This is a genomic window from Camelimonas fluminis, from assembly GCF_014656355.1.
Classification (GTDB): domain Bacteria; phylum Pseudomonadota; class Alphaproteobacteria; order Rhizobiales; family Beijerinckiaceae; genus Camelimonas; species Camelimonas fluminis.
Genome location: NZ_BNCG01000004.1, coordinates 1 through 230,686 on the forward strand (window position 1 = coordinate 1; position 230,686 = coordinate 230,686).

General features: G+C 66.3%; 188 protein-coding genes, 2 tRNA genes, 1 rRNA gene and 1 pseudogene (1 of these 192 cut by a window edge). 114 read left to right on the top strand and 78 right to left on the bottom strand.

The features are described 5' to 3' along the window. Positions 1–117 precede the first annotated feature (117 nt). A 5S ribosomal RNA gene (rrf, locus tag IE243_RS07120) occupies positions 118–232 on the top strand. An 83-nt stretch (positions 233–315) separates the two neighbouring features. Further along, positions 316–392, top strand: a tRNA-Met gene (locus IE243_RS07125). Positions 393–478: 86 nt separating this feature from the next. On the opposite strand, the gene IE243_RS07130 is transcribed toward IE243_RS07125, so the two are convergent. After that, positions 479–1,345: an alpha/beta hydrolase gene (locus IE243_RS07130; protein WP_191318677.1), complete on the bottom strand. Its 867-nt coding sequence runs from the start codon at positions 1,343–1,345 to the stop codon at positions 479–481. Positions 1,346–1,507: 162 nt separating this feature from the next. Here IE243_RS07130 and IE243_RS07135 point away from each other — a divergent pair, with 162 nt between their 5' ends. Then, a complete protein-coding gene (locus IE243_RS07135; protein WP_191318678.1) occupies positions 1,508–1,903 on the top strand; it encodes a (R)-mandelonitrile lyase in 396 nt (131 codons plus the stop codon). A gap of 192 nt (positions 1,904–2,095) precedes the next feature. Then, the gene (locus IE243_RS07140) at positions 2,096–3,034 is read left to right on the top strand and encodes a glycosyltransferase family protein (RefSeq protein ID WP_191318679.1); all 939 of its coding nucleotides are present in this window, start codon (positions 2,096–2,098) and stop codon (positions 3,032–3,034) included. Positions 3,035–3,036: 2 nt separating this feature from the next. On the opposite strand, the gene IE243_RS07145 is transcribed toward IE243_RS07140, so the two are convergent. The 6 genes from IE243_RS07145 to IE243_RS07170 form a co-directional block, all read right to left on the bottom strand. Continuing rightward, a complete protein-coding gene (locus IE243_RS07145; protein ID WP_191318680.1) occupies positions 3,037–4,050 on the bottom strand; it encodes a glycosyltransferase family 2 protein in 1,014 nt (337 codons plus the stop codon). A 443-nt stretch (positions 4,051–4,493) separates the two neighbouring features. Then, positions 4,494–5,645 carry a CaiB/BaiF CoA transferase family protein gene (locus IE243_RS07150; RefSeq protein ID WP_191318681.1) on the bottom strand — a complete coding sequence of 384 codons (1,152 nt, stop codon included), beginning with the start codon at positions 5,643–5,645 and terminating at the stop codon, positions 4,494–4,496. Between the two features lie 113 nt (positions 5,646–5,758). Next, positions 5,759–7,042 (bottom strand): acetyl-CoA hydrolase/transferase family protein, encoded by a 1,284-nt coding sequence (locus tag IE243_RS07155; RefSeq protein WP_191318682.1) that lies wholly within the window; start codon positions 7,040–7,042, stop codon positions 5,759–5,761. A gap of 45 nt (positions 7,043–7,087) precedes the next feature. Further along, positions 7,088–7,720 (bottom strand): glutathione S-transferase family protein, encoded by a 633-nt coding sequence (locus IE243_RS07160; RefSeq protein WP_244642927.1) that lies wholly within the window; start codon positions 7,718–7,720, stop codon positions 7,088–7,090. Positions 7,721–7,926: 206 nt separating this feature from the next. Continuing rightward, the gene (locus IE243_RS07165; protein WP_191318683.1) at positions 7,927–9,093 is read right to left on the bottom strand and encodes an acyl-CoA dehydrogenase family protein; all 1,167 of its coding nucleotides are present in this window, start codon (positions 9,091–9,093) and stop codon (positions 7,927–7,929) included. A gap of 49 nt (positions 9,094–9,142) precedes the next feature. Beyond that, positions 9,143–9,931, bottom strand: coding sequence for an enoyl-CoA hydratase/isomerase family protein (locus IE243_RS07170; protein ID WP_191318684.1), 789 nt, complete (start codon positions 9,929–9,931; stop codon positions 9,143–9,145). Positions 9,932–10,246: 315 nt separating this feature from the next. Between IE243_RS07170 and IE243_RS07175 the strand changes: the two genes are divergently transcribed. The 3 genes from IE243_RS07175 to IE243_RS07185 all read left to right on the top strand — a co-directional run bounded on the left by IE243_RS07175 (position 10,247) and on the right by IE243_RS07185 (position 12,933). Continuing rightward, positions 10,247–11,785, top strand: a complete 1,539-nt coding sequence (locus IE243_RS07175; protein ID WP_191318685.1) for an acyl-CoA synthetase — start codon at positions 10,247–10,249, stop codon at positions 11,783–11,785. Between the two features lie 77 nt (positions 11,786–11,862). Next, positions 11,863–12,210, top strand: a complete 348-nt coding sequence (locus tag IE243_RS07180) for a DUF4260 family protein (RefSeq protein ID WP_244642930.1) — start codon at positions 11,863–11,865, stop codon at positions 12,208–12,210. Between the two features lie 15 nt (positions 12,211–12,225). After that, on the top strand, positions 12,226–12,933 hold the full coding sequence (locus IE243_RS07185; protein ID WP_244642932.1) for a nucleotidyltransferase domain-containing protein: 708 nt from the start codon (positions 12,226–12,228) through the stop codon (positions 12,931–12,933). A gap of 26 nt (positions 12,934–12,959) precedes the next feature. Here IE243_RS07185 and IE243_RS07190 read toward each other — a convergent pair whose 3' ends face one another. Continuing rightward, entirely contained in the window at positions 12,960–14,153 is a 1,194-nt protein-coding gene (locus tag IE243_RS07190; protein WP_191318687.1) for a lytic murein transglycosylase, read from the bottom strand. A gap of 323 nt (positions 14,154–14,476) precedes the next feature. On the opposite strand from IE243_RS07190, the gene IE243_RS07195 reads away from it, so the two are divergent. After that, positions 14,477–15,064: a hypothetical protein gene (locus IE243_RS07195; RefSeq protein ID WP_191318688.1), complete on the top strand. Its 588-nt coding sequence runs from the start codon at positions 14,477–14,479 to the stop codon at positions 15,062–15,064. A 120-nt stretch (positions 15,065–15,184) separates the two neighbouring features. On the opposite strand, the gene IE243_RS07200 is transcribed toward IE243_RS07195, so the two are convergent. Then, positions 15,185–16,441 carry a BaiN/RdsA family NAD(P)/FAD-dependent oxidoreductase gene (locus tag IE243_RS07200; RefSeq protein ID WP_191318883.1) on the bottom strand — a complete coding sequence of 419 codons (1,257 nt, stop codon included), beginning with the start codon at positions 16,439–16,441 and terminating at the stop codon, positions 15,185–15,187. 556 nt (positions 16,442–16,997) lie between these two features. Between IE243_RS07200 and IE243_RS07205 the strand changes: the two genes are divergently transcribed. The 4 genes from IE243_RS07205 to IE243_RS07220 all read left to right on the top strand — a co-directional run bounded on the left by IE243_RS07205 (position 16,998) and on the right by IE243_RS07220 (position 21,333). Then, positions 16,998–17,912: an SDR family NAD(P)-dependent oxidoreductase gene (locus tag IE243_RS07205; RefSeq protein ID WP_191318689.1), complete on the top strand. Its 915-nt coding sequence runs from the start codon at positions 16,998–17,000 to the stop codon at positions 17,910–17,912. A 186-nt stretch (positions 17,913–18,098) separates the two neighbouring features. Continuing rightward, the gene (locus tag IE243_RS07210) at positions 18,099–19,547 is read left to right on the top strand and encodes a hydroxymethylglutaryl-CoA synthase family protein (RefSeq protein WP_191318690.1); all 1,449 of its coding nucleotides are present in this window, start codon (positions 18,099–18,101) and stop codon (positions 19,545–19,547) included. Between the two features lie 2 nt (positions 19,548–19,549). Beyond that, positions 19,550–20,755: an acetyl-CoA acetyltransferase gene (locus IE243_RS07215; protein ID WP_191318691.1), complete on the top strand. Its 1,206-nt coding sequence runs from the start codon at positions 19,550–19,552 to the stop codon at positions 20,753–20,755. A gap of 149 nt (positions 20,756–20,904) precedes the next feature. After that, positions 20,905–21,333, top strand: a complete 429-nt coding sequence (locus tag IE243_RS07220) for a cupin domain-containing protein (protein WP_191318692.1) — start codon at positions 20,905–20,907, stop codon at positions 21,331–21,333. A gap of 114 nt (positions 21,334–21,447) precedes the next feature. Here IE243_RS07220 and IE243_RS07225 read toward each other — a convergent pair whose 3' ends face one another. Then, the gene (locus IE243_RS07225) at positions 21,448–22,284 is read right to left on the bottom strand and encodes a MetQ/NlpA family ABC transporter substrate-binding protein (protein WP_373301618.1); all 837 of its coding nucleotides are present in this window, start codon (positions 22,282–22,284) and stop codon (positions 21,448–21,450) included. Positions 22,285–22,630: 346 nt separating this feature from the next. On the opposite strand from IE243_RS07225, the gene IE243_RS07230 reads away from it, so the two are divergent. Both IE243_RS07230 and IE243_RS07235 read left to right on the top strand, forming a co-directional pair. Beyond that, positions 22,631–23,851 carry an ABC transporter substrate-binding protein gene (locus tag IE243_RS07230; RefSeq protein WP_191318693.1) on the top strand — a complete coding sequence of 407 codons (1,221 nt, stop codon included), beginning with the start codon at positions 22,631–22,633 and terminating at the stop codon, positions 23,849–23,851. Positions 23,852–24,036: 185 nt separating this feature from the next. After that, positions 24,037–24,309 carry a hypothetical protein gene (locus IE243_RS07235; protein WP_191318694.1) on the top strand — a complete coding sequence of 91 codons (273 nt, stop codon included), beginning with the start codon at positions 24,037–24,039 and terminating at the stop codon, positions 24,307–24,309. Between the two features lie 194 nt (positions 24,310–24,503). Here IE243_RS07235 and IE243_RS07240 read toward each other — a convergent pair whose 3' ends face one another. The 4 genes from IE243_RS07240 to IE243_RS07255 all read right to left on the bottom strand — a co-directional run bounded on the left by IE243_RS07240 (position 24,504) and on the right by IE243_RS07255 (position 28,807). Further along, a complete protein-coding gene (locus IE243_RS07240) occupies positions 24,504–26,129 on the bottom strand; it encodes an ABC-F family ATP-binding cassette domain-containing protein (RefSeq protein ID WP_191318695.1) in 1,626 nt (541 codons plus the stop codon). Positions 26,130–26,443: 314 nt separating this feature from the next. Further along, positions 26,444–27,610 carry a serine hydrolase domain-containing protein gene (locus tag IE243_RS07245; protein ID WP_191318696.1) on the bottom strand — a complete coding sequence of 389 codons (1,167 nt, stop codon included), beginning with the start codon at positions 27,608–27,610 and terminating at the stop codon, positions 26,444–26,446. A 402-nt stretch (positions 27,611–28,012) separates the two neighbouring features. After that, complete coding sequence (locus IE243_RS07250) at positions 28,013–28,489, bottom strand: hypothetical protein (RefSeq protein WP_191318697.1); 477 nt, start codon at positions 28,487–28,489, stop codon at positions 28,013–28,015. A gap of 117 nt (positions 28,490–28,606) precedes the next feature. Next, positions 28,607–28,807 (bottom strand): hypothetical protein, encoded by a 201-nt coding sequence (locus IE243_RS07255; RefSeq protein WP_191318698.1) that lies wholly within the window; start codon positions 28,805–28,807, stop codon positions 28,607–28,609. Between the two features lie 1,076 nt (positions 28,808–29,883). On the opposite strand from IE243_RS07255, the gene IE243_RS07260 reads away from it, so the two are divergent. After that, positions 29,884–30,462 (top strand): C39 family peptidase, encoded by a 579-nt coding sequence (locus tag IE243_RS07260; RefSeq protein ID WP_191318699.1) that lies wholly within the window; start codon positions 29,884–29,886, stop codon positions 30,460–30,462. A gap of 172 nt (positions 30,463–30,634) precedes the next feature. Here IE243_RS07260 and IE243_RS07265 read toward each other — a convergent pair whose 3' ends face one another. Together IE243_RS07265 and IE243_RS07270 are read right to left on the bottom strand one after the other, a co-directional pair. Further along, complete coding sequence (locus IE243_RS07265; protein ID WP_191318700.1) at positions 30,635–32,245, bottom strand: AMP-binding protein; 1,611 nt, start codon at positions 32,243–32,245, stop codon at positions 30,635–30,637. Positions 32,246–32,439: 194 nt separating this feature from the next. Beyond that, the gene (locus IE243_RS07270; RefSeq protein ID WP_191318701.1) at positions 32,440–33,372 is read right to left on the bottom strand and encodes an IclR family transcriptional regulator; all 933 of its coding nucleotides are present in this window, start codon (positions 33,370–33,372) and stop codon (positions 32,440–32,442) included. A 225-nt stretch (positions 33,373–33,597) separates the two neighbouring features. On the opposite strand from IE243_RS07270, the gene IE243_RS07275 reads away from it, so the two are divergent. Next, positions 33,598–34,458 carry a MaoC/PaaZ C-terminal domain-containing protein gene (locus IE243_RS07275; RefSeq protein ID WP_191318702.1) on the top strand — a complete coding sequence of 287 codons (861 nt, stop codon included), beginning with the start codon at positions 33,598–33,600 and terminating at the stop codon, positions 34,456–34,458. A 350-nt stretch (positions 34,459–34,808) separates the two neighbouring features. On the opposite strand, the gene IE243_RS07280 is transcribed toward IE243_RS07275, so the two are convergent. The 4 genes from IE243_RS07280 to IE243_RS07295 form a co-directional block, all read right to left on the bottom strand. Then, the gene (locus IE243_RS07280; RefSeq protein WP_191318885.1) at positions 34,809–35,555 is read right to left on the bottom strand and encodes a proteasome-type protease; all 747 of its coding nucleotides are present in this window, start codon (positions 35,553–35,555) and stop codon (positions 34,809–34,811) included. 60 nt (positions 35,556–35,615) lie between these two features. Continuing rightward, positions 35,616–36,440 carry a transglutaminase family protein gene (locus IE243_RS07285; protein ID WP_191318703.1) on the bottom strand — a complete coding sequence of 275 codons (825 nt, stop codon included), beginning with the start codon at positions 36,438–36,440 and terminating at the stop codon, positions 35,616–35,618. A gap of 21 nt (positions 36,441–36,461) precedes the next feature. After that, complete coding sequence (locus IE243_RS07290) at positions 36,462–37,403, bottom strand: alpha-E domain-containing protein (RefSeq protein ID WP_191318704.1); 942 nt, start codon at positions 37,401–37,403, stop codon at positions 36,462–36,464. Positions 37,404–37,568: 165 nt separating this feature from the next. Beyond that, positions 37,569–39,026, bottom strand: coding sequence for a circularly permuted type 2 ATP-grasp protein (locus IE243_RS07295; protein WP_191318705.1), 1,458 nt, complete (start codon positions 39,024–39,026; stop codon positions 37,569–37,571). 266 nt (positions 39,027–39,292) lie between these two features. Here IE243_RS07295 and IE243_RS07300 point away from each other — a divergent pair, with 266 nt between their 5' ends. From IE243_RS07300 to IE243_RS07315, 4 genes are all read left to right on the top strand, one after another. After that, complete coding sequence (locus tag IE243_RS07300; protein ID WP_191318706.1) at positions 39,293–40,324, top strand: asparaginase; 1,032 nt, start codon at positions 39,293–39,295, stop codon at positions 40,322–40,324. Positions 40,325–40,436: 112 nt separating this feature from the next. Continuing rightward, positions 40,437–41,297, top strand: coding sequence for a fumarylacetoacetate hydrolase family protein (locus IE243_RS07305; RefSeq protein WP_191318707.1), 861 nt, complete (start codon positions 40,437–40,439; stop codon positions 41,295–41,297). Positions 41,298–41,493: 196 nt separating this feature from the next. Next, on the top strand, positions 41,494–45,042 hold the full coding sequence (locus IE243_RS07310; RefSeq protein WP_191318708.1) for an indolepyruvate ferredoxin oxidoreductase family protein: 3,549 nt from the start codon (positions 41,494–41,496) through the stop codon (positions 45,040–45,042). A 347-nt stretch (positions 45,043–45,389) separates the two neighbouring features. Then, complete coding sequence (locus IE243_RS07315) at positions 45,390–45,566, top strand: DUF1328 domain-containing protein (protein ID WP_132005261.1); 177 nt, start codon at positions 45,390–45,392, stop codon at positions 45,564–45,566. 159 nt (positions 45,567–45,725) lie between these two features. Here the strand turns inward: IE243_RS07315 and IE243_RS07320 are convergent, their stop codons facing one another. From IE243_RS07320 to IE243_RS23425, 3 genes are all read right to left on the bottom strand, one after another. Next, positions 45,726–47,450: a sensor histidine kinase gene (locus IE243_RS07320; protein ID WP_191318709.1), complete on the bottom strand. Its 1,725-nt coding sequence runs from the start codon at positions 47,448–47,450 to the stop codon at positions 45,726–45,728. A 637-nt stretch (positions 47,451–48,087) separates the two neighbouring features. Further along, the gene (locus tag IE243_RS07325; protein WP_191318886.1) at positions 48,088–48,651 is read right to left on the bottom strand and encodes a sigma-70 family RNA polymerase sigma factor; all 564 of its coding nucleotides are present in this window, start codon (positions 48,649–48,651) and stop codon (positions 48,088–48,090) included. Beyond that, positions 48,645–48,788 (bottom strand): NepR family anti-sigma factor, encoded by a 144-nt coding sequence (locus tag IE243_RS23425; protein ID WP_244642934.1) that lies wholly within the window; start codon positions 48,786–48,788, stop codon positions 48,645–48,647. The genes IE243_RS07325 and IE243_RS23425 overlap by 7 nt, the downstream gene beginning before the upstream one ends. Here IE243_RS23425 and IE243_RS07335 point away from each other — a divergent pair. After that, positions 48,783–49,082 carry a hypothetical protein gene (locus tag IE243_RS07335; protein ID WP_191318914.1) on the top strand — a complete coding sequence of 100 codons (300 nt, stop codon included), beginning with the start codon at positions 48,783–48,785 and terminating at the stop codon, positions 49,080–49,082. The two genes, IE243_RS23425 and IE243_RS07335, sit on opposite strands and share 6 nt — an antisense overlap. A 318-nt stretch (positions 49,083–49,400) precedes the next feature. Further along, positions 49,401–50,198, top strand: a complete 798-nt coding sequence (locus IE243_RS07340; protein WP_191318711.1) for a response regulator — start codon at positions 49,401–49,403, stop codon at positions 50,196–50,198. A gap of 175 nt (positions 50,199–50,373) precedes the next feature. Here the strand turns inward: IE243_RS07340 and IE243_RS07345 are convergent, their stop codons facing one another. Beyond that, entirely contained in the window at positions 50,374–50,733 is a 360-nt protein-coding gene (locus IE243_RS07345) for an ElaB/YgaM/YqjD family protein (RefSeq protein WP_191318712.1), read from the bottom strand. A 118-nt stretch (positions 50,734–50,851) separates the two neighbouring features. Next, complete coding sequence (locus IE243_RS07350; RefSeq protein ID WP_191318713.1) at positions 50,852–51,883, bottom strand: cysteine synthase A; 1,032 nt, start codon at positions 51,881–51,883, stop codon at positions 50,852–50,854. Between the two features lie 319 nt (positions 51,884–52,202). Between IE243_RS07350 and IE243_RS07355 the strand changes: the two genes are divergently transcribed. The 16 genes from IE243_RS07355 to IE243_RS07430 all read left to right on the top strand — a co-directional run bounded on the left by IE243_RS07355 (position 52,203) and on the right by IE243_RS07430 (position 70,612). Further along, positions 52,203–53,282 carry a sulfate ABC transporter substrate-binding protein gene (locus IE243_RS07355; RefSeq protein WP_191318887.1) on the top strand — a complete coding sequence of 360 codons (1,080 nt, stop codon included), beginning with the start codon at positions 52,203–52,205 and terminating at the stop codon, positions 53,280–53,282. Positions 53,283–53,444: 162 nt separating this feature from the next. Beyond that, positions 53,445–54,311 carry a sulfate ABC transporter permease subunit CysT gene (gene cysT / locus IE243_RS07360; RefSeq protein WP_191318714.1) on the top strand — a complete coding sequence of 289 codons (867 nt, stop codon included), beginning with the start codon at positions 53,445–53,447 and terminating at the stop codon, positions 54,309–54,311. Then, positions 54,304–55,179, top strand: a complete 876-nt coding sequence (gene cysW / locus IE243_RS07365; protein ID WP_191318715.1) for a sulfate ABC transporter permease subunit CysW — start codon at positions 54,304–54,306, stop codon at positions 55,177–55,179. Before cysT ends, cysW begins: the two co-directional genes overlap by 8 nt. Positions 55,180–55,216: 37 nt before the next feature. Then, on the top strand, positions 55,217–56,287 hold the full coding sequence (locus IE243_RS07370) for a sulfate/molybdate ABC transporter ATP-binding protein (protein WP_191318716.1): 1,071 nt from the start codon (positions 55,217–55,219) through the stop codon (positions 56,285–56,287). A 144-nt stretch (positions 56,288–56,431) separates the two neighbouring features. Next, positions 56,432–56,782: a DUF2849 domain-containing protein gene (locus tag IE243_RS07375; protein ID WP_191318717.1), complete on the top strand. Its 351-nt coding sequence runs from the start codon at positions 56,432–56,434 to the stop codon at positions 56,780–56,782. A 164-nt stretch (positions 56,783–56,946) separates the two neighbouring features. Further along, positions 56,947–58,608: a nitrite/sulfite reductase gene (locus IE243_RS07380; RefSeq protein ID WP_191318718.1), complete on the top strand. Its 1,662-nt coding sequence runs from the start codon at positions 56,947–56,949 to the stop codon at positions 58,606–58,608. Beyond that, complete coding sequence (locus tag IE243_RS07385; RefSeq protein ID WP_191318719.1) at positions 58,592–59,407, top strand: phosphoadenylyl-sulfate reductase; 816 nt, start codon at positions 58,592–58,594, stop codon at positions 59,405–59,407. The genes IE243_RS07380 and IE243_RS07385 overlap by 17 nt, the downstream gene beginning before the upstream one ends. Continuing rightward, on the top strand, positions 59,404–59,925 hold the full coding sequence (locus IE243_RS07390) for a DUF934 domain-containing protein (protein WP_191318720.1): 522 nt from the start codon (positions 59,404–59,406) through the stop codon (positions 59,923–59,925). The genes IE243_RS07385 and IE243_RS07390 overlap by 4 nt, the downstream gene beginning before the upstream one ends. Positions 59,926–60,057: 132 nt before the next feature. Beyond that, on the top strand, positions 60,058–61,053 hold the full coding sequence (gene cysD / locus IE243_RS07395; protein WP_191318721.1) for a sulfate adenylyltransferase subunit CysD: 996 nt from the start codon (positions 60,058–60,060) through the stop codon (positions 61,051–61,053). Continuing rightward, complete coding sequence (cysN, locus tag IE243_RS07400) at positions 61,053–62,999, top strand: sulfate adenylyltransferase subunit CysN (protein WP_191318722.1); 1,947 nt, start codon at positions 61,053–61,055, stop codon at positions 62,997–62,999. The genes cysD and cysN overlap by 1 nt, the downstream gene beginning before the upstream one ends. 346 nt (positions 63,000–63,345) lie before the next feature. Next, complete coding sequence (gene lysM / locus IE243_RS07405; RefSeq protein ID WP_191318723.1) at positions 63,346–63,804, top strand: peptidoglycan-binding protein LysM; 459 nt, start codon at positions 63,346–63,348, stop codon at positions 63,802–63,804. A 425-nt stretch (positions 63,805–64,229) separates the two neighbouring features. Then, complete coding sequence (locus IE243_RS07410; protein WP_191318724.1) at positions 64,230–64,562, top strand: rhodanese-like domain-containing protein; 333 nt, start codon at positions 64,230–64,232, stop codon at positions 64,560–64,562. 140 nt (positions 64,563–64,702) lie between these two features. After that, a complete protein-coding gene (locus tag IE243_RS07415) occupies positions 64,703–65,995 on the top strand; it encodes an efflux RND transporter periplasmic adaptor subunit (RefSeq protein ID WP_191318725.1) in 1,293 nt (430 codons plus the stop codon). Between the two features lie 7 nt (positions 65,996–66,002). Beyond that, positions 66,003–69,188 carry an efflux RND transporter permease subunit gene (locus IE243_RS07420; protein ID WP_191318726.1) on the top strand — a complete coding sequence of 1,062 codons (3,186 nt, stop codon included), beginning with the start codon at positions 66,003–66,005 and terminating at the stop codon, positions 69,186–69,188. Positions 69,189–69,369: 181 nt separating this feature from the next. Then, complete coding sequence (locus IE243_RS07425; RefSeq protein WP_244642939.1) at positions 69,370–69,834, top strand: c-type cytochrome; 465 nt, start codon at positions 69,370–69,372, stop codon at positions 69,832–69,834. Between the two features lie 7 nt (positions 69,835–69,841). Next, on the top strand, positions 69,842–70,612 hold the full coding sequence (locus tag IE243_RS07430) for a cytochrome b/b6 domain-containing protein (protein ID WP_191318727.1): 771 nt from the start codon (positions 69,842–69,844) through the stop codon (positions 70,610–70,612). A 261-nt stretch (positions 70,613–70,873) separates the two neighbouring features. On the opposite strand, the gene thiD is transcribed toward IE243_RS07430, so the two are convergent. The 3 genes from thiD to IE243_RS07445 form a co-directional block, all read right to left on the bottom strand. Continuing rightward, on the bottom strand, positions 70,874–71,686 hold the full coding sequence (thiD, locus tag IE243_RS07435; RefSeq protein ID WP_280514581.1) for a bifunctional hydroxymethylpyrimidine kinase/phosphomethylpyrimidine kinase: 813 nt from the start codon (positions 71,684–71,686) through the stop codon (positions 70,874–70,876). A 93-nt stretch (positions 71,687–71,779) separates the two neighbouring features. Beyond that, complete coding sequence (locus IE243_RS07440) at positions 71,780–72,253, bottom strand: VOC family protein (RefSeq protein ID WP_191318729.1); 474 nt, start codon at positions 72,251–72,253, stop codon at positions 71,780–71,782. A 288-nt stretch (positions 72,254–72,541) separates the two neighbouring features. After that, positions 72,542–73,318, bottom strand: coding sequence for an SDR family oxidoreductase (locus IE243_RS07445; RefSeq protein WP_191318730.1), 777 nt, complete (start codon positions 73,316–73,318; stop codon positions 72,542–72,544). Between the two features lie 215 nt (positions 73,319–73,533). Between IE243_RS07445 and IE243_RS07450 the strand changes: the two genes are divergently transcribed. Together IE243_RS07450 and IE243_RS07455 are read left to right on the top strand one after the other, a co-directional pair. Further along, complete coding sequence (locus tag IE243_RS07450) at positions 73,534–74,376, top strand: UDP-2,3-diacylglucosamine diphosphatase (RefSeq protein WP_244642941.1); 843 nt, start codon at positions 73,534–73,536, stop codon at positions 74,374–74,376. A gap of 177 nt (positions 74,377–74,553) precedes the next feature. Further along, positions 74,554–75,639, top strand: coding sequence for a glycosyltransferase family 4 protein (locus IE243_RS07455; protein WP_191318731.1), 1,086 nt, complete (start codon positions 74,554–74,556; stop codon positions 75,637–75,639). A 583-nt stretch (positions 75,640–76,222) separates the two neighbouring features. Here the strand turns inward: IE243_RS07455 and IE243_RS07460 are convergent. Further along, the gene (locus IE243_RS07460) at positions 76,223–77,137 is read right to left on the bottom strand and encodes a hypothetical protein (protein WP_191318732.1); all 915 of its coding nucleotides are present in this window, start codon (positions 77,135–77,137) and stop codon (positions 76,223–76,225) included. A gap of 170 nt (positions 77,138–77,307) precedes the next feature. After that, a complete protein-coding gene (dgcA, locus tag IE243_RS07465) occupies positions 77,308–78,330 on the bottom strand; it encodes an N-acetyl-D-Glu racemase DgcA (RefSeq protein WP_191318733.1) in 1,023 nt (340 codons plus the stop codon). A gap of 369 nt (positions 78,331–78,699) precedes the next feature. On the opposite strand from dgcA, the gene IE243_RS07470 reads away from it, so the two are divergent. From IE243_RS07470 to IE243_RS07485, 4 genes are read left to right on the top strand one after another with little or no spacing between them, the layout of a single operon-like run. Then, positions 78,700–79,839, top strand: coding sequence for an MlaE family ABC transporter permease (locus IE243_RS07470; protein ID WP_244642944.1), 1,140 nt, complete (start codon positions 78,700–78,702; stop codon positions 79,837–79,839). Between the two features lie 58 nt (positions 79,840–79,897). Then, positions 79,898–80,689, top strand: a complete 792-nt coding sequence (locus IE243_RS07475) for an ABC transporter ATP-binding protein (RefSeq protein WP_191318891.1) — start codon at positions 79,898–79,900, stop codon at positions 80,687–80,689. Between the two features lie 3 nt (positions 80,690–80,692). Then, positions 80,693–81,805: an MlaD family protein gene (locus tag IE243_RS07480; RefSeq protein ID WP_191318734.1), complete on the top strand. Its 1,113-nt coding sequence runs from the start codon at positions 80,693–80,695 to the stop codon at positions 81,803–81,805. Continuing rightward, positions 81,805–82,407 (top strand): ABC-type transport auxiliary lipoprotein family protein, encoded by a 603-nt coding sequence (locus IE243_RS07485; protein WP_191318735.1) that lies wholly within the window; start codon positions 81,805–81,807, stop codon positions 82,405–82,407. The genes IE243_RS07480 and IE243_RS07485 overlap by 1 nt, the downstream gene beginning before the upstream one ends. Positions 82,408–82,826: 419 nt before the next feature. Here the strand turns inward: IE243_RS07485 and IE243_RS07490 are convergent, their stop codons facing one another. Continuing rightward, positions 82,827–84,059, bottom strand: coding sequence for an alpha/beta hydrolase family protein (locus IE243_RS07490; protein WP_191318736.1), 1,233 nt, complete (start codon positions 84,057–84,059; stop codon positions 82,827–82,829). 249 nt (positions 84,060–84,308) lie between these two features. Continuing rightward, the gene (locus IE243_RS07495) at positions 84,309–92,219 is read right to left on the bottom strand and encodes an apolipoprotein A-IV repeat region-like domain-containing protein (RefSeq protein WP_191318737.1); all 7,911 of its coding nucleotides are present in this window, start codon (positions 92,217–92,219) and stop codon (positions 84,309–84,311) included. 418 nt (positions 92,220–92,637) lie between these two features. Between IE243_RS07495 and IE243_RS07500 the strand changes: the two genes are divergently transcribed. Then, the gene (locus tag IE243_RS07500) at positions 92,638–92,958 is read left to right on the top strand and encodes a 2Fe-2S iron-sulfur cluster-binding protein (protein WP_191318738.1); all 321 of its coding nucleotides are present in this window, start codon (positions 92,638–92,640) and stop codon (positions 92,956–92,958) included. A 202-nt stretch (positions 92,959–93,160) separates the two neighbouring features. On the opposite strand, the gene IE243_RS07505 is transcribed toward IE243_RS07500, so the two are convergent. After that, positions 93,161–93,580 (bottom strand): MarR family winged helix-turn-helix transcriptional regulator, encoded by a 420-nt coding sequence (locus IE243_RS07505; protein WP_244642975.1) that lies wholly within the window; start codon positions 93,578–93,580, stop codon positions 93,161–93,163. A gap of 155 nt (positions 93,581–93,735) precedes the next feature. Continuing rightward, positions 93,736–93,897 carry a hypothetical protein gene (locus tag IE243_RS07510; RefSeq protein ID WP_191318740.1) on the bottom strand — a complete coding sequence of 54 codons (162 nt, stop codon included), beginning with the start codon at positions 93,895–93,897 and terminating at the stop codon, positions 93,736–93,738. Between IE243_RS07510 and IE243_RS07515 the strand changes: the two genes are divergently transcribed. Next, positions 93,884–94,327 (top strand): VOC family protein, encoded by a 444-nt coding sequence (locus tag IE243_RS07515; protein WP_244642946.1) that lies wholly within the window; start codon positions 93,884–93,886, stop codon positions 94,325–94,327. The two genes, IE243_RS07510 and IE243_RS07515, sit on opposite strands and share 14 nt — an antisense overlap. Before the next feature lie 322 nt (positions 94,328–94,649). On the opposite strand, the gene IE243_RS07520 is transcribed toward IE243_RS07515, so the two are convergent. Both IE243_RS07520 and IE243_RS07525 read right to left on the bottom strand, forming a co-directional pair. Continuing rightward, positions 94,650–95,825 carry a vWA domain-containing protein gene (locus tag IE243_RS07520; RefSeq protein WP_191318741.1) on the bottom strand — a complete coding sequence of 392 codons (1,176 nt, stop codon included), beginning with the start codon at positions 95,823–95,825 and terminating at the stop codon, positions 94,650–94,652. Positions 95,826–96,460: 635 nt separating this feature from the next. Next, complete coding sequence (locus IE243_RS07525) at positions 96,461–96,964, bottom strand: Spy/CpxP family protein refolding chaperone (protein WP_191318742.1); 504 nt, start codon at positions 96,962–96,964, stop codon at positions 96,461–96,463. 320 nt (positions 96,965–97,284) lie between these two features. Here IE243_RS07525 and IE243_RS07530 point away from each other — a divergent pair, with 320 nt between their 5' ends. Next, positions 97,285–97,863 carry a tyrosine phosphatase family protein gene (locus IE243_RS07530; protein WP_191318743.1) on the top strand — a complete coding sequence of 193 codons (579 nt, stop codon included), beginning with the start codon at positions 97,285–97,287 and terminating at the stop codon, positions 97,861–97,863. Positions 97,864–98,060: 197 nt separating this feature from the next. Further along, a complete protein-coding gene (locus IE243_RS07535; RefSeq protein ID WP_191318744.1) occupies positions 98,061–98,906 on the top strand; it encodes an AAA family ATPase in 846 nt (281 codons plus the stop codon). 82 nt (positions 98,907–98,988) lie between these two features. On the opposite strand, the gene IE243_RS07540 is transcribed toward IE243_RS07535, so the two are convergent. The 4 genes from IE243_RS07540 to IE243_RS07555 all read right to left on the bottom strand — a co-directional run bounded on the left by IE243_RS07540 (position 98,989) and on the right by IE243_RS07555 (position 111,854). Continuing rightward, positions 98,989–103,347 carry an autotransporter outer membrane beta-barrel domain-containing protein gene (locus IE243_RS07540; protein WP_191318745.1) on the bottom strand — a complete coding sequence of 1,453 codons (4,359 nt, stop codon included), beginning with the start codon at positions 103,345–103,347 and terminating at the stop codon, positions 98,989–98,991. A gap of 279 nt (positions 103,348–103,626) precedes the next feature. Then, the gene (locus tag IE243_RS07545) at positions 103,627–107,928 is read right to left on the bottom strand and encodes an autotransporter domain-containing protein (RefSeq protein WP_191318746.1); all 4,302 of its coding nucleotides are present in this window, start codon (positions 107,926–107,928) and stop codon (positions 103,627–103,629) included. Positions 107,929–109,386: 1,458 nt separating this feature from the next. Beyond that, a complete protein-coding gene (locus IE243_RS07550) occupies positions 109,387–110,400 on the bottom strand; it encodes a TIGR01620 family protein (RefSeq protein ID WP_191318747.1) in 1,014 nt (337 codons plus the stop codon). Positions 110,401–110,447: 47 nt separating this feature from the next. Then, complete coding sequence (locus IE243_RS07555; protein WP_244642977.1) at positions 110,448–111,854, bottom strand: YcjX family GTP-binding protein; 1,407 nt, start codon at positions 111,852–111,854, stop codon at positions 110,448–110,450. A gap of 254 nt (positions 111,855–112,108) precedes the next feature. Between IE243_RS07555 and IE243_RS07560 the strand changes: the two genes are divergently transcribed. Next, positions 112,109–112,810, top strand: a complete 702-nt coding sequence (locus IE243_RS07560) for a hypothetical protein (RefSeq protein ID WP_191318749.1) — start codon at positions 112,109–112,111, stop codon at positions 112,808–112,810. 51 nt (positions 112,811–112,861) lie between these two features. Here the strand turns inward: IE243_RS07560 and IE243_RS07565 are convergent, their stop codons facing one another. Continuing rightward, entirely contained in the window at positions 112,862–113,428 is a 567-nt protein-coding gene (locus IE243_RS07565; RefSeq protein WP_191318750.1) for a SixA phosphatase family protein, read from the bottom strand. A gap of 323 nt (positions 113,429–113,751) precedes the next feature. Between IE243_RS07565 and IE243_RS07570 the strand changes: the two genes are divergently transcribed. The 6 genes from IE243_RS07570 (at position 113,752) to dksA (ending at position 120,304) form a co-directional block, all read left to right on the top strand. After that, complete coding sequence (locus tag IE243_RS07570; RefSeq protein ID WP_191318751.1) at positions 113,752–114,798, top strand: alcohol dehydrogenase; 1,047 nt, start codon at positions 113,752–113,754, stop codon at positions 114,796–114,798. A 350-nt stretch (positions 114,799–115,148) separates the two neighbouring features. After that, complete coding sequence (locus IE243_RS07575; protein WP_210319809.1) at positions 115,149–115,490, top strand: hypothetical protein; 342 nt, start codon at positions 115,149–115,151, stop codon at positions 115,488–115,490. A gap of 615 nt (positions 115,491–116,105) precedes the next feature. After that, positions 116,106–117,485 (top strand): MBOAT family O-acyltransferase, encoded by a 1,380-nt coding sequence (locus tag IE243_RS07580; protein ID WP_191318753.1) that lies wholly within the window; start codon positions 116,106–116,108, stop codon positions 117,483–117,485. Between the two features lie 55 nt (positions 117,486–117,540). Then, positions 117,541–118,497, top strand: a complete 957-nt coding sequence (locus IE243_RS07585; RefSeq protein WP_191318754.1) for a hypothetical protein — start codon at positions 117,541–117,543, stop codon at positions 118,495–118,497. Between the two features lie 73 nt (positions 118,498–118,570). Beyond that, positions 118,571–119,602, top strand: coding sequence for a hypothetical protein (locus IE243_RS07590; RefSeq protein WP_191318755.1), 1,032 nt, complete (start codon positions 118,571–118,573; stop codon positions 119,600–119,602). Positions 119,603–119,884: 282 nt separating this feature from the next. Continuing rightward, a complete protein-coding gene (gene dksA / locus IE243_RS07595) occupies positions 119,885–120,304 on the top strand; it encodes an RNA polymerase-binding protein DksA (RefSeq protein ID WP_191318756.1) in 420 nt (139 codons plus the stop codon). Between the two features lie 163 nt (positions 120,305–120,467). On the opposite strand, the gene IE243_RS23430 is transcribed toward dksA, so the two are convergent. Continuing rightward, a complete protein-coding gene (locus IE243_RS23430) occupies positions 120,468–120,929 on the bottom strand; it encodes a hypothetical protein (protein ID WP_244642948.1) in 462 nt (153 codons plus the stop codon). 632 nt (positions 120,930–121,561) lie between these two features. On the opposite strand from IE243_RS23430, the gene IE243_RS23435 reads away from it, so the two are divergent. From IE243_RS23435 to alaS, 5 genes are all read left to right on the top strand, one after another. Further along, complete coding sequence (locus tag IE243_RS23435) at positions 121,562–121,720, top strand: hypothetical protein (RefSeq protein ID WP_244642949.1); 159 nt, start codon at positions 121,562–121,564, stop codon at positions 121,718–121,720. 52 nt (positions 121,721–121,772) lie between these two features. Next, complete coding sequence (locus IE243_RS23440; protein WP_244642950.1) at positions 121,773–122,177, top strand: hypothetical protein; 405 nt, start codon at positions 121,773–121,775, stop codon at positions 122,175–122,177. 420 nt (positions 122,178–122,597) lie between these two features. Further along, on the top strand, positions 122,598–125,207 hold the full coding sequence (cckA, locus tag IE243_RS07605; RefSeq protein ID WP_244642952.1) for a cell cycle histidine kinase CckA: 2,610 nt from the start codon (positions 122,598–122,600) through the stop codon (positions 125,205–125,207). A gap of 264 nt (positions 125,208–125,471) precedes the next feature. Next, positions 125,472–126,557, top strand: a complete 1,086-nt coding sequence (gene recA / locus IE243_RS07610; protein ID WP_191318758.1) for a recombinase RecA — start codon at positions 125,472–125,474, stop codon at positions 126,555–126,557. A gap of 240 nt (positions 126,558–126,797) precedes the next feature. Then, positions 126,798–129,449: an alanine--tRNA ligase gene (gene alaS / locus IE243_RS07615; RefSeq protein ID WP_191318759.1), complete on the top strand. Its 2,652-nt coding sequence runs from the start codon at positions 126,798–126,800 to the stop codon at positions 129,447–129,449. 202 nt (positions 129,450–129,651) lie between these two features. On the opposite strand, the gene IE243_RS07620 is transcribed toward alaS, so the two are convergent. Next, positions 129,652–129,903: a GlsB/YeaQ/YmgE family stress response membrane protein gene (locus IE243_RS07620; protein ID WP_191318760.1), complete on the bottom strand. Its 252-nt coding sequence runs from the start codon at positions 129,901–129,903 to the stop codon at positions 129,652–129,654. Positions 129,904–130,267: 364 nt separating this feature from the next. On the opposite strand from IE243_RS07620, the gene IE243_RS07625 reads away from it, so the two are divergent. The 4 genes from IE243_RS07625 to der all read left to right on the top strand — a co-directional run bounded on the left by IE243_RS07625 (position 130,268) and on the right by der (position 134,267). Further along, on the top strand, positions 130,268–130,837 hold the full coding sequence (locus IE243_RS07625; RefSeq protein WP_191318761.1) for an NnrU family protein: 570 nt from the start codon (positions 130,268–130,270) through the stop codon (positions 130,835–130,837). Between the two features lie 98 nt (positions 130,838–130,935). Continuing rightward, complete coding sequence (gene panB, locus IE243_RS07630; RefSeq protein ID WP_191318762.1) at positions 130,936–131,763, top strand: 3-methyl-2-oxobutanoate hydroxymethyltransferase; 828 nt, start codon at positions 130,936–130,938, stop codon at positions 131,761–131,763. A gap of 221 nt (positions 131,764–131,984) precedes the next feature. Then, entirely contained in the window at positions 131,985–132,746 is a 762-nt protein-coding gene (locus tag IE243_RS07635) for a tetratricopeptide repeat protein (RefSeq protein WP_191318763.1), read from the top strand. A gap of 147 nt (positions 132,747–132,893) precedes the next feature. Next, positions 132,894–134,267: a ribosome biogenesis GTPase Der gene (gene der, locus IE243_RS07640; protein WP_191318764.1), complete on the top strand. Its 1,374-nt coding sequence runs from the start codon at positions 132,894–132,896 to the stop codon at positions 134,265–134,267. A gap of 137 nt (positions 134,268–134,404) precedes the next feature. Here the strand turns inward: der and IE243_RS07645 are convergent, their stop codons facing one another. The 10 genes from IE243_RS07645 to rpsF all read right to left on the bottom strand — a co-directional run bounded on the left by IE243_RS07645 (position 134,405) and on the right by rpsF (position 145,301). Continuing rightward, complete coding sequence (locus IE243_RS07645) at positions 134,405–135,190, bottom strand: SDR family NAD(P)-dependent oxidoreductase (protein ID WP_191318765.1); 786 nt, start codon at positions 135,188–135,190, stop codon at positions 134,405–134,407. A 1-nt stretch (position 135,191) separates the two neighbouring features. Beyond that, positions 135,192–136,682 carry an amidophosphoribosyltransferase gene (gene purF, locus IE243_RS07650; protein ID WP_191318894.1) on the bottom strand — a complete coding sequence of 497 codons (1,491 nt, stop codon included), beginning with the start codon at positions 136,680–136,682 and terminating at the stop codon, positions 135,192–135,194. A gap of 277 nt (positions 136,683–136,959) precedes the next feature. Beyond that, positions 136,960–137,580 carry a CvpA family protein gene (locus IE243_RS07655; protein WP_191318766.1) on the bottom strand — a complete coding sequence of 207 codons (621 nt, stop codon included), beginning with the start codon at positions 137,578–137,580 and terminating at the stop codon, positions 136,960–136,962. A gap of 417 nt (positions 137,581–137,997) precedes the next feature. After that, on the bottom strand, positions 137,998–139,530 hold the full coding sequence (gene radA, locus IE243_RS07660; protein ID WP_191318767.1) for a DNA repair protein RadA: 1,533 nt from the start codon (positions 139,528–139,530) through the stop codon (positions 137,998–138,000). Between the two features lie 176 nt (positions 139,531–139,706). Beyond that, positions 139,707–140,879: an alanine racemase gene (gene alr / locus IE243_RS07665; RefSeq protein WP_191318768.1), complete on the bottom strand. Its 1,173-nt coding sequence runs from the start codon at positions 140,877–140,879 to the stop codon at positions 139,707–139,709. A gap of 109 nt (positions 140,880–140,988) precedes the next feature. Continuing rightward, positions 140,989–142,479 carry a replicative DNA helicase gene (locus tag IE243_RS07670; RefSeq protein WP_191318769.1) on the bottom strand — a complete coding sequence of 497 codons (1,491 nt, stop codon included), beginning with the start codon at positions 142,477–142,479 and terminating at the stop codon, positions 140,989–140,991. 309 nt (positions 142,480–142,788) lie between these two features. Beyond that, positions 142,789–143,355: a 50S ribosomal protein L9 gene (gene rplI, locus IE243_RS07675; protein WP_191318770.1), complete on the bottom strand. Its 567-nt coding sequence runs from the start codon at positions 143,353–143,355 to the stop codon at positions 142,789–142,791. Positions 143,356–143,388: 33 nt separating this feature from the next. Next, positions 143,389–144,360 carry a DUF2232 domain-containing protein gene (locus IE243_RS07680; RefSeq protein WP_191318771.1) on the bottom strand — a complete coding sequence of 324 codons (972 nt, stop codon included), beginning with the start codon at positions 144,358–144,360 and terminating at the stop codon, positions 143,389–143,391. A gap of 237 nt (positions 144,361–144,597) precedes the next feature. Further along, positions 144,598–144,834 (bottom strand): 30S ribosomal protein S18, encoded by a 237-nt coding sequence (rpsR, locus tag IE243_RS07685; protein WP_191318772.1) that lies wholly within the window; start codon positions 144,832–144,834, stop codon positions 144,598–144,600. A gap of 2 nt (positions 144,835–144,836) precedes the next feature. Next, on the bottom strand, positions 144,837–145,301 hold the full coding sequence (gene rpsF / locus IE243_RS07690) for a 30S ribosomal protein S6 (RefSeq protein WP_191318773.1): 465 nt from the start codon (positions 145,299–145,301) through the stop codon (positions 144,837–144,839). A gap of 464 nt (positions 145,302–145,765) precedes the next feature. Between rpsF and IE243_RS07695 the strand changes: the two genes are divergently transcribed. Further along, positions 145,766–147,010: a GGDEF domain-containing protein gene (locus IE243_RS07695; RefSeq protein ID WP_191318774.1), complete on the top strand. Its 1,245-nt coding sequence runs from the start codon at positions 145,766–145,768 to the stop codon at positions 147,008–147,010. 360 nt (positions 147,011–147,370) lie between these two features. Here IE243_RS07695 and IE243_RS07700 read toward each other — a convergent pair whose 3' ends face one another. After that, positions 147,371–148,066, bottom strand: a complete 696-nt coding sequence (locus tag IE243_RS07700; protein ID WP_244642955.1) for a dienelactone hydrolase family protein — start codon at positions 148,064–148,066, stop codon at positions 147,371–147,373. A gap of 644 nt (positions 148,067–148,710) precedes the next feature. Here IE243_RS07700 and IE243_RS07705 point away from each other — a divergent pair. The 13 genes from IE243_RS07705 (at position 148,711) to IE243_RS07765 (ending at position 164,164) form a co-directional block, all read left to right on the top strand. Beyond that, on the top strand, positions 148,711–149,481 hold the full coding sequence (locus IE243_RS07705) for a pyridoxine 5'-phosphate synthase (protein WP_191318775.1): 771 nt from the start codon (positions 148,711–148,713) through the stop codon (positions 149,479–149,481). Positions 149,482–150,321: 840 nt separating this feature from the next. Then, positions 150,322–151,014, top strand: coding sequence for an MIP family channel protein (locus tag IE243_RS07710; RefSeq protein ID WP_191318896.1), 693 nt, complete (start codon positions 150,322–150,324; stop codon positions 151,012–151,014). A gap of 339 nt (positions 151,015–151,353) precedes the next feature. Then, positions 151,354–151,776: a holo-ACP synthase gene (gene acpS / locus IE243_RS07715; RefSeq protein WP_191318776.1), complete on the top strand. Its 423-nt coding sequence runs from the start codon at positions 151,354–151,356 to the stop codon at positions 151,774–151,776. Positions 151,777–152,277: 501 nt separating this feature from the next. Continuing rightward, positions 152,278–153,048: a signal peptidase I gene (lepB, locus tag IE243_RS07720; protein ID WP_191318777.1), complete on the top strand. Its 771-nt coding sequence runs from the start codon at positions 152,278–152,280 to the stop codon at positions 153,046–153,048. A gap of 1 nt (position 153,049) precedes the next feature. After that, positions 153,050–153,742, top strand: a complete 693-nt coding sequence (gene rnc, locus IE243_RS07725; RefSeq protein ID WP_191318778.1) for a ribonuclease III — start codon at positions 153,050–153,052, stop codon at positions 153,740–153,742. A 12-nt stretch (positions 153,743–153,754) separates the two neighbouring features. Continuing rightward, positions 153,755–154,708, top strand: coding sequence for a GTPase Era (era, locus tag IE243_RS07730; RefSeq protein WP_191318779.1), 954 nt, complete (start codon positions 153,755–153,757; stop codon positions 154,706–154,708). A 234-nt stretch (positions 154,709–154,942) separates the two neighbouring features. Continuing rightward, on the top strand, positions 154,943–155,683 hold the full coding sequence (gene recO, locus IE243_RS07735) for a DNA repair protein RecO (protein ID WP_191318780.1): 741 nt from the start codon (positions 154,943–154,945) through the stop codon (positions 155,681–155,683). Positions 155,684–156,168: 485 nt separating this feature from the next. Next, a complete protein-coding gene (locus IE243_RS07740; RefSeq protein WP_191318781.1) occupies positions 156,169–157,467 on the top strand; it encodes an MFS transporter in 1,299 nt (432 codons plus the stop codon). A gap of 206 nt (positions 157,468–157,673) precedes the next feature. Then, complete coding sequence (parC, locus tag IE243_RS07745; protein WP_191318782.1) at positions 157,674–159,917, top strand: DNA topoisomerase IV subunit A; 2,244 nt, start codon at positions 157,674–157,676, stop codon at positions 159,915–159,917. Between the two features lie 366 nt (positions 159,918–160,283). After that, positions 160,284–160,634 carry a VOC family protein gene (locus IE243_RS07750; protein WP_191318783.1) on the top strand — a complete coding sequence of 117 codons (351 nt, stop codon included), beginning with the start codon at positions 160,284–160,286 and terminating at the stop codon, positions 160,632–160,634. A 271-nt stretch (positions 160,635–160,905) separates the two neighbouring features. Further along, positions 160,906–161,754, top strand: coding sequence for an enoyl-CoA hydratase (locus tag IE243_RS07755; protein ID WP_191318784.1), 849 nt, complete (start codon positions 160,906–160,908; stop codon positions 161,752–161,754). A gap of 2 nt (positions 161,755–161,756) precedes the next feature. Continuing rightward, the gene (locus tag IE243_RS07760; RefSeq protein ID WP_191318785.1) at positions 161,757–162,905 is read left to right on the top strand and encodes an acyl-CoA dehydrogenase family protein; all 1,149 of its coding nucleotides are present in this window, start codon (positions 161,757–161,759) and stop codon (positions 162,903–162,905) included. Between the two features lie 65 nt (positions 162,906–162,970). Then, positions 162,971–164,164, top strand: coding sequence for an acyl-CoA dehydrogenase family protein (locus IE243_RS07765; RefSeq protein ID WP_191318786.1), 1,194 nt, complete (start codon positions 162,971–162,973; stop codon positions 164,162–164,164). 58 nt (positions 164,165–164,222) lie between these two features. On the opposite strand, the gene IE243_RS07770 is transcribed toward IE243_RS07765, so the two are convergent. The 6 genes from IE243_RS07770 to hemB form a co-directional block, all read right to left on the bottom strand. After that, positions 164,223–164,630: an ASCH domain-containing protein gene (locus tag IE243_RS07770; RefSeq protein WP_244642956.1), complete on the bottom strand. Its 408-nt coding sequence runs from the start codon at positions 164,628–164,630 to the stop codon at positions 164,223–164,225. Continuing rightward, entirely contained in the window at positions 164,627–165,661 is a 1,035-nt protein-coding gene (locus IE243_RS07775; RefSeq protein WP_191318787.1) for an acetyltransferase domain-containing protein, read from the bottom strand. Before IE243_RS07775 ends, IE243_RS07770 begins: the two co-directional genes overlap by 4 nt. Beyond that, positions 165,658–166,404, bottom strand: coding sequence for an arginyltransferase (locus IE243_RS07780; RefSeq protein ID WP_191318788.1), 747 nt, complete (start codon positions 166,402–166,404; stop codon positions 165,658–165,660). The genes IE243_RS07775 and IE243_RS07780 overlap by 4 nt, the downstream gene beginning before the upstream one ends. 343 nt (positions 166,405–166,747) lie before the next feature. After that, positions 166,748–167,227: an RDD family protein gene (locus tag IE243_RS07785; RefSeq protein ID WP_191318789.1), complete on the bottom strand. Its 480-nt coding sequence runs from the start codon at positions 167,225–167,227 to the stop codon at positions 166,748–166,750. A 179-nt stretch (positions 167,228–167,406) separates the two neighbouring features. Continuing rightward, on the bottom strand, positions 167,407–167,919 hold the full coding sequence (locus IE243_RS07790) for a hypothetical protein (protein WP_191318790.1): 513 nt from the start codon (positions 167,917–167,919) through the stop codon (positions 167,407–167,409). A gap of 29 nt (positions 167,920–167,948) precedes the next feature. Then, a complete protein-coding gene (hemB, locus tag IE243_RS07795) occupies positions 167,949–168,980 on the bottom strand; it encodes a porphobilinogen synthase (RefSeq protein ID WP_191318791.1) in 1,032 nt (343 codons plus the stop codon). 234 nt (positions 168,981–169,214) lie between these two features. Between hemB and IE243_RS07800 the strand changes: the two genes are divergently transcribed. From IE243_RS07800 to IE243_RS07855, 12 genes are all read left to right on the top strand, one after another. Next, complete coding sequence (locus IE243_RS07800; RefSeq protein ID WP_191318898.1) at positions 169,215–170,279, top strand: enoyl-CoA hydratase/isomerase family protein; 1,065 nt, start codon at positions 169,215–169,217, stop codon at positions 170,277–170,279. A 230-nt stretch (positions 170,280–170,509) separates the two neighbouring features. Further along, the gene (locus IE243_RS07805; protein ID WP_191318792.1) at positions 170,510–170,965 is read left to right on the top strand and encodes a DUF6163 family protein; all 456 of its coding nucleotides are present in this window, start codon (positions 170,510–170,512) and stop codon (positions 170,963–170,965) included. 4 nt (positions 170,966–170,969) lie between these two features. Then, positions 170,970–171,353 (top strand): arsenate reductase (glutaredoxin), encoded by a 384-nt coding sequence (gene arsC / locus IE243_RS07810; protein ID WP_191318793.1) that lies wholly within the window; start codon positions 170,970–170,972, stop codon positions 171,351–171,353. Between the two features lie 404 nt (positions 171,354–171,757). Continuing rightward, a complete protein-coding gene (locus IE243_RS07815; protein WP_373301608.1) occupies positions 171,758–173,035 on the top strand; it encodes a L,D-transpeptidase family protein in 1,278 nt (425 codons plus the stop codon). A gap of 365 nt (positions 173,036–173,400) precedes the next feature. Next, the gene (gene glyA, locus IE243_RS07820; RefSeq protein ID WP_191318794.1) at positions 173,401–174,696 is read left to right on the top strand and encodes a serine hydroxymethyltransferase; all 1,296 of its coding nucleotides are present in this window, start codon (positions 173,401–173,403) and stop codon (positions 174,694–174,696) included. A gap of 406 nt (positions 174,697–175,102) precedes the next feature. After that, a complete protein-coding gene (gene nrdR, locus IE243_RS07825; RefSeq protein ID WP_191318795.1) occupies positions 175,103–175,618 on the top strand; it encodes a transcriptional regulator NrdR in 516 nt (171 codons plus the stop codon). Positions 175,619–175,735: 117 nt separating this feature from the next. Beyond that, complete coding sequence (ribD, locus tag IE243_RS07830) at positions 175,736–176,854, top strand: bifunctional diaminohydroxyphosphoribosylaminopyrimidine deaminase/5-amino-6-(5-phosphoribosylamino)uracil reductase RibD (RefSeq protein WP_191318796.1); 1,119 nt, start codon at positions 175,736–175,738, stop codon at positions 176,852–176,854. After that, complete coding sequence (locus IE243_RS07835) at positions 176,854–177,507, top strand: riboflavin synthase (RefSeq protein WP_191318797.1); 654 nt, start codon at positions 176,854–176,856, stop codon at positions 177,505–177,507. Before ribD ends, IE243_RS07835 begins: the two co-directional genes overlap by 1 nt. A 100-nt stretch (positions 177,508–177,607) precedes the next feature. Then, the gene (gene ribH / locus IE243_RS07840) at positions 177,608–178,096 is read left to right on the top strand and encodes a 6,7-dimethyl-8-ribityllumazine synthase (RefSeq protein ID WP_191318798.1); all 489 of its coding nucleotides are present in this window, start codon (positions 177,608–177,610) and stop codon (positions 178,094–178,096) included. 5 nt (positions 178,097–178,101) lie between these two features. Continuing rightward, positions 178,102–178,563 (top strand): transcription antitermination factor NusB, encoded by a 462-nt coding sequence (gene nusB, locus IE243_RS07845; RefSeq protein WP_191318799.1) that lies wholly within the window; start codon positions 178,102–178,104, stop codon positions 178,561–178,563. A gap of 314 nt (positions 178,564–178,877) precedes the next feature. After that, entirely contained in the window at positions 178,878–179,876 is a 999-nt protein-coding gene (gene thiL / locus IE243_RS07850) for a thiamine-phosphate kinase (RefSeq protein WP_191318800.1), read from the top strand. 787 nt (positions 179,877–180,663) lie between these two features. After that, entirely contained in the window at positions 180,664–182,802 is a 2,139-nt protein-coding gene (locus IE243_RS07855; protein WP_191318801.1) for a sodium-translocating pyrophosphatase, read from the top strand. Positions 182,803–183,051: 249 nt separating this feature from the next. On the opposite strand, the gene IE243_RS07860 is transcribed toward IE243_RS07855, so the two are convergent. Next, complete coding sequence (locus tag IE243_RS07860) at positions 183,052–183,513, bottom strand: outer membrane protein assembly factor BamE (protein WP_191318802.1); 462 nt, start codon at positions 183,511–183,513, stop codon at positions 183,052–183,054. Between the two features lie 280 nt (positions 183,514–183,793). Between IE243_RS07860 and IE243_RS07865 the strand changes: the two genes are divergently transcribed. The 11 genes and pseudogenes from IE243_RS07865 (at position 183,794) to IE243_RS07915 (ending at position 194,523) form a co-directional block, all read left to right on the top strand. Then, positions 183,794–184,393 (top strand): ubiquinol-cytochrome C chaperone family protein, encoded by a 600-nt coding sequence (locus IE243_RS07865; protein WP_244642958.1) that lies wholly within the window; start codon positions 183,794–183,796, stop codon positions 184,391–184,393. Positions 184,394–184,572: 179 nt separating this feature from the next. Then, positions 184,573–185,115 carry a YceD family protein gene (locus IE243_RS07870; protein ID WP_191318804.1) on the top strand — a complete coding sequence of 181 codons (543 nt, stop codon included), beginning with the start codon at positions 184,573–184,575 and terminating at the stop codon, positions 185,113–185,115. A gap of 177 nt (positions 185,116–185,292) precedes the next feature. After that, positions 185,293–186,339 carry a phosphate acyltransferase PlsX gene (gene plsX / locus IE243_RS07875; protein WP_191318805.1) on the top strand — a complete coding sequence of 349 codons (1,047 nt, stop codon included), beginning with the start codon at positions 185,293–185,295 and terminating at the stop codon, positions 186,337–186,339. 13 nt (positions 186,340–186,352) lie between these two features. Further along, the gene (locus IE243_RS07880; protein WP_191318806.1) at positions 186,353–187,330 is read left to right on the top strand and encodes a beta-ketoacyl-ACP synthase III; all 978 of its coding nucleotides are present in this window, start codon (positions 186,353–186,355) and stop codon (positions 187,328–187,330) included. Between the two features lie 95 nt (positions 187,331–187,425). Then, positions 187,426–187,737, top strand: coding sequence for an integration host factor subunit alpha (locus IE243_RS07885; RefSeq protein ID WP_191318807.1), 312 nt, complete (start codon positions 187,426–187,428; stop codon positions 187,735–187,737). 529 nt (positions 187,738–188,266) lie between these two features. Then, a pseudogene (locus IE243_RS07890) lies at positions 188,267–188,522 on the top strand (MerR family transcriptional regulator); the annotation flags it as partial. Positions 188,523–189,336: 814 nt separating this feature from the next. Beyond that, a tRNA-Pro gene (locus IE243_RS07895) sits at positions 189,337–189,414 on the top strand. A gap of 292 nt (positions 189,415–189,706) precedes the next feature. Beyond that, positions 189,707–190,684, top strand: a complete 978-nt coding sequence (locus IE243_RS07900; protein ID WP_191318808.1) for an alpha/beta hydrolase — start codon at positions 189,707–189,709, stop codon at positions 190,682–190,684. Positions 190,685–191,072: 388 nt separating this feature from the next. Next, positions 191,073–191,729 carry a protein-L-isoaspartate(D-aspartate) O-methyltransferase gene (locus tag IE243_RS07905; RefSeq protein ID WP_191318809.1) on the top strand — a complete coding sequence of 219 codons (657 nt, stop codon included), beginning with the start codon at positions 191,073–191,075 and terminating at the stop codon, positions 191,727–191,729. Positions 191,730–191,855: 126 nt separating this feature from the next. After that, on the top strand, positions 191,856–193,235 hold the full coding sequence (locus IE243_RS07910; protein WP_191318810.1) for a cryptochrome/photolyase family protein: 1,380 nt from the start codon (positions 191,856–191,858) through the stop codon (positions 193,233–193,235). Positions 193,236–194,076: 841 nt separating this feature from the next. Continuing rightward, complete coding sequence (locus IE243_RS07915; RefSeq protein WP_191318811.1) at positions 194,077–194,523, top strand: Ros/MucR family transcriptional regulator; 447 nt, start codon at positions 194,077–194,079, stop codon at positions 194,521–194,523. A 158-nt stretch (positions 194,524–194,681) separates the two neighbouring features. Here IE243_RS07915 and IE243_RS07920 read toward each other — a convergent pair whose 3' ends face one another. Next, on the bottom strand, positions 194,682–195,500 hold the full coding sequence (locus tag IE243_RS07920) for an FkbM family methyltransferase (RefSeq protein WP_191318812.1): 819 nt from the start codon (positions 195,498–195,500) through the stop codon (positions 194,682–194,684). 88 nt (positions 195,501–195,588) lie between these two features. Here IE243_RS07920 and IE243_RS07925 point away from each other — a divergent pair, with 88 nt between their 5' ends. Continuing rightward, a complete protein-coding gene (locus IE243_RS07925) occupies positions 195,589–196,356 on the top strand; it encodes an SDR family NAD(P)-dependent oxidoreductase (RefSeq protein WP_191318813.1) in 768 nt (255 codons plus the stop codon). A gap of 76 nt (positions 196,357–196,432) precedes the next feature. Here the strand turns inward: IE243_RS07925 and meaB are convergent, their stop codons facing one another. After that, positions 196,433–197,440 (bottom strand): methylmalonyl Co-A mutase-associated GTPase MeaB, encoded by a 1,008-nt coding sequence (gene meaB / locus IE243_RS07930; RefSeq protein WP_191318814.1) that lies wholly within the window; start codon positions 197,438–197,440, stop codon positions 196,433–196,435. Between the two features lie 339 nt (positions 197,441–197,779). Between meaB and IE243_RS07935 the strand changes: the two genes are divergently transcribed. After that, positions 197,780–198,769: an alpha/beta hydrolase gene (locus IE243_RS07935; RefSeq protein WP_191318815.1), complete on the top strand. Its 990-nt coding sequence runs from the start codon at positions 197,780–197,782 to the stop codon at positions 198,767–198,769. A 49-nt stretch (positions 198,770–198,818) separates the two neighbouring features. On the opposite strand, the gene IE243_RS07940 is transcribed toward IE243_RS07935, so the two are convergent. After that, on the bottom strand, positions 198,819–200,351 hold the full coding sequence (locus IE243_RS07940) for an alkaline phosphatase family protein (RefSeq protein ID WP_191318816.1): 1,533 nt from the start codon (positions 200,349–200,351) through the stop codon (positions 198,819–198,821). A 167-nt stretch (positions 200,352–200,518) separates the two neighbouring features. Here IE243_RS07940 and IE243_RS07945 point away from each other — a divergent pair, with 167 nt between their 5' ends. Then, positions 200,519–201,406, top strand: coding sequence for a hypothetical protein (locus IE243_RS07945; protein ID WP_210319810.1), 888 nt, complete (start codon positions 200,519–200,521; stop codon positions 201,404–201,406). A 73-nt stretch (positions 201,407–201,479) separates the two neighbouring features. Here IE243_RS07945 and IE243_RS07950 read toward each other — a convergent pair whose 3' ends face one another. The 3 genes from IE243_RS07950 to IE243_RS07960 all read right to left on the bottom strand — a co-directional run bounded on the left by IE243_RS07950 (position 201,480) and on the right by IE243_RS07960 (position 207,671). Beyond that, on the bottom strand, positions 201,480–202,937 hold the full coding sequence (locus IE243_RS07950) for a cytochrome P450 (RefSeq protein WP_244642959.1): 1,458 nt from the start codon (positions 202,935–202,937) through the stop codon (positions 201,480–201,482). Positions 202,938–203,384: 447 nt separating this feature from the next. Continuing rightward, entirely contained in the window at positions 203,385–205,541 is a 2,157-nt protein-coding gene (gene scpA, locus IE243_RS07955; RefSeq protein WP_191318817.1) for a methylmalonyl-CoA mutase, read from the bottom strand. A 183-nt stretch (positions 205,542–205,724) separates the two neighbouring features. Further along, on the bottom strand, positions 205,725–207,671 hold the full coding sequence (locus IE243_RS07960) for a methylmalonyl-CoA mutase subunit beta (RefSeq protein WP_191318818.1): 1,947 nt from the start codon (positions 207,669–207,671) through the stop codon (positions 205,725–205,727). A gap of 736 nt (positions 207,672–208,407) precedes the next feature. Here IE243_RS07960 and IE243_RS07965 point away from each other — a divergent pair. The 3 genes from IE243_RS07965 to IE243_RS07975 all read left to right on the top strand — a co-directional run bounded on the left by IE243_RS07965 (position 208,408) and on the right by IE243_RS07975 (position 212,488). Further along, positions 208,408–209,919 (top strand): helicase HerA-like domain-containing protein, encoded by a 1,512-nt coding sequence (locus IE243_RS07965; protein ID WP_191318819.1) that lies wholly within the window; start codon positions 208,408–208,410, stop codon positions 209,917–209,919. Between the two features lie 357 nt (positions 209,920–210,276). Then, complete coding sequence (locus tag IE243_RS07970) at positions 210,277–211,671, top strand: M20/M25/M40 family metallo-hydrolase (RefSeq protein WP_191318820.1); 1,395 nt, start codon at positions 210,277–210,279, stop codon at positions 211,669–211,671. A 202-nt stretch (positions 211,672–211,873) separates the two neighbouring features. Beyond that, entirely contained in the window at positions 211,874–212,488 is a 615-nt protein-coding gene (locus tag IE243_RS07975; protein ID WP_191318821.1) for a nuclear transport factor 2 family protein, read from the top strand. An 80-nt stretch (positions 212,489–212,568) separates the two neighbouring features. On the opposite strand, the gene IE243_RS07980 is transcribed toward IE243_RS07975, so the two are convergent. The 4 genes from IE243_RS07980 to IE243_RS07995 all read right to left on the bottom strand — a co-directional run bounded on the left by IE243_RS07980 (position 212,569) and on the right by IE243_RS07995 (position 216,963). Continuing rightward, positions 212,569–213,579, bottom strand: coding sequence for a mechanosensitive ion channel family protein (locus IE243_RS07980; RefSeq protein WP_191318822.1), 1,011 nt, complete (start codon positions 213,577–213,579; stop codon positions 212,569–212,571). Positions 213,580–213,726: 147 nt separating this feature from the next. After that, positions 213,727–215,256, bottom strand: a complete 1,530-nt coding sequence (gene murJ, locus IE243_RS07985) for a murein biosynthesis integral membrane protein MurJ (protein WP_191318902.1) — start codon at positions 215,254–215,256, stop codon at positions 213,727–213,729. Between the two features lie 190 nt (positions 215,257–215,446). After that, positions 215,447–215,836: a hypothetical protein gene (locus tag IE243_RS07990; RefSeq protein WP_191318823.1), complete on the bottom strand. Its 390-nt coding sequence runs from the start codon at positions 215,834–215,836 to the stop codon at positions 215,447–215,449. Positions 215,837–216,363: 527 nt separating this feature from the next. Continuing rightward, the gene (locus IE243_RS07995; RefSeq protein ID WP_191318824.1) at positions 216,364–216,963 is read right to left on the bottom strand and encodes a superoxide dismutase; all 600 of its coding nucleotides are present in this window, start codon (positions 216,961–216,963) and stop codon (positions 216,364–216,366) included. Between the two features lie 622 nt (positions 216,964–217,585). Here IE243_RS07995 and IE243_RS08000 point away from each other — a divergent pair. Continuing rightward, positions 217,586–219,298, top strand: a complete 1,713-nt coding sequence (locus tag IE243_RS08000; RefSeq protein ID WP_191318825.1) for a hypothetical protein — start codon at positions 217,586–217,588, stop codon at positions 219,296–219,298. A 140-nt stretch (positions 219,299–219,438) separates the two neighbouring features. On the opposite strand, the gene IE243_RS08005 is transcribed toward IE243_RS08000, so the two are convergent. After that, positions 219,439–221,565, bottom strand: coding sequence for a S9 family peptidase (locus tag IE243_RS08005; protein WP_191318826.1), 2,127 nt, complete (start codon positions 221,563–221,565; stop codon positions 219,439–219,441). An 80-nt stretch (positions 221,566–221,645) separates the two neighbouring features. Between IE243_RS08005 and IE243_RS08010 the strand changes: the two genes are divergently transcribed. Beyond that, entirely contained in the window at positions 221,646–221,900 is a 255-nt protein-coding gene (locus IE243_RS08010) for a hypothetical protein (RefSeq protein WP_191318827.1), read from the top strand. A 15-nt stretch (positions 221,901–221,915) separates the two neighbouring features. Next, positions 221,916–222,848, top strand: a complete 933-nt coding sequence (locus IE243_RS08015; protein ID WP_244642960.1) for a DUF6456 domain-containing protein — start codon at positions 221,916–221,918, stop codon at positions 222,846–222,848. Between the two features lie 18 nt (positions 222,849–222,866). Here IE243_RS08015 and IE243_RS08020 read toward each other — a convergent pair whose 3' ends face one another. Further along, entirely contained in the window at positions 222,867–223,292 is a 426-nt protein-coding gene (locus IE243_RS08020; RefSeq protein WP_191318828.1) for a SufE family protein, read from the bottom strand. A 219-nt stretch (positions 223,293–223,511) separates the two neighbouring features. Then, positions 223,512–223,790 (bottom strand): hypothetical protein, encoded by a 279-nt coding sequence (locus tag IE243_RS08025; RefSeq protein ID WP_191318829.1) that lies wholly within the window; start codon positions 223,788–223,790, stop codon positions 223,512–223,514. A gap of 344 nt (positions 223,791–224,134) precedes the next feature. Here IE243_RS08025 and IE243_RS08030 point away from each other — a divergent pair, with 344 nt between their 5' ends. The 3 genes from IE243_RS08030 to IE243_RS08040 all read left to right on the top strand — a co-directional run bounded on the left by IE243_RS08030 (position 224,135) and on the right by IE243_RS08040 (position 226,430). Further along, entirely contained in the window at positions 224,135–224,929 is a 795-nt protein-coding gene (locus IE243_RS08030; protein ID WP_191318830.1) for a sensor histidine kinase, read from the top strand. 106 nt (positions 224,930–225,035) lie between these two features. Next, positions 225,036–225,680 (top strand): peptidoglycan-binding domain-containing protein, encoded by a 645-nt coding sequence (locus IE243_RS08035; protein WP_191318831.1) that lies wholly within the window; start codon positions 225,036–225,038, stop codon positions 225,678–225,680. A gap of 405 nt (positions 225,681–226,085) precedes the next feature. Then, complete coding sequence (locus IE243_RS08040) at positions 226,086–226,430, top strand: DUF1491 family protein (protein ID WP_191318832.1); 345 nt, start codon at positions 226,086–226,088, stop codon at positions 226,428–226,430. Positions 226,431–226,514: 84 nt separating this feature from the next. On the opposite strand, the gene IE243_RS08045 is transcribed toward IE243_RS08040, so the two are convergent. From IE243_RS08045 to IE243_RS08055, 3 genes are read right to left on the bottom strand one after another with little or no spacing between them, the layout of a single operon-like run. Beyond that, the gene (locus tag IE243_RS08045; protein WP_191318833.1) at positions 226,515–227,072 is read right to left on the bottom strand and encodes a DUF1254 domain-containing protein; all 558 of its coding nucleotides are present in this window, start codon (positions 227,070–227,072) and stop codon (positions 226,515–226,517) included. After that, a complete protein-coding gene (locus tag IE243_RS08050; protein ID WP_191318834.1) occupies positions 227,069–227,629 on the bottom strand; it encodes a DUF1214 domain-containing protein in 561 nt (186 codons plus the stop codon). The genes IE243_RS08045 and IE243_RS08050 overlap by 4 nt, the downstream gene beginning before the upstream one ends. Positions 227,630–227,634: 5 nt before the next feature. Beyond that, positions 227,635–229,914 (bottom strand): transglycosylase domain-containing protein, encoded by a 2,280-nt coding sequence (locus tag IE243_RS08055; RefSeq protein ID WP_191318835.1) that lies wholly within the window; start codon positions 229,912–229,914, stop codon positions 227,635–227,637. 140 nt (positions 229,915–230,054) lie between these two features. Here IE243_RS08055 and IE243_RS08060 point away from each other — a divergent pair, with 140 nt between their 5' ends. Then, positions 230,055–230,600: a YcgN family cysteine cluster protein gene (locus tag IE243_RS08060; protein WP_191318904.1), complete on the top strand. Its 546-nt coding sequence runs from the start codon at positions 230,055–230,057 to the stop codon at positions 230,598–230,600. 5 nt (positions 230,601–230,605) lie between these two features. Here the strand turns inward: IE243_RS08060 and IE243_RS08065 are convergent, their stop codons facing one another. After that, positions 230,606–230,686, bottom strand: partial view of a L,D-transpeptidase gene (locus IE243_RS08065; RefSeq protein ID WP_191318836.1) — the final stretch only. It continues 744 nt past the right edge of the window; only the last 81 of its 825 coding nucleotides appear in the window; the start codon falls outside the window, past its right edge; the stop codon is at positions 230,606–230,608.

Sequence of the window (230,686 nt, forward strand, 5' to 3'; positions counted from 1 at the left end):
TCCGGCCAGCCGGCCTTGCGGACCTCACAAAGGTCCGGGGAGCAAACTGGATAAACCAATCTGCAAAAAGCGTCCCAATCAGAAATCACCATCTCATGCTACGCTGTCATTCGCCGGCCCGGTGGCCCAAGCGGGGAGACAATACCCGATCCCATCCCGAACTCGGCCGTCAAACTCCCCAGCGCCAATGGTACTGTGTCTCAAGACCCGGGAGAGTAGGTCGTCGCCGGGCCCGCAAATGACAGTCAGAACACTCCTCACGATCTCTCACCTTCCCACAAAAAGGGAAGATGGCTTCCAGAACCATACCATTGACGCGGGGTGGAGCAGCCCGGTAGCTCGTCAGGCTCATAACCTGAAGGTCGCTGGTTCAAATCCAGCCCCCGCAACCAATCCATAAAACCCGTCGCTCAAAGCGACGGGTTTTTGCGTTTGGGGACGTTTCGGAAGGCAAATCTCAAATTACCCCGTGACCGTCTCAGGTCAGCAAGCCGAGCAGCCCTTCCGCTGTTTGGTCAGGGTGTTCTTCGTAAAATGACAGTTTGCCCTGCGCGACGGACAATGACGTCACATGGGGCAGGGCGTTCAACGCTGCGATCTCGGCCATGGTCTTGCGCGGGGTTCGCGCGCCATACAGCACGTTGATCCGCGTGGACGCCTGCGAAGCCGCTGCCAGAAAATCTTCGCGGCTTGTGAACGGATCAAGCTCTCCGGTCACGAAACGGAATGAGGCGTGCCGGGCGCCAGGCGATTCTGTGACCTTGCGCTTCTCCGCCATCCGCTCCGGCGTGAACCAGGCGGGATCGCCATAAACATGCCCGCGCGCCATCATGCGGATGACTGGCCCATTCACATTGAGCCGGTAGAAAGCCGCCCCGGCCACCGGCGGATCAACCGCACGGGCCATGGCGCCGAATATGGGCAGGCGCTTGCCGGCCATGGTGGGCAGCGGGCCGCGCCAGGTTGGCGACAACAGGAGCAGGGGGCCGGTTCCTCCGGGATGTCTTGCCGCGTGATCGATGACGTAGCCAGCGGCATGCCCGGCCGCGACAATGGCGTCAGGTTTGACGATATCGCGCAGCAGCAGGCTGATCCAGGACCGCAGGTGGTCAGGCCGCCAGTCGATCTTCGGTTTCGGCCCTTCGCCGAAACCTGGCAGATCGGCGGCGATACATGTGTACCTGTCCGCCAGCCGCCCCTGCAAAGGCCGCAGTTCGGCGCGCGTTGAAATTGAACTCGGGGCTGGCAACATGAGCAGGCGTGGGCCTGTTCCAGCGCGCGTCAGGCCAATGCGGAGTTTGCGCCCGTCGGCTTCCCATTCGATTGTTTCGTCGGAAAATGTCATGTGGCCCTCGCCGTCGGGTGGCTTTGGTCAGATATACTACATCGCATGGCTGGCGGCGCCTGTGCATGGCGGGCGGCATCCGGTGCGCCGCGTCAGGTATCCGGGCGACCGGTCTGCCGGATATGTTGTCGGCCTCCCTCATCGATCAGAAAGGATACGGCCATGAAAATCACCCGCGCCGGCGCCAACGCTTCCACCAAAGGCCCGCAGGACTGGTTTTCCGGGGTTGTGCGCATTGATCCCCTGTTCGCCGCCGAGGCGCCGGGGCGTGTCGCCGGGGCCAGCGTCACGTTCGAGCCGGGCGCGCGCACCGCGTGGCACACCCACCCTGCCGGACAGACGCTGATCGTTACCGCAGGTGTTGGCCGCGTGCAGCGCGAGGGCGGCCCGGTGGAAGAAATTCGCCCCGGCGACGTTGTCTGGTTTCCGGCTGGTGAGAAACACTGGCACGGCGCTGCGCCGGACGTGGCGATGACCCACACGGCCATCCAGGAAGTTGTCGACGGCAGCGCCGTCACCTGGCTGGAACATGTGAGCGACGCCCAGTATGAGGGGTGATGCCCGAATCCAGTGAGCCTGCCTCAATGGGGCGGTGAAGCCCGAGAGGCTTGGGTTTCGCAGATCGCGGATGTGTCAGCGCCTTTGCGGTCCGGTATGAGACGACGCGCGCCGTTCGGGCCCGACCGGGCGCTAACGATCTTCTGGCAAACGACTTTCTGGCAAGCCCATTGCGCAAGGACCTGACCCGGCATGAGCGGATCCACCCCGACCGGAGAGCCGGCACAGCCGGCGGCGCATGGGATCGCCGCAGGCGTTGTGCTGTTCGGCCCCCAGCGCGCGCGTTTGCTGGCGCTGGTCAACGCTATCTTGCCGGAGTTCGGCCGCGTCTACCTGTTCGTGAATGGTCGGCTGGATGCGGGGCTGCGCGACGAACTGCGGGGCCTGGCGCCAGGGGTGGAACTGATCGACGCTCCGGTAAACTTCGGCATCGCCACGGCGCTGAACATGTTGACGCTCGCCGCCGCCCTGGCCGGTTTCGACGCGATCTGCCTGTTCGATCAGGATTCGCGGCCGGCGCCAGGCATGGTGTCGGGGCTTGCCGCCACGCGCAAACAACTGGTGCTGGCGGGGGCGTTTCCGGCGATCGTCGGGCCATTGATGGTGACCCCGACGGGCGAGAGCTACAAGGCGCCGCGCGTGTTCCGCCGCGCCGGCGAAAACGAAACCGCAGGCGCCATGCCGGTGGATTTCCTGGCCACCTCCGGCTCGCTGCTCGACATCGCCGTGTTTCGCCAGGTGGGCCCGTTTCGCGACGACTATTTCATTGATGCGGTTGATCTGGAGTGGTGCTTTCGCGCCTGGGCGGCGGGTTTCTCGGTCTGGCTGGATCCGCGCCAGACCATGCCGCACACGGTCGGCGAGGGGCAGATCCGCGCTGGCTCCGTGACCATGCCGCGCCAGAAGCTGTTCCGCATGGCCACTTATGTCCGCAACAATGTCTATGGCCTGCGCTTGCGTCATCTGCCACGGGGCTTCCGGGCGCGCCAGATGGTTTACCTGCCGGCCCAGTGTCTGCTGTACTGGCGCGACCAGCGCTATGCGCCAGCAGTCGCGCGGCGGCTGTTTCAGGCCGCCGTTGAAGGGCTGCGCGGCCGGCTTGGCCCGCCCCCCGATGCGCCGGAAAACTGAATTCAGCGCCGCGCCGCGTCCCTGAGCTTTCCCGCAAGCGCCGGCAGGTCGCGCAACAGCATGCTGGCGCCGCGCAGAACCTGGCGCCATTCGTCTTGACGCGCGCCTTGCCGCCGCCGCGCCAGCGTCTGGGCCACGCGCAGCGGCGTTTGCACCAGCAACTGCGCCGCCAGCACGGCCCAGGCCGTCGCCAGGCCGTAGTGCTTCGCCGCAAACAGGGCCTCACTGCGCCAGAAATAAAACTGACGTCGATCCTTCACCTGCGCCGTTGTGCCCTGGCTCTGATGCCAGACCCTGGCGTCGGCGTAGTGCACGACGGAGCGGCCGGCTCCACCCGCGCGCACGCACAGGTCCATGTCTTCGTAATAGACGAAGAAACGCTCGTCGAAGCCGCCGAGTTGCACGAACAATGGCCGGCCGATGAGCAGGAAGGCGCCCATTACCTGGGCCACCGGGCGGGTGTCGCCATGGTCCCAGCTGGTCATGAACAGCGGCGTCACCAGCCCGGGCGCAACCTTGTCGATGGCCAGCGCCCGTCCCAGCAGACGAGCGGCCGAGGGGGCGTTGGCGCAGGTGCGTTGAACCTCGCCCGTATCATCGACAAGCTGCACGCCCGCGACGCCCGGGGTCTGTCCGCCCTGGAAGGGCCGGGCGATGAAGGCCAGGGCTTTTTCGAGCGTATCGGGAAATACCCGGGTGTCCGGGTTGAGAAACAGAATGTGGGGCGCGGTTCCGGCGAACGCCGCCTGGTTGCAGGCCGCGCCAAAGCCCCGATTGTCCGGGTTGCGCATCAGGGTGACCCGTATGGGATATGCGGCTTCGGCTGCCTGCCATGAGCCGTCGTGCGAGGCGTTGTCGACAACGAACACATGCAGGTCGCCGGCGATTGTGCTGCCAGCCAGGGCATCCAGGCAGTCAGCCAGCAGCGCGCCCGAATTCCAGTTGACGATGACTATGTCGAGCCGGGCGGAAGCCTGGCGGCTGGCGGCGGCGGGGTCTGGGGAGGCTTTTGTCATGGGCGCCTTTGCCGCGTTCCGGGGCTGGAGCATTTTCGGCGAGGGCCGCCCAAAATGCTCCATCGCTTTGGTTTGACGCATTTTCTTCCGGAAAAGTGAGCTTCACTTTTCTCGAAAATGCTCCGGGCGCCCGCAATAGGCGCGGGCGTCATGGCGCGGAGATTTCCGGGAATGCTTCCATAGCGCTCATGGACAATACCTGCAAAGCGGCGGGTTGATGCGGGGCGCGGCGTCGGTGTTGCTGGCGCCAGTCCTGCCGGGGGCAGAGGAAAATGCGCAAGGCCCGCGGTCCGCCGTCAGGGCCGGGCAGGTTCCAGTTGTCCATGACCGCGCAACGCCTCTGTTCGCAACCTGCCGGACGGCCACCGCGTCATGCCCGCAACAGGCGCGGGCATGACGCGGCGCGGTTCTGCCCGCAGGACCAGCCGTCGCGGCGTCGCGGGTCAGCGGTTGCCGACGACGCCGCGCGCCTTCATGTCGGCGATGCGTTCGGCGGAAAAGCCCCATTCGGCCAGGGCGGCTTCGGTGCCGGCGCCAGGCAATTCGGGGCCGGTCGGCTTGGCTGGAACGGTCTTGCTGAAGCGCGGGGCCGGGCCGGGCTGGGTGACGCCGTCGATGTCGATGAAGGTGCCGCGGGCGACCAGATGCGGGTGCGTCGGCGCCTCCGCCATGTTCAGCACCGGCGACACGCAGGCGTCGGAGCCTTCAAAGGCCTTCTCCCACTCGGCGCGGGTCTTCTCGCGGATTTTCGCGGTCAGAACCTCGCGCACGGCCGGCCAGTTGGCCTTGTCATCGTCGTTGCCCAGGCTGGCGCGATCGATGCCAACGATCTGGTAGAACTCGTCGCGGAACTTCTGCTCGATCGGCGCGATGGCCAGAAGGCCGCCGTCGGCGCATTCATAGACGTCATACCAGGGCGCGCCGGAATCGAGGATATTGTCGCCGCGCCTGTCGCTGTACAGGCCAGCTTCGTGCAGGCCGTAGGCGGAGAGCATGAGCGAGGCGGCGCCGTCGACCATGGCGGTGTCGACCACCTGGCCTTCGCCGGTCTGACGCGCCGACAGCACCGCCGACACCAGGCCGAAGGCCAGGTACAGCGCGCCGCCGCCATAGTCCGCCACCAGATTCAGCGGCGGCGACGGCAACTGGTCCTTGCGGCCAATAGCGGCCAGGGCGCCGGTGAGGCCCAGATAATTCATGTCATGGCCGGCGACCTTGGCCAGCGGACCTTCCTGGCCCCAGCCGGTCATGCGGCCGTAAACCAGCTTCGGGTTGCGGGCGAGGCAGACATCCGGGCCAAGGCCGAGCCGCTCCATCGTGCCCGGGCGAAAGCCCTCGATCAGCGCGTCGGCCTGCTCGATCAGCTCCAGCGTCGCCTCGATGCCTTCCTTGCTCTTCAGATCGAAGGAGGCGGAATGACGGTTGCGGTTCAGCAGATTGTACTTCGGCGGCCGCGGCACGCCGAGACCGCTCGGCGCCTGGCGCTCGATGCGAATGACGGTGGCGCCGAGGTCGGCCAGCAGCATGGCCGCCATGGGGGCCGGGCCGATGCCGGCCATTTCAACGACGCGCAGGCCGGCGAGGGGTCCGCTCATGATGTCAGTCCTGTTATTCAAGGTCAGATGAAACGCGCAGGCGCGCCTGCGGGTGATGAAACCGGATCAGCAGACTGGCGCGCAAATCCGGAAAAGCGGGTCGTCGTCCGCCCTTACGCCCCGGCGGCGCGGAAAAATGCGTGCGCCGCCTGCTCCAGCTCTTCCCGGAAATCCGGGTGGGCGATGGCGATCATCCGCCGGGCCCGCTCCGCCAGCGACTGGCCGCGCAACTCGGCCACGCCGAATTCGGTGACGAAGGTGTCAGCGTCGCCCCGGGCCGTCGTCACCGGGCCGGAGAGGGCGGGCACGATGCGGCTCAACGCGCCGCCTTTCGCCGTCGCCGGCAGGGCGATGATCGAGCGGCCGCCTGGCGCGGCCATGGCGCCGCGCACGAAATCAACCTGGCCGCCGATGGCCCCCACATAGGCGCCGCCCACCACCTCGGCGTTCACCTGGCCGGTGAGATCAACCTCCACCGCCGAATTCAGGGCGGTGAACTTCGGCAGTCGCGCCAGCGCCGCGAAGCCATGGGTATAATCCGGCGTCCGCATCTGCAACGCCGGATTGTCGTGGGCGAAATCGAACAGCCGCCGTCCGCCGAACAGGCAGCCGGCGATCGAGGCGCCCGCATCATACGGCTTCAGCGCATTGGTGATGACGCCAGCCTCGATCAGGTCCACGGTGCGGTCGCTGATCATGCCTGAGTGGAAGCCCAGGTCGCGGTGGCCTTTCAACGCCGACAGAATGGCGTCTGGCATGGCGCCGATGCCGATCTCGATCACTGCGCCGTCCGGAACCAGGCCGGCGACGTGCGCCGCGATGGCTTCCTCGGTTGGGCCAACCTTCGCTGGCGCCAGGATCACCGGCTCGCGGTCATCCTCGACGCATACGTCGACGCGCAAACCAGCGGGCAGTTCAGCCCCGAACGTCCAGGGCGCGCGGGCGTTGAGCTGGGCGATCACCACCCGCGCCTTGCGGGCGGCGGCGGCCAGATAGTCGGAAATCATGCCCAGCGACGGCGCCCGGCCATCCGGGCCGGGGCTCAACTGCATCATCACCACGTCAGCCCGCTGGAAGTCGTTGTCGAACAGGCCGGGCAACTGGCTGTAGTGGGTGGTCACCGGGTCGAGCCGGCCGGCGCGGGCCAGCGCCCCGGCCTGCTGGATGCCGCCGTAGCCGGTGAACGACAGGTTGGGGGCGGCGTCCGGCGCGAAGGTGCGCGAGAACAGGGCGCCGAGAAACACCCTGGCCGGCCCGATGTCGCCCGCCTGCGCCACCAGCGCTTCCGTCAGCGCCGTCGGCTCGCCGGTGCCCTGACCCACAACGATCGTATCGCCGGGCCGGATCAGCCCCTTGAGGTCGAGGGCGCTGACGGAGATCGGGGTGGGCAGGGGCATTGAAGGTTCCGTGAAAGCAGGCGGTTGGTTGATGCGGCTGACGCTTCAGGAGGCGTGCTGCGCGAGAATTTTTTCGTTGACGGCGGCCGCCCGTTTGGCTCCGGGGCGATCACCCAGGCGCTCCAGATAAGCGGCGATGTCCGGCGTCTTTTCCACCAGACCGAATGAGGTCATCCAGCCCAGCGCCGAGGCCCACAGCACGTCGGCGGTGGTCATGCGGTCGCCAAGGAAATAGCGGCCCTTGCCGATCTGCCCCCGCACCGTCTCCATCACCAGGTCGAAACTGCCGTAAGGCGACGACATTTTCTGCGGCGCCTCGCGCTTCAGCGCCTTGTCCATCATCGCAGGCTCAAATGCCGCGGCGTAATACACCAGCCAGCGCAGCCACGGGCCGCGTAGCGGATCGTCGATCGCAGGCGTCAGTCCTGCTTCCGGGAACAGGTCCGACAGATAGATGAAGATGGCGACCTGCTCGGTGACGACCGCATCGCCCACCTTCACCGTCGGCAATTTGCCCATGGGGTTGATGGCCAGGAACGCCGGCTCGTTCTGGACGCCTTTGGTGATGTCGATCACTTCGAGACGGTAGGGCGCGCCCAGTTCCTCTATCAGCTCCAGCGCCGTGGCAGAGCGGGAGTGGGGCCAGTGATAAAGGGTGACTTCAGGTTTCTGGCTCACGCTGTTCTCCTGTCCTTCATGTGCTGGCCTTGATTTTCTGGGCCTGCATTTCCTGGGCGAGCATGCCCTGGGGGGCCTGTCCGGCGACATACTGTTCACGGGAAATGCGCCAGCCCTTTGGTTAGAGGCATGTTCCCGTCAAAACCCGGGCCGCGTCTGTCGCGGGAGCTGCGATCGTCGCGCGCCAGGGCCCCGTCGCCGCTCCATCAGTAGGATTTCGGCAGTCCCAGCACTTTCTCGGCGATGAAGCACAGGATCAGTTGCGGGCTGATCGGCGCGATGCGCGGGATCATCACCTCGCGCAGATAACGCTCCACGTGGAAGTCGCGGGCATAGCCGAAGCCGCCGTGGGTCATTACCGCCGTCTGGCAGGCCTTGAAGCCGGCCTCGGCGCCCAGATATTTGGCGCTGTTGGCCTCCGCCCCGCAGGAGAGGCCGTTGTCATAGCGCCAGGCGGCGTTCATGGTCATCAACCGCGCCGCCTCAAGCTGCATCCAGCTTTCCGCCAGCGGATGCTGGATGGCCTGGTTCTGGCCGATCGGCCGGTCGAACACCACGCGCTCCTTCGCATAGCCCGTGGCCCGCTCCAGGGCGACGAAGCCGAGGCCGATCGCCTCCGAGGCGATCAGGATGCGCTCGGGGTTCAGTCCGTGCAGAATATAGTCGAAACCCTTGCCTTCCTCGCCGATCAGGTCACTGGCCGGCACGGGCAAGCCGTCGAGGAACACCTGGTTGGAGTCGATGGCCTTGCGGCCCATCTTGTCGATCTCGCGGATCTCGACGTAGTCGCGATTGACGTCGGTGTAGAACAGGCTGAGCCCGTCGGTGGGCCGGCGCACGTCCTCGATTGGCGTGGTGCGGGCGAGGATCAGCGCCTTCTCGGCCACCTGGGCGGTCGAGATCCAGATTTTCTTGCCGCTGAGGATGTAGTGGTCGCCGCGTCGTTCGGCGCGGGTTTTCAGCCGCGTGGTGTTGAGGCCGGCGTCTGGCTCGGTCACCATGAAGCAGGCTTTTTCTTCGCCGCGCACCAGCGGCGGCAGCATGCGGCGCTTCTGCTCGTCCGTGCCGAACACCACCACCGGGTTGAGACCGAAGATGTTCATGTGCACCGCCGAAGCGCCGGACATGCCGGCGCCCGACTGGCTGATGGCCTGCATCATGACCGCCGCCTCGGTGATGCCGAGGCCGGAGCCGCCATATTCCTCCGGGATGCAGACGCCCAGAAAACCTTCATCGGCGAAGGCCTTGTGCAGCTCGAACGGGAAGCCGCCGACCTTGTCTTTCTCCAGCCAGTAGGCGTCGTCAAACCGGCCGGCGATATCCGTGACCGCGTCGCGGATCGCTTCCTGTTCCGGCGTCAGGGCAAAGTCCATGCCGTCCTCCCGATGCTGCTGCGGATGCTGCGTTCCTGGGCTGTGCGTCTCAGACTTCGGAGAACCGCGCCTTGCGTTTTTCCAGGAAGGCGCTGACGCCCTCGGCGAATTCCTTGCTGTCGAAGGCGATGGCCTGGGCCATCGCCTCGAAGGCCAGGAAGTCGTCCATCTGCTGGTAGGCGTTGTTGAGCATGGTCTTGGTCAGGCCCAGCGACACGGCCGGGCCTTCCGCCAGCTCTTCCGCCAGCTTGATGGCCTCTTCCAGCACCTTGCCATCGGGAATGACGCGCGAAACGATGCCCATGGCCATCGCCTCGTCGGGCTCGACCCGGCGGTTGGTCAGCAGCAGGTCGCGCGCCCGGGCCTGGCCGACGGCGCGCGGCAGCGTCATGGCCAGCGCCAGATCAGGCACGGCGCCGAGACCGGGGAAGCCGGCCTTGAAGAACGCCTTGTCGGACGACAGCACGATGTCGCACAGCAGCGCCAGCGACAGGCCGGCGCCCGCCGCCGCGCCATTGACGGCGGCGATCACTGGCTTTTCGCCGGCCAGAATGCGTTCGGCCCAGGAGTGGGAGCGCTGCAGGCGGGCGCGGATGGCCGGGCCGCCGCGCTCCTGCATGTCGCGGATATCGCCGCCGGCGCAGAACGCCTTGCCCGTGCCGGTCAGCACCAGCGCGCGCACGGTGGGATCAGCCATCAGAACGGGGATGTGGGTTTGCAGGCCGGCCTTGATCGCTGGCTGCAGGGCGTTGCGGCTCTCCTCGCGGTTGAGCCGCACGATGGCGATATGCCCCCGGCGCTCGACCAGCACCGCATCCTGCTGAACCGCATCTCCCATGACGTCCTCCATCCGGCTGCGCCGGCCCGTGTGTCGCATTGCCTGCGTCGTTGCGCGCCGTATCCGGCCCGCCATGTCCTGAGCGAATGGCAGGGTCGGAAAACCCCTCTCCACATTCAGGCTGGTTTGGCTAAAGTGCGCGACCGACTTTGCGAAACTTTATTTCGCATTGCGAATGAAAGCGCAAGCGATCGCCCCTGGAGCGGTCCAGGCGGGGTGGAAACCGCTCCGCATCAGCCAAATGCGTCCGGTCGGACAGACAGGATGCAGACGAGACGACCAGGGCGCGCGCTGTACGACGGGACACGAAGACACATGACAGGCCTGACGAACGGCATTGCAAGCGGACACGTCATTTATGATGCGGCGACCTTCGACGAGCGTCTGCGACGCGCGGCCAGCGCCTTCGCGGCGCTCGGCGTCAGCAACGGCGACTGCGTCGCGGTGCTGATGCGCAATGATACGCCCTTTCTTGAGGCCAGCCTTGGCGCCCAGCGCCTCGGCGCCTACGCCGTGCCGGTGAACTGGCACTTCAAGTCCGAGGAAGTGCGCTACATTCTTGAGGATTGCGGCGCCCGCGTGCTGGTCGCCCACGCCGATCTGATGCGCGGCCTTGACGACGCCGTGCCGGACGGCGTCGCGGTGATCCAGGTTCCGACCTCGCCCGAGATCGCCGCCGCGTGCCGCGTGCCGGCGGATCAACTGGCTCCGACGCCCGGCGCCCTGGTGTGGGACGCATTGCTGGCGCAGCACGCGCCGCAGGAAGGCCCGCCGGTCCCCGCCGCCGACAGCATGATCTACACCTCCGGCACCACCGGCCACCCCAAGGGCGTGCGTCGCCGCCCGGCTGACGCCGATGGCCGCGCCAGGGTCGAGAAGATGCGCGACCTGGTCTATGGACTGCAGCAGGGCATGCGCACCGCCGTCGCCGCGCCGATGTATCACAGCGCCCCCAACGCCTTTTCGTTGCGCGCCGTGCGTCTCGCCGAGCTGTTCGTCTGTCTGCCCAAGTTCGATCCCGAGCAGTTGCTGGCGCTGATCGACAGCGAAAAGCTCACCCATCTGTGGCTGGTGCCGACCATGTTCGTGCGCATGCTGAAGCTGCCGGCTGAGGTGCGGGCGAAATATGACGTCTCGTCGCTGAAGTTCGTCATCCACGCCGGCGCGCCGTGCCCGCCGGACGTCAAGGAGGCGGTGATCGGCTGGTTCGGCCCCATCGTCCATGAATATTACGGCGGCACGGAATCCGGCCCGGTGGTGTTCTGCGACAGCAAGGAATGGCTGGCCCACAAGGGCACGGTCGGCAAGCCGATCGAGGGCTCCATCGTCGAGGTGCAGGACGAGAACGGCAATGTGCTGCCGGCTGGCGAGCGCGGCGAGATCTTCATGCGCATCGGCTTCTATCCGGACTTCACCTACCACAACCTGCCGGAGAAGCGGGCCGAGATCGACCGCAAGGGCCTGATCACCTGCGGCGACGTCGGTTATTTCGACAACGATGGCTATCTCTATATCTGCGACCGCATTCGCGACATGGTGATCTCCGGCGGCGTCAATATCTATCCGGCCGAAATCGAATCCGTGCTGGCGTCGCTGGATGGCGTGCGCGACTGCGCCGTGTTTGGCGTGCCGGATGCGGAAATGGGCGAGGCGCTGCTGGCGCTGGTGCAACCGCTGGAGGGGCGCACGCTCGATCCGGAGGCGTTGCGGGCCGAACTGCGCAAGCATATCGCCGACTACAAGGCGCCGAAGCGCATCGAGATCCGTGAGGATCTGCCACGCGAGGACAGCGGCAAGATATTCAAGCGCAAGCTGCGCGAGCCGTACTGGCAGAACGCCGGCCGCGCCGTCTGAGCGCATTGTCGCGGGTTTTGCTGTAAGGCTGCTGCGTGATCGCGGGCGCTGGAGGCGGAACGATGCGGGAAACCATCATGTGGCAGCGCGCCGAGGGCGCGCTGCTGTTCGTAGCGGGGCTGGCGCTGTTCCATCTGGCCGGTTCAACCATCCCGTGGTGGGCGGCGCTGCTGGTGTTCTTCGCGCCCGATCTCACCTTCGCCGCTTACCTGGCGGGACCGAAGATCGGCGCCTTCTCTTACAATCTGGCGCATCTCTACGCGGTGGGAGCCGTGGTTTACGTAGCAGGGCTGGCGCTTGCTTCGCCAGCCGCCGCCGCCGTGGGCGCGCTGCTGCTGGCCCACGCCGGTTTCGACCGCATGCTGGGTTATGGACTGAAGACCAACGCCGGCTTCAAATTCACCCATTTGGGGCGGATTGGCTGACAGGAGCCATGTCGCATGGAGACGCCGCCCGTTCCGCAAAGCGCCTGGCGCGCCTGGACGCCGGATGAGCTGGCGTTGCGCCTCGCTGGCGCGCCGGCCGGCTGGTATGTCGCCGGAGGGTGGGCGCTCGACCTGTGGCGTGGCTTCCAGACGCGGGCGCATGACGATCTGGAGTTCGTGGCGCCGGCGGACGGACTCGCGGCCTTTCGCGCCGCCCTCGCTCCCATGTCGTTCTGGACGGCGCATGCAGGGGAGCTGCGACGCCTGCCTTTCGGGGAGCCGCCGCCATCGCATGTCTGGCAGATCTGGTGTCTGGATGAGGCCGCCGCCTGCTGGCGCGTCGACCTGATGATCGACCGGGGAACGCCGTCGCGCTGGCTTTACAAACGCAATCCGGCCATCAGCGCGCCGCGCGGCGACATGGTGCGGACGACAACGGCGGGCATTCCTTATCTGGCGCCAGCGGCGGCGCTGCTGTTCAAGGCAAAATACCGCCGGGACAAGGACGAGACGGACTTCGCCATGGCCGCGCCTCATCTGGCGCCGGACGAGCGGGCGCAGTTGCGGGCGTGGCTGGACATGGAGCATCCAGGGCATCCCTGGCGGGACGCCCTCCAGCTTGAGCATTTTCGGAAAAGCGGAGCCCGCTTTCGCGTAGAAAATGCATCAAATCAAGGAGCTGGAGCATGTCGCCGAAAACGCTCCAGAGCATGTTCATTGTGAGGGGCGAGTTCAGCCCGGAAAACGCCTCAGCGGCCGCCGAGAGCCCGGTAGACCTTCGTGCCGGCGCGGCCGGTTTCCGGCATGCCGAGCTGACGCTCCACCTGGGCGATGGCGGCGCGGGAGGCCGGGCCGATCTTGCCGTCCGCCGGGCCGCCAATGTCAAACCCCTTTGCCACGAGCAACTGCTGCAGGTGCAGGCGCTGGGCGCGCGACAGGCCCGGGTCGTCGGTCGGCCACTCGCCCGCGAGACGCTGCCCGCCGGCCAGACGCTGGGCCAGATAGGAAATGGCCAGCGCGTAGGACTCGGCGCGGTTGTAGGCGTAGATGGCGTCGAAGTTCTTGTAGACGAGGAAGGCGGGGCCGTTGCGGCCAGCCGGCAGCAGCAGGCCGGCGGGCAGGTTGCCGGAAATCGCCCGGCCGTCGACGCGCTTCACGCCCAAAGCGGCGTAGCGCGAGCCAGGAACGCGGTTGGTGCGCCCGGTGGGGCCGCTGTAACCGGAAGGCAGGATCACTTCGGCCATCACCGGCTCGCCGGTGCGCCAGCCGGAGGCGCGCAGATAGTTGGCGGTGGAGCCGAGCGCGTCGGCGGCGGACTTCACCAGATCGCGGCGGCCGTCGCCATCCATGTCCACGGCGAGCCGCTGGTAGGTGGAGGGGATGAACTGGGTCTGGCCAAACGCCCCGGCCCAGGAGCCATACAGCTCGTCCAGCTTCAGATCGCCGCGCTGCACCAGCTTGAGGGCGGCGGTGAGCTCGGTGCGCCAGAAATTGGTGCGCTTGCCGCCTTCGCAAACCAGGGTGGCCAAAGCATGCGGCAGGTAGCTGGAGCCGGTTTCACGGCCAAAATCCGTTTCAACGCCCCAGACGCCGGCGATGTAATAGCGGTCGACGCCGAAACGCTTTTCAGCGGCGGCGAGGGCGCTGGCGTATTTACGCATCATCGCCCGGCCTTCCTCGACGCGCTGCTCATCGACCAGAAAGCCCAGATAGTCCCAGATCGGCGTCTTGAACTCGGGCTGCACCTTGGAAAGGCGCAGCACCTTCTCCTCGGGCGCAGACTGGTTGAGGGCGGCGTTGACGAGGCTGGAGTCAATGCCCGCCGACACGAGATGGCTTTTGAGACCCGCCACGCACGACTGGTAGTTGGCCGAGGCGGCGCCAACGCCAGCGAGGGTGGAGGCGGCGAGGGTCGTGGCCAGCAGGGCGGCGGCGCGCTTCATAAAGGTCTCCGTCGTCATTGAGTGCGAATCAGGCGCTCCCGAAACTGTGACATGGGTATGGTTTCCATATGGTTGCGAAGGCCAGCGGTGGCCGGCCCACCCGTCCGTATGGCAGGGGCCAACGTCAGGTAGAGCCCAAAATGACTGGGGATAAAACCCGCGCATCCGCTAGCGTAAAGTGTGGCAAAATCGGGGCAAGTATTGAGTTTACGATCGCTGTCGAGAAACGTTCGGGCGGATATGCGTCCTTCGTCCTGGTTTACCGACATCTTCCTGCATGCTGCTGATGAAAGCGTCTGTTGGCATGAAGAGGGGGGATTGCCGTGTACAGGATGTTTTTTGTGGCGGCGCTTGCATTGCTTGTCGCCGGTTGCGTCACCGTCAACAATTCACTGACGCCACAGCAGGTCGCGGACTTCCGGTTGACGGAGGTTGACGTGACGTTCGCGCCGGACGCCAACATCTGGTGGGGCGATGGTGAGCGCGAATATGCCGCGACAAAGGGCGTCGCTGCGCACAATGCGGAGCAGATCGCCAAAACGCCGGAAGGCATGCAGTACGTGCGCGGTCGCCTGACCCAGAAGCTTACGGACGCATTGCGCCGGGATCTGGCGCCATATCTGGTTGGCCGCCATGCGGTGCGGTTGCAGGTCGTCGTGCGCGCGGCGCACATCTCATCGCCCATCCAGCGAATTCTCGTAGGCGGCGGGCATTTCCTGAAGGCGGACGTGACCGTAGTCGATGCGCGAACTGGCCAGCCGCTGCTGACCTATCCGAATTTCATCGGCTCGGCGATGGCCGGACAGGGCATTGTCGGAACCATGGTTGAACACGCCATGGCCGGCGCGCCAATGGATCGGGTGGTCGCCGGCTTCGCTACGGGATACCGCAAGTGGCTGTTGCGCCAGTAGGCGCGAGGCTGGCCGGCGGCGCGCCGGCGCCCGCAATTACCCTGACGCCCGGCCCATGTGGCCGGGTGTTTTTTTTGCCAGAACGGCCAACGTCCTGCATCGGAGCAGGTGTGGTCAGTCTCACGCGGCCTGGCCGGCGCACCAGCCCGAGGCCCAGGCCCACTGGAAGTTGTAACCGCCGAGCCAGCCGGTGACGTCCACTGCCTCGCCGATGACATACAGGCCAGGCAGGGATTTCACCGCCATGGTCTTCTGGTCCAGTTCGTCGGTGTCGACGCCGCCGAGCATCACTTCCGCCGTGCGGTAGCCTTCCGTGCCATTGGGCCGGATCACCCAGGCGTTCACCGCCGCGTCGAGCGCGCGCAAATGTTTGTCGTTGCAGTCGGCCAGCCGTTCGGGGCCGGGCGTCATCTCGACGATGGCCTGGGCGAGGCGCTTCGGCAGGATGGCGGCCAGCGCGGTCTGCGGCGCCTGGCGGCCATTGGCGACGCGGGCCGTTTTCAATGCCGCGAACACATCGACGCCCGGCGCCAGCGACAGGGTGATGGCGTCGCCCTCGCGCCAGTATGACGAGATTTGCAGAATCGCCGGCCCGCTCAGGCCCCTGTGGGTGAACAGCAGCGCCTCGGCGAAACTGGTTTTGCGTCCGCCCGGCGCCGTGTGGCTCACGACGGCGTCCACCGCCACGCCGGCCAGGGGCGCCAGCGCCGCCAGTTGCTCCGGCGCCAGGGTGAAAGGCACGAGACCCGGGCGCGGCGCGACGATGTCGAGGCCGAACTGGGTCGCAACCTCAAAAGCGAAGCCCGTCGCGCCCATCTTCGGGATCGATTTGCCGCCGGTGGCGATCACCAGCGAGGCGCAACTGACCTGCATCGGGGCGGCCGGGCCTGACGGGGGGACGCTTTGCGCGGACCCGCGTCGCGCGGCTTTGCCGGCGACCGGCGACAGCAGCACGGTGAAGCCGTTTCCGGCGCGACGGATGTCGCTGGCGGCTGTGGCCAGCATCAGGCGCGCGCCGGTCTGGCGCAGGTGGCCGGTCAGCATGTCGACAACCTGCGTGGCCGGGCCGTCACAAAACAGTTGCCCCAAAGTCTTTTCATGCCAGGCGATGCCGGCGGCGTCGACCATGGCGACGAAGTTGCGCCAGCCGTAACGGCGCAGGGCCGAAATGCAGAAGGACGGATTCTGCGACAGGTAGTTTTTCGGCGTCGCGTTGACGTTGGTGAAATTGCAGCGTCCGCCGCCGGAAATGCGGATTTTCTCGCCAGGTGCGGCGGCGTGGTCGACGATCAGCACGCGCCGTCCGCGTTTCGCCGCCTCGATGGCGCACATCATGCCGGCGGCGCCGGCGCCAATCACCAGGACGTCGACCTCCATGGCCGCGGGCGGGCAAGCGGGGGAGGGCGGGGCGGAAGCGGTCAAGATGGGATCCTCTGCGCCGGCATGGACCGGCGCCGCTCCGTATAGGGTATGATGGGGCCTGACTGAAACAGCCAGTGAGACGCGGCCTGCGGCCTGGCGGCGAAATGCCCGGTCGCGGCAAGATCGCGATGAATCATGAGCCGCCTGCCGTTCCAGAAAGGCGTGATCCCTGAAAAGGCGGTCCTGAAGGCTCGCACAACACCGCTTCCCGGCGCCGTCGCCTCCGTGAACCGGGAGATCGGGGCGCGGCGAAGCACAAGGCCTGGAGGCGGGAGGGCGGGGAGGTTTCGCTGACGGAGCCGCCGCGGCGGAGCCATGCGCTGCGTAATTGCGAAACTCGATTTCGCATACGTTGACTTGCTTCTTTCTCCCATGCCAATGAATGTCCAGCGTGGCGCAGAAGCGCCCCTGTTCACGCCTGCATGCGTTCCGGCGCCCATGTGTTTGGGGCGCCAACGTTTTGGGACGCATGTCCGGCGAAGGTCATCAGCATTCACGAGGAGAAGCGCTCATGGGTTGTCTTGACGGTAAGGTCGTCCTGGTTACGGGCGCCGGTCGCGGCATTGGCCGTGAGATCGCCATTCTGGCGGCGAAAGAGGGCGCGAAGGTTGTGGTGAACGACCTCGGCGGCGATCCCGAAGGCGAAGGCGCCGACGCGGGCCCGGCCAATGAAGTCGTCGACATCATTCGCTCCGCCGGCGGCGAGGCCATCGTCAACGGCGGTTCGGTCGCCGAGCCTGGCGAAGCCGAGAAGATGGTGCAGGACGCTGTCGACAAGTGGGGCCGCATCGACTCGGTGATCAACAACGCCGGCATCCTGCGCGACCGCATCTTCCACAAGATGAGCGTCCACGACTTTGAGTCGGTCATCAAGGTGCACCTGCTCGGCTCGTTCTACACCTCGCGCGCCGCCGCCCAGTATTTCCGCCAGCAGAACAGCGGCAATTTCGTTCACTTCACCTCGACCTCGGGCCTGATCGGCAACTTCGGCCAGTCCAACTACGCCGCCGCCAAGCTCGGCATCGTTGGCCTGTCCAAGTCGATCGCCCTCGACATGGCGCGCTACAACGTGCGCTCCAATTGCGTGTCGCCGTTCGCCTGGAGCCGTCTGATCGGCACCATTCCGGCGGAGACTGAGGCCGAGCGCCAGCGCGTCGAGCGCATGAAGCAGATGGGCCCGGAGAAGATCGCGCCGCTCGCCGTGTTCCTGGCCAGCGACCAGCTCGCCAAGGACGTCACCGGCCAGATCTTCGCCGTGCGCATGAACGAAGTGTTCCTGATGGGCCAGTCGCGCCCGCTGCGCGGCATGCAGCGTTCGGAAGGCTGGACCCCCCAGTCGCTGGCCGAGCACGCCCTGCCGGCGCTGAAGTCGTCGTTCTACCCGCTCGACCGCTCCGCCGACATCTTCGGCTGGGATCCGGTCTGATCCCATGGCGTTTTCAAGAAAAGTGGGAGCCACTTTTCGGTAAGAAAACGCGTCGCCAACGTGGCGCGCCCCCTGCCTGGGGCCGCCAGAAACATGACGCGCGCCGGACCCCGCCGCCCGGCGCGCCAATACAAATTCAGGTCATGGGCGTCGCCCGTCGGCGTGCATGACGCGACAGGAGACGCCATGTCATTCGGAATTCTGTCTTACGGAGCTTACGTTCCGCGCCTGCGCCTGCAGCGCAAGGTCATTGCGGACGCCAACTCCTGGTTCAACGCCGCCCTGAAGGGGCTCGGCAAGGGCGAGCGCGCCATGGCCAACTGGGACGAGGACCCGGTGACCATGGCCGTCGAAGCCGCCCGCGACGCGCTGGTTGGCCATGATCGCGACGGCGTCACCGCCGTCACGCTGGCCTCCACCACCTTTCCCTTCCTCGACCGCCTTAACGCCGGCGTGGTGACGGGCGCTCTCAGTCTCGACGAGAGCACCGCCTCCAACGACATTTCGGGCACCCAGCGGGCCGGCACCACGGCGCTGTTGCAGGCGCTGAACAGCCGTGGCCAGACCCTGGTCGCCGCCGCCGAGAAGCGCGATTCCAACGCCGCCAGCCCGCTGGAGATGCAGACTGGCGACGGCGCCGCCGCGCTGCTGATTGGCGAAGGCGAACCCGTGGCGAAGCTGCTGGCCTCCTCCACCCGCTCGGCCGATTTCGTCGACCACTTCCGCACCATCGATTCCGGCACGGACTATGGTTGGGAAGAGCGCTGGATCCGCGACGCCGGCTACATGACCATCGTGCCGCCAGCCATCAAGGCGGCGCTCGACAAGGCTGGCCTCACCCCCGCCGACGTCAACCATTTCGTCATGCCCGCCGTGCTGCCCAAGCTGGCTAACGCCATGGCGAAAAAAGCCGGCGTTCCTGACGCCGCCGTGCGCGACAATCTCTCGGCCGTTTGCGGCGACACTGGCGCGGCCCACGCGCTGGTGATGCTGGTGCACGCCCTGGAGCAGGCGAAGCCCGGCGAGCGCATCCTGGTGGTCGGTTTCGGCCAGGGCGTCGACGTCATGGTGTTCGAGGTGACGCCGGCCAATGAAAAGAAGACCGGTCGCCTCGGCGTCTCCGGCCATCTGGCCCGTCGCCGCGAGGAGACCAATTACAACAAGTTCCTCGCTTTCAACGACGTGGTGGAGATTGAGCGCGGCATGCGCTCCGAGGCGGACAAGCTCACGGCCCTGTCGGCCATGTGGCGCAACCGCGGCGCGGTCACCAGCTTCACGGGCGGCAAATGCGAGAAGTGCGGCACGCTGCAATATCCGATCAGCCGCATCTGCGTGAACCCGAACTGCGGCGCCGTCGACACCCAGAAGCCGGAGCCCTTCGCCGACAAGACCGGCCGGGTCAACTCCTACACCGCCGACCGCCTGACCTATTCGCCTGATCCGCCGGCCTGCTACGGTATGATCCAGTTCGAAGAAGGCGGCCGCTGGATGATGGACTTCACCGACGTCGACGAGAAAGACCTCGAGGTCGGGCGCAACATGCGCATGATGTTCCGTGTGAAAGACATTGATAACCAGCGCGGCTTCCGCCGATACTTCTGGAAAGCGGCGCCCGTCGCCGCAGGAGGAAACTGATCATGGCCAAGGGCATTCGCGACAAGGTCGCCATTCTGGGCATGGGTTGCTCGAAGTTCGGCGAGCGCTGGGACATGAACGCCGAGGACCTGATGGTCGAGGCCTATGTCGAGGCGCTGTCCGACGCGGGCATCGAAACGAAGCAGATCGACGCCGCCTGGCTTGGCACCGGCATTGAGGAGCAGCACGTCGGCAAGTCGGCTGTGCCGCTCGCCGTCGCCCTGCGCCTGCCGTTCATCCCGGTGACCCGCGTTGAGAACTTCTGCGCCTCGGGCACCGAGGCGTTCCGCGGCGCGGTCTACGCCGTGGCCTCCGGCGCGGCGGACATCGCGCTGGCGCTCGGCGTCGAGAAGCTGAAGGACACGGGCTACGGCGGCCTGCCGCAGCGCGGGCGCGGCACGGTCAACAACATGACCTGGCCGAACCTGTCGGCGCCCGGCTCCTTCGCCCAGCTCGCCGCGGCCTACCGGGCCAAGCACGGCGCCTCGCCGGAAGATCTGAAACGCGCCATGGCGCACGTCTCGGTCAAGAGCCATGACAATGGCGCGAAGAACCCGAAGGCGCACCTGCGCAACAAGATCGACATCGACACCGTGCTCAAGGCGCCGATGATCGCCGAGCCGCTGGGTCTGTTCGACTGCTGCGGCGTGTCCGACGGTTCGGCCTGCGCCATCGTCACCACGCCGGAGATCGCCCGCAGCCTCGGCAAGACCGACCTGATCACCGTCAAGGCTTTGCAGCTGGCCGTGTCCAACGGCTCGGAAGCGCAGCACAACTCCTGGGACGGCAGCTACTTCGCCACCACCCGCATCGCCGCCAAGCGCGCCTATGCGGAAGCCGGCATCGAGAAGCCGCGCGACGAGGTCAGCCTGGTCGAGGTGCACGACTGCTTCTCGATCACCGAACTGGTGACCATGGAAGACCTGTACCTGTCGCCGGAAGGCGGGGCCATCCGCGACATTCTCGACGGCTTCTACGACGCCGACGGCCAGTTGCCGTGCCAGATCGATGGCGGCCTGAAGTGCTTCGGCCACCCCATCGGCGCCTCGGGCCTGCGGATGATCTACGAGATGTATCTGCAGATGCTCGGCCGCGCCGGCGAGCGCCAGCGCCAGGAAACCCCGCGCATCGGCATGACCCACAACCTCGGCGGCTTCCCGCACCAGAACGTCTGCTCGATCTCGATCGTCGGCCGTTACGAGGGCTGAGGCTTTCGTCTGGACTGAATGCGAAAGGCGGCCCCAGGGCCGCCTTTTCTTTTGCAAAATCCGGCGCCGGATTTCTGCATTTATGGACAGCTTGTCAGTGAAACAACGCGGTGAGATCGTCCAGCGTTCTGGTTTGCCGGGGGGCATGAATGATCGGGTTCAAAACGTGTCTGGCGAGCGCCGCGGCGGCCTGCCTGCTGGCGTCGTCATCGGTTCTGGCGCTGGAAGCCGTCACCGTCAAACCGCTGGCTGAGAAGACCGAAACCGCATCCGGCCAGCCGATCGGGTTGCCGCGGAAGGACGTGCGGGTTCTCGTCTCCACCTATGACATCGCGCCAGGAGCCAGGCTGCCGGTCCACAAGCACCCGTTCGCGCGCTATGCGGTGGTGCAGGGCGGGACGCTGGAAGTGACCAATACCGCAACAGGAGCCAGCACGACCTACAGAACGGGCGATGTCGTCATCGAAATGATCGACCAGTGGCATCATGCCCGCAATATTGGCGAGGACGCTGTCAAACTGCTGGTCATCGACCAGATTGAGGGCGCTGGCGGCAATACGGTGCTGCATCGCGATTGAGCCTGTGTCCCCGTTCCGGCGGCGTGAGGCGCGCCAGCTGGCTGTTGGCGCCGCGTCATTGAACTGGCGCGCATTTCGGCGGCGCCTGACGTTTTCCGACGCCGGTCGTCGGCGTCAGTCGAAATAGTCCGGCAGGCGAAAGCCATCGTAAAAGCGGTCGTCGCGGATGGTTTTCTGGAATTCCCGTGACTTGTAGGCCGCCGCGATATCCCGGGCCCAGGGCGCATCGGCATTTTTCTTCTTCACGGCAACCACATTGACGTACGGCAGCGTCATCTTTTCGAGCGCCAGGGCGTCGGTCAGCTTCAGGCCGCTGTAGATGGCGAAGTTGCCCTGGACAGCGGCCAGCTCCACGTCCTCCAGGGCGCGCGGCGCCTGGGCCGATTCCAGCGGCGTGATCTTCACGCGCTTGCTGTTGCTGGTGACGTCAAGCTCCGTGACGTCAATCGGATTGGCGGCCGGTTTCAGTTCGATCCAGCCAAGATCACGCAGGATTTTCAGCGCCCGCTCCAGGTTCACGGGGTCATTCGGAACCGCCACCCGCGCGCCGGATTTGACATCGGCGGCGGCTTTGTAGGTGCGCGAATACAAGCCCATGGGCGGGGTGGGCACGTGAACGATGCCGGCGAGGTCGGTTTTCTGGCGCTGATTATACGCCTCCAGAAACACCGAATGCTGCATGATGTTGGCGTCGATGTCGCCAGTGAAAACCGCGTTGTTGGCCTCCAGTCCCGAGCTGAAGCTGACATATTTCACGCGGTAACCCTGCCGCTCCAGGATCGGCGCGACGCCCTTGCGGAATGTATCCTCATAGGGGCCAGGCACAAATCCAAGCTTCAGGTCTTTGTATGGCGGGTCAGCCTGTTGCGTCGTCGCAGCCAGTCCAGACGCCAGAGCAGCGGACATGGCCAGTGTAAGGGCCAGGACAAACGTCCGTCGTATCGGGTTGATGCGCACGTTCAATTCCAGTTTTGCTTCATGAGCACAGAAATATACGGCAGCTTGGCTGGATAATTTTCCAAAGCGCACGGCCCTCCGCGCATGGCGTTCCGATTCTGGCTGGCGATTGGCAAAAGCTTTCCAGCCCTGACCCCGGTTGCTGACGCCAACTGAACGGGCGCGCAGAGCCCGCGCCGGATCGCTCCAGGGGGGCATGCATCCTGGCCGCCGCCTGCGGCGCAAGGCTGCGCAGCGCAATGATCCCCCTGAGCGTTCTTGCTGAATTGACAGCCGGTTATCTGGTATATTACCGTTCGGTCATAAATAGTCTTTCCGGTAGATAACAAGGAGGGGGAACATGGCCAGGAGGAAAAGGCGGCTGCTCGCCGCGACCTGTCTCGCGATCGCGGGAATTATGGGATCGGGCGCCGGTCGCGCTGCGTCGATATCCAACGACGTCGTGAAGATCGGCGTCATGAACGACCAGTACGGCCCTGGCGCTGAAGTCACCGGGCCGGGTTCTGTCTACGCCGCCCGTCTCGCCATCGAGGACTTTGGCCCGACAGTTCACGGCGCGAAGATCGAGCTGGTGGTCGGCGATCACCAGACCAAGGCCGATCTTGGTTCGGCGGTGGCGCGCAAGTGGTATGACAGCGACGGCGTCGACATGATCGCCGACATCGGCAGTTCAGCTGTGTCGCTGGCGGTGCAGTCGCTGGCCCGCGAACGCGGCAAGGTCGTCATGCACGTTGGTTCGGCGACGGACCGGATTTTCGGGCAGGACTGTTCGCCGACGGGCTTCATGTGGCTGTACGACACCTATGCCATCGCCCAGGCGCTGGCGAAGGGTAACGTCGCAGTCGGCGGCAAGACCTGGTTTATTCTTGCCGTGGACTATGCTTTCGGGCATTCCATGGAAGCCCAGCTCAAGAAAATTGTCGCGGATACGGGCGGACAGGTGGTTGGCTCAGTCCGGCACCCGCTCAATGCGTCCGATTTTTCGTCGTTCGTATTGCAGGCGCAGGCGTCGAAAGCCAATATTATCGCGCTGGCCAACGCCGGCCCGGATACGGTCAACGCCATCAAGCAGGCGGCGGAATTCGACGTGCATGGTCGCGGCCAGAACCTTGCCGCCACGACCTTCTATCTTCCCAACGTTCATAGTCTGGGTCTGCAGACCGCGCAGGGGCTGCGCATCGTCACCGGCTTCTACTGGGACCGGAACGACGATACCCGCGCCTTTGACAAGCGCTTCCGGAAGCTGTCGGGCGGCGTTCCAGCGGACCATGTCCATGCCGGCGTTTACAGCGCGGTTCTGGCCTATCTGCGCGCCGTTCAGGCGGCGGGAACCGATGATGGCGCCAAAGTCGCCGAAACCATCAAGTCGCTCCCCGTCAATGACATGTTCGCGGAAGGGGCGAAGGTCCGAAAGGATGGCCGCCTGATGAACGACCTGTTCCTCGCGGAGGTGAAGAAGCCGGCGGACAGCAAGGGGCCGTGGGACTACTACGACATCAAGACCCGTCTCAAGGCCTCTGACATCATCCGCCCGCTGGACCAGGGCGGCTGCAAGCTCTGAGCCAGACTCTCCGGTCCCGGCGCCTGAGCCGAAAGAGGCTCAGGCGCTTCCCCAGCTATCCGTCTGGCGACCGGACGCGACCGGTTTGATGGCTATCTCTATTCCGAAATTGTCTGCGAATACCGGTATTCATGTGGAATGATCATCCGCCGCCCCAGAGAGGGCGCCTTGGGGAAGGTTGCGCGATGAAACTGTCCTGTCTGGCTATTGTGAGCGCCATCGCCTGTTGCGGCCTCGCCGCATGTGTTTCGCCGGAGCAGCAGCGGGCCCAGGACAGCGCGCGGTGCAGCGGCTATGGGTTTGCCAGCGGCAGCGAGGGCTACGCCAATTGCATGATGCAGACCAGCATGGCGCGTGATCAGGGCGAGCGGGACAAGATGGCCCAGTTCTGGGCCCAAGACAATGCAACCCGCCGCGAACGCGAGCGTCTGGCAGGGTTGCCGCCGCGTGGTTATTGAGCGCGGGCGCCAGGCGATGAAGCGGAGAGGCGGCTTGCGCCGGTCAGGCCGCTGCCGTTCGGGCAAAAGCCGGTTCACGGACAATGCCCTGACCGGTTGATCCGGCGCAATTGCGGGGCCCGGGAGCGCCCTGCATCCGCATGGTTTGAGCAAATTCCGGTCGATCAGCCGTTTCCGGCTGATCGGAACCCGCCCTATCCGGCGTGCAGGCCGGGCGCTTCCTGACCGGTGGCGGCGACATATTCCGTGTAGCCGCCGCCATACTGATGCACGCCCTCCGGCGTCACCTCCAGCACCCGGTTGGAGAGGGCGGCGAGGAAGCGTCGGTCGTGCGAGACGATCAGCATGGCGCCTTCATAGTCCGCCAGCGCTTCGATCAGCATTTCCTTGGTGGCGAGGTCGAGGTGGTTGGTCGGCTCGTCCAGCACCAGGAAATTCGGCGGATCGTAGAGCATCCGCGCCATGGCCAGCCGCGCCTTCTCGCCGCCGGACAGCACGCGGCATTTCTTCTCCACGTCGCCGCCGGAAAAGCCAAAACAGCCGGCCAGCGTGCGCAACGAGCCCTGGCCTGCGTGCGGGAAAGCGTCCTCCAGCGTCTCGAACACGGTGCGCTCGCCGTCCAGCACGTCCATGGCGTGCTGGGCGAAATAACCCATCTTCACGGCGCTGCCGATCGCGGCCTGGCCGGCGTCAGGCTCCGAGGCGCCGGCGACGAGCTTCAGCAGGGTGGACTTGCCGGCGCCGTTGACGCCGAGCACGCACCAGCGCTCCTTGCGGCGGACGACGAAGTCGAGCTTGTCATAGATGCGACGCGCTCCGTAAGCCTTGTCGACGCCCTTCAGCGACGCCACTTCTTCGCCCGAGCGCGGCGCCGGAGGGAATTCGAAGCGCACCGTCTGGCGACGCAATGGTGGTTCGACGCGCTCGATCTTGTCGAGCTTCTTCACCCGGCTCTGCACCTGGGCGGCGTGCGAGGCGCGCGCCTTGAAGCGCTCAATGAACTTGATCTCCTTGGCCAGCATGGCCTGCTGGCGTTCAAACTGCGCCTGCTGCTGCTTTTCCTTCAGCCCCCGCTGCTGTTCGTAGAATTCGTAGTCGCCGGAATAGGAGGTGAGCGCGCCGCCGTCGATCTCGATGATCTTGTTGACGATGCGGTTCATGAACTCGCGGTCATGCGAGGTCATCAGCAGCGCCCCCTCGAAGTTCCGCAGGAAGCCCTCCAGCCAGATCAGGCTTTCCAGGTCCAGGTGGTTGCTCGGTTCGTCGAGCAGCATCACGTCCGGGTTCATCAGCAGAATGCGGGCCAGGGCGACGCGCATCTTCCAGCCGCCCGAGAGATTGCCGACATCGCCGTCCATCATCTCCTGGGTGAAGCTCAGGCCGGCGAGCACCTCGCGGGCGCGGGCGTCGAGGGCGTAGCCGTCCAGTTCCTCGAAGCGGCCCTGAACCTCGCCGTAGCGCTCGATAATGGCGTCCATGTCGTCAGCCCGGTCCAGATCGGCCATGGCGGCCTCCAGTTCGCGCATCTCGGCGGCGACCTCGCTGACCGGTCCGGCTCCGTCCATCACCTCGGCCACAGCGCTGCGGCCAGCCATCTCGCCCACGTCCTGGTTGAAATAGCCGATGGAGACGCCGCGATCGACCGCCACCGCGCCCTCGTCCGGCGGCTCCTCGCCGGTGACCATGCGAAACAGCGTGGTCTTGCCGGCGCCGTTGGGACCCACCAGTCCAATGCGCTCGCCCCGGTTCAGCGCGGCGGAGGCCTCCACATAGAGCAACCGCTCGCCGTTCTGCTTGCTGATATTGTCGAGACGAATCATGGAAACCCTGCGCGCGCAAAAGCATGTCCAGGCCCGGCGGAAGATCGCGCCACCCGGACATGCATCAGATCTGGAGACTGGGCGGGTTCCGGTTCGACCCGATTTCGCCCAACCCGTCGCGCGGGTGTTAGAGCATGTTGCGCCTGTACGGAACCACCATTGCCCTGGCGGGACGCCAAAACCCAACTGCGTGCGAGCGGCCCTTTGGGAATTGGGCCGCACGTTTCGTGAGGAAAGCTGGCGGACAGCATGCAGGATACGCCGGGCCAAAGCGGTGGGGGGCGCCGGGTGACGCAGGCTTCATTCAGGGCGTTTTACCGGGGGAGCGGCCGTGTCGGAGTGGAGCGCGGATAGCTCACCTTGTCCGCCGGGGGCGTCAGGCCCTGCATGTAATAGAGCACGTCATTGGCGATGGCGGCGGTGATTTCGGTGTTATTGCCCGCGCCACCGTAAAGTCCGTCCGAATTGGTGAGTACGAAGCATCCGGCGGCGGAGGCCTGCTGCCCCGGCGCGTCGCTTGGCAACAGCGCGATGTAGCTGTTGAAGCCCTGCAATCCGCCGTCCTTCCAGACCGTGGGGAAGTCGGCGTTGCCAGCGGGCGTCAGGAACCAGCCGAGGCCGAGGTTGTCGCCCCAGGGGGTTTTGGCCGGGGTGGCGGGGCTTTGCAGGGCAGGCAACAGTGGCGTCAGCGTATCGTTGGTGATGAGGCCCATATTGAATTTCAGCCATTGCATCATGTCATTGGGCGTCGCCACGACGCCGCCGGCGCCGTTGTAGGCGGGGAACAGCTCCCAGCCTGGCTGGGCGGGGCTGGGAGTGGAGCCGGAATATTCATAACCGACGGGCAGCCTGTTCAACCTGATATTGTCAAAAAAGATGGCGTAGATATCGAGCGGGCTGAAAACGTTTTCGGTCATCAGTTGCTGGAAGTTCTGGCCATTCCCGGCCAGCAGGGGCGCCAGTGCGCCGCCCATGATGCCGAAGCCGAGATTTGAATAGGTATAGCGCTCATTCGGCGGTTTGGGCGTCATTGACGTGGAGGCAAGATAGCCCAGCATGCCCGGCACGCCGTAGGGCATGGGCAGATAGGGTGGGCTGTCATACGCGGCGGTCTGGTTGTCCTGCGGCAGGCCGGAACTGTAGGTGACCAGGCTGGTGATCGGGATGTCGGAGAACTGTGCGCCGATGCCGAGCGGGAAGTCGCCGAGCGTCAGGTTCTGGTTCGACTGCCCCTGCATCTGCAAGGCATAGAGCGTTGCGGTGAATGTCTTGCTGACCGAGGCCAGTTCAAACGGCGTCCCGCCATTGAGCGCCAGCGACTGCCCCGCCTGATTGGCGAGATTTCCGGCGAAAAAGATATTGCTGAAGCCTTCGGCCGCATAGCCGATGACGAAGCCAAGGCCGGTCGGCTGATTGGCGAGATACGACTGGACCAGACCATTGAGCTGGTCCTGGGTTGGCGCGACGATGTCCGTGACCATGCCATCCTCCCACTGCCGTAGCGTCCGGCGCGTGTGTTGTTGCGCATTATTTGCTTTGCGCGACATGGTTGTAGGTATCACCAGTAAAATGCGCCATTCACCGTTATGTGTGATAACGCGAGCGTGTGGACTTCGACCGCAATTCAGCCGAACAGCTTCGGCCGGCTCATGCCCGGAATGCTGTTGGCCAGCGCCACCGCGATGCCCGCGGCGACAATGGCCAGGCCGGCCGGGAGGCGGCGCCATCATGTTTTTCCTGGAGCAGCGTAGCCAAAGAGCATCATGCCGCAAACGGCGGCCGGCAAGCGCTCATTCGTGTGTTCCTGGCCGCGTTGACTGCCGGGGAACGCCATGGTCTTGCCGGCTCAATCGTTTTTGGGCTCGTTGGGTGGAGGAGGGGCTTTAAAGCCTGTGTGACATGGCAAAACGCAACCCCGATGTATTGTGGCCGCCGATGCCGGCGTTGACCGTTACATTCAGGGCCGTGTTATCGCTGATGGCGTAGTTCATTCCGAAATTAAGGGTGCTCCGGACGCTTGATGCATGGGATGGCGGCTGGCAGCGGGCCGGCGTCATGTCGGCCTCGGCGCTCGCGCCCCAGAACAACGTCATATCCGGATTGACGGAGAAGGCGATCGTTGGGCTGACAGCTATGGTTTGTCTGAAATATGCGCCCCGGTCGCTTGCTGCTGTATCATGCAGGCCGCTCCAGGTTACCGACAGACCGAGCGCGACCGGATCGCTCGTCCACCATGCCCCAACGCCGGCGGCGGCGAAGTTGCCGGTCTTTGGCTGGCTGCGGCCATCAGGCTGCGCGCCCACAGACAGGAAGGCTGTTCCGAGCAGCCGGTTGCCGACAAATGGCTTTTTGAAATCCATGCTGATAATCGCGCCGCCTATGCCAACGCTGGTGGCTGCGGGCGTCTCCCACCGGGGAGGTGGAGGTTTCGCGTGTTGCGTTGCCGGAATTCTCAGCCGAGAGGCCGATCGCCGGTGTCAGTCGGGTTCGCAGGGCGACATTGCCGGACAGGTCATCCAGCCGGTCGCCAGACGCGCGACATGGATGAAGCCCGAGGTCGGATCATAGACAACGCCGGCCATGCCGGTGCTTCGGTGCACTGCAAGATAATCAGCGCCCAGACGCAGGCTATAGCCGCCGACCTTGGGCTCCATGCCGCCAATTTCGAATAGCGGCATGTCGAGGATATTCGTGACGGGTTCAGCAATGCACGAAGATGATGATATTGCCAGCAATAGTATTGAGTACGGCATATGGGTTACATGCTATAATATTCACAAATTTAAGTGCGATATATATATTTACATAATATCTTACGGCGTTTAGAAGTATTTTATAGATATGAAAATGGATTTGAGTATGAAGCTTGTTTATTCTGGTGTTCTGGCTTTTGTGGTTATGGCTTTCCCTACGGCTGGGAGCCTGGCGGGCGCGGGCGCGGGCGCGGGCGCGGGCGTAGGCGGTGGCGTTCTGGCAACATTTGGAGGTGGGGCCGGGGCGGCGTCCTGGGGCGCGTGCGCGGGTGGTTTTTGGGGGGCGAATCTGGGAGCCGGCTTCGGGGGCATTGGGACGAGCTATGGTTTGCGCCATCCCGGCCCGGCTTGGTAGCGGCCATGATGCGCACCTGTAAAGCGTGCATTGGGTTTGGAATCAGCATTGGATGCGGCTGGTTCTTTAGTTTTTGTCTATCGGCTGTGTTGTTTTCTGATCTGCCTTGGCAAAAATTTGTTCCAGTTTACGCTATTGGCGGGTGTGTAGTGTCGTTTGGTATGTTCTTTTTATGTATGTATTTACGTCGCCGCGATAGATGACAAATGGGTTGCGGAGGGTAAGGTTGCGCGCCGCAAATACCTGCCCTCCGTGCTGATCATGCTTTCTGTTCGCAGGTAGAGTTGCGCAAGAGAGAGGCTTTGATGTGTATGGGAAAATCTATCCGTTACGGACGCCCAGCCTGATGGTGGCGTGATGCAGATCCGTAAAATTTACTCATGATTTGCGGTTTATATGAACAAAATCGTATTTATGCCTTTGTATCTTCAATGGTGGATCGGCAGTGTGTCGAACTCGATGGAGTAATGATTCCTCTGTTGTTCTGGTCGTCATGTTTTTATTTTGAATTTTCCGAGTGATTTGTTTATATTTTATATATTTGTGCGGCAAATTGGAATTTAATATTTAAAAAATTTATGGATTCATGCGTATGATTGCCCAATGTTTCGTGGAGCGAGGATGCGTATGGTCATTTGCTGCGATCATGCTCCTCCATGGCGCGGCCAATGCAGCGCACGCTGGCGCCGAGACGTCGTGGCGCCGTTCCCACTCCTGGAACAGCATCCGCAATGAGGGCGTCGCGCGCCAGTCGCTCGATATGTCATGTGGCGCGGCGGCTCTGGCGACGTTGCTGACGCATTACCATGGGGCAAATGTCACGGAACGGGATGTTCTCCGGGTCTTTGGTCTGAACGCGGACTATTCGTTGACAGACCTGGCGAACGCCGCCGCGGCCTTTGGTTTTCGCAGCGCGGCGCTTTCGGTTGATATTGGCGCCCTGGAGCGGCTGCGCGCGCCGGTAATACTGTTCATGGACGAAAGGCGCGGCGGGCATTTTGTCGTTCAGCGCGGAGTCCATCCATCTGGCGAGGTCTATGCGCTGGCTGATCCGGCCTGGGGCAATGTGCGTCTTGTGCGGGCGCAATTTCTGCAACGCTGGCGTTCGGAAGGGAGCGCTGAAAACACGGGCCGGGTATTGCTTGTGTTAAAACCCGGCCAGCCAGTGAATGATCAGTTCTTTGGCGAGAGCCGCGCCAGACGCCAGCGTTTTTTGCTGCCGTAAATCACTCCCTGGCGCGCCCTCACAACAGATTGCGAACATGCTCACACATCCGCGACCTGCCAAACCCGGATTGGCGCAATGCATATCCTTGCGGGATTGTCTTCGCGCCGCCGCAGCCTCGCCAGAGGCCCGTCAACGAAACGCGATGTGTCAAGCTGACAGGGTTTCGGTCTCAACCTTTCTCCCGGTCCCACGTTCCCGCTGACACGCCTGTCTGGCGCAGTTCGGTCTTGCGCACCTTTTCGGTCGGCGTCTTTGGCAGCGCGTCGACGATGTCGATGAAGCGGGGGCGGGCGAAACGGGGCACTTCGCCGTCGGTGTGGGCGGCGATCTGCTGCGGCGTCAGCCGGGCGCCGGGGGCGGGAACCACGGCCAGCATCACCTCGTCCTCGCCGCCGGCCATGTCCGCCGCCACGGCATAGGCGGCTACCTCGGCGACGCCGTCCAGCCGCAGCACCGCCTGCTCCACCTCCCACGACGAGATGTTTTCGCCGCGCCGGCGGATGCAGTCCTTGATGCGGTCGACGAAGAACAGGTTGCCTTCATGATCGATGTAGCCGGCGTCGCCTGTGTGGAACCACAGATTGCGCCACGCCTCCATGGTCTTGTCCGGCAGGCCGAGATAGCCGGCCATCATGGTCCAGGGCAGCTTCGGCCGGCTGGTGATCTCGCCGGTCTGGCCCGGGCCCAGCTCCGCGTCGGTTTCGGGATCGCGGATGCTCACCTCAAAGAAGCGCGCATAGGGTTTGCCCGCCGAGCCGGGCTTTGAATCGGTCGCGCCGCCCCAGGAGATAATGTTGTTCTCGGTCATGCCGAAGCCGGAGCTGACCGCCGGCACGCCGAAACGCTCGTGCCAGACCGGAACATGCTCGGCCGGGTTCGGCGCGCACAGGATCAGCCGCAATTGGTGGTCCCGGTCGTCCGGGTGTGGCGGCGTATCGACGACGAAGGCGCTGACCACCCCCAGAGAATTGGTGATGGTGGCGCCATGGCGGCGCACGTCGTCCAGCCAGGCCGTGGCGCTGAACCGGCGGCGCACCACGGCGGTCGCGCCGGTGATCAGGCAGCAGTAGAGCTGCATCAGCAGGCCGTTGGCGTGAAACAGCGGCAGCACGATGTAATAGACGTCGTCCGCCGTCACCGCGAGATTGTCGGCGGCGCCGTAGCCGTAGAGGAAGCAGTGGGCGTGCGGCATCAGCACGCCCTTGGCCGGCCCGGTGGTGCCGGAGGTGTACATGACCGCGGCGATGTCGTGAGCGCGCGGCGTTGGCCCCTGCCAGCGTTCGGCGTCGCGCCAGCCGGCGAAATCGATGACGCGCCAGCGGGCGTCGGCCAGATCGGCCGGCCCTCCGGCGCTGTCCGGATCGGCGATGATCACGGTCTCAAGTTTTGGCAGGCGCGGCGCGATCTCCAGCAGCACCGGCAACAGATCGGCGCCAACGATGGCGACGCCAGCTTCGCAATTGACCAGCTGATGTTCGAGGAAGGCGCCTTTCAGCTCGGTGTTCAGCACCACGAAAGCGGCGCCCAGCCGGCCGAGGCCCAGCCAGGCGCGGATCAGGTCAAGGCTGTTGCGGGCCAGCACGGCGACCCTGTCGCCGGGATCGACGCCGAGATGGTGCAGGAATCCGGCGACCAGTTCCCCGGCCGCGTGGGCGTCGGCGAAGCTCATGGCGTCGCCGTCGACCATGCGCACGAAGGTCTTCTCCGGCCGCTGCCGCGCCTGAAACGCCGTGACCTCGGGCAGAATCCAGCGGGCCGGGTCGTCCGGATAGATGGTCATGGTCGCTTCCCTGTCGTTGGCGCGTTTCGCGCAATATCGCGGGGAAGCTGCAACGGCGGAGCGGCTCTGGCAAGGGGGGACGCAAGGGGAGGCGCAAGAGGGCGGAGTAGCAGGCGCTCAAGAGAGCGGGCGCGTGAGGCGGCAAAGGGCGCAAGCTGGCGGATGCCCGCCCTGCATTTCCGTTTGCCCTGTTTTCACTCTGGCGGGTGAATGACGCCGCCCAGCTGATCAGCGATGGCCCGGGCGGTGCGCGCCAGCATCGGGCCGTAACGGTCGTTGATGTCCTGTTCGCCCAACAGGTAGGCCGGGCCGCCAAGACCCAGCGCATAGACGCCCCGGCCGTTCGGCAGGATGATCGGCGTGCCGGCGCCGTTAATGTCGCGCTGCCATTCGCCGATCGACGTGCAGAAGCCCTTCTCGCGCACCTCGGCGACGGCGGCCTGCACCGCCTCGCGCAGCCTTGGGTAGTCCGCCGGCTTCTGGCGCTTCAGCTCATCCAGCACGGAAACGCGCTCTTCCGGCGTCGCTCCGGCCAGCCAGGCCTTGCCGCTGGAGGTAGTGGCGATCGGCATGCGCGCGCCCACCGGCAGCCGCAGGCCAATCAGCGCCGGGCCTTCGCAGGTTTCGATGCAGATCACCGACAGACGCTCGCGTAGCGTCAGCGAGATGTTCATGTCGCCATTGTTGGCCAGTTCCTGCATAAGCGGCCGGGCGATGCGACGGATGTCGAGCCGCTCCAGCGCGGTGAAGGCGAGCTTCAGCGTGCGCCCGCCCAGCTCGTAGTTGGCCAGGCGCGGATTGTAGCTGAGATAGCCCAGCTCCATCAACGTGTGGGTGATGCGTGAAACCGTGGGCTTGGGCAGACCTGTGCGCTCCGCCAGCTCCTGATTGCCCAGCGGCCCGTCCGGGGCGCGGAACGCCGACAGCACGTCAAGGCCGCGGGCGAGGGCGGTGACGAACAGCCGGCCGCTGTCGGCGCCGTCGCCGCCGCGCGGCCGCCGGCTGGCGGCGCGGGCCGGCGGTTTGCGGCCGGCCGCCGCAGAGCGCCCCCCCGTGGTTTCCGTCCCGTCATCCGCCTCCCCGGCGTCGTCGACGGAAGGCGTGGGGGACTGGTTGGCGTCGGACATGACAGCGCTCCGGCGTCAGGGCGCGGGCCAGGCGAAGATGGAGCGCGGCGCCGCAAAACAGGAAATATCGGGCGGGCCTGCCGCCTGCTCGCAGCACGCTCTAACCGCGCCTGCGCAAATCTGCAAAAACCATTTTCGCAGATTGCGGGACGCGGAGCCCTATGACAAGTTGCCTGCGACAGCCTTCAGGCTTGCCCCAACCAGAAACGAGACAAGGAAACGCAGATGGCCATTGACGCGGACCACCTCATGAACTGGCCGTTCAAGGATCTGGAGCATACCTATGCCGAGCGCGACACAATCCTGTACGCCCTCGGCCTCGGCGTCGGCTCCGACCCGCTGGACGAGAGCCAGCTCCGCTTCGTTTACGAGGATGGTCTGCGGGCGCTGCCCACCATGGCGGTGGTGCTGGGTTACCCGGGGTTCTGGCTGAAAGATCCGGGCACGGGCGTTGACTGGACGAAGGTGCTGCACGGCGAGCAGGGGCTGCAGGTGTTCAAGCCGCTGCCGGCCTCGGGCACGGTGATTGGCCGCACCCGCGTCACCAACATCATCGACAAGGGGCCGGGCAAGGGCGCGATCCTGTATTCCGATCGCGACATTATCGACAAGGCCACCGGCGAGCTGCTGTGCCGGGTGACCGGCTCCAGCTTCCTGCGCGGCGATGGCGGCTTTGGCGGCAAGTCCGGCCCGACGCCGACGCCGCACCAGATCCCGGATCGTGCTCCGGACGTCACCCTGGCTCTGCCGACGCTGCCGCAGGCGGCGCTGATCTATCGCCTCTCCGGCGACTACAACCCGCTGCACGCCGATCCGAAGGTGGCGACGGGCGCTGGCTTCAAGGCCCCGATCCTACACGGCCTGTGCACCTATGGCGTCGTCGGTCGGGCGCTGCTCCAGGCGGTGGGCAATTCCAATCCGGATTCCCTGCGCCGCATGGACGTGCGCTTCACCTCGCCGGTCTATCCGGGTGAAACCATCGTCACGGAGATCTGGCGCGGTGAAAACGGTTCGGCGTCGTTCCGCGCTCGCGTGCAGGAACGCGACGTGGTGGTGATCAACAACGGCTACGCCGAACTGGTTTGAGGCTTTCGCGAGGCGCGCGTCGCGGCCAGCGGCGCGTTGCCCCCGGAGCCGGCGAGCGCGCGCTGACCGCGCCCTCCGCCGGCCATCTCCGCCGCCATTGTGATGCCCAGGCCTGTCGGGGGCATCCACGCCTTGCGCCGCAGGTCCAGCCCTCGCGCTCGCCGTAGCGCCGCTTTCGTGGATGGCCGGGGCAAGCCCGGCCATGACGGGGTGGGCGCGGGGGGCGCCCAAAGGCTGGACAGGGCGCGTCGCCCTGGAAAAATGCCCCGCTGGCGGCGCCAGCAGCCCATGGCGGCGTCCGCTCACGGCCCCGTCGCCCTGTCGCCTGATCTTTTGTTCGGCCAGGGCCTTCAGTCGCCCACGCCCCACGGCGGCGACGGGATATCCATGTGCGCAGCGCGTAGCGCCGCCGACCAGCGGTCACTGAGGTCGCGAAAATATGGATCGCCATTCTCGATGCGGCGGCTCACGGTGATCTCCAGCGCGTCGCGCGGGATCACGGCGATGTCGAGCGGCAGGCCGACGCCGAGGTTGGAGCGCAGCGTCGAGTCCATGGACAGCAGGCCCAGCTTGATGGCGTCGTTGAGCGTCGTGTCCCACTGCACCGAGCGGTCGAGGATCGGCTTGCCGTATTTGTGCTCGCCGATCTGGAAAAATGGGCTGTCACGGCCGCATTCGATGAAATTGCCGGCGGCGTAGACCATGTACATGCGCATTTCACGGCCGGCGATCTGCCCGGCGAGCAGGAAAGCGACGTCGAACGGCAAGCCGGCTTCCTCCAGCGCCTCGCCCAGCTCCTTGCGCATGCGCCGCACGGCGAAGCCGACAAGCTGCGCCGCCCGGAACATGCTCGGCATGTCCTCGATGCGTTCGGTCTCGCCGGTTTCCGGATTGACCACGCCCTCGGAGACCATGGCGATCACCGATTGGGAGATCGATAGGTTGCCGGCGCAGGCGATGGCGATGGCCCGTTCGCCCCCGGCCCCGAACAGATGCAGCTTGCGGAAGGTCGACACATTGTCGATGCCGGCGTTGGTGCGCGTGTCGGCGATCATCACGACGCCGCTCTGGACAAGCAGTCCGACGCAATAGGTCATCGGGGAACTCTCCGGCTCGCCCATTCCCGCGCCGGGAGGGAGACTCCCCGCAAATGTGACTCAGGACTGGGTCTGCCGCGAGGCCTGCGCGACGTGAAGCGCCACGTCAAGACTTTCCATCCCGCCGCCTGCGCGACTGCCGCGGATCGGCGCGGCGCCGTGGTAATCCAGCCCCACCGCCACCCTGACGTGAGCGTCGGTCGGGCAGATGCAATTGGCCGGGTCGAAGCCAATCCAGCCGACCTCCGGAACATGGGCCTCGGCCCAGGCGTGCGCCGCCTCCTGCTCCACCACGCCGTCGTTGCGGACGAAATAGCCGGAGACGTAGCGCGCCGGTATCTCCAGCGCCCGGCAGGCGGCGATGAACACATGCGTCAGATCCTGGCAGACGCCCTTGCCGAGAGCGAAGGCCTCGCTGGCGGTGGTGGCGGCGTGGGTGCCGTCAGTGTCGAAGACGATGCGGGCGTGGACGGCCGCCATCAGCTCATGCAACAGGTCGAGCGGCTTGAGGCCAGGGCCGGCGACCGCATGGGCGAAGGCGCGCAATTCGGCGCTGGCGTCGGTCAGCGGCGTGTCGCGCAGGAACAGCCCTGGCGGGAACCGCTCGGCCGCGCCGCGCAGGATGCCGTGGGTGTCGCTGGTCTGCGCCTCGCCGATCACGCTGATGCGGATCGACTGGGTTGGCCCCTCGACGCACAGGCGCAGCAGATGATTGCCCAGCATGTCCTCGTCGTGCCGCAGCCTGGCGTCCGGCTCGACGAGGACCCGCCAGGACATGATGTGCTGGCTGTCGTGCGAGCGCGGCGTCAAGCGCAACGCCTGGTGCACGCGGCGCGCCGGCAGTTCGTAGCCATAAGTGGTGGTGTGTCTGATGCGGATGCGCATGGGGCGCTCCTTCAACTCGGGTCAGGACAGCAGATACTGATTGGCCAGCGTGTTCCCAAGCCGGTTGTTATCTTTGATGAAATCGGTGATGAACTCGTGCAGGCCGCTCTGGAAAATGTCGCCGATGCGCAGGCTTTCCAGGCGGGCGAGGGTGTTGCCCGCCTGTTGCTGGCCAGGGCCGTGCTGGCCATAGGCGTCGGCGATCAGGTCGAGATTCTGCGCCAGATCGGCGTAACAGGCGGCGAGCGAGCGCGGCATCTGCCGGTTGAGGATCAGCAGGTCCGCCACCAGCCAGGGCCGGACGCTTTCCCGATAAACCCAGTGATAGGCGGTGAGCGCCGACACCTGACGCAGGATGGCGGTCCACTGGAAGTAATCGAGACTGCCGCCGATCCGCTCGTTGGCGGGCAACAGCAGATGATATTTCACGTCGAGAATGCGGGCGGTGTTGTCGGCCCGCTCGATCGCCGCGCCGATGCGGGTGAACCAGTAGGCGTCGTTGCGCAGCATGGAGCGGTGCATCGCGCCTTCCACGGCGCGGGGAGCCCGCTTGACCCATTCCAGAAATCGCAGGGTTTCCTCGCGCCCCATGTCGCGGTCGCTGATGGTTTTCAGCTCCAGCCAGGTTTCGTTGATCGCCTCCCACATCTCGCTGGTGATGGCCGTGCGCACCGCCCGGGCGTTGGCGCGGGCGACGGCGAAGCAATTGCGGATCGAGGAGGGATTGTCGCGGTTGAACAGAATGAAGTCGCGGGCGGTTTCCTCGCTGATGACGTCGTAGTGGGCGTGGAAGCAGGCCATGTCGCCGGAGGCGGCGACAGCGCTTTCCCACTCATTGCGGGGGCCATTGATGGAGGGCAGGCTGGCGAGGCGCAGCCCGGTTTCAAGGATGCGGGCCTGGAAGTCGGCGCGCTCCAGGTAACGGGAGGACCAGAAGAGGCTGTCGGCGGTGCGGGAGAGCATGGCGTGCTCCAGGCAGGAGTGAAACGGGCGCGTGGCGGCAGGAAGGGACAGCGTCAGATCCGTTCAGACAGCACCGGATTCTGGCTCCCCCCGTCCGGCTGGACGCGTTTTGCGCGCGGTTGGCGCGCTTGTTGTCACGAAAGCGGATTCCACCTGAAAACGCTCTCAATGCTCCAGCACCCAGGTGTCCTTGGTGCCGCCGCCCTGGCTGGAGTTGACCACCAGCGAGCCTTCCCGCAGGGCGACCCGCGTCAGCCCGCCCGGCACGATGCGGATCTCGTCGGAGCCGCACAGCACGAACGGCCGCAGGTCCACGTGGCGCGGGGCAACGCCCGATTCCACATAGGTGGGGCAGGTGGAGAGGGCGAGCGTCGGCTGGGCGATGAAGCCCTTGGGCGCATGGATCAGCTTGCGCCGGAAGGCCTCGATCTCGCTGGCGCTGGCGTGCGGCCCCACCAGCATGCCGTAGCCGCCGGAGCCATTCACCTCCTTCACCACCAGGCTCTCCAGATTGTCGAGCACATGGGCGAGAGCGTCCGGTTCGCGGCATCGCCATGTCGGAACGTTCTTCAGCAGAGGCTCTTCGCCGGTGAAGAAGCGGATGATCTCCGGCATGTAGCTGTAGATCGCCTTGTCGTCGGCGATGCCGGTGCCCACCGCGTTGGTCAGCGTGACGTTGCCGGAAAGATAGGCGTCCATCAGTCCCGGCACGCCGAGGATGGAGTCGGGCCGGAACACCAGCGGATCGATGAAATCGTCGTCGAGACGGCGATACAGCACGTCGACGCGCTTCGGCCCCTCGGTGGTGCGCATGTACAGCACGCTGTCGCGGACGATCAGATCCGAGCCCTCCACCAGTTCGATGCCCAGCTTGTCGGCGAGAAAGGAGTGCTCGTAGAAGGCCGAATTGTGCTGACCCGGCGTCAGCAGGGCCACGGTGGGATCATGGCGCGCGCCAGGCGGCGCCACCGAGCGCAGCGTCTCCAGCAACAGGCTGGGATAGGTCTCCACCGGCGCGATGGCGTTGCGGGAGAACAGGTCCGGAAACAGGCGCATCATCGCTTCCCGGTTCTCCAGCATGTAGGAGACGCCGGAGGGCGTGCGCACGTTGTCCTCCAGCACATAGAACGAATCGGCGTCGACGCGCACCACGTCGATGCCGGCGATCTGCACGCGCAGGTCGTGCGGCACGGCGCGCCCGGCCATCTCCGGCGCATAGGCGGGATTTCGCCAGATCAGTTCTTCCGGCACCACCCCGGCGCGCAGGCATTCCCGCCGCCCATAAATGTCGGAGAGGAAGGCGTTGATCGCCCGCACCCGCTGGCGCAGGCCGCGTTCGAGCTGCTCCCATTCGTGCTTTTGCAGGACGCGGGGAATGATGTCGAAGGGGATCAGCCGCTCGCTGGCCTGGGCGTCGCCGTACACGGCGAAGGTAATGCCCAGGCGGCGGAAGAAGATTTCGGCCTGGCTGCGCCGGGTTTCCAGCAGTTGTGGCGGCGCAGAACCCAGCCAGGCGTCGAGGGCGACATAAGCGTCGCGCACGCTCGCCGGGTTTCCTGCGCCACGGCGGAGGAAACCGTACATTTCGTCGAAGATGGCCGGGGCTTCAATGACGTCCGTCATGGCGTCTCCCTCCCTTGTCAGGCGGGCTGGCCAGGCCCGCGAGAGCGGGAACGTCGGACGGCTCCATGCGAAACCGCTGACGCGCCGCTGGATAGATCGTGTCATCATCATGGCGGGCGGTTTTGCGCCTGGGAAGGCTGAAAATGCGCTTCTGGCGGCGCCTCTGTCTGTTTTCTGGGCCGGATGCTGGGCGGAATGATGATATGTGCGCCAATTCCGCCGGGCGTCGTGATTCCACGGCGCGCTTTTGTCATGAGGCGCAACACATGAAACGGGCCACAGTCCTGCTGGTCGCCACCGGCGGCACAATCGCCATGACGCCGCGCGCCGATGGCGCCGGCGTCGCGCCGACCCTGGACGCCGCCGACCTGGCCGCCGCGGTTCCCAGTCTTGGGACGGCGGCGGAGGTCATTCCGGTCGCCATGGCGCGCAAGCCGTCGGCATCCCTGACCCTGGCGGACCTCACCGCCGTGGCGGCGCTGGCGCACGATCGTCTGGGCAGCGACGCCGACGGCGCGGTGATTGTGCAGGGCACCGACACCATTGAGGAAACCGCCTTCGTTCTCAGCCTGCTGCTCCCCGACAGCAAGCCGGTGGTGGTCACCGGCGCGATGCGTTCGCCCGCCATGGCGGGAGCGGATGGCCCGGCCAATCTGCTGGCCGCCGTCACCGTCGCCGCTGCGCCGGCCGCCCATGGCCTTGGCCCGCTGGTGGTGCTCAACGATGAAATCCACGCCGCTTTGCTGGTCCAGAAGGGCCACACGGCGCTAACCTCCGCTTTCGGCTCCCCCGGCTTCGGTCCGGTCGGCTTCGTCGCCGAGGGCCGGGCGCGCATTGTCTTGCGCCCGGTGGCGCGGCCGCCCCTTGCCGGACTGCTGGATCGGACAGCGGCGGACGTTCTCGCCATCCTGGCGGCGCAAGCGACGCCGCCAGCCGTGGCCCTGCTGCGCATCGGCCTTGGCGACGACGGCCGGTTACTGGCGGCGGCGCCGGATCTCGGATTCGCCGGCGTGGTGATCGAAGGCGCCGGGGCGGGCCATGTGCCGGAGCCCCTGGCTGACATGGTTTCACAGGTCGCCGCGCGCATCCCGGTGATTCTGGCCTCGCGGGTCAGCGCCGGGCCGGTGTTTGGCGCCACCTATGGCTATCCGGGGTCGGAGATCGACCTGTTGCAACGCGGCGTCATCGGGGCGGGGATGTTGTCCGGGCTGAAAGCGCGGTTGCTGCTGCAACTGCTGCTGGGCGTCGGGGCTGACGCCGGGCAGATCCGGGCGGCGTTCGCCGCTTATGACGACTGAACCGCCCCGCATCGCTACCGGCGGCTTGCCCGTCGTGGCGCGCCCTGTCAGGCTCCGGCCGCGCGGCGAGGGCAAATCGCCCTTGGGCTTGCTGGATGGAGACGGGAACGCCATGAGACTTGTGCGGTTTGGAGAGCCGGGCGCCGAAAAGCCCGGTCTGCTGGATAGTGAAGGCGCGATTCGCGACCTCTCCGGCGTCATTGCCGATATTGCCGGCCCCACCCTCGACCCGGCCGCCCTCGATCGTCTGCGTGGTCTCGACCCCAGCGCCCTGCCGCTCGCCCCTGAGGGTGCGCGCCTTGGCCCTTGCGTCGGGAGCGTCGGGCATTTCATCGCTGTTGGCCTCAACTACGCCGATCACGCCGCCGAGGCTGGCCTGACGCCGCCGGCGGAGCCAATCCTGTTCAGCAAGGCGCCGTCCTGCATTATCGGCCCCCATGACGATGTGACGATCCCGCCGGGCTCGACCAAAACCGACTGGGAGGTTGAACTGGCGGTGGTGATCGGCTCCCCGTGCTCCCGCGTCAGCGAGGCTGAAGCGCTCGAACATGTGGCCGGCTATTGCCTGTGCAACGACATTTCGGAACGCGCCTGGCAGAACGAGCGCGGCGGCACCTGGATGAAGGGCAAGGGCGCGCCGACCTTCGGTCCGCTCGGCCCCTGGCTGGCGACCCGTGATGAACTTGGCGACGCCAACGGCCGCGCCATGTGGCTCGATCTCAATGGCGAGCGCATGCAGACTGGCAATACCGAAAACATGATTTTTCGGGTTCCGTTCGTCGTCTCCTACATCTCGCAGTTCATGGACCTGCGCCCCGGCGACGTCATCGCCACCGGCACGCCGCCTGGCGTCGGCATGGGCCGCAAGCCGCCGCTGTTCCTGAAGGCTGGCGACCGGATGACCCTGGGCATCGACGGCCTCGGCGTGCAGGACCTGAACGTCCGCGATGCGTCCCGCCAGGCCGCCGCCTGACCCACGCCGGATTGCGCTGACCGCATGGTGGGGCTGGTTGTCCCCCCATGGCGACATTGACAGTAAATTGGAGGGTTTCTAGATTCTGTCCATGAGTGGTGGCCACAGCGGGAGATTTTCCGGGGCCGGATAGATCGCGACAGTCTGGTCAGGAAGGTTCCGTTGCGCAGGGCCGCCCAAAAAAGGGTGGAAGCCTATGGCCACGGACGCATCCGTTGTTACGTCACCTGCCGCCGCCAGCGGCGCCTCGCTGGAAAACGTTACGCTCAACGACAAATATCTGCTGCCCTCGGGACGAATTTATCTGTCCGGCATTCAGGCCCTGGTCCGCCTGCCGATGATGCAACGCCAGCGGGATCTGGCCAACGGCCTGAACACCGCCGGCTTCATCTCGGGTTATCGCGGTTCGCCGCTTGGGGTCTACGACAACGCCCTCTGGCAGGCGAAAAAACTTCTCCAGGCCGAGAACATCACCTTCCAGTCCGGCCTGAATGAGGACCTCGCCGCCACGGCGGTCTGGGGCAGCCAGCAGGTCGGTCTGTTCCCCGGCGCCAAATTCGACGGCGTGTTCGGCATCTGGTACGGCAAGGGCCCCGGCGTCGACCGCTCGATGGACGCGCTGAAGCACGCCAACTCCGCCGGCACGTCGAAATATGGCGGCGTGCTCGCCATCGCCGGCGATGACCATGGCTGCCAGTCGTCGACGCTCGCCCATCAGAGCGAGCAAGTCTACATGGCGGCGATGATGCCGATCCTCAATCCGGCCAATGTGCAGGAATATCTGGATTTCGGCCTGCGCGGCTATGCGCTTTCCCGCTACAGCGGCTGCTGGGTCGGCTTCAAGGCGATTTCCGAGGCGGTGGAAAGCTCCGCGTCGGTCTGGGTTGATCCCGATCGCATCCGCATCATCACCCCCACCGATTTCGAGATGCCGCCCGACGGCCTCAACATCCGCTGGCCTGACCCGCCGCTGGAGGCGGAGGCGCGCCTGCATGGCCCGCGCATGGAGGCCGTGGCCGCCTTCGCCCGCGCCAATCCATTCGATGAGATCGTGCTCGACAGCCGCGACGCCGGCGTGCCAGGGCGACTTGGCCTGATGACCACCGGCAAGGCGCATCTCGACGCTCGCCAGGCCCTGGCCGATCTCGGTATCTCCGATGACCAGGCCCGCGCCCTTGGCATCCGCATCTACAAGGTCGGCCTGACATGGCCGCTGGAGCGGGAAGGGGCGCTGCGCTTCGCTGAAGGTCTGCAGGATGTGCTGGTGATCGAGGAGAAGCGCGGCTTCATCGAAGACCAGCTCATCCGCTATCTCTACAATATGGACGCCGCGCATCGCCCGATGGTGGTCGGCAAGCGCGACGAGAGCGGCGCCATGCTGCTGCCAAGCGAGGGCGAGTTCAATCCGACGCTGGTGGCCCGCGCCATCGTCTCGCGCCTGCGGCGCATGGGGCACAAGGACCCGGCCCTCGACCAGCGCCTCGCCCGTCTGGCCTCCTTCGAGCAGATGGGCGCGACGCCCGCCACCAAAATGGCCCGCACGCCATTCTTCTGTTCGGGTTGCCCGCACAACACCTCGACCAATGTGCCGGAAGGCTCGCGCGCCATGGCCGGCATCGGTTGCCACGGCATGGCCTCCTACATTCCGGCCCGGCGCACCGCCACCATCACTCACATGGGGGCGGAAGGAACCAACTGGATTGGCCAGGCGCCGTTCACCACCGAGCCGCACATCTTCCAGAACCTCGGCGACGGCACCTACACCCACTCCGGCATTCTCGCCATCCGCGCCGCGGTGGCCGCCGGCGTCAACATCACCTACAAGATCCTCTACAATGATGCGGTCGCCATGACCGGCGGCCAGCACGCGGAAGGCGGCTATTCCGTCGGCGAGATCGCTGCCCAGGTGGCGTCCGAGCGGATTGCGCGCCTGGTTGTGGTGTCGGACGAGCCGGACAAATATCCGCCGAACGGCTACTTCCCGGCCGGCACGAAAACCTTCCATCGCGACCAGCTTGATCACGTGCAGCGTGAGTTGCGCGAGACCGGGGGCGTGACGGTGCTGATCTACGACCAGACCTGCGCCGCCGAAAAGCGTCGTCGCCGCAAGCGTGGCCTGATGCCGGATCCGCAAAAGCGCGTCTTCATCAATGATCTGGTGTGCGAGGGCTGTGGCGACTGCTCGGTGAAATCCAACTGCGTTTCGGTGAAGCCGCTGGAAACCGAATTTGGCCGCAAGCGGCAGATCGACCAGTCGAACTGCAACAAGGACTATTCCTGCGTCAACGGCTTCTGCCCGAGCTTCGTCACCGTGCACGGCGGCGGGTTGCGCAAGCTGACGAAAACCGGCGCGAGAACCAGCGTCGCCGATGATCCGTTCGCCGCCCTGCCGCCGCCCCAGCAGAAGCCGCTGGGCGAGCCTTACGGCATTCTCATCACCGGCATCGGCGGCACCGGCGTCATCACCGTTGGCGCGCTGCTCGGCATGGCGGCGCACCTGGAGGGCAAGGGCTGCACGGTGCTGGATTTCACCGGCCTGTCGCAGAAGAACGGCGCGGTGATGAGCCATGTGCGCCTGGCGCCGAAGCCGGAGGACCTGGCGGCGGTGCGCATCGCCCCAGGCGGCGCCGATCTGGTGCTGGGTTGCGACATGGTGGTGGCGGCCAGCCCCGCCGCCCTGTCGCGCATGGAGACGGGTGTGACCCGCGCCGTGGTCAACGACTACCTCCAGCCAACCGCCGGCTTTGTCATCAATCCGGACGTGGATTTTGAGCACGCCCAGATGAAGCGGGCGTTGCGTCAGGCCATCGGTGAAAAGGGCATCGACCTCGTCAAGGCCAGCGATCTGGCCACCGCGCTGATGGGCGACGCCATCGCCACCAATCTGTTCATGCTGGGCTACGCCTTCCAGCGCGGCCTGCTGCCCCTGTCGCTGGAGTCGATTGAAAAGGCCGTGGAGCTGAATGGCGCCGCCATCGACATGAACCTGCGCGCCTTCGCCTGGGGGCGTCTGGCGGCGCATGATCCGCAGGCGGTGGAGCGCATCGCCCGGCCGCTGCTGGCGACGCCGGCCCCGGAGGCGCCGGGCCTCGACGAGGTGATTGAACGACGGGTCCAGTTCCTCACCGCTTACCAGAACGCCGCCTGGGCGGCCCGCTATCGCGCTCTGGTGGAAGAGGCGCGCGTCGCCGAGCAGGCCCGCGTTCCCGGGCGGCAGACACTGACGGAAGCAGTGGCGCGCAACCTGTTCAGGCTGATGTCCTACAAGGATGAGTACGAGGTGGCGCGCCTGTACACGGACGGAACTTTCCAGGAGAAGCTGGGCAAGCAGTTCGATGGCGACTACCGTCTGCGCTTCCACCTGGCCCCGCCGCTGATCGCCCCGCGCGATCAGGAGACCGGCGAACTGAAGAAGCGCGAATTTGGTCCCTGGGTTCTGCCGGTGCTGCGCGTGCTGGCGCGCATGAAGGGGTTGCGGGGCGGGGCGCTCGATATCTTCGGCTATAGCCACGAGCGTCGCACCGAGCGCCAGCTCATCGCCGATTATGAGGCGATGCTGCGCGAGGTGCTGCGCGACCTGTCGCCAGCCAATCACCGCATCGCCGTCGATCTGGCCGCCATTCCGGAGCAGATCCGCGGCTTTGGCCATATCAAGGAGCGCAACCTGAAGGCCGCGAAAACCAACGAGGCGATGCTGCGTTCCGCCTTCGCCAACCCGCCGCCGCTGGCCCAGGCGGCGGAATAGGGGGGCGGGCGACTTCCCGGGGGGGCGGGCGCGCCTCCCGTCAGCAAGGCCCGCCAGACGCGGCGGGGCGCGCACGTCGGCGCGGCCTGGTCGCTCGTGTTCCGCTTCATTCATTTGAGGCATGTTGCACGTCGGTTCAGGCGGTTCCTTTACCAAACGGCGCCCACTTCTTTCGAAGATGTTCTGGCTGCACGCTGTTTCCGCCATCTGGTCATGCCGGCGCGAGGTGATCGCGCCGGTTTTGTTTTGCGCGCAATCACTCTGGAACCTTGAAGCAGATGAGGCGTTGATTTCATGCAGAACGCCAGTCGCGCGGCATTGCGTGACGCCGATATGAGGATACGTTCATGTTTGGCTGGGCCATTACTTTTCTGATCATCGCTCTCATCGCCGCTGTTCTTGGATTCGGTGGGATCGCCGGCACAGCCGTCGGCATCGCCAAGCTGATTTTCCTCGTGGCGCTGGTGCTCTTCGCCATTTCCGCCGTCGCGGGCATTGTGCGCGGCCGTAATCCTGGCATCTGAGGGCGAGCCGTTTCCGGGTAGCCATCAGGGCTGCCCGGCCAGGACGGGCCGGTTTCCAGGTTGGATGGTCGCTTCGCCGCCGCTCCGACCGGGCAAACCGGCCCGTTTCGTTATGTCTTGTTCAGGAGGCCCGTTGGGCAAGCGCAGCGACGTCTGAAACTACGCCAGATCCGGGGGGCCATAATCCTGCACCTGGACAGGCACGCTGATCGCCAGCGCGACGCGGCCGGAGGGCTGCGCGTCGCTCCTGAGGGCGGCGATGGCGGCGCCATCAAGTTCAACAGCATCAATCTGGTTGATGAAGGCCTGCTGCAACCGGCGTGACATCAGCAGACCCTGACGCGACGGGGCGATGATGTTGTCCCGGAGAGCCAGGATTATCAGGCGGACGTTCCCGCCCTGCGGAATGAACAGCAACCGGGACTGGCTGACGCCTGGCGCGCCGCCCGCCAGCAACGGCCATATTGCCTCCACAAGCAGCAGGGCCAGGGGGATCGCCCGGTCAAGCTCCAGATATTGCTCGTCGTGCTCGGCGTCGAGCGTGAAGCTGGTTTCGACCCCGGCAGGCGATCCGGCCGCCTGCTGGACATACATCAACACCTCATGCACCAGCGGGGTCAGGGGAGCCAGTCTGATGTCGCCATGGGCGAGCGCCAGCTTGTAGGCCGACGCCATGGCGTGCACCCGGCACTCGGCCAGGGCGAGCGCTTCATACGTTTCGCCGCTCTTCTGGCGTTTGGTCAGATTCAGGAAGCTGGCGATGACCTGAAAATTGTTTTTGACGCGATGATGCAGTTCCTTGAGCAGCGCGCTGCGCTGGTTGGCCACGGTGGCCAGTTCACGGGTTCTGGCCCCAAGCACCTCGGTCATCTGGTCAAAGGCCGTGGCGTATTGCTGAAGCTCCAGCGGCGCGCTGGAGGGCAGCTCCGCGCGCACGTTAAAGTCACCGTATGACAGCCGCTGCGCTGTCCGGCCCAAGCGACGCATCCACTGCAGGAACAGCCTGTCGATGGCCAGCCACGCCACGGCCATGACAATGGCGAAAATCAGCAGGGGAACGGCGAGGCCCGTCACGAGTTGCTGCTCAGCCTGGCCAAACGCCGGTTTTGCCTTGGCCGAGAAGACTTTCGCCACGCCAGGTTCGATGGGAACGGACGTGTAAGTGTAGTCGTCCCCGCCGCGGCTCCGGCCTGAGACCAGTTCATTTCGTGAAGCGAGAAATATCTTCTCGCGGGCGGGTAGCCAGCTGGTGTCCTCCTGGTCGCCGTTGTGGGCGATGATATGGAACCTGTCGTCGACTACGGCGAAGGGGCTGGAGCGCCCCTGTGGCGTGCGCTCGAGAAGATCGCGCATGAGTTCCTGGGAGGGGACTGAAAGCATTGTTTCAGCGCCGCCAAGCGTCGACACGACGCCCAGGTGGAATGGCGCGGTTCTGCTGGCGATGATCGTTTCCAGCCGGTTGTTCTCGCGCGGCGTCCCCGCCGGCGGCTCTTTCCTGGCGACGCCCGCCATCGCCGTGAGGTTGAAGCCGGCCAGCGCCGCCGTGTCTCCGGCGGCGCACACCAGCCGCCCGTCGCGGAAGAAGGCGTAGACAAGGACGCGTCTGTTGACCTCGTGGTAACGGGGAAGCGAGGCGCAGAAATGCTCGTCCCCCTCCCGGGCGGCGGAAGCGAGCAAGGTCGTGGCGACGACATTGGCGGCGTTGAGCGCGCCGCGAACCTGACTGGCGATATTGATGGCGGACTGCCGCTGATAGGCGTCGACGGTTGCGCTGACGCTACGATAGGCATGCCACGTCAGGCCGGCGGCGAGCACAACGGCCGGAAGCACCGCCAACCCGAACAGGGTCAACAATCTGGAACGTATGCTGGTTGCCCGCAGCATCCTGTCTCCGTCAGAACATTCCCCGGCGAAGTAAACGCTGCTCCGGGGGAAGAGAGATGATTGCTACAGGATGCAACATTCCCGTTATCGAAATCCTGCCGCGAAAATACTCGCCGAAAACGCCCGCCAAACGTGCTCTCGGGACGATTTCGGGAAATGGTCTGTTTTCCGGGGCAGCTGCCTCCCGGCAGGCCACATGACGTCAACGCCCGTGATCGCCGCCTTGTCAGGAAAAGGCGTCAGTTCAAACCGATGGGAAGGGGGGGCGATGTCTGTATGTTGAAATGTTCCTGACATTTGAGGACGCGTGGGCGCATGGCGGGTTACGCCAGTACATTTCGAGAACAGCGAATGCCTTTGATGGGAAGCGCGCGAATGGCGCGCCTACCAGGGGGCTGAAGCGTTTCCGGTGGCGCGCCAGCGACGCGGCCTGGCGTTTGGGTCACGCCGGAGCGCTTGCGGCGAAGCTGACGCCACTTTGTAGAAAGTGGCGCCTCAACGCAATCAGGCAGAACACAGCGCACGCGTTTTACTCTCAAGTATTTCCGGTGAAAACCAGTTCACAGAAAATATGCGGGCGCTTTCATTTGACGCATTCTGTTTACGAAAAATGGGGTCCGCCTTTCCCGGAAATGCTCTAGTCGGTTTTGACGCCGGCGCCCGCTCCGGCCACGGCGGCGAAGGAATCCGCGTCAGGTCCGAAGTCTGCTCCTGACGTCACCGAAAGCATCTCGCCAAGACGCGCCCGCGCGCGATTGATGCGGCTTTTGATGGTTCCGAGGGCGCAACCGCAGATTTCAGCTGCCTCCTCATAGGAAAAGCCTGAGGCGCCAACCAGAATCAGCGCCTCGCGCTGGTCATCCGGCAACTGGGCGAGCGCGCGGCGGAAATCCTCAAGATCCATGTGGCCGTGCTGGGGCGCGTGGACGGCCAGACGACTGGCGTGGGCGCCGTCGTCCTCCACTTCGCGCGACCGCTTCCGGAAGTCCGAATAGAACGTGTTGCGCAAAATGGTGAACAGCCAGGCCCGGATATTGGTGCCTTCCGTATAACCGTTCATGTTGGTCCACGCCTTGACCACGGTGTCCTGAACCAGATCGTCGGCGCGTTCGACATTGCCGGTGATGGAGATTGCGAATGCGCGCAGGCTCTGCAGCTCTGCCAGCAGCGCGTCTTTGAAACGCTCCGGATCTGTCACGATTCCTGTTCCTTGCCTGCGACCGGGGCGGTCTGGCGTCCATCGAGACTGGAGAGCAGGGACAGGAACCGGTCAGGCACCGGCAGGCGCACCACTTCATCGTAGACGGCGCGCAATTGCGAACCGATAGCCTGTTGCACCACATCGTCGCCAGCCGGCGCCTGAGCGCTTTCGTTTCGCCCGGCTTCCTGGCGTGCGGCGAGTGCGTCTACGACAGTCGCTGGCTTGTGTTGATCCATGTTGGCGGCTTTCTTCAAACAAAATGCAGCGTCATGGGAGTGCAGGTGATCCCGGAGCAATTAATGACGCGGGCAGACAAGGGGATGATCAGGGGCAATCGCCAGATTTTCAATATCCGCAGTATGATGATCGACAGGATAAAGTTCTCTCCGATGGCGGGTGACCACAATACCGCCAAATGGCCAATTTTCTGACCCCGGACATGGGGAATATACCCGGATAATGTTTGAGGCGCCGCTCGTCAGGGCGCGCGCCCTTACGTCCACAATGGACGTCGCCCCCTGCTGCTTCATCGCGTCTTTCCTTTCGCCGGCTGGACCTGTCGAAACACCGTCCATCCAGATTGACGGGCGCCAGATTCACGGGCGTCAGAACCTGAACGCGCAAGGGGTGTTCTGGTTCCGGAGAAAGTGTGGAACTATTGTTGGCCATGGTGGGTTACCATTTCACCAACCTACCGCCGTTGACCGCCATTGCGCTGTCCGGCGGCGCCCCACTCCGCGGAGCCCTCGATGTCACTTTCGCAAGAGATTGCGCCCCACCTGCCGTATCTGAGGCGGTTTGCCCGCGCCCTGACTGGCTCCCAGACAGCAGGCGACGCTTATGTCGTCGCGGCCCTCGAAGCGATTGTCGCCGATCCATCGGTGCTCCCGGCCGACGCCCGGCTGCGTCCGGCGCTGTACCATGTGTTCCTGAAAATCTGGTCGTCCATTGGCCCCAATCTGGAAGCCGCCGGCGAACTGGCCAATGCCTCTGTCGCCGAGCAGCGCGTCACAGCGCTGACGCCGCGCCCGCGCCAGGCGTTCCTGTTGCGGACGGTGGAGGGTTTCGCCCTGGACGAAGTCGCCGAAATCCTCGATATCCCGGTCGATGAAGCCGCTGATCTGGTGGCGGAAGCCGGCCGCGAGATCGCCGCCCAGGTGGCCACGGATGTGCTGGTGATCGAGGATGAGCCGATCATCGCCATGGATCTGGAAGGTCTGGTCGAGGATATGGGCCACCGGGTCGTCGGCGTGGCGCGCACCCACAAGGAAGCGGTGGAGCAGGCGCTCAAGCACCGGCCTGGTCTTGTGTTGGCGGATATCCAGCTGGCGGATGGCAGTTCCGGTCTCGATGCGGTCAACGAGATGATCGCCAGCTTCGCAGTGCCGGTTGTGTTCATCACCGCCTACCCGGAGCGCCTGCTGACCGGCGAGCGTCCGGAGCCTGCCTTCCTGATTACAAAACCCTTCCACATTGACACGGTGCGGGCGGCGATTTCACAGGCGCTGTTTTTCGACCGGCGCGCCGGCCAGCGCCCGGCGGCGTAAGCGGCCAGGCCCGGCGGCTGACAAGACCAGCGCCGGCAGACAAGGGCTTGCCGGCTCAGGCCGGGAAAAGCCAGGGACGAATCGAAAACCCGGGGCATTCCCCGGGTTTTGTATTGCCTTCCCAACTCTCGTTACGGGCGCCCGATGGCGTGAAGGCGACCCGCGCCGGCCATGGTCAACCCTCGTCTTCGCTCCTGCTGCTGCCGACCATCAGGCCGACGAGGAAGCCGATGCCCGCCGCAATGGCGATGGAAGTGGTGGGGTTCTGTTGCACCACGGCGCGGGCTTCCCGCACGCCGCCGCCGGCCTGGCCAAGCCAGTAGCGCCCCTGGTCCATGGCTGAATCCGCCGCCCGGGAAACAGAATCGCTGTCCGGCAGGCTGGCGCGCAACTGGGCGACATTGCCCCGCAATTTGTCGCCAGTCATGCCGGCGATGCCGGAAACCCGGTGGGCGATGGAGGCAATCTCCGAGCGGATGGCTTCCAGTTCGTCAGCCACGTCCTTCTTCTTGCTGTTTCCCAGCCAGGAACTCATGACGTTCTCCTCTGTCGGTTGCCGTCGCTGAGCCGCGACAGCCGCCATTCCCGGGCCGAACGCCCGTATGACGTCAGAGGAAAAACGTGCCCCTTGCCCGAATGTTCCGGCCGCCGGCTCAGACCAGCGGCGGCGTCACTGAGGCGGGGCGCTCCAGCCAGGGCGGCGTCGGCAGGCCTTTTTCGCGCAGGAACTCCGGGTTGAACAGCTTGGACTGATAGCGCGTGCCGTAATCCGCCAGGATGGTCACGATGGTGTGGCCGGGGCCCAGCTCCTTCGCCAGGCGGATGGCGCCGGCGACATTGATTCCCGATGAGCCGCCGAGGCACAGACCCTCGTGCTCCAGCAGATCGAAGATGATCGGCAGCGCTTCTTCGTCCGGGATCTGGTAGGCCGTGTCGATCGGCGCGCCTTCCAGATTGGCGGTGATGCGGCCCTGGCCAATGCCCTCGGTGATGGAGGAGCCGGACGCCTTCAGCTCGCCGTGGACGTAATATTCATACAGCGCCGCGCCCATGGGGTCGGCCAGCGCGATGCGCACGTTGGGATTGCGCTCCTTCAGGGCGATGGCGATGCCAGCCAGCGTGCCGCCGCTACCGACGGCGCAGGTGAAGCCGTCGATTTTGCCGTCGGTCTGTTCCCAGATTTCCGGGCCGGTGCCTTCAATATGGGCGACGCGGTTGGCGACATTGTCGAACTGGTTGGCCCAGATGGCGCCGTTGGGCTCGCTGGCGGCCAGCTGTTCGGCAAGGCGACCGGAAAGTTTCACGTAATTGTTAGGGTTTGAGTAAGGCACGGCCGGCACCTGCACCAACTCGGCTCCCAGCAGGGTGAGGGCGTCCTTTTTCTCCTGCGCCTGGGTCTCGGGAATCACAATAACGCTGCGGTATCCAAGGGCATTGCCGACCATGGCGAGGCCGATGCCGGTGTTGCCGGCGGTGCCCTCGACAATGACGCCGCCTGGCTTCAGCAGGCCCCGGGCCTCGGCGTCGCGGATGATATAAAGCGCCGCGCGGTCCTTGACGGACTGCCCCGGATTCATGAACTCTGCCTTGCCGTAGATGTCGCAGCCCGTGAGCTCCGATGCGCGACGCAGCCGGATGAGCGGCGTGTCGCCGATTGCGTGCAAGACGCTGTCAAAGCGCTTCATAACGCGTTTCCTGAAATTGACGCCGCCTGACCTGAGAAGTGCATTTTTTGCCGGAAGCCGGCCCAGGCGGGGAGGATTGCCGATGCAGATGCAGGGACTTTAGGCGCCGCGCGCCTCCGATTCAACGGCGAACTGTCGGAGCGTACGGGGATTGGCGTAATATACATTTTTTAATGTGAATTTTAGTTATTCACATTTTTCATGTTGCAATTCTGAAAAGGTTCGCGATGATACGTGGAAATTTCAGGAGGCTGACATGGCCATTCGCGGCGGTGATTTTTTTGGGTTGAAGCTCAGGGGCCTGGCTCTCCCGGCCCCCATGCTGCGGGGTGAGGCGGCCGGGGCGGCGCATCAGAAGGTCCGCGCGCGGCGCGGTTTCCACCTGGCCGCGCTGGCTGGCGTCGCCGTGCTGGGGCTGTCCGCTGCTGCGGGGCTCGTCAGCGGTTTCCCGAGGCCGGCGCTCGCCGCCCAGGCCATTCTCAATGTTTCCTACGATCCGACGCGCGAGCTTTACCGCGACCTGAGCGCCGCTTTCACGGCGGACTGGGAGAAGAAGGGCGGCGGCGCGATTCAGGTGCGCACCTCGCACGGCGGCTCCGGCGCCCAGGCCCGCACGGTGATTGACGGCGCTCCGGCGGACGTGGTCACGCTTGGCATCCCGTCGGATATCGACGCCATCGCCAAACTCACCGGCAAGATCCCGGCCGACTGGCGGGCGAAACTGCCCAACAACGCCCTGCCATATACCTCCACCGTGGTGTTCGTCGTCCGCAAGGGCAATCCGAAGAACATCCATGACTGGAATGATCTGGTGCGCGAGGACGTTGGCGTCATCACGCCCAATCCCAAGACCTCCGCTGGCGGTCGCTGGAATTTCCTCGGCGCCTGGGGATACGCGGCCGAAAAGTTTGGCAAGGATGACGCCAAAATCCGCGAGTTCGTCGGCGCGCTGTACAAGAACGTCAAATCGCTCGACACCGGCGCCCGTGGTTCGACCATCACCTTCGCCCAGCGCAATTTCGGCGACGTGCTGCCTGCGTGGGAGAATGAGGCCCACCTCATCACCAGCGAGTTCGGCAAGGACAAGTTCGACATCATCACGCCGAAAACCTCGATCCTCGCCGAGCCGCCGGTGGCGCTCGTTGCAGGCAATGTTGATCGCAAGGGCACCCGCAAGGAAGCCGAGGCGTTCCTGACGTTCCTCTACACGCCTGAGGCCCAGCGCATCATCGCGAAGCATCACTATCGCCCGTCCGACGTTTCGGCTCTGAAGCCGGAGGAGCGCCCTGTGGAGATCAGGCTGTTCCGCATCGAGGATCTGCTGGGTGGATGGGACGTGATCCAGAAAACATATTTCGATAACGGCGGCGTGTTCGATCAGCTGACGGCGCGCAAGTAACTTGCACGAGCCAAGTTTATGGCCAGGCCGGGACCGGCGGGAACTTCTCGCCGTCTTGCCATTGTGGTGCATTTTCATGCAGCCAGTGCACTTTTTCATACGCGGCGGCGTAGCCTTTACCTGTAAAATGGCAATTCCGGAAACCGCCGGGGGAACTGGATCATGAGCGTAGCAGCAGCGGCGGCGCCAGCGCGTCGTCCGTTCTTCCGCAAGACCGGCGCATTGCCAGGTTTTGGCCTTGCCCTTGGCTACGCCCTGACCTGGCTGGGCCTGATTGTCCTGTTGCCGCTGGCGGCGCTGTTCCTGCGCGCCTCCAGCGCCGGCCTGGCGGGCTTCGCCGCCACCCTGTCGGATCCGCGCGTCCAGCACGCCCTGCTGATCAGTTTCGGCGTCTCGGCGGTAGCGTCCATCGCCGCGTCGCTGGCCGGCCTCGTCATCGCCTGGGCGCTCACCCGCTATGATTTTCCAGGCCGCCGCGTCATCGACGCGATGGTCGACCTGCCGTTCGCGCTGCCGACAGCGGTGGCCGGCATCGCCCTGGCGGCGCTGTACGCCCCGGATGGTCTGCTGGGCGCGCCGCTGGCCAGGCTCGGCTGGCAGGTGGTCTACAACCCCATCGGCATCTTCATCGCCATGGTTTTCATCGGTCTGCCCTATGCGGTGCGCACCGTGCAGCCGCTGATCGCCGAACTCGACCGCGAACTGGAGGAGGCGGCGGCGACCCTGGGCGCCAGCCGCCTGCAGACCGTGTTCCAGATCCTGGCCCCGCCGCTGATCCCGGCGGCGCTTACCGGCCTTGCCCTGGCTTTCGCGCGCGCCCTTGGCGAGTACGGCTCGGTCATTTTCATCGCCGGCAACCTGCCGGGCGTTTCGGAAATCGCGCCGCTGCTGATCGTCATCAAGTTGTCGGAGTTCGATTACACCGGCGCCACCGTCATCGCCGTCATCATGCTGATCATGGCGTTCCTGGTGCTGCTCATCATCAATCTCATCCAGGCCTGGAGCCGGCGGAGAATGGGCAATGCCTGATCCGGACCTGCAGCGAGACCGTGTTTATGTGTCCGACAGCGTGGTGACCGAGGCGCCATGGGCGCGGGCGGTCATCATTGCCTTCGCCGCGATTTTCCTCGCCCTGTTCCTGTTGCTGCCGCTGGGGCTGATCTTTCGCGAGGCGCTGGCGAAGGGCATTGGCGCCTATTGGGAGGCGCTCACTGATCCCGACGCCGTCACCGCCATCCAGCTCACCCTGCTGGTGGCGGCCATCGCCGTGCCGCTCAATCTGGTGTTCGGCGTCGCCGCCTCCTGGGCGATCGCCAAATTCGATTTTCCGGGCAAGAGCTTCCTGATCACTTTGGTCGATCTGCCGTTTTCCGTGTCGCCCGTGGTGGCGGGCCTGGTTTACGTGCTGTTGTTCGGCGCCCAGGGGCTGCTGGGCCCCTGGCTGCAATCGTGGAACATCCAGATCGTCTTCGCGCTGCCCGGCATCGTGCTGGCGACGGTGTTCGTCACCTTTCCCTTCGTGGCGCGCGAGTTGATCCCGCTGATGCAGGAACAGGGAGCCGCCGATGAGGAGGCGGCCCTGACCCTCGGAGCCAGCGGCCTGCGCGCTTTCCTCACCGTCACATTGCCCAACATCCGCTGGGCGCTTCTGTACGGCGTGCTGCTCTGCAACGCGCGCGCCATGGGCGAATTCGGCGCCGTGTCGGTGGTGTCCGGTCATATCCGCGGCCTCACCAACACCATGCCCCTGCACGTCGAGATCCTTTACAATGAGTACAATTTTGTCGCAGCCTTCGCTGTCGCCTCGCTTCTTGCGATCCTCGCCCTCGTCACCCTCATTGGAAAGACCTTCCTCGAGTGGCGCTACGGCGAGGCCATCGCCCACGGGCGCCGCTAGTCCCGGTTCGCCGGGCGGCCACGAACGGAGCAGGCCAGTGGACATCCGCGTGACCGACCTCGCCAAGGAGTTCGGCGGCGCGCGCGCCCTGCGCGGCGTCAGCCTGCACGTCCGCTCGGGCGAACTGATGGCGCTGCTGGGCCCCTCCGGTTCGGGCAAGACCACGCTGCTGCGCATCATCGCCGGCCTGGAGACGGCCGAGCGCGGCAGCGTCTTCTTCGGCGACACTGACGCCACGCGCCTGTCGGTGCAGCAGCGCCACGTCGGCTTCGTTTTCCAGCACTACGCCTTGTTCCGGCACATGACGGTGGCTGACAACATCGCCTACGGCCTGCGCGTCCGCCGCCGTTCGGAACGGCCGTCGCGCGCCGCCATCAGCGCCCGCGTCGAGGAACTGCTGGCGCTGATGCAACTCGAAGGCTACGGCGGCCGCCATCCGGCCCAGCTCTCGGGAGGCCAGAAGCAACGGGTCGCCCTGGCCCGGGCGCTCGCCGTCGATCCGCGGGTGCTGCTGCTGGATGAGCCGTTCGGCGCCCTCGACGCCAAGGTGCGCAAGGACCTGCGCGCCTGGCTGCGGCAGATTCACGCCCAGACCGGCCACACCACTGTGTTCGTCACCCACGACCAGGACGAGGCGCTGGAGCTGGCCGACCGCGTCGCCATTCTCAACAGCGGCCGCATCGAGCAAGTCGGCGCGCCCGACGAAATCCATGAACAGCCAGCCTCGGCCTTTGTCGCATCCTTCGTCGGCGACGCCGCCCGCGTGCCGGTGCGGGTGCTGGGCGGCAAGGCGATGTTCGGCGAAACCGTGCTGGAAGCGCCGGGGCAGGCGATGGCCGATGGCGCGGGGTGGCTGTGGCTGCGGCCTTATGATTTGCGCCTGACAGGGAAGGGCGCGGCTGTCGTGGCTGGCGAGCCGGCCGGCAAACTCGACGGCGTCATCGTCGGCGTGCGCCGCACCGCCAACGGTCGCCGCGTCGAGGTCAGGCTGCAGGACCTGGACGTGATTGTCGAGGCCGACGCTCCGGCCGGGCTGTCCTGCGGCCATGGCGAGCAGGTGTCGCTGGCCGTTCTTGGCGGCCGGATTTTCCCTGACAATGCCAAATAACACAAAATATTTATGTTAAATAACGTATTGTTACATCATCAGGCGTAAAATATTTTGCTATCCCCCTTGTCATGGGGTATTGGCGGGTCCAGATTGAAACCTGTCCAGTGTAGACAGGCGCCGGAACGTCAGGGGATTGAAGACATGAAGAGGGCGGCCAAAGGGCACGCGTTGCAGGTGGTCACCGCCAATGCGCTCAGAAGCGGCTCGGTGGTGTTCCGGACGATCAGGGGCGACTGGTCCCTGGATATTGCGGATGCGGCTGTCGCAGAAACCGCAGAAGCCGGCGAAACCCTGCTCGCCGCCGCCACGCAGGACGTGGCGGCTGATGTGGTTGTCGAGACTTATCTGGTGGATGTCGAGCGCCTGGAAGGAGGACCACGCCCGCTGCTGTTGCGCGAGCGCATCCGCGCCCTGCGCGGCCCGACCATCACCGAGAACCGCACCCTGCCGCCGGCTTCTGTCGAGGCCGGCCTGCTAAAGGCGGCCTGTTGACGCGTCTGGTCAGCTCACGCGTCTTGCCCGTTTAACGCGCCCTGCCTGGAGCGGATCGCCGCTCAGCATGATGCAGACGCCAGAACCCGGAATTTTGGGACTGGGAGCGCTTCCGCAGCCTGAACTCAGGCCGAAGCGGCGCCAGCCATTCAGGACACGAAGCCATGTACCGTTATGACGAATTCGACCGCCGCTTCGTGACGGGCCGCGTCGACCAGTTCCGTGACCAGGTGCTGCGCCGCCTGTCCGGCGAACTGACCGAAGACCAGTTCAAGCCATTGCGGCTGATGAACGGCGTCTATCTTCAGTTGCACGCCTACATGCTGCGCATCGCCATTCCCTATGGCGGGCTCAACGCCGCGCGCCTGCGCAAGCTGGCCGACATCGCCATGAAGTACGACCGCGGCTTCGGGCACTTCACCACGCGCCAGAATTTGCAGTTTCACTGGATCGAACTGAAGGACGTGCCGCAGATCCTCTCCGACCTCGCCGAGGTCGAGATGCACGCCATCCAGACCTCGGGCAATTGCATTCGCAACGTCTCGGCCGATCATTTCGCCGGCGCCGCCGTCGACGAGATCGCCGATCCGCGCCCCTATGCCGAAATTCTGCGCCAGTGGTCGTCGCTCCACCCCGAGTTCACCTACCTGCCGCGCAAGTTCAAGCTGGCGGTGAGCGGCTCGGCGCATGATCGCGCCGCCATCCAGGTGCACGACATCGGCCTGCAGATCGTTCGCAACGACGCTGGCGAAACCGGCTTCACTGTTTATGTCGGCGGTGGTCTCGGCCGCAGCCCGTTCATCGGCAAGAAGGTGCGCGACTTCCTGCCCGAGGCGGAGTTGCTGAGCTATTGCGAGGCGATCCTGCGCGTCTACAACATGTTTGGCCGCCGCGACAACAAGTACAAGGCGCGCATCAAGATCCTGATCCACGAGGCGGGCGTCGACGAAATCCGTCGCCAGGTGGAGGAGGAGTACGAGCAGATTCGCGGCAGCCGCCTGACCCTGCCGAAGGCTGAGCTTGATCGCATCGCCGCCTATTTCGCCGCGCCGACCTTCGAAGCCTTGCCGGATCATTCGCAGGCCCATGAGCAGGCCCTGGCCGGCGATCGCGCCTACGCCGACTGGGTGGAGCGCAACGTCTCGCCGCACCGTCAGCCCGGCCACGCGATCGCCACCATCGCCCTGAAGGCGGTGGGCGAGGTGCCTGGCGACATCTCCGCTGACCAGATGCGCGTGGTGGCCGACATCGCCGAGCGCTATGGCCATGATGAGGTGCGTGTCAGCCACGAGCAGAACCTGGTGCTGCCGCACCTGCGCAAGGATGACCTGCCGCAGGTGTTCGCCATTCTGCAGCAGGCGGGCCTGGCCTCGCCGCACGCCGGCCTGATCACCGACATCATCTCCTGCCCGGGCCTCGACTATTGCTCGCTGGCCAACGCCCGTTCGATTCCGGTGGCCCAACGCATTACCGAGCGCTTCGCCGACCTGAAGCGCCAGCGCGACATCGGCGACCTCAAGCTGAAGATTTCCGGCTGCATCAACGCCTGCGGCCATCACCACGTCGGCCACATCGGCATTCTGGGCGTCGATCGCAAGGGTGAGGAATTCTACCAGATCACCCTGGGCGGCTCCGGCGACGAGAACTGCTCGATCGGCGGCATCGTCGGCAAGGGCTTCTCCTCCGATGAGATCGTCGACGCCGTCGAAAAGATCGTCGACACCTATATCGCTTTGCGCGTCAGCCCGTCCGAAAGCTTCCTTGAAGCATTCCGGCGGGTGGGCGACGCCCCGTTCCGCGAGGCGCTTTATGCCGAGGCTGCCTGATCCCGCCGTGGCGGCCGCCATGGCCGCCACGTCCATCGACACGGCGTCCATCGACACCGTGTCCGCCCCGTCGTCGCGGGCTGAGGAACTGGTTCGCGAGGCGGCGGCGCTCGACGCCCGCCATGCCGGCGCGACGGCGGAGGAGTTGCTGCGCCTCGCCCTGCGCGAGCGCGTCGCCGGCGCGGTGGCGCTGGTCTCCAGCTTCGGCGCTGAATCGGCGGCGCTGCTGCATCTGGCGGCGCAGGTTGATCCGGCGGTTCCGGTGATTTTCGTTGATACGCGGCGGCTATTTCCCGAGACCCTGGCCTATCGCGATCGCCTCGTCGCCATGCTCGGTCTTGCCGACGTGCGCAGCGTCAGCCCTGACGACGCTGCCGAACAACGGCTCGATCCGATCGGCGCGCTGTTTGCCCGCGACACCGACGCCTGCTGCGGTTTTCGCAAGGTGGAGCCGCTGGACGCCGCGCTGAAGCCGTTCCACGGCTGGATCAGCGGCCGCAAACGCTACCAGGCCAGCAGCCGCCACGACATTCCGGCCTTCGAGGCCACGGCGACCCACATCAAGGTCAACCCGCTGGCGTCCTGGTCGATGGCCGACATCGCCCATTACATGCGCGCCCACGCGTTGCCGGCTCACCCGCTGGTGGCCAAGGGCTATCCCTCAATCGGCTGCGCGCCCTGCACCTCGCCGGTGGCGGAAGGGGAAGACCCCCGCGCCGGACGCTGGCGCGGCCAGGACAAGACCGAGTGCGGCATTCACGTAAGCCCCGCGGGAACAATCACAAGGAACAAGGCATGAGCGGTCTCGTGAAGAATGGCGCGGTGATCGCCGACGTCTGGAGCCGTCCGGCCGCCGGGGATGCGCTGCCGACCGATGCGCCGGTCGTGGTGTCGAAGGCCCGTTTTCTTGCTGAATCCGGCGATCTGCGCGGTCGCAACGCCCCGCTCGGCCTCAGCCTGCACGCCGGCGATACGCTTGATGGGCTGGAGGACGACCTGAACCGCTTCGCGCTGATCGCGCTTGATTTCCCCGCCTACACCGACGGCCGCGCCTATTCGCTGGCCCGGCTGTTGCGCGAACGGCACGGCTATACCGGCGATCTGCGCGCCGAGGGCGACGTGCTGTGGGACCAGATTCCGCTGATGAAGCGCTGTGGCTTCGATGAATTCGCCATCCGCGACGACCGGGTGCTGAACGCCCTGGTCGAGGGCCGCATCCATGACGTGCCGGTGCACTACCAGCCGGCGGGCCGCGATGACGTCGAGATCCAGCCGCCAGGCACCCGGCCGTGGTTGCGACTGGAGCCCGGCGCGTAACGAAGACGGCCGCCTGAGAAACGGCGCGCCCGCGCAGCTTGCTGCGCCTGAAGATCGAGGACGCCGCCCGTCGCGACGTCACATGCTGGAAAAAGGCGGCGGCCGTTGTCGGGCCACCGCGGGAATTGGCTCATGTCCGCTCCATTGCAAGCTGTGTCACCTGGCGTTGCGCAAGGCGTCGCGCCCGCACTCGAAGGCCTCGCGCCGTCCGGCGCCGCCCCGCGCCCGGCGCTGTCGCCGCATCTGGCCCGTCTGGAGGCGGAATCGATCTACATCATCCGTGAGGTCGCGGCCGAATTCGGCAATCCGGTGATGCTGTATTCCATCGGCAAGGATTCGGCGGTGATGCTGCATCTGGCGCGCAAGGCGTTCTTCCCCGGGCCGCTCCCGTTCCCGTTGCTGCACGTGGATACGCGCTGGAAGTTCCGTGAGATGATCACGTTCCGCGACGCCATCGCCGCCCGCTATGGCCTGGAGCTGCTCACCCACGTCAACCCGGAAGGGGCGGCGCGCGGCATTGATCCGTTCACCTCCGGCTCGGCCCTGCACACCCAGGTGATGAAGACCGAGGGGCTGAAGCAGGCGCTGGAGAAGTGGAAGTTCGACGGGGCCTTCGGCGGCGCCCGCCGCGATGAGGAAAAGAGTCGCGCCAAGGAGCGGATTTTCTCCCACCGCACCGCCGCCCACGCCTGGGAGCCGCGCAACCAGCGGCCGGAGTTGTGGAGCCTGTTCAACACCCGCATCGCCAGGGGCGAGTCCATGCGCGTGTTCCCGCTCTCCAACTGGACCGAGCTGGACGTCTGGCAATACATCCTCGCCGAGGACATTCCGGTGGTGCCGCTGTATTTCGCCAGGGAGCGGCCGGTGGTGGAGCGCGACGGCGCCCTTATCATGGTCGACGACGGGCGCATGCCGCTGCTGCCGGGCGAGACGCCGCAGATGCGGCTGGTCCGCTTCCGCACCCTCGGCTGCTATCCGCTGACCGGCGCCGTGGAGTCGTCCGCCACGTCGCTGCAGGACATCATCGCAGAACTGATGGCCTCGCGCGCCTCCGAGCGCCAGGGGCGCGTCATCGACCATGACGATCAGGCTTCCATGGAGCGCAAGAAGCGCGAGGGCTATTTCTGATGAACGCCCCCAACAACGCCGTGAACGTGAGCGACAATCTGGCCAGCCTCGCGCCGTTCCCGCAAAACCGCCCGGCTGATCGCGGCCTGCTGCGCTTTCTCACCTGCGGCTCCGTCGACGACGGCAAGTCCACGCTGATCGGCCGCCTGCTGCATGAGACCAAGTCGATCCTGGAGGATCAGCTCTCGGCGCTGCAGAAGGATTCGCGCCGCCACGGCACCACCGGCGAGGATCTTGATCTGGCGCTGCTGGTCGATGGCCTGGAAGCCGAGCGCGAGCAGGGCATCACCATCGATGTCGCCTATCGCTTCTTCGCCACGCCGCGCCGCTCGTTCATCGTCGCCGATACCCCCGGCCACGAGCAGTACACCCGCAACATGGCCACCGGCGCCTCCAATTCGGACCTGGCGATCCTGCTGGTGGACGCCCGCAAGGGCCTGCTGACCCAGACGCGCCGCCACGCGGTGATCGCCTCGCTGCTTGGCATCCGTCACGTGGTGCTGGCGGTGAACAAGATTGATCTCGTCGGTTTCGACCAGGCGGTTTTCGCGCGGATCGTCGCCGACTTCCAGGCCTTCGCCGCGCCGCTCGGCTTTGTTGACGTCACGGCGATTCCACTGTCCGCCCGCTTCGGCGACAACGTCGCCGCGCCCAGCCCGGCCATGCCCTGGTACGACGGTCCGACTCTGGTGGAGCACCTCGAAACCGTCGAGGTTGACGCCGATCGCAGTGGCGCGCCTTTCCGCATGCCGGTGCAATGGGTCAACCGGCCGAACCTGGATTTTCGCGGTTTTTCCGGCACGATCGCCAGCGGCCGCATTGGCGTTGGCGATGAGGTTGTCGTCGCTTCGTCCGGGCATGGCAGCCGGGTGGCGCGCATCGTCACCTTCGACGGCGACCTGCCGGAAGCAGCCGCCGGCGACGCTGTGACCATCGTGCTGGCCGACGAGATCGATGCGCCGCGCGGCGAGATGCTGGCGCCGCCGAAGGCGCGGCCGGCGCTGTCCACCCGCTTCATGGCCCGCCTGGTGTGGATGGCCGAGGATGCGCTGAAGCCGGGCCGCAGCTTCCTGCTGAAAACCGGCGCCCGCACCGTGCCGGCCACCGTCACCCGCCTCGCCAGCGCCCTCGATGTCGATCGTTATGAGGATGGCGCCGCCGAGGCCTTGCCGCTGAACGGCATCGGCCTGGTGGAAGTGCAGACCTCAGCCCAGGTCGCCATCGACCCCTATGCGGAAAACCGCGTTACCGGCGCCTTCATTCTGATCGACCGTTTCACCAACGGCACGGTCGCCGCCGGCATGGTCACTGAGCCGCTCGGCGGTCCCAACGTCCACCTGCATGGCTTCGACGTGGACCGCGCCGTGCGCTCGGCGCAGAAAAACCAGCGGCCGCTGGTGGTGTGGTTCACCGGCCTGCCAGGCTCGGGCAAATCGACCATCGCCAATCTGGTCGAGCGCCGCCTGGTCGCCGCCGGGCGCCACACCATGCTGCTGGATGGCGACAGCCTGCGCATCGGCCTCAATTCAGACCTCGGCTTCGACGCGGCCAGCCGCGCCGAGAACATCCGCCGGGCAGGTGAGGTGGCGCGTCTGATGATGGAGGCGGGCCTGGTGGTTCTCTGCGCCTTCGTCTCGCCGTTCCGCGCCGACCGCGACAGGTTGCGCGAGGCTGTCGGCGATGGCGCTTTCGTGGAGGTCTTTGTCGACACCCCGGTGGATGTTTGCGCCGAGCGCGACCCCAAGGGCCTGTATGCCCGGGCAAAAGCCGGCGGCATTTCCGACTTCACCGGCATCGGCCAGGATTATGAGGCGCCGCAGGCCGCCGAAATCACCCTGCGTCCCGGCGACGGCGGCGCCGAACGCCTCGCCGACATGGTGCTGGCGGCCATCGAGCCGCGCATCGCCGGCGACGGCCAGACCTCGGAAGACTCCGCCGCGCTGTGAACGCTACATAACGCGCGCGGGCGGAGCCGGCCCCACAAACGAAAGGCGCCTGCGGGCGCCTTTTTTGCGTTTGCACGCGTGTCGGCGATGAACTCTGACGGAAGAACAGGCCGGGCCGGAAGGAAAGGGATCAGGTCCAGATCTGGCGCGAACCGGTTTTGCTCGCCGGAATGTGCGCATGACCCGCTTGCCCGCGGAGCAATATTGTTTTCCACTGCGTGTAGCGAACCCGCCGTCCGACGGAACTCCAGCCGGGCGACGGGCGTTGCCATGTCGACGCGTTTCAGGTGGAGCAGGCGTTTTTCCGCCTGACCGACAGACGTGATCCCAGCGACAGGAGCACCAGATGGGTTTGTTCAGCTTTATCAAGGAAGCCGGCGCGAAGATCTTTGGCTCGGGCGAAGCCCAGGCCGCTGAAAGCGGGCTGACGCCCGAGGTGCTGAAGAAACATGTGACCGACGCCGGCCTCAACGCCGATGGCGTCGAATTCGCCATCGACGGGGACAAGGTGACGATCACCGGCAACGCCCCGACCACGGAAGCCGCCGAAAAGATCGTGTTGACGGTCGGCAACAGCCAGGGCGTGGCCTCGGTCGACAACAAGCTGACGGTGGCGGCGCCTTCTGCCGATTCACAGACCTACACGGTGCAGAAGGGCGACACCCTCTGGAAGATCGCCGAGCAGTTTTACGGCAAGGGGCATGGCGACAAATATCCGGAGATCGTCAAGGCCAACACGCCGCCGGTCAAAAACCCTGACCTCATCCAGCCCGGTTGGGTGCTGCGCATTCCGCCGCTGTCCTGACCGCCGCTGGCCGGGCGGAGCGTTGCTCCGCCCGGCTTTCACCTTGACGGATCTGCGGTCAGGCCTGTGGTTCCCGCATGATCTTGCCGTTGCAGGGGCGCCCGCGCCGGCGACGCCTCATGCAGGGAAATGCGCTGGGAGCATTTGGTTCCGAACAGCCGGCGCCTGCGTCTGACGCATGGGCTGCATACTTTAGTTTCGCACAACGCGTGGTTTTCGTGCTTGAGCGTCGCCCCCGCTCATAGCAGAGTTGGCCCTCGCCTGACGCAGGGGGCTATTTACGCATTTTTGGCGTGGAATTCCGCCCACATTTGCCGCTCCTGCGCACTGGCCCATAAAAAATACAGCGAAGCATTCACCGGCCGTCGGGCCGGGTTTCGCTTTTCCAGATGCGCCGCGTCGTGTCGCGGCAGGGGAGTTCAGTCATGTCGGCGACTACGCCTGAAGTCGTTCATCTCGATCGCGAGACGGTCAAGCGCGGCCTGGCCGACGGCAGCATCCTGCTGGTCGACGTGCGCGAGCCAAATGAATTTGAAGTTGGGCATATCCCGGGCGCGGTGCTGTTCCCGCTGTCCACCTTCGTCGCCGACGATCTGCCTGATCCGCAGGGCAGGCGGCTGGTGTTTTCCTGCCGCTCCGGCAAGCGCTCGCAGACGGCGATCGCTCACGCCGCCGCCGCCGGCCTGCCGTGGCGCGAGCACTATGCGGGCGGCATCCTCGACTGGATCGAGGCTGGCGAACCGGTCGTGAAAGACTGACCATCGCCGGCGGCCATGCCGCCAGGCGCGGCGACAGGCGTCGCGCGTCAGAAAGCATATCAGACAGAGCAGGGCGGGACGCCGGTCTGGCAGGTCGGGTCCTGCCGCGTCGTTGCCCGCATTATTCCGGTCGTTTCATCATGAACAGCAAGCGTCTTCCGCTTCTCAGCCTTCTGACCGTGTTTGGCGCCGCGCTCACCCTGGCGGGATGCAGCGACAATTCCGGCGGCAAGGCGGCCGCGCCGCCGCCGCCCCAGGTCACCGCCGCCAGACCCGTCGTGAGGCAGGTGGTCGAGCACGATGATTTCACCGGCCGGTTTGAGGCGGTGGAAGCCGTCGAGGTGCGGGCGCGCGTTTCCGGCGTACTGGAATCGGTGCTCTTCCGCGAGGGCGGCATGGTCAAGCAGGGCGACTTGTTGTTCGTCATTGACAGGCGTCCCTACCAGGCGGTCGTCGATCAGGCCCTGGCCGCCGTCAAATCGGCGAAAGCCCGCGTTGATTTCGCAGTTGGCGATCTGGACCGCGCCCGGAATCTCAGCAAAACCGGCAATATTTCCGAGCAGATTCTCGAAACCCGCCGTCAGACGGCGCAGGTGGCCCAGGCCGACGTCGCAGCCGCCGAGGCCAATCTGGAGGCCGCCCGGCTCAACCTCAGCTTCACCGAGATCCGTTCGCCGATCAGTGGTCGCATCGGGCGCAGGGAGTTGACCGAGGGCAACCTCGTCGTCGCCAACACCACCCTGCTCACCAACATTGTCTCCGTCGACCCGATCTACTTCTACTTCGACATTGATGAGCGTTCGCTGCTCGCCTACACGCGCCTGCTCCAGGCCGGCGGTGAGAAGCCCGGCACGGAGGTCATGGTCGCGCTGTCCGACGAGGACGAGCCGTCGCTGCGCGGCAAGCTCGACTTTCTGAGCAACCGGCTCGATCCTGGCACCGGCACCCTGCGCGCCCGCGCCGTGCTGCCCAATCCGGGCGGCCTGCTGAAGGCCGGCATGTTTGGGCGGATCCGCGTGCCAGGCTCGGCGCCCTACCAGGGCGTTCTGGTCCCGGACGTCGCGATCATGACCGACCAGAACCGCCGCTTCGTCTGGGTGGTGGATGAGGGAGGCGTCGCGCGCGCCCAGGTGGTCCGGCCCGGCCCGCGCATCGACGGCTACCGGCTGGTTCGCTCAGGCCTGAAGGGCGATGAAACCATCGTGATCAACGGCATGGTTCGCGTGCGGCCGGGAGTAAAACTGGCCGCCAAGGTGGTGGAGTTGCCGCCGAAGGCGCCGCCGGCTGGCGCCGCCGCCGCTCCCGCCGTTGCGCCTCCTGCAAAACCGGATGAGACCAAGGCTGGCGCAAAACCGCCGGAAGCGGGCCAGGGCGGCGATGGCAAGCGGGGCGACAGCAAGGCGCCCGCCAGCAAGACGCCCGAAAAGAAGTGACCAGACCATGAAGTTCGCTCACTTCTTCGTCGACAGGCCCATCTTCGCATCGGTGCTGTCGATCGTCGTGGTCCTGGTCGGCTACATTTCCTATCTGGCGCTGCCGGTGGCCCAGTATCCGGAGATCGCGCCGCCAACCATCGTCGTGCGCGCCTCCTATCCGGGCGCCAACGCGCAGACGGTCGCGGCGACCGTGGCCACGCCGATCGAGCAGGAGATCAACGGCGTCGAGGACATGCTTTACATGACCTCGAACTCGTCGAGCGACGGCTCGATGCAGCTGACGATTACCTTCAAACTTGGCACTGACCTCGACACCGCCAACGTGCTGGTGCAGAACCGCGTCGCCGTGGCGCTGCCGCGCCTGCCCGTGGAGGTGCGCAATCTTGGCGTCACCACGCGCAAGAGCTCGCCCGACCTGATGATGGTCGTGCACATGTTCTCGCCGGACGCCAGCTTCGACGACCTCTACATCTCCAATTATTCGCTGATCCGGGTGCGCGACCAGTTGCTGCGTCTTGAGGGCGTTGGCGACATCACGCTGTTCGGCGTCCGTGAATATTCGTTGCGCGTCTGGCTGAACCCTGACCGGCTCACCTTCTATGGCCTCACCACGACCGACGTGATGTCGGCCCTGCAGGAGCAGAACGTGCAGATCGCCGGCGGCGCCCTTGGCGGTCCGCCGGTGCCGGAGGGCTCCGCCTTCCAGCTGACGGTGCAGGCTCAGGGCCGCTTCCAGGACGTCAAGCAGTTCGAGAACATCATCATCAAGTCAGGCGCCGGCGGCCGTCTGGTGTTCCTGAAAGACGTGTCGCGCATCGAGCTTGCCGGCCGCGATTACACCAGCAACTCCTACCTGAACGGCAAGCCGGCCATCGGCATTGGCGTCTACCAGCGCCCCGGCACCAATGCGCTGCAGGCCTCCGCGGCCGTGCAGGCCAAGATGGATGAACTGAAGAAGTCGTTCCCGGTGGGGCTCGACTATCGCATCGCCTACAATCCGACCATCTTCATCTCCGAGTCGGTGAATGAGGTCTACAAGACGCTGTTCGAGGCGATCATCCTCGTCGTCATCGTCGTGCTGGTGTTCCTGCAATCCTGGCGCACGGCGATCATTCCGGTCGTCGCCATCCCGGTCTCGCTGATTGGCACATTCGCCGCGATGGCCGCCTTTGGTTTCTCGCTCAACAACCTGACGCTGTTTGGTCTGGTCCTCGCCATCGGCATCGTCGTCGACGACGCCATCGTGGTGGTGGAGAATGTGGAGCGCAACATCGCTGACGGCTATTCGCCCAGCGAGGCGGCGCACCGGACCATGGACGAGGTTGGCGGCGCGCTGATCGCCATCGCCCTCGTGCTGTCGGCGGTGTTCGTGCCGACGGCGTTCATCTCCGGCATCACTGGCCAGTTCTACCGGCAGTTCGCCTTGACCATCGCCGTGGCGACGGTCATTTCCGCCTTTAACTCGCTGACGCTTTCGCCGGCGTTGTGCGCGCTGTTCCTGAAGGGGCATGAAGCCGCGCATGCGCCGCCGCGCAATATTCTCGCGCGGGTCGGGCGCGGGTTCGCCAACGGCTTCAACCGGGGGTTCGACAGCACGTCGTCGGGTTACGCCCGCACGGTGCGCGGCATTGTCGCCCGCAAGATCCCGCTGATCGGCGCGCTGGTGGTTTATTGCGGCCTGCTGTTCGGCGCCGGCTATCTGGGCAACAAGGTGCCGACCGGCTTCATTCCGCGTCAGGACCAAGGCTATCTGATCGCCATCGTGCAATTGCCGGACGGCGCGTCGCTGACCCGCACCGACGAGGTGATGCGGCGGGCGTCCGACATCGTCAAGGGCACGCCTGGCGTCGCTGACGCCATTGGCATCGTTGGTATTTCCGGCTCAACGTTCACGCCCTCGTCGAGCCAGGGCATCATGTTCGCGCCGCTCAAGCCGTTCGACGAACGGACCGGTCCAGGCATGAAGGACTTCGAGATCGCCGCCGAGGTGATCAAGCGGCTTGGCGCGATCCAGGAGGCGTTCACCATCGCCGTGCCGCCGCCGCCGGTGCGTGGCCTCGGCACATCGGGCGGCTTCAAGATGATGGTGCAGGACCGCTCGGGCGCGGGCCTGGAATCCCTGCTGACGGCGACGCGCGGCCTGATCGCGGAAGCCAACAAGGATCCGAACCTCACCCGCGTCTACACCACGTTCGGCATCAATACGCCGCAGATCTATCTGGACATCGACCGCACCAGGGCGCGCATGCTCAACGTTCCCCTGTCGAACGTGTTCGCGACCCTGCAGGTGAATCTGGGCGGCGCCTACGTCAACGACTTCAACGCCTTTGAGCGCGTGTATCAGGTGCGCGCCCAGGCCGACGCGCAGTTCCGCGCCGAGCGGGAGCGCATCCTGCGCCTGAACGTGCGCACGGCCGATGGCGCCCAGGTGCCGCTTGGCACCCTGGTGAATATTCGCGACGTGGCGGGTCCCGACCTGGTGCAGCGCTACAACATGTACACCTCGATCCCGGTGCAGGGCGAAACTCCGCCCAACATCGCCTCGGGCACAGGCCTCGACGCCATGCAGAAGGTGGCGGCGCAGGTGCTGCCGTCGGATCTTGGCTATGAGTGGACGGATCTGGCTTACCAGGAAAAGCTTGCGGGCAACACGGCGGCGTACATCTTCGCCCTGTCCGTGCTGTTCGTCTTCCTGGTGCTGGCCGCCCAGTACGAAAGCTGGTCCCTGCCGCTGGCGATCATCCTGATCGTGCCGCTGGCGGTGCTGGCGGCGCTCACCGGCGTGGTGTTGCGCGGCATGGACAACAACATCCTGACCCAGATCGGTCTTGTCGTGCTCATTGGCCTCGCGGCCAAGAACGCCATCCTGATCGTCGAGTTCGCGCGGCAACTTGAGGATGAGGGCAAGGGCATCGTCGACGCGGTGGTGGAAGCCGTGCGTTTGCGCCTGCGTCCGATCCTGATGACCTCCTTCGCTTTCATCCTCGGCGTGGCGCCGCTGGTGGTGGCGCGCGGCCCCGGCGCGGAAATGCGTCAGGCGCTTGGCACGGCGGTGTTCTTCGGCATGATCGGCGTCACCTTCTTCGGCCTGTTCCTCACGCCGGTGTTTTACGTGGTGATCCGCAAGCTGTCGGATGGACTTTCAGGACTGTTCCGACGCCGGCCGGCGCCCCAGCCGCCGGCCCACTGAGACCGCCGCCGCGCTTTCAGAACATTCGACGCCGCCGCCTGTTAAAAGCGGCGGCGTTTGTCTTGACGCCGTCTGGTCGCCAGTATCGAATTGGAATGGTTACAACCTGACTGGGTGGAAGCGACGGCTTCCATTGCCGCCACGGGGCGTAATCACGGTTGAATACGGGAGGCGACAGCAGATGACGAAAGCACATATCCTGTCTGGCAAACGCATGCTCTGCGGTCTTGCCCTCGCCATGCTGGTTGGCGCGGGGGCCACAGCGGTTGTCGCCCAGGAAGATCCCATCGCGGCCCGCAAGGCGCTGTTCAAGCAGATGGCGGGCGCGTTGAAAGCGCCGGGACAGATGCTGAAGGGCGAAGCGCCGCTGGATCTGGCCAAGGTGAAGGAAGGTCTTGCCGTCGTCGCCGCCAATTCGGCGAAGCTGGGCGGCCTGTTCCCCGACAGTTCAAAGACGGGCGACACCGGAGCGCTGCCGAAGATCTGGGAAGACAAGGCCGATTTCACCGGCCGGTTCGACACGTTGGGCAAGGACGCCGCCGCGGCCATCGTCTCCATCAAGGATATGGACAGCTTCCGCGCCGCCATGCCCAAGGTGCTCGGCAATTGCGGCGCCTGCCACAAAATTTACCGCAAGCCAACCTGAGGCCGTCATGACCGGTGGGACATGGCCTGCCAGCGGCAGGGGGGCCGCGCGCCCGGCGCAGGCCTCCCAGGTGACCGTATGGGATGCGCCGACGCGGCTCTATCATTGGGTGCAACTGGCCCTGGTGTGCGGCGCCTATTACACCCAGTGGCTGATGGGCCCGTCGGTCGACCCGACCATGCGCTGGCACCGTTGGTGCGGCTATGGCGTGCTGGTGCTGCTGGTGTTCCGGCTGCTGTGGGGCTTCGCTGGCAGTCCGACAGCGCGCTTCGCCAGCTTCATCCCGTCGCCGCGCGCTGTCCTGCGTTACGCAGGGCAGCTCGTCAGCGGCCGCGCGCCGAGATTTCTGGGGCACAACCCTGTTGGCGCCCTCATGGTGTCGGCGCTGCTCCTGCTATTGGCGGCCCAGGCTTTCTCAGGTCTGTTCACGGCTGATTCCAACGGCATTTTCGGCGGGCCATTCGGTCATTTCGACATGATGGAGGAATCGCCGGCGTGGAAAGCCAGGCTGCAACGCTGGCATCATATGGGCGCCAACGCGCTGCTGGCCCTCATCGCCATCCACGTGCTGGTCAATCTGTTCTATCAGTTCGTCCGGCGCGACCGTTTGGTGACGGCCATGGTCACCGGCGTGAAACCTGCCGGCGACTACGCCGACCATTCGCATGTCGCCGCGCAAATTCCGGCCCGCGTCGTGACCATCCGCGCCATTCTCTGCCTTGTGACGGCGCTCATCGTGGTCTTTGGCGGGCTGCTTCTGGGCGGCGGCAAGCTCTGAGCAGCGGACCTCTCTGGGGCGGACCTCCTGCCAGGACGCGGTTTTGTTCTGATCGGCGCGATTCACGTCTAGGCATGTCCAGGTAGATTGCATGTCCTGGTAAATGTCACGCCCTGGCAGATGTCCTGGTCGCGCGCAAACCAATGCGCCGACATACGCATTCAGCCGCCGTCATGCCCGCGTCCGTTGCGGGCATCCATTCTTTTCGGGTCGGGCCGCTTTTCACAAACCGCGGCGCATTCAGCCCCGGGGAGGGGCGTCTCAACGCCAGAGGCCAGCGAAATGGTGCACCGGCCCATGGCCGCCGCCGATCTGCAACTGGTCGGCGGCCGCCAGCGCCTCGGTGAGATAGGCCTTGCCGCCCGCCACAGCCGCCTCCAGCGTTGCGCCTTTCGCCATTAACGCGGCTATGGCCGATGAAAGGGTGCAGCCGGTGCCGTGGGTGTTGCGGGTGTGGATGCGCGTGGCGCTGAAGCGCTGGACCCTGTGTGCGGTCACCAGCACGTCGGTGCTTTCCGGCCCCGTCCCATGGCCGCCCTTCACCAGCACGGCCCGTGGGCCCAGCGCCAGCAGGCGCGCGCCTTGTTGCTCCAGCTCCGCGTCGCTGGTCGCGACAGCCTCGCCGAGCAGGGCGGCCGCTTCGGGCATATTGGGGGTCAGCAAGGTCGCAAGCGGCAGCAACGTCTGTCGCAGGGTCGCCACCGCGTCCTCGTTGATCAGCCGGTCGCCGCTGGTCGCCACCATCACCGGGTCGAGCACCACCGGCCGCATGCCGTGCTGGGGCGCATGGCGGCGCAGGCCGTCAGCCACGGCGCGGATGGCGTCGGAGTGCGACAGCATGCCGATTTTCACCGCGTTGACCGGCAAATCGCTGAACACAGAATCGATCTGGGCGGTGACGAAGTCTGGCGGCGTATCGCACACGCCCTGCACGCCAAGGGTGTTCTGGGCGGTCAGGGCGGTAATGACGCTGGCGCCATAGACGCCGAGCGCCGAAAATGTCTTCAGATCCGCCTGGATTCCGGCGCCGCCGCCCGAATCCGATCCTGCAATGGTGACGGCGATCGCGGTCAAGATGTGCTCCCGGCAAAAGAAATCCCGCATACAAAACTGCGCCCTGCTTTTGCCCGGGGAATGGCAAAACCGCAAATGGGACAGCGGTAAGCGTCAACCCCGCCGCGCCGTCTCGATCGCCGCCACGTCGATCTTGCTCATGCCCATCATCGCCTCGAAGGCGCGCCGCGCCTCTTCGCCGCCGGCCGCCATGGTCTCTGTCAACACGCGCGGCGTGATCTGCCACGACACGCCCCATTTGTCCCGGCACCAGCCGCAGGCGCTTTCCTCCCCGCCGTTGCCGACAATGGCGTTCCAGTAGCGGTCCGTTTCCTCCTGGTCGTCGGTGGCGATCTGGAAGGAGAAGGCTTCGCTCTGTTTGAAGGCCGGGCCGCCGTTCAGGCCGATGCACGGAATGCCGGCGACGGTGAATTCGACCGTCAGCACGTCGCCTTTCTTGCCCGAAGGAAAGTCGCCCGGCGCGCGATGCACGGCGGTGACGGCGCTATCGGGAAAGGTCGTGGCGTAGAAACGGGCCGCCGCCTCGGCGTCCCGATCGTACCAGAGACAGATCGTATTCTTGTGCATGGCGTGTCCTTTCGCAGGAAAGCGGGCGGCTCTCCATCGCCCTGACAGCCTGTGGCGCTCCTGCCATCCGTGTCCCGGCCAGAGCGGTCAGCCGGGGGGGCGCCGGATCAGGCAGGGGCGGCCGGGTTTGTTGGCGGATGGCTTGAAAGCTGAACGCGCCCCGGCTTCCAGGGTTCAGTTTTGCCTGAATTCTGATCGACCGGACGAGCCGTCTGGTCGGTAAACGCTCAAGGTTCCCGCATCGCCAGGGGGCGTGCGCGGGCAGGTCGCCATGCCCGCGCCGGGCTGTCAGAACGCCGCCCGGAACGCGCCGCCGTCGATCAGGAAATTCTGACCGGTGATGTAGCCGGCGTGAGCGCTGCACAGGAAGGCGCACAGCTTGCCAAATTCGTCCGGATCGCCAAAGCGACCAACGGGAATGGCCGCGGCCCGTTCGCGCGCCACGGCGGCGGCGTCGCGTCCGGCGGCCTCGGCCGCGCCGCGCATGATGCCGGTCAGCCGGTCGGTGGCGAAGGCTCCGGGCAGGATATGGTTCACCGTCACGCCGCGCGGCGCCAGTTGCCGGGCCACGCCAGCCAGAAAGGCGGTCAGGCCGGCGCGCGCGCCGGACGACAGGTCCAGGCCCTCGATTGGCGTCAGCACCGAAGCCGAGGTGATGTTGACGATGCGCCCGAAGCCGCGCTCCGCCATGCCGGGCGCCAGCGCCTGCACCAGTTCGATTGGCGCCACCATGTTCTGGGTGACGCCGCGCAGGATTTTGTCCCGGTCCAGCGTCGCGTAGTTTGCCGGCGGTGGCCCGGCGTTATTGTTGACCAGGATGTCGGCGTCCGGGCAGGCGGCCACGAGGCGTTGCTGGCCTTCGGGCGTTGAGACATCCGCCGCCACCGCCGTCACCGCGCCGCCGGCGGCGCGAATCGCCTCCGCCGTCGCCGCCAGCGTCTCCGCGTCGCGGCCGTTGATGATGACATGGCAGCCCGCCGCCGCCAGCGCCCCGGCGCAGGCGCGGCCCAGCCCTTTGCTGGAGGCGCAAACGATGGCCTTGCGGCCGGCAATGCCCAGATCCATGGCGATCTCCCTGTCCGTCGTCGCTGGACGGCGATCAGACGCCCGGGCTGGTCGCCGGTCAATGGCCTGCTTCTGTCATCAGAGTGACAACAGCCCCTGTCATACATGACAGCAGGACGCCGTTTGCGGCCCGCCAGACACTGGAGCGCCCTGGAGCCGCATCCTGACATGGGCCGACGATCGCGCTCCGGGCGACAGGAGGCAGACCATTGACCATGGACCAGACAGCAAAGCCCGACGATGACGTCATCCGGGTGCGGGCCATGTTCATTTCCGACGCCCATCTGGGCACGCGCGGCTGCCAGGCCGCCATGCTGCTGGACTATCTGCGCCACTACGACGCCGACGTGATCTACCTGGTCGGCGACATGATCGATGGCTGGCGTCTGCGCTCCGGCTGGTACTGGCCGCAATTGCATAACGACGTGGTGCAGAAGCTGCTGCGCAAGGTGCGCAAGGGCGCGCGGCTGATCTATGTGCCCGGCAACCACGATGAATTCCTGCGCGATTACGTGGGAAGCAATTTCGGCGACATCGAAATCTGCGACCGCGCGGTGCACGAATCCGCCGATGGCGCCCGCATGCTGGTGATCCACGGCGACCAGTTCGATATCGTCATGCGCCATGCCCGCTGGCTGGCCTTTCTGGGCGACGGCGCCTATTCGGCGGCGCTCATCGCCAACACCTGGCTCAACGCCGCCCGCCGCAAGCTTGGCCTGACGTACTGGTCGCTGTCGGCGTGGGCCAAGCTGAAGGTCAAGGATGCGGTCAACTTCATCGGCAGCTTCGAGGAACTGCTGGCCAGCGAGGCGCGCCGCCATGAGGTGGACGGGGTCATCTGCGGCCACATCCATCACGCAGCCATGCACGACCGCTTCGGCGTCCGCTACATGAACACCGGCGACTGGGTGGAAAGCTGCACCGCCCTCGTGGAGCACTATGACGGCCGCTACGAACTGTTGCGCTGGGCTGACGTGGTGCGCGAACGCGAGGCGCGCGCCGCCGCGGCGTTGGCCGCCGTCGCCGTGAACGGCGAGGTTTCACGCAAGGCGGCCTAGCAGTCTGAACCCGACATCGGCGTCGCTCCACATCGGCGCGGTGGAACGAAGCTGGCATCAAGGTTCGTTCCACCAGTCGGCGGTTGCCTTTCGTTCCATCTGGCGGGGCGCTCGCCGGCCCGCGGGCGGAGCGGTCCGCCGGCCGTTTCCGTCTTCTGTTTCGTCTGGCAGGAATTCATGCGCATTGTCATCGCCAGCGACGCCTGGCGCCCCCAGGTCAACGGCGTTGTTCGTTCGCTGGAGAACATGGCGGCCCACGCCGCCGATTTCGGCGCCAGCGTGCATTTTCTCACGCCGGACCAGTTCCGCACCCTGCCCATGCCAGGCTATCCGGAAATCCGCCTGGCCCTGACGACGGGGCGCGCCATGGAGCGCCGGCTGGCGGCGTTGCAACCGGACTATGTCCATATCGCGACGGAAGGCCCGGTGGGGCGCGCCGTTCGCGCCGCCTGCCTGGCGACGGGCCGACCGTTCACCACCAGCTATCACACGCGCTTTCCAGAATATATCGCCGCTCGCATGCCAGCGCCGGAGGGGCTGGTCTACAGCCTGCTGCGTCGCTTCCACAATTCCGGCGCCGGGGTGATGGTCAGTACGCCCAGTCTGGCGCGCGATCTGGAGGCGCGTGGCTTCCGCAACGTCATGCACTGGTCGCGCGGCGTTGACGGCGGGCTGTTCCGGCCGCGCCAAAAGGGACTGCCGGGCCTGACCGGGCCGCTGTTCCTCTATGTCGGCCGGGTGGCGGTGGAGAAGAACCTTGCCGCGTTCCTGTCGCTCGATCTGCCTGGAGCCAAGGTGATTGTCGGCGATGGCCCGGCGAGGGCGGAGCTGGAGCAGGCCTGGCCAGACGCCCGCTTTCTCGGCGTTCTCACCGGCGAGGCGCTGGCTGAAGTCTACGCCGCCTGCGACGTGTTCGTCTTTCCCAGCCGGACCGACACCTTCGGCATTGTCCTGCTGGAGGCTTTGGCGTCCGGTTTGCCGGTGGCGGCTTTTCCCGTCACCGGTCCGCTTGACGTCATTGGCGGCTCTGGCGCCGGCGCGCTAGACGACGATCTGCGGGCGGCGGCGCTGCGCGCGCTTCAGGCTGACCCGGCCGTTTGTCGCGCGTATGGAGAACGCTTCACCTGGCGGGCCAGCGCCGGTCAATTCTTCAGCAATATCATCGCCGCCCATGCCGCCGTTGAATCAGGCTCGCAGGTCCATCGGGAGCCTTTTCCGCCGATGGCGGCGCCGGACCAGGACGGCAGGGCGCTCCTGCCGTAATCAGGCGGCCTTCCGGACAGCCCTGAGGCTTAAAATCCTTACATATTGTATCGCGTTGCTGCGGTTGCCTGAATCAATCCCGTGACCGGCGCGAAGGCGCTCAGGTATCTGGAATGCGATTCAGAACGAAACGGATAGGGCGGTTTCGGGAATCTGTTTTTCAGAACGATCCGCCTCCAATCCGTTTTTGAGGCGCGCGGGTCTGAATCTGAAGGCGCCGACGGCGCTGAAAAGGGATTCTGCGTCCGTCACTTAGGCGCGCGGGCTGAATCAGACCGGCAAGGCCGCCAATGTCGCCGTCGCAGCCGAAACGCCATATTATTCAAAGCGATGGGCGGCTATTCCGATTCAGTCTCCCCGGATATTCCGCCATGCCCCTGTCCGCCTTTACCTCGTGGCGCATGGCCATTCTCGCGCAGGAAACGGGCAGTGGACTTTGTGGACGCCCACGCGCGCCGCGCGCATGCACGGGGCCGGGCGAAGCAATAACGCCAGGCCGTGCGCATTGCCCCAGATGGTCCAGAAATATCAGATAAATCAACCAGATATCCCTGCTTCGTGAATCTGGCTGTGACGAACCGCCTTACCGCCGCGCCCGGCTGGGCGCCGAGGGGGCAATATCCTGGCCGTTCAACAGTCTGGAGGTGATTTCCTGAATCAGTTTCTGAACCGCGGGGTGTTCCGCATGCCCGGGTTGAGCGGCTGCCGGCTCATGGGGCGGGGGTGCATGGCGAACGGGCTGGGGTCGGGGGGCGGCCGCCGGCTTTGGCGAGGCCGGCGCCGCGGTCGGGCGGTGGGTCCTTGCGGTGTTGACCTGGGCTGCGCTGCCTTGAGCTGTGCTCACCCGGGGGGCTGCGGCGCGGCTCGCAGGCCGGGGTTGGGCGGGCTCATCAGCCATCGCCGCGCCAGCCACCGCCGCGCCAGCCACCGCCGCGCCAGCCATGGCCGCGCCAGGTTGAGGCGCCGCCGTCACCAGCTCCGCCAGCGCTGCGGTGGCGTTGATCGCCTGCTCGTCGCCAAGCTGCTGCACGGCGATGATCTCATCCATGTCAAGCACCCGCGCATCGATGCTGTCACAGACGTGGCGGGCGCTTGCCGCGGCGTGGTCGTCCATCTGACTGTCGATCAGCGGGCGCAGGGCGTTGCTTGCAGCCTGGATGTCATCCACCGACGATTGCAGGTCGGCGCGGGCGCGGGCGCCGATGCGCGCCGCGTATTCCAGCGCCGGAACGGCCTGGGCGATGGCGGCTTGCAGGCGGGCGGTTTCGCCGCCTGGCGTTCGGGCGGGGGCCGCAGGGGCCTCCTGCCTGGCGTCGAGCAGGGCGTGCTCCAGCTTCTGCACGGCGTCCAGCAGCGTCCGCGTTTCCGCAGAGCGGGTGCGGCGGGCGAACTCGCGAAGGAAGCTGCGGCCGCGCGCCGTCTCCATCAAGGCGGTCCAGATCGGCAGGTATTCATCGTCCGTCAATTGCGTCGACGTCGCGATATCCTGGATGCTCATGGGTGGCCCGTGTGGTTGTGCAGGTGCGGAACGGCCAGCAAAAAAGCCGGCGCAGCTTGGAATACTGGCGCGACCATGGCTAACAAAGCTTTAACGGGTCGCCGCTCCGGGCCGGGCCCCGCGTGGCGCCCCTGACGCAAGTCCGCGTTCGCTTTGCCCCAAAAGATGCTTTACCCCCACAACGCCCGTTCCGGCGGCCAGACCACGGCGCCGTCGTAGACTAGCCCGTGCTCCCGGTCGCGGGCCAGCAGCAGCGGCCCGTCGAGATCAACGAAGCGGGCGCGCGGGGTTAACAACATCGCTGGCGCCATGGCCAGCGAGGTGCCGACCATGCAGCCGATCATCAGGCCAAAACCCATGTCCCCGGCCTCGTGCGCCATGGCCAGCGCTTCGGTGAGGCCGCCGGTCTTGTCGAGCTTGATATTCACCACGTCATAGCGGTCCCGCAGGGCGGCGAGGCCGTCGCGGGTATGGACGCTTTCATCGGCGCAGAGCGGCACGGGCCGCTCAAGCCCTGCCAGGGCGGCGTCCTCCGCCGCTGGCAGCGGCTGTTCGATCAGCGCGACGTGGGCTTCGGCGCAGGCGGCGAACAGGCCTGGCAGGTCGGCCAGGCTCCAGCCCTCATTGGCGTCGACCAGCAACGTCGCGTCAGGCGCGGCGTGGCGCACGGCCCGAATCCGCGCCGCGTCGCCATGCGGCGCGCCGAGCTTGATCTTCAGCACCGGCCGGCCGGCATCAACAGTCGCGGCCGCCTGGGCAGCCATCACGTCCGCGTCGCCGAGGCTGATGGTGAAGGCCGTGGTCGTCGGCCGGATGCGATCCAGCCCGGCCAGCACGTGGGCTGGCGCGCCGGTGAGCTTGGCCTCCAGATCCCACAATGCGCAATCCAGGGCGTTGCGCGCGGCGCCGGCGGGAAGCAGCGCCAGCAACTGCTGGCGGCCAGCGCCGGCTTCCATGGCGGCGCGCGCCGTTTCAATCGCAGCGACAACGCTGTCGATGCTTTCGCCATAGCGGGCGTAGGGCACGCATTCACCGCGTCCGTTGACGCCATTTTCCTCCAGCCGGGCCACGACAACCACCGCCTCCGTCCGCGAGCCCCGGGCGATGGTGAAGCTGCCGTTGATGGGGAAGCGCTCGACCGAGACACTGAGGGCGCGTCGTGCGGGCGGATGAATGGGGAGGTGCTCTGTCATGCCTGCGATCCTGGTCCGCAACTCTTGCTGATGTCTTTTGCCGGCGACGTTCGCCTCCGCTCCATGGCGGCGACTTTGCGGCCAGGCTCTCCAGCGCCGGGCGCGCCCAACGGTCAACGCCATCAAAAATTGATTCCGGCAGCATTATTGTCGACAGGTAAACAATCCGCGCTGTTTGACTGTCGATGTGGCCCGCGCGTCCTCGACAGGATGGCGCGGGGTCGTTATTTCTCAACCGTCTGAGCCATATCGGGCGGGCGCGCGTTTGCCTTGCCGGTTTGGCGAAGGCCCAGTTTTCGGATTGGGTGTTTCTGGACGGAATGCTTTTCGCAGGCGCCGCGCGCCTGCCAGCCAGGGGACGCGCCTTCTGTGACGGTTGATGAGCCACAGGCGGATATCGAACGGCGCGGCGATGAGTTGAGGGCGATCCTGTCCGGCGTCTGGACGTCGGCGCACGCCGCTCCGGTCGAGCAGGCGGCCGCCGCGATCATGCAGGAGAAGCAGGGCGCGGGGCAGGTGATTTTCGACCTGTCAGGCATCGCCTCGCTGGACACCCTTGGCGCCTGGGTTCTTGACCGCACCCGCCACCAGATTGGCGAACTGGGCCTGCACGCGGATTTTGTCGGCGCGCGGCCCGAGCACCGGGTGCTGCTGGACGAGGTCGCCTATCGCGGTTTCCAGGAAGCGCCGCCAGCTCCGCGTCGCTCAGGCGTCATCGATTTTCTCGCCCAGGTGGGCGAAGGCGTCGTCCAGGCCGGGCGCGATCTGGTCAAGGGCGTCAGCTTCCTTGGCGAGGTCGTGGCGGCGATTTTCCGCGTCTGCCTGCATCCGGCGCGCTTTCGTCTGACGTCGGTCGTCCATCACATCGACATGGTTGGGTTCCGTGGGGCGCCAATCGTCGTTCTGATCTCGTTTCTTGTCGGTTGCATCGTCGCCCAGCAGGGCCTGTTCCAGTTGCAGCGGTTCGGCGCCCAGGCGTTCGTCGTCAATCTGGTCGGCATCCTGACGTTGCGCGAATTATGCGTGCTGCTGACCTCGATCATGGTGGCTGGCCGCTCCGGTTCGGCCTTCACCGCCGAGCTTGGCTCGATGAAGATGCGCGAGGAGGTCGACGCCCTGCGGGTGATGGGCCTCGATCCCATCGAGGTGCTGGTGCTGCCGCGCATCTTCGCCATCATCATTTCCCTGCCGCTGCTCACCTTCATTTCCGCCATGGCCGGGTTGTTCGGCGGTGGCCTGGTGTCGTGGCTCTATGGCGGCATTCCGCCAGAAATCTTCCTGGTGCGCCTGCAGCAGGCGGTCGGCATGAGCACCTTCCTTGTCGGTCTGATCAAGGCGCCGTTCATGGCGCTGGTCATTGGCGTCATCGCCACCCAGGAGGGGCTTGAGGTGCAGGGTTCGGCGGAATCTCTCGGCCGTCAGGTCACCAGCTCCGTGGTGAAAGCGATTTTCACGGTGATCGTGGTGGACGGTCTGTTCGCCATGTTCTTCGCCGCGATCAATTATTGAGAGGGATGCGATGACCGACGCGGCGTCACAGCCCGCACCACAGCCGCCGCCTCACCAGATGGCGCGCCGTCTCGTTGGCGCGGACGCCGAGGTGGTGATTCGGGTCACTGATCTGGAGGTTGGCTTCGGGACCAAGACCATCATGAAGCACCTCAATCTTGATGTGCGACGCGGCGAGATTCTTGGCTTCGTTGGCGCTTCCGGCACTGGCAAATCGGTGCTGACCCGCGCCATTCTCGGCCTGGTGCCCAAGCGGGCCGGCAAGATCGAGGTGTTCGGCGAAGACCTCGACAAGCTGTCCCGGATCTCGCGCAAGGCGATCGAGCAGCGTTGGGGCGTGCTGTTCCAGCAGGGCGCGCTGTTTTCCTCGCTCACCGTCAAGCAGAACGTCCAGGTGCCCATGCGTGAGTATCTGGATTTGTCCGAGCGGCTGCTCGATGAACTGGCCATGCTGAAGATCGAGATGGTCGGCCTTAACCCTGACGCCGCCGACAAGTTTCCGTCGGACCTTTCAGGCGGCATGATCAAGCGCGCCGCCCTGGCCCGCGCCCTGGCGCTGGATCCGGACATCGTCTTTCTTGATGAGCCGACTTCAGGTCTCGACCCCATCGGCGCAGGAGAGTTCGACGAACTGATCTCGACCTTGCAGCAAACTTTGGGCCTGACTGTTTTCATGGTAACCCACGACCTCGACAGTCTGCATTCAGTGTGTGACCGCATCGCCGCGCTGGGCGAAGGCAAGATCATTGCAGAGGGAACGATAGAGACAATGTTGGCCTCGACGAATCCCTGGCTGAAGGCGTACTTTCACGGCAAACGCGCCCGGGCGGCGTTCAGCGCAGGAAACTGACGCATGGAGACGCGCGCCAACTACGCCCTGATCGGCCTGTTTACACTTGCAGTGATCACCGCTGGCTTCCTGTTCGTTTACTGGTTCAGCGGTGGACAGAACGCCAATTCCCGCGTCACCTACAGGGTGGCCTTCACCGGCTCAGTATCGGGTCTCGGCCCGGGTTCGCTCGTTACCTTCAATGGCATACGCGTTGGCGAGGTGAGGGCGGTGTCGTTCGACCCGGAGAACCCGCGCCTGGTGATCGCGACGATTGACGTCAGCCGCGATTTGCAGATCCGCAAGGACACGCGGGCGCTGCTGGATGTGCAGATCGTCTCGGGCGTCGGTTCTGTCGCGCTGGTGGGACGATCCGTGGATTCGCCGGTGCTCAAGCCGTGCCCCGATCCGGATTGCACCATCATGGCCGAGCGTTCAGACTTCCAGGACATTCTGGAAAGCGCCCGCAACGTCGCCAAGCGCGCCAATGAAGTGGCGGAGAAACTCTCGGTCATCATCGACCAGAACCAGGCCGCCATTGACGACACCATCCGCAATATCAACCAGTTCTCGAAAGCGCTCGGCGACAATTCGGAGGGCGTGAGCAAGTTCCTGTCCAGCGTTGGCCCCGCCGCCGATCAGGTGAAGGCGCTGGCGGCGAGCCTCGACGGCATCGCCCGCGAGATCGATGCCAAGCAGGTGCGCACCATCGTCGCCAACGCTGACAAGTTCACGGCGGCGCTCGGGAACTCCAGCGCCAACGTCCAGAGAACCGTTGACAACGTTGCTTCCATCACCGCCAAGATCAACAAGGCCTCGGATCAGGTCGAGGGCGTGCTGAAGGCGGTGCAGAGCTTCCTTGGCTCCACCAGCGGCCAGGGCGCTGTCGACGCCATTACCCAGGCGGCCAACTCCATTCGTCAACTGGCCCAGAACCTCGACAGGCGCACAGCCGAGGTCGCCGCTGGTCTCAACCGCTTCACCGGCTCTGGTCTGGGCGAGGTGCGCAACCTGACGGTGGACAGCCAGCGCACATTGGGTGAAATCAATCGCACCCTGCGCAGCATCAACCAGAATCCGCAGCAGTTCATCTTCGGGGCGAAGCCGTCGATCCCGCAATTTAACGGACGCCAGTAATGTGGAAGGCTCCTGACATCCGCGCCCTGCATCCCACGCGGCTCGCGCTGGCGCTTGGCGGCGTCCTGCTGCTCGCCGGCTGTGGCGGCGGTCCCGCGCCAGCTACCTTCGACCTTTCGGCCGCCCGTGACTTCGGGCGTATCGGCGGCGGCGGCCAGCTCGCCGTCACCGAGCCAGTGGCGCTGCAGCCGATCAACAGCGAGCGCATCATCGTGCGCCAGGGCGCGTCGGTCAGCTTCGTCGGCGGCGGCCAGTGGTCCGACAAATTGCCGGCGCTGGTGCAGGCGCGCCTGATCCAGACCTTCGAGAACGGCAGCCGCATCGCCACCGTTGGCCGTCCGTCAACCCTGGCCAACGCCGGGGCCATGCTGGCCAGCGAACTGCGCGCCTTCGAGATCGACGCCGCCCGCAACACGGCGGTGGTGGAGATCACCGCGCGCATTGTCCAGGCCAGTGGTCCGGTCTCCGCCGCCCGGATTTTCCGCGCCGAGGTCCCGGTGAGCGGCGCCATCGACGCCGCCAACGCCAGCCACGCCCTGGACGACGCCTTGCAACAGGTGATGGTGCAGATCGTCCGCTGGGCATCGGGCGGGCGACGGTAAAGCGGTTTCCCACAGACTGGAGCGCTCTGTTGCGCAAGGGTTTGTCCATGACAGGGAAGCCTGGGGTCGTTTCGGCCCGGTACCGGGCGAGGGACGCCCGGTGATCGGATGCCGGCTCTCGCGTAACCCCGACGCCGCGTGCTGGCGCGAAGGCCGGAAGCAAAAGGGCGGACAAAATCCGCTCATGGCGAACCGGGTTGTTCCCTGGTCCGGCGCGGCGCCAGAACCTTATGGGGGCCGGTCGCGGTGAATCCCGACGGGCCCGGCGCGATTGCCGGGACGAGGGGCCTTTCAGGCATTTCCAGGCAGGCCCTGAGCTGTTTCTTCCTTGCGCATGCGTTTCTGCTTGCCGGACAATTGTGGCGGGCCTATTGTCCAGGAGGGCGCGACGGCGCTTTGCCATCTGGACTGCGACGCCGTTATTTCCGCAGCGCGTCCGGCCGGGCAAGACTTCTTTCAATCCAGTTGATGATGTCGGCTTTCGCGGTGCGGAACAGGTCGCGATGGCCAGCGTTGTCGATCCAATGGACGGTGACATCGGTTCCGGCCTGCCGCGCCCGTTCCACGAAAGCGGTTGTCGCCGCTGGCGGCACGACGGTGTCGCTTCTGCCGTGGACAATGAAAACCGGAGTTTGCGACGGGTTGAGGCCCGCATTGTTGCGGGTCAGCGCGCTCACCCAGTCAGGATTGTTCATGACCGGACCGGCCAACCCATCGCCCGGATTGCGGGATACGTCCCTGAACAGGGAGACGACGCAGCCTTTGCGGGCCGCCGCCAGGTTCTTGTGACCGACCTTGGTGAACAGGCGCGGGTCAAGCTTGTACGCGTCCAGATAGCTTTGCCCGATCAGGTACGGGTAGGGCGTTTTCGCCGCGAAAAAGGCGTTGGTCTGCTCCGGAGCCATGATGACCGTGGAGCCGGGCGCCAGCGCCACGATGGCGCGGATCGCATTGTCCGGCGCATACGCTGGCCCGATCTCGCCGGCGAACAGGACGGCGTGCCCTCCCTGGGACCAGCCGATCAATGCGATGTCATCGCCATGGCCGGTTCCGGTGATCGCGCGTGAGGCGCGCACCAGATTGTGGACGTCCCGGGCTTCATCGTCGCCAACCATGTAATGATGCGCCGTATTCGATCCCAGCCCGGCATAGTCAGGCGCGACAACCGTGTAACCTCTGGCCAGCCAGTCGGCCAGGAACGGGATGCCGATGTCAATCGGGAGCCGCTCCTCTCCGCCGCGCTGCGTCAACTCCCTTGCCGGATTGGGCGCGAGGGAGGGCGCGCAGCCGCGCGCCGCGCCGGTGGTGCCATGCGCCCAGGCGATGGTTCCCCGCCGTTCCCCGCCCTGTTTGACAAGGGGCGTCAGAACAAGCCCGGAGGCTGGAACGCGCTCGCCGTTCCAGCGCTCCGAAACATACAGCACCCGCCAGGCAACGGCGTTCCCGGGTCCCGCGATGATGTCGCTGCGAATGACGGTCCCAGCCGGAAGCGACGTGATGTCTGCTGGCGTTTCATAGAATGCGGTCACCGGGAACGGCGGTTCGTGCGCCAGCGCCAGATCGAACCCCTCCAGCGGTCTGGATATGGATGTCGGGATGAATGCGAGGCAATGGATAAACGTCAGGATATAAAGCCGAAAATATTTCAGCATTTTTCCATCTTCCCAGTGTGCTGTTTTCTGAATTATTTAAATATATCTTAAGTATACTAAAATAATACACAAATTCATTGACCGCGCCAGACGCGGCGGGACCAGCATAAAAAAAGCCCCGGCGCATGGCCGGGGCAGGTCGCGGGTGAAGGTGAAAGCGGCGTTGTCACGAACTGGCTGACAGGCCGGCAAGTCGGCCCCCCAACCTGAGGGAGCGAAGCCCGGCGGGAAGCCCCGCCGGCTTGCGGATCAGGCCCGGTCCAGCCGGCCCGACGCATGCGCCAGGATGGTGTAGACCTTGCCGGTGTCCGAGGTCAGGTAATTGCGCGCCATGGCGCCATCCCTGTCGCTCTTGCGCACCTCGACCAGCAGCCGGTCGAATTCCTCCACATAGCGGTCGGCCGTCTGGCGGAATTCGGCGTCGATGCGGTAACGGGCCCGCGCGTCGTCGAAGATCTTCTGGCCGCGCGCCGTGTACAGATCCAGCCCGAAGGCGTGAGTCTCGCCACGGTTGCGTCGCGCCCAGGCGGCTTCAAGCGCCGTCGTATTGATCAGCTCGCCGATATCGATCGACAGGGTGTCGAGCAGTTCGGCTGAACTCATCGATGGCTGCGGCTGCCCTGCGTCGTCGACCTCGTCAGAGGCGCGGGTCAGCAGGTTCGAGAGCCATCCGCCTTCAGCGCGGGCTGTCGGCGCTTCTTCCCGCTGGCGCGCAGCCGGCGCGGGGGCCTGCTCGCGACGGGCGGGAGCAGCCGGCGCCGGCGCTGCGGCCTGGGCGCGGCTGGCCGCCGAGGCGACCGGCCATGCCAGCGGGGCGCTGTCGTCAGCTACCGGCTGGGCGGCAGCCTGGGAGGCCTTGGCGGCAGCCTGCGGCGCCTTGGTCGCGGCCTGCGGCGCCTGAACCGCCGGCTGCGCGGCGCGCTGCGGGCGGGCAGGGGCCGGAGCCGCCGGCGCGTCGCCGCGCGTACGACCGGCGCGGTTGACGATCTCGTTGAGTTCGTTCAGCGCGCGGATCTGTTCGGCCACCACCCGACGCATGGCGGCGGTGGACTGCTGCGTGTCGCGCGGCAATTCGAACACGCCGCGTGCGATCTCCGAACGCGTCACCTCGAGATCCTTGGTGATGGTTGCGGCCATCGACCGCACGTCCTCGGCGACGCCGCGGAACTTCGCGGTGGTCTGCTCGATAGCCTTGCCGGCTTCGGCCACGGCGCTCTCATAGGTGGCGCGCATGGTCTCGGTGGCGTTCTCCCGCTGCTGTTCGGCGGCGGAGCGCAACGCGTCGTACTGGGCGGAGAGCTTTTCAGCCGCCTCGTCCGAGGTTTTGCGCAACAGCGCCGTGATCTGGCTGGCGCGCTGTTCGGCGCTGCTGATCGACTTCTCCATCAGGGCGGTGAAGGCGCCAGCCAGACGTTCGACGTCAGCCGTGCGTTCGCTGATGGCGCCGGTCATGGCGTCCAGTGTCTCGCGTTTACCGTCCATGCCGGCGGCCAGGCGCTGTTCGGCCTCCTCCAGTCGGCCGACGCTGTCACGCAGCGCGGCGATGCGCTCGCCGGCGAGGGCCGACAGGGCGCGGCTTTCCTCGCCGAAGCGGGCGGCGATGGCCGAGGCTTCCGTCAGGGTGCTTTCACCCACCGACTTCATGGCCGCAATCTGCTCCGCGAGGTCACGCGAGGCGCCGCCGGCGCCATCGGTCACGGCGCTGAGAACCGCGCCGAGTTCGGTGACGCGGCTGCTCAGGCCATTCTCGATGGCGGTCAGGTTGCGGGCCGCGTGGACGCTGACCTCCTGAAGCTGGCGATTGGCCTGGGTCAGGCGCTCGATCAGCTCGGGAGCGTCCGTGCGCAGCCTGTCGCCCGCCTCGGCCAGGGCCGCGACCATGGCGCCAGCGGCGGAGCTGAGGGCGACGCGCAGGCCATCCGCCGCCGTCGTGGCGGTGGCGGCGGCGTCGCCGGCTTCGGCGCGCAGCCTGTCGCCAGCTTCGGCGAAGGCGGCGGCGGCCGTGCTGGTGGCCGCGCCTGTCTCCGTGCGCAGCTTCTCGCTTGCGCCGGCGATGGCCACAACCGCCGTGCTCGCGGCCGTTTCGGCCTCCGCGCGCAGCTTCTCGCCAGCTTCGGTCAGCGCGGCGACCGCGGCGCCAGACGCCGCTTCCGCACCAGCGCGCAGCTTCTCGCCCGCGCCGGCAAGTGCGGCGACCGCCTGGCTGGCGGCTGTGCTGGCGCCGGTTCCGAGCCTGTCGCCAGCCTCGTTGAAGGCGGTGACGGCCGTGCTCGTGGCGCTGTCAGCGTCGGCGCGCAGCTTGTCGCCAGCTTCCGTGACCGCCGTGGCGGCGGCGCGGGCCGCCGTATCAACGGCTGCGCGCAGGTCGTCGGCGGCGGCGTCCATGGCGGCGCGCATATCCTTCGCCGAGGCGGCGAAGTTGCGCGACGCTTCGGCGGCGCGATCGCGAACCGCTTCAGCAATGGCCCCGGCGCTGGCGCCGATGGTCTGCGTGGCCGCCTCGCTGATGCGGGCGACTTCGCCCGACAGCTTGTCGGCGCTGGCGTCCACGGAGCCGACAAGGCGCTCGCCCTGTTCAGTCAACGTGGTCTCCAGACGGTCGATCTGCGTCACCAGCGACTCGCCAATCCGGCCGGCGTGCAGGCCGAGCAGGTTGTCGAGCAGGCGGGCGCGGGCGTCGATGGTCTCGACCAGCGACGCGCCAGCCGCATCGAGCGTTTCGCCCGCGACCTGGACGCGTTCGCCAATGACGGCGGAAATCGACTGGCCATAGCCCTGGAACACATTGTCCAGGCGAGCCAGCTGGCCGCCGACGCGTGCTTCCAGATTGCCGGCGCCGCGAGCAATGGCGTCGGCGATGTCATCGCCGCGCGCGCCCAGGGAGCCAACCAGCGCGGAGCCGCGCTCGTCGAACAGCGAGGCAAGACGGTCGATCTGGCCGGACAGGCCGCCGCTCACCGCCACGCCATGGCTCTGCACGGTGTTGTTGAGGCGGCTGATCTGGGCGTCGAGCGCCGCCACCGCGCGGGCAGTGGTCTGCTCCAGCACGCCAGCGATCTCGCTGCCGCGACCGGACAGCAGGCCGATCATGCTGGCGCCCTTCTCGTCGAACAGGCCGCCCAGCTCGTCGATGCGCGAGCCCAGGGCCGCCGCCGCCGCGCCGCCGTGGCGGTCGAACAGGCTGGCGAGCCGTTCCGCCGACTCGGTCAGCGACGAGGTCAGCGAGGCCGTCTTGCCATCGATCAGGCCGGCGATCTCCAGCGCGCGGCTGTCGAGCGCGCCGAGCAACTTGCCGCCACGGGAGTCGAAGTCGCCGATCATGGCGTCGAGGCGGGCGGTCAGGTTGCGGTTCGCCGCTTCGCCGCGCGTGTCGAACACGGTCGACAGGCGCTGGGCTGAAGCGTCGATGGCCGTTTCAAGGGCCTCGGTCTTCTGCTCGATCAGCACGGCCAGATCGCGGCCGCGGTTGTCGAGGGTGCTCGCCAGGCGGTCGCCGCGACGGTCCAGATCACCGATCAGGCTGTCGATGCGCGAACCCAGCGCCGCGACGGCCGAGCCGCCGTGCGACTGCAGGGCGCCGGAGATGCGCTCCACCGAGCTGGTGACAGCGCCCTCGATGCCGGACGTCTGCGCCTCCAGGTTCTCGGCCAGCTTGCTCTGGCGCTCGTCGAGCGCGCTGATGAGGGCGCGGCCATTGTCCTCAAGGCGGGCCAGCATGCCGCTGATGCGCGCGCCAAGGGTCGCCGCCACGGCGCCGCCGTGCTCGGCGAACGAGCCGGCGATGCGGGTGAGGGTGGCGCCGACGGCCTCGTCGATCTGGCTGGCCTGCTTTTCCAGCGCGCCGGCAAGGGCGCCCTGACGCTGCTCGATCTCGCCGGCCAGACGACGGGCGTTGCCGTCGAAGTCCGTGACCAGGTCGTTGATGCGGGCGCCGAGGGCGGCGACTGCCGAGCCGGTCTTGCTGGCGAAGCTGGACGAGATTCGCTCCAGCGAGGCGTCCACGGCTTCTTCCAGGCGGGTGGTCTGGCTGTCGAGGCGTGCGCCGGCTTCCTTGCCGCGGCTTTCGATGGCCAGCACCAGGCGTTCGCCCTTGTTGTCCAGATCGCCGATGAGGCTCTCCAGGCGGGCGGTGATGTCGCCGCCCATGCGGTCGGCGTGGTCGCCGAACACGCCCTGCAGACGCTCCAGCTGGCCGCCCATGAACTTCTGGAAGCTGCTGGTGCGGGTGTCGAGCAGATTGGCCATGTCGTGGCTGCGGGCGTCGAGATCGCCCACCAGCTTGCCGCCCTTCTCGTCGAGCACGTTGGTGATGCTCTCCAGGCGCTGGTCGAGCGCGTCGACCAGGCGATCGCTCTTCGCCGTGAGCGCCCCATTGACGCTGTCGAGGCGGCTGGCCACGGCGTTTTCGAACGTGGCGACGTGCTTGCCGAGCGCCTCGCTGATCTCCACCGCGCGGTTGCCCAGCGTGACGTTGATCGAGTCGGCGCGGCCCACCAGCAGGCTGGCGAGGTTGGCCGTGTGGCGCAGGATGGCGGCGTTGATCTCGTCCGCCTTGGTGGTGAGGGCGCCGGCCACCTCGCTGCCGCCATGCGACAGCACGCGGGCGATCTCGCCGGAACGGGTTTCCAGCGACTGGCTGATGGCTGAAGCGCGCGCCGCCAGGTTCTTGTCCAGCGAGCCGATGGCCTCATCAAGCACGCGGGTGAGCTCGGCGCTGCGCGTCGTGGCCCGTTCCTCGAAGGTGCTGACGCGCGTGTCGATGATCTCGGCGGCGCGGCTGGCTTCGCGGGCCAGCTTCTCGGCCAGGCCCTCGCCGCGACCGACGACGATCGTCTCGATGCGGGCGATGCTGCCGTCGATGCGCTTGCTGAGGTCGTCGGTGGTCGAAACCAGCGTTTCCACCATCTTGCCGGCTGGCGCGATGACGCGCGCGTCCAGGCTGTTGAACTGGGCCGACAGCGCTTCCTCGGCCTCGCGGGCGCGGGTGTGCAGGTTGTCGGTCAGCGTGGTGGCGTTGTTGGTCAGCGCCTCGTTGACGCGCGCGGCCTGGCGGGCGAGGGCGACGATGACCTCGCGGCCGCTGTTGGCCATGCTCTCGTGCGTGTCCGCCGCCTGCTGGGCGAGCAGGTTCTGCATTTCCGAGCTGCTGACGCGGAACGATTCCGACACCTTGCCAAGGCTGGAGTCGATCGCCTCGATCGTCGCCTTGCTGTGGGCGTCGAGCGTGGAGCTGAACTTGCCGGAGGTCTCGCCGAAGGTGGCGCGCAGCTTCTCGACGTAAGTTTCCACATCGGAGCCAAGACGGCCGAAGGTCTCGTCGAAGGTGACGCGCAGCTTGCCGCTCTGCTCATTGGCGAGGCCGCTGAAGCGCGCGCCGGAGGTGGCGATGGTCTTCTCGATGTCGGCGGCGGCGGTCTTCGCCTCCTGGCCGATGCGGGTGACGCCAGCGTCGATGGCGCCGCGCAGGGTCGCGCTGCGCTCGTCCAGCACCGTGGCGAATGCGTCGGTCGACCGGGCGAACAGGCCTTCCAGCAGGTCGGCGTGGTTGGTGACGTCCTTGCCGAGCTTGCCGACCGTGTCCTCGAAGCTGGAGCGCAGGGCGGTGGTGCGGGCGTCGAACAGCGAGGCCAGCTGCTGGCCAGAGGCGGCCAGCGCCTTCTGCAGGGTGATGCTCTGCTGCTCGAAGCTGCCGGAGAGCTGGCTGACGCTGGTCTCGAACACCTTGCGGGCCGAGGCGCTGTGAGCGTCGAGCTGCGAGGTGAAGCGGTCGCCAGAGGCGGCCAGGGTCGTTTCCAGCTTCTGGCTGTTGTCGGCGAGGGTGGCGCCAAGGCGCTCCACAGCGCCAACCAGGCGGTCGGCGAGGCCGCCGCCGCGCGTGCCGATCATCTCGACGACAACCTTGCCGGCGCCCTCGATCTTCTGACGCAGATCTTCGCTGCCGGCGGAGAGCGAGGCGCTCAGTTCCTTGCCGGACGTCTGCAGACGCTCGTTGACGTCGCGGGCGCGCTCGGAGAGCGACTTGCTGACCGTCTCGCCGGTGGCGGCGAGCTGGCGCGACACGTCTGCGGCGGCGGAGGCCAGGCCAGCCGTCATCTTCTCGCCAGCGGCGCCAAGCGACTTTTCGATGGCTTCCGACTTCTCCGTCAGCGACTTCGATACGGAGCCGCTGGTCGTGCTCATGCGGTCCACCAGATCGGCGCCGCGCGCTGTCAGCTGGTCGACCATCTGGTCGCCAGCCTTGCCAAGCGATTCCGCGATCTGCGCGCCGCGCGCGGCGAGCGAGTCGGTGACCTGACCGCCGGCCGCGGCGACGGCCTCGGCGATGCTGCGGCTGGCGGTGAGCAGATCGGTGGTGATGTGCTGGTGGGCGCCTTCAATGGCGGCGCGAACGCGTTCGGCGTTGGAAATGATGCCGTCGCGCTGCTCGCTCAGTTCCTCGACCAGGGCGCGGATGCGCACCTCATTGTCGGCGTAGGAGCGCTCAAGGGTGGAAATCTCGCTGCGGACCAGCGTTTCGAGTTCGCTGGCGCGGGCCAGGGCGCGCTCGACGCCATCGCCCATCGCCGCCATCTCGCGGCGCACGGCCTGGGACAGCGACATCACCGAGTCGGAGGCCAGCGATTCCGGCTGCGCCATGCGCACGGCCGCGCCGAGCATGGCGCGCGAAGCCTGGTGCATCTGCGCCGCGCGGATCGCCATGGCGGCGATCAGGAAGAACAGAAACACGGGCGCCAGCAGGGCGACGCCAGCGAGGGCGCCGCGCATCGGGCCAAGGCGGGCGATCATCTCCTGCGGGGCAAGACCCGCGAGGCCAAGCTGGTCGGACAACACCAGGCCGCCGGCCGCCAGCCAGAACACAGAGGCGAACAGCGCCGCCAGATACGGCGTGCGCGACGCCCGGACGCGGCCAATCCCGGCGAGCGCTTCCACGCTCACCCGGTCGTCATTGGCGACGCGGCTGGTGTCGGGTGAGACGACCCGACGCTGCTCAGGCGCGGCGCGGGCGGGCTTTTCAGTGGCTGGGGCCGCGTCAGCGGACGACTCCGTCGCCTTGCCAGCCGCGGCGCCGGAGGCCCCGACGTCGCCGGTCTTGCCGGCGTCGGTCGTCTTCGCGCCGGGCTTTGCAGCGGTTTCAGCGTTGTTGTCTGTCCTGGCCGGAAGGTCCGGCTGGATGGCCAGCGCGGTGGCGCCCGCGGTCATCATCGCCGGCGCGCCAGCGACGCGGCCGCTCGCGGGAGCAGGCGTCGCGGCAGGCGTGGACGCCGCCGCCGCGCTGGCGCCTCTGGCCGCCGCAGGCATGGACGTGGAGGCTGGGGTCGGCGGGACCGGGGTCGAACGGCTCAGCGAGGCAGGCGTATCAATGCGTGGCAAGCGCACCGGGTCGACCGGAGCAGCGCCCGGCAACGGAGCCGGAGCCCGCGCAGGAGCGCCCGTCGGAGCGGCGGATTTTCCAGGCTCGGTCTTGTTGGGTTCGGTCTTGTCAGGCCCGGTCTTGCCAGGCTCGGTCTTGCCAGGCTCGGTCCTGGACGGTTCGGTCCTGGACGACTCGACCCTGCCGGGCTCGCTCGCGGCGGCTGGCGTCGCAACCGGCGTTTGGGTTACGGGCTTCACAGGGGCGCCAAGCTTGTCGGCTTCAGATGGGCCGCCTGCGTCGGCAGAACGCGCGGCGGAAGAATTCTGGTCGGCGGTTTTCGTCTCAAGGCTGGCGCCGGCGGCGGCGATCCGGGTTTTGCCAACCTCCGCCACAGGCTCCTTGCCGGTGGTTGTGACGCGTGACGGCGCGGCCGGGCCAGGCGCGCTGGGACGCGTCGGGGCGATGGGCGCGCTCCCGCTCGTCGTCACAGGCGCGGCCTCAGGCTTTGCGGGGCTGGAGGTGGTCCCAGCCGGTGCAGACGTCGCCGCGACAGGCGGCTCCGTCTTGCTGGCGGCCGGGGCCGGAGCCGCGACCGTGGTCGCGCCTGTCGAAACGGGCGCAGCCGGGGCGACGGCCTTGTCTTTCGGGGGCTCACTGGCAGACACGGGATTGCCGGAAGCAACGCTCCCCGGCGCCTTGACCGGAGTCAGTCGCTCAAGATCGCCCAGCCCGGCGCCAAGCAGCTCCTTTTCCAGAGCTGACAAAGCCGCTGCCGCGGGATCATTTAGCTTCTTGTCCTTCGACATTCTGCCGCCTCTTGAACCTGGCCTGGCCAGGAAAACCGGTGTCCGCGACGAGGGCGCGCCGGACGCACCTCTCCACAGACACCTCACCCATCTTTACTGCCGCAAGTGTAGTTCTGGGCCGGGGCCATTAAAACCCTTGGCCAGCCTCGACCTTCGAACGTCGTTAACGACTTTTTTACCAGATGTTTCATGACGTTAACAGATCGTCCATCAATGTGGCGGCGGCCAGGACGCATCATCGCGACGCCTGTGGCGCGCCGGCCTCACGACGGGCGGGCTGGAAAAACCCGCGCCCCGGGCGCCCGGATCTGTCTATAAAAGGAGTGGCGCCGACGGGCTCCGGGGAGATATGGAATACGTGAACCATAATAACCGGCGTCCGGACACGGGCGCGATGCAAGGCACAGCAGGAGAGGGTATGCCCAGCGTTACTTATGTGGATGCGGACGGCGAGCGGCGCACGGTTGAGGCCGCGCCGAACGCCACGGTCATGGAAGTCGCCCTGAAACATGACATTCCCGGGATTATCGGCGAATGCGGCGGCGCTTGCGCCTGCGCCACCTGCCATGTCTATGTGGACGACGAATGGACAGACCGCGTCGGGCCGGCGGAGGACATGGAGCAGGGCATGCTCGACTTCGCTTTCGACGTGCGCGAGAACTCGCGCCTTTCCTGCCAGATTTTCATGACGCCCGAACTCGACGGGCTTGTCGTCCATACGCCGGTCCGCCAAGGGTAACGGCAAACAGTAACGGCCAACAGTAACGGCAAACAGGGCAACGGTTGACCATGGGCGGGGCTGGCGCTGAGACGCCCTCCGCTCCAGCGGGCCCCTGGGGGCTCCGCTTCACGGGAAAGGTCATGCGCCTTTCCCGGCGCGCGCCAGAGCGCTTTCCGGCAAGACGAAATCGTCCGGTCGAACGTCGCGCCGGACCGGGCGTTCAGGACGCTTCCAGCGCAGCCAGCTCCAGGCGCAGGGCGTCGGCCGGAAAACCCGCCGCCGCCAGCTGGGCTTCCAGCGCCGCATGCTCCGATTTCCAGACCGGCAGGGCCTCTCCGAGCAACGCCAGCCCAGCCGGGGTCAGTTGCAGGCGGCGCGAGCGTCTGTCCTTCGGATCCGATTGCGTCGTCACCAGTCCGCGCCGCTCCAGTGGTTTCAGCGCCGCCGTAAGGGTGGTGCGGTCGCTGGCCAGAACCGTGGCGACGGCGCCGATGGTTGGCGGCTCGGGACGGTTCAGCGCCATCAGCAGCGAAAACTGGCCATTGGTAAGGTTGAAGGGCCGGAACGCTTCGTCGAAGCGCCGCGCCAACACCCGCGCGGCCCGCTGTATATGCAGGCACAGGCAGGCGTCGCGCACCATGATGGTGTCGGCGAAGCCTGCATGCGTGCTCCGGCCGCCCAGACCACCTGTTTCCCCGATCTCCGCTACAGCCCGCTGTTCCATGTTCCTGACTTTCCGCTCCACCTTTCCGGAAGGCTCTCCCCATATTGGCGTGATTTTATGTTGATATCAACTTACATGCGCGTATGCTGCTGCCGGTTCAGGCGGGGCCAGTCGCGCCGGGCCGGATTTGCCCGCCATTTGTGATGCAACGCGATTTTCATGGCGCGGCGCAGCGCGCCATCCGCGAGAACGCCCGCAGAGGATTGGGGAGGGAAGTCGATGAGCGCCGCCATCCATGCCGCCAGGCATCCTGTCATGTGTCCGGTGGTTCATTTCGAGATGCCAGCCCACGACCGGGCCCGGGCCGCCGCGTTCTATGCCGGCGCCTTCGGCTGGAACATGCAGCAACTGGGCGAGGACATGGGCAACTATTTGCTGGCTACCACGGCTGACGCCGATGCGCCGGGGCCTGGGAGCCGGGGGGCCATTGGCGGCGGCTTCTTCACACCATGCCCGGATATGCCGAACGCCGCCACTTCGGTGGTGATCGCCGTGGAGCAGCTTGAACCGGCCATCGAACGGGTCCGCCAGCACGGCGGCCAGATTCACGGTGAGCCGATGGATATTCCCGGCGTCGGCCGCTTCATTGTTTTTGAGGACACCGAAGGCAACCGCAACAGCATGCTGCAGCCGCTCATGGCGGACGATTGCCCGGCGGCGTGACGCCCGTCGCAACCGTTAAGGACGGCTTGCCGCGCGAATGTTCGCGCGCGGGAATGACGCGCAGGCGCCAGAAGGGCGCGCAGGCGTTATTGAACGCGCTTGCCCACAGGGGCCATTTTACGTCGCGTCATGCCCACGCCTGTCACAGGCAATCCGGGCGCATCATCCGCACGTTCGACCACTTTTGCCAATGGCCGGGACAAGCCCGGCCGTGACGGAAGTGGATGCCGGCGAGAGGGCCCCGCCCGGAAAGGCGTCAGGCAAAACCGCTGGCCCTGAAGGCTGGCGCCTGTTTGCGCCAGACCTGCGACAGGCGTCCTGGTCAGCGGGACAGTTCGCGCATCGCCTTGTCGAGACCCTCAAGCGTCAGCGGGAACATGCGATGCCCGAAGATGTCGCGGATCAGGCTGATCGACTGGGTGTAGTTCCAGTGCTCTTCCTTCACCGGATTCAGCCAGATCGATTTCGGGAAATGGTCGATCATGCGGCCGAGCCACGCCTTGCCCGGCTCGTCGTTCCAGTGCTCCACCGAGCCGCCAGGCATGGTCACCTCGTACGGGCTCATCGACGCGTCGCCGACAAACACCACCCGATAGTCGGACGGGAAGGTGCGGATGATGTCCTGGGTCGGGGTCACTTCCTGGAAACGCCGGTTGTTCTGCTTCCACACGCGCTCATACAGGCAGTTGTGGAAATAGAAGTGGTCGAAGTGCTTGAATTCGCTGCGCGCCGCCGAGAACAGCTCCTCCGCCTTCTCCACGTGCCAGTCCATCGAGCCGCCGACGTCGAGGAACAGCAACACCTTGATGGCGTTGCGCCGCTCGGGGCGCAACTGCACGTCGAGGTAACCCTTGTTGGCCGTCTCGTGAATGGTGCTGTCGAGGTCCAGTTCTTCGGCCGCGCCGGTGCGGGCGAATTTGCGCAGGCGGCGCAGCGCCACCTTGATGTTGCGGGTGCCAAGCTCGACCTCGTCGTCGAGATCCTTGAACTCGCGCTTGTCCCAGACCTTCACCGCCGAGAAATTGCGGTTCTTGTCCTGGCCGATGCGCACGCCTTCCGGGTTGTAGCCATAGGCGCCGAAAGGCGAGGTGCCGGCGGTGCCGATCCACTTGTTGCCGCCCTGGTGGCGCTCCTTCTGCTCCTTCATCCGCTCCTTGAGCGTTTCCCAGAGCTTGTCCCAGCCGAGCGCCTGGATTTCCTTTTTCTCATCCTCCGTGAGGTAGCGTTCCGCCATCTTGCGGATCCACTCCTCGGGGATTTCCTCGGCCTCAATGGCTTCGCCGACCTTCTCCAGGCCCTTGAACACCTTGCCGAACACCTGGTCGAACTTGTCGAGGTTGCGCTCGTCCTTCACCAGGCAGGCGCGCGACAGGTAATAGAAGTCCTCGACTTTCTTCTCGGCCAGGTCCTGATCAAGCCCTTCGAGCAGGGTCAGATACTCGCGCAGGGATACCGGCACCTTGGCGCCGCGCAGTTCTGTGAAGAATTTCAGAAACATGGCTCTCCCTCGCCGGCGGACGCCCCGGGCGCGACGCGTTCATTCCGGAACGCCCGTCGCCCCCTGACGCCATGACCGGTCGCGGACAGGCGCCCGTCTCCGGTCATGGGCGGCGCTTCGCCGGCAGACGCAGGACCGCGTGGTCTGCGCCGGGCCGGTTCGGGCGCCTGGCTTTGGCCCGTCTTGTTGATCGTTATGTTCATTGTCCCGCACGACCGTGACTCCGCAGGGGAGCGCCAGCCGTCAGGACGCGTTGACATTGTCTATCATGCGCGGTGGCCAGGATAGCAAGACCCCAAAGCATTTTCGGGCAGGGGAGGCGGCGCGGACCTGCAATCGGCGCCTGACGGGCGTTGGCGCAGAAAAAAACCGGACAACGCGCGGCGGCGTCATCCGGTTGTAGAGAGGCGGGGTCTGCAAAATCCGCGAAGAGCGGGTGAACTGGAGCGTTTCCCAATCAGACGGAACCATCCGGTCGATCCGAATTCGCTCGCTGGCCGCCCGGGCCGGCTCTGCTCCGGCCCCGGCGATGAGGCCTGGATCAGGGCGTCTGGCGGGTGACCGCCAGACGTCAGGCCGGATGGCGCATGCGCCTTTCAGGCCAGGACGTCCTGGCCTCACGACATGGGCTGGCGTTAGTGGCGCTGGCCGTGCTTGTGGCCCATATGCGGGGCGCTGGCGCGGAGCAGCATGCCGAGACGGCGCTTCTGGCTGTCGTCCAGGGTCTTGTAGAGCGGGTCGACCGCGTCGGCGAGCTTGCGCATTTCAGTGGCGCGCTCGGTGGCCATGTCAGCGCCCATGCGCAGGCGCTCGACGAAATCGCCCTTCTTGCCTTCCTCGCGGGCTTCCTTGCGCTCTTCCTTGAACTTCGCCATCCGCTCGGCGCGGGCCTGGGCGGCGTCACGAAGGGCCTTTTCCACGCCCGGCCACAGCTTTTCCTGGTCGGCGTTGAGCTTGAGGCCAGCCTTCAGGCCGGCGATGCGGGCGTCGGTCAGCGCGGCGCGGTCGTCGGCGCTGATGCGCTGGTGCTTGCCTGGGGCGGGCTGGCCAGCCTTGGCGCCGTCAGCCTGCTGGGCAAAGGCCGCGCCAGAGGCGGCGAGAGCGGCGCTGAGGGTAAGGGCGGCGAAAACTTTATTCATGTTCGTCAGTCCTCCAGAACAGATGTCAGGAATGTGGGGCGCCCTCCGGCCCATTTCAAATTAATGATCCGTAATGAAGCAAATTTGATCCGGCGCACGGGTATTTCTCCACATGCGCATTGTCATATTTTGGTCAAACCCGTTAACTTGACTGTAATGAATCCAGTATCCCACGTATATGTATCGACTCCTCGCGGGTTGACGTTACGGCCTGCCGTGGGCAGCGGCGGCGCATGGCGGCTGCCCGCGGCCGGGGGTCGACAGGTCCGGCGCAATGCCGTAACCGCGACTGAATATATATGGCGGGAGAGGAGACAGGCATGCGCGAAAGCATCCGGGACAAGTTCGTCGTCTGCGGCATTGATGAATTGCCAGACCAGCGGGCGCGATCGGTCACCCACGTGCTGTCCATCCTTGATCCCGACCGCGAGGAGCCGGAAGCATTCGGCGACTATGGCGATCATCGCCGCCTGACCATGCGCTTCCATGACATCATCGCGCCCACCGCCGGCATGATCCTGCCCGAGCGCAAGGATGTGATCCGCTTGCTGGAGTTCGGAGAAACCATCGATCTGGTGGCGGACAAGCAGGATCACCTGCTGGTGCATTGTCATATGGGCGTGTCGCGCTCCACCGCCGCCATGGCGACGCTGCTGCTCCAGGATCATCCCGAATCCGATGAGGAAACCATTTTCGCCCGCATCCTGCAGGTGCGGCCGCAGATGTGGCCGAACTCGCGGATGATCGGCTTCGCCGACGACATTCTTGGTCGGGGCGGCCGTTTCAGCGCGGCCTTGCGGAAGCTCTATGGTCATCAGTGCCGGGTGCGTCCGGACATTCCGCAGATGATCCGCATGTATGGCCGCGGCGCCGAGGTGGATTCGGCCGTTCACGACTGACGCTCGCAGGCCGTGAGCCTGGTCCAGGCGGGGCCACGCCTGGACTTTTCAGGCCACGGATGCATCAGGCCCTCACGAACGGGCGCGCGGCGGGGCCGCGTTGGCGCGGATTTCCCCGATCAAACACTTGCTTGACGCGCCTCTTAGCGCCTACTGTCCGCGCCAGCCAATGAACTTGTATAAAAATGGAAATCAGCATGCGGTTTACGGGTACCGATTCCTACGTTGCAACGGAGGATCTCAAGGTCGCCGTCAATGCGGCGATCGTTCTGGAGCGTCCGCTTCTGGTGAAGGGCGAACCGGGCACCGGCAAGACCGTGCTGGCGGAGGAAATCGCGCGCGCCCTTGGCGCGCCGCTGCTCACCTGGCACGTCAAGTCGACCACGAAGGCGCAGCAGGGCCTGTATGAGTACGACGCCGTCAGCCGCCTGCGCGACAGCCAGCTTGGCGACAGCCGCGTCACCGACATCAAGAACTACATCAAGAAGGGCAAGCTCTGGGAGGCCTTCGAACATGGCGGTCGCCCCGTCCTGCTGATCGACGAGATCGACAAGGCCGACATCGAGTTCCCGAACGACCTGCTGCTTGAGCTCGACCGCATGGAGTTCCATGTCTACGAGACCGGCGAGACCATCAAGGCGGCGCAGCGTCCGGTGGTGATCATCACCTCCAACAACGAGAAGGAACTGCCGGACGCCTTCCTGCGTCGCTGCTTCTTCCACTACATCCGCTTCCCCGACGAAGAGACCATGAAGGCCATCGTCGAGGTGCACTATCCGGGCATCCACCACCGCCTGGTCGAGGAAGCGCTGAAGCTGTTCTTCGACGTGCGCGACGTGCCGGGCCTGAAGAAAAAGCCCTCCACCTCGGAGCTGCTCGACTGGCTGAAACTGCTGATGGCCGAGGAAATCGGTCCGGACGCCCTGCGTGAGCGTGATCCGCGCAAGGTTATCCCGCCGCTGCACGGCGCGCTGCTGAAGAACGAGCAGGACGTCAGCCTGTTCGAGAAGCTGGCGTTCATGGCCCGACGCGAGCCGCGCTAATCTGCCAGCCGGCCTTTCGGTTGTTTGGTTTTGTTTGTGAAGCCGCCCGGTTTTTCCGGGCGGCTTTCTGCTTTTCAGGGTTTCACCACTGGTATCGGAGGCCTGCCTTGAGCCGCCATGCGCTGCGCCCCGCATTGCCCTCGGGACGCTTGAGATCGCGGGTGACGCCGGCGGAGGCCCAGACGGCGAGGTTGTCGGAGAAGAGGGCCTCCAGGCCGAGATCGACGTCGGCTCCGCGGGTTGCCGATCCGCTGGCGATGGCGGTCTTCTGGTTGTAGATGGTGCGGTCGATCGCGCCGTTTTCGCGCCACAGGCTGGCCTGGACGAAGGGCTTCAGGGTGACGTCGCCGAGGGTTCCCTCCCATGAGAGACGTCCGCCGGCGCGCAGGCGCACGCCGTCATGGGTGCGGAAGTTGAGCGTGGCGTAACGGTCCTTCGTCGGATCGATGGCCATGGTGCGCCAGACGGCCTGGACCTGGGGCTCGAAGGTGAAGCCATGGCCGATGCGCAGGGGCGCGCCGGCCTCCAGTGAGACGGTGAGGCCGCGCCCCGTTGTCGTGGGCGAAATGCCGTTGATGGACTTTCCGCCGGAGACATAGCGCGAGCCGGTGACGGTGGCGTCGATGTACCATCCGCCGGGTCCTGTATGGGTCCAGTAGGCGCCGGCGCTTGTGGCGGCGAGGCTGAGGGAGCCGACCGGGGCGTTGTTCCTGCCGCCGGCGAAGCCGCGCACGTTTGTGGTGGCGGATGCGTATCCGCCGAACAGTCCGAAGCGTCCCTGGCCCCAGGCTGTGCTGTAGCCGAGGATGTCGGCTCCGATCTGGAAGCCGCTGAAGTGGCCGTTGACGGCCGGGGTCAGGGACGAACTGGCCTTTTCGGAGATGGCTCCGGCGAAGGCGCGGGCCCATGCGCCGGCAAAGGCTTTGCCCTTCGCGTCGATGTTCCTGAGAACGGAGGCTCCGTGACGGTCATGCCGCGATCCGGCGGTGGCCAGCGAGAGGGTGCGGGCGATGTCGGGGATGGCGGCGTAGAGGGGGACCTCGGCGCGGAAGGTGGGGACGATGAGGCTGCCGCCGGGACCGCGGGTCACGGGGATGGCGGACGGGGCGAGCTTTGCGGGAGCGACGCTGGCCGGCGCGGCGGGAGCCGCAGCGGGCTGTGCGGGAGCCGCCGGAGCTGGAGCCGGAGCGGGGGAGGCCTCTGGCTGGAGCGGAGCAGGCGCTGCCGGAGCCGGAGCCGGAGCAGGCGCTGCTGGAGCAGGCGCTGCCGGAGCCGGAGCCGGAGCAGGCGCTGCTGGAGCAGGCGCTGCCGGAACTGGCGCTGCCTCTGGCTGGACCTGCGGCGGAGCTGGTTCGGGCTCGACCGGAGTTGGAGCCGGAGTCGGAGCCTGTGGCGTTTGGATCACGGGCGTGGTGATCGCGGGTTGGGTTTCATGGGCTGGCGGCGGGGCCGAGCGGGCGGGCCTGCGCGCCGGTTGTGGCGGCGTCGGTTGTGGCTTCCGGGAGGGCGCGGTCGTGACCGGGACTTCCGGCGCTGGCTGCGCCGGGCTCACGTTGACCGGGGCGTTCGCTGCCGGCGGCAGTGGCATGACGGGCAGGGACGGGGCGGGCGTCACCACCGGCGCGGTCGGGGAGACCAGGCCCGGGGTTGGGGGCGCGGGCGTGACCGGGACTTCCGGCAATGGCTGCGCCGGGTTCACGTTGACAGGGGCGCTCGCTGCCGGTCGCCATGGCGTGGTGGGCAGGGACGAGGGACGCGTCACGACGGGCGCGGCCGGGGAGATCAGGCCCGGAGTTGCGGGCGCGGGCGTGGCCGGGACTTCCGGCAAAGGCTGCGCCGGTTTCACGTTGACCGGGGCGGGCGAAGCCGGTCGCCATGGCGTGGTGGGCAGGGACGAGGGGCGCGTCACGACGGGCGCGGCTGGGGAGATCAGGCCCGGAGTTGGGGGCGCGGTCGTGGCCGGAGCGTTCGGCAAAACCGGGGCGATGCGCCGGGCAGCCGGGACCGGCGGCTCGCCGGAATTGGCGATCTCTTGCAGGGCGAGGATGATCTCAGGCAGGCCTGGCGTCATGGGCGCCGCCGGAGATGACGCCGCGTTGCCGCCCGGCGAGAGGAGCGGCGCGGGGATTGTGACGTCGGCTGTTCCGGCGATATCGGGGAACAGGTGCGCCGCGACGTCTTCAAACTGGGTATAAAGGTCCGCCAGCGAGTCGCGGCGGGATCCCTCGGCGGGAGCTTCCGGCTGCGACGGGGGCGTTTCAGGAGAGTGGATTGCCGTGGGGCGCTGGAAACCCGGCGCAAATTCGTGCGGCGCGGAATCTTCCGCGACGCCAGGCAAGATAAAAGCGTGCCCGGCGCGACCCGGCGCCTGGCCCGGCTCATGGATCTGCGCCCGCTGGGCCAGCACGCGGGAAGAGCGCAGGTACCAGCTGTTCTGTTCGATGGGGTCCGCGCTGCCTGGAACGCCGCGCTCCAGCTGGTATTCGAACGCGCCTTCCATGACGCGTTCCCCCAGGGTGAAGGCCTCTGTTGTTGATTCAGCGCCCTGACGGGTCGCAACGACAACGGGAATGCCGGTGCCAGTGGTCATGTCGCCAAAGCCGCGCCGATTGATGTGAAGGGTTGTGACGCCCTGCGCCAGCACGTCGAAGGTCAGCCGGTCCGTCGGGGAAGTGTCATCGCCCAGGGTCGTGTTGAGCGTGATTTTGCCATGCTCGCCATTGTAAAATGATGTGGCGAGGGTCTTGGGCGCGTCGGCGCTGAAATCAATGGCGCCATAATTGTCAAGGGTGCTGAGGACGGTCGAGTCGCCGGTCACCGACCAGCGCGCCTGCGAACCCACATATACATCCAGCACATTGCCGGCGGCGCCCATCCAATGGTTGCAGCCGTTGAGGGACACTTTGGCAAGTCCGCTGCTGGCGCTGTGTGCGTCGCCGCTCCATTTGCTCTGGCCGTGGAGTTGAATCTCGGCGCTTGCGTTGTCGCCAACGAAAAGATCGCCCTTCCACAGGGCTCTTTTGTCAAGCTGGACCTGGCCGGTCTGGTTTTGTGCGAGGGCCAGCTGTCCCATCCATTCGCCGTTGTCGGTGATCCTGATGTCCGCGATGCTGTCTGCGTTATGCGTCAGGCGCCCGCTCCATCGCGCGTCCTCCGCGATCGTGATGGAGCTCAGGACGCTCCCTTCGGTGGTCAGATCGCCTTCCCAGACCGCTTTTCCGCCCAGGGCGACGCGCATCATGCGGTTCCCCGCCTCCAGCGCGCCCCACCACCGGGCTTCGCCGCCAAGCGTGATGTCAATGTCGCCCCGACTGGCGTTGACGCCGCCGAAAAGCAGCGCCTTGCCGGCCTTGGACGCGTCGAGAGTGGTCGGCCCGTTCACCAGGGCCAGCACGCCCCTGTCGAGCGGGCGGAGTTCCTCCTGGGATGAGTTCGGATACAGCTCGGCGTCGCCCTGCACCCGGATATGGGCGCCGCCGGCCCCGACGCTGATCACCGCGCCGCCGTTCTCCCCGGCGACGATCCGGCTGTTGTTGATGGTCAACCCGGCTGGCGCGCTTCCACTCAGGTCGCCCGATGCGCCAAGGTAAAATGGGGTAATCTGCCCGCCTTTAATCGCTTCTGCCCGGACATGGCTGTCCGTGATCATCAGCTCGCTGCCGGAGGCAACATCGATGGCCGACATGGTGTCGGTGACGTGCAGGCCAGCGGTCGGCACGCCCTGAATATCGACGCCGACATCCGGGAAGCGTTCGGCTGCCGATACTGGCGCGCCGAAGCGGGTCAGGACCATGCTGCTTCCCGGATCAACGCGGATCATGGCGGCGTTGCCGTCTACCTGGCCGGTGAGCCTGCCGCCGTTATGCAGCAGGATGGAGCCGCCATTGAAGGCGTGCAGCAGCGTCGCGGGCTTCTCGCCATGCACAGTAATCCGCCCGCTGGCCGTGATCATGCCATTGTCGGCAACGAGGCCCGCCGGGCCGGAGGGGGCTCCGCGCTGGCCCCTGGTGAAGTTGATATGGGCGGCCGGGCCCTCGAAATTGATGACGCCGCCGCTACGGGCCAGCAGAGCTGTCGCCGCGTGGCCAGGGGACTTGATGTCAATCGGCCCATGGATGCAGAGCTTGCCGCCATCGCGCGCGCCAATCAGGGGCGTCTGGCTGCGCTTCTGGCCGGTATATTCAGCGGTGATCTTGCTATGCTTCGCGAAGATCACTTCGACCCCGGCATTGGCCACGCTGACGCAGGTCTGGTTGACGCCGCAACTGATCTCGTACGTCTCCTTTTTGCGCAAGATCGGCGCGCCTTTCTTCCCGGGCTGTTCATGCGCGATGGGCTTGTGTGGATTGACCTTGGCGGGGGCGCTGTGGGCCTGTCCCGCGGTAACCAGCGCCACGGCGATCGCGGCGATAGATGTTGTCAGGGTATATGTGCGCAGCATTTGAATTTCTCAAAATTGAATGAAGTAAAATTTCAAATTTATTAAATGAATATTCAAAACAGTTATGCTGCGCCGCGATAATTGTCGTTGAGTTGGTGTTCTGTTCTGGCGAAGCGATTGGGCGTCGATGGGCCGGAAGGATCCCGGACCAGGGCGCATGGCGATGCGCATGCGTCGCCTGATCAGGTGGGCCGGCAAGTTCTCCAGGGGATCCGGCGGACAGGATTATCCTGTCCGCCGGCGACGCCGGTTACTGGCGCCGGATCCATGGGGCCGTCGTCACCACTGGTAACGAAGGCCGGCCTTGCCGCGCCACGAGCGCCGGCTGGTCCGTCCGCCGGAGCGATCAAGATCCATGCTGGCCCCGGCCGACGCCCAGAGCGACAGCGCGCCGGTGGGGATGACCTCAAGGCCCGCGTCCAGGTCGACGCCGCGCGTCGCGATGGCGCTGGGGATGGAGGTCACGCCGTTGTAGATGACGCGATCCACCTTGCCTGTCTGGCGCCACAGCCCGGCCTGGATGAAGGGCTTCACGACAACATCACCGATCTTGCCATCCCAGGAGAGGCGGCCGCCGAACCGCACCCGCGTGCTGTTGCGGGTCCGGTAGTTGATGTGGGCGAACCGGTCGTTCAGAGGGTTCAGGTGGAGCATGCGCCAGATGATCTGGGCCTGGGGCTCCAGGGTGAAGCCGCCGCCGAGCTGGAGCGGCGCGCCGGCCTCCACGGTTACGGTCACACCGTGGCCCGTGACCTTGACGCCGCCGCCGCGCACGGACTTGCCGGACGCCTGGTAGCGGGAGCCGGCGACGGTCGCATCCACATACACGCCGCCTGGGCCGGTGTGGGTCCAGTAGACGCCGCCGCTGGCCGCATCAACCGAGAGCGAGCCGACAGCCATGTTGATCGCGCCCTCGGCAAAGCCGCGAATGCGGGTGTTGGCTGTCGCATGACCGCCGAACACGCCGAAGCGACCCTCATGGAACGGCGTGCTGTAGCCGAGCAGATCAGCGCCGGCCTGGAGGCCGCCATAGGCGCCATTCACGGATGGCGTCTGCGACAGGCTCGCGCCTTCGGTCAGCACGCCGCCGAGCATGCGGGCCCAGGCGCCGATCCAGGCTTCGCCGGATGCGCCTTCCCGACCCGCCACGCCGCCGTTCTGCGCGCGCACGGCGCCCATACGGTCGGCGCGGCTGCCCGCGGTGAGCGTGGACAGGGTCCGGGCCAGATCGGGAACTGCGCCGTAGAGGGGCGTTTCCACCCGGTACATGGGCAGCTCGTACCCCTGGGCGGTCGCCTGCACCGGAATGGCGTCCGGGCCGAAGCCGCGGCCGCTCACGACCGGCGCCGAGGCGACGCCAACGGGAGCGGGCGCGCTGTCAACTGACGCGGGTGAGCCGGCGCCTGGGCCGCCAGGAGCAACTGGAGCAGGAGCAACTGGAGCCGGAGCAGCCGGGGTGCGGGCAGCCGGGGCAGGCGCTGGCGCCGGAACCGGGGCTGGCGCGGGAGCCGGCGCGATCAGCTTTGTCGAGCGCAGATGCCAGCTGTTTTGCACCCGCTCTCCAGCCGCTGCGTCGGCGCCCTTGTACAGGGCGTAGACGTGGGCGCCTGCCGTCACCGGAGCGGCCAGGACAAAGGCGTCGTCCGTGGAGGTCGCCTGGTTGTTCGCGGCGATCACCACGGGCAGGCCGGCTCCGGTCGTTGGGCCGCCGGCGCCGGTGGCGGTGACGTCAAGGGTCGTGCGCCCGTCCGCCCGCTGGGTGAAGATCAGCTTGTTGCCCTTGCTGTTCTTCGCGTCGTCAAGGTTGACGGCCATGGCGATGCGACCGTCGGCGCCGTTGTAGGTCCCCGTCCGCAGAATGGCGCCGGGGGTATGCGCCAGGTTGATCATGCCAGCGTTCAGGACCTGATCGCGCACATGGGTGTTGCCGGTCAGATTCCAGCGCGCGTCCGGCGAGGCGAGGTCGATCGAGGTCGCAAAACCTTGCCCTTCCCAGCGGCTCCGGCCGTCCAGCATGACGATCGCCGCCTGGGCGTCAGGCGCGACGATCCGGCCTTTCCAGGCAGCCTTGTCGTTGAGGCGCACGGCGATCGCGGCGTTCTTCCCGGCCAATACGCTGCCGTCCCAGTCGCCTGCTTCGGTGAGGTCCACCATGATGCGGGCGTTGTCTTTCACATCCATGCCGCCCGCAAACTTGCCGTTGCCGGCGATCTGCAGGTCGATGGTCGCGTCATTGGCCGCGATCACGCCGCCAATCCATCTGGCGCCCTCGTTCATGGTTACGTCAAGCAGCGCCTTGTCGCCGACATTGAACACGCCGGAAAGGTCGCTCATCCCCTGCAGTCTGGTCTTGATGCGGGCGTTATCCGTCGCTTCGATGTCGCCAGTCCATTTGCTGTCATGGAGACTGACGCCAATGTCGGCGTTGTCCGTGACGCGCGCGTGGCCAAGCCATTTGCTGTCGCTGTCAAGCTTCACGCGGATCCGCGCATTGTCGCTGGCGTTGATATTTCCGACCCAGACGCTTTCGCCAGACAGTTGCGCCGTGAGCTTCACGTCGGACGCGGATCTGGCTTCCGGCTTCATGTCGCCGCTCCAGAGGCCGTTGTTCACAAGCTTCACCGACAGTTCCGATGCGTCCCCGAGGAACGCGCTCCCTATCCATGAACTGGTGGAGAGGCTCGCCGTATTGGCCGATTCCGACGTGTGGAAGTCGCCTTTCCAGTAGCTGTCATCAGTGAGGGCGAGATTTCCCACCCCGTTGTCAACGATGAGATCGCCGGTCCAGTGCGAGTTATCCGCAAGGGTCAGGTCAATGGCGGGGGCGTTGTAGCCAACGATATCGCCAAGCAGCGTGACGCGGCGTCCGGCAAAGGTTGCGTCGACCTCCGCCAGGACCAGCATGGAGTCTCCCAGCGCGGAAAGCTTGCTGTCCGTCGCCTGGATGCTGGCTGCGCGCGCGGCCCCATCAATGTGGACAAGCGTGTGGCCGCTGTGGCCGTTGTCCAGTTGCATGTCGCTGGCGTGCAGCACGAGCTTGCCGCCGCCAGCGCCGAAGTTGATGACGGACCCCTGCTCATTCTCAAACAGATTGCCGGCGTCGGCGACAATGTCATGTCCCTGGATGGTGACGCTGCCCTCGCCGGTGATCCGGACGAGCGGGGCGCCCGCATTCAATACGCTGCCGATTTGCCCGCGCATGATGGCGTTGGCGACGCCCGCGGCGTTCGCCAGCGTGACGGAGCCATGCTCCGCAGCCTCAACAATGGTCTCGCCATAAGTCTTTGGCAACGTGAGCTTGCCGTCGACATGGATGCGCGCCGCGTCGCTGGCGGCGATGACCGGCTGGGCGTCGAGCCCTCCCGCGGGCAGGAAGATGGTTGTGGGGCCAAAATTGATGACGCCCGCAGTGGACGCCTCGATCACCGGAGCATTCCTGGCGTCGGCTGTCAGCGTAACCGGCCCGGCAACCGTGAGGACCGCGGCATTGTCCGCGATGACGAGCGGCCCCTCATTGTCTCGGCCGAATGCGACCGCATTGCCGCGGATGATGACGTTGGTGTCCGCTCCCGTGACTTCGATGCAGGCGCCGTTGTCGCATTTCAGGGCGACGGGGCCGTTATAGTCGTGCGTTGCATTGTCCTCATGGCGGATAACCATGTTGCCATTGGCGTCGGCAACGATGCCGACAGGCGCGATCACCGGCGCCTGCACAACGGACGGAGGCGTCACCGGCGTGATGGAGACATTGCCAACTGGCGGCAGAACCCAAGGTGGTGGAGGCGGGAAGTCCGGCGTTTCCGTCAAAGGCGTCGTGTTGGCCGCGTTCACCGGGGAGACGCCGTTGCCCAGGCCCAGGTTGGTGGGGCGCGAAATGACGACAGACCCTGTCGGAGACGGCGCCGCAATGGCTGCCGGCGCGGCCTGCTGCCGGGCATCGTCCTCATCGTCGGAATCATCCGGAGCCTTATTCCTCATGGCCGCGCGTCGCGCTTCGAGCATCTGCTTCAGCTCCGCTGGGCAGCCCGGCTGGGTCACCGTCGTGGTGGTCTGGGCAGGCGCCGCTGCCTGGGGAGATGCGGACGGATTCGTGGCTGGGACTTCCAGATTTTCAGCCTGCTGGCTGGACGGAGAAGGGGGGCGGTTGAACCTCTGCTCGCCGCCGCCCCTGTTAGCCGCCCTGGCGAGCAGGTCGGCAACCTTTTGAGGCGCCTGGATCCTGGCGTATGCGTTATCCTCCTCCTCCCACTCGGCGTCGTCCGCGGCGTTGTTGTCATCGCTGTCGCTGGCGGTAGCGTCAGACGCAACTGAACCATGACCCCGGTTCCAGCCTGCGCCAGCATGGGGGTCCGACGCCGGGCTCTCAAGGGCAGAACCGGCGCCGTTCGCGCCCTGGTTCGCGTTGCTTCTTGCGGCGATGGCAGCCGCGAGGGCGCCCATAAGATCGGTATTGTTGCTTCCGGCGGGGGCGTTGACCCCCCTCTGTCCGGGCTTTCCTGGCGCAGGGGCCATTTGATCGTTGGTTGGCGCTGGCTTCAGCCTGACGCCGTCACGGATCTCGCTGAGGAGATCCTTGTCCATGACAGGATGCGCTGGCGCACGGAGGGCGGACGGCGGTGGTGGTGGCGGCGGCGGCGGGGCGCCGATCGGGGCAGGCGCTGGCGCGGCGGCGGCCGGCGGCCGGGCCGGGTCAGCGGCCTTGCTTTTGGATCCCGCTTCCGAACGGTCGTTGATCTCTTCGGGCTGGACCCTCCTCAGCTGTTTTCCCTTGTTAATTGCGCCAAGGAGGCCCGCGTCCATGCGAGGTGGCGCTGGCGCTGGCACAGGGGCTCCGGGGACGCTGAAAATGTCCTGCGGTGGCGGCGGTGGCGGAGGCGGCGGCGCGGCGGACGCCAACGTTGGATGCAGGACAGCGCAAATGGCCACCCACGTGGCGATGAGCTTCGAAATACAGTATTTAATGTTCATAATGTTGTCCGTATAAACAATTAAATTCTAGAAATTACCAAATTATTATTTGCAACCGGCAGATATTTTGGAATTTTTCTCTGGTCAATTGCTGCCGGGAACGATTTTTGCCGGATTTGCATCTGAAATTTTCAGTGTGATTGTCCAGTTACATTACCAATTATGGGCAGTAAATTTTGGAATCTTAAAATTTTATGCCCTATAAATATTTGAAATTTGATGTATTTACTTAAATTTTATTCAAGTATCATGAGACATTATTATGATGCTGAGGGTTGTGCAGCAATTCGATGCTTGTTTTTGAACGTTCAAGATCAGTTATATGGCTGGTGGCCAAGGCGCGCCGGGATGTCGTGCGCCAGGGTTGCCTGGCGGTGGCGTCGGCCCTGGATGGCTTCATGGTATTGTCAAATAAAGAGATCGCCTGGCCATGCAGGGCGGAGCGGAGCCAGCAGCGGGGCGCGGGCTGTCGCATGGCTGTTCTGGAAATCTGGCGGGAGGGCCGGCTGCGGCGGCATGGCGGGTCGCCGGTGCGCCGGTGCGCCTGCAGCTTCGCGACTTCACTACGAGCCATTGCCGGTCAATGTCGATCTGGAACCGCGCCTGTTCCCGTTGTCCGGGCGCATTCTCGCCGAAGCAGGTCTGGCCTTGCTGGCAACCATCCGGTCTGCGCGGCAATCTGCGTCGTCAGGCAAGTCGCTGGGCCAGTCAATGTGCTGGCGGTAAAGCAACCTGGCGGCATGACGTTATATCTTGCGGGTTTTTATGGTCGCATTGACAGTAAAATTGTCATCAGAATGTGGTGTCGAGCCATTTCTCTCGCGCAGTCTTTCTCGCGGGCTCTCTCACGCGCGCGCGTTCTTGTTTAATTTTAATACGAGTATAATCTCATTGGAAAATCTGTTTCAGGTCGGCAAAAATGTACGCGCACCGTTTCCGGAATGGCCAGACTGGGGACGGCTGGCAGTGTCGCGCCGAACGCTCCCCGGGCGTTGTCGCCAGCGCGCCCGGGAGCTTCCGGCGGCCGTTTCGCACCGGCGTCAGGCAGGGGGCTGGCCAGGCGGCGTGCTCTCAACCGCCCTTGTCTCCATTGTCGAACAGATGGCCGGCGACCTCGGTAAAGGTTGGCGCTGGCAGGGCGTGAAACGGCATTGGCCGGCAGGCGTCGATGGCGGCGAGACCGACGCGGGCGGTGAGCATGCCGTTCAGCACGCCTTCGCCAAGGCGCGCCGAGACCTTTGCCGCCAGGCCAAGGCCCATGGCCTGTTGCACCAGGCCGTCGCCCGCCGCCATGCCGCCGGTGACCGCCAGATGCGCCGCCACATTGCGCGCCAGGCGCAGGAAACCAAAAAATCCTGGCCGGCCACCATAAATCGCCGCCAGCCGGCGCACCAGCGTAAACGACGAATACAGGACGAAGCCCACGTCGACGATGGCGCGCGGGCTCACCGCCGTCACCAGCGACACCTGCTTCGCCGCCCGCGCCACCGCCTGCCGCGCCTGGCGGTCAAGCGGCGCCATCAGTTCGCGCTCGGCGATGGCCAGACGGTCCTGGGCGTCGATAATCGTTTCATCGATGCTGGCCAGGGCTGTCCGCGCCCGCGCCGTGTCGGCGCGCGCCGCATAGAGCGCATCCAGATCCTTCACCACCGCCCGCGCCTCGCGGTCGCTGTTGGCGGCATGGGCGTCGCCGGCTGCCTGACGCAGGCGTTCGATCCTGCGCTCGCGCAGCACCCCCAGCGTCTCGCGGGCGAGCAGGCCAAACAGGGCTAGGCCGGCGAGGGCCGCGAGCGCGATCGCCGCCCAGGCAAGGCCGGGATTGATCTCGAACAGCCGTCGCACCAGGGAATCGATCCACAGGCCGACGCCGAAAACCGTCAGGCCGCCCAGCGCCGACAGCAGCAGGCCAACCCATGGCGCCCGCCGCCGGGGCGGCTCAACTGGCGTCAAAAGCGCGTCGATGATCTCGCCAGACTCCTCGGCCACGACAATGCGCGCCTGCGGTTCGGGCGCATGGGCGATGTCAGCCGGAATGGCGGCGACGTCGGCGCTGTCGAGGCGGAAGGCGCGGGGTCGGTTGCTCATAGGTGTTTGCCCATTGGCCGCTTGCACTCCAGTTTGGGACCAGGTTTTCAGGCCAGACGGTCGGCGAGCAGGAATTCCAGCGCACGGTCGAGGCGGATATGGGGCAGGGCGTGCATGCGGCCCGCCGCGTCCAGAAATGGCGCCGGCGGCCGGAAGCGCGGAAACCGCAACGAACCAGGCGCAATCGCCCCTTCAAACACCGCCTCCGGCCGCTCTGGAAGCTCGCCGGGGAAGATCGCCGCTTCGGTCAGACCGTCAAATGCCTGTCCGTCGATGGTTTCGCCGGCTTCTGGCGTGCCGACGATGGCCGGCAGCTTCACGCCGTTCTCGCGCACCATGGCTTCACGCGTCGCCCGCACGGAGGCCAGCGCCACCGTGCCGACCCGCGCGCCCGCGCCCTCGGTGCGCCGGATGGCCCGGTCCACCAGCAACCGCAGGATCGCGTCCAGCCGGGCGTGGCCTGACTGGTGCAGGTGGTCCGCCTTGGTGGCGGCGAACAGCACGCGATCAATGCGCGGCATGAAGATGCGCGACGCGAGCGAATTGCGTCCGGCGCGGAAAGCCAGCAATACCCGGTCGATGGCGACTTCCAGCTCGGCCAGCGCCGCCGGCCCCCGGTCCAGCGCCGCCAGCACGTCCACCAGCACCAGCTGCCGGTCCAGCCGGGCGAAGTGCTCGCGGAAAAACGGCCCGACCACCCGGCTCTTGTAAGCCTCGAACCGGCGCTCCATCAGCGCGCCCATCGTGTCGGACGCCGGCGTCGCCCCCTTCAGGTCGAGCGGCGCAAAGGTGAGGGCGGGCGAGCCGGCGAGGTCCCCCGGCATCAGGAACCGTCCCGGGGGCGTGGTGGCCACCGCTTCCGGCCCGGCGCGCAGCGCGGCGAGATAGGTCTTGAACGCATCGGCCACGCGCTCGGCCAGCGCTTCGTCGGCTGCTCCGCCCGCGTCGGTTTCAGCCAGCGCGGCCAGCCAGGGGCCCGCGATGGCGGCCCGGTCTGACCGGCGCGCGGCCGCGATGGTCTCGCGCGCCCAGTCCGCGTAGCTTTCATCGAGCAGGGCGAGATCGGTCAGCCACTCGCCGGGATAGTCCACCACGTCCAGGTTGAGCGTCGCTGGTCCCTTGCGCCAGCCGCTGGCGCGCTCATAGTCGATGGCGATGCGCAACTCGGCGATGCGGTTGGTGGATTGTGGCCAACGCCGCTCCGGTCCGGTCATGGCTTCCAGATAGGTCTCATAGGGGAAGCGCGGCACGTCGTCGTCCGGCTGGTGCGCCAGCCGCGCCCGGCGGATGCGCCCCTCGGCGGCGGCGCGAAACACCGGCATCGGCGTCACTTCCAGCAGGTGGTGCACCATGGCGGTGGTGAAAACGGTCTTGCCGGAGCGGGAGAGGCCGGTGACGCCCAGCCGGACGCCTGGCTGGATGGCGCTGAGAGCGAAATCCGCGGCGTTGCGGATCGCGTCATAGGTCTGTGAGAAAACAGTTCCGCTTCCGCTCAAATGCAACGCTCCTTGAGGCTCCGGCCACCCAGGAAAGGGGCCGCGCGTCAGATCAGGCAAATGGGGCCGGTCCGAAGACCGGGTGGCAGGAGTAACCGCGACGGCGACGCATGCAGAATATGGGAAGCCGCCCGACTTTCGCCAGTCGTTGGCGGTGACAGCTGGTCGACGCAGATTTGTCCGGCGCTTGCATATTGGTGCGGGAGGGATCGATGATTCTCAAGGCGCAGGTCTGGTTCATGCGGGAGGGCGCGGCATGGGCCGGATCAGGCGGGCTTCCCGGCCGGGGTGATCCTGACGCCCCGGAGGCGGTGGGACGGGTGCTCGTCGGCAGCGACTGGTCAGCTTTCCACGAACGGAAGGATGACGGCCATTTGACGCTGCTGACGCATGGGGCCAGTCCGCCGAACGGGTGCGTGATGATTGAAAACGCATGGCATGACGACAGCCAGCTTGCGGAGATTGTCGACGATCTGCGTCTCCGCCTGGGTCCATTCCATGTGTTGCGGCTTGTGGCATGCCACGGGGCGGAAGGCGGCGCGGCCTCGCTCGCCAGCAAGCTGTCGGAGCGTTTGCCTGGCTTGCGCATCCATGCGTTTGAAGGCGAGGCTACCGCCATTACCACCGAAAGCCTGCGGCGCATACTTGGGGAAAAGACCGGGCGCACCATCACGCTGCCAGGTCAAGCGCTGCCTGCCTTCCGTGGTCTGGTCCTGCAGGTCAGCGCGCCGGGGCAGCCATTCCGCCCGTCGGGCCGGGAGGTCATCTTCCAGGCCGGCGCCCAGCTTGAACACGCCCGTCCCTATAGCTGGGAGCAACTCCCCGGCCGGGTTCGCCGCGCGGACTGCGACGTTCGCCATTTTGCGGGAAGCCTGGATTATTTTCGTGAGGCGGCGGCCGGCGGGCTGATGTGAGGGCCGCCAGGGCGGGGCGCTCCAGTTCTCCCCAGCTCTCCCCGGTCTTCCTCAGTCCTCATGATCCTCCGCCATGCCTTCAAGGGTGCGGGGCGTGACGAAACGGTCGAGGCGGCCGCTGCGCGGCGTCACTTCCGCCCAGGAGCCGATATTGAAGTCGATCACCGCCAGGCCGCCGGTGGGATATTTTTGCGACAGGCGGGCGAAGGCGTAGCGGTCGCCATGGCCGACCAGCATGTGCGCCAGCTCCTCAAAACCGGGATTGTGCCCCACCAGCAACAATGAATGCGCCGGGCGACCATCCTGAACCACGTGATCGTCCTGGATCACATGCAGCAGATCCTCCACCCGGGCCTCATAAATGCGCGGTTCATACACAACCGGGATGGTCTCGCCGGGGAAGGCCCTGGCGATTTCCTCGCCAACCAGGTCCCAGGTCTGGCGGGTGCGGGTCGCGGTCGAGACAATGGCGAGGTCGGGAAGCAGATTTTCCTGCGTCATGTAGGCGCCCATCAGCGGCGCGGCCTTGCGCCCCCGATCCGCCAGCGGCCGGTCCGGATCGCGCACGTCCCTGGGCCAGGCCGCCTTTGCATGACGCAGCAACATCAGGCGCAACATTTCAATTCCCCTGTCGCGGTTGTTTGGGTCCCGGCCGGGCCAGACGCGTGACGGACGGGCGCGCCTGGTCGCGGCGCCGGCAGGCCGCCCCTCCGCCCGGCGTCCCTTTATATGTGTATTTAAAGCATGCCGCCGGAAAGTGGAAACGCCGGCCTGAAAGCGCCTGCAGGAATATGTCGCGCTGGCGAAACCTGGCGGACTGTGGCGTGCTGCTGCGAAAGTAGCGGGAAAACCTGGCGCGTGGGTCGGGCCTGAGACTTGCCCAAACGTGCGTTCGCCATCATGAATACGCCACCTGTTTCTGCATCGGGAGGAAATCCAAAATGAGAAGTTATCGCCTGGCCGAATTTGGAGCGCCTCTCGAGACGGTGGACCTCGAAACGCCGACCCCGGAGGGCAAGCAGGTTCTGCTGAAGGTGAAGGCTTCCGGCGTTTGCCACAGCGACATCCATATCTGGGAAGGCAGCTACGACCTTGGCGGCGGTCGCAAGATGCAGATGAAGGGCATTCCGCTGCCCCTGACCATGGGTCACGAGATCGTTGGCGAAGTGGTCGCCGTCGGTCCCGAAGCGGAAGGCGTCAAGGTCGGCGAGACCCGCCTCGTGTTCCCGTGGATCGGCTGTGGCCACTGCAGCATCTGCGCCGCCGGCGACGAGCACCTGTGCAACCGTCCCAAGGCGCTGGGCGTGACCTGTGACGGCGGTTACTCCGATCACATGGTGGTTTCCGATCCCAAATATCTGCTCGACATCACCGGCATCGCCCCGGACGTCGCGGCCCCTTACGCCTGCTCGGGCCTCACCACCTACAGCGCCCTGAAAAAGTTCAGCAGCTTCCTGTCGACCGATCCGATCCTGATTCTGGGCGCCGGCGGCCTTGGCCTGATGGCCCTGACCCTGCTGAAGGCGATGAACGCGAAGGGCGCGGTTGTCGTCGACATCGATCCGGCCAAGCGTGACGCCGCCGTGGCTGCTGGCGCGATCGCCGCCATCGATCCCACCGCGCCGGACGCGGTGAAGCAGATCATGGCCGCGGCTGGCGGCGGCGTGCGCGGCGCGCTCGATCTGGTCGGCAACACCGCCACCACGTCGCTGGGCTTCGATGCGCTGGGCAAGGGCGGCAAGCTGGTCATCGTCGGCCTGTTCGGCGGTCAGGCCAACTGGTCGCTGCCGATGTTCCCGATCAAGGCGGCCACCGTGCAGGGCTCGTTCGTCGGCAGCCTCGCGGAACTGCATGAACTGATTGATCTGGTGAAGGCAGGCAAGGTCCCCATGGTGCCGCTGATCCACCGTCCGCTGAAGGACGTGGCGGCGACGCTCGAAGACCTGCGCCTCGGCCGCATCGTCGGTCGCGCCGTCCTGACGCCCTGAGTGAAGAGGCCGCGCGTTCTCCAGCTTCAGGGCGAGCTTCCCAGAAGCTGGAGCGACTTTTTGTGAAGCAGTCGCGACCAGCCAAAGAACGGGTGTGTCCGGTGAGCCAGCTTTCACCGGAAATGCTCAGCCGGGGATCGCGTCAGGAAAACGTGGATCTGGGGGCAGAGGAAGGACGGGCGGCCTGCCATTGGAACCGTTCCATACATTGTGAACAGCCCAGGGTTGCCTGTATCATCTGATTCGCGTCGCCCGGCCGCCATGCCGGACGACGGTTCCCTGTTTTCCCGTGCCGGCTGGCGCGGCGTTGCGACGCCAGCCGCCGGTGTCTCCAGACAGGACGTGGCTACATGTTAAGCATGAACAGTCGCACGTTGACCGTCGCCGGCCTGGCCATTCTCGTGGGCGCGCCCGCCATGGCCAGCGGACCCGTCAGCCGGCCGCATCCGGCGGTGGAGCGTCCGGCGGCGGATGCGCCCGCCCGACCAGCCCAGACAGATGACATGCAGGCGCTGATTGAGGCGACGCGTGAAATCGCCCGGTCGACCGGCGCAGCGGCGGACAGCATTGGCATGGATCCAGACCGGCTCAGCGGCATCCTGATGCGGCTGGACCGGATCGAGGCGCGCGTCAAACGCCTTGATCAACCAGCCAGCCATCCAGCCAGGGGCGCGGAGCCAGGGTGGCGTTGAGCCTGCGGAAACGATGCGGGCCAGGGAGGGTTCCCCGAGACGTCCGGGTGGTTGCGCACCGGAAGGATGATCGTTCGGGGCGTCCGTTGTCAGCGCCAGGGGCGAGGGGGCTTCGGGACGCCTCCAGTGTTCCGGGTGGGCCGCCGGACTGATGATCAGCGAGCGGACGTCGGCGGTTTTCCCCATGGCGTCGTCGGATCGCTTCGGAAAAGCGGATTTCGCTTTTGGTGAACAGGATGCGTCAGGCCGGGTTGGCCGGGCGCATCGTCATATCGGATAATGCCAGCCGCGCGCCTGGTGGAACGACGTTGATATTCGCATCGGATCTCGCATCGCACCGGGACCGGCTGTCGAATTCCCAAGCTCCACCAGACAGTCAGCACGTTGCCAGCAGTCCTGCTGTTCCGGCGTTCACGTCGCCGCCGTCCCGGATGGCGCAAGGCGAATGTCGGAGCAGGCCGTCTGGCGTGTTGCGCCTGCGCTACGCTGGAGTCCGGTTCCGCTCGCGAAGCGGAACATGCCTATTGCCTGTGGTGGGAGCCGGCTCCCACGGTTCGGGGTGGTCGTTCCCACGATTGCGCCGGATCATGTCCGGCCCCCGGAGATCGGTCCGGAATGTTATTTAACTCGTTCATCTTTCTGCTGCTGTTCCTGCCATTCTCCTTGCTGGTCCATTGGCTTGCCGAACGTTTCCGGCCGGAGTGGCGGCTGCTGGTGTTGCTGCTGCTGTCATTCGCATTCTACAGTTACTGGGACTGGCGCTTTGCGCCGCTGCTGGCCGCGTCCATCGGGCTGAACTGGGTGCTGGCGCGCATTTTCTGCCAGGCGCGCCTCGGCTGGCTGATCACTCTGGCGATCTGCGTCAATCTGCTGGTGCTTGGGGTCTTCAAGTACGCCGGCTTTTTCGCCAGCTTCATTCCCGGCGTGACGATGAAGGGCGTCGATGTCTTCGGCTCCGGCGACGCGCTGCCGCTCGGCATTTCCTTCTTCACCTTTCATCACGTCATGTATCTGGTGGATCTGCGCGCCGGCCGCGCGCCCCAGGTCGGTCTTGTGAAATACGGGCTGTACATCGCCTTCTTTCCGCAGGTTCTGGCCGGTCCGCTGGTGCGCTGGAGCGAGATCCTGCACCAGTTCGACGGCCGCCCCTACATGCGCTCCGACGCCGCGGAGCGTTTCGCGCGCGGGCTGCTGCTGCTGTGCGTCGGTCTTGCCAAGAAGGTGCTGATCGGCGACCCGCTGGCTGCGTATGTGAATCCGGTCTTCCAGGAAGCGGCCAACGGCGCGACCATCACCCTCGTTCAGGGCTGGCAGGCAACGCTGGCCTTTACCTTCCAGATTTACTTCGATTTTTCCGGCTATACCGACATGGCGCTGGGCATCGCGCTATTGTTCGGCGTCGTGCTGCCGCAAAACTTCGAGGCGCCATACCGCTCCCTGTCGTTGCAGGATTTCTGGCGGCGCTGGCATATGACCCTGTCGCGGTTCCTGCGCGACTATCTTTACATTCCACTTGGCGGCAATCGTCACGGCCTGCCCCTGCAACTGGGCGCGCTGTTCATCACCATGGCGCTTGGCGGCCTCTGGCACGGCGCCGGCATGACTTTCGTGGCGTGGGGCGCCGCCCATGGCTTCGCCCTCGGCGTGGGGTTGTTGTGGCGCAAGGCGGGCCTGCCCATGCCGGCGGCGCTGGGCTGGGCGGCGACATTCCTGTTCGTGGTCTTTACCTGGGTGCTGTTCCGGGCTGGCAGTTTCGACGCGGCGTTGCGCATCTATGAGGGCATGCTGGGGCTCACGACCATTGGCGCTGGCCTGAAATGGCGCGCCATCGCCATCGCCGCCGCCGTTGCGCTGATCGGTCCGACCGCCTGGACTGCCGTGCACAAGGCGCCGCCGTCGCGCGTGCTTGCCGTCCTTGCGGCAATTGTGTTCACGCTCATCCTGTTCAAGATCGGCGACGATGCGAACTATGAGTTCATCTACTTCCAGTTCTGACCGCTCGACGTCCCCGGCCGCAGCCGGGGCGTCCGCGCGCTGGCGCCGGTTCTCGATGGCGTTCATCGTCGCCGCGATCGCGTCGCTGGCCGCGCTCGCCGTCGGTCTGGTGCTGCTGGACCCCTATGATACCGGGCGGCTGACCCCGCTGGGTCCAAAGGGCATGGCCGAAGGGCCGTCCTGGCAGGTCAACGCCAGTCGCGCCCGCGACCCGCAGTTCGACTCGGCGATTATCGGCAATTCCCGCGCCCAGATGATCGAGCCGGCGATCCTGGATGAAGCGACCGGAAGCCGTTTCGTCAACCTGAGCATTCAGGGCGCCGGGCCGCTGGAGTTGCAACTGGTGCTCGCCACATTCCTGCGCCATCACGCTGCGCCCCGGGCGATCGTCATTGGCGTCGATGAATGGTGGTGCCGCCCGGCGCAGAAGCGCGGCGACAAATTTCCATACTGGCTCTATGCCCCTGGCGCTGTTGAATATTTGCGCGGTCTGGTGCGGTATCAGACGCTTGAGCATACGCCGCGCCGCTTCGCCGTTTTGCGCGGCGGCGCCGCAATGGCCCGCCCGGACGGTTATTGGGACTACACTTCCCTGTATCTCGGCATGACCGGCGCGGAGGCGGCCCAGCGGCGCATGCATGACGGCGAACGTCTCAGCCAGAGCGAAAACCCCAAAAATGTCTTTCCCGCCGTCGCCATCCTGAAAAATATGCTGGACGCCTTGCCAGACAGCACAGGGGTAGCGGTGGTCTGGCCCCCGACCCATACGAGTTATCAGCCGCTGCCAGGCTCCGGGGCGGACGCGACCCTGCGACAATGCCAGGCTGCGTTGCGCGACGTGGTGACGGCGCGCCCTGGCGCAAGGCTGGTGGACTGGAGCGGAGATCGGGACTTCAATCGCGACGCCGCCGATTTTCACGACGGGACCCACTACCGGAAGAACCTTGCCGGCAGGCTGAACGCGGACGTGGCGGACGGTTTGGCGGGAAGGGCGGAAGCAGCGACCAACTGAGCCGGCGCGCTGGCCGTCCTTGCGGCGGTCGCGTTGACGCTCATCCTGTTCAAGATCGGCGATGATGCGAACCATGCGTTCATCCACTTCCAGTTCTGACGGCGCAACGCCGTCGCGCGACGCCAGGCGCTGGCGGCGTTTCTCGGTGACTTTCGTGGTCGCCATCGTGGTGTTGCTGGCCGGGTTCACTGGCGGTCTCGTTCTGCTGGATCCCTATGACACCGGGCGCTTCACCCCGCTGTCAGTGCGCGGGGTGGCGGAAGGGCCGCCCTGGCAGGTCAACGCCAGCCGCGCCCGTGACCAGCGCTTCGACTCGGTGGTCGTGGGCAACTCACGCATGCAGATGCTTGAGCCGGAACGTCTGGACAGGCTCACGGGCCGGCGCTTCGTCAACCTCAGCGTGCTGCGGTCTGGTCCGCTTGAGGTGCGCCCCGTGTTCGAAGCCTTTCTTCGTCATCATCCGTCGCCGCGCGCGGCGGTTATCGGGGTGGACGAACTCTGGTGCCGGCCGACGCAGAAACGGGGCAACCAGTTCCCGTACTGGCTCTATTCAGCCAGCAACCCGGAATATCTCTATGGGCTCGTCCGCTATCAGGCCGTGGAGCAGATGGCGCGGCGTCTGTCTGCGCTTTTTGGCGGCGCGGAGATGGCCCGGCCCGACGGTTATTGGGATTATACGACGGTCTATCTTGGCAAGACGGGGGGGCAGGCAAAGCAGGACGCCATGAAGTCCAGCGCGAGCCGTCCCGTCGACACCGATAATCCTGACAGGGTGTTTCCGGCGATGGCCATTTTGCGGGACATGCTCGACGCCTTGCCAGCCACGACCCGGACCGTGCTGGCCTGGCCGCCAACACACATCAACTTCCAGCCGCAGCCCGGCTCGGTCGCTGAAGCTGTCCTGGACCAGTGCAAGGCGCAGATTCGCGACATCGCAAGCCGACATCCCAACGTCATGTTCCTCGACTGGGGCGGAGACCGCGCGGAGAACCGGAATCCCGCCAACTTCCACGACGAAATCCATTTCCGTAAAGCACTGGCCGGCCAACTGGCGGACGCTGTCGGCGCGGAGCTGGCGCGTCCTGGCAAAGCGACGGCCGACTGAGCTGGCGTTCAGCGGCCGCTGTTGGCGATTCGCACCGGCTGGCGGCTCACGCGCGGGGTTGACGCCTGGCGGGCGGCTGGAGGCGCATGGGCGCCCGCGCGGCAAATCCTTGTCCCGGCAACGGGAACAGGCCGAAATGTCATTTGTTATGACGCTCGTGCGAAGGGATGCGTTGTCGCGACGTCACGCAGCGTCTATACAGCCTCCCTGCATGCGCCCAGGGAAGGCCGGATCCTTGATCTGGCCACGTGATCCCCGCGGGCCCAGGAGAGAACAGCGGCTATGGCGAACGTAACGATAAGCGCGGAATACCGGCCATCCGAAAACGAGCCATTCATGGGTGAGCGCCAGAGAGAGTACTTCCGGCGCAAGCTGCTCGACTGGAAGGACGAGATTCTGAAGGAAAGCCGGGAAACCCTGGCGACCTTGCAAAAGGAAAACGAAAACCATCCGGACGTGGCCGACCGTGCTTCCTCCGAGACGGACCGGGCGATCGAACTGCGGGCGCGCGACCGGCAGCGCAAGCTGATCTCCAAGATCGACGACGCCTTGCAGCGTATCGAAGACGGCACTTATGGTTATTGCGAGGAGACCGGCGAGCCGATCTCCCTGAAGCGGCTGGAGGCGCGCCCCATCGCGACCCTGTCGCTGGAGGCCCAGGAGCGCCACGAGCGCAACGAGCGGGTGCACCGGGACGATTGACCGGCTCGCGGTTTTCGCGGCGTCAGGCAGAGATCGGGGATGTCTGCTTCCGTGTAACTTGGCCGGGGGCGTTGCGTGCGCGACCTGGCGGCAGGTTTGCTGATGAAACAGAAAGGCCGGGTTTTCACCCGGCCTTTCTGTTTGGGTCGTTCGGCAGGCGCGCTCAGCCCTTCCGTGGCGGCGAGCGTCCCAGCAGGCGGGCGAACTCGGCCTCGATCGCCTCGGGAGACAGCGGATCAAGCGCTGGCTTGTCGTCTGATTTGTTGCCGGCGTTGTCGTCGGTCTTGCCCGGCGCGGCGGGTGCAATTGTCTGCGCCGGCCTGGCCGCCGCAGCAGCGGGCGCCGGAGGCGCAACTGGCTTGCTGTCCGCGAAATCAAACGACAGGTCCGGCAAATCAACTTTTGAAATCGGCGCGGCGGGCGCCGATGTCGCCGTGGAAGCCGGATTTGTCTTTTCAGCCGCCGGCGCTTCTGGCTGGCGCGCCGCAGGAGCCGCAGGAGCCGCAGGAGCCTCTGCCTTCGGCGCATCGCCAGGCCCAGACGGTGTTTCGCTGGCAGGAGCCGGCCGTGACGCGGTGGAACGCAGTCCGGCGAGATCAAGGCGCAGGGAGGCCAGCGAGCTCATGGGACGCGGAGCCGCCGTTTCAGTCGCGGGTTCATCCGGGGTGGTTGTTGGAGTTGCGGCTGGCGGTGGGACCGGCTTGGCAGTCTGGGACGCCGCCGCTGGCGCTGGACTGCGCAGCGCGTCCTGCAACTGGCGCTCCATATCATTCAGCACATGCGAATCGATGGCCGGTCGCGCGGGTTGCGCCGCAGATGCGGCGAGCGGCGCGGCAATGGATGGCGCTGCGTTGGTTGCCGGAGGTTTCCCCGTGCCCTGGGAGGCGGCCGGCGCCTGAGGCTCAGGCCCGGGCTGGGGCAGTCCAGACGTCTGCGGCGCGGCTGGACGCTGTTGCGCCGCTGGCTGGCCAGACGGTGCTGCGGGCGTGGGCGTCGGGCCAAAGCCTGGTCGCCCGGTGGGTTGGGCCTGGGCGCGGGCCGCAACAGGAGCGGCAGGCCCACTGGCCGGCGGCCTGACGCCTGGAGGCGGATTGAAACCGGGCGCGGTGGGCCGTCCTGCCGTTGGCCTGGCTGGAGCGGGCGTTGCGGCGCCGGCCGGTCGTTGGCCAGGAGGCTGGCCCAGGGGCTGGCCCAAGGGTTGGCCGGCGGGTTGGCCGGCGGCCGGAACTGGACGGCCCTGGGGAGCCGGAGCAGGCTGTGGCGCGGAAACGCGGACTTCAGGCGCCGCCGCTTGCGGGGCGGGCGCTGGCCGGGCTGCGGGGGTTGGCGCGGGAGCTGCTGGCGGCGGAACTGGCGCTGGCCGTGCGGCTGCGGGGACGGGAGTTGCCGGCGTCGGGGTCGGCGGGGTTGGAGTGACCGGGGCTGGCGCCGGAGCCGCCCCAGGCGCGGGCGCGCCCTGACGAAGCAGGTGATCCACGCTTGGCAGACGGGTTTCGTTGCGAGGTTCGGGCGCGCGTGGCGGTTGCGGCCGTCCATCGTCGGGGCGCGTCTCGGCGCGACCCGTTTCGGACGGTTCGGAGGCGTCCGCCGGATCGCTGGCGACCGCTGGCGCACTGCGCCGCCCTTCGCCGCGAATGATGGCGCTTTCGATCACCACGTCCGATGCGCCGCCGATCATCACCAGATGCTCGACATGGTCGCGGCGCACCAGCACCAGCTGGCGCTGGTCGTCAAGATCATAAACGTCCACAACGCCCAGTCGGGGTTGCCGCGATCGCGGCCCCTGGGCGGCGGCGCGCTTGCGACCCGACGTAATGCGCCGCAGCACGAAAGCGAGAATCATCACCACGACGAGGATGATGATGAAGGCTAACAGGAATTGCGCGGCGTTTGTCATCTCTGATCCGGACATCGGTTGCTCGGGCGATTGCTGTCGCAAACCGGCGAACCGTCCGGCGACAACATACGTGAGGCGCAGTTTTTCATGATCAGGGTTAATCGACGGTTGACAGACCGGCAACAAGGATTCGCGTGTGGAAGCAGAAAACGTGAACCTTTCGGCAGGCTTCTTCGATTAAGGTGAACGCACGGATTAACTTCGGGCGGCGCGCGCCTCATCGTCTGTTGCGCAGGCTGCGCATGAATGGCCGCGGGGACGTTGCCATTTTATCCGCGATCCTGCTTCTGATGGCGGGCGCGGCGATAGCCGCGACCGGATGGCAGGGCGCGCCGCCGCGCGCGCTGTTGGGAGGCGGCCAGGCCGCCTCCAGCGGAAGCGATTGTCAGGACGTCGATGACCAGTTCACTGTTCCGAACGCGCATGGCGCAAACCGCGATGGACGCGCAGGACGCCGATAATACGCGCGCGCCCGGCGAGCGGCGGAACTTCTGGCGGGGCAATGGCGTGGCCTTGCCCTTGCTGGGTTTCTCCATGGCCTTCATCGCGGCGGCTGTCTGGCTGGCGACCCTGGCCCCGGCGGACGCGCGCGCGCTGGTCATCGGTCTGCTTGCTGTTCTGGCGGTGGTCGGCATTTTCGCGTTGTTCGGCTTCGCCGTAGGCTTCTTCCAGCTGGCCCGGGGCGTTTCGCGCCCGACGCGCCTTGCCCGCGCCATCGTCGACGGTTCGCCAGCTGGTCATGCGGTGGCGGATAGCCATGGCGACGTGATCTGGTGCAACAACGCCTGGCGCGACCTTGTGGGTGGGGAGGGCGACCAGCCCGCCTCACTGGAGCGCGCCTCGCGCCATGCGCCCGAAATCAGCGAAGCGCTTTACCGGCTGGCGCAAGCCGCCAGGCAGGGCCGCGTCGCCCATGACGAACTGCGGTTTCCCGCCGCTCCTTGCCAGGGCGGCGACGCCAGCCCTGCCGGGGCCGCCGGTTCCCCCGGTCAGGCATCCTGGCGACGGGTGGAGGCGCGCCAGCTCGGCGCCGGTCGCAAGGCGCCTTTGTTGTGGACAGTGACGGACGTCACCGCCGACCGCGATCGCCAGGAGCGGATGTTCCAGGAGCTTCAGCACGCCATCGATTTTCTGGATCAGGCGCCGGCGGGCTTCCTGTCCATCGAAGGCGACGGCGATATCGGTTACATGAACGCCACGCTGGCTGGCTGGCTGGGGATCGATCTGGCCAGCGCCGGGGCCGGCGGGGTCCGGCTGGATGAAATCGTGGCCCGGGGCGCCGCCGCGCAATTGCTGGCGGCGTCGATGACCGGAGATGGCGTCGACGGGATCGAGACGCTTGATCTGGATCTGCGCCGGCGTGACGGCCACGTCCTGCCGGTGCGGGTGATGCATCGCACGCCGGTGGATGGAAGTGGACGGCGCCTGCCGTCGCGCACGCTGGTGCTCAACCGTTCGTCAGGCCGTCCGTCCACCGGCGAGACCTCCGAAGGCCAGCGCCAGGCGGAGGTCCGCTTCGCCCGCTTCTTCAACAACACGCCGGTGGCCATCGCCACCATTGCCGGCGACGGCGCCATACTGCAGAGCAACGCGTCGTTCTCACGCCTGTTTCCAGCGGAAGTGGTGGCCGGCGGCGTTACCGGCGTCGTGGTGGAAAAGGACGCGCCACAGCTTGAGGCGGCGCTGCGGTCAGCCGCCCGACAGGAAGACGTCGCTCCATTCGACGCGCAGATAGCCGGCGACGGCGGCCGGTCCGCGCGGTTCTATGTAAGCAGCGTTGATGATGCTGAAGGCGAGGGCGAGGCGGCGATCATCTACGCGCTCGACACCACCGAGCAGCGCGCCCTGGAGGCGCAGTTTGCCCAGGCCCAGAAGATGAACGCGGTTGGCCAGCTCGCCGGCGGCGTGGCGCACGACTTCAACAACGTTCTGCAGGCGATCATCGGTTTCAGCGACCTGCTGCTGGCCAAGCATCGCCCGACCGATCCCTCCTTCCAGGACATCATGCAGATCAAGGGCAACGCCAACCGCGCCGCCGCGCTGGTGCGGCATCTGCTGGCGTTCTCGCGCCGCCAGACGCTGCGTCCGCAGGTCATGCAGGTGGGCGACGTGCTGGCGGACGTTTCCCTGTTGCTGAAGCGGCTGCTGGGCGAGCGGGTCGACCTCGACGTGCATCACGGGCGCGATATCTGGCCGGTCAAGGCCGACATCAACCAGTTCGAACAGGTCATCATGAACCTGTCGGTCAACGCGCGCGACGCCATGCCGGACGGCGGCAAGGTTTCGATCCGCACAAGCAATGTCACGGCGGCGGAGGCCCGGCGCTACGACGACAGCATGCCCGCGGCCGATTATGTGATGATCGAGGTGAGCGACACCGGCGTTGGCATGCCCCCGGAGGTGATGGTCCAGATCTTCGAGCCATTCTTCACAACGAAGGAAGTGGGCAAGGGCACGGGCCTAGGTCTGTCGACGGTGTATGGCATCGTCAAGCAGACGGACGGCTTCATCCTCTGCGACAGCGAGCTGGGCAGGGGCACGACCTTCCGCATTTTCCTGCCGCGCCATGTTGCGGAAGAACAGCCATTGAAAGTCGAGGGCGGCGCGGCCGTCGCCCGTCAACCCGCCGCCGATCTGACCGGACGCGGCGTGATCCTGCTGGTTGAGGATGAAGAGGCGGTGCGTGCGTTCGCCTCCCGCGCCCTGTCAACCCGCGGCTATACGGTGCTGGAGGCCGCCTCTGGCCGTGAGGCGATCAGCCTGCTGGAGGAGCGGGGCGAGCCGGTCGATCTCGTCGTCTCCGACGTGGTCATGCCTGAAATGGACGGGCCGTCGTTGCTGCGCGAATTGCGCGCCCGCGATATCCAGGCGCGCATCGTGTTTGTATCCGGCTATGCCGAAGATGCGTTCCGCAAGAACCTGCCGGAAGGGGAGGCGTTTGTTTTCCTGCCCAAGCCCTTCAGCCTCAAACAACTCATCGAGGCGGTGAAGGCGCAAATGGAGTAAAGGCAGCTGAAACGACGGATCGTGGGTGGAAATGCGCGTGCGTGACGCTGGATATTCACCCGCCATTCCGTGTGGAAGCGCCCACCGCGGCGCTCTGCCCCCCGGTGACCCGTGCGATGACCGGGCGTCACGGCGATGGGCGGAAAAAACCCTTTACATGCAATATAATGTTGAGAACAAAAATCGAACATGATATATGGAACATATAGAGTACAAACAACGCGTTGAAGCCGCCCGACGCGTCATGCCATAAGGGACAGGACAATGTCGCAATCCGCGCTCAGGCTCGTTGAAGGTTCCTCCATGGACAAGACAAAGGCGCTCGACGCAGCGCTTTCCCAGATCGAGCGGTCGTTTGGCAAGGGCTCCATCATGCGCCTTGGCAAGAACGACCGCCCCGTCGAGATCGAAACGGTGTCAACCGGTTCTCTCGGGCTTGATATTGCGCTGGGCGTTGGCGGTCTGCCGCGTGGCCGCATCATCGAAGTTTATGGCCCGGAATCGTCGGGCAAGACCACGCTGGCGCTGCACACCATCGCCGAGGCCCAGAAAAAAGGCGGCGTCTGCGCTTTTGTTGACGCCGAGCACGCGCTGGATCCGGTTTACGCTCGCAAGCTGGGCGTGAAGCTGGATGACCTGCTGATCTCACAGCCGGACACTGGCGAGCAGGCGCTTGAGATTGCCGATACGCTGGTGCGTTCCGGCGCGATCGACGTGCTGGTGATCGACTCGGTGGCGGCCCTGACGCCGCGCGCCGAAATCGAAGGCGAAATGGGTGAAGTGCAGCCGGGTCTTCAGGCGCGCCTGATGAGCCAGGCGTTGCGCAAGCTCACCGGCTCGATTTCGCGCTCCAACACCATGGTCATCTTCATCAACCAGATTCGCATGAAGATTGGCGTGATGTACGGTTCGCCCGAGACCACGACGGGCGGCAACGCGCTGAAGTTCTATGCCTCGGTCCGCCTCGACATCCGCCGCACCGGCGCGATCAAGGATCGTGATGAAGTCACGGGCAATTCAACGCGCGTCAAGGTGGTGAAAAACAAGGTGGCGCCGCCTTTCAAGCAGGTTGAATTCGACATCATGTATGGCGAGGGCATCTCCAAGCTTGGCGAGCTGATTGACCTGGGCGTCAAGGGCGGCATTGTCGACAAGTCGGGCGCCTGGTTCTCTTATGACAGCCAGCGTCTGGGGCAGGGGCGCGAGAACGCCAAGACGTTCCTGCGACAGAACCCCGAGATCGCCGACCGCATCGAAGCCGCCATTCGCCAGAACGCTGGCCTCCTTGCCGAACGCATTCTGGAGAATATCGATCCTTCAGAAGATGAGCTCGACGAGGGCCAGGCCTGATTCTGACGCCGGCGGATCACCCCCGCCGGCGTTTCATCTTTATCCGCCGTGGGCGGACGCCAGCCTGGTTACTGGATTCGATGCAACTACCGGCGCTGGCGACGACCATTGGCTGCATGTGAGCCATTGGCGCATCGCCCCGGTTTCCAATCTCGACAAGGGCGCGTCGCCTCACTAGAAGACGTGTGCTGAAGGGGCGGCGACCGGCCGTCCTGCATCTGTCCCGAGTGCGTGTTTCTGATGAGCGGCGTCAACGAAATTCGATCGACCTTCCTCGATTACTTTGCCAGGAACGGCCATGAAGTCGTGCCGTCAGCTCCGCTCGTTCCCCGGAACGATCCAACGCTGATGTTCACCAACGCCGGCATGGTTCCGTTCAAGAACGTGTTCACCGGCGCCGAGAAGCGGCCCTATGTGCGGGCGACCTCCTCGCAGAAATGCGTTCGCGCCGGCGGCAAGCACAACGATCTCGACAACGTCGGTTACACGGCCCGCCATCACACCTTCTTCGAGATGCTGGGTAATTTCTCCTTCGGTGATTATTTCAAGGAAAATGCCATCGAACTGGCGTGGAACCTGGTCACCAAGGAATTTGGCCTGCCCGAGAACAAGCTGCTCGTCACGGTCTACTCCGAGGATGAGGAGGCGTATGGCCTGTGGCGCAAGATCGGCCTGCCCGAGAGCAAGATCATTCGCATCTCCACCTCGGACAATTTCTGGATGATGGGCGACACCGGCCCCTGTGGTCCGTGCTCTGAAATTTTCTATGACCATGGCGCGCACATTCCCGGTGGCCCGCCTGGCAGCCCGGATGAGGATGGCGACCGCTTCATCGAGATCTGGAACCTCGTGTTCATGCAGTTCGACCAGCTGGCCCCTGGCGAGCGACTGAGCCTGCCGCGGCCGTCCATCGACACCGGCATGGGACTGGAGCGGATTTCCGCGGTTCTGCAGGGCACCCACGACAATTACGCCACCGACATGATGCGGGCGCTCATCATGGCCGTCGCCAATCTGACTGGCGTCGATCCGGATGGCCCCCAGGGCGTCAGCCACCGGGTGATCGCGGATCATTTGCGCGCCTGTTCGTTCCTGATCGCCGACGGCGTGCTGCCCTCCAACGAGGGCCGGGGCTACGTATTGCGCCGCATCATGCGCCGCGCCATGCGTCATGGTCAGTTGCTTGGCGCTCGCGAGCCCCTGATGTGGCGGCTGTTCCCGGCGTTGAAGCGCGAGATGGGCGAGGCGTTCCCGGAGCTTGGTCGCGCCGAGGCGCTGATTACCGAGACGCTGCGTCTTGAAGAAGTCCGCTTCCGCCGCACCCTCGAGCGGGGACTCGCCATTCTTGAGGATGAGACCCGCGACCTGCGCGAGGGCGATCGTCTTTCCGGCGAGACCGCGTTCACCCTTTATGACACTTATGGCTTCCCGCTGGATCTGACCCAGGACGCCTTGCGCGCCCGTGGCGTTGGCGTCGACACTGAAGCATTCGACAGCGCCATGCAGCGCCAGCGCGAGTTGGCGCGCGCCAACTGGGCTGGCTCAGGCGAAGCGGCCACTGACCGCGTGTGGTTCGGCATTCGCGAGCGCGTCGGCGCCACGGAGTTTCTCGGCTACGATACGGAGAAGGCCGAGGGCAGCGTTGTCGCCCTGGTGCGCGACGGCGCCGAGATCGAGGTAGCCCGCGCCGGTGAAACAGCGCAGGTTGTGTTCAACCAGACGCCGTTTTATGGCGAGTCTGGTGGTCAGGTCGGTGATGAAGGCGTCGCGACCGGCGCTGGTTTTCGCGCCCGCATCACTGCCACCGGTAAAAAGCTTGGCGATCTGTTCGTTCATGATGTGACGGTCGAGGAAGGCGAACTGCGGGTTGGTCAGGCGGCTGAATTGCAGGTCGCTCACGACCGTCGCCGCGCCATTCGCGCCAACCACTCCGCAACCCATCTGCTGCATGAAGCGCTGCGTCTTGTCCTTGGCGATCATGTGGCCCAGAAGGGCTCGCTGGTCACGCCCGAGCGTCTGCGCTTCGACATCAGCCATCCCAAGCCGATTACCCCGGAAGAGCTGGCGCAGATTTCGGATATCGCCAACGACGTCATCGTCCAGAACAGCCCGGTCGTTACCCGGTTGATGGCGGTGGACGAGGCGATCGAGTCCGGCGCCCGCGCCCTGTTCGGCGAGAAGTATGGCGACGAGGTCCGCGTCGTCTCCATGGGGCGGACGCTCGACGGCGCCAACCGCGATTTCTCCATTGAACTGTGCGGCGGCACCCACGTGGAGCGCACCGGCGACATCGGCCTGGTCACCGTGGTTGCGGAAGGCGGGGTTGCCGCCGGCGTGCGCCGGATCGAAGCGCTGACCGGCGCTTCGGCCCGCAAACATCTGTCCGGCGAAAGCGCCCGCCTGCGCGATCTGGCGGCCCTGCTGAAGACTCCGGTCGACGAGGCCGCAGGCCGCCTTGAGAACCTGCTCGATGAGAAGCGCAAGCTCGAACGCGATCTGGCCGACGCCCGCAAGAAGCTGGCGATGGGCGGTGGCGGCGAAGGCGGCGGCGAGCCGGTGCGCGAGATCAATGGCGTGAAGTATTTCGCCCGCGCCGTGTCCGGCGTGGAGATGAAAGACCTCAAGGGCCTCGTTGACGACGCCAAGAAGAAAGTTGGCTCCGGCGTGGTGGCGCTCGTCAGTGTCGCTGACGACGGCAAGGCCGCCATCGTTGTCGGCGTTACGCCGGACCTGGTCGACCGTTTTGACGCCATCACGCTTGTACGGGCCGGCTCGGCTGCGCTTGGCGGCAAGGGCGGTGGCGGCCGTCCGGACATGGCCCAGGCGGGCGGCCCGGATGGCGCCGCAGCCGATGCGGCCCTGAAGGCGGTCGAGAGCGTCATCGCCGCCTGAGTTTTTGGGGTCATTTCCGGGGAAGCTGGCAAAGGCTTCGAGCCAGGAACCTGGGGCAAGACGGGGGGGCGGGGAAAACGTCAGCCCAAGATCCCCGTGATGTTGCGCCTCATCTGAAACAAAAAAGGCCCGGATGGACGCATCCAGGCCTTTTTGCTTTCGCTCGCCAACCAAACGGGCGATGGGCTTGCTTTCCGTGCGCCTATCGTCGCACAGCCCGGGCGATGGCGATCAGGATACAGGCGCCAACAAAGCCGGCGACCAGATAGCCGACCCAGCCGCCAAGCACCACGCCCACAAGGCCCAGCAACAGATTGGCGACAGCCGCGCCGACAATGCCGAGCACGATATTGAGCAAAACGCCGGTGTCGCTTTTCATGAACATTGAAGCGAACCATCCGGCGAAGCCGCCGACGATAATGGCGGCGATCCAGCCAATCTGGGCAGTTTCCATTGCAAGCGCTCCTTCCATGTGATCAGTCAACGTCCGGGCGCGGCCTTTGGTTGCATGCACGGTATCCATGGCGACGTTCTTCGTCGTGGCCGCGTATCTGTCCGGAATTTGACGCCTGATCGTCCCGCACACACGGGTGACGCGCAAGAAGTCCGCGACGGCAGGGTTGCGTGGCGAGGCCCGTGCTTTAAACAGTATGCGGCTTTGTTCTGGAGCCGCTCACGCGCCAGGGCGTTTTCTGCGACGCGCGCAGAGCTCCGATTGGTGGAGCATGCATCAGTTCTGTGGCGTCCCTGAAGCCCTTGTGGTCAGGGATGTCCCGTGATCATGGTTCTTGACAGGGAGCCGGTTCGCCGGTGGCGGAATGTTCAAACTGGTCGCAGGTCTCGTGTTGTTCTTCGCCGCCCATGCGCCCGCCATCGCGCGGGGGCTGCGTGACCGTCTTCGCGCTTCATGGGGCGTCAGGGGCTATCGCGGCGCCGTCAGCCTGCTGGCCCTGGTTGGACTTGCGCTTGTCGTCTGGGGTTTCCATGACTATCGCCAGGCCGGCTACATCCAGGTCTGGGATCCCCCGGTCTGGACGCGCCATCTGGCGTTCCTGATCAACCTGCCGGTTTTCATTCTCCTCATCGCCGCCTATGCGCCGGGCCACATCAAGGCGCGTCTTGGCCATCCGATGCTGGCTGCGGTCAAATTCTGGGCGCTGGCGCACCTGCTCGCCAATGGCGACCTCGGCGGCATGCTGCTGTTCGGCTCCTTCCTGGGCTGGGCGGTGCTGGCGCGCATCGCTACGAAGCGCCGTGGCGAGCGCGCCGTTGTGGCCAATCCGTCATGGGTTGCGGATGCGGTCGCCGTGGTGGGCGGCGTGGCGCTCTGGGCGTTGATGCTCACGCGTCTGCACACGCTGCTGATCGGCGTTCCCCTGCTGTCCTGAGGTCCCGGCGGACGGACTGACACGCCGTCGCCGCTTCCCGCCGCGCGACATCCGTCCGTGGCGACCAAGCTCATCCCGTTTGTTGCGAGGCTGGTTCCATGTCACTTCAATCCGAAATCAAGCGCATCACGGCTCCGGATCTGCGGGCGCGCAAGGGAGGCGAGCCGATCGTGTCGCTCACGTCCTATCATGCGCACACGGCCGGCCTGCTCGATCGTTTCTGCGACATGATCCTCGTCGGCGATTCGCTTGGCATGGTGATGCACGGCCTGCCGTCCACGGTGCCGGTGACCCTGGAGATGATGATCCTGCAGGGTCTGGCGGTGATGCGCGGCTCGTCGCGGGCCCTGGTCACCGTCGACATGCCGTTCGGCTCCTATGAGGAGAGCCCGCAGCAGGCGTTCCGCTCCGCGTCCCGCATCGTGAAGGAAACCGGTTGCGGCGCCGTCAAGCTGGAAGGCGGCGTGCTGATGGCCGAGACGGTGGCCTTCCTCACCCGTCGCGGCATTCCGGTCATCGGCCATATCGGCATGACCCCCCAGTCCATTAACACCTTCGGTTCGTTCCGCGCCCGTGGCCGCGACGAGGCCGACTGGCCGGAAATCGAAGCGGACGCCCGCGCGATCGCCCAGGCCGGCGCCAGCGCCATCGTCATCGAGGCCGTGGCCGAGCCGCTGGCCGCCAAGATTACCGGCGACATCGACGTGCCGACCATCGGCATTGGCGCTTCGAACGCCTGCGACGGCCAGGTGCTGGTGCTGGAAGACATGCTCGGTCTCAGCCCGTGGGTGCCGAAATTCGTCAAGCGCTACGCCGATCTGGGCCCGGCCATCGCCAGCGCCGTCGAGGCCTATGCCGACGAGGTGCGCTCGCGCGCCTTTCCGGCGAAGGAACACACCTATCCCAAGAAGCAGGCCAAGACCTGAGTCTGGAGACCTGAGCCTGGAGACCTGGGCCTGAGGCGAAGGCGCAGGCCCGCCCCCAGACTGGCCCCGGACAGACCGCCGTTTCCCTGCCGGGGTCGCTTCGCACGACGGTCTGTGTTAAGGCCTCAGTTTCCGCCAGAGCGACAGATTTGCTGGCGGCTCCTGAGGCCAGACTTCCGGCCGCCAGGGCGTTTTCCTTTTGACACCGGACCGCGAGCCAGATGAGCGATATCTTCCGCGAAATCGACGAGGACCTCAGGCGTGACCGCGCCGCTGACCTGGCGCGCCGTTATGGCGGCGTGGCGCTCGGCGTGGCGCTCGTCGTCATTCTGGGCGTCGGCGGCTGGCGGTTCATGGAGCATCGCGCCGCCCAGCAGGCGGCGGATGCCGGCGTCGCTTTCGAGCAGGCGCTGAAGCAACTGCGCGACGGCGGCAACGCCGCCGCCGGGGTCAGCGCGCTGGAAACCATCGCTGGCCAGTCGGCCGGCGGCTACAGGACGTTGGCGCGCTTCCGCCTGGCCAGCCAGAAGGCGATCACCGACAAGCCGGCCGCCATTGCTGCATTTGACGCGCTGGCAGCCGACAACTCGCTCGACCCGGCCCTGCGGGATCTGGCGCGCGTCCGCGCCGCTGCCATCGACGTCGACATCGCCCCGCCAGAGGCGATCGTCAAGCGCATGGAAGGCCTGGCCGCTCCGAACAGCGCCTGGCGCAGCCAGGCGCGCGAACTGATCGGCCTCGCATGGATGAAGGCGGGCAAGCTGGAAGAGGCCGGGCGCTGGTTCTCCCAGGTCGCGGTGGACGGCGAGGCTCCGCAGTCCCTGCGCCGCCGCGCCCAGCTGTTCATGGAACTGGCCGCCGCCGGGCCTGTCACCGCTGCGCCTGCGCCTGCGGCGGCGTCGCCCTCGCTGTTCAATGCGCCGCAGCCGCAGCTGACGCCAGCGGCGCCGGCCCAGCCTTCCGGCGGCCCCGCGCCACGATAAGGCTTGCGCGCTTTCCGGCGCCGGTTGGCCGTCGTTGTCAAAGGGTCTCGTCATGACGGGGCCCATGAACCGTTTCTGTAACCGCGTTTTCTTCACGCGTCCGGCGGGATCGCCGCGCGAAAAAACGCCAACCGCCGGCGCGCCATCATGACCCTTCCCCTGGTCGCCATCATCGGGCGGCCGAATGTCGGCAAGTCCACCCTGTTCAACCGGCTCGTCGGCAAGAAGCTGGCGCTGGTCGACGACCAGCCCGGCGTGACGCGCGATCGCCGTGAGGGCGATGCGCGCATCGGCCACTTTCATTTCCGCGTCGTTGATACGGCCGGCTTGGAGGAGTCCGACGCGGACAGCCTCACCGGCCGTATGCGCGCCCAGACCGAGGCGGCGGTGGACGACGCCGACGCCATCCTGTTCGTCATGGACGCCCGCGTCGGTCTCACCGGCTCCGACAAGGCTTTCGCCGATCTGGCGCGACGCTCCGGCAAGCCGGTGATCGTGCTCGCCAACAAGGCTGAGGGCAATCGTGGGCTGGAAGGCTCTTACGAAGCATTTGGTCTTGGACTTGGCGACCCGGTGCCGGTGTCGGCTGAGCACGGCGAGGGCATGAGCGGCCTGCTGGAGGCGCTGATGCTGGCCCTGCCGGAGGCGGCGGAGCAGCAGGCTGATCCGGATTTCGATCCGGAAGCGGAGATGGTCGACAAGCCGGTTCGCATTGCCATCGTTGGCCGTCCCAACGCCGGCAAGTCGACGCTGATCAACCGTATGCTGGGCGAAGATCGCCTGCTCACCGGCCCTGAGGCTGGCATCACCCGCGATTCCATTTCGCTGGAATGGGTGTGGCGCGGGCAGAAGGTCAAGCTGTTCGACACCGCCGGGCTGCGCAAGCGCGCCCGCATTGACGACAAGCTGGAGAAGCTGTCGGTGGCGGATGGCCTGCGCGCCACCAAATTCGCAGATGTGGTGGTGGTGCTGCTGGACTCCACCATCCCCTTTGAAAAGCAGGATCTGACCATCGTTGATCTGGTCGAGCGCGAGGGCAGGGCCCTCGTCATTGGCCTCAACAAATGGGACCTGGTGTCCGATCAGCCGGGCCTGCTCGCCGAATTGCGCGAGAAGGCGGCGCGGCTGTTGCCGCAGGTGAAGGGGTGCCCGGTCGTTCCCCTTTCCGGCCTTGCCGGCGACGGCGTTGACCGGCTGATGCAGGCGGTGATGAAGGCGCATGCGGTCTGGAACACCCGGATTTCCACGGCGCGCCTCAACCAGTGGCTGGGCGAGACCGTCGAGGCCCATCCGCCGCCGGCCGTGTCCGGGCGTCGCATCAAGATCCGCTACATGACCCAGGTGAAGGCGCGGCCGCCGCACTTCGCCCTGTTCGGCAACCAGCTCAATGAGTTGCCCAACTCTTACACGCGCTATCTGGTCAACGGCCTGCGCGAGAGCTTTGATCTGCCCGGAACGCCTGTTCGCCTGTCCCTGCGCATGGGGTCGAATCCGTTCGAGGGCAAGAAGAAAAAGCGCTGACGGGTTCAGGGCGCTGTCGCCCGCTCCTGGCGCGCTTTCGTCTGGCAGGAGACGGCGGCCTCCGGTTCTGACCACGAACCCAGACAAACAAAAACCCGGGCTCTGGCCCGGGTTTTTGTTTGTGGCGTCGAAGAAACTTAGACCATCGCCGGCATCTGCGGGCGCAGCAGCGCATCCTGGGGAAAATCATAGATCAGGCCGCTATGCGCCCAGTCGGGACGCAGCATCGGCAGGATGTGCGGCGCAAGATCTTCCGGCGTGCGCAGGGTCTGCGGATCTTCACCGGGCATGGCCGAGGCGCGCATGCGGGTGCGCAGCGGGCCTGGATTGACAATGCTGACCTTTACGGGGGTCGTGGCGGTTTCCGCCGCATAGGTTCGCGCCAGCGCCTCCACCGCCGCCTTGGAGGCGGAGTAGGGCCCCCAATAGGCCAGGCACTTGTGCGCGGCGCCTGAGGAGAGGAACACCGCGCGACCGGCGTCGGAGGCCGCCAGCAACGATTCCATCGAGCGGATCAGGCGCCAGACGGACGTGACGTTCACCGCCATGACCGTATCGAACTCTTTGGGCGTGACATGGCCGAGGGGCGCCAGCGGATTGAGCGAGCCGGCGTTGGCGACCATGATGTCAAGCTTGCCCCAGCGCTCGTGAATGGCGAGGCCGAGCCGGTCGAGTCCGTCATAATCGGTGATGTCGAGCGGAACCAGCGTCGCCGCGCCGCCGGCGGCGCGGATTTCGTCGTCCAGTTCCTCCAGCGCGCCCTGGGTGCGGGCCACGGCGACGACGTGGGCGCCTTCGCGCGCAACGGCAAGGGCGAGCGCGCGGCCAATGCCGCGCGATGCGCCGGTGATCAGCGCAAGGCGTCCCGCAAGGGATGGACCCGTCGCCGACTGGTCGGCTGCCGGCTGGTTCACTGTCGTCATGTCAACCTGCTTCGGCGAGGAGGGAGAGCTGGCGCGGAGCCTCGCCGGTGATGTCGGCGAGCGGCGTCGGATAATCGCCCGTGAAGCAATGGTCGGTGAACTGGGGCGTCTCCGGATCGCGGCCTTCATAGCCGGTGGCGCGATAGACGCCATCGACCGTCAGGAACGCCACGCTGTCGGCGCCGATATAGCGCCGGATTTCTTCCAGCGAATGGGTCGCGGCCAGCAATTTCTCCCGCTCCGGCGTGTCGATGCCGTAATAGTCGGGGAACTTGATCGGCGGGCAGGCAATGCGGAAGTGCACTTCCCTGGCGCCGGCGTCGCGCATCATCTTCACGATCTTCACCGAGGTGGTGCCGCGCACGATTGAATCGTCGATCAGCACGATCCGCTTGCCGGCGACGACGCCGCGGTTGGCGGAGTGCTTCATGCGCACGCCAGTTTCACGCCCGGTCTGGGTCGGCTGGATGAAGGTCCGCCCCACATAATGGTTGCGGATGATGCCGAGCTCATAGGGAATGCCCGAGGCGCGGGCATAGCCGATGGCCGCCGGCACGCCGGAATCCGGCACCGGCACCACCACGTCTGCCTCGGCCGGCGCTTCACTGGCCAGCTCTTCGCCAAGGCGCTTGCGCACCTCGTAAACGCTGCGGCCATGCACGATGGAGTCGGGCCTGGCGAAATAGATGTATTCAAACACGCAGGGCCGCGCCGGCTGCGGCGGGAACGGTTTGATCGATTCGATGCCCTCGTCGGAAATGACGACGATTTCGCCGTTCTCCACGTCGCGGACGAAATTGGCGCCAATGATGTCCAGCGCGCAGGTTTCAGAGGCCAGAATGTAATGGCCGTCCAGTTCGCCCAGCACCAGCGGGCGGATGCCCAGCGGGTCGCGCGCCCCGATCAGCTTTTTGTTGGTCAGGCCCACGAGGGAGTAGGCGCCCTCGATCTGGCGCAGCGCGTCGATGAAGCGGTCCATGAAGCGCAGGCGGCGGCTGTGGGCCACCAGGTGCAGGAACACCTCGGTGTCGCTGGTCGACTGGCACAGGGCGCCGATGCGCACCAGCTGGCGGCGCAGGGTGAGGCCGTTGGTAAGGTTGCCGTTATGGGCGATGGCGAAGCCGCCGCCTTCCAGCTCGGCGAACAGCGGCTGCACATTGCGCAGGATGGTTTCGCCGGTGGTCGAATAACGCACGTGACCGATGGCGGCGGCGCCATGCAGACGTTCAATGGTTTTGGCCGAGGAGAAATTGTCGCCGACGAGGCCGATGCGGCGCTCGGAGTGGAAACGTTCGCCGTCGTAGCTGACGATGCCGGCGGCTTCCTGGCCGCGATGCTGCAGGGCGTGCAGGCCAAGGGCGGTCAGCGCCGCCGCTTCCGGGTGTCCGTAGATGCCGAATACGCCGCATTCCTCACGCAGCGTGTCGCCGTCCAGATCTTCATTGCGCAGATCGTTCTGGCGCAAACCGCCCTGGCGCGTATCGAAGGTCATGCTGTCCCCCTGTTGGCTGGCGTCGCAGGAGGGCGCGCGCGGCGTCAGCAGGCGATGGTCGGTAAAATCAGGGGCGCTCATCATAAACCACTCCGGAACCCGGGAGTTTCCCGGATGCTGCCTGGCAGCTGTCGTCGTGTTGTCACAAAGCATTCAACGACGGGGCGGCGCGGCCATCCCGTCGTTGAATATCTGGGTGTCTCACCAGCTTTTGGCGGCAATGCGGCGCAAGGGCAACGCCCTCATGACGCCGGTGCATGCCGTCCCCGCCATCACGTCAGTTGGTCTGGCCGGCGGGTTTCTGGGCGTTCGGCGCCGGAACAGGCGCGGGTTTGGCGCTCTCGCCTTCCGCGGGAGGCGCTTCCGCGCCGCCTTCCGTCGCCTTCTGGCGATTTTTGTACTTCGATATGATGGCTTCCGGGTCTTCCGGCAACATGCTCTGGAGCTGTTTGCCGCTATTTTCCAGAAATGGCCTCAATCTCGCGTCGCGCGCCCACTCCGGCTGCATCTTCTCCGGCACCAGCCAGCTGAAGAAAATGTAGGCGATGACGCAGATCAGCAGGCCGCGCGCCACGCCGAAGACGAAGCCCAGGGTGCGGTCGATCGAGCCGATGCGGGAATCCAGCACAAGATCAGAAATGCGCAGGGTGATGAACGACACGATCACCAGCGTCACCAGGAAGATGACGGCGATGGTCGCCACCAGCGCGACGGTCGGATTGGAAATGTGCTGGGAGGCGATGGGCAGCAGCGGCTTGTGCAGCATCAGGGCGGCCACGGCGGCGATCGCCCATGATGCGATGGCGAGCACCTCCCGGGTTGCGCCGCGCACGGCCGCAAGCAACGCCGAGAGCAGGACGACCCCGAGAACGATCAGGTCAAGAAGCGAAACTGGCATAAATGACACCGCATCCGGTTAGAGCATCTTCCGGCGAAGTGGAGGCGCTTCGCGCGACGAACATGCGTCAATCAAGTGACTGAAGCGAAATTCCCGTTCCCCACACAGAGTTTCGCGTCTGTCAGAAACGTCCGCAATCCATGAAGCAGCCTTTTTCCGACGGATAACGTGATCCTGTCAGGACAACGCCAGTCACCCGAACATTACGCGCATTCCCATGCGCCATAGCTCGGGGCCGGTCAATACACAGCCGGCTGCTCCACGCGCCTGCCCCTGCGTTCATGGCGCGCGCCGTGTGGCCGTCATAGAGCATGATCCCGAAAAGTGGAAACCGCTTTTCGGAAAAGATCATGCTCTCACTGTAAATGTGACGCGACGGCGAACTGTGGCTGGCCATGGCGCGCCGGCGCCGGCGCATCATTCCCAATCGGCAGGCTGGCGGCCGCGCGATGGAGCGGCGCGCCGGGGACCGTAAGGCGTCGCCGCATCGCGCGTCGCATCGTCGGCGCTGGCCGCTCGCGACTTGCCCGGGCCAGCGGCGGCGATCTGCGCGACCAGATCGCTGATGTGGGAGACCGTGTCGGCGCGCAACGCTCCGCGATCCGCAGGCTTGTCTTCGCGTCCCGCTGCGGCGGCTTCCTGTCGCGTTTTTTCCTGCGCCAGTGGCGGTGAAACCACACGCTTGAAACCGAGCTTGGCCGCTTCGCGCGCTCGCGTCGTGGCCTGGACGACAGGACGGACCGAGCCGGAGAGACCGATCTCGCCGAAATACGCCGTGTCAGGCGGCAGGGCGCAGCCAGATAGCGACGAGACCAGCGCCGCCGCCGCCGCCAGATCGGCCGCCGGTTCGGTGATCTTCATGCCGCCCGCCACGTTCAGATAGACGTCGTGCTGACCGAGCCGCACGCCGCCATGGGCCTCAAGCACGGCGATGATCATTGACAGGCGGCTTGAATCGAAGCCCACCACAGCCCGGCGCGGCGTGCCGAGGGCGCTGGGCGCCACCAGCGCCTGCACCTCCACCAGCAGTGGTCGCGTGCCCTCCATCGCCGCCAGCACCGCCGTGCCGGGGGTGTTGACGTCGCGGCCGGCGAGAAACAGCGCCGAGGGGTTCGAAACCTGCGACAGCCCGAGGCCGGTCATTTCGAATACGCCGATCTCGTCGGTGGGGCCGAAGCGGTTCTTCACCGCGCGCAGAATGCGGAAGTGGTGACCGCTCTCGCCTTCGAATGAGGCGACCGCGTCCACCATGTGCTCAACGACGCGCGGGCCAGCGATCTGGCCGTCCTTGGTGACATGGCCGACCAGGATCAGCGCCGCGCCGCTGGTCTTGGCGAAGCGGATCAGGTTCTGGGCGCTGCCACGGACCTGGGTCACCGTGCCGGGGGCCGAATCAATGGCCCCCGTCCACATGGTCTGGATTGAGTCGATCACCACCAGCCGGGGCGCCTGTCCCTGGCTCAGGGTGGTGATGATGTCTTCGACATTGGTTTCCGAGGCCAGCTCCACCGGCGCGTCCGCCAGTTTGAGACGCTCGGCCCGCAGCCGCACCTGGGCCACGGCCTCCTCGCCGGAAATGTAGACGACGCGGTGGCCGCCGCGAGCCAGTTGGGCGCAGGCCTGGATCAGCAGGGTGGACTTGCCGATGCCAGGGTCGCCGCCGATCAGCACCACCGAGCCGCGCACAAAGCCGCCGCCGGTCACCCGGTCCAGCTCGGCCATGCCGGTGGGCAGGCGCGGCGGTTCGGCGCTGTCGCCCTGCAGGCCCTCAAGCTGGAATGTGCGGCCCTTGCGGCGCGAGGCCGGCCCTGACGCCGCGCCGCTGACCGGCGCCGTCAGGCCTTCCTCTACCAGCGAGTTCCAGCTGTTGCAGGCGTCGCATTTGCCCTGCCATCGAGGCTGGGAGGCGCCACAGACCTGGCAAATGAACTGTCGGACGGCGCGGGCCACGGTTCGTTTTCTCCTGGGCAAGGTTTCCAGATCAGGGACGGACGCGTGATCCTGTCATGCCAGCGTGGAAGCGCGCGCCGCTGTTTTACGACGCGCTCCGATCAACCCGCGCGTCGCGTGAGAGAAAAATCGCGCCGGATCAGTCGCATGGCTGGCGTTGCTGAATCAGATCCTGATCATGCAGCTCCAACGTAGTGACGCGCATAGCGCTGGCCAAGACTGGTCAGCGTCTCATAGCCAATCGTGCCGCAGCGCGCCGCGACCTCGTCCACATTGAGCCCGTCGCCGATCAGTGTGACCATGTCGCCGGCCTGCACCGCGTCACGCGGTACGCCTGTAACGTCCACCGCCAGCAGATCCATCGAGATATTGCCGGCGAACGGGCACAGCACGCCGGCGACCAGCGCCGCGCCGCCCGTATGCGGCCGCGTGTGGGTCTGCGGCGCGCCCGTATTGCGGACGCTGGCGCTGCGGAGCACGCCATCGGCGTAGCCCGCCGACAGGGTGGCGATGCGCCGCTGGCCGCTGGCGCGCCAGCGGGCGTTGTAACCGACCGTGTCGTCTGGCGCGATGTCCCGCAACTGGAGGATGCGCGCCTCAAGCCGGACCACAGGGCGCATGGGATTGGGGCGGGCAGGGTGGAGGTTTGGCGTCGGATTGCCGCCATACAGCCCGTAGCCGGGTCGCGTCAGATCGAAATGCGGAGCTTGCGGCAGCCATATGCCGGAGGAGTTGGCGAGGGATTTGCGCACCCCGGGAAACAGCGCCGACAGCTCGGTGAAACGCGCGATCTGGCGATCGTTGAGCGAATTGTCCGGCTCCTCGGAAGCAACGAAATGGCTCATGACCAGAGAGATCTGGCCAACGCCCTGAGCCGCCGCCCCGGCCGCTTCCCGGGCGGTCAGGCCCAAACGCTCCATCCCCGTGTCGATGTGCAGCGCCGCTGGCGCGTCGCCCGCTTCGCGCCGCCATTCGGCCAGTTCATGCAGGGAGCCGAGAACGGGTTGCACGCCGGCCGACGCCAGACGACGCCCCGCGCCGGGCGGCAGGCCATTGAGAACATAAACGGTCGCATCCGGCGCGGCGGCCCTCGCCAGGAACGCCTCATGCGGATGGGCGACGAAAAACGTGCGGCAGCCAGCGGCCCGCAACGCCTTCACGGCGGGGCCCTGGCCGGTTCCATAGGCGTTGGCCTTGACGACGGCGCTGCATTCCGCCGCGCCCGAGGCGGCGCGCATGGTCCGCCAATTGTCGCAAAGCGCCCCGAGATCGACTGTCAGCACGCCGCCGGCAAGATCGGCGCTGATCGGATCCGGCGCGATATCGCCGGCTTTGACTGGGTCCAGCATGGAACTCCTTTGGCGCCAGTCGCGGCTGAAACTCTCCGCGATGCGGCGCGCTGCAGTAATGTTTTCAGTATGGAGTGGCGAAACGGCCAATTTCAGTATTGCCCGGGCGTCAGTATTGCTCGGGTAAATGATCGACCTGGGCGAGGTTGGAGAAGCGGGTGATTTCCGCCTCAAAGGCCAGTTGCACCGTGCCGGTGGGGCCGTGACGCTGCTTGCCGATGATGACTTCGGCCTTGCCGTGGGCCTGGTCCATCTCCCCCTGCCATTTGAAATGCTCTTCGGATCCCGGCTTCGGCTCCTTCATTTTCAGATAATATTCATCGCGGTACACAAACAGCACCACGTCGGCGTCCTGCTCGATCGAGCCTGACTCACGCAGGTCCGACAGCTGCGGCCGCTTGTCGTCCCGGCTTTCCACCTGACGCGACAGCTGCGACAGGGCGATGATCGGCACCTGCAGCTCCTTGGCCAGCGCCTTCATGCCAGTGGTGATCTCGGTCATCTCCTGCACGCGGTTGTCGCCTTTCTTGGACGAGCCCGTGAGCAGTTGCAGATAGTCGACAATCAGCAGATCAAGGCCGCGTTGGCGCTTCAGCCGGCGCGCCCGCGCCGTGAGCTGGGCGATGGAGATGCCGCCGGTCTGGTCGATGTACAACGGCAGGCTCTGCATTTCCCGCGCCGCGTCGGCGATGCGGATGAATTCGTCTTCCTGGAGATCGCCGCGCCGGATCTTGTAGGAGGCCACGCCGGACTGCTCGGCGATGATGCGGTTGGCGAGCTGCTCCGCCGACATTTCCAGCGAGAAGAAGCCGACGACGCCGCCGTTCACCGATTCCAGCACGCCGTCCTGACGCCGCTCCGCTTTCCACGCCTTGGCGACGTTGAAGGCGATATTGGTGACCAGCGAGGTTTTGCCCATGGCCGGGCGTCCGGCCAGGATGATGAGGTCGGAGCGTTGCAGGCCGCCCATCTTCTGGTCGAGATCGGTGAGGCCGCAGGAAATGCCCGAGAGCTTGCCGGCGCGCTTGAAGGCGGCGGCGGCCATGTCGATGGCTTCGGTCAGGGCGTTGCCGAAAGGCATGAAGCCGCCGTCATACCGGCCAGTTTCCGCCAGCGCGTACAGCTTGCGCTCCGCTTCCTCGATCTGGTCGCGGGGCGCGGCTTCGACGGGAGCGTCATAGGCCAGATTGACCATGTCGCTGCCCACGGCGATCAGCTCGCGGCGGATCGCCAGATCGTAGATGGCGCGGCCATAGTGCTCGGCGTTGATGATGGTCGTCGCCTCGGCGGCGAGTCGCGCCATGTACTGGGCGATGGTCATCTCGCCGATGTCGAGGCCCTGAAGAAAGGTCTTCATGGTGATCGGCGTGGCGATCTTGCCGGCGCGGATCAGCTGCGAGGCGACCTCATAGATGCGCCGGTGCGCCTCGATATGAAAATGCGGCGCGTTGAGAAAATCCGAGACGCGATAATAGGCGTCATTGTTGATCATGATGGCGCCGAGCAGCGCCATCTCCGCTTCCAGATTGTGCGGAGCAACGCGATGGCTGGCTTCGGCGGTGGCTTCAACGCGGGTGGCGAGCGCATTTGCAGGCGACATGTCAGACCGGACCATTAACCATGACGGGGAGCCAGAGTCTCTTTTAGCACGGCCAGGCGCCATGGGGGGAAGTTTCAGCCTCGCGTCACCCTCCGGGGGCCAGGCCCAGGGTGTCAGCGGTGGAGGGCGATGTCAGGAGAACGCTGCAACATCAGCTGCTTGCGTCCCGGCATTGAATCAGTATGGCGGCGTTTCCCACACCGATCCACAAGGCCGGTCCGAAATTTGAATGGCGTCGGGACACGTGTCGTCGCCAACAAAAAAGGCGCCCCTTGGGGCGCCTTTCGTATGCGTGCCGGGGGACCGGGATCAGAGTTCGACGTCGTCGCCGGCTTCGGCGAGGGCGGCGCCCACTTCCAGGCCCAGGTCGTCGAGGCTGGTTTCCTCGCGGACGATGGCGTCCTCGCCGCGAGCCTGGCGCTCGGCTTCCTCGGGGCTGCGAGCGATGTTGATGGTGACGCTGACCTCGACTTCCGGGTGCAGGTGCACGGCGACCTCATGCAGGCCGAGGTTCTTCAGCGGCGCGTCGAGGCCGATCTGCTGGCGGGCCACGGTGAAGCCGCCCCCGGTCAGCGCCTCGGCGACGTCGCGCGAGGAAACCGAACCGTACAGCACGCCGGTTTCGCCAGCCTGGCGGATCAGCACGAAAGCCTGGCCGTTGAGGGTCTCGCCGACCTTCTCGGCCTCGCCGCGACGCTCCAGGTTGCGGGCCTCAAGCTGGGCGCGCTGCTCTTCGAAGCGGGCCAGGTTGCCCTTGGTGGCGCGGAGCGCCTTGCCCTGCGGCAGGAGGAAGTTGCGGGCGAAGCCGTCCTTGACGCGGACGGTCTCGCCCATCTGGCCGAGCTTGGCGACGCGCTCGAGAAGAATGACCTGCATGATGTTGCTCCAGTTGAATGGTGAGCCTGAAAATCAGGCGTCGTTTGCGGGTGGGGGGGCCGCGCCTGCCTTCCGGAAGGCGCGCACAAGGGAATCCAGAACGCCGCCAAGCGAGAGCACGGGCAGAATCCAGACGAAAAACGGAATCATCAGCGCATAGAGCAGCGCCAGGATGAACGGACGCGCCGCCTTGCCGCGCAGGGCCGTGTGCAGGGCGGCGAGGCATTGCAGGGCGAAGGCCGCGCCCAGCGCTCCGGTGAGGGCCAGACCGGTGAATCCGGGGAAGCCCGGGGCCAATGTCGCCAGCAGCACCGCCACCGCCAGCGCGCCGACGGACCAGAATGGCATCCGGGTTTCCGCCACCGCGGGCCACGGCCGCGCCAACCGCCCGGAGGCGGCGACAATGCGGCCGGCCAGCCAGAGGTTGAGCGTTAGCATGGGGACGAAAGAACCGGCGGTCAGCAACGGCGCGGCCGCGATCAGCGTGTTGATCAGATCGTCGCGGGTCACGCCTTCGGGGAGCGTCGGGCTGCCCTGGCTGGCGTCGAACAGCGCGCCAAAGGCGCCGCGCATCGCCTGCTCATAGGCGGCGTAGCTGCCGCCAACGGCGATGGCGCCCAGCAGCGCCACCAGCGTGGCGATCCCGGCCAGCCACAACAGGACCTTGCCCAGCGGATACCATTCGGCGCGCCCTGCAGCGTCGGTGCGGCCCAGCATCACCAGATAGCCGATCCACCAGGCGGGAAGGGCCAGGCCAAGGCCATAGGCCAGACCGGCCTTAAGGTTGAAGCCGGAGCCGAAACCGAAGACCAGGCCACAGGCGATGGCGCCGGCGAAAGCGGCGGCGAGCCCGGCGGCGTGACGCCAGCCGATGGTTACAATGAAGATTGGCAGGGGCGTCAGGTACGACAGCAGCATGGCGGCCGGCGATCCCGAGATCACCACCGCGAACAGCAGGGCGGACGCCAGTCCGGCTCCAATGCCTGTCAGAAGCTGCGCGTACATGTCGTGCTGTCCCACTGCTCCGGGTCCGGCCCGGCAGGGTTAGGAGACGTCCCGGCGTCCCCAACAATACCGGCGGCCATATGGCTCCGGCGACGGTGAATGAGATCAGGCGGCGGCCTGTCGTCCGGCTTCCCGGAAAAGCCATCCCGGCTCCTGATCATCGACAGGAGCCGGGACGGGCATTTGGTCATCAGCCGTGAAGCTGGCCTCTGGCCAGCCCCATGGCGAAGGCAATCCTTAGCGGATCACGTAAGGCAGCAGGCCGAGGAAGCGGGCGCGCTTGATCGCCTGGGCGAGCTCGCGCTGCTTCTTGGCCGAAACAGCGGTGATGCGCGAAGGAACGATCTTGCCGCGCTCGGAGATGTAGCGCGACAGCAGACGCGTGTCCTTGAAATCAATCTTCGGCGCGTTCGGGCCCGAGAACGGGCAGGTCTTGCGACGGCGGAAGAACGGACGACGGGGAGCAGCGGCCATGATCAGTTCTCCTCGCTGGAAGCAGTCGCCGGAGCGTCGGCGTCGCGGTTGCGCTCACGGCGGGGGCCGCGCTCGCGGTCGCCAAAGCGGTTGCCGCCGCCAAAGCCGCCGCGCTCGCCGTCACGATCACGACGGTCGTCGCGGTCGCGCTTCTGCATCATGGCGGACGGGCCTTCCTCGTGCGCTTCGACGCGGATGGTCATGAAGCGGAGGATGTCCTCGCTGATGCCCATCTGACGCTCCATCTCGGCCACCGCGGCGTGCGGGGCGTCAATGTTCATGAGCGTGAAATGCGCCTTGCGATTCTTCTTGATGCGATAGGCGAGGGACTTGACGCCCCACGGCTCCACCTTGCGGATAGCGCCGCCGGCGGTCTCGATCACACCCTTGTACTGCTCGACCAGCGCTTCAACCTGCGCAGCGCTGATGTCCTGGCGCGCCAGGAAGATATGTTCATAAAGCGGCATAAACCGGGCCTCTTCTTTCAAATTCCGCATCGCCCGGGCGCCAAGCCCTCCGAGCCTCGTTGTGCAAGGCCCGAAACATGGGATCGAAGGCGGAAACACGGGACATGGACCAACTGGTCCCCCAGGCGCTCCTTGTGACAGGAGCGCGCGGGCGTCCGTTCAGCTTCCGGCCAGGGCCGATGCGTGAAGCGGCCCAGTTATCCCATCCATCGTGAGAAGGCAAGCCGACAGGTTCAGGTCAGGCGGTCAGACGCACGCAATCTACGGTTGTAAATGTCTGGATTTTGGGCGCTGTGTCGGACAAGGGGACGGATGAAGGTCAAAACTGCCGGCAGTTCGGCGCATATTGGTCAAATTGGGCATCAGGTAAGGGCAGTCTGGTCGGTTTTCTGGTTTTTCTGTTTGAGGATGTGTGGTAACACATTGGTGAACCTGGAGACATGGTTTGCATTCAGGGGATCCCCGTGGGGTTGCAATTCACCACCATCATCAGTGTCAGCGCGGTGATTGCCTGCACGCAAGGCGTGTTCCTGCTCGGGCTCTGGCTGATGGACCGGCGCGTCGTCACGCTGATGTGGTGGGCCGCTGCGTTCGGGGCCATGACGGTTGGGGGCTCCCTGGCCATCTGGCGCGCGTTTGACGGCCCATGGCTGGCGGGGGCGGGCGGCGGCGCTGTCGCAATTTTCGCTTTTGGTCTTGTCTGGCAGGCCACGCGGGCCTTTGAGGGGCGTTCGTCTGTCTGGGCCGTGGCTGCCGGCGTCGCCCTGTTGTGGTTTGGCGGCGCGGTGACCATTGGCGACGACGCCGAGGCGCAGGTGCTGGTGGCGTCGGTGGTGACGCTGTTCGCATTCTTCCTGCTGCTGGCGCTACGTGAGATCTGGCGTGGACGCAGGGAGGCGCTGCCCTCGCGCAAACCCCTCGCCATAGCGCTTGGGGCCGCCACGCTTTGTATTCTGCTCGAGATTTTTGCGGGGTTGAGTTCAGGAGGCGGGCATGCATCGGACGCTTCCCTGCCGATCGGCGTATGGCTGACGCTGGCGGCGACCATCGCGGTTTCAACCGCCGCCGCGCTGGCCCTCGGCATGACGCGCGAGCGGCAGCAGCGGGCCCGCGACGTGCTTTCCGCGCTCGATCCGCAGACCGGCGCCCTGAATCTGGGTGCGTTTCTCGGACAGGCGGCCCGGCTGGTCTCGGCGCAGCTCAAGGTGCGGGCGCCAGTTACGTTCGTGGCTGTGCAACTGGACCAGGCCAGCGAGGGCGGCGGCATCGAAGGGCGGGTTCGCGCGGTTCACGACCGACTCATTGCCCTCTCGCGCGTCACCGACATTGTCGCCCGGATCAGGCCCGGGGCGTTTGCCGTGCTGATGCCGAACATCGAGCCGGATGAGGCGTTGCCGCTGATCCAGCGTGTGCTGCGCGAAAGCATGAACACCGGCAGCCATATGGTCGCCGCAAAATGGGACGCCCTGCGCGCTCGCGTCAGCATTGTGAGCTCGTCCGAGGTTGGGCATGACCTGCGGGCGATGATCCTGGCGGCGGAAGGGACGATGGAGGAAACGCGTTTCGCGACCTCTGACGCATACGCCATCTACCGCGCTTCCCGGCAGGAGCCCGGGCGGCGCTCCGTCGTGGATGGCGTCGCTCGTCCGGGATCGCCCGGCGGTCCGCGCGAGCTTGATGCCTGGCCAGCCAACGTGGTTCTGGACTGACTGCTCTCAGGCGCGGGATCCCTGATCATCCGGGGCGTCGCGCGGCGAAACCCTGCAACGCCGCATGGTCTGGAGCGGGATGCGGTTTCGCCCCCATCAAACGGTATGACGCCGCTCTCCGGATCTGGCGCACTGTCCCGACGGAAACAGTTGTCTACCCGTCGTCAGGCGATCGGCGGCGGGTCCGTGCATGGGGGAGCGTATTCGCTGGAGCATTGTCGGGAAAAGGGGAGCCCGCTTTTCGCGGAGGAAATGCTTCAACCTAAAGAGATGAAGCGTTTTATGTGAACGGGTTGTCACCGGAAATGCTCCAGGTCTGCGGCGCCGTTTCGGGCTCCGCACAATCCGGTCGCCCGGGCGTCAGGCGTCGTCCGCCAGTTGTTTGTCGAGGAACGCCAGGGTGCGTTGCAGGGCCAGTTGCGCCGCGGCCTCGTCATAGCTGGCGCGCGCTTCGCAATTGAAGCCGTGATCGGCCGGATAGATCCTGATGTTGACCAGATGGGCGTAGCGGGTTTGCAGCGGCAACACCCGGTCGACCTGAATATGGGCGTCCCGCTCGCCAAAGTGGCCAAGAACCGGGCACTGCGGGGTGAGATCGCCAAGGTTGTCGACGCCGCCGCCATAGTACATCACGGCCGCCGAGAGATCGTTCGCCGCATTGGCCGCCCGCCACGCCAGTTGCCCGCCCCAGCAGTAGCCGACAACCGCGACCTTGCCTGCCCAGGCGGCGTCATCAATGGCGGCCTGGATGTCATTCATTGTCCCGGCCAGCTCACATTGGCCGCGTAATTCCAGCCCCTTTTGCATGTCGGCGGGGGAATAGCCGAGTTCTGTTCCCGGAGCGACGCGATCATACAGGGCGGGGGCGATAGCCAGATAGCCGGCGCGGGCATAGGTGTCGGCGACCTTGCGGATGTGGGGATTGACCCCAAAAATCTCCTGAAGGATGACAACGCCGCCGCGCGGCTCACCCCGTGGTTCGACCCTGTAGGCGGAAAATATAAACCCGTCCGCCGCTTCAAGAGTGACGACCATCCCTTCGGGCGCGCTGTTCATGCTGCCTTCTCCATCTTCCCGGTCGCTTTCCTCCCATCCGGCGCGTTGATCCGGATGGCTTCCCTGGAGCGGTTTCCCCGCTTTGAGCGCATTCTGATCGACCAGACGTTCCGTCTGCCCGGGAAGCGCTCTGGCGTTGTCTCCCCGGCGCCCAGGCTCCCGTGTCGTGACGGGGAGCAGGGGAGACGGAGACGCCATATAAAAGCGAAGGGGCCGGTGACGGCGCCGCGCCCCCGGAGACGCAGACCGGGCGCCGCTGATTCATCAGGCCGGCTCGCTTCGCATTTCAGCCAGACTGGGGCAGATCAGGGCCGGACGGCAACCCGATTCTTGTCCAGCGGCCGGTTTCAGCGCTGTCCGACGCGGACGCGCGCGCACGATGCGCACATTGCGGACGCGCCCGTCCGCCAGCGCCCGTGACAAATGTGCGCCTGTTCCGCCGGGAGGACGTTGCGCGCGTCGCGGGATTTTGTGCAAAACCGGTGGGCCGATGCGTTTCGCGATGCTGGCCTGGGCCGTGCTTCCCACTGGGCGACAAGCCAGGGTTGTTGACCGCAAGCGGAGCCGGCGTCGTTTTTGCCAGCCGGCGGTTCCCGTCAGGGCTGAGGATGGTGTGGGAGATGAGAATGGATCGGGCGGCCCCCATGGCCAGCGCGCGCGCGACGGCGCCGCGTCTGGGCGTAAACATCGATCATGTGGCCACGGTGCGCAACGCGCGCGGCGGCGGCGCGCCCGATCCGGTTCGCGCCGCGCATCTGGCGGTCGCGGCGGGAGCGGACGGGATCACCGCGCATTTGCGCGAGGACAGGCGGCATATCCGGGACGGCGATATTGCGCGGCTGAAGCAGGAACTGACAGTCCCGCTCAACTTCGAGGCGGGAGCGACCCGCGAGATGGTGGACATCGCCCTGCGGGTGCAGCCGCACGCCATCTGCCTTGTGCCGGAGCGGCGCGAGGAACGCACCACCGAGGGGGGGCTGGACATCATCGGACGCCAGAACGAACTGCGTCCGATGATCGCTGAACTGTCGGCCGCCGGCATCCGCGTGTCCCTGTTCGTGGAGGCGGAGCCAGCGGTGATGCGCATGGCGGCGGAGCTTGGCGCGCCGGTGGTGGAACTGCATACGGGCGCATATTGCGAGCGTCATGATGAGGGCGCCGCCGAAGCCGCGCAGGCGGAGCTGCAGCGCATCAGGATCGCCGCGGCGCTTGGGCGCGATCTCGGCCTCGAGATACATGCCGGCCATGGCCTCAATTTCGATTCCGTTGTTCCGGTGGCGCGCATCCCGGAGATCATCGAATTCAACATCGGCCATTTTCTCGTTGGCGAGGCCATCTTCACTGGCCTGGAAGCTGCTGTCGCGCACATGCGCGCCGTGATCCTGGCTGCGCGCGCCGGGCAGGACGCGGCCTGAACCGACGCTTGCCCGATCCGGCTCCGGCGACAGCAGTTCTCCGGGCCGGCGGGCGGGCATCGAATCCATAAATTAAATTATGAAATCAATCGGTTGGCATGCGGCCTTCAGGGTTCCGGCACTCGCTCCGCCGTTCCGTCACCGCGGGATGCAACTGTCGGAAGCGGACCACTGGAGCAATCCGGCGGGTTGTGGCAGGCGGAGTCGCGGCGTCTGGCCGACGCATCAGTTGCATCAATGCTTTCACGGGCGCCGCATCCGCGCTTGCCATGCGTCTGGGGCGTGGCCCCGGCCCCCGACATGTTGGCGGCTTGCTCCGGAGCGTTGGCCGGGGCGGCGGGGATGCGTTGATCCGGGTTGTTTGACGTCAGCTCTGTTGTTTTCGTAAGGCATTGATATTTTTGAATTAATTATCTGATGGAAGGGCCCCGCAGGCGTTGCGCCACATTGCGGAAGCTTGAGTTTCACAAATTCCCATTTGGAATTATTGCGCAAATAACCGTTCTCAAAAGTTTGATATCTCACAAGAGTTGAATCGGTTACAAAGGTCAGCGTTACTGAAAATCGTCGCCATTATCATTCCGGCGGGGGTTTTTTGCTAGCTGCGCCTTGGCGCATCCGGAAAATGCGGTCAGGCGTGACTGTCTGGCGGCGTCGTCACGAGCAGCCTTGCCGGGGCCCACCGACCCACGCCGCGATTTTCCCGACCTTGCCGGGGCTGTTGCTGCGTGGGCGTGGCGTTTCTGGAGGGGTGGGAAGGCCTTGGCCGCAGTATTTGGGCGGCAACGGCGGGTCTGCGGCCTGCGTGGCCGCTTGCGTGGGAGTAGTCCGATGGATGGCGTGAACAAGTATATCGCCGAAGCATATGGTACAGCGTTGCTTGTTTTCTTCGGTTGCGGCGCGGTGGTGCTCGCCACGGGAACAGGCGCCGGCACGGCGATGAGCCTGCTGGGCATCGCCTTCGCGTTTGGCATCGGCCTGATGGTGGCCGCCTATTCGATTGGCGGAATTTCCGGGTGTCACATCAATCCGGCGGTGACGCTGGGCTTCCTCAGCGCCGGCCGCATCGGCGTTGGCGATGCCATTGGATACATGATCGGGCAGGTTGTTGGCGCCATCATCGGCGCAGCGGTTCTTTACCTCATCCTGTCGGACAAGGTCGGCGGATATAACGTCGCCACGTCCGGCCTCGGCCAGAATGGCTGGGGCGAGGGGTATGGCGCGGGCTATGGCCTCACCGCGGCGGCGCTCGTGGAGGTTCTGATCACCTTCATCTTTGTCTATCTGATCCTCCAGGTGACGAAGCCGGCCGCCAACGCGGCCATCGCCGGCCTGGCGATTGGCCTCACCCTGTTTGTCATCCATGTCGTGTTCATCAATGTCACGGGCGTGTCGGTGAACCCGGCCCGCAGTCTCGCCCCAGCCCTTTTCGTTGGCGGCAAGGCGTTGTCCCAGGTCTGGCTGTTCATCGTCGCGCCGCTTGTCGGCGGCCTGATCGCCGGCGTGGTTTCCAGGGCTGGTCCGAACCCCTGAGCCATGCTCCTGTCTCCGGGCGGCGGTGCGCCGCCCGGCAAGGACAGGCCGCAGCGATTGTCGCTGTCGCCCGCGCGACAGGATTCAGCGAGGCGTCCCTACCCGGCGAGGTTGAGGGCGCTGTCGCCGTTTGTCTTGGTTCTGATCCGCTTATGCCGTAACTGGATGGAAACGGCCGGATTGCGTCAATGCCCGCAGGACTGATCCGTGGGGCGCTGACGGGATCCGGGCGGCGGCGGCGCGCCCGAGCTTGCGGATGCATCAGCCTTGCCGCCGCCAGCTTCCCGCAGCCTGTGTCGGTTGACCAGGCGCCGGGCCGCCGTTGGAAGAGGGAACAGGATGATCGTCGGCATTGGCTCTGATCTTTGCGACATCAATCGCATACAAAGATCTCTTGACCGGTTCGGCGACCGGTTCACCCACCGCATCTTCACGGAAGGCGAGCGGGCGAAAAGCGACCGTCGCGCCACGCGGGCCGCATCTTACGCCAGGCGTTTCGCGGCCAAGGAAGCTTGCTCCAAGGCGTTGGGCACGGGTCTCAGGCTTGGCGTCTTCTGGCGCGACATGGAAGTGGTGAACATGCCGGGCGGCCGGCCCACCATGCGCCTTTCCGGGGGCGCCCTCGCGCGACTGAAAACCATGATTCCGGCGGGCATGGAGCCTGTCATCCACGTCTCGCTGACCGACGATCCGCCCATGGCCCAGGCGTTCGTCATCATCGAGGCGCTGCCGCCTGCGCCGCCCCGGCAGGATCAGGCCTGAATGGCCGGATTGAGGGGGCGGCCGGTCCTGGGCGCCCGCAGCAAGACATCAGCAAGACAAACGCTCGCCGCCTTGCAATCATGGCCCCGCTCGCGCCGCAATCGGGGATAATAGAACCGTTGCAGGCCCTTGAAAGCGCGTTGCCGGACATCGCGGGCCGAATCCGGATATTGCTGGAAGCACCCTGGCTGTTTTGGCGCGGTCATTGGTCATCGCGTCTGCGGCGGGCGACCGCCGGCGCGATTGGGCCAGGGGGCGGCCAGTATCGGGCGGGGCCCGATTGAGCCAGGCGACGCCCGATTGAGCCAGGCGGCGCCTTGGAGTATCCATGGCGCGCGGCGGCGGCCAGCCTGCGCCATAAAAGAGCATGTTGCGGTTGCACGGAGCCGGAAATGGACGTCGTGCAACCGCAACATGCCCGAACGCCAGCCCCCGGGGCCGGCGCTTTGTCTGAAACCCATATCGCCGGTCAGGCCGTGACCGGCTACGGAAGGCCGGTGCATGGCGCGGACGGATGTTGAAAACAGGGAGAAGCCGTCGAAAGACGGCGGCCTTTACGAAACAGTCAAGGTCATTATCCAGGCGCTGCTTATTGCGGTGGTTGTGCGGACCCTGCTGTTCCAGCCGTTCAACATTCCCTCGGGCTCGCTGATTCCGACGCTGTTGATCGGCGACTACCTGTTCGTGTCGAAGTACTCCTACGGCTACTCAAGGTACTCCATCCCCTTCAGCCCGCCAGTGTTCAACGGTCGCGTCCTTGCCTCGGAGCCGAAACGCGGCGACGTGGCCGTGTTCAAGCTGCCGAAGGACAACGCCACCGATTACATCAAGCGCGTCATCGGCCTGCCGGGCGACCGCATCCAGATGCGCGACGGGCGGCTGTACATCAACGACCAGATGGTCGAACGCCAGCGCATTGAGGATTTCGTCACCACCGATTCCTGGGGGCGCCAGGTTCCGGTGCCGCAATATATCGAAACCTTGCCCGGCGGCGTGAAGCACCGGGTGATCGAGCGCGACGGCGACAAGGGCTACTGGGACAACACCTATGTTTACACGGTGCCCGCCGGCCACTTCTTCATGATGGGCGACAACCGCGACAATTCCACCGACAGCCGCGACGAGTCGAGCGTTGGCTATGTGCCGTTTGAGAATTTCATCGGCCGCGCCGAACTGATCTTCTTCTCGGTGAAGGAGGATTCCGCCGCCTGGCAGTTCTGGAAGTGGCCGTGGAGCGTGCGCTGGGATCGCATGTTCACCAGGGTCAGATAACATGGCCGCGCGCAAGCCATCCCTCGCGAAGCTGGAGGCCGCCGTTGGCCACGACTTCACCGACCGTTCGCTCCTTGAGCGCGCGCTGACCCATGTGAGCGGCGCCGATGACCGCATCGGCTCCTACCAGCGGCTGGAATTCCTGGGCGACCGGGTGCTGGGCCTGGTAGTGGCGGAGATGCTGTTCCGCGCTTTCCCGGCGGCGGAGGAGGGCGAATTGTCCCGCCGCCTGGCCGAACTGGTGCGCCGCGAAACCTGCACCGATGTGGCGCGCGCCTGGGATGTGCCGCCGCACCTGCGCCTCGCCGCCGGCGGCGCCTTTCCGCGCGCCCGCCAGAACGTCTCGCTGCTGGCGGATGTTTGCGAGGCCATTGTTGGCGCGGTGTATCTCGATGGCGGGCACGCCGCCGCCGCCGCCGTGGTGCGCGCCGCCTTCGAGCCGCGCATGCACGCGCCGCAACGGCCGCTGCGCGACGCCAAGACAACCCTGCAGGAGTGGGCTCACGCCCGCGGCCTGCCCAATCCCGGCTACGAACTGGTGGAGACGACCGGACCTGACCACGCGCCGGTCTTCACGATTTCCACCCAGGTCCAGGGCTTTGAGCCCTGTCTCGGCAAGGGCGCCTCCAAGCGGGCCGCCGAGCAGGACGCCGCCGGCCAGTTTCTCGCGCGCGAAGGCGCCGATCCGACATGAACAAGGGCACACATGACTGACGAAACCACTCCGCCGGCTCCGGGCGCCGGCGACGGCCAGGACGAGGCCCTGCAGACGCGCTGCGGGTTCATCGCTCTGATCGGCGCGCCCAACGCGGGCAAGTCGACCCTGCTCAACGCCCTTGTCGGCGCCAAGGTGTCGATCATCTCGCGCAAGGTGCAGACCACCCGCGTACTGGTGCGCGGCATCGCCATTCATGGCGACAGCCAGATGATCTTCGTTGACACCCCTGGCATCTTCCGCCCCAAGCGCCGGCTTGACCGGGCCATGGTCACCACCGCCTGGGGCGGCGCCGGCGACGCCGACGTCGTCTGCCTGCTGGTCGACGCCCGCAAGGGCATTGACGAGGAAGTGGAGGCGGTGCTGGAGCGGCTTGCCGACGTGCGCAAGCCCAAGGTGCTGATTCTCAACAAGATCGACCTGATCCAGCGCGAGCGGCTGCTGGCGCTCGCCGCGGCGGTGAACGGGAAGGGCGAATTCCAGCGCACCTTCATGATCTCCGCCATGAAGGGCGATGGCGTCGAGGATCTCAAGACATGGCTGGCCGAGCGCATGCCGGTCGATCACTGGCATTATCCCGAGGACCAGATCGCCGACGCGCCGCTGCGTCAGCTGGCGGCCGAGATCACGCGCGAAAAGCTGTTTGATCGCCTGCACGATGAACTGCCCTATGCCTCCACGGTGGAAACCGACACCTGGACGCAACAGCGCGATGGCTCGGTGCGCATCGAGCAGACCATCTTCGTCGAGCGTGAAAGCCAGCGCAGCATTGTGCTGGGCAAGGGCGGCCAGACCATCAAGGCCATCGGCTCGGCGGCCCGCGTCGACATCGCCGAGGCGGCCGACGCGAAGGTGCATCTGTTCCTGTTCGTCAAGGTGCGCGAGAACTGGGGCGATGATCCGGCCCGCTATCGCGAGATGGGGCTGGAGTTCCCGCGCAACTGAGTCTTGCTGCCTCAGCGCCTCATGGTAGGGCTGGGCCTTGCGTGAAGTCGGCCCAGGGGGGGCGGGGCAGTCTGCAAGGGCGCCCTGACGCCCCCAGGATTGTGGTGACCGGGGGCCTGAACCGGCCACCCATGAAAGCGCTGCGCCTGCGTATGTCCGTCGCCAGGCGCGCCGATGCCGCAACCGGCTCCGGGATCTTGCGTTCCGCCGCCCAACCCCGCCCGTGGAGAGGTCATGGAATGGGCTGACGAAGGCGTGGTGCTTGGGGCGCGCCGTCTTGGTGAAAGCAGCGTTATTCTCGAAGTCATGACCCGCGCCCATGGCCGTCACGCCGGCGTGGTGCGCGGCGGTCGCTCGGGACGGATGCGCCCGGTGCTCCAGCCTGGCAATTCGGTATCCCTGGTGTGGCGGGCCCGCATCGAGGAGCAACTGGGCATGTTCGCCGTGGAGGGCGGCCAGTTGCGGGCGGCGCGCTACATGGGCTCGGCCCTGGCGCTCAACCTGCTCGGCGCGGCGGTGGCGCTGACGCGCCTGTTGCCGGAGCGCGATCCCCACGCGGACGTGCATGATGCTCTGGCCCTGCTCGCCGATCACGTGGCTGACGATGCGGTTGGCCCGGGCCTGCTGGCCCTGTTCGAACTGTCATTGCTCGCCGAGCTGGGCTTCGGCCTTGATCTGTCGCGCTGCGCCGCGACCGGCGTGACGGATGATCTGAAATATGTTTCGCCGAAGTCCGGCTGCGCCGTTTCGGTTGCCGCTGGCGAGCCCTGGAAAGACCGGCTGCTGCCGTTGCCGCCGTTTCTCTCCGGCGCGCTGGAAACGGCTCCGTCGCCGCGAGACGTGCTCGACGCCCTGCGCGTCACCGGCTTTTTCCTGACCCGCAATGTCTATGGGCCGCGCGGCATGCCGGCCCCCGACGGGCGCGAACGCGTCATCTCCATTTTGCAGCGTATGACTGACGTCCAGGCCCCATAAGGTTCGCCAACGAGGTTGGCGCATTGATCCTGGAGCGTTGCGCGGACTTCGCGGGCGGACGCGTCGGCGTCCGCATCGTTGCTGTCCGCGCGGTCTTGCGAGGGCGCTCATGCCCCTTGAGGGGCGGCGAGCTGCGCCAGGTCGTGAAGGTGCCGGGACGTTCACGATCGCCAAAACGCAATTCCATATGACAAAATTCCCTGCACCGCGCCGCGTGGGCCTGACAAAAACCAACGAGCCGCGTTCATCAGACAACGTCTGGATCGCCGGGCTGCCGAAACCTCCTGGACGGCCGTCGCCCAGGGCGTGGCCAAGGCTGTCGTCAAAGGCGCCGGCCAGATGCAACCCAGGGGCGCGCTGGCGCGGCTGGCGGCGCGACGCATTCAAAAGCAGGATGCGGATATCGCGTAAGGTCAGGAGATGGCATCCGGTTTCAGGACGCATCTGGCGCCCGCGTGACGCCTGAATTCTCCGGAGCCCGACCCATGTCCGCCCTGCCCACCGTCGCCAACGCGGACCAGAACGATGCGGACCTGAGCCGGGCGCGGCCTGCCGAAAACACCCCGGACGCCGAAGTCAGCGAATTTCGCGCTGGCTGGCCGGCGGTGCTGGCCTGCTTCGCCATGGCCATCTTCGTCTGGGGTTTCGGTTTCTACGGTCAGCCGGTCTATCTGGCCGAGTTGCAGCGCGCCAATGGCTGGTCGACGGCGCTGGTTTCGGCCTCGATCACCTTTTATTACGTCTTTGGCGCCGCCTGCCTGCTTTGGGTCAGCGCCCTGTTTTCGCGGGTCGATCTGCGAATACTGCTTTGCGGCGGCGTCTGCGTCATGGCGCTCGGCGCGATTGGCGTGGCCAACGCCCGCCATCCGGTTATGCTGTTCGCGTGCAGCGCGGTGCTGGGCATCGGTTGGGCGGCCACCAGCTCCACGGCCATTTCCACCGCGCTGGCCCGCTGGTTCGACCGCAAGCGCGGCCTCGCCATCAGCCTGGCGCTCAATGGCGCCAGTCTCGCCGGCGTCTTCGTCGCGCCGTTGCTGGTCAGGCTCAGCGCCGTCTATGGCCTCGCGGCCAGCGTCACCGGGCTCAGCCTCGTCATGCTGGCGATGCTGCTGCCGTTGCTGATCTTCGGGCTTGCCAGCCGCGCGCCGGTTCCGGATGGCGAAACCCATGCGGTCGCCAGCGGCTCTGGTCGCGCGCCGGATGGCCCCGCCAACTGGCGCGACGCCATGCGCTCCCTGCATTTCTGGAGCATCGCCGTTCCGTTCGCCCTGGGCTTTGGCGCCCAGGTCGGCTTCCTGATGCATCAGGTCGCCCTGCTGCTGCCGGCTCTGGGGGCGGAGCAGACCGCGGTGGCGTTGATGGCCGGCTCCTTCGCCGCCTTCGCCGGGCGGGTCGCCCTTGGCTTCGTCATCGACCGGGTCAATCAACGCCTGACGACAGCGCTGAGCATCGGCAGTCAGGCGCTGGCGCTGGTCGCCATCATCATCTGGCCGCGCAGTCCGCAGGTGCTGTTTCCGGCGGTCATCGTATTTGGCCTGTCCGTCGGCAATCTGATCACCCTGCCGGCAACCATCATCCAGCATGAGTTTCCCGCCCGCGCCTTCAGCCTGATCATGGGCATGACGGTGGCGACCGGGCAGTTCTTCTATGCCTTCTTCCCGGCGATTGTCGGCGTCGTGCATGATCTGACGGGCGGCTATGGCGCGCCGCTGGCGCTGTGCGTCGCGCTGCAGATCATCGCGGCGGTGTTGCTGCTGCGCCCACCCCGACGGGATAACGGTTGAGCGGGGCCGGAAGGCCCATGTAAATGCTTGCGTTCAGCAGGTTTGTTCGCTACCCGTTCTCATGTCCGCGGGCGGCTGTTCCAGCATTTGCCTGACCGTCGATCACGCGCGCATTTTTTGCCACAGGGCAGGCCCGCCGCGCTGGTTTCAGGTCGTGATGACAGTTCGCCATCGGCGCCGGTCTGCGGCGTGTTCCGGGGGAGGGTATGGGCAAAGAGGTCGGGACGCCGCCGGACGGCGGCATTGAGAATGTCGAGCTGCGCGAAGCGCTGGAGCAGCGCTATCTCGACTATGCCCTCTCGACCATCATGCATCGCGCCCTGCCGGACGCGCGCGATGGCCTGAAGCCCGTCCATCGCCGCATTCTCTACGGCATGCGCCTGCTGCGGCTCGACCCGGGCTCGCCATTCAAGAAATCCGCCAAGGTCGTCGGCGACGTGATGGGTTCATTCCATCCGCACGGCGACCAGGCCATTTATGACGCCATGGTGCGTCTCGCCCAGGACTTCGCCTCGCGTTATCCGCTGGTGGAGGGACAGGGCAACTTCGGCAATATCGATGGCGACGGCCCGGCCGCTCACCGTTACACCGAAGCGCGCATGACCGAGGTGGCGCGGCTGCTGCTTCAGGATATCGACAACGACACCGTCGATTTCCGGCCCAATTACGACGGCTCCACGTCCGAGCCGGCGGTGCTGCCGTCGGCCTTTCCAAATCTGCTGGCCAATGGTTCGCAAGGCATCGCCGTTGGCATGGCCACGTCGATTCCACCCCACAACGTCGCCGAACTGTGCGAGGCGGCGCTGTATCTGGTCACGCATCCTGACGCGACGTCGGAGCAGTTGCTCAACTTCGTCCAGGGGCCGGATTTTCCCACGGGCGGCATTATCGTCGAGCCGCGCGTCAATATTCTCGACGCCTACCGCAGCGGTCGCGGCGGTTTTCGCGTGCGCGCCCGTTGGGAGAAGGAAGACGCGGGTCGCGGCGGCTGGGTCGCCGTGGTCACGGAAATTCCCTACCTCGTGCCCAAGGCGCGGCTGATCGAGAAGATCGCCGACCTGTTGCAGGAAAAGAAGCTGCCGCTGGTCGCCGACGTGCGCGATGAATCGGCCGAGGACGTGCGCATCGTCTTCGAGCCGCGCTCCCGCACCGTTGATCCGGAACTGATGATGGAATCGCTGTACCGGCTCACCGAGCTGGAAAGCCGCGTTCCGTTGAACCTGAACGTTCTGACCGCGGGCCGGGTGCCGCGCGTGCTCGGGCTTGCGGAAGTCTTGCGCGAGTGGGTGGATCACCGCCGCGACGTGCTGCAGCGCGGCTCGCGCCATCGTCTCGGCGTCATCGGCCGGCGCCTCGAAATCCTCGGCGGCCTGCTGATTGTCTATCTCGATCTGGATGAGGTGATCCGCATCATCCGTGAGGAGGACGAGGCGAAGCCGGCGCTGATGAAGCGTTTCGATCTCACCGAGATCCAGGCCAACGCCATTCTCGACACCCGCCTGCGCGCCCTGCGCAAGCTGGAGGAGATGCAACTGCGCACCGAGCAGGCGGCGTTGCAGAAAGAGGAAGCCGAGCTGAATGCCCTGCTCGGCTCGGAAGCCGCCCAGTGGAAGAAGGTGTCCACGGAAATTCGCGGCCTGCGCAAGCTTTTCGGGCCGGAGACGCCGCTGGGCAAACGCCGCACCAGCTTCGCCGACGCGCCGGCCGCCGGCGCCATTGATCTGACCGAGGCCATGGTCGAGCGCGAGCCGGTCACCGTGGTCGTCTCGGCCAAGGGGTGGATTCGCGCCCTCAAGGGCCACGTCGCGGACGTGTCTGGTTTGCAGTTCAAGGGCGACGACAGCCTGGCGCTGTCGTTCCATGCCGAAACCACCTCGCGCATCCTGCTGGCGGACAGCACGGGCCGCGTCTTTACGATCGAGGCCGCGAAGCTGCCAGGCGGACGCGGCGTTGGCGATCCGCTGCGCATCCTGATCGACATGGATGAGAACGCCAGCGTGATTGCCGCCTGGCCCTGGCGTCAGGGTGAGAAGATGCTGCTGATGTCCAGCGAGGGGCGTGGTTTCGTCGCCAGTTCCGACGACATGGTCGCCAACACCCGCAAGGGCAAGCAGATCATGGTGATGGACGCGCCGCACAAACTGGCGGTGTGCGCGCCGGTCGCCGGCGATCATCTCGCCATCATCGGCCAGAACCGCAAGCTGCTCGTGTTCCCGCTGATCCAGGCCCCGGAAATGACGCGCGGCAAGGGCGTGCGGTTGCAGAAATACCGCGACGGCGGCGCAGCGGACGCCAAGACCTTCAACGTGACCGATGGCCTGACCTGGAAGGACACGTCCGGCCGCACCTGGACGGTGAATGAAACCGATCTGCGCGACTGGGTCGGCAACCGCGCCGAAGCAGGCCGGCTGCCGCCCAAGGGGTTCCCGCGTAACAATCGCTTCGGTTAAGGGCGTCCGCCGGGCCGCTGGCGCATGGCCTGGCCGGACAGTCAGCGCCGGTCATGGCCGGGTCTGTTCCGGTCATCCACCAAGGGCGCGCCGGGGCGATGGCTGGGGCGGTTTCGCGACCCGGAAAAATCCGTTCATGTCGCGATGGAATTCGGCCTGGCCAATCTGACGTGAAGCATTTTTCCTGATCCGGAGCGGGACGCTTCGCCGGCAAGCGCTCCTTGCGGGTCAGGCGCGCCGCTCCTGTTATGCGCGCGCCTGATGCTGGCTCGCCCATGGTTTGCGGGATATGCGCCGCCGTCTCTCCGGCAAGCCCAAGCAGCAGCCCTAGGATGGTTCCAGGCGGGTGTTGTTGGGGGCAGGGCGATGACAGTCAGGCGGATTGTGGCGAACATCGCAGCCGGGCATCCGGGGCGCGCCCGGGTATTCTACGGCGATGTGCTCGATATGGACGTGGCGATGGACCATGGCTGGATCATCACCTTCGTCAGCACGGCGGCGGCTCCGGCTCAGGTCAGCATCGCCAGCGAGGGCGGCGGCGGCCTGCCAGTTCCGGATCTGTCGATCGAGGTTGACAATCTGGATGAGGTGATGGCTCGCCTGGCCAAAGCGGGCTTTGTCCTGGAGTACGGCCCGGCGGTTGAGCCGTGGGGCGTGCGCCGGCTGTTTGTCCGCGATCCGTCCGGCCGGCTGGTCAACATCCTCTCCCACATCTGATTTGCCACGGCGCGGCGGCCATGATCGCCTGGCTCTGGACGCGCCCCCAATCTTGAACTAGCGTTTGATAGATCATGGGGCGTCCGCCGCATCAGGCCGCGCCCTCCAGGAAAGTTACCGGGATCGGGAGGCGCGCTGCATTGCGGCGCATATCGTCGTTCCCGCAGTATGACGTCGCGCAACCCGCTCCTTCACGTGGGATCGGGGACAATCAAAAATCCAGGGCAAGGCTCCGCTGCTGTCGGTCGACTTTTGCCTGAGGGAGGAAGCAATGGCGGAATATGAAACCGTGCTGGTCGAACGGTCGGCTGAAGGCGTGGCCCGCATCGTCATGAACCGGCCGGACGCCCGGAACGCCCAGAACCTGCAGATGACCTATGACCTCAACGCCGCCTTCGACGCGGCCGCCGCCGACGACGCGGTGAAGGTCATTGTCCTGGCGGGCTCCGATCCGCATTTTTCCGCCGGTCACGACCTGCGCGCGGGCGCGAAGAATGCGGCCGGCGTCGATTTCCCGCCGGTGTTCAACTGGGGTGGTTTCGCCGAGCCTGGGGTGCATGGCCTTTATGCCCGTGAGCAGGAAATTTACCTGCAGATGACCCGTCGCTGGCGCAACATTTCCAAGCCGACCATCGCCGAGGTCCAGGGGCGCTGCATCGCCGGCGGGCTGATGCTGGCCTGGGCCTGCGACCTGATCGTCGCCAGCGAGGATGCGTCGTTCTGCGACCCGGTGGTGACCATGGGCGTCTGCGGTCACGAGTGGTTCGTGCACCCGTGGGAGCTGGGCGCCCGCAAGGCCAAGGAATTCCTGTTCACCTCCGATGCATGGAGCGCTCAGGAAGGCTACCGGCTGGGCATGGTCAATCACGTCACGCCGCGCGAGGCCCTGCGCGACTTCACCACGCAACTGGCGCAACGCATCGCCGCCAAGCCGACCTTCGCCCTGAAGCTGGCCAAGGAGGCGGTCAATGGTTCGCTCGACATCATGGGCCAGCAGGCGGCGATCGACAAAGCCTATGCCCTGCACCAGCTCTGTCACGCCCACAATCTCCAGCAGTTTGGTTCAATCGTAGACCCGTCCGGCGTGCATGGATCGGTCAAGGGAAAGGCGTCTGTCTGACCATGGATCTCACCCCCACCGAAGAGCAGCGCCTGCTGCGTGAAAGCGCCGGGCGTTTCGTCCGCGCCCAGTATAACGCCGACGCCCGCCGCAAACGCGCGGAAGCCGGCGAAGGCTTTTCCGCCGCCACCTGGCGGGAGTTCGCCGATCTGGGCTGGCTCGCCCTGCCATTGCCGGAGGCGCACGGCGGCCTGGGCGGCGGCGCCGTTGAAGTCGGCATGCTGATGGAAGCCTTCGGCGAGGGTCTTGTCGATTCGCCTTACGTCTCGACAGTGATCCTCGGCGCCGGCGCTGTCGCGGCGGCGGGGTCGTCGGCCCAGCAGGCCGATCTGCTGCCGAAGGTGGCGGAAGGCGCGCTGCGCATCGCCTTCGCGCACAGCGAGCGCCAGGCCCGCTACAACCTGGCTGACGTGGCGACCCATGCGGTGAAGGATGCTGACGGCTGGGTGCTCGACGGCGCCAAGACAGCCGTGCTCGACGCCGATGAGGCGGACCTGCTCATTGTCTCCGCCCGCATCCATGGCAACCGCGCCGATGCGAAAGGCATTGGCCTGTTCATCGCGCCGCGCGATGCGGAGGGGCTGACCCTGACGACGGATCTGCGTCTTGGCGGCGGCAAGGTCGCGCAGGTGGGGCTCGCCGGCGTGCGTCTCGGCGCCGACGCGCTGCTCGGGGGTCTTGAAGATGCGCTGCCGGTGATCGAAGCGGTGACCGACCACGCCGCCGCGGCGCTGTGCGGCGAGGCCGTGGGCATGATGCAGACGCTGGTGGAGACCACCGCCGCCTACATCAAGACGCGCGAGCAGTTCGGCAAGCCGCTGTCGGTCAATCAGGCGCTGCGCCATCGCATGGCCGACATGGCCGTGGCGGTGGAGGAGGCGCGCTCGCTGGCCCTGCGCGCCGCACTGTTCGCCGACGCCGAGCCCGTTGACCGCGCCCGCGCCGTCTCCGGCGCCAAGGCGAAGATCGGCCGCGGCGCGCGCTTCGTCGCCGAGCAGGCCGTGCAGTTGCATGGCGGCATGGGCGTTACCGAGGAGCTGGAGATCGGCGCTTTCCTCAAGCGCGTGGTGTTCTTCGACGCCATGTTCGGCGGCGTCGATCATCATCTGAAGCGCCACGCGGCTCTCAGCGCCGCCGGACGCGCCGCCTGAAGTGTTTTTCGCGCTGCGCCATTCCCTTTTTCCGGGGGCGGCGAGGCGACAGGAGTTGAACTCCCATGAATTTCTCGTTCTCTGATGAGGAAAAGGCCTTCCGCGAGGAAGTTCGCGAATTCCTCGCTTCCGCGCTGACGCCCGACATGAAGCGGGCCCAGGGCCTGACGCCGTCCGTATTCTCCGACAAGGAGATTTCCGACCCGTGGCACCGCGCCCTGGCGTCGAAAGGCTGGGCGGCGCCAGGCTGGCCGCCGGAGGCTGGCGGTCCGACCTGGACGCCGGCGCAGCGCTGGATTTTCGCCACCGAGTGCGCGAAGGCTGGCGCGCCCAGCGTGTCGCCCATGGGCGTCGCCATGGTTGGCCCGGTCATCATCAGGTTTGGCACGCCGGAGCAGAAGGCGAAGTACCTGCCGCGCATCCTCAATTGCGAGGACTACTGGTGCCAGGGCTACTCCGAGCCAGGCTCCGGCTCCGATCTGGCCTCGCTGAAGACCCGCGCCGTGCGTGATGGCGATCACTACGTCATCAACGGCACCAAGATCTGGACCACGCACGCCCACCACGCCAACATGATGTTCGCTCTGGTGCGCACGGACGACACCGGCCGCAAGCAGGAGGGCATCAGCTTCATCCTGATCGACATGACGTCGCCGGGCATCACCATCCGTCCGATCCTGACCATCGGCGGCGACCACGAGGTCAACCAGGTCTTCTTCGACGACGTGCGCGTGCCGGTGGAGAACCGCATCGGCGAGGAAGGGCTCGGCTGGACCTACGGCAAGTATCTGCTGGAGTTCGAGCGCGGCGGCGGCATCGCGGCGGCCCGCCTGCGGCGCGGCCTGCAGCATGTGATCGACATGGCGAACGGCGAGGCCCCTGGCCAGCCGATCGACGATCCGGCGCTGGCGCTGAAGATCTCGGAGATCGAGATCGATATCGACGCGCTGGAGCTGACCGAACTGCGGATCATGTCAGCGCTTCAGACCGGCCAGAACCCCGGAGCCGTCTCCTCGCTGCTGAAATTGCGCAACAGCGAGATCAAGCAGGCCATCACGCGCCTGGCCGTGGATGTCCTCGGCTATGACGCGCTGGTCTGGGAGCCGACCCGGCCGCTGTATGGCCTGAACCGGGCGACCCTGCCAGAGATCGAACTGCCGGTGGTGCCGGAGTATCTCAACAGCCGCGCCTTCACCATCTTCGGCGGCTCGTCCGAAGTGCAGCGCGACATCATCGCCAAGCTGATGGTGGGGCTGTAAACAGCGCCTGAGCGTCAGACCTCGCATGGTTGGAATGGCCGGGATTGCCCGGCCATTTTCATGTCTGGGGAGGGGCCTGTCCGGACGGACGTTCCGGCCAGTCGACCAGATAGATGTCCTGCGCCGCCAGCACGGCCCCGCGCCACGCGACCGGGCGAATGTCCGCCAGTTCCCAGGCGAGCCAGCCGTCCGCGCAAGAGCTGGCGCAGGCGGCGGTCATGTCGGCGCGGGTGAACGGCCGGACCGTCGTCACCCGCACGATTGCCACGGCCCGCCCATCCGGATCTTCATCGCCAGCCTGGCGTAGGAACTGGCGGTTCTCGACGATCAGCAAGTCCCCGGTTGACGTCAGAGGCGGGGCCCAACGCTGGGCTCCGAGGGTTTTGACGCCGGAAGCGATCTTGCCTCCACTGGGCGCAACCACTGACAGGGCCTTGATCTGGCTGCCTTTGAGGCCGTCGCTCACTGCGGTTTGGCCGCGTCGCTGCACTGGCCGATGGTCTGACCCAGCCGCGCCCGGCCAGCCGGGGTGATGTCGCCGGAGACGACTGGCGCTGACAGCCCGTCCTGACGCAGGCTGCCCACGAGACAGTCGCAATATTTCTGGCAGAAGGCTTCCGATCCGGCGTTGGCGGCGCAGGCAAAATGGCAGGTGCGCGTCACCCGCATGTCCAACGCCGCCTGCGATGGGCCGATGACCCAGGCGATGGCGCCGAACAGGCCCATCAGCACGATCTGGTGGGTCAGATAGATGATCAGGCTGTGCCGGCCGGCGAAAGTCAGCGTCTTGCCGATGCGGCCAGCGTCGCGCCAGCGGCCAGCCGCCGTGGCCGGAAACCAGGCGAGGCAGGCCCGGGCCGCCGCCACGCCGAGCAGCACCGCGCCGAACCAGGGGAAGATGGGAACCCAGTCGGCCGTGTTGGGAACGACATCGGCGAGGCCGGTGACAATCAGCGGGCCGTGGCTGAACAGCGGTGAAGTCCAGAAGAAGGGCAGGGCGATGACGCCGGCGCCGGCCAGCGCCGTCAGCGGCCACGGCGCGCGCAGGAACGGCAGGGCCAGAATGCTGGCGGCGGCGATGCAGTGCAGGATGCCGAAGAAAATGAATTGCTGCGGGTTGGTGAACCAGGTGGACGCGGTCACAGCCGCCGCGCCGGCGACCACCATTGCCATCCGCTTGCCCCAGGCCTTCCAGTAACCGGTCGTCCAGTTGACGCCGTTCTGGCTGGCCAGCACGAGGCTAACGCCGACGAGGAACAGGAAGCTGCTGGCGATGCCGTGGGCGAAGTTGCGCCAGAATGGCGAATTCACCGCGTCGATGGGCGCCAGGTTGAAAAAGGTGATGTCCCAGGCGCTGTGGTAGATCACCATGGCGGCCAAAGCGACGCCGCGCGCCGCATCGATGATCGGCAGGCGGACCGTACGTTTCGACGTTGTGGAGGCGGACGGGGTGGAAAGAGCTTTGTCAGCGAGACCGCTTGCGCTGTCCAGGATCATTCGTGGCGTCTCCAGCCCGCGCCGGTCAGGCGTTCCTGCGGCGTGAAGCGGGCTTTGTAGGCCATTTTTCGTGAACCTTCGACCCAGAAGCCCAGGTAGACATACGGCAGGCCCATCTCGCGGGCCCGACGGATATGGTCAAGAATCATGAAGGCGCCGAGGCTGCGGCGCTCTTCGGCCGGATCATAGAAGGAATAGACCATCGACAGGCCGTCGCTGAGCACGTCGGTCAGGGCGGCGGCGATCAGCGGCCCCTGACCGCGACCATTGATGGCCGTATCGGGTCCGCGCCGGCGCCAGGTGAGGAGGCGGGTGTCCACATGGCTGTCCTCGACCATGGTGACGTAGTCCTGCACGCTCATGTCGGCCATGCCGCCATCGTGGTGGCGGGCAGTCAGGTAGTCGCGAAACAGGCAGTATTGCTCCGCTGTGGCCGCGGGCGCGCCCATGGCGCCGACAAGATCGGCGTTGGCGCGCAGCACCCGGCGAAAGCTCTTGCCGGGCGAGAAGTCATCAACCACCACGCGCACCGAGACGCAGGCGGAGCAGCCTTCACAGGCCGGCCGGTAGGCGATGGTCTGCGAGCGACGGAAGCCGTTCTGGCTCAGCAGATCGTTGAGCCCGGCGGCGCGCCGGCCGACTAGGTGGGTAAACACCTTCCGTTCCTGACGGCCGGGCAGGTAGGGGCAGGTCGCCGGCCCTGTGAGATAGAACTGGGGCGTTTCGCGCGGATGTGTGGTCACGCTGCTGGTCCCCTGTCGCTGGGCGCGGCGAAGCATTCGCTGGCAAGCCCAGCGTACCATCGCCTGCCTGCCGGGAGAATGGGCTTTGCGGGGCGCCCGGCCGCGCTGTTTGCCCCCTTTGCGGGGCGACAATAACAAAGCCCAATAAAGAAGGGGGCGTCGCGAACGCCTCCGTCTTCATCCGCCGGTCGGCGCGATCCCTGCTCTTGCCGGATCTGTCCGGGGACAGCTTCTGATCAACATGACCCGGAAGTCGTTTGAGGTTTTCCCGTTTTGGGCGAAGTCTGATTTGAGCAAAGCCTGATCGACCAGACGAGCCTGCCTGGCCGGAAAGCGCTTGAGGTCAGTCGTTCCAGACCACCACCAGGCCGGCGAGATAGTCGTGTCCCATCCGGCCCCGGTCGTCGATCACGCCGATCACCACGTCCGCGAGCCACAGCAGGCCGGTGCTGGCGGCGAGATAGAAGAACAATGCGTGCGCCCCGGCGGTGATGGCGTCAACGCGGCCGCCGTCGGCGCGCACCACGCGCATGCCCAGCATGCGCATGCCGATGGTGGACTGCCTGGAGCCGCCCACCGTCACCATGCTGTAGATGATGCCGGAAGCCGGAACCACCAGGGCGAACAGGAACCAGCCCAGGCCGAATGTCAGAAAACCCAGCACGCCAACGATGATCGCCAGCAGCACCGTCCACAGGGCGATGATCACCAGGTCGATCAGCCAGGCGAACAGCCGCGACGTCAGCACGCCGCTGGTGCGCCACGTGCGCTCGCCGCCGGCAGATCCGCCCTGGCCGCCTGTCGTCAGATCCGTATTCGCCATTTTATCTCGCCGTTCCGCCACAACGTCCCGGGCGCCCGCACGGACGCGCCTTCGCAGTCACGCTCTATATATGCGCGCTCCAGTGGTGTTTTTAAGGTGTGATTTGCGTACGGGATACGGGATGGGCGCAATCTCCTCCGCAATCGTCGGGTCTGGCGCGCTCATCAGGTCTGGCGCGCTCAGCGGCGCGGCGCGATGGCTTGCGAGGCGGCCGGATCTGGCGGCGGGCCATCGCTGGCCTCCAAGTAGAAGCGGCGCAGAAAATAGAAATTGGCCTCCGCCAGCGGGCCGCGCTCGGTGGCGACGCTGGTGAGGCGCACCTGGGCGTCGTCGCCGCTTGTGGCGTAGCGGCACGAGACCTCGCGGCGGCGCAACCGGCCGTCGGCAGTCTGCGCCGTATAGGCGATGCGTACGCTGGAGCGCGCGGCGCCGGGGCGGGGCGCAGCCAGTGAGAAAATGGCGTCGGAGGGATTCAGGGCCGGGATCACCGAGCGGCAGAGGCTGGCGGCCCGGTCGTTGACGGCGGGCTGGAACGCCCACCAGGCGCCGACGCCGGCAAGACCGAGGCAGACGCCAACGCCCACGGCCGAAAATGCCTCGGCCCGCAACAGGCCGCGACGACCCGGCGTCTCCGGGCGGCCGCCAGAGGCGCCGCCTGTCTTTCCGTTCGCGGCGGGGTCAGGGCCGTTCATGGCGGGGCGTCCTTATTCCCCAAAGGCGCTCAGCCGGCGCCGCGCAGCTTGCGGGCGACGCGCGGCGCGAAATAGGTCAGCACGCCATCGGCGCCGGCGCGCTTGAACGCCAGCAGACTTTCCAGCATGGCCTTGTCGCCGTCGAGCCAGCCGTTGCGGGCCGCGCCCTCGATCATGGCGTATTCGCCTGACACCTGGTAGGCGAAGGTTGGCATGCCAAATTCCTTCTTCACCCGGTGCAACACGTCCAGGTAGGGCATGCCCGGCTTGACCATGATCATGTCGGCGCCTTCTTCGACGTCAAGCGCCACTTCCCGCAGCGCTTCGTCGCCGTTGGCCGGGTCCATCTGGTAGGTGCGCTTGTCGCCGACCAGCAGGGCGCCAGAGCCGACCGCGTCGCGGAACGGACCGTAGAAAGCCGAGGCGTATTTGGCGGCGTAGGACATGATCTGCACGTCCTGGAAGCCGGCCGCGTCGAGGCCGTCGCGGATGGCGCCGACGCGGCCGTCCATCATGTCGGAAGGGGCGATGACATCGGCGCCGGCTTCCGCCTGGATCACCGACTGACGCACCAGCCGCGCCACCGTCTCGTCGTTGAGAATCCGCCCGTCGGCGATCACGCCGTCATGGCCATGGCTGGTGTAGGGGTCCAGCGCCGCGTCGATGATGACGCCGACGTCCGGAACTTCCTTCTTGATGGCGCGCGCCGCCTGGCAGACCAGATTGTCGGGGTTCAGCGCCTCGCTGCCCTCGGCGTCCTTCAACGCATTGTCAGTATAGGGAAACAGGGCGATGGCGGGAATGCCCAGCTCCGCCGCCTCGACGGCCGAGCGCACGATCTGGTCCACCGACTGGCGGTCGACGCCGGGCATCGAAGCCACTGGCGTGCGCAGATTGTCGCCGGCGGCGACAAACATCGGCCAGATCAGGTCATTGGTGGTCAGCACATTTTCGCGGACCAGCCTGCGGGCCCATTCCGATTTGCGGTTCCGACGCGGCCTGTGAACGAGGCCGAGGTCGAAACTGTCTGCGATTTCCGGTCCCGGTCTGTTGTTCGACATGGCTGGCTTTCCGCTCGTCCTGATTGCTGGCCTGGCCGCGACGATGATCGTCTTCCGGCGCAGGCGCCCCGGTTGCCTTCTACAGGACATGGGCACTGGGGCAAAATGCGCCAGGGTCGCATCGCCCCCTCGCATCCCCGCCTCAGTTGCATTCTCGTCGTCAGGATGCGCATGCCAATTGACGCGGCGGCGGTCAGTGACCAAAGTCCGCGCCGGAAAATGCTTCAGAAGGATATGGTCGTGCAGGACGTTCAGGAAAGCGAAATCATTTGCGAACGCCAGGGATCGGCGGGCATTGTCATTCTGAACCGCCCCAAGGCCCTGAACGCGCTGACCCTGACCATGGTGCGCGGTCTGCGCGAGGCTCTGGACGCCTGGGAGCATGATCCGGCCGTCACGCGCGTCATCGTCACCGGCGCCGGCGACCGCGCCTTCTGCGCTGGCGGCGACATCCGCTCACTCTACGAGCAGGGCAAGGGCGGCCAGCTTGAGGACGCGCTGACCTTCTGGCGCGAGGAGTATCAGCTCAACGTCCGCATCAAGGAATATTCCAAGCCTTACGTTGCTCTGGTCGAGGGCTTCGTCATGGGTGGCGGCGTCGGCGTCTCGGTCCACGGCAGCCACATGGTCGCCTTTGACAAATTCACCTTCGCCATGCCGGAGGTCGGCATCGGTTTCTTCCCGGATGTCGGCGCCACTTTCGCGCTGCCGCTCCTGCCTGGCGAACTTGGCACTTTCATTGCCGTCACGGGCGATCGCATCAACCAGGCCGAGGCCCATGCCATCGGGCTGGCGACTCATGCGGCGCCATCGTCGGAGTTTAACGCCATCCGTGATCGGCTGATCGCCGGCGAGCCCGTGGACGCGGTGCTGGCGCCTTACGCCGCGAAGCCGGCGACTTCGCCGCTGCTCGCCAGCCAGGCGATGATCGACGACGCGTTCAGCGCGCCGGATGTCACCGGCATTCTGGCGCGCCTCGACGCGGCGGCCGCAGCCGGTTCGGAGCTGGCGGGCAAGACCGCCGCCACGATGCGCACAAAATCACCCACCAGCATGGCGCTGTCGCTGGAGCAGATGCGGCGCGGTCGTGGCGTCGACTTCCGTGAAGCCATCCGGATCGAATATCGCATCGTGTCGCGCATCGCCCTGGGGCACGATTTTTACGAAGGCGTGCGCGCTGTGATCGTCGACAAGGACCAGAATCCGAAATGGAAGCCGGCCGCGCTGGCCGATGTGTCGGCCGCCGACATCGACGCCTATTTCGCGCCCCTCGGCCCGACGGAGCTGACTTTCGACTGACGGGGCGCGCTGTTTTTCCGGTGAGGCGGCTGCCGTCGCCCATCGGAAAATGACATGAACCCAATGGTTTGCGGCAGAATCCGGAATCAGTTTCGCCGGATTGTCCCGGCCAGAGGCGTTTTCCTGGAGGACGTGAACGCTCCGGGGTGAAAAAGTACGGCGGACCAGGCGGGTAGGGCGGCTTTCTGAATCGACCCGTCAGGAATGCGCCATATGGAAAGAGGTGCCCCGTGGCGGCGCAAGGCGAAGAAACCCGGACGGAAGGCGGACGCGCCGGCGGCGTCATCGAGGCCCTGCGCGCCTCGCCATTGCCGCGCGTGCGCTGGGGGCTGATCCTCGTCTGGTTCCTGCGCCTGATGGCGGTGCTGTGGATGATGATGGGTCTGCTGGCCTGGGCCGACATTCTTGGCCTGACGCCGTCGCCAGTCCCGTTCGAGGATCGCGGCCTCGGCGCCCAAGCGGTGGTGGTCTATTTCGCCGTGTTCAATCTGGTCGCCGCAGTCGGGCTGTGGCTCACCAGCACCTGGGGCGGCATCATGTGGCTGCTGGCGCTGATGAGCCACATGATCATGGCGATTTTCCTGCCGCAGGTCGTGGCGAGCGGCGTGTTCACGGTCGCCATGTTTGGCGTGCTGGCGGTCCTCTATCTGGTGATCTCCTGGCTGGCCGCCCATGATCAGGAGTAACGGCATGAGCGCCGACACGGCTACACAAGTCACGATCTGGCACAATCCCGCGTGCTCCACCTCGCGCCGTGCGCTTGAATTGATCCGCGCCGCCGGGGTCGAGCCGCGCGTCGTGCTCTACCTCAAGGACGCGCCGGACCGCGCCGCGCTGGCCGGGCTGGCGGCGCGGGTGGAGGGCGGGGCTGGCGCCCTGCTCCGGCGCAAGGGCGATCTTTGGGAAGAACTGGCCCCCGCGCTCGGCCTCGACCGCCCGGACGTGACCGACGCGGCCATTCTCGACGCCATCGCCGCGCATCCCGCATTGCTCAACCGGCCCGTCGTCGTCGGGCCCGGCGGCGCCGCAGCCTGCCGGCCGCCCGAGCGCGCGCTGGATTTGCTGCCGGCCTGACCGCGCCCCCTGACGCGTCTGTTGCCTGGAAGCGACAGCGCCGCGTATGTGGCGATTTCGTGCGACGCTGTCGCCCGCGCGTTTCCGCCGCGTAATCCGGCGATATGGCTTCAGGATCAACCGGATAGGTCGGTTTCGGCGCCTGCGGTCGCGAAAGCCGACGCGCGGCGGCCACCATTTCAGATGACCTGCGCCACAAAAAGGCCCTGCTGATCATGGTTTGGTAAGACCATGGGTTTACGAGGGTAATCCATGCATCTGGCGACAACCACGACGCCTCCGCCGCCATGCCTTCGCGGGGGGTGGTCCGTGGGGTGTCGCCGGCTTCGCTTGAACATGCTCTGGCGCGGGCAGGCCTGCGCGGCTCCAACCTGCACGGCTTCAGGACGATGAATTCCAGGACAATGAACGAGAAGACCTTTTCGATGAAGCGCCGCGCCTTTCTGTTTGGCGCCGCCTCGGCTGCGACTGGCCTCGCCATTGGGCCCGCATTCGCCCAGAAATTCGCCTTCGACGACCAGAGCGAATGGACGCAGAGCTACGACTCCGGCACCAACAGCCGTCTGGCCCGCTCGTCCACGCCGCTGCTCTCGCAGGAAACCGTGGCGGCGACAGAGCAGGCCATCGCCAGCCTGCGCGACGCCGTGGGCCGTGGGGGCTGGGGCACGGTTCAGGCCGGCCAGCGGCTGCGCCTTGGCTCAAAGGGGCCCGCCGTCGTCGCGCTGCGCCAGCGTCTGGCCGCCTCGGGCGATCTTCAGGCCTCGGGCGGCGCCCAGGACGTTTACGACAGCTATGTTGAAGCTGGCGTGAAGCGCTTCCAGCAGCGCCACGGGCTCAACGCCACCGGCGCGCTGAACAACCAGACCATCGCCGCGATGAACGTGCCAGCCGCGACGCGCCTGCGCCAGATGGAGACCAATCTGGTCCGTCTGCGTTCGCTCTCCGGCAATCCCGGCCGCCGCTACGCGGTGGTCAACATTCCGGCCGCGCTGGTTGAAACCGTCGCCGACAATCACGTGGTCAGCCGTCACGCCGCCGGCGTCGGCAAGATCGACCGCCAGTCCCCGATCATGAACGCGAAGGTCACCCAGGTGAACTTCAACCCGTTCTGGACCGTGCCGGCCTCGATCATCCGCAAGGACCTGATTCCTAAGATGCGGAAGGATCCGAACTATCTGACGGACCAGAAAATCCGCATCTACTCGAACGGCGTCGAGATTCCGCCCTCGCAGGTCAACTGGAACTCCACCGAAGCCACGCGCTACATGTTCCGTCAGGATCCGGGCGCCGACATCAACTCCATGGGCTTCGTGCGCATCAACATCCCCAATCCGCACGGCGTCTACATGCACGACACCCCTGCGCGCGGCGTGTTCGGCGACGATTTCCGCTTCGTCTCCTCGGGCTGCGTCCGCCTGCAGAACGTGCGCGACTACGTCGCCTTCCTGCTGCAGGAAACTCCCGGCTGGAACCCCCAGTCGATCCAGGCCGCGATTGATTCGGGCAAGCGCATCGACGCCACCCTGTCGACGCCGCTGCCGATCTACTGGACCTACATCACCTCCTGGGCGACCCCCGAGGGCGTGGCCCAGTTTCGCGACGACATCTACAACCGCGACGGCCTTGGCCCGGCGGCGGCGATGGCCGCGGCCGCTGCGGAAGAGACCGAAGCCGCGCACTGACGCTTTCACGCAGCAGCGCACCAGCTTTGTGAGCGATGACGCCAGACGGCCCGGGCTTTCCCGGGCCGTCCGCATTTGTGGCCCCGCCGCGACGTTTCGGCGGTTGGCGGGGGGCGGGCGTCGTGATAAGAGCGCGGCGTCGGCCAACATGAAGCAGGTGCAGGGCGCGCGGCGCAGGACGCGGGCCATGAACGTATTGGCGGACGGCGCTTCCCACGCGCCCGTAACGGGCGCGCCGGCATGACGCCAGAAATGCCTGTGACGGTTTGGCGGCGGCCTTGACTGGCGCGCCGCATGATTTTTCTGGAGCCGGTTGGCGTGGGCGCGCCGTTGCGCCGCATGCGCCGGCGTATGGCGAGGCGCTCATGAGCGAGACCAGTCCGCATCTGTCCAACAGCTTCTTCGGGGCCTCGCTGGCTGAAAGCGATCCCGAGATCGCCCGCGCGGTTGATCTGGAGCTGGGTCGCCAGCGCGATGAGATCGAGCTGATCGCATCCGAGAACATCGTGTCGCGCGCTGTTCTGGAGGCGCAGGGCTCCGTCCTCACCAACAAATACGCCGAAGGTTATCCAGGTCGCCGCTACTATGGCGGCTGCCAGTTCGTCGACATCGCCGAGGATCTGGCCATCGACCGGGCGAAGAAGCTGTTCGGCTGTGGCTTCGCCAACGTCCAGCCCAACTCCGGCTCCCAGGCCAACCAGGCGGTGTTTCTGGCGCTGCTGCAGCCGGGCGACGCCTTCATGGGGCTTGATCTCGCCGCCGGCGGCCACCTGACCCACGGCGCGCCGCCGAACATGTCCGGCAAGTGGTTCCGTCCCGTGCACTACACGGTGCGCAAGGACGACCAGCGCGTCGACATGGACGAGGTGGCCCGCATCGCCCGCGCCGAGAAGCCGAAGCTGATCATCGCCGGCGGCTCCGCTTACGCCCGCCATTGGGATTTCGCCCGCTTCCGTGAAATCGCCGACGAGGTTGGCGCTTACTTCATGGTGGACATGGCCCATTTCGCCGGTCTCGTCGCTGGCGGCGCCCATCCCTCGCCGTTCCCGCACGCCCATGTTGTCACCACCACCACCCACAAGACCCTGCGCGGCCCGCGCGGCGGCATGATCCTCTCGGATGACGCGGAAATCGCGAAGAAGATCAATTCCGCTATCTTCCCGGGCCTGCAGGGCGGCCCGCTGATGCACGTGATCGCCGGCAAGGCCGTGGCCTTCGGCGAGGCGCTTCGCCCGGAGTTCCGCGCCTATGCGAAGGCGGTGGTCGACAACGCCCAGGCGCTGGCCGCCGCTATCCGCGCCGGTGGTCTGGATCTCGTCTCCGACGGCACCGACAACCACCTGATGCTGGTCGACCTGCGCCCCAAGGGCCTCAACGGCAAGGCCGCCGAGGCGGCGCTGGGCCGCGCCCACATCACCTGCAACAAGAACGGCATTCCCTTCGATCCTGAAAAGCCGATGGTGACGTCAGGCATCCGTCTTGGCTCGCCGGCCGGCACCTCGCGCGGCTTTGGCGTCGCCGAGTTCACCCGCATCGGCGAGCTGATCGTCAAGGTGCTGGACGGTCTGGCGAAAAACGGTGAGGCCGGCAACGCTGCGGTTGAGGCTGAGGTGGCCGCCGAGGTCAAGCAGCTCACCGGCCGCTTCCCGATCTACGCCTGAGGCTGCTTCCAGGGAACCACCGGGGTGCGTCCGGATGAAACCTCGCAACGCCGTCGCCCTGCGCGACGGCGTTGTTGTTTGACGGCCGCGTCTTCCCGGGGCTCCGCGACGCGCGTCCGTGCGGGCAGCGGCGGCGCTCCACTGTTGCATGGCTGGCGTGGCGCGCCAGAGCTTGCCAGCAGTTGTCCGCCGGGATTACAGGCTTGGGACAGTTTCCGGGCTGTCCCGACGCAAAAGCGACATCAGTTTTTGCAGCAATGGCCCGGCAAGAGCGTTGCCTCCACGCGTCGCAGCCGCCCTGCGCGTGAAGAAAACACGCTAAAACAAATCGATAGAGCATTGGCTGTGAGCCATGGATCACCGGCAATGCTCTGATCTGATGTGACCAGTTCCGGGAGGACCGCGCATGCGCTGCCCGTATTGCGACAGTCTCGACACCCAGGTGAAGGATTCCCGTCCCACGGACGATTCGGCCGCCATTCGCCGTCGGCGCGTCTGCCCGGATTGCGGCGGCCGCTTCACCACCTTTGAGCGCGTGCAATTGCGTGAACTGGTGCTGGTCAAGCGCTCGGGCAAGCGCGCGCCGTTCGATCGCGACAAGTTGCAACGCTCGGTGCAGGTGGCCCTGCGCAAGCGGCCGGTTGAGCCGGACCAGGTGGAGCGCATGATCAACGGCATCGTGCGCCAGCTCGAAAGCATGGGCGAGACTGAAATTCCCAGTGAAACCGTCGGCGAACTGGTGATGGCCGGTCTCAAGGGGCTCGACAGCGTCGCCTATGTGCGTTTCGCCTCGGTGTATCGCAATTTCCGCGAGGCGCGGGAGTTCGGCGAACTGATCGGCGAACTGGAGCAGCAGGGCGAAACCGGGACGGGCGCCGTGGTGCGCAAGCTGCGCGCCCGCGCCGACCGGGGCGATGAATGACAGGCGGCGCATCACAGTCGTGAGCGGCTGGCGACAGGGGCGCTCGCGCGGCATTCAGGGGTAAAAGCAGGCCGGCCGTGGGAGATGGGCCAGGCCGCAAGGGGGAAGGGGCAGGGAATGGCGGACAGCCTGGCGCTGGACAGGCGCTTCATGCGCGACGCGCTGGCCATGGGCCGGCGCAATCTTGGTCTGGCGTGGCCCAATCCCGCGGTCGGCGCGGTGCTGGTCGATCCGCGCAATCATGCGATTCTCGGGCGCGGCGCCACCCAGCCCGGCGGGCGTCCGCACGCGGAGGTCGTCGCCCTGGGCCGCGCTGGCGCCGCGGCGCGCGGCGCCACCCTGTACGTCACCCTGGAGCCCTGCTCGCACGTGGGCCGCACCGGCCCCTGCGCTGACGCCATTATCGCCGCCGGCGTCGCCCGCGTTGTCTCCGCCATCGAGGACCCCAATCCGCTGGTCGCGGGGCTCGGCCATGGCCGCCTGCGCGAGGCTGGCGTTGAGGTGTTGATCGGCGTTGGCGCCGAGCAGGCGCGCCGCGATCACATCGGTCATTTCACCCGGGTGCGCGACGGCCGCCCGGCGGTTCTGCTGAAGCTGGCGCAAACCTGCGACGGCGTCGCCGGCCGGCGCCAGGGCCCGCGCCTGATGATCACCGGCCAGGAAACCCGGGCCCGCGTGCACCTGATGCGCGCCCGCGCCGACGTTATCCTGGCTGGCGTCAACACCATACTCGCGGACGATCCGGACCTCACCGTGCGCCTGCCAGGCATGGAGGCGATGTCGCCGGTGCGGGTTGTGCTGGACAGCATGTTGCGCACGCCGCCCGCCGCCCGCATCGTCCAGGACGCGGGGCGGGTTCCCACCTGGATCATAGCCGCCGAACATGCGCCGGTCGCGCCGGAGATTGCCCTGGCCCGCGCCGGCGTCGAGGTGATGCGCGTCGGCTCCGACGCCGATGGCCGGCCGCATCTCGCCATGGCCCTGCAACTGCTTGGGACCAGAGGGGTGACGCGGGTGTTCTGCGAGGGCGGTCCGGCCCTTGCCGAGGCCCTTGCAGCCGCCCGTCTGGTGGAGGAGGTTGCGCTATTCACCGGCCCGTCGCATTTCGATGGACCGCCGGATCAGGGCGTGGCCGCCATGGGCCCCCATTTGCGGACGGCTCTCGACGCCATGTGCGTGGTCGAAACAGGAACCGTCGGCGACGACGCACTGCAGATATTTGAAAGGGTCAACTGATGTTCACCGGCATCATCACCGACGTGGGCGAAATTCTCTCCGCCGGGGACCACCAGGGATCGCTGCGCCGGTTGCGCATTGCCTCTCACTATGATCCGGCGGGCATCGATATCGGAGCCTCGATCGCCTGCGGCGGCCCGTGCCTCACTGTCGTCGCCGTTGGCCCGCACGTCTGGGCGGACGGCGCCGCCGGCGCCTGGTTTGACGTGGACATCGCCGCTGAAACCCTGGCCCGCACCAATGCGGGCGGGTGGGGCGTTGGCGGCCGGCTCAACCTGGAGCGGGCGCTGAAGATCGGCGATGAACTGGGCGGGCACATCGTCACAGGGCACGTGGACGGCATGGCTGAACTGCTGGCGCGCGAGGTGGTCACCGACGCCGACGCCACCTGGGGCGAAACCTCCCGCTTCACCCTGCGCGCGCCGAAGCATACGGCCCGTTACATCGCCGAGAAGGGGTCGATCTGCATCGACGGAACTTCGCTCACCGTCAACACGGTGGAAGACGACGTGTTTTCCGTGCTGCTGATCCCGCACACCCTGCAAGTGACGACCTGGGGGCTGCGCCAACCCGGCGACAGCATCAATCTGGAGGTCGACATGATGGCCCGTTACGCCGCGCGCCTTGCGGAGGCGCAGGCGAAGGGTTACTGACGCCTCCCACAGTGCGTTACAAGTAACGAATAAACATGCCCGGACCGGCTGATCCGTTTTGCGACAGCCGGGCTCCACCGCCACCTGAAAGGCCAACTCCATGGTAGCGCCGCGCCGCTCCGCCGCCTCAAAGACGCCGCTTGCCGGCGCACGCGTTCTGATCGTCGAGGCGCGCTACTACGAAGACCTGGCCGACGCGTTGCTCGCCGGCGCCGTGGCGGCGGTTGAAGCCGCGGGGGCGACGGCTGAGGTGGTGACCGTGCCTGGCGCGCTGGAAATCCCCCCGACGATCGCCATCCTGCTCGACGCTGGCGAGGCGACCGGCCGGCCGTGGGACGCGGCCGTGGCGCTGGGCTGCGTCATCCGGGGTGAAACCGGCCACTATGATATCGTCGCCGGCGAAAGCTCCCGGGCGCTGATGGATCTGTCCGTGCAGCGGCGCCTGCCGCTCGGCAACGGCATTCTCACGGTCGAGAACGACGAACAGGCCTGGGCCCGCGCCCGGGTCAGCGACATGAACAAGGGAGGCGGGGCCGCTGAGGCGGCGCTCGCCGTGCTGCGCGTCAAACGCGCCGGACAGGCGGGCTGAATCCGATGGCCAAGGGTGAAATGCGCAGCGCCGCGCGTCTTGCGGCGGTTCAGGCTCTTTACGAAATGGACGTGTCCGGCAAGGGCGTGCTCGACGCCATCGCCGAATTCGAATCCCACTGGATGGGGCGCGAAATCGAAGGCATGCAGTTCAAGCCGGCCGAGGCGGCGTTCTTCCGCGATATCGTCGCTGGCGTTGTCCGCGACCAGGCGCGCATCGACCGCAACGTCGACGGCGCCCTGGCCGACAAATGGCCGCTGCGTCGCGTCGAGCCGGTGTTGCGCGCCATCCTGCGCGCTGGCGCCTATGAGTTGTTCAACCGCCGGGACGTGCCGGCCAAAGCGACCATTTCCGAATACGTTGACGTGGCCCGCGCCTTCTATGACCAGGACGAGCCAGGCATGGTCAACGGCGTGCTCGACGCCATCGGTCGCAAGAACCGCGCCGACGAACTGACCAGCCGCTGAATCCGGCAACCGCCGCCAGCGCGCCGCCGCGCGGCCAGGAGTGTTTCCTGCCAGCGGGCGGCGCGGTGCGCCGGGAAAATGCGCCTGACGGAACGCACTGAGCGAAAACCGCTCCTGAACGGGCGGATTTTGCCGGTGGGGGTTTTCCGGCGCGCCGTATGTCCGCCCCGTGTTCGCTCCTGGGCTTGCGGAGGCGGCGCAACGTCCCCAGACTCGTGGTAACGGCAATGTCCGGTGATGCTTCGCCGCAGACATCGCCGGGTCTTTGCGCCATCTGTTGTCGGGCGGCGCAGCGCATCGTTGAGGGGGACGCCATGGCTGCCATGTCGGAAGACGATCTGATCGCCAGCTTTTTCGCGCCGTTGGCGGGTGAGGGCGGTCTGGGGCTTGCTGATGACGTCGCCCGCCTCGCGCTGTCCGAGAACCACGAACTGATTGTCACCACCGACGGCGTCGTCGCCGGCGTGCATTTTTTCCCTGACGATCCACCGGAAAGCATTGCCCGCAAGGCGCTGCGGGTAAACCTGTCCGACCTTGCCGCCAAGGGCGCGCGACCACTTGGCTACCTGCTGACCCTCGCCCTGCCGGAAGGCTGGACCCGCGACTGGCTGGCGGCCTTCGCCGCTGCTTTGGGCGAGGACGCCCGGACATATCATTGCCCGCTTCTCGGCGGCGACACGGTGCGCACGCCGGGGCCACTGACCATCGCCATCACCGCTTTGGGAGAGACGCCGCGCGGAGCCATGACCGCCCGCACCACCGCGCGCGTTGGCGACGTCGTCGCCGTCACCGGCTCGGTGGGCGACGGCGCCCTGGGTCTTGCGGTGCGTCACGCCCGCGCGGAGGCGACGCCGCCTGCCTGGGTCGCCGCCATTGGCGAGGAGAGGGCCGGAGCGCTGCTGCAACGCTATCTGGAGCCGCTGCCGCGCAACTGCATGGCCGAAGCGGTGCGTGGCTGGGCGAGTTGCGCCATGGACGTCTCCGATGGCCTGGTCGGCGACCTGCGCAAGCTGACGGCGGCTTCCGGCGTCTCGGCCAGCGTCGATCTCGATCTGGTCCCAATATCGGAGGCCGCGGCGGCGGCGCTGGCCGTCGACGACGGCCTGGCCCGGCAGATTTTCGCCGGCGGCGACGACTACGAAATCCTGCTGACGGTTGCTCCCGAACACTACGACGCGCTCGCGGCGGCGGCGCGCGCGGCCGGGTGCGGCCTGACGCCGATTGGGGAAATCACGCCCATCAACGAGCCCTTCCGCGTCGTGTGGCGCGGAGCCCCCGCCGCCTTCGGCAAGGGCTCATTTTCACATTTCTAGCGGGTTGGCTGGCGTCCGGCGCGTGCGCCGCATCCGCGTGAGTGGCCATGAGGTCAGGCGAGGGTCCAGGCGACCGGCCGGATCCGCGCTCACGCCATGCTGGCGACCTGGTCCGTCGAAGCCTTGGTTCTCGCGTCGGAGCGCCCCAATCTCGCACAGCGCCCCAATCTCGCGCAGCGCCCCAGGCCCGCGCAGCGCCCCAGGCTCGCGCGGCGCCCCAGGCTCGCGCGGCGCCGCTGGACGGCGCTTTGGCGCGGTTCGACCGCCTGTTGACCCGCGCGGCCCCAGGATCGCCGCAGAGCGGACGGTCGGCGCGACTCAGGGCGTCGGACGTGATCCCGGGGCCTGATGACGAAGCTGTGACATGCGATTTCCTGACAGGGTAAACGCCCGTGCACGGCGGCTTCGCGCCTAACCCTCTGGGAAGCGGAGGCTTTCGCTGCTCCTGCTGATGAAACGCAACAAAGGACGTGAATTCGCGGGCTCAGACCATGCTTCCCATGAAAAGTCAGTGCCATTGACCTGGTTGTCGCTGCGTATTTCCGCCGCAACTCCACGATCCGTTTGTAATATATGAATAATTTCCGATTTTAGCGCCCGGCGGGCTTTTTGGCGCGCCCGTTCTTGCGCTGCGGCCGGCCGGCGGGACGTTTGCCCACGCTCCGGAAAAAGGCAATCATGTCATGCCACTGCCAGAATGTGGCAAAAGAGGGCGTGGCCGACTGTCGCATGTGTGAGGCGCGTGTGACCCTTGGCCGCCGACAAGAACGTCAGGGAAGAAATACACATGGCTGCATTGCTGATTATTCTTCTTCTTGGGGCGCTGTCTGTGGTTTATGGCGCTGTCACTATCCGGTCTGTCATGGCTGCCGATGCGGGCAACGCCCGTATGCAGGAGATCGCGGAGGCGATCAGGGAAGGGGCGCAGGCCTATCTGCGGCGCCAGTACATGACGATCGGCATCGTCGGCATTGTGTTGTTCCTGCTGCTGTGGTGGCTGCTGGGGCTGCCTGTGGCCATTGGTTTCGCCATTGGCGCCATTCTTTCCGGCGCCGCAGGCTTCATCGGCATGAACGTCTCGGTCCGCGCCAACGTGCGCACCGCCCAGGCGGCGTCGCAATCGCTGGCCGCCGGCCTCGACATTGCCTTCAAGTCTGGCGCGGTCACCGGCATGCTGGTGGCGGGTCTCGCCCTGCTTGGGGTCGCTGGCTACTACACGGTGCTGACCGGCCCCATGGGCATCGCGCCGGGCAGCCGGGTCATCGTCGACGCGCTGGTCGCCCTGGGTTTCGGCGCTTCACTGATTTCCATCTTCGCCCGGCTTGGCGGCGGCATCTTCACCAAGGGCGCCGACGTGGGCGGCGACCTCGTCGGCAAGGTGGAGGCCGGCATCCCGGAAGATGATCCGCGCAACCCCGCCACCATCGCCGACAATGTGGGCGACAACGTTGGCGACTGCGCCGGCATGGCCGCCGACCTGTTCGAGACCTACGCGGTGACGGTGGTCGCCACCATGGTGCTGGCGGCGATCTTCTTCGCGGGCACGCCGGCGCTCGCCGCCATGATGCTGTACCCGCTGGCCATCTGCGCAGCCTGTATCGTCACCTCGATCGTCGGCTCGTATTTCGTCAAGCTCGGCGCCAACCAGTCGATCATGGGCGCGCTGTACAAGGGGCTGGTCGCCACCTCGCTGCTGTCGGTGGTCGGCCTGGCGCTCGCCACCCATCTGCTGGTCGGCTGGGGCGACGTGGCGGGAGCCAGCGGCCTGGTGCTGAATGGCGGCAAGCTGTTCATCTGCGGTCTGGTCGGCCTGGCCGTTACTGGCCTGATCGTCTGGATCACCGAGTTCTACACTGGCGTCGGCTTCCGGCCGGTGCGCTCCATTGCCCAGGCGTCGGTTACCGGCCACGGCACCAACGTCATCCAGGGCCTCGCGGTCTCGCTGGAGGCGACGGCGCTGCCGACCATCGTCATCGTCGCCGGCATCATCGTCACCTTCAAGCTCGCGGGCCTGTTCGGCATCGCCATCGCCGTCACCACCATGCTTGGCGTGGCCGGCATGATCGTGGCGCTGGACGCCTTCGGCCCTGTCACGGACAACGCCGGCGGCATCGCCGAAATGTCGGGCCTGCCGGCGGACGTGCGCCGCTCCACCGACGCGCTGGACGCGGTGGGCAACACCACCAAGGCGGTCACCAAGGGCTATGCCATCGGCTCCGCCGGCCTCGGCGCCCTGGTGCTGTTCGCCGCCTATAACGAGGACCTGAAGTTCTTCACCGCCAACGCTGACCGGTTCCCTTATTTCAAGGGGGTGAGCGTCGATTTCTCGCTGGCTAACCCTTATGTGGTCGTGGGCCTGCTGCTGGGCGGCCTGATCCCGTTCCTGTTCGGCGGCATCGCCATGACGGCGGTGGGTCGCGCCGCCGGCGCGGTGGTGGAGGAGGTGCGTCGCCAGTTCCGCGAGAAGCCCGGCATCATGGAAGGGCGCGACCGGCCCGACTACGCCCGGGCGGTCGACATGCTGACCAAGGCTGCGATCCGCGAGATGATCGTGCCGTCGCTGCTGCCGGTGCTGGCGCCGATCGTGCTGTACTTCGTCATCAACGCCGCCGCCGGTCGCAGCCAGGCCTTCGCCGCCGTGGGCGCCATGCTGCTCGGCGTCATCGTCACTGGCCTGTTCGTCGCCATTTCGATGACGTCGGGCGGCGGCGCCTGGGACAACGCCAAAAAGTCCTTCGAAGACGGCTTCACCGACGAGAGCGGCGTGACCCACCACAAGGGATCGGAGGCGCACAAGGCCTCGGTGACCGGCGATACCGTCGGCGACCCCTACAAGGATACCGCCGGCCCCGCGGTTAACCCGGCGATCAAGATCACCAACATTGTCGCCTTGCTGCTGCTGGCGGTGCTGTCGCACCTGGCCTGAAGCGTTCTCCTGGCCTGAAGCGCCTTCATGAAAAGTGGCTTCCACTTTTCATGAAGAAAATGCGTCAACCGGGGACTGGAGCGATATCCCGCCCGTGGAGCCCCTGAGCGGTTCCACAGGTGGGGGCGCCGAAGCGTTTGCCGGCGCCGGTTGCGTCGCCAGATGCTCCAAAACGAAAAGCCCGCGATATTCGCGGGCTTTTCCATATCCGGAAGGGGCAGGGGCGCTTTTCGCGCCCCGCTGTCTGCGTCAGACGCCGAACGGATTCATGTTGCCGGCGCCGAGGCCCTTGAACAACTGGCGAACGAACGAACGCTCCTGACCGCTGGTGGGCGTGGTGCGGGAGATGAAGTCAAACACCTCGCCGTCCTTCAGGCCGTACAGGGCGACCCGCTCAACCTTGAAGTTGCCGTTGAAATAAACGGCGGCCACCCGCTGGTCGGTGATGCTGGGGTTGATGAACTGCACCCTCCGCTCGCGGGTCTGCGAGATGTAGTAGAAGGTCTTGTTGCCGACCGTCGAGGTGGTGGTGGGGGTGCCCATTTCGGTCAGCACCTGCTCGACGCTCGAACCAGGCCTGATCTTCGCCATGGCGACTTCGTCGATCATGTAACCGTGGACAATCACCTCTTTGGCGCAGCCGCCAAGGGTAACGGCGGCAGTCGCGATAGCGGCGGCGGTCACGACACTGCGGAGTATGGCCCTCGCCATTCAATCACCTTTTGTCTGCTCGCGCGGTAGCCGCCGCGAGGAAAGGGCAAGTAACGTCCGGACGACCGGGTTCACGCTGCCATGCATGCATGACCGCCCGCTGGGCGTTGTCGCTGACCCGCCGGATAGCCCGCCGGGCGCAATGATCTTGCATCATTCTTGCAGGAGGCGTACCCCGCGACAGTGTATTTGGCAAGGAGATGGGCGGCAACACCACGCGGCGGCGCCGCGTCGCGGGAGGCGTCGCCTGTTTCCCGTGCGTAACAGGGAGCCCCCGGGCGTGGCGTTCAGATTTTTCCGCAAGGATCCGCTGCGGCCGGTCATCGACCAGCTTTACGGTCGGGTGATCGCCGCCGCGCGCCAGCCGGATTTTTACGAGCATTACGGTGTGGCCGACAGCACCCAGGGGCGGCTTGAACTGCTGGAGCTGCACGCCATGCTGGTGATGCGCCGCCTGCGCGACCTGCCAGCGCCGGCGGATGAGGTCGGCCAGCGATTCGTCGATACCGTGTTCGAGCAGATCGAGCACGCCCTGCGCGAGATCGGCATGGGCGACACCACCGTGCCGAAGCGCATGAAATCCATCGCCAAGGGTTTTTATGGTCGCGCGAAGAGCTATGACGCCGCCCTTGCCGCCGCCGACGATGCGGAACTGGCGGCGGCGCTGGGTCGCAATGTGCTCGATTCGGATGAACCGGCGCCCCTTCTGGCGCGTTATGTCCGCGCGGCGCAGCAGCAACTGGGCGCCCTGCAACTCGACGACATCGCGCCGACGCCAGCCCGGGAGGCGGACACGCCGCTGTTTCCTGACGCCGCAGCGGTTCGCCGGGCTTCCGGCCAGACGGTTCCGGGGGAAGCCGTTCCCCAGGAAAATATTTGAAATCAGAAAGATATGCCGAAGTTTCGCTGTAGTGTGACTGGATGCCTTCCGGGCGTTCGCGGATCACAGGGAGGCTGCGGACTCCCTGGCGACGGCGCCGGAGTTTACGCGGTGGATCGTCTGCGGTCCGTGAAGGCCCGGATCATGTCAGGCAAGGGAGCCGGCGAGGGAGAATGACGATGACGGACCAGGATCCTGCGCCTTTCCTGTCGCACGTGGTGCGCATTTCCGATGTGCCGCGCGCCGGTTTGCGCGTGACCATCGAGGCTGACGAGACGGCGCGCGCGCGCATCGCCCGGGCCTATGACCTGGTCGCGCTGCCGCGCCTCGTCGCGACGTTCACGCTTGCCGGCAATGCGCGGCGGCTGAAGCTGAAGGGCGATGTGAAGGCTGAGGTGCGCCAGACCTGCGTCGTGAGCCTGGAGGCGTTCGACTCGCAGATTCATGAGCGGTTCGAGCTGACGTTCTCGGAGGATGTGCCTGAGGAAGGCGCGGCCATGCAGAACGAGGACGACGGCTTCAGCCGCCGCGAGGACCCCGAGCCAATCGTCAACGACCGGATCGATCTTGGCGTGCTGACGGCGGAATATCTGGCGCTGGCGCTGGACCCCTGGCCGCGCAAGCCGGGCGTTTCCTTCGCGTGGACAGAGGATGCCGGGGAGCCTTCTCCGTTCGCGGCGCTGAAGCGCCTGCGCAACGGTGAGAGCGGAGAGGATTCCTGAGGCGCGCCCGCCTGCTCTGGCGCGATCAATCCGCCAGTCAAGCGACTGGCGGATCTTGCGTTGTGCCTGTCATGTTGTTTACAGCCTCTCAGCACACATTGCCGGAAGCCCGCCAGCCGCTATTGTCAGCGGCCGGCTCGCGCCGCCGTCAGGAACCCAGGAAGACACACGCAGCTCATGTCACGTTCCATCCGCATAGCGATTGACGCCATGGGCGGCGATCACGGTCCGGCGGTCTCCGTGCCGGGCGCAGCCCTGGCCCTGGAGCGGCGCCCGGACCTGCGCTTCGTCATGACCGGCGATGAGGCGGTGATCGGCCCGCTGCTCGCGAAGCATCCGGCCCTGCAGGCGGCGACGACGGTGAAGCACACCGCAGTGGCGGTGGCCATGGACGCCAAGCCCAGTCAGGCGTTGCGTCAGGGGCGCTATCATTCTTCCATGTGGATGGCGCTGGAGGCCGTGAAGCAGGGCGAGGCCGACATTGCGGTTTCCGCCGGCAACACCGGCGCGCTGATGGCCATGGCCAAGTTCTGCCTGCGCACGATGGGCGGCGTCGACCGCCCGGCCATCGCCGGTCTGTGGCCGACCACGCGCGGCGAAAGCGTCGTTCTGGATGTTGGCGCCACCATCGGCGCCGACGCGGCGCATCTGGTCGATCTCGCCATCATGGGCGCGGCCATGGCCCGCATCGTTCTCGATATCGAGAAGCCGTCTGTCGGCCTGCTCAACGTCGGCGTTGAGGAGGTGAAGGGGCTTGAAGTGGTGAAGGAGGCCGGACGCATCCTGCGGGAGACCCAACTGGCCCATCTCAACTACATCGGCTTTGTCGAGGGCGATGACATCGGCAAGGGAACCGCCGACGTGGTGGTCACCGAGGGTTTTACGGGAAATATCGCCCTGAAAACCGCCGAAGGCACAGCGCGCCAGTTCGCGGGTTATCTGCGCAGCGCCATGTCCAGCACGTGGATGACGCGTCTCGGCTATCTGCTGGCGAAGAGCGCGTTCGACTCGCTGAAAGAAAAAATGGACCCACGCCGCTCCAACGGCGGCGTTTTCCTGGGGCTTGAAGGAATCGTCATCAAGAGCCATGGGGGAACAGACGCGCTCGGCTTCGCCAGCGCGGTTGAGCTTGGATATGACATGGCGCGGTTCGACCTGCTGTCGAACATTCGCGGCATGGTTTTGGGAAAAGACGGGCCGTCGGCGGCTGACGGGCAAGCCTGAGGAGTAGAGGCGCGTGACACGTTTGCGTTCGGTGGTCCGGGGCTGCGGCTCATATCTCCCACCCCGCGTGGTGACCAATGCGGAGCTGGCAGGCCTCGTCGACACGTCCGATGAATGGATCGTGCAGCGGACGGGAATCAGCCAGCGCCACATCGCGGCGGACGACGAAACGACGTCGGTGCTTGGCCTGCGCGCCGCCCAGGCCGCGCTGGCCGACGCCGGGCTTGAGGCGTCCGACATCGATCTGGTGATCTGCGCCACGTCGACGCCGGATTTCACCTTCCCGGCCACCGCCACCCAGATACAGGCTGGCCTCGGCATCACCCATGGCGTGGCCTTCGATCTCCAGGCCGTATGCTCGGGCTTCGTCTTCGGCGTCACAACCGCCGACAAGTTCCTGACGTCGGGCTCGCACAAGCGGGCGCTGGTGGTGGGGGCGGAGACGTTCTCACGACTTCTTGACTGGGAAGACCGCACCACCTGCGTGCTGTTCGGCGACGGCGCCGGGGCCATCGTGCTCGAGGCGCAGGAGCAGCCCGGCGAGGCGAGCGATCGCGGCGTGCTCACCACCCACATCCGCTCGGATGGCCGTCATCGCCAGAAGCTGTATGTGGACGGCGGCCCCGGCTCGACCAAAACCGTCGGTCACCTGCGCATGGAAGGCAAGGAAGTCTTCCGCCACGCCGTCGGCATGATCACCGACGTGATCGAGGACGCCTTTGCCGCGACTGGAACGTCGGCGGACGATCTGACATGGTTCGTGCCGCACCAGGCCAACCGGCGCATTATCAACGCCAGCGCCGACAAGCTGGGCATTGCCCGCGACAAGGTAGTGGTGACGGTCGACCAGCACGGCAACACCTCGGCGGCGTCGATTCCGCTGGCGCTGGCGGCGGCGCGCGCCGACGGCCGCATCCAGCAGGGCGATCTGGTGATGATCGAAGCCATGGGCGGCGGCTTTACCTGGGGCAGCGCCCTCATCCGCTGGTGATTGCACAGCGCTGGTCACTGCGTTATTGACCAGCGCATCATCAGGGATTACGAGTAATTCCAAATAGATAGCTAGTTGCATCAGGTGGGGCGAATATGACGGGGCGCACGGTTACGCGCGCGGATCTTTGCGAGGCGGTCTACCAGAAGGTGGGGCTGTCGCGGACGGAATCGGCAGAGCTGGTTGAGCAGGTGCTCAGGGAAATGTGCGACTGTCTTGCCAAAGGCGAGACGGTGAAGCTGTCTTCGTTCGGCTCGTTTGTCGTGCGTGAGAAGGGCGAACGCATCGGTCGCAATCCGAAGACCGGCGTGGAGGTGCCAATCGAGCCGCGCCGTGTCATGGTGTTCAAGCCGTCCAACGTGCTGAAGGCCCGAATCAACGGCGAGACCGTGGCGGCGGAAGACTGAGAAGACGGCGGACGCCTGGGCGTCTGCCGCACGGGTTCTGGCGGGCAGCGCTCGCAAAACCGGGGCTGGACGACATGGCCTGGACGACATGGCTTGGACGACATGGCCTGGACGACATGGCCAGGACGTTTGGGTCTGGCATGCGGCCGGCGCCGGATGTCTCCGAAGGCTGACTCCAGGCGATGACATGGAGCCGGCGTTTCGGGGATTTCGGGTTTGGCGGTGATCCGCATGGATCTGGCGTCGGGGCTGCTTCTGCCCTGATTGCCGCCGCGTCGGGCATGTTGCGATCGTGCGTGAGGACTTCGGCTCCCTGCAGACCCGGCCGTTTTAAACCGGGTCCCTGCAACCCGGCCAGCTCCGGGCTGACAGTCTTCACCGGCAGGCGACGAAGCGGGTTCGGGGTTTTCCCTGTCGGGCATAATCCCGATGTCCGCCGTGTTGCATTTCGCGCGAAACGGCCTCCGTTTCGTTCTGAGGGGCTGTGGCGGCAGGAACGCGGACCATCGATTTGACTGACCGGCAGACAGTGGACAAGGAACCAGGCGCATTCCGGACCATCAGCGAGGTCGCTGAGGAACTTGACGTGCCCCAGCACGTCCTGAGGTTCTGGGAAACCCGTTTCAGCCAGATCAAACCGCTGAAGCGTGGCGGCGGCCGCCGGTTCTACCGACCTGACGATGTCCTGCTGATTCGCGGCGTGCGGCATCTGCTGTATGGCGAAGGCTATACGATCAAGGGCGTGCAGCGCATCCTGAAGGAAGAAGGCGTCCGCTTCGTCCAGCAGGTCGGCTCCGGCTCACGCCCAGACGACGCCCCCATGGCGAGCGCTCCAGCCCCCGCGGAGAACTGGGACGGCGACGGCTGGCAGAGCGACGGCTTCCAGACCGGTTCTGACGATGATTTTCCGTCAGTCGTTCGCCCTCAACCTTACAATTCGGCCTGGCAGGGGGGGGACGTCATGGCGTCGCCGCCTGTCGCTGGCTGGCGGGACGCTACGCCCGGGCAGGCCAGCGCCGCTGCGCTGACCTCTGATCCCCACGCGCCGCAAGGCTACGGGGCTGGCGACGATCCGGCCCAGGGCTGGCCCGCGGCCGGCGACGCCTTCCAGCCGCAACCGGAGCAGGCCGGGCAGGGGGCAGCTTCTTTCGACGCAGCGGCCTGGTCTGATGCGCAATCGCACGGACCCGCGCCGCTGGCGCGATCAACGCCCGTGGCGGCGCACCGGCCTGACGTCTGGAATGATGCGCCGGAAACGTCGCACGCCAGCGCCCCGGAAGGTTTCCACGCCGGCGGCGCCTGGGATGGCGCGCCGGACCTCGGCCCTGGCGCAGGCTATGCCCGCCCGGCGCTGGCGGGGGCGCAACGCGCCCGTCTTCAGGAGGCTCTGGCCGAGCTGCTGGAATGCCGGCGGCTGCTCGCCCATGCGCGCGGCGAGCTCGACAGCGCCGACTGAAACGGCCATTGCAGGCGGGATGCTGGCTTCCCACAGTTTCCGTTCGCCAGGCCGTTGCTTTCGGCAGGGGGCTTCACTATAAGGCCAGCAACGTCAGGTTATGCCTGCCGTGCGCGGGATCAGTCCCGCGACCGGTTATCTGGCGGGCAGTAGCGCAGCCCGGTTAGCGCACTAGTCTGGGGGACTAGGGGTCGTGGGTTCGAATCCCGCCTGCCCGACCATTTCTTCATTATTTTGATAATGGCGTGATAGCTGGAAGCTCAGGCTTCCGGCCGTTTTGCGCTTGCGACGCCGGGCGGGCGCAAGGCCATGATCGCCGCGCCATAAAATCTCCGGGCCGGATCGCCTTCCGACAGATTTGATCGTGACGGACGCCCATGCGCCGGAAAGCGTGGCCATCTGGCCCAGGCGATGACGCACGCCGCGCCTGTCCGGTAACGGCGACAGGCGCCTCCCCCCCTGTCCTTTTCCGTCATAAGGTCGGTGTCCTGACGTGCGGCGAGTGGGGGGATCATGGGCCAGGCGGAGATTGCAACCGGGACATTGCGGGTGGCGACCGGAGACAGCGGCGTGACGCTGTTCGTCCGTAACAAGGTGAGGCGGGATGTGGCCGCGTTCACGCCGGAGCGAACGCTTCTGTTCGTGCATGGGGCCACCTATCCGGCGTCCACCTCATTCGACCTCGCGCTCGATGGCGTGTCGTGGATGGATTATATCGCGAGCCGGGGATACGACGTGTATCTCATGGACCTGCGCGGTTATGGCTCCTCGACGCGGCCTCCGGAAATGGCGGCGCCAGCAGCGGATAACCCGCCGGTCGTGCGGGGGGTGACGGCGATCGCCGATATTGGCCGGGTGGTGGAGGCAATCACCAGGCGTCGCGGCGTCGACAGCCTGTGTCTGCTGGGCTGGTCGTGGGGCACAACGCTGACCGGCGCCTACGCTGCAAGTTTTCCCGATCACGTCCACCGTCTGGCGCTGTATGCGCCGCTGTGGGTCAAGCGCGAGGCGGCCGGGGCGCGGTCCATTGTCCCTGACGCTGGCGGACTGCCAGCGTGGCGTGGAACGGGGCGCGAAGAGGCCTATGCGCGCTGGGTGGCTGGCGTTCCCGAAGAGGCGCTGCCCACGCTGATCCCGCCCGGCTGGTTCGACGCCTGGGCTGATGCGACGTTCGCAACCGATCCCGATGGCATGGCCATGGATCCGCCGGTGCTCCGGGCGCCTAATGGCGTGCTGCAGGATGTGCGCGAGAGCTATTTCGCCGGCAGGCCGTACTTCGATCCATCCCGTATCACCGCGCCAACGCTGCTGGCGGTTGGCGCATGGGACGCCGATACGCCGCCGGCGATGGCCGAGGACATGTTTCGCCAGTTGTCGCCTTCCCCACACCACCAGCTGGTGATTTTTGACGAGGGCTCCCACACGATGATGATGGAGCGCAACCGTCTGCAACTGTTCGAAACCGTGCAGGCCTTTCTGGATCGTGGCTGACAAAGTCGCTTCCGTGTGTCGCCGCGCACATACAGGGTCGTCCGGGGCCCCTAGGTTGATGGCGTGGAGCAAGTGCTCCCCCTTCGATGAGACCCGCCTTCAGCCGCCCTTCGGGGCGGTTTTCTTTTGCCCGACAGCCATGCCAGCTCCCGCGCCTGCTGAATCACAGGCGGGGTTTCACACGGGATGGCCGACATGCGCGCCGGCCGGCGACAGACCGGGCGGCGTCTGGTGTTGATGGCCCGGGCCAGCGCACCGCCAGCCGAGCCGGGTTTTTCGCGGACCTTCCTGCCCGCGACGCGCGTTTGGAAATAGAACAGGCGCCGCGCCGGATGGAGGCTCAGGTTTTGCCTGCCTGGCCAAGGCGACGGCGGCTGGAAGGGGAGCCATGACGGATCACCGCAGCAAGGCCCGGCGGATGGTCGAAACGCAGATCGCCCGTCGCGGCGTCCGCGACAGCCACGTCCTGAGGGCGATGGCGCAGGCGCCGCGGGAGCGCTTCGTCGACGCCGACATGGCTGACCTCGCCTACGAGGATATGCCGCTGCCAATCGGCCAGGGGCAGACCATCTCCCAGCCATATATTGTTGCGGCCATGATCGAGGCGGCCGGGGTCCGGCCCGGAGATCGCGTTCTTGAGGTCGGGGCGGGCTCTGGATACGCCGCCGCTGTCCTCGGGCTCATTGCCAAACAGGTATATGCGGTCGAGCGCCTTGAAACGCTGGCTGCCCTGGCCCGTCAGAGGCTAGCCGCCCTGGGCTACCGGAATGTGCAGGTGTTGACGGGTGACGGCGCCCGCGGCTTGCCCGATCATGCGCCATTCGACGCAATCCTGGTGTCAGCTGGCGCTCCATCGGTCCCTGCGGCGCTGAAGCAACAGCTGGCGACAGGCGGGCGGCTGGTGATTCCTGTTGGCGGCCACGACGGCCAGCGCCTCAAGAAAATCATCCGGCGAACCGAAGACCACTATGAGGAGCAGGATCTGGAGGGCGTCCTGTTCGTGCCGCTGGTCGGGGTGGAGCCAGATGCGCCAGACCGACCATGAGACGCAGGGCGGCCCGGGCGTCCGGGGAAGGCCAGCGACCTGGGGCGACGGCATTGCGGACGCGCCCTTGTCCCGAGCCAGATTGCAGCTCAAAGGGGAGCCAATGACGCAAAGAAATTCACCCACATGATATCGATCTGCTGGTTCCGGCGGGTTTTGCGCCTTCATGATCATCCCGCTCTCGTCGCCGCCGCGCGGCGTGGTCCGGTGATTCCACTGGTGATCCTGGATCCGGACGAAGCGGCGCGACGCCCCGCCTCCGCCGCGCGTCAGGCGGCGTCCTTGCCTCATTTGGCCAGAGATCTGGCGGAGCAGGGCAGCCGGCTGGTTATCCGGCGCGGCAGCGCCGCCCACGTGTTGCCGCAACTGCTGCGCGAGACGGGGGCCGTGTCCATTCACGCCACGGCGGGCTTTCCTTTCGCCAGCGATGACGGACTCAACGCGCGCCTTGCTCCGGCCGCGATCCATTTTCATTCGCCGGGCGACCTCGTTTCCCAGCTGCGCCGACGCCCTGGCGGCGGGGGCGCATACAAGGTTTTCACGCCGTTCTGGAAGGCGCTCCGGCAAAGCGACGTGAGTGAGCCGCTGGCCGCCCCTGTCCTGACGGCGCCGCAGAACTGGCCGGCAAGCGATCCGGTCGACTGGCCGGAGGCCCGCACGGCCATGGCGCGCGGCTGGGACATTCTAAACCGTCATTTCCGCGCGGGCGAGCGGCAGGCGCATGATTGTCTCGATCAGTTTCTGAACGCCGCCGTCGCCGGCTACGCCCTGTACAAGGAGGAGCCATGGCGCGCCGGCGCGACGTCGGAACTCTCGGAAGCGCTGGCGGTTGGTGAAATCAGCGCGCGACAGATCTGGCGCAGGGCGTTGCTTGCCAGCCACGAAGGCGTTTCGGGCGTTGAGCCATTTCTGCGGCAACTGGCGTGGCGCGCGTTTTCCCGGGAGCTTTGCGCCAGCTTCCCGGATATGGACACGCACAGCTGGCGGCCGGCGTGGGAGGCCTTCCCATGGCGGAAAGACAACGCGGACGCCGAAGCCTGGCGGCGCGGAGAAACAGGGGAGCCGCTGGTCGACGCGGGCATGCGCGAGCTCTACGCAACAGGCCGCATGCACAATCGCGTGCGCATGATCACCGCGAGCTATCTGACGAAGCACCTGCTGACGGACTGGCGCGTTGGCGTCGACTGGTTCAGCCAGACGCTGGCTGACTGGGACCCGGCGTCGAACGCCGTCAACTGGCAATGGGTCGCCGGATGTGGGCCGGATGCTTCGCCGTTCTTCCGCATTTTCAATCCCCAAACCCAGGCCGCGAAGTTTGACGGCGAGGGCCGTTACCGGGACTACTGGCTGAAGGAAACCTCGGAAGGCGCGCAACGCTTTGCCAGCGCGGCGCCGCGTTCATGGCGCGCCAGGTCGTCAGGGAGGCGCACGCCAGACCTTGATGGCGGCAGGCGAAGGGCGCTTGCGGCGTTCGCGGCCATGAAAACGCCCGGCATGGCGGAATAGGGCCCTGGGCGTCAATCGCGGCGGCGACCGCTTCGTCCCGACAAGCCATCCGCCGTCGCGTGCGGATTCATCGCGAAGCGGCCGGCAGCGCCTCGGCCAGTCTCCCCGGGAGGCGCCTCCTGCGGCCCGCAGGGCGGAATCTGGAGCGGCTCTTCCGGGGGAGGAACGGACACGGGCGGCGGAAAACCCGGCGGTTCGGCTGGCCGCGGAGCCTCAGGCGGCGCTGGCGGGCGCGTCGGTGTGGAGGGCGGAGCGCCCGGAGTGGGCTGAGGGGACATCATCATGTTTCTCCCGGAGTCTGGGCGGTGAAAACCAGGTTTCAGAGAATCGGGTCTCCAGAATTGAAGTCAGTCGCGTCGCGCCAGGTTCCACGAGGAAAGTCCCGCCGCTCAGCCTGGCCATGGAAACAGGCGCCGGCATGCCCGCTGACGAGCCGATGGTCCTGATCCGTTCCGTGTTCCCGATGTCGCCGTGCGCTCCCCCGGTTCAATCATCCGGGCGCCGTCCCCTGGCCGGCGCCGGAGCGCGAAGCCGTATGCGCCAGCCAGGCGGCATTGTTGACGCCACTGAGCGGGTATGGCGTCCCGCCATCGCAACCTTTCGGTCCATCATTCGCGGCGCGATCTGGTCGCGGCGACAGGCGTTGGTCTGGGGTTAACCAGGTCGAGCGCGCTGGTGTTGTCGGATCAAAATTTGTCGAGACAGGAGCGAATGCTTTCTTGATTTATGTTTATGCAGTTCGATTGAATTAGGTAAATATAGATTTCATGTTGACAAATTTTGAATTATTGATATTTATGCATGAATATACATTATTTATTTAAAAATATTCTGGTGCTTCATGAATGAATTGCAGGTCGGGCTTCGTGAGCTGGCGACGAAAATTATTTGCGCCTATCTTTCCAATCACAGCGTTGCGCCTGGAGAGCTCGACGGGCTGATCGCTTCCGTGCATGCGGCGCTATCAGGCCTTGGTGAGGGACCGCGCGCCGTGAAGCCGGCGGCCGCGACGCTCAGCGCCGCGCAGATCCGCAAAAGCATCTCGCCGGATTTCATCGTCTGCTTTGAAAACGGCAAGCAATATCGTTCGCTGACACGTCATCTACGCGCCGCTTATGGACTTTCTCCCGAGGAATATCGGGTGAAATGGGGATTGCCGGCGGATTATCCCATGGTTGCGCCCAACTATGCCGAGATGCGTTCGCAGCTGGCGCGCAATATCGGGCTTGGCGCCACGCGCGATCCCGCCAGGGGCGGCGCCGGGACGAGGGCCGCGATTGACCTGTAGCGTCAGGGCGTGAAGCTGCAGACGCATCCGCGACCCGCCAGGCTCACGTCAGCGCAAGGCATCTCCCCGGACATGCCTTGCGCCGTCAGGACTTCACCGACCACTTCACCAAACCGCCTTCACCGAAACCTGATGGGTCAGGCCGCCGGGGTTGGGCGTCAGTCCGGTCCTGGCCCAGGGCGGGCGAACAGCCAGCTGTCGCTCTGCTGACCGTTCGCGATCAATTGCGGGTCAGGCGGCGCGCCGTCCATCTGATGTGGCGTCGGGGGATCGATCTCCTCGCTGCGCCAGCCGGCGAAAGGCGCAAGCGCCAACGCCGTGCGCGCGCGAATGTCGCCTTCTGGCGCTCCGGTTTCCCGCAGGACGCCAGGATGGAAGGAGACGAGGACGCGGGTCGGTCCGCTCCGTTGCAGCAGCGGCGTCAGCTGCGGCGCCAGGGCGAATTCGCCGCCTTCAATATCAAGCTTGATGAAGAGCGGCGCATGGGCGGGAACAAGCGCCGCCAGTTGCGCTGGCGTCACGGCGTCGACGGTCCACCGGACGCGCTCCACGTCAGCCTGCTGCGCCAGCAGGGCGCTGGACATGGAGTCGCCAGGCTTGCGCCGCGCCGCGAGGGTGACGGGCGCTGGCGTCGGGCTGACCGCCCGGTCGATCACCGTGACCCGGGCTGCGAGCGCCGGATTGGCGGCAAGGTTGCCGCGCAATTCCCGCAGGGCCTGTGCATCAGCTTCGACGGCGATGCAATGCGCGCCCAGCCGCGCCGCCAGCAGGGTCGTGGGCCCGACCCAGGCGCCCAGGTCAAGAAACCAGCTTTCCGGCTTCACATGCGCGCTGATGGCCGCCAGGGCGCCGGGCTCCCAGGCGCCGGCGCCAACCCTGGCCCAGAACGTCGGCTTGTCATCGCTGACATGGATCGTGTGGCCCGCCAGCTTGACCTGGCGGACCGGCGTTGCGATGGGAGCGCTCTGGTCCTGCATTGGCTCTCCGGCGCCGGCGGATCTGGAAGCGTGACAGCCGGCCGGCCGGTTCGGACCATCACGCGGGAACATCTCAAGGGGAACACCAATGGACCTTGGCGCGCTCGTCAGCAACAAACATGTCTTCATCACCGGCGCCTCGGGCGGCCTTGGCGCGCATTTCGCGCGGCTTTACGCCTCCTGCGGCGCGGTGGTGACCGTGGCGGCCCGCAACGCCGGCAAGCTGGCTGAACTGGTGGCCGAGTTGCAGGCGAAGGGCGGGCGGGCGCACGCCGTTTCACTGGACGTCACCAGCGAGGAATCGGTCGCCCAGGCATTCGCCGCCGCCGAGGCCGCCCAGGGACCGGTCGACGTGGTTGTCAACAACGCTGGCATTTCGCGGCCGGCGCTGGCCATGGATCTGTCGGCGGCGGATTTCGATGAGGTGGTGAACACCAATCTGCGGGGCGCCTGGCTGGTGTGCGCCGAGGCTGGCCGGCGCTGGCGCGATGCGGAGCACGGCGGCGTTATCGTCAACATCGCCTCGATCACGGGCTATCGCGTCGCCCAGGCCATCCTGCCCTACGCGGCCTCGAAGGCGGCGGTCATCCACATGACCAAAGCGCTGGCGCTTGAGTGGGCCCGCCATGGCATTCGCGTCAACGCGCTGGCGCCAGGCTATATCCTCACCGATCTCAACCGCGATTTCTTCGAAACCGAGCCGGGAAAGGCGATGATCCGCCGCGTGCCGATGCGCCGGCTGGGCAAGGAGGCCGACCTCGACGGCGCCATCCTGCTGCTCTCCACCGACGCCTCCAGCTGGATGACTGGCGAGGTGATCACCGTCGACGGCGGCCATCTGGAATCACCGCTCTGAAGCGGCGATCGTCGCCAGCGCCGGATATGAAAAAGGGGCCCGCGCGGCCCCTTTTTTGCGCCCGGTTTCGAAAGCCTCAGCCCAGACCGGCCAGCTCGCAGATTTCTTCTGCGGCGACTGTGGCCGTCAGCTCGCCGGCGCGCACCGCGCCTTCGATCTGCGGCACGCGTTCGCGCACCGCCGGGTCCCGCCGCAGGCGGGCGTGCATGCGCTCCTCCACCAGCGTCCACATCCAGCGCACTTCCTGGGCGCGGCGCTTGGCCTGCAATTCGCCGGCGGCGTCGAGCTTGCGGCGGTGATCGAGCACGTTCTCCCACATCTTGTCGAGGCCGGTGTTGGCGAGGCCGGAGATGGTGACCACCGGCGGCGACCAGACCTTCGAGGCCGGCGCGAGAATGTGCAGCGCCGCCAGATACTCGGCGGCGGCGGCCCGGGCGCGCTTCAGGCCGTCGCCGTCAGCCTTGTTGACGGCGATCATGTCGGCCATCTCGATGATGCCCTTCTTGATGCCCTGCAATTCGTCGCCGGCGCCTGGCAGCATCAGCACGAGGAAGAAATCGGTCAGATCAGCGACGGTGGTTTCCGACTGGCCGACGCCCACGGTCTCGACGATCACCACGTCGAAGCCGGCGGCCTCGCACAGCAGGGTGGTTTCGCGGGTCTTGGCGGCGACGCCGCCCAGGGTGCCGGCGCTCGGCGACGGGCGCACGAAGGCGTTGGGATCGATCGCCAGCCGCGCCATGCGGGTTTTGTCGCCGAGGATCGAGCCGCCAGTGCGGGTGGAGGACGGGTCGACCGCCAGCACCGCCACCTTGTGGCCAGCCTGGGTAAGGTTGGAGCCGAGCGCGTCGATGGTGGTGGATTTGCCCACGCCAGGCACGCCGGTAACGCCGAGACGGATGGAGCCGCCGGTGCGGGGCATCAATATCTGCAACAGTTGGCGGGCGGCGAGGCGATGATCTTCCCGGCGTGATTCCACCAGCGTGATGGCGCGCGCCAGCGCGGCGCGGTCGCCGGCGACCAGCCGTTCGGCGAGGTTCGCGACGTCAATGGCCGGAGGGCGGGGGGCAATCTGGACGGTCATGTTCGCTCCGGGAGCATTTTCCAGCGGGTCTACGCCGCCCTGCGTCAGGAAAATGCGCCAAATCAAAAAAGGCAGAGTAGGTTCTGGTTCAGTTGATCGGGGTCCCGGGAGAAAGGGGACAGGCCAACATTCACCCCATTTCGCTTTTGTTCATGTCGTTCTGGTTCATGTCGTTCTTCAGTCGCAACAGCGTCGGGCGCCGGCGCCTGAAGCAGCCATAACCCGGTGGATTGATTCCGGCCAGCCCGCCAGACGCCGTTCGGAGGCCAGCGGCGCCATGATGGCGCCCACATGCTGGCGCGTTGTGCGCCGCTTCCGATTCAACTGCACCGAATTGTCATGACCGATCCGCTCCGCATCAATCGCCGCAATCTGCTCGCGCTCGCCGGCGGCGCGCTGGCTGGTCTCGCCATGGCCCGCCCGGCTCTGGCGGCAGAAGGCGATGCGGACGTTTACGTCGTCACCAACCGCAAGCCGGTGGAGGGCGCCGAGGAGCGCCCCTGGTTCAGCTGGCAGCGCTCCGGCGGCACCCGCGTCGTCAAGGCGGTGCTGAAGGACAGCGGCAAGTCCCTGCTGGGCAGGGCGGTCTCGACCGTGACCGGCCGCTGGAGCCTGGTGAGCGTCGAGGGGCTGGGGCCGAACGATCCCGTCGCCACCCTGGCCGGCGCCGTGGCGGGCCATGACCTGCTGTTCTACGTTCACGGCTACAAGACCTCATTCGAAACCAGCGTGCTGGACGCCCATGAACTGGCGAGCGGCGTTGATTTCGACGGGCAGACCGTCGCCTTCTCCTGGCCGTCGAAAGACGCGCTGATTGACTATGGCTACGACCGTGAAAGCGCCATGTGGTCGCGTGACGCCCTGCAGGACGTGTTCGAGGCGCTGGGCCGCAGCCCCAGCGGCGGCAAGCTCAACATCATCGCCCATTCCATGGGCGCGTTGCTGACCCTGGAGACCCTGCGCCAGCTCTGGGCGCTCAGCGGCTCCACCGATCTTGCCGCCCGCATCGGCGCCATCGTGCTGGCGGCGCCGGATATCGACGTGGACCTGTTCGCCACCTCGCTGAAGCGCATCGGGCCGCTGGCCTCGCATATCACGGTGATCGGCTCGACGAAGGACCGGGCGCTGGCGGTCTCCGGCCAGCTCGCCGGCGGCGTCTCGCGGGTTGGCGCCTCCGTGCGCGCCCAGCTCGAACCGCTGGGCGTCAAGGTGGTGGACGCCTCAGATTATGGCTGGGGCGTCATTGGCCACGACGTGTTCCTGTCCAACAAGGACGTGCGCGCCGTGGTGCGCCGCGCCATCGATCGCGGCGCAAGAGCCCAGGATTGACGATCAGGCAGGGCAGGCAAGGCGACAAGGCGGGGCTGGACGGATGGGCTTATTTGCCCGGCTGCTGCGTGTTTTCCGTCCCGCTCGGGGCCTTGTCTTGGCCAAGGCCTGATGCGTAGGCCATGACGTGGAAGATCACGTTCTGCTCCATGACGCCCTGGAACAGGTGCGCCCAGGGGCCGCCGGCATAGATCGCCACGTCGTCGCCGCCATGGGTTTCCGATTTCAATGGAACCAGCGCCTGCTGCCGGTGGTCGGGATCGCTGGTCTTGTTGGCGTCCAGCTCCTCGCGCGCCGCCGGCTGGCTGGAGCCCGGACCATTCATGTAACCCAGCGTGCTGTACGGCTTGCCGTCGGCGCCCTTGCCGGCGAGGCCCATCACCGGATTGCCGCGCGGCGGGTAGCCGGCCATGGTGAATACGTGGCTATGGTCGGCGGTGACCACCACGAGGGTCTCGTCAAGCTTCACCTTGTCCAGCGCCGTCTTCACCGCCGCGTCCAGGGCGATTGTGTCGGTGAGCGCCCGCCAGGCGTTGCCGGCGTGGTGCGCGTGGTCGATGCGGCCGGCCTCGACCATCAGCACGAAGCCATTCTCATTCTTCGACAGGATGTCGATGGCCTTGCCTGTCATCTCGGCCAGCGACGGTTCGCCGGCCCTGTCCCTGGTCCGGTCGACCTCATATTGCATGTGGCTGGGCTGGAACAGGCCGAGCAGCCGCCCGGTGTTGGCCGGGTCGGCGGCGTCGAACCCGGCCTGGTTCCACACATAAACGGCGTCATTTCGTCTGCGCCGCCATTCCTCGACCAAATTGCGGCCGTCGGCGCGGGCGCCCGTGCGTTTCCGGTCTTCCGGATCCGGCGTTTCCTTCGGCAGGAAGTTGGCGCGACCGCCGCCCAGCATCACCTCGAAGCCGTCGCCAGCCGGCCATTCGATCATCTGCGCGGCGATATCCTTGCAGCCCTTGGCCTTTTCCGCCGCCGGAACCTCCGTGTCGTTCTCCCAGTCGCGGTCGGCCGATTTGGCGTAAGCGGCGGCCGGCGTGGCATGGGTGAGGCGGGCGGTGGAGACAATGCCGGTGGCGCGCCCGTCCTGTTCCGCCAGTTCGAAGAGGGTGGTGACCGCCGCCGCCTTCTGGCTGTCGCAATCGCCGCGGCGGATCTGCCGGGTGACGCCAAGCGTGCCGTTCACCGATTTGACGCCGGAAACCAGCGCCGTGGCGGTGGGGGCTGAATCCGCCACCTGGGCGTCATGGGTCCAGGTTTTGGAGAGCGCCACGTTCGGCAGCCGGCGCTCGAAGGTGAGCCAGTTGCTCTCACCGTCAACGCCGCGCCGCTGTCCTTCCAGAATGCGCGAGGCCGTCACCGTGGGCACGGACATGCCGTCGCCAATGAACAGGATGACGTTGCGGGCGCGGCCCTGCACGGGCTTGCGGGCAAGGATGCCCTGCAGATCCCGTCGCGCCGCCTGAAAATAGCTGTCGCTTGCCTGGTTCACTGGCGTTTCGCCGGCGGCAAGCGGCGCGGACTGGAAGCCAATGCCAGCGACCGCCACAGCCGTCGCTACCCAGAATGTCCGCCTCATGCCGTGTGTCCCGATGTTGTTGGTTCTGGGGGATTGTTACCCCGTCAGGTCACAGAATTGTTGCGAAAGTCACAGGAGCAACGGCCGTCATCTGGCTTTTGTACGCGCGTGCTCCTTCTCGCTCGCAGGTGAACGCGATTCGCCGCCAGAAAAATGGGGAATGGGACATGCGGAACAGGTTTGCAGGTATGGGCGCGTTGCTGGCCATGACGGCGATTGCCGGCCTTGCGGCGGCGCCGGCTTTGGCCGCGGATGGGAACGCTGGTCAGATCGACAACAGCGCCATTGGTCAGGAGGCGTTCCGGCCGCACGTCCGCACCTGGGGGCTGGTGTTCACGCTGCCGGAAGCCGTCGTCGGCAAGCTCAACGCCACGGTCGCCGGTCCGCTGAAGGAGCAGCTGCTCGCTCTCGGGCTGGAGACGGAAGCCATCCGCTCCAACATTCCCCACGTCACCGTGGTCCACATTCATAACCCGGATGAGAAAACCCCGGAGCGCATGCTGGCGGCCTTGCCCAGGCCGCCGGCCCCCGTGCAGGTGCAACTGAAGAAATTCTATACGACCGAGGCGGCCAAGGGCGCGGGCAGCCCCTGGTGGCTGGATCTGGGCGTCGTGAAAGAAGGCCCGGGGTATGAAACCCTGATGGCTTACAACACTGCGGCGACAGCCGCTCTGGCGCCCTTGCGCGATGGTCCGCTGCCGCGGGTCACTGGCCCGGTCTATGCGAAGATGGGCGAGGCCGGCAAGGAACTGGTGCGCACAGTGGGCGTCAGCGGCGTCAATGTGACGAAGGACGGCAAGGAAGCCCGGACGCACAACCCGCACAACACGCTGGTTTACAGCACGAAGCCATTCACCCCGGCGATTAACGCGACGATGGACGGTCTCGCCGCCCACTTCAACGCCATCCTTCCCGAAGGCGTCCCCACGACGTTCGACACCGTGTCGATCGTCGAGTTGGGCTTCTCCGGCAACGTTACCCGGGAAGTCTACCGCATCAACCTGGAGGACGGCTCGGTGCGCGACATCGCCTCAGGTGAAATCGTCAAGCGCTGAGGCCTGGCGAGGGCCTTGCGCAGACGGGAAGGGCGCGGATCATCCGCGCCCTTTCGTCGTGCTGCGCGAACTGTCAGACCCCGGCGTCGCCCGACGGCTTCAGCCGCATTGGCATGCCGCCGCGCGGGCGCAGGGTGATGCGCAGTTGCGGCTCCGGCGTCATGGGAATTTCCGGCTCGGGCGCGAAACGGCGGGCGAGGGTGGCCAGAATGGCGACGCCCTCCAGGATGGCGAACATCATGCCGATGCAGATGCGCGGGCCGCCGCCGAAAGGCATGAACGCATGGCGCGGTCGCGCCTTCACCGCTTCCGGTGCGAAGTGATCCGGATTGAACGCGTCGGGCTGCTCCCACAGGGTCCGGTGGCGGTGGATGGCGTGAATCGGGAAAATCAGCGCCTCGCCCTTCAGCACAGGCTCGGCGCCGAGGGTCGTGTCTTCTGTCGCCGAACGCACGATGACGGCGGCCGGTGGGTAAAGCCGCATGGCCTCCTGCAGCACCTGCCGCGTGAAAACCAGCTGGTCGATATTCTCCGGCGTGACGCCATTGGGCGCCACCGCCTCCACCTCGGCCCGCAGTCGCGCCGCCGCTTTCGGATACTGGCTGAGCAGCCAGAACGACCAGGTGAGCGCCAGGGCGGTGGTTTCATGCCCGGCGGCGATGAAGGTAAGCAGATTGTCGATGATCTGCTCGTCTGTCATCTGCTGGCCGGTTTCCGGATCAGCAGCTTCCAGCATCAGGCTGGTGAGATCGGCGTCCCGTCCCACGCCGCTGGCGGCGCGGCGCGCGTCGATGGCCGCCTGCATGCAGCCGCGCAGATACTCGCGGCCAGCGGCGGCGCGCCGGCTGCCAGGATACGGCATCCATTTGGGCGCGCCCAGCAACGACAGCGCCAGCGGCCAGCCGATGCTGTCAAGTGAATCGGTGATGGCTTCGGCGACGCGCTCCACGTCCATGTCAGGAGCGCCGGAGAGCATGGTTTCGGCAATGACGTCGAAGGTGGTCCGCATCATTTCATGGGCGACGTCGACGCGCTGGTCCTGCTGTCCGGCCCAGCGCTCCGCCGTAGCCTCCGCTGCGCGGATCATCGCCGGGACCATGCCCATCACCCGGTCATGACGGAACACCGGGGCGGCCAGCCGGCGCTGCCAGCGCCAGTGCGCGCCATTGGAGGTGAGAATGCCCTCGCCAAGCGCTGGCCCGAGGGTGCGGCGCATTACCTTGTCCTTGACGAAGATGTCGGCCTTCTCGACCAGCGCCTCGTGCACCAGCTCCGGCGCCATGACGAACAGGCAGGGGCGGCCCACCTGGGACGATCTCAGCAGCGGCGCTTCGTACACCTCCGGAGGCCAGCCTTCGATCGGGTTGCTGATCATGGTGCGCAGGATGGTCAGGGTTCCTGGCAATCGCGCCGGGCGCGCGGCCCGCACGCCAGCGGCCGAGTGGCGGGCCGTGGGGCGCGCCGCTTCCCTGGCGCTTCCAGCCTCAGGCCCGTTGCCTCGGTTTCCCATGCCGGTGCTCATCTGCGTCATGTCCCTGTCATCGGTCCCTGACCGGGACCTGCTCCATCATTCCGGGCCTGCAAGCCGGTTCCTGGAAAGCAGGCGTCGCTTTGGGGAAAATGTCCTGGCCGTCCCTTCGGGCGCCACCATGACGATATCATGACGGGCGGCCGCGAATGCGTGGTTGGCCTGTTGTATTACTAAATAAAAACAGTGCGTTGCGTCTGTTTCATGAATCTGGCTGGCGCCTGGGATGCCCTGCCGCCATGGTCTGGCGCGCCCTCGTCCCTGGACTGGGCCAGCGCAATGATCGCTTCAGGAAACCACAATCAAAACAGTCGTCTGGCAGACAATCCGGAATCAATCTGTGCGCGGTTCAGGCGAGGAGCGGAAGACCTGCGGCTGGTCCTTCAGCGCAAACGCCGCGACCCCTGCAGGAGCCGCGGCGCCGGGATATTCGGCGGAAAGATCGGCCGCTTATTCCGCGGCCTTGCCAGGCAGGTAGCCGAGGCGCTGGCGCAACTCGTTCAGCAGCTTCTCGGCGGCCTGGGCGATCACCGTGCCGGGCGGGAAGATGGCCGAGGCGCCCGCCTTGTACAGGGCGTCGAAGTCCTGCGGCGGGATCACGCCGCCCACCACGATCATGATGTCCGGGCGGCCCTGGGCGGCCAGCGCCGCCTTCAGCTCCGGCACCAGCGTCAGGTGGCCGGCGGCCAGCGACGACACGCCGACGATATGCACGTCGTTTTCGATCGCCTGCCGGGCGGCCTCGTCCGGCGTGGCGAACAGCGGTCCGATGTCCACGTCGAACCCAAGGTCGGCGAAGGCCGAAGCGATGACCTTCTGGCCGCGATCGTGCCCGTCCTGACCCATCTTGGCGACGAGGATGCGCGGACGGCGGCCGTCCTCTTCCTGGAAGGTTTCGACCAGGTCCTGCACGCGCTGCACTTCGCTCATGGCGGCGGCCTCCCGCTTGTAGACGCCCGAGATCGAGCGGATCTCGGCCTGGTGACGGCCGAACACCTTCTCCAGCGCCAGCGAGATCTCGCCGACGGTGGCCTTGGCGCGGGCGGCGTCGATGGCGAGGGCCAGCAGATTGCCGTTGCCGCGCGCGCCGTCCTCAAGCGCCTTCAGGGTGGCGTCGACCTCGGCCTGGTTGCGCTCGGCCTTGAGGCGCTTCAGCTTGTCGAGCTGGGCGGCGCGCACGGCGGAATTGTCCACCTTCAGCACGTCGATCGGCTTTTCGTTCTCGGGCTTGAACTTGTTGACGCCGATCACCGACTGCGCGCCGCTGTCGATGCGCGCCTGGGTGCGGGCGGCGGCTTCCTCGATGCGCAGCTTCGGAATGCCGGCTTCGATGGCCTTGGCCATGCCGCCGAGCTTCTCGACTTCCTCGATGTGCTCCCACGCCTTCTTCGCCAGTTCGGCGGTGAGGCGCTCGACGTAATAGGAGCCGCCCCACGGATCGATGATCTTGGTGGTGCCGCTCTCCTGCTGCAGGAACAGCTGGGTGTTGCGGGCGATGCGGGCCGAGAAGTCGGTGGGCAGCGCCAGCGCCTCGTCAAGGGCGTTGGTGTGCAGCGACTGGGTGTGGCCCTGGGTGGCGGCCATCGCCTCGATGGCGGTGCGCGAAACGTTGTTGAACACGTCCTGCGCCGTCAGCGACCAGCCGGAGGTCTGCGAGTGGGTGCGCAGCGGCAGCGATTTGTCGTTCTTCGGACCGAATTCCTTCACCAGGCGGGCCCACAGCAGGCGCGCGGCGCGCAGCTTGGCCACTTCCATGAAGAAGTTCATGCCGATCGCCCAGAAAAACGACAGGCGCGGAGCGAACTGGTCGACGGTCAGGCCGGCGGCGAGGCCGGCGCGGATGTACTCGACGCCGTCGGCCAGCGTGTAGGCCAGCTCCAGGTCCTGCGTCGCGCCAGCTTCCTGCATGTGGTAGCCGGAGATCGAGATCGAGTTGAACTTCGGCATGTTGGCCGAGGTATAGGCGAAGATGTCGCCGATGATCCGCATCGAGGGGGCCGGCGGATAGATGTAGGTGTTGCGGACCATGAACTCCTTGAGGATGTCGTTCTGGATCGTGCCCGCCAGCTTGTCGGGGGTCACGCCCTGCTCTTCGGCGGCGACGACATAAAGCGCAAGGATCGGCAGCACCGCGCCGTTCATGGTCATCGACACGGACATCTGGTCGAGCGGGATGCCGCTGAACAGGGTGCGCATGTCGTAGATGGAGTCGATGGCGACGCCCGCCATGCCGACGTCGCCGGAGACGCGCGGATGGTCGCTGTCATAGCCACGGTGGGTGGCGAGGTCGAAGGCGACCGACAGGCCCTTCTGACCGGCGGCGAGGTTGCGGCGGTAGAAGGCGTTGGAGTCCTCGGCCGTCGAGAAGCCGGCGTACTGGCGCACCGTCCACGGCTGGTTCACGTACATGGTCGGGTAGGGGCCGCGCACGAACGGGGCAAGGCCCGGCAGCGTGTCGACGAAGGCCAGTTCATCGCGGTCAGCGGCGGTGTAGACCGACTTGACGTCGATGCCTTCCGGCGTGGTCCACGGTTCGCCCGAGGCGGCGGGGGCGGCGACGCGCGGCGCTTCCCAGTCGACGGACGTAAAGTCAGGAATCCTGGTCATGTGACTGGCCACTTCTCGATCTGCCAGGAACGTCCGCCCGCCGGCACGGCGCGTTGCGAACGCTCGCATGATGACATTGTAGCGCCGGATGTCCGGGCGGCTCAACCTGGGCCGCCGTCCGGGTGGGCTCCCCCGGCGCGTGTTGGGTGACGGCGGCGGGCTGGCCGCCGTCAGGAAAGAGCGTCAGGCGAGGTCGATGGCCTCGGACAGCACGGCGATCAGATCCGCGCCCATGTAGACGAAACGGGTGACGTTCGCCTCCTTCAGCGCCGCCTCCAGCTCGGCCGAGGGACGTCCGGCGAGGTAGATGGTCCTGGCGCCGGCGGCGGCGAGGGCTTTCGCGGCGGTCGCGGCTTCGGCGTCATAGACGGCGTCCGATGAGCACAGGCAGGCGATGTGGGCGCCGGACGCGCGGAACGCTTCGGCCATGGCCTCCAGCGACGGAAAGCCGTCGTTGCCGAGCGTCTCGACGCCGCCAACTTCAAAAAAGTTCTTGGCGAAGGTGGCGCGGGCGGTGAAGGCCGCGATCGGCCCGAGATTGGCCAGGAAAACCTTCGGGCGCGCGCCCTTGCCAGCCAGCAACTGGTCGGCGCGATCGCGCAGGGCCTCGAAGGCCTCCGCGTCGCGGTGCACCGGCAAGGCCTCGGCCACCGGGGAGGCGACGCGGGCCAGATTGTCAGGCAGGCCAGCGCCGGCGCGGGCCTGATCGACCAGCTCCTCGAAGGTGGCCGACACGTCCATGCGGCGGGCGTCGCTGGCCAGCGGCGCCGGGGCGGCCGGGGTCAGCACCTCGACCGGCGCTTCATGAATGTTCGGGAACTCGCTGGCGCCGGTCAGCGGCAACTGACGGCGGGCGATCTGCTTCTCGCGGGCGGCGCGCACCCTGGCGATCTCGCCCTGGACGAAGCCGTTCTTCAATGCTTCGACAACGCCGCCGGCGGCTTCGATTTTCTGGAACTGCGCCCAGGCCAGGGCGCACAGCTCGCGGGTCAGCTGCTCGACGCCGCCAGCGCCAGCCGCCGGGTCGGCGACGCGCCACAGGTTCGATTCCTCAAGCAGGATCAGCTGGGTGTTGCGCGCCTGACGGCGGGCGAATTCATCGGCCAGGCCGAGCGCTGCGGTCAGCGGCAGCACCGTGACATTGTCGGCGCCGCCGACGCCAGCGGCGAACACCGCTTCCGTCACGCGCAGCATGTTCACCCACGGGTCCCGGCGGGTGGTCATGCGCCAGGAAGTTTCTGCCGAGACGTACAGCGGCTTCGGCTCCAGCCCGCACAGCTCCTGCACCCGGGCCCACAGCAGGCGGACGGCGCGGAACTTGGCGAGGGTCATGAACTGGTCGGCGTCGGCCGGCAGCAGCATGGCGATGGCGTCGCGGGCGGCTTCGATCGACTGGCCGCGACTGGTGAGGGCGCGCAGATAATACACGCCGGTCGCCAAAGCGTAGGCCAGTTCCTCGACCTGCGAGCCGCCGGCCTCATGCACCGGGCGGGCGTCGACGCGCACCAGCGTGCGACGGTAACCGCGGGCGGCGAGATCGCGCACCGTGTCGGCGAGGCGGTCGAGCTGGGCGTCGACGGGCAGCGGCGAGGAGCCGGTGCGGACGATGTCGCCCACCGGATCGAGGCCGAAATCGATGTTCACGTCAGCCGGCTTCAGCTTGCGGGCGTCGACGAGGGCGGCGACCAGCGCCGCGGTGTGACGGCCGAGCCAGGGAGCCGCCTCGATCCGCAGCGGGATCAGGTCGAGCATGACCCGGTCAAGGGTTTTTTCCAGATCTGCCAGCGTGTTGATGGCCACGCCGGCGCCGCGCGCCGCGGGCGCGCCGGCGAAGCGCAGGGCGAGGCCGCTGGCGCCGCCGTCCAGATCGACGAGGGCCAGATGGTTGGCCTCGGCAGGAACCGGATGGTCGACAAGTTGGGTGACGGCCCATGCGCCGGCTTCGGCGCGCACGGCGCGCGGAACGTCGCCGGAGGCCTTGTCATAAAGCGGCTGGATGGCAATGCCTTCGCTGGCCCGCGTCACCAGCTTCTTGTCGAAGTCGGCGCCCTTCAGCACCTTGTCGACGAGCTTTCGCCAGTCATCCCTGGAGAATTCGGGAAAAGCGGGGGCAAGACACGTATCGTCCATGGGAACAGGCCGGCTTTCGTGATCTGGGGAAGAACGTCGCCTGAGCAACGTCCATCGTCCCGTTCAGTTGTCTTCTGGACCGGCCGGGCTCCAGCCCGCCGTTCCGCCCGACGGCCTCGCCGTCAGCGCCGGAACCTGCGACCGGAGTCACAAACCGGAACGATTTCCTGATGACCGGACATGCAACGAAAGGCGCAGTCCAATCCAGAAACGCTCTAGTCTCCATATGGGAGGCCGTCAAACACAAAGCGATCATACCCGGCCAGGATCGTGGCTGCGAGGGCGGCGCCTGGGTGCATATCGGCGATCATACGGAAACCACGCCGGTTTAGGCCAGGAACGCTCACATGTTCAAGCGTTTGTTCAAATGAACCGCCCGGTCCGCCGCCGCCATGCGGGGAAATGTTCCAGAAAACGTAAAACCACCGGCCCGCCAAACGCCCGGCAACCTTGACAGCGCCGGCGATCGACGCTGGCGAAGGCATGGGGTTTTGGCGCGGGTTCGCACTCCTGTATAACCTGAATCATCAGGCCTGAATCGGTTGGCGCGAACCGGCGTCAGGGGCGCCTTCACCGGGTTTCGCCGCCGCTCCGCGATTCCACGGACCAGGATCGCGCGCTTCGGCGCGCTTTCTGGCGCGCGCTCCAGCACGCCGGGCCAATTCGCGTTGGGAAGCGCGTCATATCAGTGTGACAGGGCAAAACCGGATCGCGGATTTTGCTCCGGGGAGATGCAATGGCGGATGATGGCTATGTTCTGATTGGCCTCAGCAACGGTCCTGAGCCGGAGCCGCAATCCCTGTCGCTGCGCCTCGCCAACCGGCACGGCCTTGTCGCCGGCGCCACGGGCACCGGCAAGACGGTGACCCTGCAGGTGCTGGCCGAGGGCCTGTCCCGCGCCGGCGTCGCCGTGTTCGCCGCCGACATCAAGGGTGATCTCTCCGGCGTCTCCCAGAAGGGCGACGGCCAACCTGCCTTCGTCAAACGGGCGGAGGAATTCGGGTTTGCTTATGTTCCCGAGCAGTTTCCGGTGGTGTTTTGGGATCTGTTCGGCGTTCAGGGGCATCCGGTGCGCGCCTCCGTGTCCGACATGGGGCCGCTGCTGGTCGCCCGGCTGCTTGAACTGAACGACACCCAGGAGGGCGTGCTCAACATCGCCTTCCGCGTGGCGCAGGAGCAGCAGATCCCCCTGATTGATCTCGCCGACCTGCGCGCCCTGCTGGTCTATGTGGGCCAGAACGCCAAAACCCTGGCCGCGACCTATGGCAACGTGGCCAGCCAGTCGGTGGGCGCCATCCAGCGCCAGTTGCTGGTGCTGGAGAACCAGGGCGCGGACCAGTTCTTTGGCGCGCCGGGCATGAACATCAGCGACCTGTTGCGGGTCGATCCGGCCAGCGGCCGCGGCGTCATCAATATTCTCGCCGCCGACAAATTGATGAACAGCCCGCGGCTCTACGCCACCTTCCTGCTCTGGCTGCTGACCTCCCTGTTCGATGCGCTCCCCGAGATCGGCGATCCGGACAAGCCGAAGCTGGCCTTCTTTTTCGATGAAGCGCATCTGCTGTTTTCCGACGCCCCGAAGGCGCTGCTCGACCAGATCGAGCGGGTGGTGAGGTTGATCCGCTCCAAGGGCGTTGGCGTGTATTTCGTCACCCAGAACCCGCTGGACGTGCCTGAGACCGTGCTGGCCCAGCTCGGCAACCGGGTTCAGCACGCCCTGCGCGCCTTCACGCCGCGCGACCAGAAAGCGGTGCGTTCCGCCGCCGACACCTTCCGCCAGAACCCGGCTTTCGACGCGGCGAAGGTCATCACCGAGCTGGCGGTGGGCGAGGCGCTGGTCTCCGTGCTCGAAGGCAAGGGCACGCCGTCCGTGGTCGAGCGCACGCTGATCGCGCCGCCATCGGCCCGCGTCGGGGCCATCTCGCCGCAGGAGCGTCAGGCGGTCATCGCCGCCAGCCCGTTCCGGCCGGATCATTTCGCGGCGCAGCCGCGCAAGAGCGCCAGGGACCGCATCAGCGAACTGGACGCCTCCGCCGCGCCAGGCGCTGAAGAGAACGGCGAAAGCGGCGGCGGCCTGCTGGACAGCATGCTCGGCGGCGTGCTGGGCGGCGGTTCCGGCAAGGGACGGCGCGGCCAGAGCATCACCGAGAAGGTTATTACCAACGCCGCCTCATCAGCCGCCCGCACCATCGGCACGAAAATTGGCAACGCCATTCTCAAAGGCGTTTTCGGCATCGGCAAACGCTGACGCGCGCCGAGCAGGCAAGGCGCGGCGGCCGGGCCCCCGCCAACGCGCAGGCCGCGCCAGACGCCACGCCAGCGCGACGCCGTCTGGCTGCCCTCCGGCGCATCATGGCCAAGGCGTGCGCCTCTCCAGAACGCGCGTCATGACCGGGGCGTCCTGGCAAGCGGCGTTCATGCGCGCGGTTCACAGGCTCGCGGTTCACATGCTCGCCTGGGCGTCCGGATTGGAGGTTGTTCGGGGATGCCTGTCACGACGGCGGGCATGGCGGGAGACGGAGGCCCGTCATATAACGTGTGTGAATCAAGGTGGGGCAAATCCTGGTTGAGCCGACCGGACTTTACCCCCGCGCAGGAGACTTCCATGCCTGATCCCACCGACCGGCTCGACGCCGTTCTCGCGCACCTCGACGCCGATCTGGATGCTTCCCTGCAGCGGCTGTCGTCGTGGCTGCGCATCCCGTCGATCTCCACCGATCCGGCCCACGCGCAGGATTGCCGCGCCGCCGCTGACTGGTTGCGCGGCGCCCTGGAGACCTTGGGTTTCGCCGCCGATGTGCGCGACACCCCCGGCCACCCCATCGTGCTGGCCAAAACGCCAGAGACTGGCAAGCCGCGCGTGCTGTTCTACGGTCACTATGACGTGCAGCCGCCGGAGCCGCTGGAGTTGTGGGAGAGCCCGCCGTTCGAGCCGCAGATCGTCACCCTGGCCGATGGTCGCCGGGCGATCGTCGCCCGTGGCTCCGCTGACGACAAGGGCCAGGTGATGACCTTCGTCGAGGCCTGTCGCGCCTGGCGCGCCGTGCATGGCGAGCTGCCGGTGGACGTCACCATCATGGTCGAGGGCGAGGAGGAAGTCGGCTCCAAGAACACGCCGGCCTTCGTCGACGCCCACCGCCACGAACTGGGCGCCGACGTGGCCCTGGTCTGCGACACTGGCATGTGGGACGTTCACACCCCGGCCATCACCGTCAGCCTGCGTGGGCTGGTCTATGAGGAGGTCACCATTCGCGCCGCCGACCGTGACCTGCACTCCGGCCTGTTCGGCGGCGCGGCGCAGAACCCGATCCGCGTGCTCTCGCGCATTATCGCCGGCCTGTACGATGAAAGCGGCCGGGTGACGCTGCCCGGTTTCTATGACGGCGTGCCCGAAACGCCGCCGGAGGTGCTGGAGCAATGGCGCGGCCTCGGTCTCGACGCCGCCCGGTTCCTCGGGCCCGTTGGTCTGTCGCAGCCGGCTGGCGAGGCCGACCGCATGGTCATCGAGCAGATCCAGTCGCGCCCGACCTGTGACGTCAATGGAATCTTCGGCGGCTACACCGGCCCCGGCGCCAAGACGGTGATCGCGGCCGAAGCGACGGCCAAGCTCTCATTCCGCCTGGTGGGCGACCAGGACCCGCAGAAGGTGCGCGACAGCTTTCGCGCTTATGTGACATCCATGTTGCCGGCCGATTGCACGGCGTCGTTCGGCGATCATGGCGCCAGCTGGGCCATTGCGCTGCCCTTCGATCTGCCAGACCTGCAGAAAGCCGCCGCTGCTCTGGCCGACGAATGGGGCCGGCCGGCGGTGACAATCGGCTCTGGCGGTTCGATCCCGATCGTGGGCGATTTCCGTCGCCTGCTCGGCATGGACACGTTGCTGGTCGGCTTCGGTCTCGACGACGACCGGATCCATTCGCCGAACGAGAAATATGATCTGACCAGCTTCCACAAGGGTTCGCGCAGCTGGGCGCGCATCCTCGCGGCGCTTTCCGCCTGAACAGGCGATCTGCGTTGCCCAACGGGGCGAACGCCGCCTCCCGCCGGAGCGGCCGGATTTCGCTCAAAACAGGAAAGCCCGGAGCGGCGCCCGGCCCGGATTGATCGCAAGCCGCTCCAGGAACGCGCTTCGAAGTAAAAAAGACAGGGCAAAATCCTGCTTCGATCTGGCAGGTTCTGCTGACGATATGGGTGAGGAACGCATGTTTGGATGGATTGGACAGCGGGCTGCGCAGCGCCCCGCTTTAGGCCTGGCGCTGGCGGCGATGATGACCGCGGCGATGACTGGCGGCGTGGCGGCGGAGCAGAATGCGCCGGCGCCCGCTGGCGCTCCGGCCGCGCCCAAAAACGCCGCTCCCGCGGCGCCGCCGGCTGGAACCACGGGCGCGCCTGTCGGGCCGGCCGCCAGCAAGGACGGAGCTGTTGACGCCCCTCGGGAGGCGCGGGTCGCCGACCAGATCCTCGACCTGCGCCGCAAGATGAAGGACGCGATCGCCCGCAAGGACCGGGCGGCGCTGGAAGCGATGTATCACGACCGCTTCACGCACCTGCGCGAAACCGGTCGGGCTGAAACGAAGAAAGAGCGCATCGACCTGCTGCTCTCCGGCCAGAACGGCGTCGAGCTGGCGTCCACCGACCAGGCGCTGGTGGAGACTTTCAGCCCCGACGCCGCCGTCCTGAGCGGCGTCAGCGTCATCCGGGACAACCGTCGCAAGGGCAAGGGCGACGCCTTCCAGTGGCTCACGCTTTATGTGCGCGACAAGGGCGTGTGGCGGGTGGCGCTCAGCCAGGCCAACCGCCTGCCAAAACCGGAATAGCTTTAGCGAGACGCGGCGAAGCCAAAACGATGGGACCAGACGCAGCGCGAAACGCAACCCGTTTCGCGTTGCGCCGGCTTTCAGGACTTTTCGATGTAGAGGGTCTGCGACTCGAAGGCGAAGTCGGCGCCGCGCCCGTGCACGATGGCGATGATGGCGAGGTAGACTTCCTGTTGCGCCTCCAGCCATTCGGCCCAGCGCGTGGTTTTGGTGAAGCAGTACACCATGATGTTCAGGGACGAGCCGGCGAACGCGTCGAAGTAGACCAGCAGGGTCTGGTCCTGGTCGATTTTCTCGTTCTTCTTCAGCATGGCGCGGATGTCCTCGACGATCGGCTGCAGCCGGTCGGCGTCCTCGTAGCGCAGGCCGATGGTTGTCTTGATCCGCCTGTTGGTCATTTGCCCGGGATTTTCGACGCTGATCGCCGAGAACACCGCGTTCGGCACATAGAGCGGCCGGTGATCGAAGGTGATGATCTTGGTGATGCGCCAGCCGATCTCGACGACGGTTCCCTCGATGTTCCGGTCCGGCGACGACACCCAGTCGCCGATGCGGAATGGCCGGTCGAAGAACAGCATGACGCCCGAGAAGATGTTGCTCAGGACATCCTTGCTGGCCATGCCGATGGCGATGCCGCCAATGCCGCCGAAGGCCAGCAGGCCAGAGAGGCCGATGCCGAAATGTTCGCCGAAGATCAGCAGGATCAGGCACACGGCCGCCGCCTTGAGAGCCCGGGCGACGGCGCGGGCCGAGGTGGGGTCGCTGCCCTTGCGGATCTGGGCGTGCGTCAGCCTGTTGATGAGCTGGAACAGTTCGCGCAGCCACACCAGCCCGACGGCCACGGCGGTGATGATATTGACGGTCTCGGAGCCGATCTTGGGCGCCCAGTCGAGATCAAGCGTCAGAAAAACTGCGTGACGCAGGGTCAGTACGATCAGGGTGAGCCCGGCGAGGCGGCAGACGTGCGCCAGGATGCTGCGCGACCAGGCTTCCTTCCGGCGCATCATCCACCCAAGCGCCCAGGTGGCGACGCCCAGCGCCACGAGCACCGCCGCAGCAATAGCGAACTGTGTGATGAGCCCCCGGGTCATGTCCTCTCCCTGGCCGGTCGGGGATCCGTCGCCCCGCGCCTGAAGCCGGGTGCTTATACGAAGGCGTGGCGGCTATGGGCAACGGACGTTTTTGGATGGATCTTCGGAACGTGAGCCTTGCGCCGACGGCGGGGGGCGGAGCGCGGTCTACCGGAGGCCCCGGAAACGCACGCCGGAGAGGCGCAGCGCCGTCAGCAGCGCCCCGGCGTAAATGGCCGCGCCGGCGACGCCGAGCAGGCCCAGATGCGTCTCCTTGCGCCAGCGCGGGGCCAGTTCCGCCACCCGGGCGGCGTGTGGTTCCAGCGCCCAGGCGGCGATGGCGAGCGCCAGCGTGGCGGTGGCGACGCAGGCCACGGTCTTGATGAAGTGCGAATCCGCTCCCATCCAGCCGCGCCGGCTGGCCAGCAGCACGAGCAGACCCAGGTTGACCCAGGCGCCGACGCTGGTGGCGGCGGCGAGCCCCGGAGCGCCGAAGTGGCTGGTGAGCAGGATTTTCAGAATGACATTGACCGCCACCGCCGTCAGCGAAGCGATCAGGGGCGTCATGGTGTCCCGGCGGCCATAAAAACTGGAAACGGCCGAGCGGATCAGCACGATCGCCGGCAGTCCCGCCGCGTAGGCGGCCAGCACCTGGCCGGCGGCCGCAGCATTCGCCGCCGTGAAGGCGCCGCGCGCGAACAACGCCTCCATGATGAGGGTGGGAACGACCAGGAAGGCGCAGGCGAAGGGCGCCGCCGCCACCAGGGTCAGCGCCATGGCCCGGTTCTGCGCCCGGTGTGCGCCGGCCTCGTCGCCGGCGGCGAGGCGGCGGCTCATCTCGGTCATGATCACCGTGCCGACGGCGATGCCGATGATGCCGATGGGCAACTGGTAAATGCGATCAGCGAAATAGATCGACGACACTGCGCCGGCCGGCAGCAACGTGGCGATGATGGTGTCGGCGAACATGGCGATCTGCACGCCGGCCGAGCCGATGATCGCCGGACCAAGGGTGCGGAAAAACCGGCTCATCTGGCTGTCCCAGACGAAACGGCGCAGACGGGGAAGCAACCCGGCGCGTTTCGCGTCCGCCATCACCAGCGCCAGTTGCAAGGCGCCTGAAACCGTGACCGCCCATGCGACGGCGTGGGCGCTGGTGGGGAACAGGAAGGCGAGGGCGAGGCCGCCGATCATCGCCAGATTGAGCAGCACCGGCGCGAAGGCGCCCGCCGCGTAGCGGTCGGAGGCGTTGAGTTCGCCGGTGACCAGCGTCACCAGCGTCATGAACAGCAGGTAGGGAAAGGTGATGCGGGTCAGCGTGACGGCAAGGTCGAACCGGGCGGGATCAGCGGTGAAGCCTGGGGCCAGCAGGCTGACGAGTTGCTGCATGAAAACCAGCGCCAGCGCCAGCACGATCAACTGGACGATCAGCATGCCGGTGAACAGCCGGTCGGCAAAGCTGCGCGCCGCTTCTTCGCCGCCCTGGGCGCGCACGTGGGAGTAGGCCGGCACAAAGGCGCTGTTGAAGGCGCCTTCGCCAAAGATGGCGCGGAAATGGTTGGGCAGTTTGAAGGCGATGGCGAACACATCCATCAGCGGCCCGGCGCCCATCACCGCCGCCATCATCACGTCGCGCAGGAATCCGGTGAGGCGGGACAGCAGGGTGAAACCACTGAAGGAGAGAATTTTGCGCAGCATGCGGGGGCGCCCGTCCTGGCCATGGCGCACCTGATCCATTGAGTCGCCCCGCGGTTCAATGGATCAGGTGCGCGATCCAGATTACTCGATAGATCGGAACACGATCCTGTCAGCCGAATAAGGCGAATTGCTTAACGGGTTGCTGCCGCCTGTTGAAGCGCCCGGGCGTCGTCTGGCTGACGGGCGCCTGTCAGATGAAGCTGAAGTCGAGGGCGTGGACCATATCGGCTTCATCGCGTCGCCAGAATACCCGCCCGGCCATGCTTGCGGGCGTTGCGCGCGGCAGGGAAGCCGCCCCGGAGACGCCTGCCGCAAGCTGGGCGTCCATATTTTCTCCGACGGACGCGGTCGCGCCGCCGTGGGACGGTCCATGCGTGGAGCCGCTTTCCCCGATCAGGTCGATATGCGGGTGTTCGGGAATGTTCCGGGAGGTATAGGCCGGAGGCGGGTCAAGATAGCCGTTGGGCGCGGAATTGGTCAGGGGAGAGCCTGGATAGCTGGGGGGCGCGCCGGGTGGGGATGGAAACATGTCGTCATAGTCGCGAAGCTGGCCAGGCGCGGAGGGCAGCGCAGCGAGCACTGCCGAAATTCCCTGGGCCCATGGCTGCTCGGGCCAGCCTGAAGAGCCTGAATGCAGGTGCGTGGGCAGGAGAGGGGTGATCCCGGCTCCCGGGTTTGCGTGCAGGGGCGGGCGCGATTGCGCCAGGTCGTCGGCGCGGCATCGGATTGCCGGGCGACGTTCACGGATCCACATTCGACAGCGCGCGATAATGATCACCGCAACGCCTGCCGCAGCGCCAGCGCATAGTCCATAAATTCCGTAACAATGATCCACGTCGTTCGCCATTTTGAAATATGCCGCTCACGTCTCACGGAGCCTGCATGTTAGTCCTGGCGTCGAAACGGGCTATCGCTTTCAAAGGTTGGTTGGCCGCGAGGCAGGCATGGCCAGGGAATGCGCATGGCCGCCCAAACGCGTGCGCTGCGCGGTGAATGGGGCCACCCCCCAAAAAAAACGGCCGCCGAAGCGACCGTTTCCTGACCATCCGTGCTTTCGGACGGCGGGCGCATGGAGCCGGCCAGGCTGGACCTGGCCAGTTGCGCTGCTCAGCCCCTGGCTTCGTTGAACAGCTTCTCGACGTATTCCCAGTTCACCAGGTTTTCGACGAAAGCCTTCAGATAGTCGGCGCGACGGTTGCGGTAGTCGATGTAATAGGAGTGCTCCCACACGTCGACGCCGAGGATCGGCGTGGCGCCGTGCACCAGCGGGTTTTCGCCGTTGGGGGACTTCATGATCTCGAGCTTGCCGTCCTTGAGCGCGAGCCAGGCCCAGCCCGAACCGAACTGGCCGACGCCAGCCTGGACGAAGTCTTCCTTGAACTTCTCGACCGAGCCGATATCCGCGACGATCTTCTTCTCGATCGCGCCAGGAATGGCGCCGCCGCCGTTCGGCTTCATCCAGCGCCAGAAGTGCAGGTGGTTGTAGTGCTGGCCAGCGTTGTTGAACAGCGGCTGGTTCTTGCCATAGGAGGCCTTGACGATCTCCTCGACGCTCTTGCCTTCCAGCTCCGTGCCGGCCAGCAGTTTGTTGCCGGTGTCGACGTAAGCCTGGTGGTGTTTGTCGTGGTGATACTCAAGCGTCTCCTTCGACATGTAGGGCTGAAGCGCGTCGTAGGCGTAGGGGAGCTCGGGCAGCTTGAAAGTCATGACTTCCTTCCTCCTCAGGAAAACTGCTTGCCGGCGCAAGCGTCGGCAGCCGGATGCAACTTGTTAAGCCGGGCGGGCGACACGGGCAAGACAATTGCCGCCGATAGATGGGGGCGGCTGGTTGCGGGGACAGACGGCGTGGCGTCTGGCGTCGTAGCGCGAAAAAGCTGTCCGCGCCTTGCAGACTTTGATTGAACAATGCATTTGCGTGATCTTTTGTTCACCATTTGCCGCGAGGAAATGGCGGGCCGTCGCATTTTCCACCCGACGATCGGTCGCCGCACCGCAAATGTGATCCGCAAAAAGCCGGATTGGCCGGCGATCGATGCGGGATTCGTATGCGCGGACCCGCCGGTGGGAGTATGGAAGATATCTTCTGACCCGGGAGCGACGGGCGTTGGCTGTCGTTCTCCTGTCGGAATTGACAGGACCGTGGATGCGTCAGCGTCTTCGCGGTCTGGCCAGAAGCATTGCAGCCCGGGCGGCTGGAATGGTCAGGACATTCTCCGGCGGCCAATCGCGGCTTTGCCTTGGGAATGTTGCAAATCAGAAGGCCGGGCGTGGTCGTCACCCGGTTCACGGCGACTGCGCCCTGGGGCAACGCCTGTCAAGAGAGGCAATAATGCTGCTGATACTGTATGTCATTGCGCTGGCGCTGACCGTGGGAGGCGTATGGGCCCTGGCGTGGGGCATTCCCATGATCGTGCTGGAGCGCGGTTGGGCGTGGGTCATATCGGGCAGCATGTATCTGACTGGCGGCGCTATCGTTTTCGGTCTGGCCATGGTGGTGCGCGCCTTGCGGCAGCTGCCTGACATGCTTGAAGCTGGCTACGCGGAAGAGCAGGCCCATGCCCCTGCGGGAGAGGCCGCCGACAGGAAAACGCGAAGCGCGTCGTCGCGCGCCGCCCCGGCGCGACCGGCCGCGCCCAAAGCCGACGCCCGCCCGGGCGTCATGCCGGACGCCCTGTCGCCGGCCACTCCTGTAACGTCAGCGCCCGCAGCCGCCGCCAAGGATGCGGACGCAATCGATGCGCCAGCCGCCGCACACGGCGCGGCAGCGACAACAGGCGCCGCCCCGGTCGCGCCGCCCAGGCGCGACGCCGGCTCCCAGGCGGCCGGGCCCGCTGCTTCCGCCCTGCCGGCCGCGCCGCCGCCGCAACCGGCCCGGCCCGAACCGAAGCCGGCCGCGCCGACCGTGGCCGCCACTCCTGCCGCGAGCAGGAACCTGGACAATGGAAGCGCTGTCGCCGCTCCAGCCGCGCCGGCCGCCCCGAAGGCGGCGCCAGTCATTCCCGCCGCCGTGGAGGATCGTCTGAATGATTTGCTGCGGCCCGGCTCGTTGGCGTCGACGTCGCGGACCGCTCCCGGCCCAGGCAGCGATGAGGACGCGGCTGCTCCGGCCGCCCCAGCCAAGCCAACGCTGACACGAGCGACGCCACAACCGGCGCCTGCGTCACGCCCCATATCAGCGGCCAGCGCCCTTTCCAGTCTGAAGGCTCCGCCAATGCCGCCAGAGACGCCAGTGCGCGCCAGTGCGCCGCCACCTGTGACCGCCGCCGGGATTGCTGCCGGGGACGCTGGCGTCCCGGGCAGGGCGACGCCGCCGGCCGTTCTGCCGGCCGTCGCTCCTGTCGACAAGCCGGCGCGCGCTCCTGTCTCGCCGGATCGACCTGCGCTGGCGCAAACCGTCAGCCAGGGGCCAGTGCACGCGCCAGTCAGTTCCGCGGCCCGGCCGGCGGCAGAGGCGAAGCCGGATCTCGCGGCCCGCATCGGCTCCCTGTTCAGCCGTCGTGGCGGCAGGGCCGATGAGTCGGGCAAGGGAGTGTCCGCTGGCAGGTCAGCGGAGAAGCTGGCCAGTGATGGCGGCAGGTTGCCGCCGGTATTCCCCGAACGTCCGGCTCCGCGTCCGGCCGCCGCTGTTCCTCCTGAGCCGGCGGCGCGCCCGGCGGCGCCAGCGCCGGCTTTCCCTGAGATGGTCAGGCCGGACGTCGCCGCTCCGTTGACGCCAGCCGGGACCGCGACAGGCGACGTGGTGTTTCCGACGCGTCCCACGTCCCGCCCGTTGGCGGGGGGCGACGCCCCCGCGACGCGCGCGGCGGTCGCGCCAGAAGTGGCGAAGCCCGCTGCTCCAGTCGCAAAGCCCGAGCCAGTTGACGCGGCGACGCCCGTGGAGCCGGAGGGGCCGCCAACGGTCGTCGGCAGCTACACAGCCGCGGGCTCGCTGTATGTGATGTATTCGGATGGCTCGATTGAAGCCCAGACAGATTCAGGCGTCGTACATTTCCCGTCGCTCGACGCCCTGAAGGCGCATGTCGCCAAAGGCGACAAGGCCTGAACGCCGGAATGTCTGCAGATAAGGCAGACGCCGCATTGCCTTGGGAAATTGCCGTTTCGCTCAAGCGATCTGCCCGGACAGGAAAAAAGGGGCCCCGTTTTGGGGCCCCTTTTTATTTCCTGGGCGCTCGCGTCCTCTGTTCAGGCGACGGGCGCCTTGTCAAAACCCTGCGTCGCCATCAGCGCGAAGGCGTACATCAGCGCCGTTTCTTTCAGCGAGTCGAAGCGGCCGGAGGCTCCGCCGTGGCCAGCGTCCATGTTGATCTTGCACAGGACAGGCCCGCCGCCGGTCATGGTGGCGCGCAGGCGGGCGACCCATTTGGCCGGCTCCCAATAGGTCACGCGCGGGTCGGTGAGGCCGCCGAGCGCCAGGATGGCGGGGTAGGCCTGCGGCTTCACCTGCTCATAGGGAGCATAGGAGCGGATGAGATCGAACGCCTCTTTGCTGGCGCCGGGGTTGCCCCACTCTGGCCATTCCGGCGGGGTCAGGGGCAGGCTGTCGTCCAGCATGGTGTTGAGCACGTCGACGAAGGGCACGTCAGCGATAATGCCGGCGAACAGCTCCGGCGCCATGTTGGCGATGGCGCCCATCAGCATGCCGCCGGCGCTGCCGCCATGGGCGACGATGCGGCCGGACGACGTGTAGCCTTCGGCGGCGAGACAGCGGCAGACGGCGATGAAATCGCTGAAAGTGTTGGGCTTGTGCTCGCGTTTGCCGTTGAGATACCAGGCCCAGCCTTTTTCCGTGCCGCCGCGCACGTGGGCGATGGCGTAGACAAAGCCCCGGTTGACCAGCGATAGCGGATTGGTGCGGAACGACGCCGACATGGAGCTGCCATAGGCGCCGTAGCCATAGACCAGCGCCGGGGCGCTGCCGTCGAGCGGCGTATCCTTGTGGTGCAGCAACGACACCGGCACCAGGGCGCCGTCGTCCGCCCGCGCCATCAGCCGGCGGGTGACGTAATCGGCCGGGTTGTGGCCGGAGGGGACTTCCTGCTGCTTCAGCACCTCCCGCGTCCGCGTCGCCATGTTGTAGGCGTAGGTCGTCGCCGGCGTCGTCAGCGAAGCGTAGGCGAAGCGGATGTCGTCGGTGTCAAACTCCATGCCGCCATCCATGCCGAGCGCATAGGCCTCCTCGTCGAAGGCAATGACATGCTCCTCGCCGCTGGCCATTTCGCGGATGACGATGCGGGGCCGGGCGTCCTCCCGCTCCATGCGAGCCAGATGCCGGGCGAAAGCGAGGTGCGACAGGATCATCACGCCTGGGCGATGCGGAACCAGATCGCGCCAGTTATCGCGCTGCGGCGCGCTGACCGGCGCTGTCGCCAGCTTGAAGTCCTCGGCTCCGTCAGCATTGGTGCAGAGAATGAGCTGGTCGCCGTGGTGCTCCACGTCGTACATCACCTGCGGCTCCCGGCGCGCCACCAGGAACGGCTTCGCCTCCGGCGCTTCCAGATCGACCAGCCAGGTTTCGCTGGTCTCGTGATCGCCGGCGCCGATGATGAGGTAGCGGCTGGACTGCGTCTGGTCGATGTGCACGAACCAGCCGGCGTCCGCTTCCTCATAAACCAGCCGGTCGGCCGATTGCGGTTGGCCAAGGCGGTGCAGGAACACCTTGCTCGGCCGGTGATTGGCGTCGTTCATCACATAGAAAAAGCCGGCGCTGTCCGCCTGCCAGACCAGTTCGCCGGTGGTGTCCGTGATCTGGTCGTCCAGATCGCGCAGGGCGCCGTCGGCGCTGACCTCGCGCACGCGGATGTCGTAATATTCCGAGCCCTTTTCATCGACGCTCCAGCCGAGGCGGCTGAAATCAGGCGCATGGTCGGCGGCCGCCAGATCGAAGAACGGCTTGCCTTCGGCCATGGCGTTGGCGTCGATCAGGATCTGCTCAGGTCCGCCGGCCCGGGAGCGGCGGCAGATCAATCCGTGCTCAGCCCCGGTTTCGAAGCGCTCGTACCAGAGCCACGGTCCATCGGGAGCAGGGACCTCGGAATCGTCCTCGCGGATACGGCCGCGCATTTCCTTGACGAGGGTTTTGCGCAGCCTCGCCGCCGGCGCCATGACCGCGTCGCAACAGTCGTTCTCGGCCTCCAGCACCGCCCGGATATCGGCCGGGAGGGCTTTGGGCTTCTTCAGCACGTCCTGCCAGTTGTCCGCCTTCAGCCATGCATAGTCGTCATGGAGCGTTTCGCCGTGGATCACGCGCGTCGTGGGGCGCGCCGGCGTAACCGGAGCGGCCGGAAAAGGCGTGCTGGCGCTGTCTGTCATGATCTGTTCCTGGACTGGTCCGGCAGGCGGAAGCCGGCGATGAGGAGCCAAAAAGCGGGAAGCGTCTGGAAGCCCACCAGATGCGCCTCAACCGCGGCGTTATCAAGATCGGTCTTTCACAGGCGGTTTTCTCTGGCGCATCAGTACGCCTGAGAGGCGGCGGCGATCGTCGGGACGGCCGGGTCAAAAACAGGGCTGGCGAATTCGGACTTGACTCCTGGGCGATTTTAGGAATTATTACCTATAAATTACCTGCCCTGCAATCGCCAGGCTTGAGCGCCGTCAAGGCGTCGACCGACGGCGTGACGGTTGGGGTCTGTTCAAGGAGGATATGACATATGGAACAAAAAGTGAACAAACACCCTGTGCATGCCTCTGTCTGTGACACCGTCGCCGCCAGGGCGAAATTGGGGAAAGCCAACCGGCCCCGACAGGCCAGTCAGCCTGGCGGCGCCGGCAGGGAGGACGGGACAGGGAGGCTGCTGGCGCGTCTCGCCGTTTCCGGCGCTTTTCTGACGCCGTCGGTTGATGGCCGCGACGCCTGGAGCATCGGCTTCACCGGCGCGCGCCGTCTGGCCAATGGCGGCGGCGTCAGTCTCGGCGGCGGCGCCGTCGACGGCGCGATGGTGCGGGGGTTGCTGACGGCGGGCGCCCTGGAGCGCGAGGCGGGCGCGGCGCGTCAACGGCTGGTGCTGTCACAGGCGGGGCGGGCGCGATTGCGCCGGGCTGGCGCGGCTGTCCAGGGTCCTGACGGCGATCCCTGGCGGGCCCAGCACGCTGATCTTGGTCATGAAGAACGGCGCGTCGATGGAGAAATGCAACGCGTGCGCGTCAATCACGCCGAGAGTCCGCTGGCATGGCTGCGTCGTCGCCGCGACCGGTCTGGAGAGGCGATGATCGACGAGGCCGCCTTCGCCGCCGGCGAGCGGCTGCGGGCCGACATGACCCGGGCGCAGATGACGCCGCGCGTCACCGCCAGTTGGGAGACGCCGGTGTCCGCCGGCAACGGCGGACGTCTGCGGCAGGAGCCGGGCGACATGGCCATGGCGGCGCGCCAGCGCGTCAGCCGCGCACTGGCGGCGGCTGGCGACGAGTTCGCCGGCGTGCTGGTGGACGTTTGCGGTTTCCTGAAGGGGCTGGAGCAGGTGGAGAAAGAGCGGGCCTGGCCAGCGCGGTCTGGCAAGCTGATCCTGCGCATGGCGCTGGCGCGCCTCGCCGCCCACTATGGCCTTGCCGCCGCCCGGGGGCCGGAGCGCGCCAGCACGCGCGCCTGGCGCGGGTAGGGGCCGGCCATGTCCGCGTCACCCCGCCAGCGCGCCAGCGGCGTCAGCCTTGATGCGGTTCACCATGGAGTTGAGGCCGTTGGAGCGCTGCGGCGTCAGATGCTCCGCGAGGCCAAGCTGGCGGAACAGCCCCTGGGCGTCGGCGGCGACGATTTCCTGCGCCGGACGTCCCGAGAAGAACGCCAAAGCGACGGCGACAAGGCCGCGAACGATATGGGCGTCGCTGTCGCCAGTGAAATGCAGGATTGGGCCGGCGGCGGACTGCTCGACCCGGCTTTCAAGCCAGACCTGGCTGGCGCAGCCGCGCACCTTGTTGGCGTCGGTGTGCGCCGCCCCGGACATCGGCTGCAGGCTGCGGCCAAGTTCGATCAGATAGCGGTAACGGTCTTCCCATTCGTCGAGAAAGGCGAAGTCGTCGATGATGGCGTCGATGGCTGCGGACATGCGCCCATCCATAATGCATTTTGGGGGAAAGTGGCTACCGGCCTGCAAAAAAGACCCGTGGGCGCACAGGGCGTTGTCCCTGCCCGGCGCGCTCCCCGGCCCGGCAAGCCAGAGGCCGAATCCGCTTTAAAGGCGCGCTCATCCGGCATGCGAAGGCGACCACGCGCTTCGCTCGGGATTCCCCCAAACCCGATGTGGCAGGTTCATGGCGCTTTGCTGTCAGAGCTTTGCGTCTTGCTTGCGGCCTGGCGCATCCTTTTCATGGGATGGGGCGGGCTTCCTGGGGGAAATCGTCTGCATGAGCCAGTTCAGCAGCCCGGCCTGCTCCGCGCCGCCGGTTGCGACAATCGCCGCCGCTTTTCGCGCTTCCGGCAGGGTGGACTGGGCTGCGATCGCCGCTTTGGCGAGACCGTCCAGGGTTTCGCGCTCCGTCAGGCCGTTCACCGGCGACAGAGCGTAAACGATGGCGATGCAGATGACGCACTTCAGAAGACGCATGGCGGCGGCTTGTCCTGTCCCGGGCCTGGAGCGTCCCGGCCTCCTGTGGATGGCCTCACTGTTTCCCGGACCGCTTTAGCATTGCGTAAACGGGCGTCTGACATTGTCCTCACAAGGGGCCGGGGAACGCATGGCGACGTGATGATTGCTGGTCCCGGATTTCAGGAAGGGCGCGCTGGGGCTGGATCGTGTGTCTGGCTGCCGGACGGCCTTCGACAGCGCCTTGGCAAGACCCGTGCTCGCGCGGGCAGGCAAAAGAGGGTTCGGCAGTGTTTCGCATGCTAACGGCGGCCAGGGCTCTGCGCGCGTGGAACGCCCTGTTCGGCGACGGCAGGGAGACGCCCATGCGGCCGCGCGCCGCTTCAGGTCGCGCCTCCGGAGCCCAGCCGACGCCGGATGCACTGGCCGTGCTCGGCCATGAATTGCGCACGCCGCTGGCCGCGCTCATGGGCTACACTGAAATGCTCGCCGGAGCCGAGCGGCTGACCGAGGCGCAGAGCCGCGCCTGGTCGGCGAGCGCTTATGCGGCGGCGAGCCATCTGAACGCGCTTGTCACCTCCGTGCTGGAGGGGGGCGTCGAGGGACTCGGCGCGCCTTCCAGCGACCGTGAAACCGTGGACGCCAGTTCCCTGGTCGCAGGCTGTTGCGATTTCGTCCGGCCAGATGCGTCCGCGCGAGGCGTCAATCTTTATGGTCCGGCGCCCGGTTCTGGGCCGGAGCTGTACTGCGATCCGCGCGCCGTCCGGCAGATCCTGCTCAACCTGCTGGCGAACGCCATCAAATTCACGCCGCCTGGCGGCGACGTGCGCGTGGAGGCAAAGCTGGAGGACGGCATGGTGGTTCTCACCGTAGCCGACACCGGCATTGGCTTTCATGAGGCGGGGCGGCGTCAGGCGGCGGCCCGCCAGGCCGCGGGAACAGCCGGCGCCGCCGGGCCTGAAGCCGCGGGCCTTGGCATCGGTCTGCAACTCGTGCGTTCCCTCGCCAGCCTGCACGGCGGGGAAGCCCGGATTCACGCTGGCGAGACCGCCGGGACGGTTGCGCGCGTCGTCCTGCCGTCCGGAGGAGCCGCACCCGCCAGCGAAACCAGCGCCGGATCAACGTGCGCGTCCCATATGATGGTGCCCTGCCTTGCGTGAAGCTCTCGCCAGATCCCGGAACGATTTTGTCCAGTACGAGCGCGCGGGAGGAAATCCCAGGCGTTCACAGGCGAATGCGCGGAGCCGTTCGGGCGGCGTCGGCGTCATGGCCCGCGTCGATGGCGACGACGGCGTCCTCTCCGCCCTGCGGCGCCGCCTGCTGGCGAGACCGGGGCGCGCCGCCTTCATCATTGCCTCCGCAGGCCTGGCGATGGGCGTGTTCGTCAATGCCCTGGCGATGCAGCATGGCGCGCATCCCAACCCGATGTTCGGCGGCAGCCGGCCGGTGACGGTGATGGCCCATCCGCCCGCTGCTGTCAGGCCGCCTAAGCCGCCGGCAGCCCAGCCACAGCCGTCCGTGGCGCGCGGCGAGGCTCCCGCAGGGCAGGGCGCCGCTCCGGCGCCAGTCGCTGCTCCAGAACCGGGCGCGCGTCGTGGCGGCGACGCCATCGGCGATCTGCTGAAGGGCGGCTCCGCGCCAGTGCCGCCGCCACGGCCCGCAACAGGGCCGGCGCAGGTCGCGCCGCCGGCGGCGCCAGCCAAACCCCAGCCGGTTCCCCAGGTGGCGTCCGCCCAGAAGGCGCTGGGCAAGCTTGGTTTTGGCGCGCTCAACGCCGACGGCCTGATGGGTCCTGGCACCCGGGCCGCCATCGAGCGTTTCGAAAAGGCCAAAGGCCTGCCGGTGACTGGCGAACTCAACCCAAAGACGCTCAAAGCCTTGGGAGCGGCGGCTGGAGCGCCGATCCGCTAGAGCCTTTTCGAGAACGGTGAATGCCGATTTCCATGAAGAAAATGCGATAAATCAAAGAGATGTCGCATTTTCGGGAAAAGTGAGGGTCCACTTTTCGTGAGGGAAATGCGTCACTGCGAAAATGCCCCCTGAAAAGACGCAGCGTTTTCTATGAACCGGTTTTCATCGAGAATGCCCTGGGGAGCGAATTTGCCATTTGCCTCCGCCTCCGCGCGGGGGGATCGTCTCCCAAGGCCATGTGTTGGAGCCCGTGTATTGAACCGTGTCCTGGAGCCCGTGTCCTGGCGCTCCTTGAGGCGATGCGTCCGTTCCCACATAAAGGCATGGTCGCGCGGCGGAGGCGCACGCCAAAGGCCGCTGCCAGCGCATGTCTGGCGGCGGCAAGGGCGCGGAAGGAGAATTGCCATGGGCGCTGCGCGCCTGCGCACTGATTTTTGGGTGTCAGCCTATATCCGTCGCTGCGCCACTGAGGATGTCGTCGCTGTGCTGCGCCGGCGCGGCGCGGCCGAGGCCGGCGCCATATTCGTCAAGCTTGACCGCCTTGATGGAACGGCGCGGCTGTTTGGCCCGGCGCCGCAGAGCCTGATGGCCGACGATGATGGCGATCGCCGCTTCATTGAAATTCCACTGTCTGACGACACGCCGCTGGCAGCCGAGGAAAAGCTGCGCCGCGAGCTGAACTTTGATGAAGATCTCTGGATCATCGAGGTTGAGGATCGCGCCGGGCGGCACTTTCTCGATCTGGCGTGACGGCGACAGCCAGTGCGTCGCCGCAGGTCGGCTGTGAATGGGCGCGGATGCGCAGCGGAACCGCGCGTCCTGGCATGGGCGAACTCAGTCTTCCGGCGTGCAGGTCACGCCAAGGATCGCCCTTGCCGCCCGCTCCCGCCAGGCTGGCGAAGCGGTGACGGCGCGGATCACCGCGAGGCCCCGGCCGGTGGATGAGACAACCTCGATTGCGTCGTCTTCCGCATCGTCTGGCTGCGTCAGCCGGCGCTCTTCCTGCTGTGCCGCCGTCATGATCGCCAGCGTGACGGCGCCGCGAACCGCAGCCCGGTCGCTGAGCGAATAGATCACCCGGCCGTTGCGATCGTGGATCGACAGGGTCTGCACCAGGCCCGACGACGGCATGACGATGCGCACGGGGCCGTCGTGCAGGTCCCAGGCGCAGACGCCGCGCGCCACGGCCGGATCATCGCCGATGCCCGACGTTCGTTTTCCGTCATGGGGAATCAACTGGGCCTCGCCATTGGCTCCCAGCGCCACGTAACGTGAGAAGGCGTCGGCGCGGGCAACCGCCGGTATGCGCAGGATGATCGCCAGGTGAACGATGGCTCCAAGCAGCACGCCAGCGATGATCGAAATGACGATGTCGGAGCCGCGCAGCCTCACGAGCAGCCCCTCCGCTGGATGACGGGCGTGACCTGGTCCGCCACATGCGGACGGGTGGTGAAGCCAGTGGGGCTGTCATACAGGCGCAGGGTGAGGCGGAAAGGGCCGCCGGATGGGATGCGCAACCAGGCGCCAGGCGAAGGCGCCGCCGAAATCGCGACGGCAAGGGCGCCGCCGGGACCGCGCAACAGACCTTCCGATGTCAGGCTTGAGGGCGGCTCATCCAGGGCTTTGCCGCCAGTCGACGTCGCTGTCAGCGTCCATATGCGCGCCTCGGGGGTGGGGCCGCTCATCTCGTAGACGCAGGAGCCGGACAGCGGGTGGCCGTCGCTGTCGAGATCGGCGACAAGCTCCACGCCTTCACCGGTTCCCAACTGCAAGGCGCCGCTGCGCTGGATGATCGCCCGGGCATAAGGATCAATCGCGGGGCCGCCCGTGGACGGCCAGGCTCGCCACTGGCCCAGTTGCACCGCGCCGGTCGGCGGCTGTTCGCGCAGCGCCAGCCAGGCCGAGCCAAAGCCCGTAAGGGCCGCCACCAGCAAGGTGATGAACGTCATGACAATCAGCCGCAACGTGAACCGCTCCTGGACGCGTTGCCGCTGACGCCGGTCTCGCAGGCCGCCGCATTCAGGGCGCCTGCGCGGGGCGAGGCGCGGGCAGGGCGGCGGTCGCCCGGCGCCTGCTGGCCCGTCGATTCCGCCGCGCGACCCGCCTGGTTTTTGAGTATCCCCGAAAACAGGGCGCCAATGTCGTTCAGCGCCGGGGCGCTGTGGGCCGACACCACGTCCGCCCGCACAGCTGCGTCGGCGACGCTGGCGACGGCCGGCGGCAGGTTCTGCGAGGCGCCGGCCGGCGGCGCCGGGTCGACGCCCGGCAGCGGCCTGATGCGCACGGCCCGGTGCAGCGGCTCCATCATTTCACGCCAGGTCTGTGCCGGCAGGGTGCCCCCGGTCATTCTGTTGGTTGAAGAGAAATCGTCGTTCCCCATCCAGATCGCCGCGACGTAATTGCCGGTGTAACCGCCGAACCAGCCATCGCGATAGGCGTTGGTGGTGCCCGTCTTGCCGGCGACGCGCACGCCGTCGATCCGCGCCCGCCGCCCGGTGCCTTCTTCCACCGCTTTGGTCAGCATCTGGTTCATATCGGTCACCACGCTCGCCGGCAGCACCCGCACCGGCGGCGGCGCGTCCCGGTCATGCAACCACAGAACCTGATCGTGGCTGGTGCGAATTTCCGCCGCGCTCCACGCCCTGGCCCGGAAACCACCATTGGCGAATACGGCGAAGCCGGAGGTGTGCTCGATAATTTTCACTTCGGCCGACCCGATGGGAAGCGAGGTGGAGTCGCGCAATTCGTGCTCGAGCCCCATGGATTTGGCCACTTCGATGATGCGGGCGCGGCCAATGCGGGCGTTGCCCTTGCCGAGCATGATCGACAGCTTCACCGGGATGGAGTTGATGGATTTGACCAGCGCCGTGGTCAGCGACATGGAGCCCGCGAATGAGCGGCCATAGTTGGCCGGACACCAGTTGCCAATGCACACCGGGCTGTCGACCACAGTGCTGGTGGGCGTGACCACGCCGGCCAGCAACGCCGTGGCGTAGACATAGGGCTTGAACGATGAACCGGGCTGGCGCAGCGAATCCGTGGCGCGGTTGAACTGGCTGGCGCCATAGTCGCGGCCACCGACGAGGGCGCGCACGGCGCCGTCCGGCTCCATCACCACCGTGCCCGCCTGCGATGCGCCCCATTGCGAACCATACTGGCGCAGCGCGTTTTCGATGGCGCTTTCGGCGCTGCGCTGGGCCAGGGGATCAAGAGTGGTGCGCACGGTCAGCACCCGATCGTCGCCGAGCTTGCCCGCTTCCGCCAGGGCGCGGACGTTGTCATAGGCCCAGTCGAGGAAATAGTCCGGGCTGAAGTCGCGCTTGCGGTCCAGAGCCGTCGCCGGATTGCGTTTGGCCGAGGCCACCTGGCCGGCGGTGAGCATGCCGGCGTCGACCATGTTGTCGAGCACATCGCTGGCGCGGGCGCGCGCCGCCGGCAGGTTGATATGCGGCGCGTAGCGCGTCGGCGCCTTGAACAATCCGGCCAGCATGGCGGATTCGGCCAGGGTGAGGTCGCGCGCCGATTTGCCGAAATAGAAATCAGCCGCCGCCGCCGCGCCGAAATTGCCGGCGCCCATGTAGACCCTGTCGAGGTAGAGCTTCAAAATCTGCTGTTTGCTGAGCCGCGTTTCCAGAAACAGCGCCAGGAACGCCTCCTTGATCTTGCGCTCCAGTGACCGCTCGTTACTGAGGAACATGTTTTTGGCGAGCTGCTGGGTGATGGTTGAGCCGCCCTGGACGACGCCGGACGAATTGGCGTTGACGGTGAGCGCGCGCGCCGTCCCCATCGGGTCAATGCCGTAGTGATCGAAGAAGCGCCGGTCCTCCGTGGCCAGTACGGCGCTGATGAAGTAATCTGGATAATCGTTGAGTTCGAGGGCGTCGTTCTGGCGGATGCCGCGCCGGCCAATTTCCACGCCGTAGCGGTCGAGGAAGGTGACGGCCAGATCCGTCTGTTTCAGCCAGTCCTCGCGCTCGGTCAGGCGAAAGGCGGGCTGGGCAAGGGCGACCAGCACGACGCCGGCGCCGACGCCGAGAGTCAACGCCTCACAGGACAGGTCGACGGCGACCTTCCGGAAGCCGGATACGGCGAACCTGTCGGTGAAGTCCCGCCACGCCCGCCACGCTTCACCAGCGCGCGCGCCGAGCGTATACAGCCCGGAGTCGATGCGCGCATCAATGGCGAGCGCGAGATGCCGGATCTTCGTCGTCAGCGAACCCTTGCCTGGCGCCACAGTCCGTGATCCCTGCCTCCAGTGGACGCCGCCGCACAGGGACGTCCGCACAGCTAGCAGTATAACAGGCGAGGGGGCGGAGCGTCAGCCTCGCCGGATATGGGAGCGATTGTTTGGTTAAGCAGCGTTGCAATCCTGACATGGTCCCGGCCGGGGCGCCGGAGCCCTTCTGGCGCGTCACGGCGCTGGAAGACATGGACGACCGGCAATGGGAGAGCCTGTGCGACGGCTGCGGACGCTGCTGCCTGATCAAGCTGGAGGACGAGGACACCGGCCGCATCCATTACACAGACGTGGGCTGCCGCCTGCTCGATGGCGACACGTGCCGCTGCCGGGATTATCCGAACCGCCAGAGCCAGGTGCCTGATTGCGTGCGGCTGACGCCAGAGATCGTCCGCTCCCTGACCTGGTTGCCGCCCACCTGCGCCTATCGCCTGTTGCGCGAGGGCGCTGATCTGCCCTGGTGGCACCCGCTGGTTTCGGGCGATCCGGAGACGGTGGCGGCGGCTGGCGTCTCGGTGCGCGGGCGTCTCAGCGGCTCTGAACAGGACATGGAGCCGGAGGAACTGATCGAGCGCATCGTGCGCTGGCCGGACCGCGCGCCGCGCCAGGCGAAGGGGCCGCCCGCCGCGGTTGCCGGACGGCTGGCCGACGCAGCGCGGAGCCGCGGCAGAAAGCTCCCCTAGCGTGTTCAGGCCGGCGCGGCTTCAGCTGGCTTGCGCTTCTTCTTCGGCCGGACGGCGGCTGGCTGGGTCATGCCGTTGTGGCCGGG

What these genes read in the sequence shown, in the direction of transcription:
- IE243_RS07245 (WP_191318696.1), bottom strand. Translation starts at nt 27,610, where the DNA reads ATGGTCACGGACATCGTCGCGCCAACCCAGGACCAGCTCAATGGTCTG.
- IE243_RS07295 (WP_191318705.1), bottom strand. Translation starts at nt 39,026, where the DNA reads ATGACGGACGTCATTGAAGCCCCGGCCATCTTCGACGAAATGTACGGT.
- IE243_RS07260 (WP_191318699.1), top strand. Translation starts at nt 29,884, where the DNA reads ATGCTCCTCCATGGCGCGGCCAATGCAGCGCACGCTGGCGCCGAGACG.
- thiL (WP_191318800.1), top strand. Translation starts at nt 178,878, where the DNA reads ATGGCTGCCATGTCGGAAGACGATCTGATCGCCAGCTTTTTCGCGCCG.
- IE243_RS08020 (WP_191318828.1), bottom strand. Translation starts at nt 223,292, where the DNA reads ATGTCCGCAGCCATCGACGCCATCATCGACGACTTCGCCTTTCTCGAC.
- IE243_RS07340 (WP_191318711.1), top strand. Translation starts at nt 49,401, where the DNA reads ATGTCACTTTCGCAAGAGATTGCGCCCCACCTGCCGTATCTGAGGCGG.
- IE243_RS07205 (WP_191318689.1), top strand. Translation starts at nt 16,998, where the DNA reads ATGGGTTGTCTTGACGGTAAGGTCGTCCTGGTTACGGGCGCCGGTCGC.
- IE243_RS07355 (WP_191318887.1), top strand. Translation starts at nt 52,203, where the DNA reads ATGCTGCGGGGTGAGGCGGCCGGGGCGGCGCATCAGAAGGTCCGCGCG.
- IE243_RS07475 (WP_191318891.1), top strand. Translation starts at nt 79,898, where the DNA reads ATGGCGCGCCGTCTCGTTGGCGCGGACGCCGAGGTGGTGATTCGGGTC.
- IE243_RS07480 (WP_191318734.1), top strand. Translation starts at nt 80,693, where the DNA reads ATGGAGACGCGCGCCAACTACGCCCTGATCGGCCTGTTTACACTTGCA.
- IE243_RS07645 (WP_191318765.1), bottom strand. Translation starts at nt 135,190, where the DNA reads ATGACGACAGTGAACCAGCCGGCAGCCGACCAGTCGGCGACGGGTCCA.
- IE243_RS07310 (WP_191318708.1), top strand. Translation starts at nt 41,494, where the DNA reads ATGGCCACGGACGCATCCGTTGTTACGTCACCTGCCGCCGCCAGCGGC.
- cysT (WP_191318714.1), top strand. Translation starts at nt 53,445, where the DNA reads ATGAGCGTAGCAGCAGCGGCGGCGCCAGCGCGTCGTCCGTTCTTCCGC.
- murJ (WP_191318902.1), bottom strand. Translation starts at nt 215,256, where the DNA reads ATGCTGCGCAAAATTCTCTCCTTCAGTGGTTTCACCCTGCTGTCCCGC.
- IE243_RS07455 (WP_191318731.1), top strand. Translation starts at nt 74,554, where the DNA reads ATGCGCATTGTCATCGCCAGCGACGCCTGGCGCCCCCAGGTCAACGGC.
- IE243_RS07575 (WP_210319809.1), top strand. Translation starts at nt 115,149, where the DNA reads ATGTTAAGCATGAACAGTCGCACGTTGACCGTCGCCGGCCTGGCCATT.
- IE243_RS07860 (WP_191318802.1), bottom strand. Translation starts at nt 183,513, where the DNA reads ATGGCGAGGGCCATACTCCGCAGTGTCGTGACCGCCGCCGCTATCGCG.
- meaB (WP_191318814.1), bottom strand. Translation starts at nt 197,440, where the DNA reads ATGACCGTCCAGATTGCCCCCCGCCCTCCGGCCATTGACGTCGCGAAC.
- IE243_RS07550 (WP_191318747.1), bottom strand. Translation starts at nt 110,400, where the DNA reads ATGAGCAACCGACCCCGCGCCTTCCGCCTCGACAGCGCCGACGTCGCC.
- IE243_RS07765 (WP_191318786.1), top strand. Translation starts at nt 162,971, where the DNA reads ATGAATTTCTCGTTCTCTGATGAGGAAAAGGCCTTCCGCGAGGAAGTT.
- IE243_RS07305 (WP_191318707.1), top strand. Translation starts at nt 40,437, where the DNA reads ATGAGACTTGTGCGGTTTGGAGAGCCGGGCGCCGAAAAGCCCGGTCTG.
- IE243_RS07900 (WP_191318808.1), top strand. Translation starts at nt 189,707, where the DNA reads ATGGGCCAGGCGGAGATTGCAACCGGGACATTGCGGGTGGCGACCGGA.
- IE243_RS07925 (WP_191318813.1), top strand. Translation starts at nt 195,589, where the DNA reads ATGGACCTTGGCGCGCTCGTCAGCAACAAACATGTCTTCATCACCGGC.
- IE243_RS07500 (WP_191318738.1), top strand. Translation starts at nt 92,638, where the DNA reads ATGCCCAGCGTTACTTATGTGGATGCGGACGGCGAGCGGCGCACGGTT.
- IE243_RS07935 (WP_191318815.1), top strand. Translation starts at nt 197,780, where the DNA reads ATGACCGATCCGCTCCGCATCAATCGCCGCAATCTGCTCGCGCTCGCC.
- nrdR (WP_191318795.1), top strand. Translation starts at nt 175,103, where the DNA reads ATGCGCTGCCCGTATTGCGACAGTCTCGACACCCAGGTGAAGGATTCC.
- IE243_RS07235 (WP_191318694.1), top strand. Translation starts at nt 24,037, where the DNA reads ATGAAACTGTCCTGTCTGGCTATTGTGAGCGCCATCGCCTGTTGCGGC.
- IE243_RS07495 (WP_191318737.1), bottom strand. Translation starts at nt 92,219, where the DNA reads ATGTCGAAGGACAAGAAGCTAAATGATCCCGCGGCAGCGGCTTTGTCA.
- IE243_RS07170 (WP_191318684.1), bottom strand. Translation starts at nt 9,931, where the DNA reads ATGGGAGATGCGGTTCAGCAGGATGCGGTGCTGGTCGAGCGCCGGGGG.
- IE243_RS07775 (WP_191318787.1), bottom strand. Translation starts at nt 165,661, where the DNA reads ATGATCCTGGACAGCGCAAGCGGTCTCGCTGACAAAGCTCTTTCCACC.
- IE243_RS07910 (WP_191318810.1), top strand. Translation starts at nt 191,856, where the DNA reads ATGATATCGATCTGCTGGTTCCGGCGGGTTTTGCGCCTTCATGATCAT.
- IE243_RS07255 (WP_191318698.1), bottom strand. Translation starts at nt 28,807, where the DNA reads ATGCCGCTATTCGAAATTGGCGGCATGGAGCCCAAGGTCGGCGGCTAT.
- IE243_RS07145 (WP_191318680.1), bottom strand. Translation starts at nt 4,050, where the DNA reads ATGACAAAAGCCTCCCCAGACCCCGCCGCCGCCAGCCGCCAGGCTTCC.
- lysM (WP_191318723.1), top strand. Translation starts at nt 63,346, where the DNA reads ATGGGTTTGTTCAGCTTTATCAAGGAAGCCGGCGCGAAGATCTTTGGC.
- IE243_RS07970 (WP_191318820.1), top strand. Translation starts at nt 210,277, where the DNA reads ATGCCTGATCCCACCGACCGGCTCGACGCCGTTCTCGCGCACCTCGAC.
- IE243_RS07520 (WP_191318741.1), bottom strand. Translation starts at nt 95,825, where the DNA reads ATGTTTCTGAAATTCTTCACAGAACTGCGCGGCGCCAAGGTGCCGGTA.
- der (WP_191318764.1), top strand. Translation starts at nt 132,894, where the DNA reads ATGACCCTTCCCCTGGTCGCCATCATCGGGCGGCCGAATGTCGGCAAG.
- rpsR (WP_191318772.1), bottom strand. Translation starts at nt 144,834, where the DNA reads ATGGCCGCTGCTCCCCGTCGTCCGTTCTTCCGCCGTCGCAAGACCTGC.
- recO (WP_191318780.1), top strand. Translation starts at nt 154,943, where the DNA reads ATGGAATGGGCTGACGAAGGCGTGGTGCTTGGGGCGCGCCGTCTTGGT.
- parC (WP_191318782.1), top strand. Translation starts at nt 157,674, where the DNA reads ATGGGCAAAGAGGTCGGGACGCCGCCGGACGGCGGCATTGAGAATGTC.
- IE243_RS07700 (WP_244642955.1), bottom strand. Translation starts at nt 148,066, where the DNA reads ATGAACAGCGCGCCCGAAGGGATGGTCGTCACTCTTGAAGCGGCGGAC.
- IE243_RS07135 (WP_191318678.1), top strand. Translation starts at nt 1,508, where the DNA reads ATGAAAATCACCCGCGCCGGCGCCAACGCTTCCACCAAAGGCCCGCAG.
- IE243_RS07420 (WP_191318726.1), top strand. Translation starts at nt 66,003, where the DNA reads ATGAAGTTCGCTCACTTCTTCGTCGACAGGCCCATCTTCGCATCGGTG.
- IE243_RS07580 (WP_191318753.1), top strand. Translation starts at nt 116,106, where the DNA reads ATGTTATTTAACTCGTTCATCTTTCTGCTGCTGTTCCTGCCATTCTCC.
- IE243_RS07505 (WP_244642975.1), bottom strand. Translation starts at nt 93,580, where the DNA reads ATGGTGCGCGACGCCTGCCTGTGCCTGCATATACAGCGGGCCGCGCGG.
- IE243_RS07285 (WP_191318703.1), bottom strand. Translation starts at nt 36,440, where the DNA reads ATGCGCATCCGCATCAGACACACCACCACTTATGGCTACGAACTGCCG.
- IE243_RS07210 (WP_191318690.1), top strand. Translation starts at nt 18,099, where the DNA reads ATGTCATTCGGAATTCTGTCTTACGGAGCTTACGTTCCGCGCCTGCGC.
- arsC (WP_191318793.1), top strand. Translation starts at nt 170,970, where the DNA reads ATGAGCGCCGACACGGCTACACAAGTCACGATCTGGCACAATCCCGCG.
- IE243_RS07560 (WP_191318749.1), top strand. Translation starts at nt 112,109, where the DNA reads ATGATTCTCAAGGCGCAGGTCTGGTTCATGCGGGAGGGCGCGGCATGG.
- IE243_RS07175 (WP_191318685.1), top strand. Translation starts at nt 10,247, where the DNA reads ATGACAGGCCTGACGAACGGCATTGCAAGCGGACACGTCATTTATGAT.
- IE243_RS08000 (WP_191318825.1), top strand. Translation starts at nt 217,586, where the DNA reads ATGCTGCTGATACTGTATGTCATTGCGCTGGCGCTGACCGTGGGAGGC.
- IE243_RS07430 (WP_191318727.1), top strand. Translation starts at nt 69,842, where the DNA reads ATGACCGGTGGGACATGGCCTGCCAGCGGCAGGGGGGCCGCGCGCCCG.
- cysW (WP_191318715.1), top strand. Translation starts at nt 54,304, where the DNA reads ATGCCTGATCCGGACCTGCAGCGAGACCGTGTTTATGTGTCCGACAGC.
- IE243_RS07800 (WP_191318898.1), top strand. Translation starts at nt 169,215, where the DNA reads ATGGTCGTGCAGGACGTTCAGGAAAGCGAAATCATTTGCGAACGCCAG.
- IE243_RS07265 (WP_191318700.1), bottom strand. Translation starts at nt 32,245, where the DNA reads ATGACCATCTATCCGGACGACCCGGCCCGCTGGATTCTGCCCGAGGTC.
- IE243_RS07785 (WP_191318789.1), bottom strand. Translation starts at nt 167,227, where the DNA reads ATGGCGAATACGGATCTGACGACAGGCGGCCAGGGCGGATCTGCCGGC.
- IE243_RS07995 (WP_191318824.1), bottom strand. Translation starts at nt 216,963, where the DNA reads ATGACTTTCAAGCTGCCCGAGCTCCCCTACGCCTACGACGCGCTTCAG.
- cysD (WP_191318721.1), top strand. Translation starts at nt 60,058, where the DNA reads ATGTCCGCTCCATTGCAAGCTGTGTCACCTGGCGTTGCGCAAGGCGTC.
- IE243_RS07635 (WP_191318763.1), top strand. Translation starts at nt 131,985, where the DNA reads ATGAGCGATATCTTCCGCGAAATCGACGAGGACCTCAGGCGTGACCGC.
- IE243_RS07165 (WP_191318683.1), bottom strand. Translation starts at nt 9,093, where the DNA reads ATGGACTTTGCCCTGACGCCGGAACAGGAAGCGATCCGCGACGCGGTC.
- IE243_RS07755 (WP_191318784.1), top strand. Translation starts at nt 160,906, where the DNA reads ATGGCGGAATATGAAACCGTGCTGGTCGAACGGTCGGCTGAAGGCGTG.
- IE243_RS07540 (WP_191318745.1), bottom strand. Translation starts at nt 103,347, where the DNA reads ATGCTGCGCACATATACCCTGACAACATCTATCGCCGCGATCGCCGTG.
- IE243_RS07300 (WP_191318706.1), top strand. Translation starts at nt 39,293, where the DNA reads ATGAAACGGGCCACAGTCCTGCTGGTCGCCACCGGCGGCACAATCGCC.
- hemB (WP_191318791.1), bottom strand. Translation starts at nt 168,980, where the DNA reads ATGTCGAACAACAGACCGGGACCGGAAATCGCAGACAGTTTCGACCTC.
- IE243_RS07620 (WP_191318760.1), bottom strand. Translation starts at nt 129,903, where the DNA reads ATGGAAACTGCCCAGATTGGCTGGATCGCCGCCATTATCGTCGGCGGC.
- IE243_RS07855 (WP_191318801.1), top strand. Translation starts at nt 180,664, where the DNA reads ATGGCTGCATTGCTGATTATTCTTCTTCTTGGGGCGCTGTCTGTGGTT.
- IE243_RS07275 (WP_191318702.1), top strand. Translation starts at nt 33,598, where the DNA reads ATGGCCATTGACGCGGACCACCTCATGAACTGGCCGTTCAAGGATCTG.
- IE243_RS07530 (WP_191318743.1), top strand. Translation starts at nt 97,285, where the DNA reads ATGCGCGAAAGCATCCGGGACAAGTTCGTCGTCTGCGGCATTGATGAA.
- IE243_RS07250 (WP_191318697.1), bottom strand. Translation starts at nt 28,489, where the DNA reads ATGGATTTCAAAAAGCCATTTGTCGGCAACCGGCTGCTCGGAACAGCC.
- IE243_RS07625 (WP_191318761.1), top strand. Translation starts at nt 130,268, where the DNA reads ATGTTCAAACTGGTCGCAGGTCTCGTGTTGTTCTTCGCCGCCCATGCG.
- IE243_RS07410 (WP_191318724.1), top strand. Translation starts at nt 64,230, where the DNA reads ATGTCGGCGACTACGCCTGAAGTCGTTCATCTCGATCGCGAGACGGTC.
- IE243_RS07905 (WP_191318809.1), top strand. Translation starts at nt 191,073, where the DNA reads ATGACGGATCACCGCAGCAAGGCCCGGCGGATGGTCGAAACGCAGATC.
- IE243_RS07140 (WP_191318679.1), top strand. Translation starts at nt 2,096, where the DNA reads ATGAGCGGATCCACCCCGACCGGAGAGCCGGCACAGCCGGCGGCGCAT.
- IE243_RS07585 (WP_191318754.1), top strand. Translation starts at nt 117,541, where the DNA reads ATGGCGTTCATCGTCGCCGCGATCGCGTCGCTGGCCGCGCTCGCCGTC.
- IE243_RS07315 (WP_132005261.1), top strand. Translation starts at nt 45,390, where the DNA reads ATGTTTGGCTGGGCCATTACTTTTCTGATCATCGCTCTCATCGCCGCT.
- IE243_RS07680 (WP_191318771.1), bottom strand. Translation starts at nt 144,360, where the DNA reads ATGTACGCGCAGCTTCTGACAGGCATTGGAGCCGGACTGGCGTCCGCC.
- IE243_RS07490 (WP_191318736.1), bottom strand. Translation starts at nt 84,059, where the DNA reads ATGCTGAAATATTTTCGGCTTTATATCCTGACGTTTATCCATTGCCTC.
- IE243_RS07440 (WP_191318729.1), bottom strand. Translation starts at nt 72,253, where the DNA reads ATGCACAAGAATACGATCTGTCTCTGGTACGATCGGGACGCCGAGGCG.
- IE243_RS07460 (WP_191318732.1), bottom strand. Translation starts at nt 77,137, where the DNA reads ATGAGCATCCAGGATATCGCGACGTCGACGCAATTGACGGACGATGAA.
- IE243_RS07815 (WP_373301608.1), top strand. Translation starts at nt 171,758, where the DNA reads ATGAACGAGAAGACCTTTTCGATGAAGCGCCGCGCCTTTCTGTTTGGC.
- IE243_RS08010 (WP_191318827.1), top strand. Translation starts at nt 221,646, where the DNA reads ATGCGCCTCAACCGCGGCGTTATCAAGATCGGTCTTTCACAGGCGGTT.
- IE243_RS07940 (WP_191318816.1), bottom strand. Translation starts at nt 200,351, where the DNA reads ATGAGGCGGACATTCTGGGTAGCGACGGCTGTGGCGGTCGCTGGCATT.
- IE243_RS07590 (WP_191318755.1), top strand. Translation starts at nt 118,571, where the DNA reads ATGCGTTCATCCACTTCCAGTTCTGACGGCGCAACGCCGTCGCGCGAC.
- ribD (WP_191318796.1), top strand. Translation starts at nt 175,736, where the DNA reads ATGGCGGACAGCCTGGCGCTGGACAGGCGCTTCATGCGCGACGCGCTG.
- IE243_RS07525 (WP_191318742.1), bottom strand. Translation starts at nt 96,964, where the DNA reads ATGAATAAAGTTTTCGCCGCCCTTACCCTCAGCGCCGCTCTCGCCGCC.
- dgcA (WP_191318733.1), bottom strand. Translation starts at nt 78,330, where the DNA reads ATGACAGAGCACCTCCCCATTCATCCGCCCGCACGACGCGCCCTCAGT.
- IE243_RS07545 (WP_191318746.1), bottom strand. Translation starts at nt 107,928, where the DNA reads ATGGACAAGGATCTCCTCAGCGAGATCCGTGACGGCGTCAGGCTGAAG.
- IE243_RS07515 (WP_244642946.1), top strand. Translation starts at nt 93,884, where the DNA reads ATGAGCGCCGCCATCCATGCCGCCAGGCATCCTGTCATGTGTCCGGTG.
- IE243_RS07320 (WP_191318709.1), bottom strand. Translation starts at nt 47,450, where the DNA reads ATGCTGCGGGCAACCAGCATACGTTCCAGATTGTTGACCCTGTTCGGG.
- IE243_RS07190 (WP_191318687.1), bottom strand. Translation starts at nt 14,153, where the DNA reads ATGAAGCGCGCCGCCGCCCTGCTGGCCACGACCCTCGCCGCCTCCACC.
- IE243_RS07240 (WP_191318695.1), bottom strand. Translation starts at nt 26,129, where the DNA reads ATGATTCGTCTCGACAATATCAGCAAGCAGAACGGCGAGCGGTTGCTC.
- IE243_RS07980 (WP_191318822.1), bottom strand. Translation starts at nt 213,579, where the DNA reads ATGACCCGGGGGCTCATCACACAGTTCGCTATTGCTGCGGCGGTGCTC.
- IE243_RS08040 (WP_191318832.1), top strand. Translation starts at nt 226,086, where the DNA reads ATGGGCGCTGCGCGCCTGCGCACTGATTTTTGGGTGTCAGCCTATATC.
- IE243_RS07965 (WP_191318819.1), top strand. Translation starts at nt 208,408, where the DNA reads ATGGCGGATGATGGCTATGTTCTGATTGGCCTCAGCAACGGTCCTGAG.
- era (WP_191318779.1), top strand. Translation starts at nt 153,755, where the DNA reads ATGACTGACGAAACCACTCCGCCGGCTCCGGGCGCCGGCGACGGCCAG.
- plsX (WP_191318805.1), top strand. Translation starts at nt 185,293, where the DNA reads ATGTCACGTTCCATCCGCATAGCGATTGACGCCATGGGCGGCGATCAC.
- rpsF (WP_191318773.1), bottom strand. Translation starts at nt 145,301, where the DNA reads ATGCCGCTTTATGAACATATCTTCCTGGCGCGCCAGGACATCAGCGCT.
- IE243_RS07450 (WP_244642941.1), top strand. Translation starts at nt 73,534, where the DNA reads ATGGACCAGACAGCAAAGCCCGACGATGACGTCATCCGGGTGCGGGCC.
- IE243_RS07290 (WP_191318704.1), bottom strand. Translation starts at nt 37,403, where the DNA reads ATGCTCTCCCGCACCGCCGACAGCCTCTTCTGGTCCTCCCGTTACCTG.
- IE243_RS08035 (WP_191318831.1), top strand. Translation starts at nt 225,036, where the DNA reads ATGGCCCGCGTCGATGGCGACGACGGCGTCCTCTCCGCCCTGCGGCGC.
- IE243_RS07975 (WP_191318821.1), top strand. Translation starts at nt 211,874, where the DNA reads ATGTTTGGATGGATTGGACAGCGGGCTGCGCAGCGCCCCGCTTTAGGC.
- rplI (WP_191318770.1), bottom strand. Translation starts at nt 143,355, where the DNA reads ATGCAGGTCATTCTTCTCGAGCGCGTCGCCAAGCTCGGCCAGATGGGC.
- recA (WP_191318758.1), top strand. Translation starts at nt 125,472, where the DNA reads ATGTCGCAATCCGCGCTCAGGCTCGTTGAAGGTTCCTCCATGGACAAG.
- IE243_RS07655 (WP_191318766.1), bottom strand. Translation starts at nt 137,580, where the DNA reads ATGCCAGTTTCGCTTCTTGACCTGATCGTTCTCGGGGTCGTCCTGCTC.
- IE243_RS07760 (WP_191318785.1), top strand. Translation starts at nt 161,757, where the DNA reads ATGGATCTCACCCCCACCGAAGAGCAGCGCCTGCTGCGTGAAAGCGCC.
- IE243_RS07790 (WP_191318790.1), bottom strand. Translation starts at nt 167,919, where the DNA reads ATGAACGGCCCTGACCCCGCCGCGAACGGAAAGACAGGCGGCGCCTCT.
- alr (WP_191318768.1), bottom strand. Translation starts at nt 140,879, where the DNA reads ATGCTGGACCCAGTCAAAGCCGGCGATATCGCGCCGGATCCGATCAGC.
- IE243_RS23430 (WP_244642948.1), bottom strand. Translation starts at nt 120,929, where the DNA reads ATGAGCTCGCTGGCCTCCCTGCGCCTTGATCTCGCCGGACTGCGTTCC.
- dksA (WP_191318756.1), top strand. Translation starts at nt 119,885, where the DNA reads ATGGCGAACGTAACGATAAGCGCGGAATACCGGCCATCCGAAAACGAG.
- IE243_RS08025 (WP_191318829.1), bottom strand. Translation starts at nt 223,790, where the DNA reads ATGCGTCTTCTGAAGTGCGTCATCTGCATCGCCATCGTTTACGCTCTG.
- IE243_RS07835 (WP_191318797.1), top strand. Translation starts at nt 176,854, where the DNA reads ATGTTCACCGGCATCATCACCGACGTGGGCGAAATTCTCTCCGCCGGG.
- IE243_RS07150 (WP_191318681.1), bottom strand. Translation starts at nt 5,645, where the DNA reads ATGAGCGGACCCCTCGCCGGCCTGCGCGTCGTTGAAATGGCCGGCATC.
- IE243_RS07945 (WP_210319810.1), top strand. Translation starts at nt 200,519, where the DNA reads ATGCGGAACAGGTTTGCAGGTATGGGCGCGTTGCTGGCCATGACGGCG.
- IE243_RS07750 (WP_191318783.1), top strand. Translation starts at nt 160,284, where the DNA reads ATGACAGTCAGGCGGATTGTGGCGAACATCGCAGCCGGGCATCCGGGG.
- IE243_RS07220 (WP_191318692.1), top strand. Translation starts at nt 20,905, where the DNA reads ATGATCGGGTTCAAAACGTGTCTGGCGAGCGCCGCGGCGGCCTGCCTG.
- ribH (WP_191318798.1), top strand. Translation starts at nt 177,608, where the DNA reads ATGGTAGCGCCGCGCCGCTCCGCCGCCTCAAAGACGCCGCTTGCCGGC.
- IE243_RS07230 (WP_191318693.1), top strand. Translation starts at nt 22,631, where the DNA reads ATGGCCAGGAGGAAAAGGCGGCTGCTCGCCGCGACCTGTCTCGCGATC.
- IE243_RS07155 (WP_191318682.1), bottom strand. Translation starts at nt 7,042, where the DNA reads ATGCCCCTGCCCACCCCGATCTCCGTCAGCGCCCTCGACCTCAAGGGG.
- IE243_RS07920 (WP_191318812.1), bottom strand. Translation starts at nt 195,500, where the DNA reads ATGCAGGACCAGAGCGCTCCCATCGCAACGCCGGTCCGCCAGGTCAAG.
- IE243_RS07915 (WP_191318811.1), top strand. Translation starts at nt 194,077, where the DNA reads ATGAATGAATTGCAGGTCGGGCTTCGTGAGCTGGCGACGAAAATTATT.
- IE243_RS07380 (WP_191318718.1), top strand. Translation starts at nt 56,947, where the DNA reads ATGTACCGTTATGACGAATTCGACCGCCGCTTCGTGACGGGCCGCGTC.
- IE243_RS07870 (WP_191318804.1), top strand. Translation starts at nt 184,573, where the DNA reads ATGACGGACCAGGATCCTGCGCCTTTCCTGTCGCACGTGGTGCGCATT.
- IE243_RS07570 (WP_191318751.1), top strand. Translation starts at nt 113,752, where the DNA reads ATGAGAAGTTATCGCCTGGCCGAATTTGGAGCGCCTCTCGAGACGGTG.
- IE243_RS07180 (WP_244642930.1), top strand. Translation starts at nt 11,863, where the DNA reads ATGTGGCAGCGCGCCGAGGGCGCGCTGCTGTTCGTAGCGGGGCTGGCG.
- cckA (WP_244642952.1), top strand. Translation starts at nt 122,598, where the DNA reads ATGACCAGTTCACTGTTCCGAACGCGCATGGCGCAAACCGCGATGGAC.
- IE243_RS08060 (WP_191318904.1), top strand. Translation starts at nt 230,055, where the DNA reads ATGGTCCCGGCCGGGGCGCCGGAGCCCTTCTGGCGCGTCACGGCGCTG.
- panB (WP_191318762.1), top strand. Translation starts at nt 130,936, where the DNA reads ATGTCACTTCAATCCGAAATCAAGCGCATCACGGCTCCGGATCTGCGG.
- lepB (WP_191318777.1), top strand. Translation starts at nt 152,278, where the DNA reads ATGGCGCGGACGGATGTTGAAAACAGGGAGAAGCCGTCGAAAGACGGC.
- glyA (WP_191318794.1), top strand. Translation starts at nt 173,401, where the DNA reads ATGAGCGAGACCAGTCCGCATCTGTCCAACAGCTTCTTCGGGGCCTCG.
- IE243_RS07565 (WP_191318750.1), bottom strand. Translation starts at nt 113,428, where the DNA reads ATGTTGCGCCTGATGTTGCTGCGTCATGCAAAGGCGGCCTGGCCCAGG.
- IE243_RS07705 (WP_191318775.1), top strand. Translation starts at nt 148,711, where the DNA reads ATGGCCAGCGCGCGCGCGACGGCGCCGCGTCTGGGCGTAAACATCGAT.
- IE243_RS07215 (WP_191318691.1), top strand. Translation starts at nt 19,550, where the DNA reads ATGGCCAAGGGCATTCGCGACAAGGTCGCCATTCTGGGCATGGGTTGC.
- IE243_RS08050 (WP_191318834.1), bottom strand. Translation starts at nt 227,629, where the DNA reads ATGACGTTCATCACCTTGCTGGTGGCGGCCCTTACGGGCTTTGGCTCG.
- IE243_RS07960 (WP_191318818.1), bottom strand. Translation starts at nt 207,671, where the DNA reads ATGGACGATACGTGTCTTGCCCCCGCTTTTCCCGAATTCTCCAGGGAT.
- IE243_RS07485 (WP_191318735.1), top strand. Translation starts at nt 81,805, where the DNA reads ATGTGGAAGGCTCCTGACATCCGCGCCCTGCATCCCACGCGGCTCGCG.
- IE243_RS07345 (WP_191318712.1), bottom strand. Translation starts at nt 50,733, where the DNA reads ATGAGTTCCTGGCTGGGAAACAGCAAGAAGAAGGACGTGGCTGACGAA.
- IE243_RS07280 (WP_191318885.1), bottom strand. Translation starts at nt 35,555, where the DNA reads ATGACCTATTGCGTCGGACTGCTTGTCCAGAGCGGCGTCGTGATGATC.
- cysN (WP_191318722.1), top strand. Translation starts at nt 61,053, where the DNA reads ATGAACGCCCCCAACAACGCCGTGAACGTGAGCGACAATCTGGCCAGC.
- IE243_RS07200 (WP_191318883.1), bottom strand. Translation starts at nt 16,441, where the DNA reads ATGGAGGTCGACGTCCTGGTGATTGGCGCCGGCGCCGCCGGCATGATG.
- IE243_RS07510 (WP_191318740.1), bottom strand. Translation starts at nt 93,897, where the DNA reads ATGGCGGCGCTCATCGACTTCCCTCCCCAATCCTCTGCGGGCGTTCTC.
- IE243_RS07425 (WP_244642939.1), top strand. Translation starts at nt 69,370, where the DNA reads ATGACGAAAGCACATATCCTGTCTGGCAAACGCATGCTCTGCGGTCTT.
- IE243_RS07670 (WP_191318769.1), bottom strand. Translation starts at nt 142,479, where the DNA reads ATGTCGCCTGCAAATGCGCTCGCCACCCGCGTTGAAGCCACCGCCGAA.
- IE243_RS07390 (WP_191318720.1), top strand. Translation starts at nt 59,404, where the DNA reads ATGAGCGGTCTCGTGAAGAATGGCGCGGTGATCGCCGACGTCTGGAGC.
- purF (WP_191318894.1), bottom strand. Translation starts at nt 136,682, where the DNA reads ATGACCTTCGATACGCGCCAGGGCGGTTTGCGCCAGAACGATCTGCGC.
- IE243_RS07950 (WP_244642959.1), bottom strand. Translation starts at nt 202,937, where the DNA reads ATGACGCAGATGAGCACCGGCATGGGAAACCGAGGCAACGGGCCTGAG.
- IE243_RS07740 (WP_191318781.1), top strand. Translation starts at nt 156,169, where the DNA reads ATGTCCGCCCTGCCCACCGTCGCCAACGCGGACCAGAACGATGCGGAC.
- alaS (WP_191318759.1), top strand. Translation starts at nt 126,798, where the DNA reads ATGAGCGGCGTCAACGAAATTCGATCGACCTTCCTCGATTACTTTGCC.
- IE243_RS08030 (WP_191318830.1), top strand. Translation starts at nt 224,135, where the DNA reads ATGCGGCCGCGCGCCGCTTCAGGTCGCGCCTCCGGAGCCCAGCCGACG.
- IE243_RS07270 (WP_191318701.1), bottom strand. Translation starts at nt 33,372, where the DNA reads ATGTCCGACGCCAACCAGTCCCCCACGCCTTCCGTCGACGACGCCGGG.
- IE243_RS08005 (WP_191318826.1), bottom strand. Translation starts at nt 221,565, where the DNA reads ATGACAGACAGCGCCAGCACGCCTTTTCCGGCCGCTCCGGTTACGCCG.
- IE243_RS07885 (WP_191318807.1), top strand. Translation starts at nt 187,426, where the DNA reads ATGACGGGGCGCACGGTTACGCGCGCGGATCTTTGCGAGGCGGTCTAC.
- IE243_RS07535 (WP_191318744.1), top strand. Translation starts at nt 98,061, where the DNA reads ATGCGGTTTACGGGTACCGATTCCTACGTTGCAACGGAGGATCTCAAG.
- IE243_RS07385 (WP_191318719.1), top strand. Translation starts at nt 58,592, where the DNA reads ATGCCGAGGCTGCCTGATCCCGCCGTGGCGGCCGCCATGGCCGCCACG.
- rnc (WP_191318778.1), top strand. Translation starts at nt 153,050, where the DNA reads ATGGCCGCGCGCAAGCCATCCCTCGCGAAGCTGGAGGCCGCCGTTGGC.
- IE243_RS07350 (WP_191318713.1), bottom strand. Translation starts at nt 51,883, where the DNA reads ATGAAGCGCTTTGACAGCGTCTTGCACGCAATCGGCGACACGCCGCTC.
- IE243_RS07415 (WP_191318725.1), top strand. Translation starts at nt 64,703, where the DNA reads ATGAACAGCAAGCGTCTTCCGCTTCTCAGCCTTCTGACCGTGTTTGGC.
- IE243_RS07445 (WP_191318730.1), bottom strand. Translation starts at nt 73,318, where the DNA reads ATGGATCTGGGCATTGCCGGCCGCAAGGCCATCGTTTGCGCCTCCAGC.
- IE243_RS07375 (WP_191318717.1), top strand. Translation starts at nt 56,432, where the DNA reads ATGAAGAGGGCGGCCAAAGGGCACGCGTTGCAGGTGGTCACCGCCAAT.
- scpA (WP_191318817.1), bottom strand. Translation starts at nt 205,541, where the DNA reads ATGACCAGGATTCCTGACTTTACGTCCGTCGACTGGGAAGCGCCGCGC.
- nusB (WP_191318799.1), top strand. Translation starts at nt 178,102, where the DNA reads ATGGCCAAGGGTGAAATGCGCAGCGCCGCGCGTCTTGCGGCGGTTCAG.
- IE243_RS07185 (WP_244642932.1), top strand. Translation starts at nt 12,226, where the DNA reads ATGGAGACGCCGCCCGTTCCGCAAAGCGCCTGGCGCGCCTGGACGCCG.
- IE243_RS07130 (WP_191318677.1), bottom strand. Translation starts at nt 1,345, where the DNA reads ATGACATTTTCCGACGAAACAATCGAATGGGAAGCCGACGGGCGCAAA.
- acpS (WP_191318776.1), top strand. Translation starts at nt 151,354, where the DNA reads ATGATCGTCGGCATTGGCTCTGATCTTTGCGACATCAATCGCATACAA.